Origin of the sequence: Winogradskyella sp., assembly GCF_028282165.1 — a bacterium.
In the GTDB taxonomy this organism is placed as follows: Bacteria; Bacteroidota; Bacteroidia; order Flavobacteriales; family Flavobacteriaceae; genus Winogradskyella.
Window position 1 is genome coordinate 230,686 of the sequence record NZ_JANQIM010000033.1, and the last position, 223,194, is coordinate 453,879.

Sequence of the window (223,194 nt, forward strand, 5' to 3'; positions counted from 1 at the left end):
TCGACCATCTTTTTAGGATGTTTTTCTTTATAAGCCTTAATTTGTTTCCTCATATTTTCTTTTTCTTCAACAGTTAAAGCTTTTACGGGTGCTTCGGGCTCTCTTATTTTACGAGCTTTTAATGATTTAGGTGGTGCAGGTGGCTCAACTTCATTAAGTTTTTTTACACTAAGGTTAGCTTTTTCTGGTGCAGGAGGTGGTTGAGGAGGCTCTGGAAAATCAGGAAAAGGCTCAGCACTTTTTCTTTGTTCGACGGACATTATACTATATAGGTATTTGAGTTTTTCAACATCCTTTAGTAAAATTTTGGTCTGCTTCTCTTTTAAAACCGTATTATAATATTTTGCAAGTTTATTGTATTCTGCTACTTGCTTTTTTGTAGCCTCTTTTTGCTGTTGGATTTTTACAGGTGACGATAGCTTTACAAGATATAGCCCATTTTCATCTTTTTGGGTTAACATATCTGTTCGTTTTCCTTTATTGTTTTGAGCAATAAATTTTGCTTTTTCCGAACTTATTTTTTTGCCATCTAAATAAAAGGAAGCACCTAGTTTTTCCATTTCAATGATGTACTCCAAGAACGAAGGATTGTAAGTTTTGTTTTGACTTTGTGTAAAATGCTCCGTTCTGTTCTCGGTAGTTGGTTTTTTAACCGTATTTTTTATGACCTTATTATAGTCGGCAAAACTTAAGAATAGAATTGCGATAACAGGAAGAAGTAAAGAGATACTCCACCACATTTTGGTTTTTGATGTTTGTGTTTTCATGACTGTAAATCGTTTTTTGAATGATGAATAATTAATTGCGCTTGAGAGTTGACAATTCTGATGATCTCGATAACCGTCTGGAGACGAGAATTGTAATAGTATGTTTTGATAGGTTTTTGTGTTAACACCTTCTTCTAATACAGATTCATCCGCTAAAAACTCATGATTAAGCTTAGCATGGTGTTTTAGGATGTAAATCAATGGATGAAACCAAAAAGCAATCTGTAATAATTCTAGAATAACAATATCTAAACTATGCCATTGTTTAGCATGTGTTTCTTCGTGCAATAGGACTTCTTTTGGAATTGTTCCGTTTTCGAAATTTATCTTATTTAAAAAGATATACTTGAAGAATGAATGAGGTACACGGTCCTCTTGGAGTAAAATATAGATGAATGAACGTTCGTAGATCTTTTCGTTTTTAGATATTTTTTTGTTGAGCCTTATAAGATTTATACAAAACCTTACAAAAAACAGTAATGTTCCAACGGTGTATACTAACCAAAGAACCTTCTGATATTGAAATGAAGATGTCTCTTCTATAGTATCGGATTCTATTAATACTGTATTAGCGTTAGAATAGGTGGCTATAGGTTCAACATAATAAGTGATTGTTAAAAGAGGGATCGTTAAAGCAATAGCTATGGTTCCTAAAAGATAAAATCGTTTAAATCGATGCATTATCTGCTGCTCCAGCAAAAAAATATAAATGAGCCAAAAAACAAATAAACAGGCCGAAAATTTTAATAAATACATGTCCATAGCTACTTGTTTTTAATTTCTTGATCAATGATGGATTTTAGTTCCTCTAGTTCTTCTTTGGTAAGATCGGTCTTTCTTGTAAAGAACGACGCAAACTGCGAAGCACTATCATTAAAGAAAGTTTTTATAAGACCATTAACGTGCTTAGAAAAGTAGTCCTCCTTTTTTACCAATGGGTAATACTCTCTAGATTTTCCATAAGTATTATAAGCTACAAAACCTTTGTCGATCATCCGCTTTAATAAGGTAGCAACTGTTGTGGTTGCCGGCTTTGGTTCTGGATAGGCATCTAAAAGCTCTTTCATAAAAGCCTTTTCGAGTATCCATAGATATTGCATAAGTTGTTCCTCGGTTTTTGATAATTGCATGTTCTACAGTTTTAGAATATATTCTACAAATGTAGAATAAAAAATTCAATAATCAAAATGAACAATAAAGGACGCTATGAATCCTATAGTTGTTATAGCCGAAAAAGCAATTTTAAAATGATAAATACAGGTTTACTTTATAAAAGAGTAAGCTTCACTTTTTTAGTTCAGTGAAATATTTATAAAACCAAGGAATAGTTTCTATACCTTTTAGATAATTCCAAATTCCAAAGTGTTCGTTAGGCGAATGTATAGCATCACTATCGAGCCCAAAGCCCATTAAAATAGTTTTACTTTTTAATTCTTCTTCAAAAAGCGATACAATTGGGATACTGCCCCCGCTACGCTGTGGTATAGGTGTTTTTCCAAAGGTCTGTTCATAAGCTTTAGAGGCCGCTTGATAACCAATACTGTCTATTGGAGTTACATATCCTTGTCCGCCATGATGAGGTGTTACTTTTACTTTAACTCCTTTTGGAGCGATACTTTCAAAATGAGATTTAAATAGTGCTGTAACCTCTTCCCAATCTTGATGAGGTACTAAACGCATCGAAATTTTTGCATAAGCCTTGCTGGCAATAACCGTCTTTGCTCCTTCACCAATGTAGCCGCCCCATATTCCATTCACATCTAGTGTTGGGCGAATAGAGTTACGCTCGTTAGTAGTATAGCCCTCTTCACCATAAACAGCATCGATATCTAGTGCATTTTTATAAGCTTCAAGTGAAAAAGGAGCCTTTGCCATTTCGGCACGTTCTGCATCCGAAAGATTCTCTACTCTATCGTAAAATCCTGGAATGGTTATGTGATTGTTTTCGTCATGAAGTGAAGCAATCATCTTTGTTAAGATATTAATAGGATTGGCCACAGCACCTCCGTAAAGACCGGAATGTAAATCGCGATTTGGACCTGTGACTTCCACTTCAACATAACTCAAGCCTCTTAATCCTGTAGTAATTGAGGGGACATCTTTAGAGATCATACCTGTATCTGAAATGAGGATAACATCGTTTTCGAGTTTTTCCCTATTATTAGCCACAAATATGCCTAGGTTTTCGCTTCCTACCTCTTCTTCACCCTCAATCATAAACTTTACATTACATGGTAATGCATCATGCCTTGTCATATATTCTAATGCTTTTACATGCATATACATTTGACCTTTATCATCGCAAGCACCTCTAGCAAAAATAGCTCCATCAGGATGTAATTCTGTTTTTTGGATTATTGGCTCAAAAGGTGGTGAATTCCATAGGTCTAAAGGATCTGGCGGTTGCACGTCGTAATGACCATATACAAGAACCGTTGGTAGATTTTTATCAATTATTTTTTCACCATATACAATGGGATAGCCATCTGTTTCACAAATTTCTATGTGGTCGCACCCTGCATCTTCAAGACTTATTTTAATAGCTTCTGCTGTTTTAAGCACGTCACTTTTATAAGTAGAATCTGCACTAATTGATGGGATTTTTAAAAGCTCTATGAGTTCGTCTATAAACCGTTGTTGGTGTTCGTTGATGTAGGAATTTATATTTTGCATATTTAGTATGTGATTTCTAACAAAAATAAGAAAAAGTAATCCGAATATTTCTTAATGGGTTGCTATTTGAATATTGAAACTATTATGTATATTTGCAACCCGATAAATATCGGGACTAATTGCAGGCGTGGTGGAATTGGTAGACACGCTAGACTTAGGATCTAGTGCCGCGAGGTGTGCGAGTTCGAGTCTCGCCGCCTGTACAAAGGATAAGCTTCAGTGTTAGGACTGGAGCTTTTTTTATGGAGCATTATTCTAGAATGCTATAGTAGGCGAGACGAGAAGTTTATGCTGAGCGAAGTCGAAGTAAGTCTCGCCGCCTGTACAAAGGATAAGCTTCAGTGTTAGGACTGGAGCTTTTTTTATTTAAAACTATATATAATGCTCTATCTATTCCTGAGATGATAGTTTGGATCATACTCCTAAGATGGAAAAGATAAACCACTCACCATTTAGAGTAAGTGCTGCTACGCATAAAATAAGAGCTGGTACGTATATATCAGATTTATGTATATCTTATTTTTGCATAGATTAGAATTAGCATTCTGTTCTAGAAATTAATAATGACTATAAAGAAAAGTATTTTCCAATAGTATCGATACTTCTCTTTCTATGGATAATCAATTTCAGGAATGAACATATGGCTACTGTAATAGTATTAAACATTCCGATTTAACCATGATGAAAAAACGGATTCTTTTTTTGGGACTCATCTGCTCGCTTTGTGTCTTCTCTCAGGAAGATTTGCAGTCAAAAGTAAATAAGCTAAAAGTTAAAATTTCCAATTCAGAAGGTGCAGAAAAGCTGCAATTAATGGATAGTTTATCTCAATTAGTAGGTTCCAATTTAAAACCAGAGTTTAAATATGATTCCATTGTTAAGGCAACCATCGATTTAGCCAAGAAAGAACAAAATTATAATATAGCTACAAAACGCACCGGTGAATATATTTCCTTTTTAGTAAACCAAAGAAGAAATTCTGAAGCAGGTTTAAAGTTATTTAGGGCGACTTTAGATGAGAATTGGGAGGTTACCGATTCGTTGTCGCTGGCGGTCTTTTACACTGGGGGTGCGGATAGTTTGCTGGAGTCAGGTTTCGAAGAAGAATCTATTCCCTTTTATGAAGATGCCGAACGACTTTTTCTAGGGGTGAATGATTCTATATATTATGCCACAACAAAAGGTTACAAGGCATACGCTTTATCCATTATGGGTGAGTTTGCTTCCGCCTCCCAAGAATATCAAAAAGCACTTTCTGTATTAACTAAAATGAAGGATTACTTCAATATTATTAAGTTAAGGATTGGCTTATCTATCCTCTATAGCCAAAATAGGTTTTATGATGAGGCTGAAAAGGAGTACTTAGCAATTGATTCTTTATCCCTCAAGATGCAAGATTACGGAGCCTACTTAACCAATCTAGGAAATATGGCTTATGATTATGCCGCTCAGGGCAAGTATAAAAAAAGTATAGCATACAATAAACAAAAACTGGCCGTGATTGACGAATATCCAGAATTTGATTTCTTCTCGCCTTACAGTTTTCAGGGTTTGGCGCTAGACTATATTGCGACCGATAGTCTGGATAATGCACGATTATATGTCCGTAAATTAAAAGGATTTTTAGATAGGGACCCAGAAAATTATGGTGTCAAGGATCTTTATGTTGAAGCGGAGATCGAACTTTCCCTAGCAGAAGGAAACCTACTTAAAGCTGAGGGAAATGCTAAAGATCTCCTTGAAATGCGACAAGGAACTAAAGACTATGGAGTTATCATGGAAGTACACGAATTGCTATACCGAATCTATGAAGCTAAGAAAGACAAACCACAGGCCTTAAAGCATTTAAAGATACATACCAAAATTAAGGACTCCATCGAGAGTGTACAAAAAGCAAGGGCGCTCTCTTATTATCAAACGCTATATGAAACGGAAAAACGCGATTCTAAAATTGCTGCACAAGAGTCTAAAATTAGTTTGTTGGACACCAAAAATAAGGTCAAACAGCAATGGCTTGTTTTTGGCGGCTTGGGCTTACTGGCAATGTTTTCTATAGTTTATTTAATCCGTTCACGAAAATTTGCATTGGCAAAACAGAATATGCAAGAGCAGTTCTCTCAAGATCTTATTCAGGAGCAAGAGCAAGAACGATCGCGTTTAGCCCGCGAATTACACGATAGTGTCGGTCAAAAATTGATGCTATTGAGTAAGACTACTAAAAATAGTGGTGATCACAGTGCTGAATCATTAGCGAAGGATACCTTAGATGAAGTGCGAACGATCTCAAGAGGGCTTCACCCTTCAAATCTCGAACGATTGGGATTGACTCAGGCCATCAATGCTCTGGTGTATGATATCAATGCCAATACAGACTTGTTTTTTACAGAAGATATCGAGAATATTGATAACGTATTGTCTAAGGAAGCAGAGTTGCATGTTTATAGAATTATTCAAGAGTCTTTAAGTAATATAGTAAAGCATGCCGAAGCCAAAGCTGTTAAAATGGAAGTAAGTAAAAGGAACCATAAAATCTATATATCGGTAAGTGATAATGGAAAAGGTTTTAACATAGAAACTAAAAATAAATCACTAAGTTTAGGTCTAAAGACCTTATTTGAACGGGCTAAAATTATTGGAGCACAACTGAGTCTTGATAGTGAGAAGAACAAGGGCACTGTAATGACATTAAATATCCCTATTTAAGATGAACAAAGAAGATATTACCGTTATTGTGGCTGACGACCACCCTATGTTGTTAAAAGGTTTAAACGACGAACTTTCAAATAGTGGCTATACCGTTATTGGTCAAGCTGACAACGGGATCAAGGCTTTAGAACTTATTTTGAAACTAAAACCAACCATCGCCTTTTTAGATATAGATATGCCAATTCTTAATGGATTTGAAGTCATAAAGATGGCGCGCGAAAAAAGTTCAGGAACAAAGTTTATCATTCTCTCCTTTCATAAGGAATCCTATTATCTGGTACAGGCCAAAACATTTCAGATCAATGGCTATTTATTAAAGGAAGATAGTTTTTTTGAAATAGAGCGCTGTATCGATGAGGTAGTTGCTGGAAATGTGTATTTCAGTAAGTCTATTGATGCACAACCGATCATGGAGGCTACGGAAGAATTAAAGCGTCTTAATTTATTAACACTATCTGAAACGAAAATACTTAAGCTCATAGCCCAAAAAATATCCAATCAAGAGATCGCAGAATCACTATCACTTTCTATAAGAACTATAGAAAAGCATCGCAGTAATATTATTGATAAATTAGGACTCAAAAAAGAAAATAATGTCTTAACTAATTGGGCTTTGATGAATCGAAGTACCATTTTATCCCAATAAACTAAGTAGCAATACTTAAAAAATACGTACGGCTTCGTATTTTATTAGGTATGCCTAATACTTAATTTGCTCTCCCTAACGCTAACATATTAACTTTTGAAAGTTGTCATTGCCCATAGTAGTGAAAAACAGATATATCGCTTAGCAAAATCCCTCGAAAGTATAGGCCTTAACCATGTATACATCACGGATTATGGATTTGATGCTTTAGATTATATTGTTCGCCATAATTGTAAAATTTGTCTTTTAGAGCAGCATCTCAGGGGACTCAATGCCAAGGATATCATTAATGCTATAGGCTTCAAGGGCATACATGCTAAATTCATCATTTTAGGTGTGGATGACGATTTGCCTTTGAAACTAAACAGGAATGTCTTGGCAAGTATCGATTTAAAGGATGAAGATGCCTTACTACAGATTTTGGCACTTGTAGAGCATCAGCGCAACGGAATAAGCACCAAAAACTTAAGGAGTTACCAATAAGGCCGACAGCTATTTGTTGTTTAGCCATTTAGTTATTGTATCTACGTACTACTACGTAATAAATACGGGTCGGCTCTTATTCTGTAATCAGTTTATCACATCTACCTTGCACTCAATAATCAAATTAAAAGTTATGCGAATCAAGACCCCTTTTGTTTCATTAATCTTTACAGTACTATTTATAATTAATGTGAATGCCCAATGCGATGGTAATAGCGATATTATTCAAGACGTAGGGGATAATTCCTTATCTACAAGCCAAGGTAGTAATTTTGCCGTGGGTAATACGTTCAGGGCGACCTGTGACGGTCCAATAGAAGAGATTTCCTTTTATTCCTTTAGAGTTGGAGATAGTAATATTGGAGCATTAGGCATAACCTTAGAGCTTTATCGAAACCCATTGAGTGCCTCAAACAGGACATTGCTAGGATCTGTAGGTGTAGATATTTCGCGCCATCAAGGTGGTCTTGTTGAGCAAAAAATAGAGCTTTCATCGCCAATTGATCTTGTCGAAGGAGTCACTTATGGCTGGCGGTTACTCAATACCAACAACGAAGTCATTGCATTGGCATACGGACGAAACACTGCACTTCCAGGACAAATGTTCAGAGGCAATAATTTTTCATCTTTTAATCCCATTACTGGAGGGCGTTTTAAGTTTCAAATCCATTACGAGGACAACATTCCTCCAATTGCAAATTGTAGAAATATCACCCGAGTCCTCAGTCCGGATGGTACAGTGAGTATCTTATCTTCAGAGGTCAATGATGGTTCTACAGATGCAGATTCAGGTCTAGACGGTACCACTATACAAAATCCTATCATTTTCGATTGTAATGATATAGGGAATAATCAAGTAACCTTTTTGGTTAGGGATAATGCAGGAAATACAGCAAGTTGCGAAGGAACGGTGACCATAATAGATAATTCAGCACCAGTAATTACCAATTGTCCAGGTGTTATTAATGTAAACACTGATCCTGGTACTACGGCAACAGTCACTTTCGACGATCTTATGTTTAATGATTGTGCGTTAACGATGCCAGCTCCTACCGGCTTTACATTCTTAACCGAACGTAATGATAACAAGTATTATGTGTCTAACGAGCCATTTACAGCAACTGAGGCACGGACCAATGCGGAAAGCCTTGGAGGGTTTGTGGCTACGATTTTAGATGAAACTCATAATAATGATATAAGAACATCCGCTAATGATGCGGGTTTTACTCAAAGCCTGTATATTGGTTATTCAGATGCCAATACAGAAGGGGTATTCACATGGCATGGTACAAGTTCCACTTATGAAAATTGGTTCCCTGGAGAACCAAATAACCTAGGTGGTAATGAAGATTATGCAATCTTGTTACCTTCAAGCGGATTTTTGGCACGATGGGGCGATGTAGTAGAAACCAACACGTTTCGTTATGTACTAGAATTACCCAATACAGCCGCAACAGTAACTCAAATTGATGGATTGCCTTCTGGAAGTAGTGAGTTTCCTATTGGAACTACAAATAATACCTTTGAGGTTAGCGATGCCTATGGAAATACGAGTAGTTGTTCATTTGATATTATAGTAACAGAGAATCCCTTTGAAACTGAGGTAAAACTAGAAAATGGCAAGTTGACGATTTTGGATATCGAAAACCCCTCAGATGATGACATTAAATTGTCATTAGATGGTACTTACCTCACTATAACTGACCTTAACGCACCGAGATTAAACGTGGTATCAGCTTCTGCCACTAACTCTAATCTCACCAATATTCCAGACTCTCCTAATACGAATCCAAGTTTTATAAGTATCCCTGCAACATTGAGTGGCTGGGATGTCAATTCCAGTCCCGAGGACATGTTTGTGGAAGTAGAACTAGACCATAATAGCCTTGGGCAGCTTATTATAGAGTTGGAGGCTCCAACTGGTGAGACCATTACCTTGATGGATAGACCAAGATCATTCGATGGCATTGTTCCAGGTGATAACAGTGATTTTGAACAGGGCTTCCCAATTACCTTTATAGATAATGCTAGTGTCAGTGCAGCTGATATGGGCGAAGGTATTTTCTCGGGACAAGCGGTCTGTAGGGATGATGGTATCTGTGAATATCGACCTGGAACCGGAGCTGGCAGTGAAACGCTTGCCGAGTTCAAACAGCGTATTTTAAATAATGGCAATGACCTCAATGGGGTTTGGAATCTTAGGGTAGCAGATATCTCTGCTTCGGCTGATGGCGAAGTTTTAAACTGGACTTTGGATTTCACATCAGACATTACGCTCAACGTTTCAACAGTGACGGTAGCTCTAAATGAAATAACGAATGGGATAGACTATATCGCGGGAGAAGGAGACGATAAAATCACTTTTGAAACCGACCTTACGTTGTCTGGTAGTAATAATGGGCTTTACATTAGTGGATTAGGTGCTGGCACCTCTTGGAATCAATCTAATGGTGCTTTAAATCTTGAGGGAGGATTAAATATCGAAAATTGTTCCATAGATAGTACGGTTATAAACTTATTTGAACTTGATGCTTCAAGTCTATCCATAAGGGATGTTTATGGCATATACAGCGCTCCAATACCAGAACCTATTACAATTCTAGGAGAAACCAATTTGCAAGCATCCTTTGAGATAAATCTTAACTCATCCTTATTGACATTTAATGATGTTGTGAATTTGGAAGCTGATTATATAAGGTTTGAAGCAGGGTCAGATCTCACATTAGGAACGGTTAACTTTATGGCCAATGATACAGCGTCAATTAACCGCATTAACGCTGATGGTGCCTTAGAGCTAGCAGGAAATATATCCTTAGGCAGTAATACAGAACTTCGACTGCAGACGGGACAGTCTATTACCCAAACTTCGGGAATCATAACAGCAAATCGTTTGGTTCTAGTACGAACTGGCTTCGATGAAATTACGGCGTCTCTTCTAAGTGATAACAACATTAATGCTTTGTCAACTATTCAAGAAGCTAGTAGTTGGAATACCATTAATTTAAAAAATGTAAGCGACTTGGAATTTAGGAGCATGCGTGTCGAAAACTTTAGTGTTGAGGCACCAAAATTCCTTTTATCAGAAAATACCGATATAAATGTATTGACCACAGGTGTTTTTAATGGAGAAATAGAAGTCACAGCAACTAATACTACAAGTCCTGCAATAGTAAGAAACAATAGTGGTGTGATAACATTTACAGCACCATCTCAAGGACTTTTGGATTTTTCAGGATCAGTGCAATTTGATGCTGTCGGAGCAGTCTTAACCCCAACAATAATTTTTGACGGTCCAACCATATTCAATACACCAGGTATCTCACATCTATTTGATAATCTAGAGGTCATTAACGGCACTTTCACCTTAGAAACTGATATCAACTTTGGCGGGACGGCATTGTTTAAAAACGCACAGACTACATTATTAGGTACAGGAACCATATCAGGAGGCAATGTTGTGATGGCAGATGGTGCAACTATAAACCCTGGAATCGTAGAAGATACATCGGTTGGAACGTTGAATGTGAGTGACTTAAGCTTTTCTAACGATGGTGTATTTGCACCATACATCAACACCGATACTAGTTTTGATGTGCTAAATATAATCGGTTCTGTTGACCTTACGAATGCTAATTTCGTACCTACAGGAGATTTAACGGAAGATTCTGGAGTTTCAGAGATTGTAATCATTGATAATGATGGTACGGACGATCCGGTTACGGGAAACTTTACCAATCTTGAAGAAGGAAGCTTTATAGATTTTGGAGGAACTTTCTTTGCAATCAGTTATGTTGGTGGCGATGGCAATGATGTATCCCTTATTAAGGCAGAAACCGCAATTACTCTGGCCGATGATGGACAACTAACTGTAACAGATATCAATGGTGGTCGTTCAGATGATGATATTGTGCTATCTAGTGATGGCGTCAACCTTGTAATAAGTAATTTGGTGGTGCCAGTCCTAATTAATGGCGATGACATCATACCTACAGATTTAAGCACTATAACCATTCCTTTAGTGGAGATTTCAAATGGCGTACATTTTATTTCAGAAGAAGGCGATAACAGCGTTACTATAGCTAACGATATTGCATTGTCTGGGCCTAATAATGGCCTCAAATTCGACAACCTTAATGCTTTTGATCAAATAGGGGCTATGGATATCGGTGGTCACCTTGAGATTTCAGGTGATGGTAATCTAACCTTAAACCTTAATAGTATTACAGCAGGTAGGCTTTCGGTGAACAATGTGGCTAATATATTTAACTTCGTTGATCCTTTAATTATTTCAGGAAGGACAAATCTTGTGGCTAACGACCAGATTGCCATTATCAATGGATCACCCAATAATACCTTTAACGGTCAAGTTACCATAGAAGCAGGTAATTTTAGTTTTTCTGCGTCAGGCGACACAACTTTTAGAGCCGTAAGATCTGTATCAACAGATGCTACTACAAATCTTATCAGCATTGAATCTGGCAGCCTTTTTTTAACTAGAGATGTCAACATTGCAGGAGCTGGTTCACGATTAACCTTATATAGTGATGCCAGCATAGAAATAACAGGTGATGGAAGTGGTATTACAACAGATGTTTTAATTATAGACGGCTCTAGTAATGGAAGTACCATTGCGCGATTATCCAGTCCTGATAATGATATCAACATCCTACAAACCGCCTCTGGAAAAACCTTGAATAGTCTAGAATTTCAAGATGCCGACGATATAGAGTTAGGAAGTATAGATGCAAATGGATTAAGCATTGAAGCCCAAACTATGGTTTGGTCTGATATAACTGCAATAACCACTGGAGGCGATGCCACATTTTCTGGTCTTATTGATATTACGGCGGCAGATGTTTCTAACCCAGCCACTTTGACCCATAGCTCAGGAGATTTGACGTTTCAATTACAAATAGGCCAGTCTTTTGACTTGTCTGGTGCTGTGCAGTTAACAGCTTTAGAAGGGACGACCACCGTAATAGACGCCTCAACAATAACTATTAATGTTCCTAGCATAACACAAACAATAGGGAATTTGCTAATAAACAATAGTTTTGTCAAAGTAGAATCGGACATAAACCTACTCGGACTAGCCTCATTTATCGGTGGCGCTGCGCTTACAGGAAATGGTACAATAGCTGGAGGGACCTTAGAATTTGGAAATGGGGCGCTTTCCCCTGGAGGTTTAGGTAATGACGCAGTTGGCGTATTAACAGTAGGTAATTTAACGGCACTCTCAACAACCACCTTCCGACCATATATTCAAAATAGTACGGATTATGATATCTTGAATGTCCAAGGTACTGTAGACCTCAATAATTTTGATTTATTACTTGCATTGGACGCTTTTGTATTTCCTGATGATGGAGAGGGAATTATTCTTATTGATAATGATGAAAATGACCCAGTAGTTGGTAATTTCTTAAATCTTCCAGAGGGTACAGGAATCAACCTACCAAATATTGCGGCCGTGATAACCTATCAGGGTGGTGATGGCAATGATGTAGCATTACTACGTGATAATGTAGCCCCAGAAGCCCTCTGCGCTGATGTATCCTTTGCTATCGGATTGGATGGAATTGAGATTGAGGCTTTTGAAATTGACGGCGGTTCTACCGACAATGTAGGTATTGCAAGTCTTTTAATTAATGGGGAACCATCAATCAACTTTAGTTATGACGATTTAGGTGCAAATGAGGTAACCTTAACCGTAACGGATATCAACGGAAACACTACGGATTGTTTAGCCACAATAGACCTAACATCTAACGTCACCTTCCCCATATTAATAAGCGAGTATAACCCGGACATCATCGATAATTCAAGTACTATAGATATTGAAGTCTATGGTGGTGCTAACGAAACGTTCCAAGGTGTATTTGTAATAATTGAGGGTAATTCAAACAGTAGTGAAATGGGGCTTGTAAAGCAAGTTGTTGAATTATCAGGAACTTTTGATGCCAATGGTTTATTTACGTCGTCACTTCCTTTGCTGTTGCCACCAAGCCACACCGCTATACTGGCAACATCATTTAGTGGTGAGGTTGGAGTAACAGACATTGATCCTGACAATGACGGGGTGATTGTTACAGACGACCTTTCTAGTCTTGGTACTATTTTGGATGCCATTTCCATTACTGATGAGGTCTCGGACGAACCCTTTGCTTATGCGGAAAGCATTGGTGGTACAAATTTGTCTACACTTAGCGAACGTGTAAGATCAGTATTTAGGGAAGGCAGTAATGGTGATGTGTTTGCCATAGATTTTGGGGGGATTATTTACGATAAGACAGGCATCGAATTCGAGTCGTCATTTTTTGATACTGCTCCAACTCTAGATGGTACTTTTGGGCAAATCAACCCTGTCATTTCCCTTGACGTGAATCAAGTGGCTTTTAGGACTACTTGGCAAACGGATAATCCAGGAATTAGTGAAAACAATCAAGTCACCATCTTTACCAATCCAAATGAGACCTACAATTTTATCATTGATTGGGGTGATGGTCAGTTAGAAAGCAATGTTACCGGAACTATTACCCATACCTATGACAATATTGGAACCTACCAAATTAGTATTGCAGGAACTTTTCCACAATTCGTTTCTAATGGCAGCGAATTGAATGATGTATTTGTTGGTGATGCTTTAAAACTCATAAGTATTGACCAATGGGGAGATTTGGCTTGGAATTCTTTTGAAAACGCCTTCTACGAATGCCAAAATATGGATATGTTGGCTACGGATAACCCAGATTTGTCTAGTGTCACATCTTTAGAAAACATGTTCTATGATTGTGAATCCTTACAAGGTAATTCAAACATTAACAATTGGGATGTGAGCACAATTACTACCATGGCAGGAATGTTTAGAGAGGCGCAAAGCTTTAACCAACCTTTGGGAAATTGGAATGTCAGTAATGTAAGTGATATGTCAGCTTTATTCTATAATGCTTCTGATTTTAACCAAGATTTAAATACTTGGATTGTGAGTAACGTTAGCACAATGGAGGCCATGTTTTTAGGAGCATTGGAGTTCAATGGTAATATCAGTAGTTGGAATGTAAGTAACGTGTTGAATATGGAAGACATGTTTTTGGTTGCCAGAGCATTCAACCAAGATATTTCAGCCTGGAACGTAAGCAGTGTCAATAACATGCAAGAAATGTTTAATGGCGCTGAAGATTTCAATCAACCCTTAAATAGTTGGAATGTTTCTAATGTAACCATAATGACAGGGATGTTTACAAATGCCAAAGATTTCAATCAGCCACTAGATACTTGGAACGTATCGAATGTAACAACCATGGATGGTATGTTCCTTTTCGCTGAGAGCTTTAATCAGCCCATAAACAACTGGGATGTGCGTAATGTTACAGCTATGACATCGATGTTTGAAGGTGCTCTTAATTTCAATCAAAGTCTCAGTGATTGGGATGTCTCTAGTGTTACTAGCGCCGGTCTTATGCTAGTTGGTAGCGCCTTTTCAAGAGAAAACTACGACAATTTGTTATTGGGTTGGAGCCAACTGAATTTACAGCCTAATGTACAATTTGATGTAGATGCCTCCTTTTGTCTCGGGGCATTAGCAAAACAAGAGATTATAGATAATTATGGATGGACATTTACTGATGGTGGGGAAGCCTGTTCGGAAGTATTCGTTACGGTCTGGCAAACAAATGAAACAGGCACATCGGCTAACAATCAAATCACAATCCCAACAGCAGCTTCATTAGGTACTAGTTATAATTATGTTGTGGATTGGGGCGATGGTACTACAGATTTCGGCCTTACAGGAGATATGACTCATACTTATGTTTCAGAAGGGACTTATACAGTAAGAATTTCTGGGGATTTTCCACATATCATTTTTGATGAAGGTGGCGACCGTCTAAAACTCCGCGAGATTTCACAATGGGGAAATATTAGTTGGATGTCCATGGAGAGTGCCTTTTTTGGGTGCGAAAACTTAATCATTTCGGCTACGGACTTACCTGACTTATCCAATGTAACCACTATGGAGAACATGTTGCGAGGTGCAGGTAACGCTATCGACATTAACCTTTGGGCCGATATTACCAACTGGGATGTTAGTAATGTAGAAAACATGTCACGACTCTTTAGACAATCGAATTTTAATCAAAACATTGCCTCTTGGATCGTAGACAATGTTATCGATATGAGGCGGATGTTCCAAAATAATACGCAGTTTAATCAGAACATATCTTCTTGGAATACAGGTAACGTTACTGATATGTCTCGTATGTTTAGTGGTGCTTCGAGTTTTAACCAGGATATAGGTATTTGGGATGTGAGCAAAGTACAAAGTATGCGCGAAATGTTTCTAGAAGCTACCAATTTTGATCAAAACTTGAGTGCTTGGGATATTTCAAGTATACAAAACCAGACAATGATCAACATGTTTAGGAATGCTGGAATATCTAACGAAAATTATGACAAAACGCTCATAGGTTGGGGTACCTTGGAAATTGGGGAAGCAGGCATTCCAATAGATGTAACCTTAAACGCCAACAATGCGCAATACTGCGAAAGTGAGTACAAAAGGCAAGAGCTCATAAGTAATTTTGGATGGACCATAGACGATGATGGGAAAACTGCCGATTGTAATAACTATTTCATAACGCAATGGGTAACCGATGCCGATAATCAAAGTATTACCATACCAACAAGTGGTAACGTTTATAGTTATCTAGTGGATTGGGGCGATGGAACTGTTGAGGCTGGTTTTACGGATGACGCAACACATACCTATACCACAGCAGGGACTTATGATGTGTCCATTACTGGAGAGTTCCCTCGAATTGCGTTTAACTTGAGTTCTAGTTCTAACTCATCCAAAATCACGCTCCTTTCCCAATGGGGAACTAACCAATGGAGAAGTATGGAGGCTGCCTTTGATGGCTGTGAAAATTTAGAAGTGATTGCCCCTGATGTTCCAGATTTATCCAATGTGACAGACATCAGTGAAATGTTTCGTAATTGTCAATCCTTTACAGGACAGTTAACCGATCTCAGTAGTTGGGATGTTACCAATGTAGAAGATATGACCCTTGTTTTTGCTTCAGATGGTAGTATATCAGTCTTTAATGGAAATATATCTAATTGGAATGTGGACAATGTCACAACCATGCAAGGTATGTTCTTTGGGGCCACAGTATTCAATCAACCTTTAAATAGTTGGAACGTAGCTAATGTTACAAACATGGAAGCCATGTTCCAAGGTGCTCTAGCATTCAATCGACCTCTGGACGGCTGGAATGTATCTAATGTGAGTGAAATGCGCCTTATGTTTAACTTCGCTACGGATTTTAATCAGAATTTAGGAAACTGGGACATTTCTAGTTTGACCGATGCCTTTAAAATGCTAGATGAGACTAATATGTCTACGGCAAACTATGACTCAACCCTTATAGGTTGGGCTACTTTAGATACAGCTGCTGGTGAAACAGTAATCCCAAGTGATGTCACTTTTGGTGCTGATAATATTCAGTTTTGTGCAGCTTTGGAGGCCAAAAATCTATTAGAAAGCCCTAATTCTGGTGGCTTTAATTGGACCATAACAGATGCTGGGATTACAGCAGATTGTATCATAGATACTAGCGATTACTTTATCACCTCTTGGGTTGTTAGTGACAACGAATCCATTACCATTCCAACCAATTCAGACTACGATTACAATTATATAATTGATTGGGGAGACGGTACTGTTGAAACCAGTCTTAATGGGGACGCCACGCATACCTATACCACAGCAGGGACGTATAATGTGTCCATTACAGGAGAGTTTCCAGCAATTTATTTCAATTCAAGCAATGATAATAATCGCTCTAAAATTCAACATGTCGTTCAATGGGGAAGTAACCCGTGGTTAAGTATGAATGGTGCGTTCTTAGACTGCACAAACATCGAAGTTACTGCGTCAGATGCTCCCGATTTATCAAATGTTAGTGACATGGGTGGAATGTTTCGAGGCTGTCAGTCTTTTACAGGTCAACTTACAGATCTTAGTACCTGGGATGTTTCGAGCGTAGAAGATATGTCGCGAACTTTTAACAGCTTTCCTTCGGTTTTTAATGGCAATATATCTAATTGGAATGTTAGTAATGTTACCACTATAGAAGGTCTGTTTTCTGGAGCAGCAGTATTCAATCAACCTTTAGAAAACTGGAATGTGAGTAGTGTCGTCAATATGAGGCTGGCCTTTTCTAATACTAGTGTTTTCAATCAACCACTGAACGATTGGAATGTGTCTAGTGTAACAGATATGAACGTTATGTTCTTACTGGCCTCGGCATTCGATCAACCTTTAAATGACTGGAACGTATCTAATGTGACCAACATGTCTAACATGTTTGCGCTTGCTACGGTTTTTAATCAAGATTTAGGAAGTTGGGATATTTCTAGTTTAGATAATGCATCTTCAATGTTCAGTGGCACCAATTTGTCTACCGAAAATTATGATGATACGCTTATTGGTTGGGCCGCTTTAGACACTGATGCTGGCGAAACCGAAATCCCTAGCAATATTCTTTTTGGAGCACGTGATAGCCAATACTGTCTTGGAGAAGCTGCCAGAACTATTTTAGAAAATGTATATAATTGGCAGATAACTGATGATGGTAGGGACGCCAATTGTGCAAATGATAGTAGAGCATTTATAACAGAATGGCAAGTCAACGATGGTCAATCCATTACTATACCAACCAATCCTAATTTTAGCACTTACAATTATACAGTTTTATGGGGTGACGGAAATGCCGATACTGTTGTAACTGGAGACATATCCCATACCTATGACAATGGAGGTGACTACACGGTAACTATATTTGGGGAATTCCCTGCAATTTACTTTGATGATTTTAGTGGTTCGGAGAATGGACTGAGCATTCAAAACGTTTTACAATGGGGCAGTATACAGTGGCAATCTATGGATAGAGCCTTTTTGGGCTGTCGTAACCTAGATGTAACTGCTCAAGATACACCTGACCTTTCGCAGACTACAAGCATGATTGCTGCTTTTGCGCTCTGCTCTAGTCTAATAGGTAACTCAAGTTTTGATGCTTGGGACGTATCGACAGTAGAAACTATGAATGGTACTTTTAGTGGGTGTTCTCAATTTAACCAACCTATAAATAACTGGAATGTTGGTAACGTAACTAATATGGTCGACATGTTTGGGGAAGCTGCAGCGTTTAATCAACCTTTAGATAACTGGAATGTGAGTAACGTAACAACGATGTCTGCTATGTTCCGATTGGCATCCTCATTTAACCAGCCCTTAGAAAGTTGGAATGTCAGTAACGTAAGACGCATGTCTGCTATGTTCAGCGATGCTGTGGCTTTTAATCAGCCATTGAATGGCTGGAATGTGAGCAATCTCAATGGAATAGCCAGTATATTTCGTCGTGCTACGTCCTTCAACCAACCTTTAAATAACTGGGATGTCTCCTCTGTGGTAGAGATGAATAGTGCTTTTTTAGGTTGTACGGCCTTTGACCAACCTTTAGACGATTGGAATGTTAGTAATGTTTGGATCATGACGGATATGTTTAAGGACGCTACATCCTTTAACCAACCTTTGAACAGTTGGAATGTTTCCTCTGTCCGAGAGATGAATGGTGCCTTTTCGGGTTGTACAGTCTTTAACCAATCTTTAGACAACTGGAACGTTAGTAATGTCTTTGACATGGCTAATATGTTCGATGGAGCAGTAGCATTTGACCAAGACCTAGGAAATTGGGATATCTCTAGTTTATTTCGTGCAGATAATATGTTGAATAATACAAATCTTTCGACCGAAAACTATGATAATTTACTGATCGGTTGGGCGACTTTAGATAATGGAGAAACACAAATACCTTCAGATATTACCTTAGGAGCACTTGGACTTACTTATTGCGCAGGTGAGAATGCCAGAAATACCTTGACTGATCCATCAGGATTTAATTGGACCATCACTGATGGCGGTCTAGATCCTAGCTGTCCATCTGATATATTACTCTCCCCGAAAGTCTACCTTCAGGGCGCCAGCTTAAGCCCGAATGTCGGGGAGGAGGGTCTGATGCGCGATGACCTCAGATTAAATGGCCTTATACCGCTAACATCGCCCTACAGCGATGGATTAATAGCAGATAGTTCAGTGTTCACTGTTGTGGGCACTGATGCCATCGTGGATTGGGTTTGGGTAGAGCTCAGGGATGGTAATGATAGTTCGATAGTGATTGCTAGCCAATCGGCACTCTTACAGCGCGACGGCGATATTGTAGATAGCGATGGGGTTTCCTCATTATCTTTTGCCCAGCCTGAGGGGAGTTACCATGTAGCGGTAAACCACCGTAACCATATCGGGATTATAACCAATACTGCACAGGCTTTAAGTTCGACAACAACGATTGTGGATCTATCGGCGAATCCTACGGCTGTTGAAGGCGGTACCAACTCGGTGATACTGTTGTCCAATGGCAACTATGGGATGTACACGGGCGATTTTGATGGCAATGCCCAGATCCAGAACACGGATGCCAGTGCGGTTGTCCAGTTGATCGGCGGGTCGGGCTATGATGAAGCCGATATGGACATCAACACGCAGATCCAGAATGCGGACGTCAATGCACTGATCAACCCCAACATCGGCCGGGGACAGCAGTTCAGCAGGAATATAACGGCATTATCGACCGAGATCACCTTGGCCTTTGCCAATGCCGAGATCACCAACGATGGGACGGATGATTTCTACGAAGCCGATATACTCATATCATCGACTTCAGACTTCTACGTGGGCTCGGGTCAGGTCTACTTTGACTACAGTACGGCAGCCTTTGGGGAGAACGTATCGACCAATGGCAATATAGAGTACAGCCAGCCAACGGGTTCTATATTGGGCTATGAGTTTCCGGGCGTGTCTTTTGCGACACCGGCTTACAGGGATTTCGTGCAGAACGACAATACGACCTCAAGGGTATCCCTATCGTTCCAGCAGAATGTCGGTTTAGCAGGTCTGGAGACAGTACCTGAGCTTCAGGTCACCTCCACACCAAAGGTCTTGTTCCATATCAAGATCCGATACACCGATGTTAGTGAAGATGCCGGTATCTGCTTCTTCAGCGATGGCGTGTTCCAGGACCAGTTCTTTACGGCCTGTGGCGGTACAGGTATAGCCGATTGTACGAATTCTCCAGGCACACAAATTACGGATGATATTTATGACTGTTCAGAGGCAGGCGTGGGCACTTTGGGCATCGCACAGGTTGGCGACGGGGGCATACTGCTGCACCCCAACCCGGCACGGACAAGCTTTGGGGTACAGGGCCTAAGGACATCCCATACCATAAGTGTGCATGACATCAACGGTAGGCTCATCCTACAGGAGGAAAGGGCCGACAATAGTCCTATAGATATGGGCCGCTGCGACGATGGGGTCTATCTGGTACGGATCGAGAACGGGGATAGATCGATAACCAGGCGCCTGATCAAAAAGAGCAATTAAACCTATCCTAATACTTAAATATTGAACAACAATGAAAAGCTATAAATATATTTTAGTTCTTGCAGTCCTATGGACCAACGTTATATGCGGTCAGGACATCACCTTGACCTTTGACAATGCCGAGATCACCAACGACGGTATGGACGATTTTTACGAGGCCGATATCCTTATTTCGAGCGGTACGGACTTCTATCTGGGCTCGGGCCAACTGTACATAGATTACAGTACGGCCGCCTTTGGTGAGAACATATCGACCAATGGCAATATCGAGTACGGCCGGCCCGTGGGATCGATCATAGGCTATGAGTTTCCGGGCTTTCCTTTTCCGACCCCGGCCTACAAGGACTTTGTGCAAAATGATAATACCACATCCAGAGTTTCTTTATCCTTTCAACAAAATGTGGCGCTGGCAGGATTGGAATTCGTGCCGGAGATTGAGGTCATTTCAACACCCAGGGTATTAATGCACATCAAGATACGCTATGTAGATGTCAATGCATCGCCCGATATATGTTTTTTTAGTGATGGCGTATTTCAGGACCAGTTCTTCACGGCCTGTGGCGGTACCAACATTGCGGACTGTACGAATAATCCTGGGACCCAGATCACGGATGACAGCTATGACTGTAGCGGAGCGTCATTGGGCAGTGCTTATACTTATAATAATGGTTGGTCGCCATCGGATCCGAATGGGGTATCGACATCTTCTGATGTTATAGAGGTCATCGCTGGTACGGCAACGATATCGACCAGTACGGATTGCAACAATATTACCGTTCGTGCGGGAGCAGGTATCACGGTCAATAGCGGAGTGACCCTGAGTACGGCATCAGGCATGGTACTGGAATCGACCTCGACGAGCTACTCGAGCCTTATCCTGGATGGCAACATTGCGGGAACGGTGACCTATGAACGCCACGTGAACCAAACGGCAGTATCGGGAGGCAACGACCTTATCACGCCACCGGTATCGGGGCAGAGCTTTACCGATTTTCTGGGCAACAATACGAACATCGTATCGAATACGGGGAATACGCTGTACCTTTTCGGACCTTTCGATAAGACTTCGAATACTTATGTGACCTATTCCGATACGGAATCGGCGATATTGACCTCAGGGGTTGGCTATAGGGCCGCGACAACGGACAATTCGACGCTCCGCTTTGAGGGGACCGTTAACCAGGGCACGGTAAGCCAGGGTGTGTTCAATACGGGCCCAAACTTCAGCGAGTGGAACCTGATCGGGAATCCCTATCCGTCGTACCTCAACGTTTGGGACTTTTTGAACAATGGCAACAACATGGGCGTACTGGATGTGGCCAATATCGGGATCTATGGTTATGATGGCGATGCCTCTGACGGATGGACGATCTATAACCTCAACACTACTGATGTCAATACGGTCGTCGCACCGGGACAGGGTTTCTTCGTGGCCGTAAATAGCGATGCCTCGATAGAATTTACCCCCGGTATGAGAAGGCATGGCAATAGCGATGATTTTATTGCCGGGCGTAACACGGCTACGAACCTTAACCTGAGATTGCAGTTGAGCAATACCGACGGGGATACCTCGAGCACCGATTTTTATTTCAACGACAGCTCCACCAATGGACTGGATCCGGGCTACGATGCCGCGGTCTTTGGGAATTCAGCCTTTCCCTTTGCCCTGTATTCGCGATTGTTGGAGGACAATGAAGGTATTGACTTTGCCATCCAGTCCCTACCGTTGGATATCCTATCCAATGGCGACCTGATCCCACTGGGCATCAATGCGAATCAGGGAGAGCAATTGACAATCAGTATCGGGAGTTCGAATCTTGGGTCGGACATTGCTGTTTACCTTTTGGATACCCAGGAGAACCAATCCACAGACCTGAACACGGGGGACTTTGTAATAACGCCACAAGAGGCTCTAGATGGTACGGGACGTTTCTATATTTCCCTAGTCCAAGGGACACTGGGAGCTTCGGATAACGGCTTTGATGCGCTACGGGTATATACGCTGAATACGGAAAGGAAACTGGTGATAAGCGGTACCATCGCCAGGCAAACGTCAGCTGTATTATATGATATTAACGGTAGGGCCATTTTGAGTAAGAGCCTAAGGACAACGTCGGGTTATACTGCGCTGGATACAGCAGGTTTACAATCTGGGGTATATATTCTCCGGTTATGGAACGGTACGGGCCATTATACCGAAAAGGTAATAATCGATTGATGGGCAACATGGAAGACAACCAGATCACCCGAAAGGAAGCGATACGTAAGATGGGTAAGTATGCGGCATTGACAGCGCTGGGCACGTTTACGGTCCTGGCCCCGATGCGGGCGCAATCGGCATCGCCACCGGATCCTGGGGGCAATCCGTTTGACTGAGTCTATGATTATGATGACGTATAAATGATTAAGTGAAAAAGAAATCAAAGCATAGTTCAGGAATCAGTCTAGAGGGAATGAATCACTGAATTATAACTTTCTTCATTAATTGATAGCTGAAGAAGCACAGGACTGCTGATCTTTTAAAAGGGGTAAGATTTAAAATGAGTAGTTGTGCCATGACCTCCTTATTAAGTTAAGGAGGTTTTTTGTTTAAAAACTTGAAAATACTTATAACCAAGATATAAATACCTTTACTTTTTCTATCATCAATTCATGGATTTTTGTTTGAAGATAATGAGATTTGTCATTGATTTAAGTAATTGGTTCGAAAATAGGTCAATGTAGTATACAAAGGATAAGTTCCAGTTAATACTGGAGCTTTTTTTATGGAATAGTACTCTGAAATGTCATAGTAGGTGAGACGAGAAGTTTATACCGGGCTAAATCGATGTAAATTTTGCTACCTATAAAGAAAAAACCTAAGCCATAGTTTTGGGATTTTTTCATTTCTAAGTTATTTATTAGTCTGTTTTTTGTACAGAATAACACTACAAAACTTCTCAAAGTGTTTATATTTACTTAAATTGGTAACTTAACATTGTTGTTGTGGTGTTTTTGGCGCCTAACAATAGAGATTAGTGGTTGATGGTAAGGCTCAAAAAACGCTTTCTTTTTTTTATTATTCTTTTTGGTATATCCTTGAGCGCTCAGGAGATTCCTCCTATACAGGTTTTTACGCAGCAAGATTACGAAGCTGAGGATCAGAATTGGGATATTTCACAAGACAAGGACGGTATAATTTATTTTGCAAATAATAAAGGGCTACTCCGCTACAATAGTGCAAGGTGGGAGCTTTTTCCTTCGCCAAACCAATCTATATTAAGGTCGGTCAGTGTTATTAATGATAGAATATACACAGGTTGTTATATGGACTTTGGCTATTGGGAGAAAGATAGCTTTGGGGGGTTGACCTATACGTCATTAATAGCAGGTAGGAATATAGAAATTAAGGAAGATGAAGAGTTTTGGGATATAGTTGAGATAGAAGACTATATATTATTCCAATCTTTAGACAGAATATATATCTACAATATCGAAGCAGATAATTTCAAAATCATCGATTCCAAAAGTAGAATAAGTAAGATATTTAAAGTTGGAAAAAACATTTATTTTCAAAAGGACGGCTTAGGAATATTTGAAATCACAAACGGTAAAGAGCAACTTATTATACCAGCAGAGAAATATGGGGACAATGAAATTATTAATATATATAAAGACGCTATTGCGCTGTTGTTGTTAACTAAGGAGAATGGTATTTACAAATATTCTAATGGTATTGTATCTAACGGGGATCTTAAAGTAAATAGCATCCTTAATGGATTAAGCATATACAGTAGTATTAAATTAAAGGATGGAAGCTTTCTTTTTGGTACCGTTTCTGAAGGCTTAATTCAGATGTCACCTTTTGGAGACAGAATTTTAAAAATAGATAAATCAGCAGGCTTGAGCAATAACACCGTATTGTCCTTATTTGAGGGAGAGAGGGGTAATCTATGGTTGGGTCTAGACAACGGAATTAATTGTATAAATTTAGAATCACCCTATACGGTTTACAAGGATAAGCAAGGTGTTCTGGGAACTATCTATGCTTCAATTAAAGTTAATGAATATTTATATTTAGGTAGCAACCAAGGGCTTTTTTATAAGAACATGGATGAGAATTCTGGCTTCAAGCTTATCGAAGGAACTAAGGGACAAGTCTGGCATTTAGCCTATTTAAAAGACACGTTGTTTTGTGGCCATGATAAAGGAACATTTGTTATTAATGAAGGTGAAGCTAAACTTATTGAGGGCGAAATGGGAACCTGGATAATTAAGGATGTTAATCATCACCCTAATATTTTACTTCAAGGAAACTATGAAGGCTTGAGTGTGCTAGAACTCAAAAATGGAAAATGGTCTTATAGAAATAAGATCGAAGGATTTGACATTTCTTCAAGATATTTAGATTTTATCGGTTCAAATGAAATATTGATTAGCCATGAATATAAAGGCGTTTATAAAACTACGGTTGACAGCACTTTCAGCAGAGTTTTAGAGTCGAAGAAATTAGATATTGATGAGGGACCAAAATCAAGTATTGTAAAGTATCAGAATTCAATATTGTACAGCAATAGAGATGGGGTTTTTGTTTATGATGAAAAGAGATTTAGTTTTGTAAAGGATAGTTTATTAAGTGAATTTATTAAAGGTGGTAATTATTTGTCTGGAAAGCTAATTTTTGATGAGACTAATAACCGATTATGGCTCTTTTCTAATAATGATATCATATATGTTGAACCAGGTACACTTTCTAGTAAACTTAAAATAAATAAAATATCCATACCACACGAACTTAGAAACAGTAAGGTAGGGTATGAAAATATTTTGTGCATTGATAACAATAGATACCTAATAGGTACAACAAATGGATATATTATTGTCGATATTAATAGACTTAAAGAAAATTCTAAAAGCATTAAAATCGATAATATTTCTTATAGTGCTTTACATAGTGAGTTTATTCCATTGGCATTAAATGAGACAGCAGATTTAAGTAATAAAAGTAATAGTATAGCATTTAAATATAGTATTACCGATTATAGTAATTTTTCAGCCATAAAGTATAAATACAGATTAGTAGGAATTTATGATAACTGGAGCAATTGGACACTCGATTCAGAAGTCAGTTTTGAAAATCTACCTCACGGAAATTATACATTTGAAGTAAAAGCACAATCTGGAGGGGTTGAGTCTAATAATTTGGCTTCATTTACTTTTTCAATAGAGAAACCTTGGTTTCTTAAGCCCTTGGCCATTGCGGCATATATTCTCATGGGATTGGCATTATTATTCTTAATTCAGTATTTCAATAATAGATATTACAAAAAACAAAAGCAAAAGCTCATTGAGAATAAGCAAAGAGAATTGGAACTTGAACAATTGGAAAATCAACGACAACTCATTCAATTTAAGAATCAAAACCTTCAGTTAGATATTGAGAACAAGAATAGAGAACTCGGTACGGCAACTATGAACTTGGTTAAGCGTAATGAATTGTTGAACAGTATCAAGGATGAATTGTCAAAGAGTAAATCTTTAGATGATGTGAAAGGCGTGATTAGATTGATTAATACAAGTCTAAACAATACTAGCGATTGGAAACTGTTTGAAGAGGCTTTTAATAATGTTGATAAAAACTTTATGAAAAGAATTAAAACATTACATCCGTCAATCACTCCTAATGATTTAAGGTTATGCGCTTATCTTAGATTAAATTTATCTTCAAAAGAGATTGCACCTTTATTGAATATTTCTCATAAAAGTGTTGAAGTAAAGCGATATCGATTGCGTAAAAAAATAGGATTGGACCACGAGCAAAGCCTTACAGACTATATCTTGGAGCTATAACTCCTATACAATCCCTTTTTTTGCCTATACATTTCCCATACATTTAGCGTATTTTACATTTGGGTTAGTTTTTTGTAAACATATTGTTAACCCTTTTAATCCTCAATTTAACAGGCCTTTAACACTTAATTCGCAAAAAACATAGACTTTTTTTGCGATGTATGTTTTTTGTATAGTTTATTATTGCGAATTCAATAAAATTTTGTAGTAAGTTGCTAAATCTAATGCAACTAACTATGAAAATCAATTTTTTTACACTAATGGCCATTCTTGTTTCTATAACAATGTTTGGACAGAATGTAGATGTAACAGGTACAGTTACTGAAGCTTCATCTGGTCAGCCACTTCCAGGAGTGAATGTGTTGATTAAGGATACTACTAAAGGAGCTTCAACAGATTTCGATGGAAATTTTATAATCAATGATGTGCCATTAAATTCCATTTTAGTCGTTTCTTATTTGGGTTTTGTTACTCAGGAAATCACAATCACAAGTAGTGAATCACTTAGTATTGTGCTTCAAGAAGATGCTCAGTCATTAAATGAAGTAGTGGTTGTTGGTTATGGTACGCAAAGGAAGAAAGAAACTACAGGAGCTGTAGCAGTACTCGATTCGGAAGCCATCGAAAGACTGAATCCTCAGCGTGTTGAACAAGCCTTACAGGGTCAGATTGCCGGTGTTAATGTAACCTCGGTTTCAGGTTCTCCAGGTGCAGGTTCTAATATTAGGATTAGAGGTGTAACTACCAATGGCGATAATAGACCATTAATTTTAGTAGATGGTAACGTAATAGAAGATTTATCGGTATTAAACCCAAACGACATAGAAAGCGTTAATGTACTAAAAGATGCTACAGCTGGTATATACGGTGTGAGAGGTGCAAATGGTGTTGTTTTAATTACAACCAAGACAGGACGAAAAGCATCAGAGCTAAAATTTTCAGTAGATGCTTATGCGGGCTTTCAGACCACAGCTCAAAAAATTGACGTATTAGGCCCTAGAGATTATGCTATCTATGTTAACGACGCACTTAATGAAACACAATTTTTTGAGTTTCCTCAGCAAGGTACGGATTGGCAAGATGAAGTGTTTACCACAGCTTCTATCTCGGATATAAATCTTAGTGCCAGTGGAGGTGGAGAAAAATCTGCTTACAGTTTTGGAATTTCTAATCTAGATCAAGACGGTATAGTTGGCGGTGGTAAATCTAATTTTAGACGTACCACAGCGAGACTATCGTATCAACTGGATATATTGGATAATTTAAAGCTAACCACAACAGGCCTTTACACAAACTCCAAAAAAAATAATTTACCAGAAAATGGTATTGGAACGCCATTGTACAATGCGGTTAATGTTAACCCTAATCTTTCGGTTTTTGATGAAAATGGAGGTTTTTCTATTCCTACAACGGTAGCGGCCATAGAAGTTGTAAACCCATTAGCACAAATAGAGTTTAATCATAATACTACAAGAGTAGATAGATATAGTGGAACCATTGGTTTAGATTACACATTCCTCGAAAAGTTTACCGCAAGTGCTAAGCTACAAATCAATTACTCTAATGTCTTAGACGATATCTTTAGGCCTGTAGCAGATTTAGGAGATGGCAGAACAGGTACGATACTACCTCTCAATGATGATGGAACAAGTGGAGGGAATGAAATTGTTGACAACAGTGCTATATTTACGGATTACACCTTTGATGCTTATATAACTTATGCAGACACGTTTAACGAAGACCATAACCTCACCGTTTTATTAGGTGGTTCAGCATTTAGAACAAGAGGGCATTTTTATGGACAAACAGGATTTGTTTTGGCAAATGGAAGTAATTCAGTTGATGATGCCTTTCGAGATGGTTGGGTTGGAGATAGACTGGATCCTGTTAACGGACGCTTAGTGCCGCGTTTTAGACCAGACCAAATAGAAAATGGTGAAGAACAGTTTGATTCACGACTGCAATCCTTTTTTACTAGGGTGCAATATAATTATAAAGGTAAATACCTATTCTCGGCAGTTTTAAGACGAGATGGATCTTCCAAATTTGGACCTAACAATAAATTTGGATATTTCCCTTCGGTCTCGGTTGGTTGGAATATTTCTGATGAAGATTTTATGCAAAGCACTGACTGGATTAATTCCTTAAAATTACGAGGTAGTTATGGTATTATTGGTAACGATAGAATACCAGACTTCCGGTTTATCACATTATTAAACGGCGAAGGATCTATAGCTCCTGGAAATGCTCTTAACCAGACTGATATACTTCTTGGAGTAGCTCCTGGAGTACCAGGAAATCCAAACTTAAAATGGGAAGAGCAAGAATCCTTAAATATAGGGTTTGATGCTCGGCTATTTAATTACAAGCTCACACTTACATTTGATGCTTTTAGAAAGCGAACCGAAGATTTATTATTCGATCCACAGGCTTCTGCATTAATCAATTCAAGTTTAAATCCTACTATTTTTCCAACTATTAATGCAGGTACTGTAGAAAATAGAGGATTAGAGTTTAGTATTGGCTATACTGACAAGATTTCCGAAGATTTTGAATTTAATATAAATTATAATATCACAACATTAGACAATGAGGTTGTTTCGGTAAATGGCGAAATCCCTCCTGTACTAGGTGAGTTTGGAGTAGGGATAAGCCAAATAGGAATATCTCGTATGGTGCCAGGACTTCCATTAGGACATTATTATGGGTACCAAACCGAAGGGATTTTTCAAACCCAAGCCGAAATCGATGCTTTAGATGCAGCGTCTCCTAATGGTACATATGTCTCAAGTGAAATAGGGGTGGTAGCACCAGGGGATTTAAGATTTGCTGATATCAATGGTGACGGACAAATAGATCCAGACGACCGAACGGTTATAGGTAACCCAATACCAGATGTTACAATGGGCTTAAATATTGGGTTTAGATATAAAAATATAGATTTTAGCGCCAATGCATTCGCATCAATAGGTAATGATATGGTTAGAGATTACGAGCGCAAAGTGCCAACTGCAAATATTGGGAGCTATGCAATATCCAGATGGCAAGGATCAGGAACTAGTAATTCTGTGCCTAGGTTCGATAATGGTTCAATAAATGCTAACGTTTTTTCAGACTTTTACGTAGAAGATGCGTCGTTTTTGCGCTTACAAAACGTGCAATTAGGTTTTACTTTTGGTGAGAAAATAACATCCACATTAGGAATAGACAGACTAAGAATGTATCTTTCAGGTAACAATATATTCACAATTACGGATTATTCCGGTTATGACCCTAGTGCCAATTCAGGACAACCTCTCGGTGGTACTATTGATAAGGGATTTTATCCTGTAGCAAGTACTTATTTATTAGGTTTTAACTTAAACTTTTAAAAATTATGAAAAAGATTTTAAAATTAAAATACGTTTGGGTACTATTCCTATTTGCAACATCTTCATGTGATGATTTTGTAGAGGTAGATCCCATTCCAGTAACCTCGGATGATTTCTTTAATACGCCTGAGGAATATGAAGATGCTTTAATTGGCTCTTACGATTTATTACAAGCAACATTTTGGAATGTCCTTACAAGTGTTGTTGCGTCAGATGATTTCATAGCAGGTGGTGATGCAGCATCAATAGACCAACCAACGCTTCAAAATGTTAATTTGATGAATCACACACCAGCAGACAATAATCAGTTAAGGGATATTTGGACCTTAATGTACGCAGGCTTAAACAGAACCAACTTTTTATTGCAAAATGAAAATAAACTAGACTTTGAAGGTAGAGATGAGATTATTGCTCAAGGGTATTTTTTAAGAGCGTATTATACGTTTGAATTGGCTAAGTTTTATGGCAATGTCCCTTTAAAAGTTGAAAATCGTGATGGTGTTGATAGAATTGTAAATCAACCTGTTATACCTGGCGAACAATTTACAATGGGAAGAACAGCCAGTATTGCAGCGATTTATGGACTTATAGAGGAAGATTTGAAGGAAGCCATTCCTAATTTACCCTTAACCCAGGACTTGCCTTATGAAATTACTAAAGGTGCTGCACAAGCACTATTAGGAAAAGTATATTTATACCACGGCACATTTGATCAAACGAAATTTTCCGATGCCGCGAGTGTACTGAATGAAGTTATTAACTCTGGTCAGTATAGTTTGGTAACAGGAGAAGACTACACCAATCTGTTTACAATCGATGGTGAAAATGGGCCAGAATCCGTTTTTGAAATTCAATATACCAACGTAGAAGGTGCAGGTTGGGAATGTATTACCTGTAGCGAAGGCACCTATTTTGTGCAGTTTAATGGGCCAAGATCACCTTATAATGACCCAGTTTATGCCTCCGGTTGGGGCTTTAACCTACCAACACCTCAATTTTACGAGATTTTTGATGAAGATGAGAGTATGCGACGAGATATCACCATTTTAGATTTAAGGGAGTTGGCGGCATTAGAAGATAACTCTGTTTACTCACCTGCTAATGAGGATACCGGGTTTTACAATCATAAGTATGTACCTCGCAAAGCAGATTTAGGCGAAAGCGTTGCACAATTAACACACCCTCAGAATTACAGATCCATTCGCTATGCGGACGTATTATTAATGGCCGCAGAAGCTGAAGCAGAATCAGGAGGTTCAAATGCTACTGATTATCTCAATCAGGTTAGAGCTAGAGCGTATGGCGATAATAGTCACGATTATAATGCCTCAGAAGGAAGCTTGCTAGATGCAATCTATTTAGAGCGACGTAAGGAGCTAGCAGGTGAAGGCCATCGCTTCTTTGATTTGGTCAGAAGCGGAAGAGCTCAAGATGCTTTCAATACTTATAATACGACAAAACCAGAAGGCTTTACTACTGTAAACTTTGAAACTAATAAGAACGAACTATTTCCAATCCCATTAATAGAACTAGAATTGGCACAAGCTATAGATAGATGGGGACAAAATCCAGGATATTAAAAAAAGAATTGTTGAACAAAAATTAAATTATGATGAAAATATTAAAAAAGAGCGTTTATTATGTACTCGCATTGGTAATGTTAAGTGCGGTATTTTCTTGCGAAGATGATGACACGTTGAATATTATTGCAGGATTAGATTTTAACATTGCCGAATTAAATGCAGAAGGTAATGAAATTGGTGTTATTGCAACAACGATACCGCCAGACGGAAGAATCGTGTATACGGTGAATTTTGGTGATCCAAGCGGTGATCCAACGGAGGTAATTCAAGAAACGAGTGGCCCTATGGTATCTTATGAATATCCAGAGGAGACAGCTACATATACCATTATGGTAACGGCATCTTTGCCTGGTAGAGATGACGTGTCTATAACAAAAGAGTACACAGTTATTTATGCGATAGAAGATCCGGATCCGGACCCACTGCCTCAAGAAGCTTATGCTAACGATGATTTTGAGGGTGATGACGGTATTACCTCATGGTTTGCAGATGCAATTACTATGGACACGGCCTTTGCTAACCCAGATGCTAGTGGTATCAACACTTCTGCAACAGTGCTCCAATATATCGATGACGGTTCAGGTTTATTTGCGAATATTCGTTTCGATGTAGATCCAAACTTTGATCTTGCTTCAAATTCAACATTTACGCTAAAAGTCTATGTTGAATCTTCAAGTATAACGGGTTCTCAACCCAACCAAATCGCTTTAAAACTACAAGATGGAGGATTGAGCGAGCCATGGACAACGCAGACAGAAATTATAAAACCTGTAGTTTTAGATCAATGGCAAGAGATTACTTTTGATTTTGCTAATGATCCCTTTGTCAATTTTGACCCAGGTTCGGCAGACCCAGTTGACAGAACCGACTTTAACAGAGTAGTAATTCAGTTTAATGGCGAAAATAACAACGACGCTATTACAGCATATATAGATGATCTTGTATACGATGATACAATTGCAGGACCGCCAGAGGCCTATGCCAATGACGATTTTGAAGGTGACGATGGAATTGCCTCATGGTTTGCAGATGCAGTAATTATGGACACGGCCTTTACTAACCCAGATGATAGTGGTATCAACACTTCTGCAACAGTACTACAGTACATTGACGATGGTTCAGGCGCATTTGCCAACATTCGTTTTGATGTAGATCCAAACTTTGATATTGCATCGAATCCGACATTTACACTCAAGGCATATATTGATTCCTCGAGCATATCAGGTTCTCAACCCAATCAAGTTGCCTTAAAACTTCAAAATAATGAGCTTGGTGGAGATTCATGGCAAACCCAAACAGAGATAGTACGTACGATCAATGTTTTGGATGAATGGGTAGAACTAACATTCGATTTTTCTGGCAGCGATTGGGTAAATATCAATTTCCTTGGTACTGATCCAGACCCAGTTGATAGAACCGACTTTAATAGAGTAGTAATTCAGTTTAATGGCGAAAATAACAACGACACTGTTACAGCATATATAGATGATCTTGTATATGAATAATATTGTTTATAGGTACCTAGTTATTCTAGCTAAAAGGATTAAAAGTACCTTTAAGAAATATCACAGCAATACTATGAAACTAGACATAACTAGCTGCTATTTTGAGTACTGGTTTAAAATTAACAACAAAATAATTATTTAGTCTACTAGTCTGTGCTTAAAAGGTCAATATTTACCATGTATTGACCTTTTTTAACCAAAATTTTATGCCCTAAAGAAAAACATTTGCATAGCTTATGATAAGGCTGATTACCTTAAGAAATCAACAAAAAATATAAAACTAACTATATGAAAAATAATCTAATTGTACTGTTCTTTATGCTTAGTGTGCCATTTGCACTGGCGCAATCAAATAAAGTATCAGTCGAAAAAAGCGCCGATGGTTTTAGACTTGTTGCTAATGGCCAAACCATGATGGTTAATGGAGTAAATTGGGATTATGTTCCAATAGGTAATGGTATTCTTGATAAAGGTATCTGGGCAGAATCAGACGATATTATTAGAGCTGCTTTGGATGCTGAAATGGCCCTATTTAAAAATATGGGTGTAAATGCAATACGTACCTATGGTTTAGAACCTAAGTGGATTACTTATATCTATGAAAATTATGGTATTTATACCATGTTAAATACCCAATTTGGAGCTTATGGTCTTACAATTAATGGAGCTTGGGTACCACAAACGGATTATACGGATCCCGCTACTCGCGAGGTCTTGATGAAAGAAGTTACCGATATGGCCAATAAGTACAAAGATACGCCTGGACTTTTATTGTACATGGTAGGTAATGAAAACAACTATCATCTGTCTTGGACAGGAGCAGAAACAGAAGCCATACCGATTGATGGAGTAGACCCTGGCATTCGCTTGGCAGCAGAAGGACTTTATAAAGCATTTAATGATGCAGCTCTAGCAATAAAAGGAATAGATAATTCAGTTCCTGTTGCCATATGTAATGGGGATTTACTCTACTTAGATATTGTAAAACAATACTGTAAAGATATTGACATTTATGGTACAAATATGTATAGAGGAATCTCATTTGGGGATGCTTTTCAACGTGTAAATGATGAATTGGATAAACCAATATTATTCGCCGAGTTTGGCGCTGACGCGTTTAATGCAATAGAAAATAAGGAAGATCAATATTCGCAAGCTTATTACAATGTGGGGAACTGGAAAGATATTTATCAGAATGCCGCAGGTTTGGGTAAGACTGGAAATTCAATAGGTGGTTTTACATTTCAATCTAGTGATGGATGGTGGAAGTGGAATCAAACCAAGGATTTTGATGTGCATAATACAATTGCAACATGGCCTAATGGTGGTTATTCTAGAGATTTAGCACCAGGTGGAAATAACATGAACGAAGAGTGGTTTGGTATATGCGCTAAGGGACCAACTAATGAAAGAGGTTTGTACGATCTTTATCCAAGAGCTGCTTACTATGCACTAAAAGAAGTACATCAATTGAATCCGTATGATCAAGGCATGAATATGGAATTTGTGGAAAACTACTTCAATAATATAAATCTGATGGACGCGGTACTAAAGGCCAGAGGCGATAAGGCCGCTCTTGAAGGTGGTTCTACAGGGAAGTTGGGTATAAGTAGACTTAGAGCAGAATTTACAACGTTTAATACTGGTGGTAGTCTCATTACAACACCAGAAACAGAAGATCCTAATGTGAATCAATTTCCAAATCAGCTAGGTTTCGATCATATGCAGTCCTACTTTGTCGGTATTGAAGGAAAACCATCTTCAAATATGCGTGCAAATGTTGACTTTAACATTTTAGGAAATGTCGCAGAGAACCCCATAAACGAAATTTTTTATGAGAATGCAGGTAGACCTGTAACAGTTACTGGTGTTGATGGTGGTAATAATGTAGATGTGGAAATTGCTGATTTCAACAGACTACGTGTTTATCAAGCTGAATTTGAGTGGAACGCCAAAGACTTCGATTTAAGAGGGTTTTACAGAACCGGTCATTACCACTGGGCCTATGAAGGGGATTTCTTTAACCTTTACCCAGAAGCTAACTATGGGCCAAATTTAGATATCTACAACGGTGAAATATTAGGAATAGAAGTAGACGCCAAAGGAGAATTAGACGGCCTTAAGGCTGCTTTTGGTCCGCAATTATGGTGGGGAGCAAACCCGACTATGTTGCTTAAATATTCTAGAAAAATATTAGACTGGGATGTCACGGGTATTTATCACAGAGACCTTAACACTGATCTAGAGTTTGATGAAACAGGAAGGCGTGTATTAGATGCCAACCAGGTGCGTTCTGGTATTATTCCTGCTTGGCCTCAAGAAAGAGCAACGATAGCTATTGAAAGAGATTTCGGTAGTTTTGGTGTTACTGTAGGTGGTATTTGGGGCGGTAGCCCATTAAATGGAAGCTCTTTTCAAATGTATGAAGAAGACAATGATGTCGTTGTTGTAGATAAAGTACAAGGCGAAGATAATTGGGGAGCAAAAGCTAAAGTTACTTATCAAAGTGGACCTTTTAACTGGTACGCGCAAGGATCCTATATGGGTCTTGTAGCTAACGGTGGTGTAGATCAAACAAGAACCTTTACAGGTTGGAGACTTTTGGATTCAGGTAGTGGTAATATGACGAACTTCCTATCTGGATTTACATACACATTTGGTGATCTGCAAATAGCCCCCAATTTTATGTGGCAAAAACCTTTAGTAGATCCTATGCCAAATGGAGTGCCAGGGCCGGGGAGATTAAGAAACGTTATAGATGATCCATTTGCTGTAAGAGGTGGCAATAGAGAAACAACTGCTGGAGAAATATTATTAACATTTGATCCAACTCCTGGAACATGGATGTACGAATGGAACAACGACCGAGCTGAAGATGCAAAGTTTGCTTTTAATCTAGGGTTTGTGTACAGGCATTTACCCACCACACAAGATGCACATATCGGTTTCTTGGCCGATCGTACATTTTTTGCATTTGGAGAGTCTGCTCCAGCAGAAGATTTGTGGGAAGCGCATACGCGTATAGTTTCAAAATTAAGTCCAGATTTAGGTATTATTGGTAATTTCTACTACGGAAACGGACAGGGTAACGGTGATTCTGATAGAACAATCACGCGCTTTGGTGGAGATTTAAGATTGCTCTACAAAAAGATTAAGGTCATGTCCCATATTAGAGTCAATGATTGGGGACCGTTTGATTATCATCGTGATTTCAACTTAACATTCCCGTTACAGCTAATGCTAGATGTTTCTACAACCTTGGGTAAACCAGATTGGTTTATATTACCAAGCACACAGGTTGGTATTAGAGGAATGTGGCGTTCTTTAGATGAATTTTCACCTAGGTTTTCACCTCTAGCTACAGATCCAAATGCAACAAATCCTAACACACCACCAATTCTTAGCCCTGTGGGATTCCCCAATGGGTCAGAATGGGAGATTAGAACATATATACATATTAATATTGGCAAATAAAATTCTATGATTATGAAAAAATTTAGTTTAAGATATTACGTCATCTTTCCTTTATTGGGATTACTATGTGTCGCGATGATAGGCTGCGAAAGAGGTTTCTCTGATGACGTGGATTTAGCAACTTTCCCTGTAACGCCAGATATTTTTACAGATGCACCAGTTGGACTAACAGATGAGTTTTTTGATTCTTTTGACCCAGCTGTCGGAGCCAATACTGAAGGTTTTAGCACTGATGATAGTGAGGCCTATGAGGGTACAACATCAATTAGAATTGATGTTCCTACACCAAATGATCCTAACGGGGGTTTTATAGGAGGTATTTTTAAGGACAGAGGCGACGGCAGAAATCTAACAGGCTATGATGCCCTAACCTTTTGGGTAAAAGGTTCGACTACGGCAACTGTAGGTGTCTTTGGTTTTGGTTCCGATTTTGAAGAGGATAAATACGCGGTTTCTTTAAACAATACAGAACTATCTACAGATTGGAAAAAAGTTATTATTCCAATTCCAGATCCTTCAAAGTTAGTTCAAGAAAAGGGAATGTTCTTATTTTCGGCAGGTACAGAAAGCACAAATGGTGTTGGTTATACTTTTTGGATAGACGAATTACGTTTTGAAAACTTAGGAACTTTGGGCCAACCAAGACCAAAGATATTTGGAGGGCAAGATCAAACAGGTCAGGCTAATGTCGGTACATCTGTACCAGTGATTGGGTTGACCTATACAGCGAATGGCCCCAATGGTTTAGATATAACCGTGAATGCGGCTCCCTCTTATTTTGATTTTGATAGCTCAAATCCGTTTGTAGCTTCAGTAGATGAATTTGGTTTAGTTACAGTTGATGGACCAGGGGAAGTTGACCCAGAAACGGGAGAACTTATTAATACGTCTGTAATTACAGCTGATTTAGCAGGTGTTGACGCCGACGGATCTCTAACCATAGAAGCTGTAAATATTGATGTCATTTCTATTTTTAGTGATGTATTTGCTAATGAACCTGTAGATAATTTTAATGGTTTTTACCTTGAGCAGAATACCTTAGGTGGTGACGTAGATGAAGATGGTAACAACGTTATTACTTATACTCAGCTAGACTTTGTAGCTATTGAATTTTATGGAAGAGATGGCAGCGATGTGCCACCAATTGATGCTACAGAAATGACACATTTACATATAGACGTAAGAGTAAATGAAAATGTTGATCCAGGGGACTTTGTAAGATTTGCCTTGTTTAATAATTTCACAACGCCAAGTGAGTCAGAAGGAAGCTTTACAATATTATCGAACGATTTACAAGCTAACCAGTGGGTAGAGTTCGACATTCCATTGTCAAGTTTCATTGGATTAGGCGGAAGAGAAGCTTTAGGTGCGCTATTTACAGTAACGGATAACACAATAAGTACACTTTCTTTAGATAACATATATTTCTATTCTGAAAACTAATACATAAAAACTATGAACTTTAAGAAGAAAATAAAATTAAGCGTACTGCAATGGTGCTTTGCATTTTTGGGAATTACAGCAATTAGTGCTATGATTATAAGTTGTAACCCTGATGATACTCAGGTCGTGGCAAATTTTGGTACCATAACAATGCAGGATGAGTTTAATGATCCAGGAGCGCCAGATCCTACCATTTGGAGCTATGAAATTGGTAATGGTGCAGAACAAGGTATACCAGGCTGGGGAAACAATGAATTACAGTATTATACCGATAGACCTGAGAATGTTGTAGTAGAGTATGATGATGAGGCTGAGAATGGTTATTTAAAAATAACTGCCTTAAGAGAAGATTTTGAAGGTGCTGCTTATACGTCTGGAAGGATAATTACTCAAATAGACCCAGGAACTGGTAATGGTTTTGAGCAACAATATGGGCGTTTTGAGGCTCGTATAAAATTACCTTGGGGTAAAGGGTTGTGGCCAGCATTTTGGTTATTAGGTAATGACTGTGATGAAAATCCTTGGCCTAATTGTGGTGAGATAGACATCATGGAATATCTTGGTGATGAACCAACTGTAGTTTTTGGTAGTGTCCATGGGCCTGGTTATAATGCTGGTGATTCTGTTTCTAAGGATTATGAACTCCAAAATAGTCGTTTCGATGATGAGTTCCATGTCTTTGGCGTAGAGTGGAGTCCCAACAGAATTAACTTTTATGTAGACGGCGATTTATATCAGTCTCTTACACCAGAAGTTATAGCTGAAGAAGCCGAAGAATCTATTGAGAATAGTATGCTCAGTAACGCAGGTGATTGGGTTTTTAACCGTCCATTTTACATTATTCTGAATATTGCGGTGGGAGGTAATTTACCTGGTTCACCGAATGCTGATACTGTATTCCCGCAGACCATGTATGTGGACTACGTAAGAGTATACGCAGCAGATTAAAACAAAAATTATAAGTCTAATAAAGGTCAAGAGAGGCTATTCTTGACCTTTTTGACCCTTGTCCTCAAAATTGCTAACATTGAATTAAATAAGAAATTGAAAGATACTATCCAACAAGACAAAGCTGTGAATCTAGAGCCTGTAACTATAGACGGTAAGGCTTATTTTAAGATTTCTAATAGTGATCAAATGCGTCCGTTTTTTATGAGCATTGTGAGTGATTCTAATCATTGGATGTTTATATCAAGTAATGGCGGATTAACTGCTGGACGCAAAAATTCTGAATATGCATTATTTCCTTATTATTCCGATGACAAAATCACAGAGTCATCTGAAATAACTGGGGCTAAATCCATTTTTCAAATCAACAAGAATGGCGAAAGATATATTTGGGAACCATTTTCTATCAGATTTCAGGATGATTATAACATGAGGCGCAACCTTTACAAAAGTGTCTATGGGAATGCTGTAATTTTTGAAGAAGAAAACCTGGACTTGGACCTTATCTTTAGATATGAATGGTGCTCTAGTAATAGGTTTGGTTTTGTTAAAAAATCAAGACTTGTCAATAATTCAACCTTACCTCTTACAGTAAATGTTTTAGATGGCATTCAGAACGTATTACCATATGGGGTTAGTAGTGCCTTACAAAATGCAAGCAGTAATCTAGTAGATGCCTACAAGCGTACCGAATTGGTCGAAAACACTGGAATCGGAATTTTTGCATTAAGTGCCATTATTGTTGATAAGGCCGAGCCAAGTGAAGCGCTCAAAGCAAATATAGCTTGGTCATTGGGTCTTGAGAATCCCAATTATTTACTGTCTTCACTTCAACTAGATAGCTTTAGAAACTTTGAAGATATCCATCAAGAGATTGATGTAAAAGCTGAAAAGGGGGCGTATTTTGTCAGTTCCCAAATTCAATTGGCTTCAAAGGAAATAAAGGATTGGGTCATCGTTGCCAATGTTAATCAAGATCACTCGGCAATTGTTCAGATTTCAAAACAGATAAGTGAAGACAATCAGTTATTGAGCAAACTTGAAGAGAATATCGATTTAGGCACTAAAAAGCTTATAAAATTAAATGCCTCTTCAGATGGATTACAGTTAACATCAGATAACTTTAGGGATACTAGACATTTTTCAAATACGCTGTTTAATATAATGAGAGGAGGTATTTTTGATGATGGCTACACTATTGAAAAATGGGATTTTGAAAAATATATAGCGAAGGCAAATAAGAAAGTATCTAGAAAATTAGAGGGTGTTATCAATGCGATGCCAGCTACATTTTCGGTAACCTATCTAAAAGACATTGCTTATAAGTCTGATGATAAAAATTTTAGACGTTTGTGTCTAGAATATATGCCATTAAAATTTAGTCGACGACATGGTGATCCTAGTAGACCTTGGAATAGGTTTTCTATTAATACAAGAAGTGAAATAGATGGCTCCAAGATTCTAGATTATGAAGGGAACTGGCGCGATATATTTCAGAATTGGGAGGCTCTAGCACATTCGTATCCTGAGTTTATGGAAAGTATGATTCATAAATTCTTAAACGCAACTACGTTTGATGGTTATAATCCATATAGGATTACGAAAGACGGGTTCGATTGGGAAATTATAGAACCAGACGACCCTTGGTCGTATATTGGGTATTGGGGAGATCACCAAATCATTTATTTGCTTAAGTTTTTAGAATTCATTGAAGGACATAACCCAGGGAAATTGGAAAGTTTTTTTAATAAGGATTTGTTTGTATATGCCAATGTGCCTTATAAGATAAAGCCTTACACAGACTTACTTCAGAATCCAAAAGACACGATTGAGTTTGATGAAGATTTAGATCGGAGAATTCGCCAAGATAGATTAGAATTAGGTGCAGATGGTGCTTTATTGAGGGATGAAAACCGACTTATTGTAAAAGTAAATTTTGTAGAAAAGATACTAGCCACAACTTTAGCCAAATTATCCAATTTTATACCAGAGGGAGGTATTTGGATGAATACACAACGCCCAGAATGGAATGATGCCAACAATGCTTTGGTTGGTAACGGTGTGTCTATGGTAACCTTATATTACTTGAGACGCTTTTTAAAATTCTTTGATACAGTATTTACTAATGTGAGTACTGAATCTATAGAGCTATCAAACGAATTACTCACTTTTTATAATGCCGTTTCAGAAACCTTCAAAAACCACCAGTATATATTAGCAGGTAAAATCAATGATTCTGACCGCAAGAAAGTTTTAGATCAATTGGGGGAAGCAGGAAGCCAATACAGAGAACAAATCTACAATAACGCATTCTCTGGCCGTAAGTCTAGTGTGCCCGTAAGTTCAATAAGAGGGTTCATTAAGGTTGGTCTCGAATATTTAGCGCATTCTATTAAAGCCAATAAACGTTCGGACGATTTGTATCATGCCTACAACATTATGACGGTAAGCAGTAATGATAGTATTTCTATTTCTTATTTAGATGAAATGTTAGAAGGTCAAGTAGCTGCTTTGAGTTCAGGATTCTTGTCTTCTCGCGAGAATTTAGCAGTATTAGATGGTCTTAAACACAGCTCTCTTTTCAGAGACGACCAATACAGTTACATTTTATATCCATATAAAAACTTAAAAGGGTTTATGGATAGAAATACTATTCCAGCAAGTGCTGTTGAAAGTTCAGAGCTTTTAACCACCTTAGTTGCAGATGGCAATGTACGTATCCTAGAAAAAGACATTAACGGTGAGTACCACTTTAACGGTAACTTTAAAAATGCTGATGACCTTAAAGAGGCGCTCAAAGATTTTGCAGGGACGAGTTATGAAACTCTAGCTGTAACTGATAAAGCCAAAGTGCTTCAAATTTTTGAAGATTTATTCAACCATAAAGCTTTTACAGGGCGCTCAGGAACATTCTACGGATACGAGGGATTAGGATCTATTTATTGGCATATGGTTTCAAAACTATTGCTTGCTGTGATGGAATGTTGCCAGAAAGCCATAGAAGACAATGAAAGCGATGAAGTTGTAGGTAGACTATTAGAGCACTATTATGAAATTAACGAAGGTATAGGTGTACACAAATCACCCGAACTGTATGGTGCATTTCCAACGGATCCATATTCGCACACGCCAGCTGGTAAAGGTGCCCAGCAACCTGGAATGACAGGTCAGGTTAAAGAAGATATTTTAAGCCGTTTTGGTGAGTTAGGTGTTTTCGTCAAAAATGGTCATTTGGTTTTTAATCCTTGTATGCTTCGCAAAGATGAATTTTTATCAGTAGAGCAAACCTTCAATTATGTGTCAGCAGATGGAGAAGCGTCAATACTAAATTTACGTAATGAACAATTGGTATTTACTTATTGCCAAGTACCTATAGTGTATACCATTGCCAATGAATATAAAACAGTTGTAACCTTTAATGATGGTTCTGAAGTATCATTTGATGAATTAAGTCTAGATAAAACTACTAGCGCTGAGGTCTTCAGTCGTTCTGGAAGTATTAAAGTCGTTACAGTTTATATTAAAGAAGAATACCTAAAATAAAATCAGTAATCATGAAAAAAGGAGTTGTTATAATTTTTGTTTTATCTCTAGTCTTCATGGTGTCTTGCAGTGAAAAGAAAAAAGACGAAATGTCTTCAACCCAAATTAAGAAAGAAGTGACAGCGAAAGATATATTAGGAAATCCGCAATATTTGGCCATATCCTATGGCGGTTACCGAGAACGATCAAGGGATAGTCAGCCTACTATACCAGAATTAAAGGAAGATTTAAAAATATTATCGGCAATGGGTGTTAAGTTGCTTAGAACATATAATGTTCAGCCAAAATTACCACATGCATCCAATGTTTTAAAGGCTATTAGAGAGTTAAAGGCTGAAGATGCGGATTTTGAAATGTATGTAATGTTAGGTGCATGGATTGATTGCCTAAATGCTTGGACAGATAAAGCACCCAATCACGATGTAGAAAGCCCTAATAATGAAGGTGAAATAGAAAGAGCGGCTGCATTGGCCAATGAATATCCAGACATTGTTAAAATTATTGCGGTAGGCAACGAAGCTATGGTAAAATGGGCAACATCGTATTATGTTCAACCAGAAGTGATTTTAAAATGGGTAAATCACTTACAAGACTTAAAAAAAGAAGGTAAGCTGCCTAAAGATTTATGGATCACAAGTTCTGATGATTTTTCATCTTGGGGAGGAGGTTCTGCCGAGTATCACGTGGAAGATTTAGAGAAATTGGTAGAGGCCGTAGATTTTATATCCATGCATACATATCCTTATCATAATTCGCATTATAATCCAGAATTTTGGGGAGTGCCAGAAGCCCATAAAGACATGCCTGATTCAACTAAAATAGAAATGGCGATGGAAAGGGCGCTAAAATTTGCCCAAAAGCAATATGATAGTGTTACTAACTATATGAAAAGCTTGGGTGTTAATAAGCCAATCCATATAGGTGAGACAGGTTGGGCAACGATTTCTAATGGGCATTATGGCAACAATGGTTCTCGTGCCACAGACGAATATAAACAAGGGTTGTACTACAAATCAATGAGACGTTGGACAAATATGGCCGGAATTTCTTGTTTTTATTTCGAAGCATTTAACGAGAAATGGAAAGATGCCCATAATGCTAAAGGCTCAGAAAATCATTTTGGATTATTTACCATCGAAGGTAAGGCGAAATATCCTATTTGGGATTTGGTAGACCAAGGCATTTTTGACGGATTAACAAGAGGAGGTAATACGATCACAAAAACCTATAACGGTGACAAAGCGTTACTTTTAGAAGATGTTCTCGTACCACCTTCTGAAGAAGAAATAATGGCAAGACGATAAAGGTTTAAATATATAAGATTAATTAAATAAAGACTACACAATGAGATTGAATAAATATATATGGGCAATAGCATTTATTTCAATGTTCATTTGGTCTTGTAAAGAAACCCCTAAATTGAAAGAGCAGCAGGAAGTTGAAAAACAGTTATCGGCAAAAGACATTTTAGGTCATCCAGAATATTTAGCTATGTCTTACGGTGGTTATAGAAATGTTGATCACGACATAGAACCTACTATTGAGGAACTCAAAGAGGACATCAAGCTTTTGTCTGCAATGGGTGTGGGGATCATCCGTACTTATAAAGTATACTTACCTCATGCGTCAAATGTTTTAAAAGCCATTTCAGAAATAAAAAAGGAAGATCCAAATTTTGAAATGTATGTGATGCTCGGTGCGTGGATTAACTGCAAAAATGCCTTTACGGACCAAGTCGATCATAGTCAGGAAAGTGAAGAGAATGCAGCTGAGATTAATAAAGCCGTAACACTAGCTAAGCAATATCCAGACATTGTGAAAGTGATCGCTGTAGGAAATGAAGCCATGGTAAAATGGCAAGCTTTGTATTATGTACAGCCAGATGTTATTTTAAAGTGGGTTAATCATCTTCAAAACCTTAAAACAATAGGAGAACTTCCGAAAGATTTATGGATAACCAGTTCCGATAATTTTGCATCTTGGGGTGGTGGCGGAGATGAATATCATGTTGAAGACTTAAACAGCCTTATAAAAGCAGTAGACTTCATTTCCATGCACACTTACCCAATGCACGATACACATTACAATCCCGATTTTTGGTATGTCCCAGAAGATGAAGTAGGACTATCGGATATGGAAAAGATTGAAGCAGCAATGAAGCGTTCCTTAGAGTATTCTAAAGGGCAGTATCAGAGCGTTTCTGATTATGTTAAGAGTATAGGTGAAGATAAACCAATTCATATTGGAGAAACAGGATGGGCAACTGTATCTAATAGTTTTTACGGGCCCGATGGTTCAAGAGCTACTGACGAATTTAAAGAAGCTAGATTCCATGAGTTGATAAGAGACTATACCAATAAAAATAAGATTGCTTGTTTTTACTTCGAAGGATTTGATGAACCTTGGAAGGATGCTAATAACCCGCAGGGTTCAGAAAATCATTTTGGATTGTTTACGGTCGAAGGAAAAGCCAAATACGCGCTTTGGGGTATGGTCGATAAAGGTGTTTTTACTGGATTAACTAGAAATGGAAACCCCATTAGCAAAACTTATAATGGCGATAAAGAAGCATTGATGAAGGATGTATTGGTGCCACCAACTAAAGAAGAAGTTTTAAATCATAAATCAAACTAAAAGATGTAAGCATGAGACCAATTAGCAATTTATCGATCTTTTTTTTAATTCTTATGGTTATGAGTTGTGCTGAAAAACAGGAACAGTTGAATATAGAAGTTTATGAAACCTCCGAAGGCGGAAACAAGTTGACAAAACTTACCGAATTTGCTTCAACAGAGCAAGTGTCAACAATTACATTAAATCCAGAAAAGAAGTATCAAACCATTACTGGTTTTGGCGGAGCATTTACAGAGTCTTCAGCATATCTTTTGAATAAATTAAGCAAAGAAAACAGAGCGAAAATCATTGAAGCTTATTTTGGGGAGACAGGAGCAAAATATTCTTTGACTAGAACTCATATGAATTCTTGTGATTTTTCACTCAGCAACTATTCATACACACCAGTTGAAGGTGATAAAGAATTAGAACACTTTTCAATACAAGAGGATAAAGAGGATTTAATCCCCTTTATAAAGGATGCGATGAAAGCGTCTAAAGAAGGATTTAAAATATTTGCTTCACCTTGGACAGCAGCGCCTTGGATGAAGGATAATAACAATTATGTTGGGGGCAAACTACTTCCGGAATATTACGATACATGGGCATTATTTTTTTCAAAATATGTTGATGCTTACAAAGCAGAAGGTATAAATATTTGGGGTTTTACTGTTGAAAACGAACCCTTAGGGAATGGTAACAACTGGGAGAGCATGCACTTTACACCAGATGAGATGACCAACTTTGTTCAGCATTATTTAGGCCCGAAGTTAGAAGCAGACGGTAAAGGAGATCTAAAAATATTAGGATACGACCAAAATCGTGAGCATTTAAAAGAATGGGTAGACTCTCAATATAAAAATGAGGAAACCTCAAAATACTTTGATGGTACCGCTATTCATTGGTATGCAAGTACGTTTCATTATTTTCCTGAAGAATTGCAATATGCACATAATAAGGCTCCAGATAAATACTTAATTCAATCAGAGGCCTGTGTTGATGCTGAAGTTCCAGTTTGGAAAGATGATGCTTGGTATTGGAAGAAAGAGGCTACGGATTGGGGCTGGGATTGGGCACCAGAAGAAGACAAACATCTACATCCTAAATATGCACCGGTTAATAGGTACGCAAGAGATATTATTGGCTGTTTGAATAATTGGGTCGACGGATGGGTCGATTGGAATATGGTGTTAGATACTCAAGGTGGTCCCAATTGGTTTAAGAATTGGTGTATAGCACCAGTCATAGTAGATCCCGATAAGGATGAGGTGTATTTTACCCCATTGTATTATACAATGACACATTTTAGCAAATTTATTCGCCCTGAGGCTGAGGTTATAGACGTTAAAAAAACGGATGATGATTTAATGGTTTCAGCAGCCAAAAATACAGACGGTTCAATTGCTATAGTAGTATTCAATGAAGGCAAAGAAGCCAAAAGCTTTACCTTGAGCCTTAATAATATGAGCAAACAAATTAGAATTAGCCCACAAGCTATTCAAACCATTATAATACCAACTAACTAAAAATCAATATTATGTCAAATCAGAAAACAGCCGCAAAAGATAGAGTGCCTTTAGGTCAGAAGGCTGCTTTCGGTGCAGGTCATCTAGTGTTAAACTTGTTACCTGGTGCATTGGGAGTTTTTATGTTTTTCTTATTAACGGTCTTTGGAATGGATCCTCTCCAAGCTGGAATTTTAGGAGGATTGCCGCGAATTTTTGATGCCATTACTGATCCTGTTATGGGTTTTATATCAGATAATACGAGTTCAAGATATGGGCGAAGAAGACCTTACATTTTTGTTGGAGCCATTTTAAGTGCCATATTTTTTGTTCTGCTATGGCAAATGGATGAAAATGCTTCGGCAACATTCAATTTTTGGTACTTTTTAATTATGTCCCTTGTTTTTTTAATTGGAAATACCATGTTTGCGACACCATTGGTGGGTCTTGGTTTTGAAATGACAACGGATTATAATGAAAGAACACGTTTAATGGCCTTCTCTCAAACGGTTGGTTTAGTAGCTTGGGTCATTGTACCGTGGTTTTGGCCAATGATACCAAATGAAAACCTTTTTGAAAGCCAAGCCATTGGTATTAGAACCTTAGCTTTATATGTTGGTGCAGGTTGTTTGTTTTTGGGAATTTTGCCTGCCATTTTTTGTAGAGGTATTGATGCCGGACATATGGAAGATAGAAAGAAACTCACACTTAAAACCATATTTAGTAATCTAAAAGACTTGGTGGCCAGTATTGGAGAGGCTATAAAAAACAAGCCATTTATGAAATTATGTGGTGCAACATTTTTAGTCTTTAATGGATTTCAAATCGTTGCCTCATTTAGTTTTTTCATAATAGTATTTTACTTATTTAGTGGCGATTACGGTGCAACGGGTACGTGGCCAGCATGGTTTAGTTCAGTAAGTGCTTTAGTGTCTGCAATAGTTGTTATTCCGATTGTTTCTGCTATGGCAAATAAATGGGGAAAGAAGAATGCATTTATTATATCAACAGCACTCTCCATTATTGGTTATGTGCTAAAATGGTGGACGTTTACTCCAGATAATCCATGGTTAATGTTTATTCCAATCCCATTGATATCATTTGGTTTGGGTAGTTTGTTTACGCTAATGATGAGTATGACTGCGGATGTCTGTGACTTGGATGAATTGGTAAATGGTATGCCACGTAAAGAAGGAACTTTTGGGGCCTTATATTGGTGGGTTGTGAAACTCGGACAAGGACTAGCTTTGGTGTTTGGGGGGCTGGTATTGCAACTCATCGGATTTGATGGAGGTCTGGCAACTCAATCCGAAGAAACATTAGTGAATCTTAGGATTGCAGATATTGTTTTTCCAGTAGTGACTGCAGCACTTGCTATTTGGGTTATGTGGAAATATAGTCTTTCTGAAGAAAGAGCTAAAGAGATTAAAGCTCAACTTGAAGAACGTAGAGGAGTTTTATAAAAATCGAATTTATTTTCAAACTAAATCAAGAAAAATGTCAACAAAAATAATAATCGTATTAGTAGGATTAGCACTTGCACTCATCGCGGTCGCAGGTAGCATTATTAAAGGAGGTTCAGGCAAAAGACTTCTCAATACCAAAATTGCAGTTTTTTTTGCAATCATTGGCGTCTTAATGATGATGTATGGTAGTTATTCGTCCGAATTAGTTAGTGTTAATAACCAATTAGAACAAGTCTCTATTGGGAATAAGCTAAAGATTGAAGGGCCGGTGACCGATATAAAAGTGGTATCACCTATAGACCAAGATTCTGTGGACTGTCGTATTCTAACTATGGGCGTTTATCCAGAAGGGCATGCTAAGGATATTTGGGTAATGATTAGACCAACCGATGATAGATATTATCCACAATCCGATCATACAAATACATCATACAAGAGAGATGGTGAATGGCAAGTGGTTACGCGTTTTGGCGGTGACTTAGGTGAAGCATATGATTTAATTATTTATGAAACCGATTCTACATCGTCTGCGTTTTTTAGTTCCACTATTGAAAAATGGAAAGAAGCTGATGACTATCCTGGCTTAAAACTTGAGGAAATACCATCGGGTGCTAAAGAGGTAGATCGTCTTAAGATTTACACACGAAAGAATTGTAGAGGTGTATTTTAATTCTTAGCTACAATACAAGTCGTATATGTATAAATTGAAGAAAAATAAAGTTCCATTTGGTCAAAAAGTGGCCTTTGGTGTAGGTATGCTGGCCAATCAAATGTTTCCTGCTATACTTGGAATATTTATGGTAGTCCTTGTAGAAGATTTAGAATTTACAGGGTGGTTGTACGGGCTTATATTTTTCTTTCCAAGAATATTTGATGCTATTACCGACCCCATAATGGGTTATATTTCGGATAATACTAAATCTAAATATGGACGTAGACGTCAATATGTCCTTTTAGGTGCTATTATAATGGGTGTTGCCTATATCTTTATGTGGCAACTTTATAAGGAAAATACCTTACAGCACAATTTTTGGTATTTTTTCTCATGGTCACTTTTGTTTTATTTAGGCCTTACCATTTTTAGTGTGCCTTATGTTGCCATGGGTTATGAGATGAGTGATGACTTTCACGAACGCACCCATATTATGGCTGTCGCCCAATGGATAGGTCAATGGGCTTGGGTCATTGCACCACTGTTTTGGATTATAATGTACGATCCTAATTGGTTTCCTTCAGCAGAAGTGGCTGCTAGGCAATTAGCGGTTTGGGTGGCTATTCCTTGTGCTGTTTGCGCCATGGTGCCAGCTATATTTATTAAAAGTAAATCTACATTAAATGAAGATTACGAACCTATAAGCTTTAAGAATATTGGTAGAAGCTTAAAAAAAATATTCTATAACAGCTTTATAGCAGCTTTTAAGATTAAAGAATTTAGAAAGCTTTGTGCGGCAACTTTTTTAATCTTTAATGCCTTTAACACTGTCGCTGCATTAACGTTTTTCGTTATTGTTTATAAGCTATTTAATGGCGATGCTGCTGCCAGCGGTGTTTGGGTGTCATTATTTGGCTGTTTGGGAGCTTTAGGGACCACATTCATAGTAATACCTGTTGTAACTAGGATGTCTAGGATTTACGGAAAAAAGAAAGCATTTATGTATTGCCAAGGAATATCTGTTATAGGATATGTTTTACTTTGGTTTCTTTTTATCCCTGGTAAACCATGGATGTATATCATAGCATTACCGTTCTTCTCATTCGGAATAGGAAGCCTTTTTACCATAATGATGTCTATGACTGCAGATGTGATTGATGTAGATGAATTAAACTCTGGATTAAGAAGAGAAGGTGTTTTTGGTGCCATTTATTGGTGGATGGTCAAAGTCGGATTTGCTATCGCCGGAGCATTAAGTGGCGTAATTATAAGTATTGTTGGGTTTGATGCTGATCTTGCAACAACAGAACAGCAGACTGCAGTTGACGGTCTTCATGCATTCTTCTGTTTTTTTCCAATGGCTGGTACTTTATTAGCTATGTTGATAATGAGAAACTATAGCCTTAATGAAGAACGCTCAGAAGAAATAAAAGTAAAGTTAGATAAACGCAAAGAAAGTTTAATTATAACATAAAACTAAAATCAAAAATGTCATACAGAGAAGGACACTATTTTAAGAAAAGCGAATATAGTCAAATAGCAACACAAGGTATTGACTTGTCAAAATATAGTTTAGAAGAGTTAAAGGCATTATGGCGCAAAACCCTCGAAGAGGGTATGCATGGAATTTGCTTTAGCATGTACGAAGATGGTCAAAGACCAGGCGATACAATTACAGAACAACAAGTAGACCGTAGAGTAGGGATTTTGAAACCTTATGCCAAGTGGATCCGTTCATTTTCTTGTATAGAAGGAAATGAACACGTTGCAAGGATGTCTAAGAAACATGGCCTTAAGACTTTAGTAGGTGCTTGGCTTGGCGATGATAAGAATGATAATGAGCAAGAGATTGAAGGCCTTATTCAACTCGCAAAAGAAGGTTGTGTAGATGTTGCTGCTGTTGGTAATGAAGTGTTATACCGAAATGACTTAACCTTAGAGGAGCTTGTTGGTTATATAAATCGTGTTAAGGAAGCATTGTCAGGAATGAATATTCCTGTGGGTTATGTCGATGCTTATTATGAGTTTTCACGTCATCCTATATTGGTGGAAAGTACAGATGTTGTTTTGGCTAATTTGTACCCTTATTGGGAAGGTTGCCCAATAGAGTATGCTTTGGGACATATGCAAGCCATGTATGGGCAAGTTGTTGATGCGGCTCAAGGCAAGCCGATCATTATTACGGAAACCGGATGGCCTAGCCAAGGAGGAGGCCTTAGAGGTGCTATTGCAGGCGAGGAAGCTGCTATGAAGTATTTCATCGATACTATGCGTTGGACCAAAGAAAATGAGATACCAATTTTTTATTTTTCATCATTTGATGAATCTTGGAAAGTCGGGCCCGAAGGTGAAGTAGGCGCTTATTGGGGACTTTGGGATAAACATGAGAATCTAAAGTATAGTTAAAAGTCAACTATAATAGTTATGTCTTTAAGGGAAGAAAAATTTTTTGCATTAGCATCCATAGACTATCAAGGGAAATCTACTAAGGATTTGAGGAGAATGTTCAGAAAATCCTTAAAGACAGGTGTACATGGTTTATGTGCTAGCCCTTATGAAGAAGGACAGGAACCGGGTGACCAACTGTCTGAAGAACAAATCCGTCGTCGATTAAAAAAAATGAAACCTTACATGAAATGGGTGCGTTCATTTTCTTGTACAGATGGTAATGAGCTTATACCAAAGATAGCTAGGGAAATGGGGATAAAGACGTTAGTCGGTGCTTGGTTAGGAGATAATCCCGAAATCAATGAAAATGAATTAGAAAATTTAATAAGCCTATGTCATGACGGTTTGGTAGATGTGGCAGCAGTGGGTAACGAAGTAATGTATAGAGGTGACTTAACCGAAGACGAACTTTTAGATAAAATCCATTATGTTAAGGCATCAACTAAAGGTTTAGATATACCAATTGGTTACGTAGATGCCTATTATGAATTTCAGGAACGTCCGGCAATTACCGATGCCTGCGATATTATATTAGCCAATTGTTACCCCTTTTGGGAAGGGTGTGATTTAGATTATTCTTTATTGTATATGAAGGATATGTACCATAAAGCAATGCGTGCAGGAAATGGTAAAAAGGTGATTATAACAGAAACGGGATGGCCTAGCGAAGGCACCAACTTGCAGGGTGCGTTTCCATCAGAAGCTAACGCGATAAAGTACTTCCTTAATACCCAGAAATGGGCACTAGAAGAAGATATAGATGTATTTTATTTTTCAGCTTTTGACGAATCTTGGAAAGTTGGCGGTGAAGGTGACGTTGGAGCTTTTTGGGGTATTTGGGACAAAAATGAGAAATTGAAATATTAAATAGAGTATAAGTTCTAAGTCTAAACAGTATTTACACCACAACATTACCACTACAACTCACAATAAAAAAAAATATGAATGTTGTGGAATTCAGAAATAGCAAGACTTTTGAGGCATGTTGCAAATCTTAACTAAATCGATTTCGTTGTATGTTTTTTGTTAAGGTGCATTTAAGGAATAATCATTAACTTATTAATAACTTTACGAAATAGCTAATTTTTAAATATTAAAATTGCTAATAACTAATAAATAACTAAAATAAATTATCATTATGAAAAAAATTACTTTATTGTGTTTAACACTTATTCTTACCTCTTTTGGTTTTAGCCAGTCCTTGCCTTTGGACTTTGAAGTGCCTGAGGATGATGCATTTTCTGGTTTCAATGGTACTGTTGCCAGTGTGGTAACAGACCCAACTGATGCAGGTAACCAAGTGTTGGAAATGATTGGAGCAGGTGCTGATTTTGATGGTGCATCCATCAATTTAGATACTTTCATCGATTTGTCCGATGATGGTAACAACACTATTTCGCTTGAGATTTGGGCGCCAGACGCTACAACGCGTACGCATTTGTTAAAGTTAGAAGGTGGTTCTTCTGGAGCAACAGAATTATTTTTTAATACAGATGTTTCTGGTTGGCAAACTGTGAATGTTGATTTCGGACCGGGTTTAGGCACCGAATATCCTGTTTTGGTAATCTTCACAGATTCGGGTGGCGGAAATACAGCCACAGGAACATATTATATTGATAATATAGATGGTCCTAATGGAGCAGTAGTACCTACAGATCCAGAACCAGCGACTGCTGCACCAATACCTACAGACCCAGATAATGAGGTTTACAGTATTTACAATGATACCAATGGATACACTACCAATTTCCCTGTTCAATATCCCTTTGGAACATCACAAGGTGATGTGGATTTAGATCCAACAGCAGGTGTAAATAATGCTTTGAAAATGAATTTTAGTGTAGCTGGATGGGGTCAAGGCGAAGGAGGTCCTGATGACGTTTCATCTTTTCAGGATCTTGAGTTCGATTATTGGGCTTCTTCTGGTACGCCAGGATTTAGAATTGTTTTAATTGATAATGATGGTGCAGTTCAGGAATTTAACTACGAGGTTGGTACAAATGAAGCAATAGTTACAGAAACTTGGACACATGTTACTATTCCAATGACTTATTTTACTGGTTTAGGTTTCGATTCAACGGTTTTCTTCCAATGGAAAGTAGATCCTTTTATGCAATCAGTTGCTCAAGGTGGAATTGTGTTTTTTGACAACATCATCTTTACTGGGGGCACCTTATCTAACGAAGAATTTGATGTTATTGAATTTAAAGTATTTCCTAATCCTACAAGAGGCGATTGGAATGTGTCAAGCTCAAATACAATTACCAACGTTACAGTCTACGATATTTTAGGTAAGCAAGTATTAACATTATCACCTAATTCTAATGAGGCTATTATCGATGCCTCATCTTTGAGAACAGGTGTTTACTTTGCTAAAGTACAAGGTGCTAATGGTTCTAAAACCATTAGGTTAGTAAGAGAATAAGGCTAACAACAATAAAAATTGAATAATCAAAAGCGTGTTTAAGTAAAGTAAACACGCTTTTTTTATGAAATAGCTATTCATTTATTATTAACTTTATATAAAAGGATGAAATGCTCAGAAATCTAGGCTTCTATATCATGTTAATGTTTTCGTTATTGAGTTGCATCCAAAACAATGTATCTAACACAATAAGCAATTTGGAAAAAGCCAACGATTTAATAAATGAAACCAGTCCATACCTATTGCAGCACGCTTATAATCCTGTAGATTGGAAAGCTTGGAATGATGAATCGTTGCAATTAGCCAAAGATCAGAATAAACCAATTATTATATCCGTAGGATATTCATCTTGTCACTGGTGCCATGTCATGGAAGAAGAGAGCTTTGAAAGTGATACCGTGGCTAAGCTGATGAACGATAATTTTATCAACATAAAAGTTGATCGTGAAGAACGACCAGACATCGATCAAATCTATATGAACGCCGTTCAACTTATGACAGGTAGAGGTGGATGGCCACTTAATTGTATTACGCTTCCCGATGGTCGACCTGTTTTTGGAGGTACCTATTTCACAAAATCGCAGTGGATAAAAATATTAAAAGACATATCAAAACTCTATAAAGACGATCCGGACAAGATGATTTCTTATGCGGAGAAGCTTACTGAAGGGATAAAAAATTCTGATTTAATTGTTGTAAACGAAAATCCTGTTCAGTTTGATACAAAATCATTAAACGTTACAGTAGATGAATTCAAACAGTCTTTGGATTTTATACAAGGTGGTCAAAGAGGGGAACCAAAGTTCCCAATGCCAAGTCATTTAGATTTCTTATTACGTTATAGCTTTCAGACTAATAATGAGGAACTAAAAAAGTATGTGTTAACTACTTTGACTAAAATGGCTAATGGAGGTATTTACGATCAAATAGCAGGTGGTTTTTCTAGGTATTCGGTCGATGACAGATGGCATATTCCACATTTTGAAAAAATGCTTTATGACAATGCACAATTAGTCAGTCTTTATTCAAAAGCATATCAGTTAACTAAGAAAGAAGATTACAAGAGAATTGTTGAAGAAACTTTGGATTTTATTGATACGGAATTATCCACCGAAGAAGGTGCTTTCTTTTCATCCTTAGATGCGGATAGTAAAAACTCTGAAGAAGAATTGGAAGAAGGCGCCTTTTATGTTTGGACACAACAAGAATTAAAATCCTTACTAGAGGATGACTTTGAGTTGTTTAAAGCCTATTATAATATTAATGCTGTCGGAAACTGGGAAAAAGATAATTATGTTCTTTATAAAACGCTTAGCGATGAAGAATTTATTACTGAGCATCAGCTAAGTTTTACGGTTTTAGATTCTAAACGCAATGATTGGAAAGAGCAACTTCTTGAAGCTCGAAATAAACGAAATAAGCCAAGGCTAGATGATAAAGTATTGACATCCTGGAATACCCTTATGCTAAAGGGTTATGTAGATGCCTATAAAGCTATTGGTAATGAAGACTATTTAAAAAAGGCAATTACTAATGCAAATTTTATTAAAAAAAATCAACTGAAGGGTGACGGTTTGTTATTTCATAGTTATAAAAATGGGAAAAGCACTATTAATGGTTTTTCTGAAGATTATGCACATACCATTGCTGCTTTTATAAGGTTATATCAAGTTACGTTTAATGAAGAATGGTTGAGTATAGCTAAAGGGTTGATGGATTATACCATAGAGCATTTCTTGAATGAGAAAACAGAAATGTTTTATTTTACTTCAAAAGGTTCCTCTAATTTAATTGCCAGAAAAACAGAAGTTTTTGATAATGTAATTCCTTCATCAAATTCTGTTTTGGCAGAATGTTTATTAAAGCTAGGACACTATTATAGCGATAAAGTATATTCAGAATTAGCCCATCAAATGCTTAAAAATGTCAATGATACCATGCTTAAGATTCCATCAGCATATACCAATTGGCTGTCATTGTATTTAAACTATTCTAACCCATATTATGAGGTGGTGATTTCCGGAGAGGAAGCAAAGGATATTTTAAAACAACTGAAAGTACTATATATTCCAAACGTCCTCATTTCAGGTTCAACAACCGAAAGTGATTTACCATTGTTAAAGAATAAGTTTAATAAGGACGAAACATTAATTTACGTTTGTACTAATGGTACATGTAAGCTTCCTGTAAATACAATCGATAAAGCTTTAGGACAGATTTTAAAATAAGTATTATGACAACATTAAAAGAATTAGCAAAACTCCTAAATATTTCGGTATCTACTGTATCTAAAGCTCTAAACGATAGTCACGAAATCAGTGCTAGTACAAAGAAAAGGGTAATAGAATTAGCCGAAAAATTAAATTATAAACCCAACCGTATAGCACAGCAGTTGAAAACCAATAAGACAAAAACAATAGGCGTAATTCTTCCTACCGTTAAAAACCCTTTCTTTGCTCAAGTCTTACATGGTATCGAAAAAAGTGCTACAGATAATAAATATGACATAATTGTGTGCCTTTCTGATGAATCTCTAGAGAAGGAAGAGCGTAGTTTAGAATTATTATCCAATGGTAGCGTCGATGGCTTTATAATGGCTGTTGCCAGAGAGAGTCAAGTTAAGGAACAATCGGAGCACATAACAGGTATTATCGATAGTAGAATTCCTATATTGATGTTTGATAGGGTAGTGAACGAAATTATTTGCGATAAAGTAGTAGTGGATGATTTTCAATCCGTTTATGATGCTACCGAGTATCTCATAAAAAAGGAAAATAGGAAGCATATTCTTCTGGTAAGTAATATTGAAGAATTAAGCGTAGGCAAGTTGAGGATTAAAGGTTATCAGAAAGCTGTTGAGGAGTCCGGGTTAGACTCTAATGTTCTAAAGCTTGGAAATGTCGATGATGTTGAAGCAAATATCCATAACTATTTAAAAGCGCATAAAGAAATTGATGCCATAATATCTATAGATCACATTACGGGCATTATAGCCATAAACATGGCAAAGAAAATAGGGAGAATCGTGCCAAAAGATTTGTCAGTTATTGGATTTGGGTACGAACATACACAATTGTTATCTAGCCCAAAGATTTCAATTATCCACCAAAAAGCCTTAGAGATCGGAAAAATGGCCGTAAAATTATTGATTAAGCACTTAAATACAGAAGACCACGAATTACAGACCATAGTGGTGCCAAGCGAACTTAAGCTAGCGGAATCAACTAAATAGAATTCTTCACAAAAAAAGCCTGACGCTAATCAGGCTTTTAAGTTTGTTTTATAAGAAACTTTAATTAGTTTCCTCCTTTCATTTTATCTTTGGCTTTGTCAACAGCATCCTTGCCAGCTTCTTTTGCATTGTCAACGGCTTCACCAGCGGCGTCAACCGCATTGTCAACAGCTTCGCCAGCAGCATCAACTGCATTATCAACGGCTTCGCCAGCAGCGTCTACTGCATTGTCAACGGCTTCACCAGCGGCATTAGCGGCATCATTTGCAGCATCTACAGCATTGTCTACAGCTTCACCGGCAGCCTCACCAGCTTCATTAACAGCCTCAGAAGCGTTCTCTACAGCTTCGTCAGTTTTTTCTTTAGTCTCTCTGCAAGATGTAAGAGACAATCCTAGTACAGCAATAAGTACTATACTTAATACAACTTTTTTCATTTTGATAGTTTTAGTGTTAATTGTTGTTAATGCACTAAAATAATAATTTAAGCGAAATTTTAACAAAATTTCAACATTTATTAGTGCAGTGTAGCTATATACGAATGTATTGAAGGATTTGGATGACTGCTCCTCTATTATTTTCAATATAGTTTTTATTGATTTTCCCTTTTTGAGCTCTCAATGAAGTGTCCTTAACTAAATAGTTTACTACAGACTCGAAGGCAGAGGAAGTAGAAGCAGATACAACTCCACCTAATTCGATAAGTGCTTTTGCCTCTGGGAATTTAGTATAATTCTTACCGATAATTATAGGTTTGCCAAAAACTGCTGGCTCAAGTATATTATGTAACCCAGTGTGTCCAGCAGCACCACCAATATAAACTATATCTGCGTAATTATATGCTCTGCTTAAATAACCAATGGTATCTAAAATAAACACATTATAACTAGAAAGGTCTTTGCCGTTCATTTCGGAAAAGCAGATGGTCTTTACTTTAAGTTGCGATTTTAGTGAGACCATATAGCCAGGCTTTATGTTATGTGGCGCAATAATAAATTTTATACTATCATTAGTGTTTATGTATTCCAAAAATAATTTATCGTCCTCTGGCCATGTACTACCAAAAATAATGCAATCTTTTCCATTTTTGAAATCTTCAATAAAGGATATGGTATTATTGGTCTTCAATTGGTTGGTAACACGATCAAAACGTGTATCGCCAGAAACAGTAACCTTGCTGTAGTTTATTTTTTCAAGTAAAGATTTAGAGTTATCGTCTTGTGTAAAAATGGTTTTGAAAGCAAATAACGAAGATTTCATAAATCCACCATACCACTTAAAGAAACTTTGCGATGTTCTAAAGACAGCCGATATGAGAATAGCTTTTAATTGGCGCTTTTTTATTTCTAGTAAAAAATTAGGCCATATCTCATACTTTACAAATATGATGTAATCTGGATTTACAATGTTTAAAAAACGTTTGGCATTAGCTTTAGTATCAAACGGAAGGTAAACCACAACATCTGCAATTTTAGAGTTTTTTCTAACTTCATAACCTGAAGGGGAAAAGAATGAAAGTACCACTTTATGGTCTGGGTATTTTTCTTTCAAAGCTTCAAAAACAGGTAAACCTTGTTCATACTCACCTAAGGAGGCACAATGAAACCAGAAGACTTTGTCATTTTTACTTATACAAGCCTCAAGCTTACCAAAGGTTTCTTTTCTTCCTATAACGCCTAATCTTAATTTTGAATTAAAAGGAGCTAAAAGCTTAATTGCAAAGCTGGCAATATAAATTCCTATGGAATAGAGCTGTCTCAATAATTTAGATTTGTGCTAAAATACAGTTCTTTCAATTAATTGCATTGGCTTAGCGCTTACAATTTTGTATTTTCGCTAGTGCCTAAGCTAAAGAGGCTTACATAAACTATAATCGTCGAAATGAAAAAAATTCAAATGGTTGACCTTCAAGGTCAATATGCAAAAATCAAAGAGGTTGTAGATCCATCAATCCAAGAAGTGGTCGACAGCGCAGCATTTATTAATGGTCCTAAAGTTCATCAATTTCAAAAGAATTTGGAAGATTATCTAGGTGTTAAGCACGTAATTCCTTGTGCTAATGGCACTGACGCTCTTCAAATTGCTATGATGGGATTAGGTCTTGAGCCAGGTGATGAGGTGATTACAGCAGATTTTACTTTTGCAGCAACTGTTGAGGTGATAGCATTGTTAAAATTAACGCCAGTTTTGGTCGACGTAGACCCAGTTACATTCAACATAGATATTGATGCTATAGAAAAGGCGATTACGCCAAAAACCAAAGCTATAGTTCCAGTCCATTTATTCGGGTTGGCAGCCGATATGGATGCCATAATGGGTTTAGCTAAAAAGCATAATTTGTATGTTATCGAAGATAATGCACAAGGTATAGGGGCCGATTATACGCACAAGGATGGAAGTAAAACTAAAACAGGAGCAATAGGTCATGTAGCTTCTACATCGTTTTTTCCATCAAAGAATTTAGGCTGTTATGGAGATGGTGGTGCTATTTTTACCAATGATGATGATTTGGCACATACCATTAGAGGGATTGTAAATCACGGAATGTATAAACGGTATCATCATGATGTGGTTGGTGTAAATTCGAGATTAGACTCCATTCAGGCTGCGGTTTTAGATGCTAAATTGCCGCATTTGGATGATTATAATGCCACAAGACGACATGCAGCAAAAAAGTATACTCAAATCTTTAAGGGTCATCCCAAGATTACAGTGCCAACAGGTAAATCTACTTGCGATGGTATATGTGATACATGCGATTGCCATGTTTTTCATCAGTATACATTGCAATTAGAGGGTGTAGACAGAGATGCTCTAGTAGCGCATTTGCAAGCGAATAGTATTCCATGCGGTGTTTATTACCCAATTCCGCTGCACAAACAAAAAGCATATCAAGACGAGCGCTATAACGAAGATGACTTTCAAGTAACCAATAGATTGGTTGAATCAGTAATTTCATTGCCAATGCATACAGAACTTGATGATGAGCAGATTGACTTTATTACATCAACGGTCTTAAACTTTATAAATAGCAATTCTTAAGATGAAAATTTTAGTTACTGGAGGTCTAGGTTTCATTGGGTCGCATACCGTTGTCGAATTACAAAATGAAGGCTTTGAGGTTGTAATAATTGATGATTTAAGTAATTCTTCGATTGATGTTATAGATGGTATTACAGCGATTACGGGAATAAAGCCTCATTTTGAACAACTCGATTTAAAGATAAGATCAAAAGTTGAAGACTTTTTTAAAGCACATAACGATATTGCCGGTATCATCCATTTTGCGGCGAGTAAGGCTGTTGGGGAAAGCGTACAAAAGCCATTAATGTATTATGAGAACAATATTAACACACTGGTTTATGTACTGAAGGAAATAGGGAAATTACAACACCAGAATTTTATTTTTAGTTCTTCATGTACGGTTTATGGCCAAGCAGATGAGTTGCCAATTACTGAGAATGCTCCTGTAAAACCTGCCGAGTCCCCATATGGAAACACTAAGCAAATTGGTGAAGAAATTATTAAAGATACCTGTAGGGTTAACTCGGAATTGAATAGTATAGCCCTTAGATACTTTAACCCTATTGGTGCGCATCCTTCAGCTCAAATAGGCGAGTTACCAAAAGGTGTTCCTCAGAATTTAGTACCTTTTATTACTCAAACAGCCATTGGTTTAAGAGAGCAATTATCAGTTTTTGGAGGAGATTATCCAACCCAAGACGGAACCGGTATAAGGGATTATATTCATGTTGTAGATTTGGCAAAGGCCCATGTTGTAGCATTACAACGCTTACTTCAGCGTAAAAATGAATCTAATTTTCAAGTTTTTAACTTAGGCACCGGAAAGGGAAGTTCCGTATTAGAAGCCATTCAATCCTTCGAAAAAGTATCAGGAAGAAAATTAAATTATAAGATTGTGGATAGAAGAGAAGGTGATGTTGTAGCAGCTTATGCAGATACTAACAAAGCGAATGATGTTCTGGGTTGGAGAACTGAACTGACTTTAGATGATGCCATGGCGTCAGCTTGGAAATGGGAGCAAAAAATAAGAAATGTATAAATAATGGAAGTCTGTTTTCGGAATACAGGCGCTATCACTGCAAAATATCTATTTCTATATCTACAAAAATTAACCATAATCTTCAGAAAGTAAGTTTAGACCATTTTGGAATGATATTCTAAACTACCTTTAAACAATAAAGGATGTTATTATGTTGTAAAGATTCTCCTTTGCGGAAATAAATCGTTTTGTGGCTTTAATTGTTGAAATTCTTAAAAAAAGGTAAACTTTTATCGGGTTTTACACTTTCTTATCTTTTTTAAGAAATCTTTAAGAATTTAATTCGAGTGTTGATTATAACTTGAAGATTGACAAAACTTTTTAATCAACATGGACCCCAAAAATGATTTTTCTAAGGCGTATATTGTTATTTACGACCCTACTCTTGTTTTTTTGCATGAGTAACGCAACTATTAGTGGAGAAGAAAGACCTTCTGCAACTTTTGGCTTTTTGTCGAAAAAAAGCTTAGATAGTATTCTGAAAAATCAAGAGCTAAGGGATTCTCTTAAACGGGTTGAGTTAATAAAAATCCATGAGACTCTATTGTCTAGCAAGGCCGGAGATTCTGTTTTTGTAAATAAAGCTTTAGCAATTTTATATTCTGACAATAGTAATGCAGAAAAAGCGTCAAAACATATTAAGAAATACATTCGGTACACACAAGACTTATCAATTTTAAACGACCATGTGTTTTCGGGAATAAAAGGAGAAGCACCTTATGATAATTTAATTAAAGAATACAAACCCCAAGTTAATTTTCTTGCTATAATACATGCCTTGACAGGAGTCATCGGTATTTTTATGGTAATCATACTTTTTGCCAAAAGGAATTTAGATAGAACATCCGTTTTGTTAATAGGATCATTTATTCTATTCAATTCCTTATTTATGTTACATATAAGTTTATTTGTGTCTAATTATAACTTAAAGTTTCCACATTCATTTTATATTTCAACACCCTTTTCATTTTTGTATGGACCATTGCTCTATTTTTATTTTAAAAGGGTAGTTCAGAATTACAAGTTGTCCTTGAAGGATTCGATACATTTAGTACCTACAATTCTTCTTATTATGTGGTTAATACCAAACTATAGTCTAAGCGGAACAGAAAAGTTTCAATTGTTGTTAGATAATACACAATCCGTATCAATAGGTAGAAAGGTTATAGTCGTTTTAAAGGTGCTGTCATTGAGTTTTTATGCGCTCGGAATCTATAATATCTATAAAAATAAAGAAGAAAAGAGGGGAGTGAAAAAATTAGAATTTAAGAGTAGAGTAATATGGGAAAGGAGCATAATGATTATCTTCTTTGGCTATGCGCTCGTCTATGTTCTTCATGGTACAGTAGTGGTTAGATTTATAGAATATCAACCATTCACTTACTTAAAGACAGTTTTTATGATTACCATGATTTTTTACATGGCTTTAATGTCTGGATTACGACCAGAAATCATTATGAATGCTAACAATAATTCTGAGGGTAGTGATAAATTACCCATTAAATACGAAAAGTCCAACCTTACTCAAAGTCTCTCTAATGAGCTTAAGGAAAAGCTAATAGAGTTGTTAATAAATGATAAAGTATACAAAAACAACAATATAAATCTAGAGTTGCTCTCAGAGATGTTGGGTACAACAAGACACAATACATCACAGGTCATCAATGAGCATTTCGGTATGAGTTTTTACGATTTGGTAAATCACTTCAGGATTATAGAAGCAGTAGATATTTTTGATAAGGATAAGAAACGTAACTTAAACATAATAGAAGTAGCCTATGAGGTTGGCTATAATAACAAGGTAACATTCAATAAGGCGTTTAAAAAGCATATGAATCAAACACCTTCTAGTTATATCAGGTCACTTCATTTAGCTAAGGTCTAAATAACACATCCTTTAATTGTCTTTGCACTAAAAAGTATCTTCTATAAAATTTTATTCCCATAGAATAAGTCCGCTAAGATATTAATTCTATTAATAAACCTCTTATCAACAAGTAGTAACTGTTTAAGCATCATTTAAATAAGCCTTAAGTGAAAAGGCGTTTATGACCTAAATCTATTAGAAATACTGTAATCTGTTATAGATGGGTTTCACCTTTATAGAATCCACAGAGAAGGTAAATAAACGGTAACTATTCTTCGGCATCAGTAAATCCTTATAGCCATTAACCTATATTTCAGTCCTTCTTGGCTTCTTTGTGGGAGCAATTGCAAAGGAAGGCAGTGTTGTCGTCTTACTTTAACCCATGAAATAACCATGTTAACTTTAATTTCATCAAAGTAATTATTTTAAGTTAGTCTTTAAAATATACTTCACTGCCGACCTTTCTTTTTGCAACAAACAAACTGTATAATTTAAATTAAGATTTATGAAAGTAAAAAATTATGGTTTGGTTCTGTTGTATTTATTTTTTGGCTTTCAATTGGCTTTTACCCAAGAAAAAACAATAACAGGAACCGTAACTACCCAATCAGACGGATTGCCTTTGCCAGGTGCAAACGTGATTGTAAAAAATACTTCAAGAGGTGTACAATCGGATTTTGATGGCAAATTTAGAATAGACGTAGCAGAAGGCGAAGTCTTAGTCATCTCTTATGTAGGAATGGAAACAACCGAGATAATAATAGGCACTGCTAATGTATATGATATTGCCTTAAAAGAAGGTAATGCACTTGATGAGGTGGTAGTGGTCGCTTATGGTACCCAGAAGAGAGAAGCTGTAGTAGGATCTGTTCAAGCTGTTGGTGCAGTAGAAATTGAACAACAGCAGGTAACATCGCCATTAAGGGCGCTTCAAGGTTCTGTAGCAGGGATTAATATGATTACCCAAGGAGGGCAGCCTGGTAATAATCCATCTTTTGTAGTAAGAGGATTTTCAAGTATTAATGCAAATAGTTCGCCCTTAATCATTTTAGATGGGACACCTTTTAATGGTAATCTGAATACTATAAGTCAAGATCAAATAGAGTCTTTAACAGTTTTAAAAGATGGTGCTTCAGCATCATTATACGGATCAAGAGGTGCAAATGGCGTAGTAATAATCACTACCAAAACAGGTAAAAAAAATACGTCTGCAACTGTCAGTATAAGAACTCAATATGGTATTTCTAATCCAGCAGTTGGACTACATGATACAGTTGATCCAGGAACTTATTTAGAGTTGCTTTGGTCTGCAGCGAGGAATAGAAATGTCTATGAGTTTGGTCAATCGCCAGAATTGGCAGCACAAAATGCTTCTAATGGTTTAATAGGTTTAATAGGCTATAACCCCTATGACGTTTCAAACCCTGTTGGTGTAGATGGGAATTTGGTAGATGGTGCAAATTTAAAGTTCAGTACAGATTGGGAAGATGTTTTGTTAAGAAGAAATGTACCAAGAGTTAACCATAATTTATCTGTTCAAGGTGGCGGCGAAAGGAGTTCTTACTTCTTTTCTTTAGATTACTTAAATGAAGAGGGGCAGGTGATAGAAGCAGATTTCGAAAGGATTTCTACACGATTTAATTTTGACTCGCAATTAAAAGATTGGTTAAAGATAGGTTTAAGAACCAGTTTTTCTAGATCTTCTTCAGGTAATCCTGAGGATGGAGCGGTTAGTGCAGTTTCTTGGATATATGGTGTGGGAAATGTATTCCCAATTTATGCAAGAGATGCTAATGGGGATTTAGTATTTGATGCATCAGGAAATCCATTTTTCGATCTTGGAAATGGTAATGGAGGAAGACTTGGTCAGGCTGTTAATGCCAACAGAATTCCTAGAAGTGGAGAAAATATTATGGCAATCATAAGGCTAGGAACTGAAGAGCGAATAAGAACCAATTATATCGGAAATGCTTTCGCCGAAATCAATTTTTTGGAAAACTTCACGTTTAGGACCAATTTGGCTTATGAAAACTTCTTATTTGATTCTCACAGTTTTGATGATGATCAGTTTGGTATTGCTTCTGATATTCAGGGTAGGGTTAGTAAAGTAAGAAATGTCACTACTACGCTCAATGCCATACAGAAATTAAATTATACCAATTCTTTTGGATTGCATAGTGTGTCTGTTGATGCAATAATGGAGGCCTATACAAATAGCTCTGATTCTTTCAGAGGTTCAGGCACTGGATTATTACCCGATTTAGAGGAGTTACAAACGACTAACATTCCAGAATCAATAAGTGGTTTAAGAATCAGTAGTAGGGTAAACGGTTATTTAGGAAGGCTTAGCTATAATTATGACAATAAATACTTTTTTGAAACCTCTTTTAGAAGAGACGGTGCCTCCCAATTTGGCAGAGATTTTAGATGGGGAAGTTTTTATTCAGTAGGTGGTAGTTGGATAGTAACTAAAGAAAATTTTCTTTCAGATTCTGGCTGGTTAGATAACTTAAAACTTAGAGCATCTTATGGAGAGTTGGGGAATAATGCAGGTATTGGTTTTTTTCCTTATCAATTTGTGTTTGTCGGTGCAAACCCAGGAAATATAGTTATCTCTCCGGTTGAAGGAAACCCAGTAGCTATTCCGCCAAGTTCTTTGCCAGACCCATCATTACAATGGGAAAAAACAGCAACAACTAATTTTGGTTTGGACTTTTCGATTTATAGAGGTGTATTGTCCGGAACAATAGAATATTACGAACGAGAGAGTATAGATTTATTATATTCAGTTCCCGCTGCGTATTCTACAGGTGCTACAGATATTTTCACAAACAATGGAGCCGTTAAAAACAGTGGTTTGGAGATTACGCTAAATTCACGAATAATAGATACTGAAGATGTGTCATGGAATATTGGTGGTAATGCATCATTTCAAAAAAATGAGATTACGAGTTTACCACAAGATCAGTTTATAAATGGCACTAAACTTTGGAAAGAAGGAAATTCTTTATTTGAGTTTTATCTAAGAGAATGGGCAGGTGTTAATCCTGCTACCGGTGATGCGCTGTGGTATCAGGATATTACTGACACTAATGGAAACGTTACAGGTCGAACAGTTACAAACGTATATGGCGATGCCACTAGATATGAAACAGGAAAAGAATCACTTCCAGATATACAAGGTGGTTTCTATACGAATTTCAGATTTAAGAATTTTGACGTGTCGGCAACTTTCAATTATAGTTTTGGAGCCTACCTTTTAGATACGGATTATTCTGGCTTAATCGGGAATTTTGACACAAATGGAGCACCAGCACATCCCGATAACCTTCAGGCTTGGTCACAACCTGGTGATATTACTGATTTTCCTCGTTTAACTACTGCTAATGTTGAGTTTACACAGACCTCAGATAGATGGCTGTTTAAGAATGATTATGTAAGATTAAGAGCCCTTACTATTGGATATAACTTCTCTGAGAATGCACTAAAAAGGACAGGATTAAAGAAGGCTAGAGTATATTTTCAAGGAGATAATATTCTTACTTGGCAATCTCATTTTGGAATAGATCCAGAGCAATCTTTTGGCGGGACAACTGCAAGTAGATCGCCTTTACCAAAAACGTTTACAATCGGTACTTTGCTACAATTTTAAATATAATTACTATGAAAAAAAGTTTAATATTATTCAAGAAAATAAAGAGTCTAAGACTCAGATTATTTACTATTCTCTGTCTTACAATAGTTGCTGCTTCGTGTAGTAATGACTTTTTAGAAGAACCAGAAAATAACTCAGGTATTACTGAAGATGTTGTGTTTAATTCTAGGGAGAACGTCCAATTGTTTGTTTCAGGAATTCTGTCAAACTATAAAGGGCAATATAGTGATGCAAATTCACCTGCAGCAGCAGATGCAGGAGGTTTGTATTCGCTTTACATGGCAAGAGCTGTAAAAGGCAAGGATTTAATTCAGGGAGGGTTTCCTTATAATTTTGATTATGAGCATGGAAATAGAGAACCTAATTTTAGGCGCGTTATTTTTGCTTGGGGTTTCAATTATTTAAATGTTAATTACGCTAATATTTTAATTGATGGCGTACAATCAAGCGCACTAAATGAATCAGACAAAAAGGAGTTTATTGCCATCGGAAAGTTTTTTAGGGCATATCATCATTTTCAACTGCTTCTAGATTTTTGCCCTAACTATAATAATGATAGATTACTAGCAAGGATTCCATATTATACAACTAGAGTGACTTTAGAAACTGCTAATGGTAATCCACCTTCTCCTATGAGCGAAATTTATGATTTTGTTATTCAAGATCTAGAAGAAGCTATAGTAGATTTGCCAGATACTAGATTAGGGAAAAGCTATGTGAATAAAAAAGTAGCTCAAGCAATCTTGGCTAGAGTTTTGTCTGTAACACAAGATGATTGGTCTAGACTTTCAGAATTATCAAAAACAGTTTATGATAACAATGCTAGCCAAGCTGTTCAATCTGCAAATTGGGGTAATGGATTTAATGATATGCAAGATGATGAATGGATTTGGGCAATGTTTCAAAATGGTAATGATGAAACCAACTTTTTCTGGGGACATCCAGCAGCGACTTTTGATCATACGGTATTGTCATGGCAAGTAACTTATGCAGATTCAAATTTTGCCAATTTATTTTCACCTACCGACGTAAGAAATACATTTTTTGATTTTTACGGAGCTGGTGCCTCCGAACCATGGAGAGACTTTGTCTCAAGTAAGTTTGCCTTTTCGTTCGCTTCGGATATTCCTATACTCAGAAAATCTGAGTTTGTACTGTTAGATGCTGAAGCGCAATACCATTTAGGTAATACCCAAGAGGCTCAGAGTTTACTGTTTGCTTTACAATCAGATCGAGATCCTAATGCTGTAATGAGTAATAATTCTGGTACTGCTTTACTCAATGAGATATTATTAGAAAGAAGAAAAGAGTTTTACGGCGAATTTGGTGTTGAATGGTTTGATGCCAAGAGATATAATTTAGCGATTGAAAGAGACGTAAATACGCATCGTGTTGATGTAGATGTCCCAGTAAATAGTAATTTATTTTTCTTAAAGCTTCCAGAAGTAGAATTAGATGCTAATCCTTTTTACACAGATGGTTTTATTAACGATTAATTTTGAAAGAGATGAAAAGAACTTTATATAAAATATTAGTAATGTTATGTTTAATGTTTGTTGCTTGTGAAAGTGAAACAGATGTTGTTGGTGTTTCCGATTATAATCTTATCAGTTTTCAAGACGATAATTTCAATTTTGAACTAAATCAAGATGGAGTTTCCACGAAGACAATTACGGTCTATAACTCAAGGACATCATCTTCAGATGTAACTTATAACTTAGAAGTTTTACCATTGGAGTTTAATGGTGGTTCTGGTTCTACAATAGCTTCAGATTATTATAATGTACCTAGTTCTGTCACTATACCAGCCAATGAAAGATCAGCACAATTTGATGTTACCATAATAGACAATAGTTTTGGTAGTAGCGATAGATTAGTACTGGGTTTTGCAGATGAAGATTTTGCCTTAAATCCACACCCAATAAGTATGCCTATCGTGATTGTTTGTCCAGTTAATGAGCTTGTTTTAGATATTACCTTTGATAGTTATGCAGAAGAAACGAGTTGGGAATTGTATATTGATATTAATACATCACCAACATTAATTGCCTCTGGAAGTGGTTATGATGATTTAGATAACGAATCTATAATAGAGCGTATCTGTATAGAAGATGGCGATTTTGGTTTTGTTATTTACGATGCATTTTCGGATGGAATTTGCTGCGGGTTTGGACAAGGAAGCTATTCGCTTATTCTAAACGGTGACGTTATAAAAGAAGGGGGTTCTTTTGGTGCCAGTGAGGTAACAACCTTTTCACTACCTTGAGTAAATATTTTTAGTGTCTTTGACACTAACTACTAGTCTTCAAAACAGAAAAGGTCCTTTTTTAAGGACCTTTTCTGTTTTGTAAACCGTTATGAATTTGTTTGTGAAATGACTTTCTTCTTGTTAAAAACACCACTAAAGAGCAGCATAATCATCCCAGTAGTAACAGATAGATCCGCCACATTAAATATGCCCGTTTTGAACACACCACCTAAATCGATAAAGAAAAAATCCGTGACCTCGCCAAAAACGATACGATCGAATACGTTAGCAATACCGCCTCCTATGATACAACAAAAAGCAATTAAGCTTAAACGATCCAGATCTTTATGCTTTACAATATAATAGATAACATATAGGAGTACAAGAGTTGGCAATATTAAAAGAAAGATCAAACGGAGTGTTGGGTTCATATCACTTCCCATACCAAGGAAAGCACCTTTATTTTCTACCCAGATCAATTGAAAATAGTTGCCGATTACATCAATTTCTCCATCTCTTCCTCTAGTCATTGTGTTTCTTACAACAACTTTCGAAATTTGATCAATAGCGATATTGAAGACGATTAGAAGGGCTATAAATAGATTCCTGTTCAAAACGGAAGGGGCTTTAATTAGCTTCGAATATTGCAGAGTCGGTCTCTGCTTCTCGATTTATCTTCTTAACCAAACCTTGTAATACCTTACCTGGGCCAACCTCTGTAAAATGAGTAGCACCGTCGGCAATCATTTGCTGAACGGATTGTGTCCATCTCACAGGTGCTGTTAATTGTGAGATTAAATTGGTCTTTATTTCGCTTTCATCGGTAACTGCTGAGGCTGTTACATTTTGATATATTGGGCAGTTTGGCTTACTGAATGTTGTATTTTCAATCGCGGCGGCGAGCTCTTCGCGAGCGGGCTCCATCAAGGGAGAGTGAAATGCACCACCTACAGGTAATACCAATGCACGACGTGCACCTTCTTCCTTAAGCGTTTCGCAGGCTTTATTTACTGCTTCTATTTCTCCCGAAATTACCAATTGACCTGGGCAATTATAATTTGCTGCAACAACGATGCCTTCAGTCATGGCACATACTTTTTCTACAACATCGTCATCTAAGCCTAAAACGGCTGCCATAGTACTTGGTTGCAGTTCACAGGCTTTTTGCATGGCCTGAGCACGCTGAGATACTAATTTTAATCCATCTTCAAAAGTTAAGGCACCAGCAGCGACCAATGCCGAAAATTCTCCAAGTGAATGGCCAGCAACCATGTCTGGTCTAAAGCTGTCCCCTAAGGTCTTTGCCAAGATTACCGAATGTAAAAAGATGGCAGGTTGAGTCACCTTGGTTTGTTTCAGATCTTCAGCAGAGCCTTCAAACATTACATCGGTAATATGAAAACCAAGTATATCATTGGCGCTTTCAAAAAGTTCTTGTGCTAATGGAGAACTTTCGTAAAGGTCTAGACCCATACCAGAAAACTGAGCGCCTTGACCTGGAAATATGTATGCATTCATATGGACTAAATTTTAGTGCTGCAAAAGTACATGAATTTTTTCATTTGAAAATTCTCAAACAACTAAATGTAGAAATCTATGGACTAACAAAGTGATAACTGAAGGCAAACTAAATGTTGCTCATTTTTTTAGACAAAATTTAGTTTTTACAGAAGATAAATAGGACTGTTATCTTTTTTCATAAGTTATAAAAGAAAATGCATACTTATGATTATCATCAGCATCATGAGTGGTTCTACTCACTTCTTTCCATTTTTCAGGATTTATCTCAGGGAAGAAAGTGTCTGCACCTTCAAAAGTGCTATGAACTCTTGTCATTTCTAATTTGTTGGCCAAAGCAATAGATTGTCTGTAAATTTCACCGCCACCTATAATGAAAGGCTGATCGTCTTTTCTAGCGGCATCAATAGCATCTTCAAGATTGTTAACAACAATAACACCATTTGGTACTTTGTAATCGTTTTGCCTGGTAATGACAATATGTGTTCTGTTTGGCAGAGGTTTTGGAAAACTTTCAAAGGTTTTGCGTCCCATGATAATGTGATGGCCAGATGTTAGTTCTTTAAATCGCCTTAAGTCGTTACTCAAATGCCAGATAAGGTCATTATCTTTACCAATAGCATTATCCTCTCCTGCTGCAACAATTATCGTTAATTCATTGGAGTTTTTTTTTTCTTCTGTATTATTTGCTAATTGTGATTCATTGTAAGCTTGAGATTGCGCGATCTTTTTTTCTTCTTTTAAAAAGTCTTCCTTTAGCTTATCTATACGCTGTTGCTGTTGATTTACTAATTTGTCTAGTTGTTGCTTTTCCCACTCTTTACCCATAAACTTATGAGTAATAAATACAGTTATGAAATGATAAGCAAATAAAAATAACCAAGCCAATATAGCGTAGACAAACCAATTAATGCCTGCAATAGTAAAATCCTTTCCAATACCAAGGACAGTATTGGCCAGAATTAAGAATACGGCACCAATTAAAAAAATGACAAAATGGATATATAAACGTTTTTTTTGTCTAATGCGTTTTTGTGCATTTTCTATAAGTTCTAATTGGTCTTTATCTATAGATGAAACTTGTTTTTTCTTCCCGAACATAATCCAAAATTGAGGATATAAAGATACTTCTTTTTAACTAAAACGTTATCGTTATTTTTTGTTGCAACTAATTAGGGTTTTTCGAAAACGATATCGTTGATTATCAGGCTAAAAGCTCTAATTTTTTTGTTGATGATCTTATAAATTAAGAGCTAAAAAATTGTGGAGTTTATTAAAAAGTAAAGCCTATTTTATTAAAATGATAATTCTTTCATCTAATGCAATTTAAACTTTAATTTGTGGTTTTTTCTTTTATACTTTTGACCCCAGAATTAAATTAATTATTATGGCAATTAAAAAGCAGTATTTAAAAAGTAAGCCAGTTTGTAAAGTGACATTTTCTGTTCCGGCAAAAGAGGCAAAAAATGTAGCGGTTGTTGGAAGCTTTAACGAGTGGAATACTGAAGCTACAGAATTAAAGAAATTAAAGAATGGTACCTTTAAAGGAACTGTTGATTTACCCAGCGAAAACTCATACGAATTCAGATATGTAGTTGATGGCACCTACATCAACGATGAGCAAGCAGATTCTTATGCTTGGAACGATTTTGCTGGTGCTGAGAATGGTGTTTTAAATCTATAATCACCGTTTTCTGAAAAAACTGAAGCGTCTCTCCCGATAGCCATCGGGATTGAGACGCTTTTTTAATTTGTTACTCTAAATACAATAGGTATGGCATAAGGGACAATTACTGGTTTTCCCTTTTGGTATCCTGGTTTTTTTAGTTTAGGAATCTTTTTAATGACCCTAATAGCTTCTTTTTCTAAAGTTGGGTGAGGACCACGTGCCAAAATTTCAGATACACGCCCCTTTTTATCTACTTTAAACATCACGTTAATCCTTTTAATTCCAGGAGAGAGTTTCAACTTCCTGGCAAGCTTTTGATTAAAGTTTTTTGAGATTACATCTCTTACTTTATCATTCATGCAATTTTTCAGCTCTTCATTTGTCATGTTCTCATCACAACCTCTGTAAACTGGTACTTTTTCTATAAAAGCAAAGGGAACTTCAGAGGGAGTATAACCTAGTATGGGCACAATAGAGTCATTAACTTTATCTAACAAAAAGCCAAATAAATACCTTGCATTAAATGATACACCATTATTATAAATATCTAATGCAGGTTTCACTAACGGAATACTATCTAAGATGTACTTCAGTGCTTCAGGCTTTTTACTTAAAGGACTTGAGATATTAGAGTAGTCTTCTACCACTTTGCCTCCTTCATCGTATAATATACTTGTATGTATACTTATAGTATCTTTTTTGGCCTTAAAAAATATAGTGTCTTTAAGTGTTTTATAATTTACATGCTTTGCCAAAAACTCATGAAACAAGATTTCATAACAACGCTCTTTATCTTCGGATTCTTCACATCCTTCAAAAATCACGAAAGGTCTATTGTACAATTCTGGATTTTGATTTTGACTTAATCCAAGGTTTGAGAAAATGAAAAAAACGAGACAGTATTTAAGTAACTTCATAAAATTATTTTAAACAGCAACCACGCCTTTTATATGCGGATGAGGATTATAATCGACAAGTGTAAAGTCTTCAAACTTAAAATCGAAAATATCCTTGACTTCTGGATTGAGAATCATTTTTGGCAGTGGTCTTATATCTCTAGACAGTTGTAGTTCTAATTGCTCCAAATGATTATTATAAATGTGTGCATCACCAAATGTATGGATAAATTCGCCTGGTTGGTAACCGCAAACTTGAGCGATCATCATGGTAAACAATGCATAAGATGCAATATTAAAAGGAACTCCTAAAAAGATATCTGCGCTACGCTGATATAATTGGCAAGATAATTTGCCATCAGCAACATAAAACTGAAAGAACGCGTGGCAAGGCGGTAAAGCTGCGTTACCATTAGCAACATTTTCTGAGAATGATTTTGAGGTGTCTGGCAATACAGAAGGATTCCATGCAGAAACCAGCATTCTTCTGCTGTTTGGATTACTCTTAAGTTTATCGATAACAATTTTGATTTGGTCTATTTCTTCACTTGCCCAATTGCGCCATTGATGACCATAAACAGGACCTAGATCGCCATTCTCATCGGCCCATTCGTTCCATATACGAACCCCATTTTCATTAAGATAATTGATGTTGGTATCGCCTTTAAGGAACCAAAGGAGTTCATAGATAATAGACTTAAGATGTAATTTCTTAGTGGTTACCATTGGGAAGCCTTCACTTAAATCGAATCGCATTTGGTAACCAAAAACGCTCTTAGTTCCTGTTCCTGTTCTATCTTCTTTTTCGTTACCGTTTTCTAAAACGAACTTTACTAAATCGTGGTATTGTTTCATGCGCTTTTTCTGCGAAAGCAGAAATCTCTTTAAATTAAACTTAAATTTTTGTAGAGTAAAATCCTATCCGTATAGGAGTATTTCAAAAATCGAAAATATAAAAAAGCTTCAAATCTCTCGAAAGGGAGTCTTATTATAATATCAAAAGTTATTAACTATCCTAACCGATAATCATACCAGCAATGGTAGCAGATATTAAAGACGCAATAGTACCGCCAATTAGTGCTTTCATACCGAATCTAGACAATTGTTTACGTTGTCCTGGTGCCAAGGATCCAATACCGCCAATTTGAATACCAATAGAAGCAAAATTTGCAAATCCACAAAGCATATAGGTCGCCATTATTACAGACTTTTCATAAGTAAGGTGTGTAGCATTTGAAACATTCTTTAAATCTGCCAATTGTATATAACCGACAAACTCACTTGCTGCTAATTTAATGCCAAGTAATTGCCCCATCATCATCATGTCTTCTTTGGCAACACCAATAAGCCACATTAGAGGAGCAAAAACAGTTCCTAAAATCGCTTCTAGAGAAAAGCTTTGGTATGGTGTGTTGGCCGCCATCCAACCATTAAGAGAAGTAATATCACCTACCCAACCAAGAATTCCATTAATCATGGCAATAAAAGCAACAAATACTAATAGCATAGCACCGACATTAACAGCTAACTTTAAGCCTTCAGTGGTACCGTTTGCAATGGCATCCAATAAATTGGCACCTATTTTTTCTTGAGACACCTTAACATCGGTATTGATATCTTCGGTTTGTGGAAATAAAATCTTAGAAATAACGATAGCGCCAGGAGCTGCCATTACCGAAGCAGCTAGTAAGTGTTTGGCATAAACTAAACGAAGTGCAGGATCATCACCACCTAAAAATCCAATATAAGCTGCGAGTACAGCACCTGCTACAGTAGCCATACCACCTATCATCACCAATAAGATTTCGGATTTATTCATTTTCTCGAGATAAGCCTTAATCAACAAAGGTGCTTCTGTCTGGCCCAAGAAAATATTCCCAGCAACGCTTAAGCTTTCTGCGCCAGAAATTTTCAAAAGTTTAGTAAGTAACCAGCCAAAAGCTTGAACAACTTTCTGAATAATACCTAAATAGAACAGAACCGAAGTTAATGCTGAAAAGAACAAAATAGTTGGCAGTACTTGAAAGGCAAATATAAAACCATAGGAGTTTACATCCATAACTCCGCTAAATAGAAATTCGCTTCCTGCTCTGGTAAAATCTAAAATATTTATGAATACTTGACCAACAGCCTCAAAAGCACTTTTTATAAAATCTACTTTTAGTACGCCAATAGCAATGAGTAATTGAAACGCTAATCCAATGCCAACGGTTCTCCAGTTAATCGCTTTTCGGTTGCTACTAAACAAAAAGGCAATAAATATTAGGGAAAGCATTCCAAGCGCACCTCTCCATAAGCTATTAAAACTAAATCCTTTGCTTTTAACAATAGTGTCGTTTGAAGCTTTTTTTCTGATATGGCTAGGATGTTCTTCTGAGATATATGTTAATACACTGTTACCGTTTTTTAATTGCAGTATAGTGTCTTCTTGTTTTAGTATTTCATAATAAATGTCAACAGTGGTAGGTACTTTTTGTTTAAATACCAAAAGGTTGTTATTTTGGAGCCAAATCCCCTTATTAAAAGTGTTGTTTAATATAGAAAGATACTCGCCATTTTTATTGAGGGTCAAGAATTCTTTACCTTTTATAAATTCTATCTCTCCTGAAATGCTATCTGGATAAGTCTCGTAAATGGTGTTATTGAGTAATTGCCAATTATTGATTTTTGTATCCTCAATTTCATTAATTTGTGTAAGCGTGTTTTCTGTAACGTTGGTATGTGTAGAATCAATTGTGAATTTTTCAAGCTCTTGTGCCGTTATGGTAGAAAGTCCAATAAATAACGCAATAAGGGCTTTAAAAAAATGATTCATAAAGGGAGTTGTTGATTAACGCTTTGAGATTTCGTCTCTTATCTTGGCAGCCTTTTCGTAATCTTCACTGTTTACAGCTTCTTCCAAGAGACTATGGAGTTCCTCCAAGGATTTGTCTTTATAGCTTTGTTGCTCTACAGCTGCAGCTTCGATTTCTTCGGCAATGAGATCATCTACCAAAATGCTATCTTGTTCTTCTTCCTCTTTCTTGGGATTGACTTTAAGATAGATGCCAGCTTTGTCTAAAATATTCTTGTAAGTGAATATTGGTGCTTGAAAACGTAAAGCTAGTGCAATAGCATCACTAGTTCTGGCATCAATGATTTCTTCAATCTTATCGCGTTCACAAATTAAACTCGAATAAAAAACACCGTCGACCAATTTATGAATGATCACTTGTTTCACCACAATATCAAATCGATCCGCAAAATTTTTGAATAAATCGTGAGTTAAAGGACGTGGAGGGCGGATTTCTTTCTCTAGGGCGATGGCTATAGATTGTGCTTCAAACGCTCCTATTACAATTGGTAGTTTACGGTCGCCGTCAACTTCGTTGAGAATTAAGGCATAAGCGCCATTCTGTGTCTGGCTATAAGAAATTCCTTTTATGTTTAAACGAACTAAGCTCATAAGTTATAAAACACAAAGAACTGTTTAAATTTGGACTTTACCAACTGCTAAAAGCATATTTGGATATTTTTCTTAATACTTTCGATAAAACGCCTTTATTAAGAATAATCTAAATTTAAACAGTCCTATATTATTACAAGGTAATAAAATTATGCGTTTTGAGCTTTAAAAGCTTTTAATTTTTCTATGAGTGTCGGTACAACTTCGAAGGCATCTCCAACGACTCCATAATCTGCGGCTTTAAAGAATGGAGCTTCAGGATCTGTATTTACCACAACTTTTACTTTAGACGCATTAATACCAGCTAAATGCTGTATGGCTCCAGAGATACCTATGGCAATATAAAGGTTAGACGCTACTGGCTTACCTGTTTGCCCTACGTGCTCACTATGTGGTCTCCAGCCTAAATCAGATACTGGTTTAGAGCATGCAGTTGCTGCACCTAACACATCCGCAAGTTCTTCCACCATTCCCCAATTCTCAGGGCCTTTTAATCCTCGCCCACCAGAAACCACAATTTCGGCATCGGCAATACTTACTTTGTCTGTTGCCTTATCAACAGATTCTATAGCAACTCCAGAGTTAGGCAATTCAGGTGAAAAAGCTTCGACAGTTGCGGTGCCTCCAGATTCTACTACACCAAACGAGTTGTTTGATAAACCTACGATTTTTACATCCGTATGTATTTCGGTATTGGCAAAGGCCTTGTTGGTGAATGCAGTACGCTTTACTGTAAAAGGTGAAGTGCTAGAAGGGGCTTCAACAACATTAGAAACATAACCTGCCTCTAATCCGACAGCTAATAATGGTGCTAAATATTTACTATCAGCACTAGAGCTTAATACTACGACGTTAGCACTTTCATTTTTTGCTGCGTGTTCTACTGCGGCAGCATGTTTTTTGGCGTTAAAGCTATTTAAGGTGTCATCAGTGATAGAGAGCACTTTTGATGCGCCATAGTGTCCTAAGCTTTCAGCATTATCTGCATTAATAGCAACAGCGGTTACCGAAGTTCCCATTTGGTCTGCTATTGCTTTTGCATAAGATACGACTTCGAGAGCTGCCTTTTTAAATTTTCCGTTTTCTGATTCTGTATATACTAAGACTGACATTTTTTTTATTTTTTTGTCATTCCTGCGAAGGCAGGAATCTTATGATTTTTACTTGGTTTTTTATTGAGATTCCTGCCTTCGCAGGAATGACAATTAAATTACTTTAGCTTCGTTATGAAGCAGGTTTACTAATTCATCAATATTTTGAGCATCAACTAATTTGACGGCTCCTTTAGGTGCAGGCTTTTCAAAACTTACAGCTTTGGTTTCTGAATTAGCTTCCGTAGGCTCAACAACGGTTAGAGGTTTTTTGCGAGCCATCATAATACCTCTCATATTTGGGATGCGTAGATCGCTTTCTTCCACTAATCCTTTTTGGCCTCCAATAACTAATGGTAAAGACGTATTAACAGTCTCCTTGCCTCCGTCAATTTCTCTAACGGCTTTTGCATTAGAGCCATCGATTTCAAGTCCTATGCAATTGGTTACAAAATTAGCATCTATCATTGCGGCAAGCATACCTGGCACCATACCACCATTATAGTCAATAGATTCCCTGCCAGCAATGATCAAATCAAAACCACCATCTTTAACCACATGCGACAATTGTTTCGCAACGGCGAAACCATCGGTTGCTTCAACATTTACTCTAATAGCAGCATCAGCACCAATGGCGAGTGCTTTTCTCAAAGTTGGCTCGGTTTCTGCTCCACCAACATTTACAACAGTTACACTAGCGCCTTGCTTCTCTTTAAACCACATCGCTCTGGTTAAGCCAAATTCATCATTAGGATTAATTACAAACTGCACACCATTAGTGTCAAACTTGGTGTCTCCATCCGTAAAATTAATTTTCGAAGTCGTATCAGGCACATGGCTAATACATACTAATATCTTCATAAGTTAACGTAATTTATTTTTTTGTTTCTTTTCTTTTACGATAACGTTATCGTAAAATTTTAAAATCATGCAAAAATAGCCTAAAAACTATTTATTGAATAATTCTTCGCGAAGATAATAATAATTTCTAATTTATTATGCATGCATAATAAATATTTAAGAAAATTCACTAGAATGTAAAGCAGTCAATTTAGAATGCGCTTGAAAACTTTTTGCTGGCCATAAGAAGTAGATAATTTTATAAAGTAAAGTCCTTTACTATAACCTAATAGGTTTATTGTATTACTCTCAAATCTGTTAGTGCTATATATAGATTGCCCAGAGATGTTGAATATCTCAACCGCTACCGAATCTTCATTTTCTAAATTAGAGATTTGCAAATAAGGATTACCGTTGATTCTGTAAGGTCTCATATTAGGGAAAGCATTCTCATCAATAGAGAGATTTACCTGTGACAACTCGATGATATAACTTCCAAAAAACACATGCTCCCTAGACAATTGTAGAGTCTCTGTATCAAAATCGAGAATAAAAAAAGTATTGTCATAGGCTGCATTCAAAGGACTACATGCTATATCGAAAATATTGAAAATAAGACTCTCCAGATAAAAACAAGGTTCGGTCGAATCAATTTCTGTAGTAATTGCTGGATATGACTCCCACAGTTGTAGCATGTTATCAATATCCACATATCCATTAGGATTACCGCCTTTTAATCCAATATGAAATGAATGTCCGCATGATGTTTCTTCATTACTTTCAACATACAAAACATCATTCGCTGCATCGTAATTAAAATTTACTCTGAAATTAAAATCTTCAGGGACGTTATTCAAAGGGCAACCAAAACATGGATCGGCATCTGAGGTCTCAATATATTTAGTTACATCAAATGTCTTACCATCAACTAACGAAATCAGTTCTGAGTCTATAGGCATTGTAATTGGTAAGCTAATTGTAGCAAAGTCTTCATCAAAAATGGTCATTGTGATGGATGGCACTTGAGCCATAACATCTTCAATAATGCCTTTAGAGTTGATATAAACATGATAATATTTTTGTAATTCTTCAGAACCCGTTGGGGAGGTCTGAATGAAATCGTAAATATCATAGTTTTCAAAAATATCGGTGATATACTGTTGTGAAAAATTCAAACTAATGGTTCCATTGTTATTTGCAGTCACAGTTGGTATATCTGTTATGTTTTCAATTTTTAATTCTACACGCAGGTTAGAACAATGTATGGTCATTTGCGAGAAACCGAAACGCATCGATATCAGAAGAATAAAATGCAGGATATAGATTTTCTTCATAAGACACTTATTTTACGGCTTTGTAAGTTACGATTTTTTATCGCTTTTATGTCACCAAAATAGTGGCGATTTATTGGCAATAATTATTATTTTTGCTACTCGATAAAAATTAGAGCATGAAAACGATTCAATTTAGAGAAGCTATAGCTGAAGCCATGAGTGAGGAAATGCGCAGGGATGAAAGCGTTTATCTTATGGGTGAGGAAGTTGCTGAATATAATGGTGCCTACAAGGCATCTAAAGGAATGTTAGACGAGTTTGGCCCAAAGCGCGTTATCGATACGCCAATTGCAGAGCTTGGTTTTGCAGGTATTGCCATTGGTTCTACCATGACGGGCAATCGTCCAATTGTTGAGTATATGACCTTTAACTTCTCTTTAGTTGGAATCGATCAGATTATAAATAATGCCGCCAAGATTAGGCAAATGTCTGGTGGTCAGTTTAAATGCCCAATCGTATTTAGAGGGCCAACAGCTTCGGCAGGGCAGTTGGCAGCCACACACTCTCAAGCTTTTGAAAGCTGGTTTGCCAACACACCAGGTTTAAAAGTGATAGTGCCATCTAATCCTTATGATGCAAAAGGCTTATTGAAATCAGCAATTAGAGATGACGATCCAGTGATTTTTATGGAAAGTGAGCAAATGTATGGTGATAAAGGAGATGTGCCAGAAGGTGAATATACTATTCCAATTGGCGTAGCAGATATTAAACGTGAAGGCACGGATGTAACGATCGTTTCATTCGGGAAAATTATAAAAGAAGCTTACAAAGCGGCAGACGAATTAGAAAAAGAAGGTATTTCTTGTGAGATTATCGATTTGCGTACCGTAAGACCTATGGACAGAAAAGCTGTTGTAGAATCTGTTAAAAAGACAAATCGTTTAGTTGTTCTGGAAGAAGCTTGGCCATTTGGAAATGTAGCCACCGAAATTACTTATTTGGTGCAGTCTGAAGCTTTTGACTATTTAGATGCACCAGTTGTAAAAATAAACACAGCAGATACTCCTGCACCCTATTCACCTGTGCTTTTAGAAGAGTGGTTGCCAAATAGTAACGACGTCATTAAAGCAGTAAAAAAAGTAATGTACCAATAAATTGCAGTTTTCTGCGTTTAATGAACTTCATTAGTAACCTAAATCAAAAATTTAGCACGGTTGTTGATGAAGTTCATTTTTTAAATATGAAATTAAGATTACTTACACTTTTTTTGTTTTCTTCAACTTTAGTGGCATTAGCTCAAACAAAAGTAAGCGGTTATGTTTTTGATGAAAAAGAAGAACCAGTTCCTTTTGCTAATGTTGTATTTAAAGGTTCTACCGAGGGTACTATTACTAACGAGGAGGGTAGGTTTTATTTAGAGTCTGATGAAACATGGGAAACCTTAGTCGTATCTTTTGTAGGTTTTGAAACTCTAGAAATTCCACTAGACAAACGCGTTAATTATAATTTAAGGTTTGTACTTAAAGAAGAAGCGTCTTCTTTAGATGAGGTGGTAATTACAACAGGAAAACAATCTAAAAAAGCATCGGAAAATCCTGCTATTAGAATTCTCAAAAAAATATGGGAGCGTAAACGTAAAAATGGATTAAATCAATTTAAGCAATACGAATACGATCAGTACGAAAAAGTAGAATTTGATCTTAATACTATAGATAGTGCCCTGATAAAAAGTAAACTTTTTAAGGGGATGGAATTTGTTTTCGATAAAGTCGATACCTCTTCTGTAACGGGAAAAACCTACCTTCCGATTTTCTTAAACGAATCCGTCAAAAAAGTTTATGGTGATAATGAAATTAATGAAAAGCGAGAGGATTTAATAGGTAATAAAAACTCCGGTTTTAGTAATAATCAAGTCATTATAGATTTTATTGACGATTTGTATTCCGATTATAATGTTTACGACAATTACTTAAAGTTCTTTGATAAGAGTTTTGTTAGCCCGATAGGCAGAACAGGTATACAGACCTATAATTATGTATTATCCGATAGTGCTTACATTGATAATAAATGGTGCTATAACATTATTTATTATCCTAGGAGAAAGAATGAACTAACATTTAAGGGCGATTTTTGGGTTAACGATTCTACTTATGCTATTAAGGAAATTAATCTTCAGGCGTCAAAGAGTGCGAATATAAACTGGGTAAAAGAAATCTATATAGAACAAGAGTTTGAAGTACTAAACGATTCAGTATTCCTAATTAAGCGTGATTATTTCTTGTCTGACTTTGCACTGAACAAAAAAGAAACGTCTAGAGGTGTGTATGGTAAGCGCACCACCTTATATGATAATTATAAGTTTAATGAACCTAAGGATAAGAAGTTCTATGATAAGGTGGTTTACAATTATGATGCAGATGTTTATAATAGAGAAGATGACTTTTGGGAAAACAACAGGCTCGAGGCGTTAAACAAAGACGAGAAGGGTGTTTATAAAATGCTAGACACGCTTAAAACGGTAAAAAAATTTAAAAGACTATACAATCTGGGGAGTATTTTAGCCTCGGGATATGTAGAGTTTCCAAGTATCAATTTTGATTATGGTCCCATATTCTCCACCTTTGGTTTTAATGAAGTAGAAGGGGTGCGTTTACGTACAGGTGGAAGAACGTATTTTGGTCCTAACGATTTATGGCGATTAGAAGGATTTTTGGCTTATGGTTTTGGGGATGATAAGTTTAAATATGGAATATCTGGTAAATGGTTGTTAGATAAAAAAAGTCGATTTATAATATTTGGTGGTAACAGACGCGATATAGAACAAATTGGGGCAAGCCTTACAAGCTCTACTGATGTTTTAGGGCGGAGCTTAGCTTCTAGTGCCGTATTTACAGCAGGAGCAAACGACAGGCTTACCAATATTAATTTAACCAATTTAGGGTTCTCTTTAGAGCCATTAAGGAATTTTGAGATTAGATTAGATGGGACCTTTAGACAGCTAAGATCAGCATCACCAACCTTTAGCTTGGATTATATCGATCCTGAATCACCTACAGGAATTTCTTCAGAAGTCAATCAGTTTGAGAGCAGACTATCGCTATCGTATTTCCCAAAACGACTAATGACAGGTTTTGGGGTAGAGCGAAAAAATAAAAATGATGATTTTGCCACATTATTTGCCCAAGTTACTCGAGGTGACCGAAACTGGTTTAATAGTGATTTTGACTATACCAAAGTACAGTTTTCCTATATTCAGCCATGGCAAGTAGGTGGTTTTGGTCGATTAGTCACATCTGTTGAAGCTGGTAAAACCTTTGGTGAAGTACCTTTGGCATTATTAAGTGTGGTACCTGGTAATCAAACTTTTTTCTCAATATATAATACATTCTCTCAGCTAGATTGGTATGAGTTTGTAACCGACACTTATACCTCTTTACATGTTGAACACAATTTTAATGGGCGTTTATTTTCCCGTATTCCGTTCTTAAAGAAATACAATCTTAGGGCTATTGCTAGTATTAGGGGTGTTTGGGGAGAATTGTCAGATGAAAATATTGCATTGAGTACCACAGGCAACCCAGTAGAATTTCCTTTAGTGGCCCCAGATTCAAGGGTATATTATGAATATAGTTTTGGTGTGGCTAACATCTTTAAAATCTTACGAATCGATTTTAACTTTAGAGGTAATTATCTTGATAATCCTGATGCTAGACGTTTCGGTATTACAGGAAGTTTTGGGTTTTATTTTTAAGGGATTTTTTGATTTACTACAACTAACAATATAAAAACCTTTTTCTTTTATTTTTGTAATACCTTTATTTTATCTCGTGAATAAGAATTCTCATCCAAAGAAAATGACTTTTTATAGTTTTCGACAGCCTTTTTAATATTCCCAACGTTGATATAGAAATCTCCAAGTCTATTATAGAGATATGGATTTTTAGGATAATTAGTAGTATTATATATAAAAAAACGTTCGGCTTTTTCTAATTGTTTCTTGTCCACTAATTGATGAGCTAAGTTTTCAATAAAATAATGCTCTGGTATAATTTCTCTTCCATATTCCTTCGATATTCTCTGGTAATGGTTCTTTATTTTATTTAGAATATCCTTTTCAGGATCAATTAGGTCTTGTTCGTCAATGTCTAATTGGTAGAAATTGAAAATATAGCGCAAAGCATCGTAAGTGGTAATTAATGGAACCGAGGCATGGCTTTCTTCTTCGTAGTATTTCCATTCATATGACAAGTAATTGAGGTTGTCTTTATTTTTTAGAAATGAATTTAGTTCTAGTATTGTCCTTAAATGTCTAGTTTTATATGTGGTGTCTCTTTGTACTGATAATGTATCCATACCAGCAGTATTTGCAATACCTAAAAAAAGTGTTCTACCATTGTAGCGTTTATCGAGTTTAGTATTCTTTATTTTTTTTAAGAGGTTTTTGTTATTCCACCACATTGAAGGATCGATGGCAACATATGATTTGAATAATTCAGGGTTGTTAATTAAGGTATTCATAACGGTTAACCCACCAAGCGAATGCCCAACAAACGTTCGGTATGATTCTGTCGGGTAGTTTGAATCTATATAGGGAATTAACTCATTTTCGATAAAAGACATAAATTTATCTCCACCGCCAGAATTTGTTGTTGCCGAATCACCATTATAGTGTTTTCCTTTTGTAGGTGATAAATCCCGAGTTCTATTTGTATTTGGGATTCCCACCACAATCATTTTTGGCAAAACAGTATTGCGATTTGAAGAGCTAAGTTGTCTAATCATTCCTACAACTGAATAAAAGTGGCTATTACCGTCCAAAAGATAAAGAACAGGGTACTTTTTGGTTTTTGAAAGGTCTTGGTAATTTCCATCAGGAACATGAATCCAAATCTTTCTTTTTTCATTTAATATCTTAGAATCAAAGCTATCGATTTTACCAATACTGATATCATTACCATTTTGTCCAATTAAGGAGTGAAAACAAAGACATAACACAAAGACTAAACAAATTTTCTTCATAGTTTGTATTAGGTGTAGATAAGGATTAGAGTTTCTAAAATCAACTTTTTATTCATTTAATTTTTTTTCTTATCCTTGAAAGTATCAAAATCAGATTTCTCTTCAACTTTAGGAAAGCTATTGTTTTTTATATCGGTATCGGCAAATTCAAAATTGGGATCTAAGACCACTTTCCTAACTTCTTTTTCTTTAATAAACGTTTTCGTGACTTCGTATTCATTTAATCTCCAAATCTCAGCTGGTAAGGTATCGATGTCGCCTGTGCCATCTGTATATTGCCATTCTATAGTAACTGGCATTACTAGACCTCCTATATTCTTTATAGTTACCTCATAAATGTTCTTACCGAGGAGTTGTTGTCTTAATTCAGGCTCATTGAGTCTCGATAGAAACTGACCATAGGCTTGATCTGGTGTAGACACCATCGTAATCATTTCAGGGCCACCAGCAAAATCTGTGATATTTTCGCCAGCATTTTCGGCTTTTATATTCGCTGCAGTCACTTTATTGCGGTTCTCTACATTGTCTTCATTGACGACCGTAAACCATTTGACGTTGGCAAGTTCCATATCGACATTTTCCGTTGTAAAAAACCATCCTCTGTAAAACCAATCGAGATCGACTGCAGTCGCATCTTCAAGTGTTCTGAAAAGATCGGCAGGATTTGGGTGTTTGTATTTCCAACGATTGGCATACGTTTTAAAAGCTTGGTCAAATAATTCCTTGCCAATTACAGAGTTTCTTAAAATTTGAAGCCCCACAGTTGGTTTTTGATAGTAGTTGGCGCCAAATTGATTGAATAAATCATTATCAGATGAGGTCATAATAGGGCGCATAATACTTTGGTCACCACTCATAAAAGGAACAATGCTTTTCGGGGTTGTATGCGGATAGTCGGGATAACGTTCTTCCATTGTGCGTTGATGGATAAAGGTGTTTAGGCCTTCGTCCATCCACATCCACTGGCGCTCATCAGAGCTTATAATCATGGGAAACCAGTTGTGCCCGACTTCGTGTACAATGGTGCTGATCATACCAGCTTTTGCATTTTTGCTCATCACACCATTTATTGGTCGACCACCATTAAAGCTGATCATAGGAAACTCCATCCCTATGTTAGATGTATTTACTGATATACAAACAGGGTATGGGTATTCAAAAACATCATCTGAATATACTTCTAGCGCGTTCTTTACGGCTAATGTGGAAGACTCACTCCAAACCGGTAAGCCTTCTTTAGGATAGAAAGACATGGCCATTACTGTATGCGTTTCTAATGGTACGGCTTGGGCATCCCAAATAAATTTTCGCGATGAAGCTAAGGCAAAATCCCGTACATTTTCGGCTTTAAATTTCCAGGTTTTAGTTTTAGTCGTTTTTTCCTTTTCGTTGACTTTAGCTTCTTCGGGTGTAACAATCATAATTGGCTTATCAACAGATTTTTCGGCCTTGGCTAAACGTTTGCGTTGTGTTTTGGTTAATACAGCATCTTCATTTTTTAACTCACCTGTTGCCGCTACAATATGATCTGCCGGTACGGTAATTTCAACGTCATAGTTACCAAACTCTAATGCAAACTCGCCAAGTTTTTGGAATTGTTTGTTTTGCCAACCCTCAGTGTCATTATAAACGGCCATTCTTGGGAACCAATGTGCAATCAGATATACGGTATTATCGTCTTCTGGAAAATACTCATAGCCCTCGCGAGATAACAAATACATGCTTCTGTCCGTGATATGATACGACCAGCCAACCGAAAATGTAAGAGATTCCCCAGACTTAAGAGGCTCGCTTAAGATGACTTTCATCATCGTGTTATTAACCAAAGACTTTATTGGCTTACCGTTGACATCTTTAATGTATTTTATGGTGTAACCTGCTGGGAAATCTATCGCTCTTGTCAAAAATTGCATGTGCCTTGTATTCATGGAATCTCTCACATTGCCTAAGACATAACCAAAATCCTCATTTTCCTTTTTGTTAACGTTCTGTTCTAACTGAATCCATAGATACGATAAGTCATCTGGGGAGTTGTTGTAATAGGTTATGGTTTCATCTCCACTTAGAATATTGTTCTCTTCATCTAGCTGTGCTTTAATTTTATAATCTGCGCGCTGTTGCCAATACGCTTTGCCTGGTGCGCCACTTGCCGAACGATACACATTTGGTGGTGGTATCATATTGTCAATGGGCTCAAACTTTCCTTGATAGGGTTGGTTCTGTCCGTAGGAATTAAAAAATAGTAAAAGTGAAAATAAAACGACGAATAGATTTTTCATGAATTTTTAGATTAATGAAATGATGGGGCAAGATACTAACTTTAGCTAAAAGGTAAATATTAAACAAAAACCACAAGTGTTTTAGTTGTTTAAAGCCAAAGGCTTATCTATATTTGCATCCCTAAAAAAGAAATTGATAGTTCACCCCAAACAAGAAATAAATCAAATAGAAAATGGCGGACAAGAAAAAAGTGACATTTGACGTACTTATTGAGATACCAAAGGGAAGTAGAAACAAATACGAATACGATTTTGCACTACACAAAATTAGATTTGATCGAACCCTATTTTCATCGATGATGTATCCTGGGGACTATGGTTTTGTGCCTGAGACTTTAGCATTAGATGAAGATCCATTAGATGTTTTAGTGTTATCGACAGAACCATCATATCCCATGGTTGTTATGGAAGTAAGACCTATTGGTGTTTTTCATATGACAGACGAGAAAGGGCCAGATGAAAAAATTATTTGTGTTCCAGTCTCTGATCCGGTTTGGAGCAAACGCGCAGATATTACTGATTTAAATCCGCATCGATTAAAGGAGATTGAACATTTCTTTCAAGTATATAAGGATTTAGAAGAGAAGAAAGTTGATGTTGGTGGATGGGGTAATGCAGAAGAAGCCACAAAAATCTATCACCAATGTGTGCAACGCTATGAAGACAGTGAACATAAAAAGAAAAGAACTTTTGTGATTTAAATTTAAGTGTCACAAATTCAGTATTCTTATAAGCCATCTTTAATTAAAGGTGGCTTTTTTTATCAGGTATATTTTTCTATTTTTGGCATCGTTAAAAATTAAACTAACTAACACATAATTCATATGGATATTTTAATTAAAGGATTACCAGCTTTTGGAGTTTTGGCTCTATTATTCGTGTTTATAAAAAGTGCATGGGTAAGCAAGCAAGACCAAGGAAGTGACAAAATGAAAAGAATAGCAAAGAATATTTCTGATGGTGCTATGTCTTTCTTAAAAGCTGAGTACAAAATTTTAGCAATTTTTGTAGTTGCAGTAGCCATCTTGTTATTCTTTAAGGGGAGTAATGAAGAAGGTTCAAATGGAGTTGTTGCAGTATCATTTGTTATAGGAGCGATATGTTCGGCATTAGCTGGTTTTATCGGGATGAAAGTAGCTACAAAAGCCAATGTAAGAACTACAAGTGCAGCCAGAACATCTTTAAGTAAAGCTTTAGAAGTAGCCTTTGCAGGCGGTGCAGTTATGGGGTTAGGAGTTGTTGGTCTTGGTGTTTTAGGTCTAAGTGGTCTATTCATGATATATAGTGAAATGGGTTGGGGATTAAATGAAGTATTAAATGTACTTTCAGGATTCTCTTTAGGAGCATCATCTATTGCACTTTTTGCCCGTGTAGGAGGCGGTATTTATACCAAAGCGGCAGACGTTGGAGCAGATTTAGTAGGTAAGGTCGAAGCAGGTATTCCTGAAGATCATCCATTAAATCCAGCAACTATTGCTGATAATGTTGGCGATAACGTAGGTGATGTTGCTGGTATGGGCGCTGATTTATTCGAGTCTTATGTAGGGTCAATCATCGGTACCATGGTATTAGGTGCATTTATTATAACTCCAGATTTTAATGGATTGGGAGCAGTTTATTTACCACTTGTCCTTGCAGCAGTTGGAATAGTAATGTCTATAATAGGGACATTCTTTGTAAGAGTCAAAGATGGAGGAAACCCACAAACCGCATTGAATATTGGCGAATTTGGTTCTGCTGGTTTAATGTTAGTAGCGTCTTATTTCATTATTCATGCATTAATTCCTGAAACGGTTGAAGGCTTACCAAGCGGAGCAACTGGAGTGTTTATAGCCGTTATTGCTGGTCTCATTGCAGGATTGGCGGTTGGTAAAGTCACAGAATATTATACAGGTACAGGTACAAAACCTGTAAAGTCAATTGTAAAACAATCAGAAACTGGAAGCGCAACAAACATTATCGCAGGCTTAGGTGTCGGTATGATGTCTACAATGTTCCCGATTTTATTGATTGCTGCAGCGATTTTAGTGTCTCATCATTTTGCTGGTTTATATGGAATTGCGATTGCAGCTGTAGGAATGCTAGCAAATACAGGTATTCAGTTAGCTGTTGATGCTTATGGACCAATATCAGATAATGCAGGCGGTATAGCTGAAATGGCAGAGCTTCCAGGTGAAGTACGCGAGCGAACAGATAAATTAGATGCCGTAGGAAACACTACAGCTGCAATAGGTAAAGGTTTTGCCATTGCCTCTGCTGCCTTAACAGCATTAGCGTTATTTGCAGCTTTTATGAAAACTGCTGGTGTAACAGCTATTGATGTTTCAAAACCAACAGTAATGGCTGGTCTGTTAGTTGGTGGTATGTTACCATTTGTATTCTCAGCGTTATCAATGAATGCTGTTGGTCGTGCGGCTATGGCCATGATTGAAGAAGTAAGACGTCAGTTTAGAGACATCCCTCAATTAAAAGCAGCTTTAGAAGTGATGAGAGCTGTAGACTCCGATATGTCTAAAGCTACAGAAGCACAAAGAAAAACATTTGACGAAGCTGATGGTGTTGCAGAATATGACAAATGTGTAGCTATTTCGACTACCGCTTCAATTAAGGAAATGGTATTACCGGGATTATTAGCAATTGCTGTCCCAGTTGCTGTTGGATTTTTAGGAGGCGCGGAAATGTTAGGTGGTTTGTTAGCTGGTGTTACTACTTGTGGTGTGCTAATGGCGATTTTCCAATCTAATGCAGGTGGTGCATGGGATAATGCTAAGAAGATGATTGAGGAGCAAGGACGTAAAGGTACAGATCCACATAAAGCTGCAGTTGTTGGCGATACTGTAGGTGATCCATTTAAGGATACTTCAGGACCATCATTAAACATTTTGTTAAAACTAATGTCTGTAGTAGCATTGGTTATTGCACCAAGTATAGCTTTATCTTCTGAAGGGTTGGCTGAATATACCACGCAGGATACCAATAAGGAAATTGTTATTTCAGAAGATGAAGATAATACGTCAACTGCTGTAGTTGAATATGCTGAAGTGGTTAATAATGGAGAAGAAATAATAGAAACAAAAACTTTAGTAGGTAATGAGGCTCAAGTAGAGCGACAAAGTCAAGATTTTGAAGCTAGTCTTGAGAATGAATCAGATGAAATAGAGATTAAAAAGAGCTAAATAATTTAGTATCACAATATAAAGAGCACCTTATTTTTTTAAGGTGCTTTTTTTATGCATTACAATAATTTGCAGAAGATTTAGAGTTTATTTAACAAATTAAAGCTTATGTTTTGTTTAATTTTATCGAACAAACATTAAACAAAAAAAGCATGAAAAAAAATTACAGAATTCTATTCGAACCCCCCAAAGCATTTTTTATCCTACTTTTAACCTCACTATGTCTCTCATTTAATCAAATCAATGCTCAAGTTTGCACGGCGGATGCCGGTACGATCACGGCGGATGCGAGCCCTGTGTCCCTATCGGGAGGCAGTGCTACGATCACAGCGACTCCAGACGGCAACAGCGCTGTCCCTGCGGACTACGAGGTGACCTATGTCCTGACCTCCGGGACGGGATTGGTTATAGAGGCTGCCGGGGCGGCACCTAGCTTTACGGTGAACGCGGCCGGTGACTATACGATCCATACCTTGGTGGCTGAGACCTCCGACAACACGGACCCCAACTTCCTGGACTTGGGCGTGATCGTTTTCGGAACGACGACAGGCGTTGACGTACTGAACCTAGTTGCGGCCAACAGTATATGTGCATCACTGGATGTACCGGGAGCACCGATTGTAGTAGAGGACGATCTTAGTATAGATGATAATCGATTAGCAGAATCATTCAAACTGGTTTCTAATCCAGTTCGAGATATTTTAAGATTCGAGAATAGGAATAATATATCAATTGAATCTATAGAAATATACGATCTGTCTGGAAGATTAATAAGAGATATAATTTCAAATAATATCAATACTAACATCGAAGTTGATGTGTCTGGATTTTCAGATGGATATTACATTACAAGAGTGTCTTCCGAATCTGGAAATATAACTTTAAAGTGGATTAAACACTAATGGTTAAAATTCAATAGATTTAATCAAAATTTAACCATAAATTAAAAATCAAAAAGCACCTTAACTTAAGGTGCTTTTTATTTTACTATATAATAACATAGAGCTAACAGCATGGGAACAGAAGGATGGTAATTTTATTGAAATATAATTAATCCAAAAAAAATTTCAATGAAAAACCTTTACTTTGAGAAAATCAAGGTCCTGACCATGATTTTTTTTATGCTATCTGGTGCAACTTTAGTTGCCCAGAATTTCGAATTGCAACTATTGCATTATTCCGATATTGATGGTAACGAGGAGAGTGCCCTTGATGCGGTTGACGAGTTCTCCGCATTGATGGATTTTTTCCAGAGCAATCCGACTTATATTAACAACACCCTAACGGTGACTTCTGGCGACCTTATTATCCCAGGTCCAAGGTATTTTGCTGCCGAGAACAGTGCAGTAAGAGCCTTGACGGGAAGCAATGAGCCAGGCCATTTGGATATTGCCTTTGCCAACGCCTTTGGTGTTGACGTATCGACCCTAGGGAACCACGAGTTCGACCAAGGTCCGGGAGAACTGTTCGATTCAGCTTTCTTGAGCGAATCCAGTGGTGGTGTAACTTTCCCTGGTTCGGAGTTTCCATGGCTATCGACTAATATGGACTTTTCCCAGGATGGCGACTTCTCTGGTATCATCGGAACTGACGGTAACGATATATCTACCTTGGGCAGCCAAGTAGCTAAATATGCTGTGGTTACTATTGATGGAGAAACCATAGGTATTGTCGGTGCTGCCTCACCGAGTTTCCCAACGATTACTACATTAGGTAGTGTAACTGTTTCGCCAGCACCCGATGCCACTGTAAACGCATTGGCTGCTGAAATACAGACAAGTGTCGATGCCCTTACTGGCAGCGGTGTGAACAAGATTATCCTTTTAGCGCACATGCAGTCCATTACCATAGAAAAGCAGTTGGCAACATTGTTGGACGGAGTTGATATCATCGTAGCAGGTGGTTCTAATACTAGAATGGGTGACAGCAACGATACGCTCTTCAGCAACTCATTCTTAACTGACAACGCCTTTGACGAAACCTATCCATTCCAGACCACTGATGCTGGTGGTGATCCCGTGCTTGTGGTCAACGTTGACGGAGACTACAAATATCTTGGAAGGTTGGTTGTTGAGTTCGATATGAATGGTGTACTGGACTTGAGCGCCTTGGACGATACCATAAATGGGGTCTACCCGGCCACTGAAGCCTTGGTAGCTTCGTTGAGCGCAACGCCTAACCCAACGGTTATTGCTCTTAGGGATGCCGCGCAAGGTGTTATTGATGCTCAGTTCAGTAATGTTGTAGGATTCTCCAGTGTCTACTTAGATGGAAGGAGAGCACAGGTAAGGACCCAAGAAACAAACCTAGGAAACCTTACTGCAGACGCTAATCTTTGGTATGCCAACCTGCTGAATCCGGATACCGATCCGGACGTTGATATATCCTTGAAAAACGGTGGAGGTATAAGAACTCAGATTGGTTCGGCGGTTCTTCCAGGGGGATCCAATGACCCCAACGATTTTGTGTTTTCCCCACCACCGAATAATGAAGTTTCCGAAGGTAATCTAAGGGCGACATTGCGTTTTGATAACGGATTGGTACGATTGACAATGACACCTGCGGAATTGATAACCATCGTTGAGCACGGTCTGAGTGCTGTCGCCCCAGGTGTGACCCCTGGACGTTTTCCTCAGATTGGAGGTATGAGCTTTGTGTACGATCCCAACCTCGCACCGGGGAGCAGACTTGTTGATTTAGTTGTAGATAGAGGGGATATGGATCCTTCAAACGACGTTGTGATCATACAGAACGGTGTGAACGTAGCCCCTGATGGAATTACCTTTAATCTGGTGACCTTGAATTTCTTGGCAGGCGGTGGCGATGGCTATCCGTTCGATCAGCTCTCTGCTCCAAACAGGTTGAACTACTATCTGGATACCAACGATCCCAGCCCTGTGGGAGTGTTGGCCAACGATCCTGGCAATAATACTACCTTCAGTGAAACAGGACAGGAACAGGATGCTTTAGCAGAGTTCATGTTCGCTTTCCACCCTGATAATGCTTCAGCGTTCGACGTAGCTGAAACACCGGCAGACCAAGATACTAGAATTGTAGTTGCACAGGCTAACTTACAAATTACTGAAATCTTTCCAGGGCAATCTGGAGATGATTTAACGGAAGATTGGTTTGAAATTTATAATGCAGGAGCCGCTGCGTGGGAAGCAAGCGTGCATGGCTCACTTTATTATGATGATGAATCTCAAGATACAGGTGATGCTGTGCTTATCAACGGAATATCGTTTATTGGTCCTGGTGAACGTGTGATTGTCCTCGTAACAGATAATGCTAATGGGGAAATTAATACTTTTACATCGGTATGGAGTCCTGTAGTCAACCTTACTGGTCTTGGAATTGGTTTCGCCGACGGTTCTGGTCTTGGTAGTGGAGGAGATGGCGTTACACTATGGGTAGGTGATCCTACCTTTAACCCAACACCTGTAGACTTTGAAGCTTATCCTGATACAGTATCAAATGATGGCCAATCCTACGATGTAGAATTAGCAGCTTTTAGTACAGTAGGAAATGCTAGTAATGCCGTTGCAACAATTGCATTAGGAGGTGATGCTAATAATGTGCCAAATATTGCTTCACCAGGAAACGTGCTCTCATTTTTAGATCTTGAGATTACAGAAATATTCCCTGGGCAAGATGGTACGGATCTCACAGAGGATTGGTTTGAAATCATAAACAATGGAACATTAACATGGACCTCTGCTAATGGAGATTTATATTATGATGATGAATCGGCTGATCCTTTGGATGCAATTGCTATTCAAGGAATAACTGATATTCAGCCTGGCGAACGTGTTATTGTTATTGTGGATGGTGATGCCAGTGATGCAACAACTTTTGTCAATATATGGAGCCCTGTAATCAATTTAGCAAACATTGAAGTCGGTTATGCTGATAACGCTGCGGGCTTAGGTGGTGGCGGTGATACGGTAACCTTATGGCTTGGCGATCCAAATTCTGGTGGAACCTTAGAAGATTCTGAAGCTTATCCAGATACGAGTTCTAATGATGGCCAGTCTTACGATGTAGAATTAGCTGCTTTTAGCACAGTAGGAAATGCTAGTAATGCTGTACAGACTGATGCACTTGGAGGTGATGGAGGTAATGTGCCAAATATAGGTTCTCCAGGAAATATGATTCTTACAATGCCAGAAGTTGAATTCGACGACGTTTACGATTCTGTCTCTGAAAATGACTCGAGTATTACATTGACTGCTACTATTTCTGAGGCACCAACTTCAGATGTTACTGTTGATGTTGCATTAGTTTTAGGTGGTACAGCAACAGAAGGTGTTGATTTTACATTTGCTTCAACTCAAACCCTTACATTCCCTTCAGGAAGTACGGACGATCAAACTATCAATATTCCGATACTAGACAATAGTGATGATGGTAGTGATCTGTTTTTTGTGGTGATGCTAGAAAACGCTAATGGCGTTTCTATAGGAAGTGAAGATACATTTTCAGTCTACATTTTAGATGATGATACCGTTGTTCCAGCAGAAAACACTTCTGCGTTAAATGCAAATTATTTAACCAGTTATTTGGTTGACGCCTCAGGTACAGCAGAAATTACAGCTTATGATGCTACAACCCAACGTCTTTTCGTTACCAACGATGAGACGATAGAAATATTAGATTTTTCAGACCCAAGTAATATTTCGTCCATTTCAACTCTTACTTTACCAGCTAATACCGATGGAGTACAAAGTGTTGCTGTAAGTAACGGTATTTTAGCCGCGGCGATTGCTGCGGACCCAGCAACAGACCCTGGATTGGTAATGTTTTCTGATACGGATGGTAACAATCAAGTTATGGTCACAGTTGGTGCACTACCAGATATGATCACCTTTACACCAGACGGAACTCAGCTATTGGTGGCCAACGAAGGTGAACCTAATGATTTGTATGACGTAGATCCTGAAGGGGGAGTCTCTGTTATCGATGTTACTGGTGGTTTAGCAGGTATAGACCAAAGTGATGTTACAAACTTGGGCTTTACGGCTTTTAATGGGGATTTGGCAGCGCTTTTGGCCGCTGATGTTAGGATTTTTGGTCCAGGTGCGACGGTTGCCCAAGACCTAGAACCAGAATATATAACCGTTTCTGATGATAGTCAGACGGCCTATGTTGCGCTTCAGGAGAACAATGCCTACGCGATTGTAGACTTAACAGTTCCTACAATAACTCAGGTAGTACCGTTTGGTTTAAAAGATCATAGTTTACCATCAAATTCTTTGGACACTAGTGATGAAACCGACTTTATTTTTAATGCTTCATGGCCTATTTATGGTATGTATATGCCAGATGCTATAGACTATTTTAATGTTGGAGGTACAGGTTATGTAATTACTGCTAATGAGGGAGATGCGCGCGATTATGATGGCTATGCTGAAGAACGCAAGCTAGATGATTCGGATTATGTTTTAGATCCAGCTGTTTTTGGCAATGCTGATATTCTTGCTCTAGAGACTAATTTAGGGGATATTAATATTACTATTGCTTCTGGAAATACAGATGCTGATCCTGAGTTTGAAGAAATTCATGTATATGGTGGTAGGTCATTTTCTATTTTCGAAGCCAATACGGGCAACTTAATTTACGATAGTGGTAATGATTTTGAAGTGATTACTGCTGCTGATGCTACTTATGGCGGAATTTTTAACGCCAGCAATAGCAATAACAGCTTTAAAAATAGAAGTGATAACAAAGGGCCAGAACCAGAAGGTGTTATCGTTGAAGAAATTGAAGGTTCGTATTATGCATTCATTCTTTTAGAACGTGTTGGAGGTGTTATGATTTACGATGTTACCGATCCGGCGGCTCCAGTTTTTTTACAATACTTAAACAGTCGTGGAGCTGTGCCGAGCGCAACTGCTAGTGGCGATCTAGGACCAGAAGGTATCGTCTTTGTTGATGCAGATGATAGCCCAACAGGAACAGCACTTATTGTAGTGTCTAACGAAGTTAGTGCTACTTTGAGTATTTATTCTTTAGATAATATTTTAGGTTTAGAGGAATTCAACAATCCTAGTAACGAGTTTAAAATGTTTCCAAATCCTGCATCGCAAGTGGTTAACTTTAATCGTGTAGATGATTATAGGCTCTATGATATGTCAGGCCGATTGGTTAAAACGGTTAATGAAACAAAGTCTATTAAAATAAACGACCTTGAAGCAGGTATTTATTTCGTGGCCAATTCAATTAACCAAAGCAAAAAACTGATAGTTGAATAGTAGTTTACAGATACTAATAAAACCACGCCACTGGCGTGGTTTTTTATTCAATGAAACGAAATATACTAAATAAGATAAATATGCATTTGAGAACGTCGACTATTAGAATTGTCTTCCTTTTGTACTTGTTATGGTTATCGGATGTATTAACGGCTCAAAATCAAAGCAATTCAGAAGACGATTCAAGAATTAGAACGTTTTTTAGCGTTGTTCACCCCATTGTAAGTTATTCAAAGAATGCTCCAAGTTATAATTTTGATGGTCAATATGAAATCGGTTTTCCAACGGGTGTCAATTTTATTCAGAGTGAAAAGATTGCTTTTAGTATTGAGTTGGTACCTTCCATAGAAGTGATTGACAACTTAAGTAGAATGAGTGGCTTACTCTTTCATCCAGGTATTATTTACAGGAATATTGGAGGATTTAATTTTTTGACAAGACTGGCATTTAACACTAATGGCAGATACGGTTTCACGCTTGTGGCAAATAAGCCGATTATTAAAAAAGATGGTATTACTTATTTTTTAGCCACGCCAATTCCGATTAGATTCGGTAATGACAACCCTACTTCTCTAACTATCGGATTTCAATTTGGGGTAAGTTTCTGACTTTGATTTCATTTTGATAGGTAATTGTGGATAGAAAGACGCGCTAATTCACACAAAAACATGAGTTTATTGTCTAAAATAAACCGTGAATCTCAGCATCGATTTTATTGATAATACCTCCTAAATCCTCAGGATTATCTACAAAATCTAGTTTGTCGACGTCGACGATTAGTAATTTGCCTTTATTGTATTTTGTGATCCATGCTTCGTAACGCTCATTCAAACGGCTTAAATAATCAATACTGATAGTGTTTTCATAATCGCGCCCACGTTTATGAATCTGGGCTACTAAATTTGGAATAGAACTACGAAGGTAAATAAGTAAATCTGGACCTTTTACAAAGGATTCCATTAGCTCAAAGAGGGAAGAATAATTTTCAAAATCGCGATTGGTCATTAAGCCCATGGCATGTAAGTTGGGAGCAAAGATATGAGCATCTTCGTATATGGTTCTATCTTGGATAATGTCCTTACCACTATTCTGAATTTGGTTGATTTGACGAAATCTACTATTTAAGAAATATACTTGAAGATTAAAACTCCAGCGCTCCATTTGATTGTAAAAATCATCCAAGTAGGGATTATCCACAACATCTTCTAACTGAGCTTCCCATTTGTAGTGTTTTGCCAACAATTTGGTCAAAGTTGTTTTACCTGCTCCTATATTTCCTGCAACAGCAACATGCATAGTCTATTCTAGTTTAAGTTGGTATTGACGTAGAATTTCGTCGTGGTAAATATACAAGGTTTCATTCGTTACCAAAAACTGATTTATTAACAAATTTGAATGGGAAATGGGTTTTATCTCGTCTGTGTTTTTAGAGAGAATAAAGAGCTTATCTTCCTTTTTGAGTATTAAATGTGCTTTACTAAATGCCAAGCTTTCATAACCTTTATTTAGGTGTTTGGCAATTAAACTTCCAAAGTAATTGTAAATATACAGATAGTTTTCTGTGAGCATATAGCAATTGTTGTAATCACTTTTAAGGTCTAAAATCTCTGATTGTATCGGTACGGTTTTTAGCCTTATGGTATTGCTCTTGTAGTCATAAAGTTCAAGCTGTTGTAAATCCTGATTAAAAATCCAAAGGGTATTATCAAAGCCGGTTGAAACAAAACTTACGTTCTTATAAGGTTGTGTAGTATTAAAATCTACTTTGAATACTTCGGCTAAACGGTTGTCTAAAATAATGACGGTATTAAAATCTTGATAGAAGAGATTGATTTTTAAGGGGTTGAATGCGTTTGCGGTAGTAATTTCACTTAGTTGAAAGTTGGTATAGGTAATTGTTGTGTCTTTGGTTTTTTTGTTAAAAGTATTATCGTCAGTAGTATAGTATAGTGTTCCAAAGGTATCAATACCAAAAATATCTTTTGCTTTTAAGCTGGCTGAATCTTTTAGATGCATCTGTACTCGCTCTTGCGCAAATATGGAAACACTTAAAAAAAAGAAAAATAAAACTAACTTATACATACAAGATAGAAAAATACAAAAATTGCACCATTCTATAACTCAAAAGAAATTGTATTTAGTGTGTAGAGTTTTTTAGATGGTGAACTTATACCCAAAACCACGAACGTTAATGATTTGAATACGGTCATCTTTTTTTAGTTTTTTTCTAAGCTTGGTAATAAATACGTCCATACTCCTAGCAGAGAAAAAATCATCGGTTCCCCAAAGTTTGTTCAAAATTAATGAACGATCTAATACCTCATTCTTGTTCTTTATGAGATGAAATAGTAAATGTGCTTCCCTGTGTGTGAGTTGTATACGTTCGTCTTCTTTATATTGTAACTGTTGTTTTGGAAAATCGAAGGTATAATTACCAATGTTAAGAATTTTGGAAGTTTTTTGGATCTTTGTTCTATTCAAAAGGCTATGGATTCTAACGATTAACTCTTCCATACTAAAAGGTTTCTTAAGATAATCGTTGCCACCAATGGAAAACCCTTCAACAACGTCTGCAGTTTGGGATTTAGCGGTAAGGAATATAATGGGGACGGTATCGTCAATAATCCTTATTTCCTTGGCTAAGGTAAACCCATCTTTTTTTGGCATCATTACATCCAAGACCAAAATTTCGGGGCTGTGAGATTGGTAGATATCATAGGCTTTTACACCATTGTCGCACAATAGCACTTCAAAATTCCTAGTTTCAAGACTTTCTTTTATGATCTGACCTAACGCCGCTTCATCTTCAGCTAGGAGTAATTTAATTTTATCAGCCATTTGGGAGCGTGATTTTAAAAGTGGTTAAATGCTTAGTTAAATCGAGACTTATAGATCCACCATGTTTTTCAATAATGGTTTTAGTATAATATAAGCCAATACCAAAACCTTTCACATCGTGTGTATTGCCTTTGGGGACGCGATAGAATTTTTCAAAAATCCGGTCTTTATTTGCTTTTGAAAGTGTAGTGCCACTATCTGAAATTAAGATCTCGAAACTATTTTGCTTAGGGATTAAATCTATCGAAATCATAGATCCTCCATATTTAACGGCATTGTCTAAAATATTATTTAATGCATTTTCAAAATGAAAAATATCAACTTTAGCCTCTAGGTTTTCAACCTTAAGATTAGAATTAAATTTCTTTTCCTTATAATGCATCCTGTATCTATCGATTAAATCATTAATGAGCGAGACTACATCGACTGTTTCTTTATTCAACTCTAAATTATCACTATCTAAAGTTGCTGTTTCGAGTAGCTTTTCGACCATTAGATTTAATTTGCTAAGTTGTTCAGAAGACATATTGATGTATTTTTTGGTCTTCTCTTTATCATCAATACCGTTAAAATTATTAATGCTCTCTAAAGCAACTCCAATGGTTGCGATAGGCGTTTTGAATTCGTGAGTGATATTGCTTATAAGATCATTTTTTACTTCAGCCAGTTGTTTTTGATGTCTGATGATTTTGAGTAAATAGAAGAGACAACTAATTACTGCCAATACTAAAATTGTTGAAATTAAGATACCGCTTAGACTACGTTTAAGAACTGTGCCCGTTGCATTGGCGAAATCAATTTTTAGAGTACTCCCTTTTGGTAAAAACGTAGACTTTGAAGTTGTACTTAAAGAATGCTTGATATTTGGTTCGTTAGTAAGTGAATTGGGATTTTCAGGATAACCGCCAGATTCATAAAATGTGAGTTTACTTTTTAAGTCAATGTTTTTCCTGTTAAACTCATTCTTTAACAAGCTGTCGATTGCTTTAATATTTAGTGTATCATTGCTTATGGAAACAAAAACCTTGGACGTTAACAATTTAATATTTCTTAAGTGGAAACTGTCGTTTGCTCTGAGTTGATCAACGTTAAGCTTTAAAGAACCACTAGTTACAGGACGAAGTGCTTTTTTATAATCCGTCATCATTGAGTCTGCTTTTCTGCCTTTTAGAACTTTAATGCCGTGTATGTCATCTGCTTTTATGGAATCGAGATTACCAAACTTATTGGTAGTTTCATCTATTTTTTGAAGGAATTTAGTGAGTTCGTTATCTTCACCCAAAGAATCGAGCGTATTATCGTCAACTATTGATATGCCGAGTGTTGTCCGTTCAGCTAAATTCGCATAATAATCATCTACTGCCTTGTCCAAACTTATTTGAACATCATTAATAAGTTGTTGCTTATTGACCTTATAGTTTTTATAGTTCCAAAATACCTGAATACCAATAGTTACCGCTATTACAGCAACAATTGCATATAAAATCCACTGGTATCGTCTGTTATTCATGCTTCAAAAATAAATGTTAAAATTTAGTTTGTCGAATTGGTTAACACACGTTAACACTAGTTAACTAAAAAGAAGAAATAGGGTTTTGATATTTGTGCTGTATTAATCATTAAAAGACAACAATTATGAAAAACGTAGTTGCAAGCTTGGCATTAATCATGGTTTTTACTTTCGTTAATGCACAAGACTTTCAAGGAGTGGCGACTTATAAAACGCAACGTCAGGTAGATATAAAAATGGATAGTACCCAGATGAGTTCTGAAATGCACCAAAAGATGATGGAAATGATGAAAAAACAGTTCCAAAAAACCTTTTTGTTAACCTTTAATAAAGAAGAATCTACATATAAACAAGAAGAAGAACTGGATAAGCCAAATGTTGGCGCGGGTAGTAATGTTAGACTTGTTACTATTGGTGGAGGTGGTGGTTCTGATGTGTTATATAAAAATACAAGAGAGCAACGATTTGTTGAGCAAGTGGATACCTACGGGAAAATATTTTTAGTTAAAGATGCTATTGAAAAAATAGATTGGAAATTGGGTTCTGAAACAAAGTACATCGGAGAATACCAATGCTACAAAGCTAGTTATACTAAAATGGTTCCTAAACCAAGAGAGATGTCTAGTACAGATTCTTATGAGGACTTGGATCTAGATGCAGAACAAGAAATGGAAGAACGTACGGTTACAGCATGGTATACGCCTCAAATACCTGTTAATAATGGTCCGGATGACTATCAAGGATTACCCGGTTTAATTTTAGAAGTTCACGATGGTAAGCTAACGATCGTATGTAGTAAAATCGTATTGAACCCCAAAGAAAAGGTTGCGATTAGCGAGCCTACTAAAGGTAAAGAAGTCAATCAAGAAAAATACGAAGAGATTATGGATAAAAAAGCAAAAGAGATGATGGAACGTTTTAGGCCTAGAAAAGGTAGTAGAGATGATGGTAATAGTTTTAGTATAACCATCGGGGGTTAGGATATATTGGTATTTGCTTTGTTAATTTTATGGTAAACAGGGTATAGTTTGTTTAACGTTTAAATATATTTGTTAAACAACGACCAATAAATAGTCTTTTATCATGAAATCAATTCTAATCAAATCGAGCTTTCTTTTATTTCTGGTTTTATTATCAGGTCAATTAAATGTAAACGAGAATATTAGTAAAGATGTCGAAGATTCTGATGATTTTCAAGGACAGGCATTCTATGCCTCAAAATCTAAAATGGAACTTGGAAGATGGGGAGCACGCTTAAGCGAGGCACAGAAAAAGCAGGTAGAAGCTCGCCTTAAAAACAGATTGGAGAAAGAGTATATTTTAACTTTTAATAAAGAAGAGGCCTTGTTCTATGAAGATGAAAAGCTAGATGCTATGACTGGGGCAACAGATTCTTGGGGTAAGAATTTTGCGCCTGGAAGGCAATATAAAAATGTAAAGACCAATACGCAGATTCAAAGTCAGGAGTTTTATGGTAAAAAGTTTTTGGTAAAGGATAAGCTTCAAGATATAAAGTGGGTGTTGGGAAAAGAGACAAAGCAAATTGGGAATTATACCTGCTTTAAGGCAACAGCATCAGTTCCTACTAATGATTTGGCTTGGTACGATTTCTCGTGGAGTCGATTAAGAAATACTAATAATATTGAAATGGAATCAGATTCTACAAATACAAATACAGAAGAGCCAAGTATTGCTATGACAGACGTTGAAGCTTGGTATTCACCACAAATTCCCGTTGGGCATGGGCCATTAGAATTTTGGGGACTCCCAGGTTTAATTTTAGAAGTAAGTGCCGGTAATACTACGATGCTCTGTACTAAAATAGTGATGAATCCAAAGGAAAAACTAGAAATTGAAGCGCCAGATAAAGGAAAGGAAATTACCAAAGCCAAGTACCAAGAGACTATTGTAAACAAAATGAAAGAATTTAGGAACAATAGAATGGGCAGAAGACGCGGTTAGTTTATTAACAAAGGTTTAACTTAGTTTAGATTCAACTTTTAATATCTAAATAAGTCTAAAGTTTAATAAGTGCTCTTTAAAAATTCATGTGTATTAAATAATACCTATTAACAAAACGATTAAGTTAGAAAGAACTAGTGTAGTATTTTCTTGTTTATGTAACCTTTTCGTAGACCATTTAATATGATTTGTATAATAATGTTTAATTATTCACTAATATAGTTTTTCTTACATGATATTTTTGAAGAGTACACTATAGATATTATTAAACTTTTAAGATGAAAAACCAGCTTTTAAAACTTACGCCATTATTACTATTTTGTTTCAGCACATTAATAGTTGCCCAAGAAAACTTTCAAGGAAAAGCATATTACATGTCCAAAACGACCATGGATTTGGATCAATGGGGAGGACGAGAGATGAATCCTGAACAAAGAAAGCGAATCGAAGAACGTATGAAGAGCTTTCTTGAAAAAGAATACATTCTAACATTCAATAAAGAAGAGTCGATATACAAAGAGGATGAGCGATTGGAGACTCCAGGATCTGGGCAAGGTTGGGGAGGTTTTGCGAGCAGTTTCTCTGGTGGTCCAAAATACAAAAATGTAAAGTCTAAGGAGTTGTTACAGGATCAGGAGTTCTTCGGTAAGCAGTTTTTAATCAAGGATGCGCTTAAATCCTTAGAATGGAAAATGGGAACTGAAACTAAGCAAATAGGTAATTACACTTGTTTTAAAGCTATTGCAACAAAAGAAGTTGATCAGTTTGATTGGAGAAGCATACGGAGACGAGGAAGGGGCAATACTGATGAAGATAAAAAGAAAGATGAAAGTGAAAAAAAAGAAGAAGATTCTACAGAAAAGGATAATGATGATCCAATGAGCGAAATAGAAGTTCCTAAAACCATAGAGGTTGTTGCTTGGTATACACCGCAGATCCCAATCAACCAAGGTCCAGATGATTATTGGGGTTTGCCAGGTTTAATCTTGGAAGTGAGTGCAGATAGAACAACGATCTTATGTACTAAAATTGTTTTGAATCCAGAAGAAAAAGAAGATATCGAAAAACCCGAGAAAGGTGATCAAGTGACTCAGGCTGAATACAATGACATTATAACAAAGAAAATGCAAGAAATGCGTGAGATGTACGGAGGCCGTGGTCGCGGAGGAATGGGAAGAGGAAGAAGAAACTAAAAAAACAAACACAACAAACAACTAATGAAAAAAGCTTTATTGCTGCTGCTATGTTTGGTAGTGGCCAGTAGTTCTTTTGCGCAAATTAAAATGCAAGGAATGGTAAAGGATAGTATTGGTTCGCCATTAGAGTTGGCCAATGTTATAGCCATCAATCAAGAAACGAATGCGCTAGAATCTTATGCCATTACTAATGATAAAGGTAAATATATACTCTCCTTAGGAAAAAATGGTAAGTACAAAGTTCAGATAAGTTATATAGGACTTAAAACCTTAGAGCAGATTATTACAACACAAGAAGTTAATATAACCAAAGACTTTACCCTATTGCCAGATGAATCCTTGGATGAGGTGGAGATTACTTACGAAATGCCTGTGACCGTAAAAGGAGACACGCTTATTTACAATGCAGACTCTTTTAAAAATGGCTCTGAACGAAAGTTGGAGGATGTTTTGGAAAAGTTGCCTGGTGTAGAGATCAACGAGGATGGGCAGATAGAAGTTGAGGGAAAAACGGTTTCTAAAATTATGGTTGAAGGAAAAGATTTCTTTGACGGAGACACCAAGTTAGCTACTAAAAATATACCTTCAAATGCAGTAGATAAGGTACAGGTTCTTAGAAATTATGCCGAGGTCGGGCAATTAAGTGGTGTTACCAATAACCAAGACAACGTAGCTATTAATATTAAATTGAAAGAGGGGAAGAAGAACTTTTGGTTTGGTGATGTCACGGCTGGTGCTGGTACGGCACCATCACCAAATGATGAGTTATATCTAGTGCAGCCCAAACTCTTTTATTACAGTCCTAAATACAGTATCAACTTAATAGGAGACTTAAATAATATTGGCGAAGTGGCGCTGACCAATAGAGACCTTAGAGGATTTGGAGGCGGTTTTAGATTACCTAGTAGAACAAGCGGAACTAACATTAATCTAGGTGATAATGGGCTCGGAGGATTAACTAACATCGCTAATGCTCAGGAGGTGACTACTAAACTTGGCTCTGCTAATTTTAGCTATTCGCCAAATAAGGCTTTGGATCTTAGTGGTTTTTTAATTTACAACAGTAGTCGATTAAGGACCAGGGAAGATAATTTCATTGATTACATTGAGGTAGAAAATAATCCAAATATACCACCAGATGAAAGTACAACGTCAATAGGTAGAGAAGCGTCAAATCAATTTATTTCTAAACTGAGTGCTTCTTATAAACCAAATGTAAACAATCAATTAGACTATGATGTTTTGGCGAGGGTTTCCGATGATGAAGAACGACAAAATCTTAATTCTGATGTTGTAGGACGCACCAATCAATTAGATGAAGTGAATCCATATAGCATTAATCAAAACTTAAACTATTATTACACCTTAGATGAAAACAACATCTTCGCCTTCGAGGCGCAACATTTGTTGAGAGACGAAGACCCATTTTACAATGCTTTAATAGATGATGATGAAACCAATCCCAATAATACTGACGAGTATGATAGTACAGCAGAAGAATTAGGTTTGGACCTGAACCAGTTAGTTTACAACGTCAATCAAGAAAGACGTGTTAAAACCAATCAGTTAGATGCTAAACTCGATTATTACAATATCTTAAATGCAAAAAGCAATATCAATCTGACCTTAGGAACAATTCTTAGCAATCAAAAATTCAATTCAAATCTTTTCCAGTTCTTGGATGATGGCTCACGTGTAGATCCAACGCCCACGATTACGGATTTAGAGGGAAATACCTTATCTGCAGTTAATGATGATGTAGATTACAGTTTTAGCGATGTGTACTTGGGTGTGCATTATCGATTTAAAACAGGTAGGTTTACATTCACGCCTGGTGTGTCGTTTCATGCTTACAGTAACCGAAACACTCAAGGTACAGACACCTTTGAAGACAATTTCTTCAATGTGCTACCAGATTTTGAAGCACTTATTCAATTTAAAAAGAGTGAAAGTCTAACGTTTAATTATCGTATGACCAATACTTTTACCGATGTCACTAACATAGCGCGAGAGTTGGTCTTAAATAACTTTAACGATATTCAATATGGAAACCAAGAGTTGCAAAATGCATTGTCCCATAACTTGAGTCTATTTTACCGAAGTTTTAACCTGTTTAATTATACTAATGTTTTTGCTGGAGCTAACTATAGCAGAAATATTGACCAAATACGATCATTGACCGATTTTGAAAGTGTTATTAGAACTAATACATTCTTCAACTCGCAATTCGCTGACGAAACAGCCAGTGTTTTTGGAAGGATTCAGCGTACATTTGGCAAGATAAGAGCTACGCTTAGGACTAATTTCACCTATAGTAAACTCAACCAGTTTATTCAAGGCACCCGGTCTGTTAACGAGAGTTTTTCTCAGAACTATACACCAGAAATACGCACTAATTTTAGAGAAGCGCCAAACATAAGGTTGCGTTATGGCTATACGGTTACTGATAATGACCAAGGTGCAAATTCGACCAAGTTTATAACCAGAGCACCCTCTATAGAGTTTGATGCCTATATCTGGGACTCGCTATCATTTATTACCGATTTTGCATATACCGAACAGGAAAATGATGGACAAACACAAGCATTTAGAACTTGGAATGCATCGTTGCGGTACAGAAAAGATAGGGATGCCAAATGGGAATATTCATTAAGGGCCACGAACATTTTAGACATCGATTCTAACATTAGCAACGGCGCTGGTAACATTTCGGTCTTTAGTTCTGAGACCTTTATACAACCGCGGTTTATCACCTTTAGGCTGACGTATACATTATAAGATGAAAAAGTCTTCTCCACTTCGACTTCGCTCAGTCACCGCAGAAGGCTTTTTTAGTTATCTCTAATTACATGTACAACACTAGTAATAGTATGTGGATTACCATTAGAATCTTCATACCAACCACTAAAGTTGATATCAATGTATTCTCCAACTTCACCAAATGCGGTAAAGTGGTAAATGATGTCATTCCAAATATTAACGTCCAAACACTGGGTTAAATCAAAACCAACACCAAAACTTCCATCAGCACTACAATAACCTGCCTTTTCTGCTTTTATGTAGCCAAAACATTCATTGACACTAGCATCTCTTATGATAAATATATCATTGCTATCTGTCATTACAGTCTCGCTACCAATGGTAATAATCACTCCTTCAATAGGATTATGATTTTTATCGATGACCGTTCCCAAAAAATCTCTAGAGATTTCATTACCAAAATATTCGGAAAATGCGTCTGGGATATTTTCTTGTTGTTGTCCATTGTTAGCATTGGTATCGTCTTCCTGGCAAGAATATGGTATCAAAAGTATGGCAAATAACAGTGAAGCTAATAGCCTTGATGGTTTCGTAGTGATTGATTTTAGTATTCTTTTTTAAAGGTATTAAAATCAATGAATAGTTGTGTAAGAAAAATTACAAATAAGTTTTAATGGTTTGGCTGTGGTAAATTATGGTTGTACTTACTAAAGCGAAACAGACTTAGCTCAGATTCTTTGAGAAGGATTATCTGTATTTGCATTGTGTCTTCTTTTGGGTTAAGACTATGAAATATACTCTTATAGCCCTTTTTTTGAGCTTCAATAGTTAAGAAATTATCGTGTACAGAAGCGTTTTCTATAATAAAATTACCGTTTGAATCTGTTATGCTGAACGTCTTGCCAACATTTACAATAACACTATCTAAAGGGTTTTGATTACTATCTAGGACTTTTCCTTTTACATCTAAATTTACAGGTTCTCCTAGGTATTCGGAAAAAGCCTTTACGGAATTGTGGTTGGCAGTTTGTGTACGCTTATTGCATGAAACAAAAATAAGACTACAGATGATTAAAGCCAGCCATAAAAAATGGACTGATTTCATATTTGATTGATGATGTTAGGTTAAAATTACAAAAGCCTTGAATAGCTTATGTTAAAATTCTTACAATTAACAAATGGCTAATTGTTAAAGTTCAGATTAATTAAATGATAATTATCTTTTTTAATCTAACATCAAACACAAAGAATGAAGGTGTGGGGACGAGGGTTTTGAGGTGATTTTTGTTGGTTTCATAGCGATTGATTTTAGTTTTCTATTTATTAGATGTTAAAATCAATGAATGGTTGCGTCGATTTATCATTAAATAAAGAAAGCCTTCTCCACTTCAACATAATAGCCAAGTGACCAGAGAAGGCTTTTATTTCATATTATTTATAGTTTTAGTTATCCCTTATTACATGCACAACTCCTGTAATCGTATGTGTATTACCCTGAAAATCTTCGTAGGTTCCACTAAAGTTAATGTCAATATACTCTCCCATTTCACCCAATGCATTTAAGTTATAGGTAATAGCATTGTTTTCACTTGAAATATTTAGACATTCACCAATAAAAAATCCTGTGTCATTCATTACGCTCCAATCTAGGGAGTCATAGGTCCCTAAATAGTCTGGGTCATTTAAAACAGCATATAAATAGAAGCAGTTATCCTGATTGATGTCATTTCCGAAAATATCTAGAGAAGGTGCTTCTGTTTGTCCTTGACCATCGATATAAAAGTTAGCACCGATGTTTTCAAAAATTAGTACACTTTCTTCATCATTTATCGTATATTCAATAAACTCAGTTATAGTATTACAAGCACTTATGGTCCCAATATTAGTAAGTGGTGTTGTAAAGGTGTAGCTTATACTATCTGTGGTTTGTAAGTTAACATAATCACTTCCTTTTATTGAGAATGTATTATCATCGTTACATCTTAAAAGATTGACTTCAAATGTACCATCGTTTACAGTATCAATAAACGTTTGGTTACCGTAAGTAAGTTGCACATAGCCATCAGCTACAGCATCACCATTACAAGTATTAAAAGTTCCTAAAACAGTTTCTTGCACAATATCCGGATTATCTGGTACTATAACTGTGATGCTAGAATCAGTATTAAAAGGACCAATAGTTTCAGTATGTAATGATGTTTCACCGCAGACGTCATAGCTGTAGACATTTAGCACTAAGCTCTCATCACTTGGTACATAGCCACAGACCTCACCATTTTCATTAGTATACCCATAAGTAGTTCCAAAAATTGTACTTGTAATCGATACTCGCAGATTACCTAAAGGTACATTATTAGCATTAGTAGTAGTCGCACAAAGTGTAATAGCTTCGGCGGGTATATCGCAGTTCCAAAAGGAAAAGTGGGAAACGTTACCAACATACGTGTTGCCTTGTAATGTTGCTACACCTTCTTCTTTCCAGTAGCCATTGACTTCGTCAAAATACCAAAGCGGAATCGTAGCAGGTGCAATACTTACCAAACTCGCATCTACTGGAATTCTAATTTCAGAGGTAGACCCTTGGGCTAAATTTAAATCTTCACCTGCTGCGCCTCGAAGTTCAACGGCCAGCATTCCTAGAGTTTGGAGCATACGCTCAGCACCATCATCATTTTGGGCATAAAGCATACCTGGCATTTGCATGGGCATATCTTCATCGGTAGGGTCTAGATGGTGCATAATTACATCTACCGAACCAGAATATGAAGTGCCGTCTTCTTTAATAAAGTTACCATCAAAACTGACTGAGCTACCACCGTTTCCGGTTACAGTTCCATTACTTCCGCTACTTACTGAGCCTACAACTGTAGCTTCTAGCAACATTATTGTGACTTTATTGGTACCGTTAGAAGGAACCACACTTCTTGAACCATGAATATAACCAGCTTTCTTGGCTTTAATGTATCCAAAGCGCTCATTGACTTGGGCGTTATCAATTTTGAAAACACCATTACTATCGGTAATGGCTGTCTCATTACCTATTGTGATTGTAACACCTTCGATAGGAAGTCTATTGACATCGACGACATTACCGATAAAATCTCTAGAGATTTGATTTCCAAAATACTCCGAAAATGAATCTGGAATGTTTTCCTGTTGTTGTCCTTGTTCGCCACCAGAATTGCTATCGTCTTTTTGACAAGATGTTGCAATACATAGTGACAGTAAAAGCATTAAAATAAGATTTGGGTAATTTTTAATTCTTCTCATAATATGTAGATTTAGTTTTAAGTATGCCGTTATTAGGCTTTATTTAGAATACAACATTTAAGATTTAAAAACCCCTACCTAAAGGTAATTATCCAGAAAAACAAAACCCTGATTAATCGATTAATCAGGGTTTTAAGTATTGAGGTTTGTATTCTAAATGTTAAAGGCTTTTTTAACCTTATCTACATAATCCAATTTTTCCCAAGTAAACAGTTCAACATCAATAGTTTTTGAAACACCATTAGGCTGTTCAAAAGTCTTGGAAACCACTTCGTTTTGTCGTCCCATATGGCCATAGGCTGCAGTTTCACTATACATAGGCTGACGTAGTTTTAACCGACTTTCAATTGCAGCTGGGCGCATATCAAATACTTTGGTAACTTTTTCGGCAATCTCACCGTCTGTTAGGTTGAAAGGACAAGTACCATAAGTATCAATAAAAATTCCCATAGGTTCAACGACTCCAATGGCGTAAGAAACCTGTACTAAAACTTCCTCGCATAGTCCGGCAGCCACTAGGTTTTTAGCAATATGGCGAGTAGCATAAGCCGCACTTCGATCTACTTTACTCGGGTCTTTGCCAGAAAATGCGCCACCTCCATGAGCACCCTTACCGCCATAAGTATCTACAATTATCTTTCTACCTGTTAATCCAGTATCGCCATGGGGACCACCAATAACAAATTTACCAGTAGGATTGATGTGGTACGTTATATTGTCATTGAATAAAGGTTTAATATGGTCTGGAACTTTAGCTATAACTCTGGGAATTAAGATTTCTACAATGTCCTTTCTAATTTTAGCCAACATCGCATCGTCCGAACCAAAATCATCATGTTGAGTAGATACAACAATAGCATCAATACGTTGTGGGATGTTATTGTCACTATATTCTATGGTGACTTGGCTTTTAGAATCTGGTCTTAAATAGGTAATATCCTTATTTTCGCGACGTAAGGCAGCAAGTTCTTTTAAAATGAGATGGGAGATATCTAAAGCCAATGGCATATAGTTATTAGTTTCATTAGTGGCATAGCCAAACATCATCCCTTGGTCACCCGCGCCTTGTTCTTCTTTAGAAGCTCTATCTACACCACGATTAATATCTTCAGATTGCTCGTGTATCGCAGAAAATACACCACAAGAATTGCCGTCAAACATGTATTCCCCTTTTGTGTAACCAATTTTATTAATGGTGTCTCTGGCAATTTTCTGAACATCTAAGTAGGTGTTCGATTTTACTTCACCAGCTAATACAACTTGTCCCGTAGTTACCAAGGTTTCACAAGCTACTTTAGATTCTGGATCAAAAGCTAAAAAGTTATCAATTAACGCGTCACTAATCTGATCAGCTACTTTATCTGGATGTCCTTCAGAAACACTTTCAGACGTAAATAAGTATGGCATAAATCCTATTTTTTTATTAATGTATTAAAATGTAAGATTGCTAGGTCGCTAGAGAAGTTGAGTACTTACTGCTTTAGCATTTTTTTATAAGGTTGCAATCAGACAAATTTTTCCTTTATAAATCGAAATGCAAAATTAGAAAATTTAATTGAAATGAAACTCTATTTTAGATTTTTGTGAATAAATTAGGTTTTTAAGTTTCTGTGCATCATATTTGTAACTATAAAGTTCAAATAATTTATTGAAATGTTATCAAGAAAGGTGGAGGGAATAGACCCAATGAAACCTTAGCAACCCTTAAATATAAGAAGGTGCTAAATTCTACTGTTCATACAGAATAGATAACGGAAATTAAGTCTTCACTTTCCTGATAACAATAATTATAATTAAATCAGGAATGCCTAATATCTACACAGAATTACGAAAACGAATACTAGTCCTCGATGGAGCCATGGGAACCATGCTGCAAGCCTATAATTTTACGGAAGAGGATTTTAGAGGAGAACGTTTTAAAAATTACCCAACACCCTTAAAGGGAAATAACGATTTGCTATCTATAACGCAGCCTAAGGCTATAGCAGAGGTACATGCCAAATATTTTGAGGCTGGTGCAGACATTATAGAAACCAACACATTTTCTGGTACTACAATTGCTATGGCAGATTATAATATGCAAGATTTAGTTTACGAACTCAATTTTGAATCCGCTAAGATTGCCAAAGAAGTAGCCGATAGTTTTACAAGTGCAAACCCTAGTAAACCGCGCTTTGTAGCTGGAAGTATTGGGCCTACTAATAAGACGGCGAGTTTATCTCCTGATGTTAATAGACCAGAATATAGAGCTATCACTTTTAATGAGTTGCGTGAAGCCTACAAACAACAAGTAGAAGCACTGATAGATGGAGGCGTTGATGTACTGTTGGTAGAAACTATCTTTGACACATTAAATGCAAAAGCGGCTTTGTTTGCTATAGAGGAAGTTAAGGAAGAGCGAAGAGTAGATATTCCGATTATGGTTTCGGGTACAATAACCGATGCTTCTGGAAGAACATTGTCAGGGCAGACGGTAGAAGCATTTTTAACTTCAATTTCCCATGTGCCTCTGCTGTCAGTAGGGTTTAATTGTGCTCTTGGCGCGGAGCAGTTAAAGCCATATTTGCAGCGTTTGTCTAATGAAACCGCATTTTATACCTCTGCTCATCCCAATGCAGGTTTGCCAAATGCGTTTGGTGAGTACGATCAAACTCCAGAACAGATGCAAAAATTTATAGAAGATTACCTTAAAGATGGTTTGGTAAATGTTATTGGAGGCTGTTGTGGAACTAGACCAGCTCATATAAGAGCCATAGCAGATATTGTTAAAGATTATCAACCAAGATTAGTACAAGAATTTGCCTAATGCTAGAGAGTGATTGTAAGAAATACTTAACCCTTTCTGGATTGGAGCCTTTGGTGGTAACGCCAGAAAGCAATTTTATAAATGTCGGTGAACGTACTAATGTCACCGGATCGCGTAAGTTTCTTCGTTTAATTAAAGAAGAAAAATACTATGAAGCCTTAGAAGTAGCCAGAGACCAGGTTGAAGGCGGTGCACAGATTTTAGACGTTAACATGGATGAAGGTATGCTTGATGGTGTGCAAGCCATGACAACTTTTTTGAATCTAATCGCTTCCGAACCTGATATCGCAAGAATCCCTATAATGATAGACAGCTCTAAGTGGGAGATCATTGAAGCTGGTCTACAAATTGTTCAGGGAAAAAGCATTGTAAATTCTATAAGTTTAAAAGAAGGTGAGGAAGAATTTAAACGACAAGCCAAATTAATTAGACGCTATGGAGCCGCAGTTATAGTTATGGCCTTTGATGAAAAAGGACAAGCCGATAATTACGAAAGGCGCATAGAAATTTGTAAACGCTCTTACGATATTCTAGTCAATCAAGTCAATTTCCCTCCACAAGATATTATTTTCGATCCTAATATTTTTCCTGTTGCTACAGGTATGGACGAACACCGTAGAAATGCACTCGATTTTTTTGAGGCTACGAAGTGGATCAGGGAAAATTTGCCTTGTGCTAATGTCTCTGGAGGCGTGAGTAATGTGTCTTTTTCCTTTAGAGGTAACAATGTGGTAAGAGAAGCCATGCATTCATCATTTTTATACCATGCCATAAAAAACGGGATGAATTTAGGTATTGTTAACCCAACCATGCTAGAGGTTTATGATGAAATTGATAAAGACCTTTTGGAACATGTTGAAGATGTGTTGTTTGATAGGCGAGATGATGCTACTGAACGCTTGTTGGATTTTGCAGAATCTGTAAAAGGACAGAAAAAAACTCAAGAATCTGAAACTCAAGAATGGCGAAATGATGCTTTGCAAGAAAGAATAACGCATGCGCTCGTTAAGGGAATAGATACTTATATTATTGAAGATGTTGAAGAAGCAAGATCATTATCCGAAAAGCCCATAGAAGTCATTGAAGGGCCATTAATGATCGGTATGAATGTGGTTGGCGATTTGTTTGGGAGTGGAAAAATGTTTTTGCCGCAAGTGGTAAAATCGGCCCGAGTAATGAAAAAAGCGGTAGCCTATCTGCAACCATTCATTGAAGCTGAGAAAGATGGAAAACAAGAATATGCTGGTAAGATTTTAATGGCAACAGTAAAAGGCGATGTTCACGATATAGGAAAGAATATTGTAAGTGTTGTTTTGGGTTGTAACAATTATGAAATTGTGGACTTAGGCGTTATGGTGCCTCCTGAGAAGATCATTGAAACCGCAAAAAGAGAAAATGTAGATATTATTGGGTTAAGCGGATTAATTACGCCATCATTAGACGAAATGGTCTTTGTGTCTAAAGCTATGGAAAAAGAGAAGCTCAATATTCCATTGATTATTGGAGGAGCAACAACCTCCAGAGCACATTCGGCAGTTAAGATTGCACCACATTACAGTCATACTGTAGTTCATATCAATGATGCATCAAGAGCGGTAACCGTTGTTGGTGATCTACTTCAAGAGGATAATACCATTTATAAAAATCAAATACGTGAAGAGTATGAAGCGTTTAGAGAGCAATTCTTAAAACGTGGTAAGAAAAAGGAATACCTCACCATACAAGAAGCAAGGAAAAATAAGTTTCAAATCGATTGGAAAACCTCTGAAATTATTGCACCAAAAGACTTAGGGATTCAAGTCATAGAAGATTTTGACATTACAAAACTAGAAGCCTACATTGACTGGTCACCATTTTTTAGAAGTTGGGATTTACATGGCAGATATCCAAATATCTTAAAGGATAATATTGTGGGAGAACAGGCTACAGAGCTTTTTAGTGATGCACAGGATATGCTTAAGCGAATTTTTGATGAATGCCTTTTGAAGGCTAAAGCTATTTTCGGCCTATTCCCAGCAAATACAGTTAATGACGATGATGTAGAAGTGACGATCAGTGATCGTCATGCTGTCCCGAAAGCTTTCGGGGTTGATTCAGCATCTTACAACGAGACTAAGCAAAACCAACTTGAAAAAATAAAATTCCTCACCCTACGCCAACAATCTAAAAAGGCACAAGGCAAACCTAACATTGCCTTAGCAGATTTTATTGCGCCTAAAGCATCAGGGAGGCAGGACTATATAGGCTGTTTTTGCGTTACAACAGGATTCGGGACCCAAGAAATAGCAGCAAAATACGAGGCAGATAATGATGATTACAATTCCATAATGATAAAAGCCTTAGCCGATAGATTGGCAGAGGCTTTTGCAGAATACCTGCACAAAGAAGTGAGAACCCGCTACTGGAATTATGCCAAAAATGAAAATCTTTCTAATGAAGAATTGATTAAGGAAGTTTATAAAGGTATTCGACCTGCCCCTGGCTATCCTGCTTGTCCAGACCACTTGGAAAAGAAAACCATTTGGGAGGTTCTCAAAGTAGAGGAAACCATTGGCGTAAAACTGACCGAAAGTCTGGCTATGTGGCCAGCAGCCAGTGTTAGCGGCTACTACTTTGCAAATGCCGAAGCTAGATATTTTGGTTTAGGGAAAATTACAGAAGACCAAGTTATAGATTACAGCAAACGAAGAGAAATAACCATTGAAGAAGCCGAAAAGTGGCTCAACCCAAATATCGTGAACCAAGCATGAAAGTAACTGAACACATAAAACGATCAAATGGAGAAACCCAATTTACATTTGAAATTCTTCCCCCATTAAAAGGGCAACATATTCAATCTATTTTTGATAACATAGATCCCTTAATGGAGTTTAACCCACCTTTTATTGATGTCACCTATCATAGAGAAGAGTATGTATACAAAGAAGTTGAAAATGGCTTGCTAAAAAAACAAGTGGTAAAAAAGCGACCAGGAACAGTGGGCATATGTGCAGCGATACAGAATAAATATGGGGTAGATGCAATTCCTCATATACTATGTGGCGGATTTACAAAAGAGGATACCGAGAACTTCTTGGTCGATCTGGATTTTTTGGATATAGACAATGTGATGGCCTTAAGAGGTGATGCCGTTAAAAGCGAAATCTATTTTAAGCCAGAAAAAGAAGGGCATACCTACGCGAGTGATCTAGTGGCACAAATTGAAAACCTAAATAATGGCAAATATTTAGATGACGAACTCCAGAACAGTTCTTGTACCAATTTTTGCATCGGAGTTGCTGCTTATCCCGAAAAACATATGGAAGCACCAAGTTTAGAAAGTGATATTCATTTTCTGAAAAAGAAAATTAAAAAAGGAGCGACTTATATCGTTACTCAAATGTTTTTTGACAACAAAAAATACTTCGATTTTGTAGATAAATGTAGAAAAGAAGGTATCACAGTACCTATAATCCCAGGACTGAAGCCAATCGCTACAAAAAAACAGCTCAATTTAATTCCGCATCGTTTTCATGTAGATTTGCCTGACGAACTCATTATAGAAATCGTAAATTGTAAAGATAATAAACAAGCACGGCAAGTAGGGATTGAATGGTGCATAGAACAATCAAAAGAATTACAAAAAGCTGGGATTCCGGTGTTACATTATTACTCTATGGGTAAAAGCGATAATATTAAAGCCATCGCTAAAGAGGTTTTCTAAAGCATTACATTTTTTTAAGCTTTTCATAACAATTGTACACTCGCCTAATTCTTAATTTTGCGGCGAATTTAATGCCCAAATCATGAAGTTTATAAAACAAAATAAAAACGAGTTTAAATTTGCAATCCAACTATTGGTAATTACAATTGCATCTTTATTGGTTGCCCTGTTCATAAATTAAATAATCTATTACTTTTGTCAGTAACCAATTATTTATGAAGTACTGGCTAACGACTTATTTAATTCTTTTCGGGTTATTATTATTTTCACAAGAGAAGAAAGTCACTGACTCCTATTTCGATTTAAATTATTTCTCTGGCAATATTGCACTTCATAATAATGATATTCTTCATCTTATTACAGGTCGTCCCGAAGGTATTATCCTTAGTTGGAACAAAAAAACCTTTGGACGGGAGGATTGGGAGCAACGCTATAATTATCCAGATTACGGTGCTTCGTTTATTTTTCAGAATTTAAAAAATGAGGTGCTTGGTAACAACTATGGATTATATGCACATTATAATTTTTATTTTTTCAAGAGACATTTAATGTTGAGAATCGGACAAGGGATTGCCTATAATACCAATCCTTACGATAAATTAGAGAATCATAAGAATATTGCTTTTGGCTCGCATTTATTAAGCTCAACATACGTAATGCTGAACTATAAAAAGCAGCGTCTTTTTGACCGTTTTGGGTTAGAAGCTGGCTTATCCTTAATCCACTATTCTAACGCCAATGTAAAAGCACCAAATACGAGTATTAATACAATAGCTCTCAATATAGGATTAACTTACGATCTCGATGAAGAAGATTCAGAATATATAGATGATTTAGAAGATGAAAAATTTACAGAACGGATAAAATATAATTTGGCATTTAGAAGCGGAATCAACCAAAGTGATATCATAGGCAGTGGGCAGTTTCCGTTTTATATTTTATCAGCCTATGCCGATAAGCGATTGAGCCATGTCAGTGCTATTCAGTTTGGAGTTGATGTCTTTTTTTCTAACTTTTTAAAGGAATTGATTCATTACCAATCGGTATCCTTTCCCGAATTGGATGTTAGTGGAAATGAAGACTATAAGCGTGTTGGATTATTTGTTGGGCACGAATTATTTATCAATAAAATGTCAATCGAAACACAATTGGGCTATTATGTCTACTACCCTTTTGATTTTGAGGGTAGAACGTATTTTAGAGTAGGTTTAAAACGTTATTTTGGGCAAACGTTTTTTGGTGCCATAACCTTAAAGTCCCATGGTGCTAAAGCCGAAGCCGTTGAATTTGGAATAGGCGTAAGATTGTGATTAGCCATTCCTGAGCAGTCAGGAATCTAGTTTATTTTAGAATGAGAAGATTTATTTATTTACTTTTAATTATATGCTTCGCTTGTGATAGTGAAGATGCTAATGATTGTTTTCAAACGGCAGGAAATATTATTCAAGAAGAAGTTATGGTTGCTTCTTTCGAAAGCATTTTGGTTAATAGAGATATAGAATTGATCATTGTGCAAGCTGATGACTATAAAGTGACCATTGAGACAGGCGAGAATTTATTGAGTGATGTAAAAGTTGAAGTTGTAGGTAATAGATTAGTGCTTACCGATAATAACACATGTAATTTTGTAAGGGACTTTGGCATTACAAAGATTTATGTAGAAGCCCCTGATTTAATTGAAATTCGAAATTCATCACAATATGAAGTATCTTCAGTTGGAATTTTATCTTATCCAAGCTTAAGCTTGATTTCTGAAGACTTCAATGAGAGCGTAGAATTTACAGTAGGCGACTTTAGGTTAAGTGTAAACAATCAGAGTTTAGATATAGTTTCTAATAATATAGCTTCATTTTATATTGATGGCACAACAGAAAACCTTTCTGTTCGATTTTTTTCTGGTTCGGGTCGATTTGAAGGTAGAAACTTAGTTGCTCAACACATTGGCGTAAATCATCGCGGAAGTAACGATATGATTGTTAATCCTATACAATCATTGACAGGAATACTCAGAGGAACAGGTAATGTGATCGCAGTGAATGAGCCACCTCTAGTCGATGTTGAACGCGTCTATACGGGTCAACTATTTTTTGATTGAAAATTATTCATTTTCTAAATATTCATTAAAACAACAATCACAAGGATAAAAAACAGTCCTATCCTACCACTACCATTCCAACTTTCTTTGATAATATCCTTAAAACGTTTTTTATTAAGGTAAAAACACCATTTGATAGAGGCACCTATATCTCTTAAAATATCAGGGATAGCTTCAGAGATAATTCCAGCCAAAAAATTCATAATAGCTTCACTGATGTTTAACTGGTTAGTTCTCTAAATAAACTTTCTAAACTAGCATTTTTTTGGTTGAGTTGTAGAATTTTTAACTCATTATCGTGCGCAAAGTCAAACACATGCGAACGCATATCATCTTTTGTTGAGAATGTAATTTCATAAACAAAACCATGTGTGTTTTTTACAGATGCCACTTTAGGTAATTTTAATAAAAAAGTATCTTCAACTCTGTAATCAAACTCAACAACAACGACTTGTTCTTGTCCTTCTCTCAAATCTTTTAAGTATTTATCGGCAACCACTTCGCCTTTATTGATAATAATGACACGATCGCACATGGCTTCAACTTCTTGCATAATATGTGTCGATAGAAAGACAGTTTTTTTCTTGCCAATGGTCCTAATAAGGTTTCTAATCTCTACCAATTGATTTGGATCTAAACCTGTAGTGGGCTCATCTAAGATTAATACATCGGGATTGTGCAACAGCGCATTTGCCAAGCCCACACGTTGTCGGTAACCTTTAGAAAGTTGGCCAATTTTCTTATGGGCCTCTGGTGTGAGGCCAGTTAATTCTATAACCTCATTAATTCTAGATTTTGGCGTACCATGGACATTAGCATTAAAGCTTAAATATTCCCTAACGTATAAATCCGTATAAAGTGGATTGTGCTCTGGCAAATATCCAACACTACTTTGCACACTTCTTTTGTTGGTGCTAACATCAAAACCGTTTACATTGGCCGTTCCTTCGGACGCTTCAATAAAAGTGGTTAGAATTTTCATCATTGTTGATTTTCCAGCACCATTAGGACCCAAAAAACCAACGATTTCAGCATTGTTCACTTTAAAGGAAACATCGTTCAGCGCTTTCTGATCTTTGTAAAGCTTCGTTATGTTTTTAACTTCAATAGACATTCTGTAGATTATTTAATCAAAAGTACATGAAATTTGTGCATCGTAACAAAAATTAGTTCGTTACAGAATAAAAATACGTAATCTATAATAGGGCTCAAGGTTTATTGTAATATCTGTAAAACTTAGGTCGATTGTTAAAAAAGCGGCGTCAACAATTTTGATTTGTAAAAATATTAATTACATTAGCCCCATTAATAACAAGAATGAGTATATCTAAAACATATTTTAACTGGTTTTATTTCTTTTTTAAGTAAAGGAACGAGACTGTGTATGTTTTATTTAAATATAAGTTATGGAAGTCTCGATTAAGTCGAGACTTTTTCTTTTTCAACCTTTAGCGGTTGAAAGAATCCTGAACAGGTTTTAGGAGCATGTAAAAGAACGAATTTTGACAAAACCAATAGCAATACAAGGCATCAAAGGGTCGTTTCATCACGAAGTGGCAAAACAATACTTTAACGTCAAAACAGAAGTCGTTGAGTGTATGTCTTTTGATAGTGCTGTAGATAGTCTCATTAATGGCGATACAGATAACATTGTAATGGCTCTAGAAAACTCTATTGCAGGTTCGATCATACCAAACTATGCACTAATAGACAATTATAATTTAAATATTGTAGGTGAATATTATTTGGAGATTCAGCACAATTTATTGGCATTGCAAGGCGAAACCATAGCATCGATAAAGGAAGTGCATTCGCATCCCATGGCCTTGTTACAGTGTAAAGTCTTTCTCAAGGATTATCCTCATATCAAATTGGTTGAAGCAAAAGACACTGCCGATGTGGCAAAGCAAATTTCGGAAGGCAATGTAAAAGGAATTGCTGCTATAGCCAGTAAAAATGCAGCAAGTTTATATGGACTCAATATTTTGGCCGAGAACATTCAGACCATAAAGCACAATGAAACGCGCTTTGTTATTGTTAAGCGTCAAAATCACCATCTTAAACGAAAAGGACTTAATAAGGCATCATTAAAATTTGAATTAGACCACAAACGTGGTAGCTTAGCGACCATACTCAATGTAATGAGTGATTGTAAATTGAACCTAACTAAAATTCAATCCTTGCCAAAAATCGAGACGCCTTGGAAATACGCTTTTTTCGTTGATGTTACTTTTGAGGATTACAAAGACTATGAAAAGGCCAATTCAATTATGAAACTTATGGCAGAGAATTTTAAAGTGTTAGGCGAATATAAAAATGCGAGATTATGATAGAGGTTGCCAACCGTTTAAAACATGTAGAAGAATATTACTTCTCTAAAAAACTTAGAGAAGTGGCGTTTTTAAAATCACAAGGAAAACCGATTATTAACCTAGGAGTTGGCAGTCCTGATTTAGAACCACCTTTTAAGGCTACCATGCTTCTAAAAGATAGTTTAGATGAGGAAGGCGCCAACAAATATCAGAGTTATCAGGGTCTTCCTGAACTGAGGGAAGAAATAGCTAATTTTTACAAGCAACGCTATAAAGTAAGTTTAAGTGGTCAGGCCGAAATACTACCACTGCTAGGGAGTAAAGAGGGGATTATGCATATTTCTATGGCGTTTTTAAACAAAGGCGATGAAGTGCTGGTGCCAAATCCAGGGTATCCGACCTATTCAGCAGTGACCAAGCTTTTAGAGGCCAAACCAGTTCTGTACGACTTAATGGAAGATAACCATTGGTTGCCAGACTTTATTGCTTTGGAGCGATTAGATTTAAGCAAGGTGAAAATTATGTGGATCAACTATCCACATATGCCTACAGGAGCCAATGCACCTAATAAGTTTTATGATGAGGTTATTGCTTTTGGCAAGCGTCATAACATTCTCATCGTAAACGATAACCCTTACAGTTTTGTATTGAATGAAAAGCCGATAAGCATCATGCGCTATAACTATGCAAAAGAGGTTTGCTTAGAATTAAATTCTTTTAGTAAAACCTTTAACATGGCTGGTTGGCGCGTAGGTATGGTAGTTGGTAGTTACGAACACCTTAATGCAATATTAAAAGTAAAAAGTAATATGGATTCTGGAATGTTTTACGGTATTCAAAAAGGCGCTATTGAAGCTTTAAAATGTTCGGATATGTGGTTTGTAAGTTTAAATAGTGTTTACGAACAAAGACGTGAGTTGATCTGGAAATTAGCTGAAGCGTTAAACTGTACTTACGATGAATATGCCACAGGAATGTTTGTTTGGGCAAAATTACCACCACATTTAAAATCCGAAGAGTTTTCGGATTTGGTATTAAAAGAGCATTCCATTTTTATAGCACCAGGAACAGTTTTTGGAAGCAATGGTGAAGGCTATGTGCGTTTTTCATTATGTGCGCCAGAAAAAATAATAGAAGAAGCAATAGCAAGAGTATGATGAGTAAACAGTTAACAGTAGCAGTTTTCGGTCCCGCATTGTTTCTAAGAATAATGATTCAAGAAGAAATAAATTCCCTTTCCAATTGGAAAGGTTTAGGATTATGAATAATGTTTTTGTCATTGGAGTAGGATTGATTGGAGGAAGTTTTGCGTTGGATATTAAAAAGCAAAATTCTGAATGTACCATCTTTGGAATTGATAACAATGAAAACCATTTAGATGAAGCGATCCAACTAGGTATAATAGATGAGAAGGCCAACTTAGAGAGTTTAAGTAAAGCCGATTTGGTAATTATTGCGATCCCTGTGGATGCAGCTTTAGAGGTGTTGCCAAAAGTTTTACATAAGATTTCTGATGAAGCCATTGTATTTGATGTGGGATCTACCAAAGAGGATATCTGTCTTAAGGTAAAACCGCATCCAAAACGAAGAAATTTTTTGGCGGCCCATCCTATCGCAGGTACGGAGCATTCGGGGCCGCGCGCTGCCTTACAAGGACTGTACAAGAACAAAACCAATATTATTTGTGAGGTTGAAGAGACCGCGTTTAAGCTTCAGGAGAAAGCTTTGAAGCTATTTTCGGATTTAGGGATGCGCATTCGATACATGAACCCGAAAGCTCACGATAAACATATTGCCTATGTGTCGCACTTATCTCATATCAGTTCATTCATGTTGGGAAAAACGGTCATTGAAAAGGAAAAGAACGAACGTGATATTTTTGATATGGCTGGCAGTGGTTTTGAAAGCACAGTACGTTTGGCTAAAAGTTCACCAGCTATGTGGACACCTATTTTTGAACAGAATAAAACCAACGTTATTGAAACGCTAGAAGAGTATATCAATAATTTAAAGCATTTTAAACAGCTAATGGAAGAAGGCAATTTTGAAGCGGTTTATAATGAAATGAAAACCACAAATCACATAAAGGAGATATTAAACGGAATAAATTAATAAACAATTCAATAACTAAAATAGAAATACCAAAAATTGGAATTTAGAGATTGAAATTTGGAATTTTAAAAATCTATGGAAAACAAAAAAGAGTTGAGAAATTGGCTAGATGCATTTAACTTAGAGCATCCATTGGTTATTGCTGGGCCATGCAGTGCAGAAACCGAACAACAGGTGCTTCATATTGCGCACCAACTAAAAGATAGTGATGCAACGGTATTTAGAGCAGGTATTTGGAAACCAAGAACGCGCCCTGGAAACTTTGAAGGTGTAGGAGCTCTTGGTTTAAAATGGATGCAAAAAGCTAAGGAAGAGACCGGGATGATGATTACGACCGAAGTAGCCAATCCTCACCATGTGGAATTAGCTCTAGAACATGATATTGATATTCTTTGGGTAGGAGCAAGAACGACGGTAAGCCCATTCATAGTTCAGGATATTGCAGAAGCGCTGAGAGGAACAGACAAACCGGTACTGATAAAAAATCCGGTTAATCCAGACTTATCGCTCTGGTTAGGTGCAGTTGAGCGTTTTTACACGGCTGATGTTAAGAACTTAGGTGTTGTTCATAGAGGCTTTTCGACGTATGAGAAAACGCGCTACAGAAATAATCCCGAGTGGCAATTGGCAGTAGATTTGCAGAACCGTTTTCCAGATTTACCTTTAATATTAGATCCTTCCCATATTGCAGGACGTCGCGATATTATTTTCGATTTAAGCCAAACAGCATTAGATTTAAATTACGATGGATTAATGATAGAAACACATCACGATCCTGATAATGCATGGAGCGATGCTGCACAACAGATTACACCTGATACTTTGATAAAATATACTCAGGATTTACGCATTAGAAAAGAAGTAGGTGAGGACGCTGAGTTTAAGAACAGTATAAATACCTTAAGAACCAAAATAGATGTCATAGATCACCAGCTTATTGAAATTTTAGGTAAACGTATGCAAGTTGTAAAGGGTATCGGAACCCTAAAGAAAAAGCATAATGTGGCGGTATTGCAAAATAAACGCTATAACGAAATTCTAGGTAGAATGATACTAGAAGGCGAAGAAAAGAACTTAAGCGAAGAATTTATTTTAAAGATGTTTAAAGCGATACACCAAGAATCAATTAATCATCAAGAGGAGATTATTAATCATTAAACCAAAAAAGGCTCGCATTAGCGAGCCTTCCTTTTTTAATCTTCTTCCCAATCCCAGCCATTTTTAAAGTAGACCACCTTCATAACATCGTTCCAATTTTTCTTGTGCACTTTAAATTGTTCCTCGGTTAAAATGGGTTTTATTCTCGAGTTCATTTTAGTAACTAGCTTCTCCAGTTCTTCCTTAATTTCTTCACTGGTATAATCTTTATCTTTGTCATTGAGACGTTGCATATCATAGGCATAGTGCAATAGATATCTGTAGTATTCTTCCTCTACGTCTTCAGAAAGATTCATTGCTTTTGTTTTTTCGTAGAAAAGCAATTGTAAATTTGCTCTTTCGTCTACCGAGAACATGTCGACTTTGTTCTTTTCTCTTTCGAGTTGTTTCTGTGATTGTCCAATAACGGAAGAGAACGTTAAGACAAAAATGGGAATAAAAAGTAGTTTAATAGTTTTCATGATGGTTTGTTTTTAAATCTACACCAAAAGTAATTCTAGCTGCTCTTAAATTTAAGAATTAATTGACTGAACTGTATTATTTTTTAAGTGAATTAACTTATTTTAAACCTGAATTACAATCGATTAGGAATTGATCCAATTTTTCACCTCGTTCGATTTGGCTTTACTCACAACGATGCGTTCTTTGTATGGAGGCTGCGTAATTACAATTAGCTTTCCATTAAAATAGTATTTGATTTTTATTATGGATTCCTTGTTTAAAATAAATTGTCTGTTTACGCGAAGAAATAGTTTTGGATCCAACTCATTTTCAATATCCTCTAGTTTTTTATTTATGATGTAATATTGGTTGTTGAAAGTTATCGCTTTTACGATACTAGAATCTATATAGAAATAGGCAATATCTTTTGTTTTTATGGGCAACAATTCATCTCTTTTTTGAACTAAATAGGTGGATTTATAATTTGCCGATTTGGTTTCTAACATTTGCATTAGTGCTTCAATATTATTTGAAGTAAAGCCCAAAGGTTGTTGGGTAGATACAAACTTATTTATGGCATCAGAGATATCTGCCTTATTCAGGGGTTTTAATAAATAATTGACACTATTCACCTTAAATGCTTGGATGGCATATTGGTCGTAAGCTGTCGTGAAAATGATAGGTGTACTAATGGTAACTTGCTCAAAAATTTCAAAAGAAATACCATCCGCTAAATGAATATCCATAAAAATTAGATCGGCCTCTTGTATTTCAGAAAAATAAGTAACTGAAGACCTTACGGAATCAAGTGTTTTTAATACTTCAATAGTTGGGTCAATGTCATTCAACAAATAAATCAGGTTTTCTGATGCTGCAATTTCATCTTCTACAATAACGACTTTCATAAAACTTTAAATTAGAGGTAATTTAACAATAAAAAACTCATCTTGCTTAGTAATTATAATCTCATTGCCTTTTAATAACTTATAACGCTTATTGATGTTTTCAAGACCTTGTCCGGTACTATGCACAAACGTTGATCTAGGTTTAATTTTATTTTTAACGACTATCATATGGTCTTCAATATAGATAAGCACTTTCAATGGATTCTCTTCAGAGATTTCATTGTGCTTTATGGCATTTTCTACCAAAAGTTGTAAAGCAAGTGAAGGAATACTTCTGTTTAAGGCATCTTTAGGGATGTTAATATCCATAACAAACCGGTTGCGATATCTCGTTTTTATCAAGTAGATATAGCTGTTCAAAAACTTAAGCTCTTCATTTAGGGTCACTAAATCTTGTTGCCCACTTTGTAAGATGTAACGATACATATATGAAAGCTCGTTAACAAATGTGGTAGCTTCTTCGTTACCTCTTACTAATGAGTTTAAAGAATTTAAAGCGTTAAACAGAAAATGAGGATTGATCTGGTTTTTTAGGGCTGTGAGTTCATTCTGCAAACTCTGTTGCTTTAGTAATTCCTTTTCAGCCAAATCATCGCGATGGATAACCTGAAACCGCAATATCCTTGATATAAAAATAACGATGACTAGAATTGTAAAATATACAAAGTAAGATATGCCTTTACCAGAAGGGGCTAATGTCGTTTCCGTAATCATTTGATGACTGTAGAAAAAGGTAAAGACTGTTCCGAAAAACAGTCCTATATTAGCTATTACTGTAAATATGCTATTTACGATTTTGCCATAGTTTAACCTATACTTCCAATTTGTGTTTAATTGAAGCCCAATAAGGGAATAAACAAATAGAAAGAGCAGTCTCGTCAAAACATCTTTGACAGAAACCTGATCGAAAGACTTACTAATATTACCGAATACTTCATACAACTCTAATGTTCTAGGTAGATTTATTAAAAACGAGATTAATAAAGCAATTGTGACTAGTGTTGGCGCTTTTACATATTTTACTTTCGAAGCCAAATTGTAAGATTGAATGATATAGAATGGTAAAATAGTCAAAATATATGATTTTAGCTCTTTTGATTAATTATGGAATATCTATCGTATCTTCAACTTCTATGACTTCAATATCACTTGGCTCAATGACATCGAAATCTTCTATGTTTTTAAAGATTATCTTTTCTAGTTCGTCAATTTCACAGTTGAGATCGCAATCGTCAATATAGTTTGTGTAATTGTCACAAAAAGTTATGTCTTGTGGTTTTTCTGTGTTATAGCTTTCATCATATAGATTTAGCTCTGTATTGACTCCAATGGAGGTAATTAAGCAAATAATAATTCCGCTAACGATTGTAAAAAGTTTGGTTTTCATAATTTCTGATTTTTAGTATTATTTCTTATACAAATTTACTTATCGAAATTGCTATAAATCCTTGAAAAACAGGTGAAACGACCTAAATGAGAGCTGAAATAGCTTTTAAGGAATGTGAAGTAATTTCTATTGGATTGAAGACATAAAAAAACCTCCCACTCTTAGTGAAAGGTTTTCTACGTAATTAAAATAAATGTCTATGTTCTACCAGCCTCTACGTTTCTTCTTTACATCATTTTCATTACGTTCGTTTCTATCATCTCTTCGCTCTCTTCGGTCTTCTTTACGCTCTCTGTTATCTTCGGCCAGTTCTCGTTTTGTAGCTTCTATATCTTGCTTCAATGAGTCAATAAAATTTAAAACGAGTTGCTTTTTGGCTAGGGCATCTTCATTATTATCAAATGTAAAATTATAAGACTTCAGTGTTTTCAAAATATCTGCTTGGCGTTCAGCTCTAGCAATTTGTTGTTCAAAATCCCTCACATCATCTCGTCGATCTCTTTTGTCATCTCTCTTATTTATACGATCTCTAGTCATATCTCGTCGGTCGTCGTCTCCATCGTATCGCCCTCTTTCAGAATCTTCCCTATTACGTCTTATTTCTCTTCGATCCGATCGCAATTCTGCAGAACTTTGAGCTATTTCTTTTCTTGCTTTTTTGGCTTTTTCTCCGCTTTGTTCGACTTCCCTAACCATATCGACCACTATATTGGCCGTTATTTGGTTGACTTCGTCAGTATCCCTAGTTTCAAATGCGGTGTTAAATAATTCTAGTTTAGCTTTAAAAGCTTCAAGTTCTTTAATGTCTCGCTCTAGCATCTTTTTGCCTTCTGCGATTTGCTTTGTGTTTTGTACGGCTTCTTTAGCGTTTTGGGCATTGGTAACAAGTCCGAAGCTTAATAGAACCAGTGCTAGTTTTAGTGATGTTTTCATTGTATTTACAGTTTTATTTAAAATTGATAATTAGCTTAATTATATACGACTTCGTATGTCACCTTTTCGTTGGAGTCTGTTATCTTCTTGTAAAGAATATCATTATACTCGTAATAGGTTTTTTCGTCCAGAACAACTTCTTCAGCATCTTCATGGATTTCTGAGACCACGGTTCCTACAGGTGGTTTTGCGACTTCATATTTTCCTTCATCTTCATCAGGTTCAGGAGATTCAATGTAATAGATACCAGAATGATAAAAGTAGATAGAAGAACCCATAACAATTCTAACGTGGCCAACAGGTAACACCGTAATTCTAAATCCTAGAGGTGGCATTACCACTATGTATTGGTCGCCGTAAGCTGTGTAGTAAACTCCCGAATAGTAGAAATACGGTAATCCTCTGTACACGATTCTTACATGATGTCTTGGTAATGTTCTTACAACTCGTCTATGTCTTGGGTATCTATAATTTGGGTTTCTCCTAACGTGTTGCGTTGTATATCTATCATTATGCCTGCCATGATTTGTGTTAACCTTGTCTTTTGTACTGATACGTTCAGTTTTTACGGCTTTATTTTTTGTGCCGTTTCGTTTTTGCCCATTTATTTCATTTGAGAATAAAAGCGAAATGAGAAGCAGACCTATTCCTAATGTGTGTTTTACGGTTTTCATGATTAATAGTTTTTAATGTGGTTGTACTTGTTTTAAAATTCTCATACAAAGTTATTTTGATAAATAGTTGATTAGCCTTGCTAAATAATTGAAGCGACTAAAATAGCGAGTGAAATATCTATTATGATGTTTGAAGTAATATGAGTAAATCAAAAAAGGCTCGCATTTGCGAGCCTTCTAGGTATTGTGTTTTGTTAATTTATCGATTTCTCTTAAAAATATATCTCGTAACAAATATACCTTGGCCATCACCATCACCAGCATCACTTTCCGATGAACTTGTCACAAAAGCAAGTTCCCATCCTTCTTGACTCATGGCGATGAGCTTAGAGGTAATAACAGCATCGTTTGCCACTATATTTTGAAAACGAATTCCGCCTATATTAAAAAAATTAAGGAGTTTGGTTTCTTCAAAATCCTTGACGCGGATATTTTTTCTTTTAGACTTATTCCTAGTATTATCGTCTTCGGTCTGCTCGGAAGTAAACTCAGAATAGTCTCTTTCAACATTAGAGGATATTAACCTAGAACGGCCCAAACCGCTCGGTACAATAGATTCTACACTTGTAATTACCTTGTATTCAACATTTGGTGTTTGGTTTTGATTTATAAAGGAAAATGAAACCAGCCCGACAACGATTGTTGCAATAAATAAGAGATTTTTTTTCATGATTGTTGATTTTGTTTTATATACTTAAAATAAAGACTTTTTAGTTAAAAGTTGTTACTTTGTCGTTATTAATTCGCTTAATGACAGGAACTGTTTATAAATCTACTGGAAGTTGGTATACCGTTAAAACAATGAACGGTAGGTTTTATGAATGTAGAATTAAGGGGAGGTTTAGATTACAGGGCATAAAAAGTACTAACCCTATTGCTGTCGGTGATAAAGTTCAGTTTGAGTTAGAGACCAAAAACAACAGGGAAACAGGTGTTATAAATAGGATTGAAGAACGAACCAACTATATCGTTAGGAAATCCGTAAACCTGTCTAAGCAGACCCATATTATTGCCGCAAATATCGATCAGGTATTTCTTTTGATCACTATAGATAATCCACCCACTTTTACAAGTTTTATTGATCGTTTTTTGGTTACCGCTGAAGCATATTCAGTTAAAACCATATTGCTATTCAACAAAATTGATACTTATAACGATGAGGCTTTACTCGAAGTAAAGTATTTGATAAATATCTACAGAAAGATAGGTTACGAGTGCATTGAAATTTCTGCTAAAACAGGACAAAATATTGATAAAGTAAAAGCATTAATGGAGCATAAGGTAAGTATGTTTTCTGGGCATTCTGGTGTTGGCAAGTCCACACTGGTTAATGCCATTGAGCCTTCATTAGATCTTAAGACAAAAGAGATCTCAGAGCAACATATGCAAGGACAGCATACAACGACTTTTGCAGAGATGTTCGATTTAAGTTTTGATGCCAAGATTATAGACACCCCAGGGATTAAGGGTTTTGGTGTAGTGGATATGGAGAAAGAAGAAGTCGGTGATTATTTCCCAGAATTTTTTGCACTAAAGCAAGATTGTAAATTCAATAATTGTTTGCATTTAAAGGAACCAAAATGCGCTGTAAAATTAGCGCTCGAAAATGATGAGATTTCCTATTCAAGATATCGTAGTTACCTTCAGATTTTAGAAGGTGAAGAGGAACATTACAGAACAGATAATTGGGATAACGGATGAGGGTTGTAGTGCAAAGAGTGTCCCAAGCTTCAGTGGTTATTGACAACAAAAAAGTAGCCGCAATAAAAAACGGACTGTTGGTTTTACTAGGGATTATAAATGAAGATACCCAAGAGGATATAGATTGGTTATGCAAAAAGATTATTAACCTAAGGATTTTTCCCGATGAAAATAATGTTATGAATATATCACTGCTAGATGCAGGAGGTGATGTCATTTTAGTGAGTCAGTTTACATTACATGCCAGTACAAAAAAAGGAAACAGGCCAAGTTATATAAAAGCGGCTAAACCAGATATCGCAATTCCAATATATGAAGCCTTTCTAAAAACACTACAGTTAGAATTGGGCAAGTCCATACAAACAGGGCAATTTGGTGCAGATATGAAAGTTCAATTGATCAATGATGGACCAGTTACCATAATTATCGATTCAAAAAGCAAAGCGTAGTTATTATATTGATTTTGTGCTGATAATCGAAGATTTTATTCTGATAATCGAGGATATTACATATGTAAGGCGTTTATGACAATTATCATCTAATGCATTGATCTTCCTTTTTATATTGCATAGGCAAAAATAGTTGATCAAATGTGTATACTACGAAAAAGATTTGCTCTGTCTATCCTCTTGTTTTTTTCTTCCTTTTTTGGCTTTTCACAAGATAAATCGGCGTATAACGCTTTAAGTATCCCTTTAGAATTAAAGTCCAATGCCAATGCCATTATCCGTTATGAAAACAAAGTTGTAGAGATCGTTAGTAAAGATGAGATTAAGGTTGTTTCCAAAAGAGTTACAACGGTTCTTAATAAGTATGGTAATCGTCATATAAATGCAGTTCAGTTTTACGATAAACATACTAAGATAGAGAAAATGATTGCTTATATCTATGATGAGTTTGGTAATGAAATAAAGAAAGTGAAAGAGCGTGATTTTAAGGATGTCAGTGCTGTAAGTCAAATATCCATTTACGAAGATGATCGTGTTAAGTATTTAGATTACACACCTTTAAATTATCCATATACAGTAGAGTATAATTATGAAGTCATTTATAAGAACACTGCTTTTTTCCCTAATTGGCTGCCTATCAATGATTATTATTTAAGTACACAGCATTCAGAATTTAAAATCGTAAATAATGCAAGCATTGAGTTAAAAACAAAAAAAGAAAATTTTGAGTTTTATCCAATTACCGAAGTGTCAGATAACCATTTTATAGCTAGTAATATTGAAGGCATAAAGCAAGAATCTTACACACCCGGATTGAATAGTATAGTACCGCGATTTAGGGTTGCATTAAAAGCATTTAATATGCTTGGGGTTGAAGGAATAAATAATAATTGGAGTGATTTTGGTAAATGGATGTACGATAGGTTATTAACTGGGACAGACAATATTCCGCAGACGACCATAAATGAAGTTAAACAACTAACGAGTGGTGTAGATGATAAGATTGAACGCGCAAAGCTTGTATATAAATATATGCAAGATAAAACACGCTACATCAGTATACAAGTAGGAATTGGAGGTTGGAAACCCATGATTGCAGAAGAGGTCGATGCATTAGGGTATTCAGATTGTAAAGGTCTTTCCAATTATACAAAAGCATTGTTAGAGGCTGTAAATGTACCTTCTTACTATACAGTGATATATGGTGGTCGTAGTATTAGGCATATTGATAGCGAATTTTCGGCAATTCAGGGAAACCATGTCATTTTATGTATCCCTGATGAAGAAGAAAACATTTTCCTTGAATGTACAAGCCAGACAAATCCTTTTGGGTTTATAGCAGGGTTTACAGATGATAGGACTGCATTATTAGTAAAACCAGAAGGAGGAGAGATTGTACATACTAAAATATACAGTGCAGAAGATAATTTACAAGAAACTACTGCAGATATTATACTTAATGATACGGGTGGTTTTGAAGCAGACGTTGTTGTTGAGACCACAGGTTTTCAATATCATCTTCATGAAGGACTTGAAAATGAAACACAAAGAGATCAGCAACTGCATTACAAGGAATATTGGGATAATATAAATAATCTCTCAATTGAGAAGATAGCATTAGAAAATGATAAAGAGAATATTGTTTATAGTGAAAAGGTGAAATTGTCTTCTTCGAGCTATGCTTCAAAAAGTGGCAATCGGCTTATTTTACAGCCCAATATGTTTAATAAAGTCTCAAAAATTCCGACCAGATATACCGATAGAAAGCTAGACTTTAAAATAGATCGTTCGTTCAAGGATACGGATGAGTTTATAATTCAACTGCCTCAGTCATTTCAATTAGAAGTAATGTCCGAAGGTAAATCAATAGAAAGTAAGTTTGGAAGCTATCAATTTAAGTTAGAAGCGATAGGAGAGAATCAAATAAAATATACAAGGACTTATACCTTACTAAAAGGAGCCTATGATAAGGAAGAATATAAGGCGTTTAGGGATTTTAGAAAACAAATAGTAAAGTACGATAAGACCAAAATTGTACTTGTAAAAACATAAGTATTAAACCATTAAGTTCAAACATAAGTAAAATATTCAACCGATGAAAACAAAAATATTAGTAGCTATTATAGCTTTACTGTTTACGATACAAGCTCAAAGTCAAAACTATGATTTTGGTAAAGTATCTAAAGAAGAACTTCAAGAGAAATTTCATTCAAATGATTCCTCTGCCGTAGCAGCGGTATTGTATAAAAAAGAAGAAATCAAATTCCATTTTACAAATACCGAAGGGTTCAGGCAAGAGCGCATTGTGCACGAACGTATAAAGATATACAACAAGGATGGGTTCGACTGGGCTACGCAAAAGGTTTATTTATACAAAGGAACAAGCAATAGCAATGAGAAAATTTCTAATCTAAAGGCATACACCTATAATTTGGTGGATGGTAAAATTGAGAAAGAAAAATTGAGTAAGGATGGAAAGTTTACCGAAGATAGAAGCGAACATATACGTGTAAGCTCTTTTACAATGCCTAATGTTAAGGAAGGGTGTGTTATCGAATTTAAGTATACGGTTAGCACAGCAAGAAAAAGCATTGAAGATGTTGTTCTTCAATACGATATACCGATTAATAAAGTTGATATTAAAATAGCTACACCAGAATACTACATTTACAATGCGTTGTTAAACCCAAGAGCATCATTTACACCAAAATTAGTTACAAGTCAAAAAACCACCCAAGTACCATTTGAATATATGATGAATATCATCTCAATTAATGAACATCATGTACCTGGGCTTAAAAGTGAAGCTTTTGCAGGTAATATCGATAATTATAGATGTAAGTTAAGTTTAGAGCTAACGGCTGCTTTAAATGCGCAAAAGATTTTAGATAAGACATTTACTACGACTTGGGAAAAGGTGAGTAGAACCATCTATGAAAGTCAATACTTTGGTCAACAAATCGAGAAGACTAATTTTTATAAAGATGAGTTACAGGCACAGGTTGCTAATGCAACCGACGACTTTGAAAAAGCACAAACTGTTGAGGCTTTTGTAAAATCTAAGGTTAAATGGAACGGTAATTATGGAAAATATTCTCAAAACGGTATTAGAACAGCCTATAAAGAAGGAGAAGGGAATGCTGCAGATATTAATTTATTGGTGGTTTCCATGTTACGGTCATTAGGTGTAAATGCGCATCCTGTTCTCATAAGTACTCGTAATAATGGCATTCCGTTGTTTCCAACTTTAAATGGGTTTAATTATGTAATATGTAGCGTACAAAAAGGAGAAGAGTTTTTATTGATCGACGCAACATCTCAATACAGTGCAGGTAATATACTGCCTTTTAGAGTGCTTAATTGGCAAGGAAGACTTATAGAAAATAGTAGTGTATCGCGATGGGTTAATATCATGCCCAATAAAAAATCTGTAGAGTCTACAATGCTCAATGTAAAAATAAACGACGATTTTACTGCATCTGGGAAAGTATCGAAAAACCTTACTTCCTATGTCGCATATAGTTATAGAACAAACAACTCGGATATTTCAGAGGAAGAACATTTAAAGAAATTAGAAACTGATAAGGGCGATATAGAAATTAGCAATTTGAACTTTGAGAACAGTAAGGATATCTCAAAACCTGCTAAACTAAACTATGAATATGAACTGTCAGATGCTATTGATGAAATAGGTGATAAACTGTATTTTGCGCCTATGTTATTCTTTAAAACCGATGAAAATCCATTTAAATTAGAGAAGCGAGACTATCCAATTGACTTTGTTATTCCTTATTCAGATAAGTACTATGTAAATATTATGCTGCCTAAAGGCTATAAGGTTGAGTCACTGCCAAAGAAGTCCATTTTAGAATTTAAAGATGCAGATGCCAAGTTTTCTTACATGATTAGTTCTAATGGACAATATTTACAGCTAAAGGTTCAGTTAGATATAAATAATCCTTTTATATTGCCAGTGGATTATGAAAGCTTTAAAGATTTTTACAGTAGAATAGTAGAAAAACAAAGCGAACAAATTGTCCTAGCAAAATTAGAAGGATGAACATAAAGAATGCACAACTAGAAGTTGACAATTGGATAAAAGAACATGGCGTAAGATATTTTAATGAGCTTACCAATATGGCGCAACTTACCGAAGAAGTAGGTGAGGTGGCACGTATCATTGCAAGACGTTATGGTGAGCAAAGCGAAAAGGATAGCGATAAGGACAAAGATTTGGGTGAAGAATTGGCCGATGTAGTATTTGTGGTACTGTGTTTAGCAAACCAGACTGGTATAGATTTACAAGAGGCTTTTGATAAAAAAATGAATAAAAAAGCTAAACGCGATCACGATAGACATCACAATAACGATAAATTGAAGTAGATTTGCCGTTATAAATCATTCTAGGATTTCGTGGACATTCATATTCTCAAATCAACGATTAATCGCAAATCGTCCTTAACCATTACAGGCTCTAAAAGTGAGTCTAATAGATTGCTGTTATTGCAAGCACTATATCCTAATGTAAGAATAGATAATCTATCTAATTCAGATGATTCAGTGCTTATGCAAAAGGCTTTAGCTTCTAACGAGAACCTTATTGATATTCATCATGCAGGTACAGCCATGCGCTTTTTAACGGCATATTTTTCTGTTCAAGAAGGGCGGGAAGTCGTCTTAACGGGCTCTCAAAGAATGAAAGAGCGACCAATGAAAATCCTTGTGGATGCCTTGAAAGATTTGGGTGCTGACATTCAGTATATATCGAATGAAGGGTTTCCGCCATTACGAATTAAAGGTAAAAGATTGGTTAATTCTGAAGTGACATTAAAAGCCAATGTGAGCAGTCAATACATTTCGGCGTTGTTATTAATTGCGTCAAGATTAGATAATGGGCTAGAAATTACTTTAGATGGAAAGATTACTTCAGTTCCTTACATTAAGATGACATTGCATCTTTTAGACCAATTAGGAATTGAAACCAGCTTTAAGAGTAATGTTATTTCAGTTGAACCCTTATCGCAAAGCTTCGAATCCAAAATAGTTGTCGTTGAGTCCGATTGGTCTTCAGCATCTTACTTCTACAGTTTAGCTGCTTTAAGTGAGTTAAATACAGAAATAACGTTATCTACATATAAAAAAGAATCTCTTCAGGGAGATTCAGTGTTGGCCGAGCAATATCAGTTGTTTGGTGTAGAAACAAGTTTTGAAGATAACCGTATTAAGCTAAGAAAGGCATCAATGGTAGATGATCAATCGTCAATCAATCTCGATTTGAGTGATGCTCCAGACATAGCGCAGACTATCGTTGTGACGGCTTTTGGACTTGGATTAGAATGTTACTTAACAGGTTTACATACCTTAAAAATCAAGGAGACCGATCGCTTAGTAGCCTTAAAAACAGAGCTAGAAAAACTAGGTGCAGAAGTTACCATTACCGACTCGACCTTACATCTTAAGTTTTCTAATACTATAAAAAATGATGTTTCTATAGCCACTTACAACGACCATAGAATGGCCATGGCATTTGCCCCCTTAGGACTAAAAACATCCCTAAAGATTGAAAATTCAGATGTGGTGAGTAAATCCTATCCCCAATTTTGGGAGGATTTAAGTACTTTAGGATTCCGTTTAAAATAAAGTTCTAATTACTTGACAAGGCCTATTTTGAGATTGTATATTTGCAACTTCAAAAAAATTAAACGTCGCACTATGAAATTATCGCACTTCAACTTTAACCTACCAGAAGAATTATTGGCAGAACATCCAGCAGAGCATAGAGATGAATCTCGGCTAATGGTTTTAGATAGAGCAAATCAAACTATCGAACACAGACTATTTAAGGATGTTATCGATTATTTTGACGAGGGGGATGTCATGATTTTGAACAATACCAAAGTGTTTCCTGCTAGACTTTATGGTAATAAGGAAAAAACAGGTGCACGTATTGAGGTTTTTTTACTACGCGAATTAAACCAAGATCAGCGTTTATGGGATGTTTTGGTAGATCCAGCACGTAAAATTAGAATTGGTAACAAACTTTATTTTGGTGATGATGAAACTTTAGTCGCTGAGGTTATTGATAATACGACATCTAGAGGTCGTACCCTGCGTTTTCTTTACGATGGATCTTACAATGATTTTAGAAGAAAATTAACCGAATTAGGGGAAACACCACTTCCAAAATATATAAAGCGTGCCGTAGAACCAGAAGATGAAGAACGCTATCAAACCATATTTGCTAAAAATGAAGGCGCAGTAGCAGCACCAACGGCAGGATTACATTTTTCAAAGCACTTATTAAAGCGATTAGAGATTAAAGGTGTGGATATGGCAGAAGTAACACTTCACGTAGGGTTGGGGACCTTTAATCCAGTAGAAGTAGAAGATTTGTCAAAGCACAAAATGGACAGTGAGGAAATTGTTATAACCGAGCGTGCCGCTGAAATTGTCAATAGAGGAATTGATAATAAGAAACGCGTATGTGCAGTAGGTACAACATCCATGCGTACTATAGAGAGTTCTGTGTCTTCAAATGGTCACTTAAATCCGTTTGAAGGTTGGACTAATAAATTTATTTTCCCACCTTACGATTTTAGTATAGCCAATAGTATGATAACTAATTTCCATACGCCAAAATCTACTTTATTAATGATGATATCTGCTTTTGCAGGACACGATTTTGTAAAGCACGCATATGAAGAAGCGGTAAAAGAAAAGTATAGATTTTATTCTTATGGCGATGCTATGTTGATTATCTAATTGAGATTAAAACATATGATTAAGCCTCTGAATTAATTAAATTTTGGAGGCTTTTTTTATTCAATGGAATACATTTCAATTAAGTACTTTTGCATTTAATGGAGATTAAAAAGAAGGACATACGAGCATTGACTAAAGATCAGTTGAGAGCATTCTTTGTAAAGCAAGGAGATAAGGCTTTTAGGGGAAATCAGGTCTATGAGTGGTTATGGCAAAAGTCTGTGCATAGTTTTGAAGATATGACCAACATATCTTTAAAAACAAGAAAAATGCTCAAAGATAACTTTGTGATTAATCATATAAAAGTAGATCAGATGCAGCGGAGCTCGGATGGTACTATAAAAAATGCCGTAAGATTGCACGATGATCTGGTGGTTGAGTCGGTATTAATACCAACACCTTCTCGCACTACGGCGTGTGTGTCTTCTCAGGTAGGCTGTAGTTTAGACTGTAGATTCTGTGCTACGGCTAGATTAAAGCGTATGCGTAATCTCAATCCAGATGAGATATACGATCAGGTTGTTGCAATTGATAATGAGAGCAGGTTATATTATGGAAGGCCTCTGAGTAATATTGTTTTTATGGGCATGGGAGAACCCCTTATGAATTATAATAATGTGCTTAAAGCCATAGATAAGATTACTTCACCAGAAGGCTTGGGAATGTCTCCAAAGCGTATCGTAGTCTCTACTTCTGGAGTACCAAAAATGATTAAAAAAATGGCAGATGATGACGTTAAATTTAAGCTAGCGGTATCCTTGCATTCTGCTATAGATGAGGTAAGGACGTCCATAATGCCGTTCAATGCTACGTTTCCATTAACTAAACTGCGGGAAGCTCTACAATACTGGTATGCCAAAACTAAAAATAGAATTACATATGAGTATGTCGTTTGGGACGGTATTAATGATACAAAAACGGATGTTGATGCATTAGTGGAGTTTTGCAAATTTGCACCAAGTAAAGTTAATCTTATAGAATACAATCCAATCGATGATGGTGAGTTTCAACAAGCAGGCTCAAAGGCTTTGGATATGTATGTCAATGTTCTAGAAGCCAACAATATTACGGTAACCGTTAGACGGAGTAGAGGTAAGGATATTGATGCTGCCTGTGGGCAGTTAGCCAATAAAGGACAATAAAAAAAGCGGCCATCGCCGCTTTTTTTGTTGTGTTAAAAACATTCTTAATTCTTTAAAAACTTAATGGTTTCAGAGCTGCCATTTGCAAAAACTTTTGCTAAATAAATACCGTCATTTAAAGATGATAGATTAATAGACCCTGTTGTACCAGATAAAGCTTTAGATAATACATTTTGACCTAAAATTGAATAAATTTCGACATTGGTCATTTCTAAATTAGAAGACTCTAAATTAAGTGTATTGGATACTTTATTATAAAAATGCGAAAATTCGTTAGAATTAAAATCCTCAGTACTTAACTGGCTGGTAATGCTTAGATCATCTATAAAAACTGAATTTGCTTCTGCAACTCCCATTAGTAATGCAGTTTTATCTCTTACACCAAAATAGTAGCTGCCATCTGATGGTGGTATAAATGTTGCCATTCGTTGTTCATACGTAACATTATTTAAACCATCTAAAGTAGCTAAAACGGTATTTGTTGTGCCATCATTTGTCGTTGCAACTATTATTTCAATATCCTTTGCAGGTCTCGTAGCAGAAGATAATTGAAAATTACGTTGGTTAAACATAAAAGTATATTCATTAGCCGTAGTTAGATCAAAAGGACCAATATAAAAAGTAGCATCTGCAGCAGCATCTGTGAATGTACTATTAGAAAACAGAATAGCTACACCACTGTTTGCAAAATCATTTGTTGTGTCACCATCTGTGGTGTCATCTACATTATAATTCCATGAACCTGTAGGTTCAAAGAAAGACAACCCGAAATTTAATAGCAACGCTTGGTTTGCGTCTGCTTCTAAATCTTCGGTAAATGGTAACGTACTAAAATCAGGACTTGTACCTACCACTATTTCAGCGTAATTAGAAAAATCACCAGCTCCACAATCTTGTCTAACAAAAACGCCGTAAGAAACTCCTGGTGTTAATCCAGATATCTGGTATGAGTCTCCACTTGTAATTGTCGCTGTGTTGCCTCCACCTCCTTGTGTATACGGAAAAGTACCCCATTCTACTTCAAAATTACCCACTATGTCGGTTGATATATCAACTGTTGTGGTAGTAAAATCGTCGAATGTTACAACTGGAGATAAACAGGATACAGCGGTTTCCGTTAACTCAAATTGAAATGCACCTGCACTCCATCTATCATCAAAAGCAATGTAATAGGTTGAGCCATTTGTGGCATTAAATGACGTGGCAGATCTATAATCCATACCAGCAGTGTCTATATCATCGTTACCTGCTATACAGGTTAAAGAGCCACAACTGCCAGAATAGACATGTAGTCGAGTATCAGCAAAAGCACTAGTGGTGCCAACAGCCGTTGTAATATCAACTACTGCGTCAGTGGATGCAGTATAAACGTACCACTCACCTGCCATGGCACCAGATCCATTGGCAGCACAGATAGGGTCTGGCACCTCGGTGCCATTTACTGCTATAACAGTATACAAACCAGGGCCTATTGACTGTGCGGTAGCACAAGTGTCTTGAGCATCGTTAAATTGAAAGGCTAATAGAGCCAATACTAACAAAGTAATTTTTTTCATAAAAAATATTTTAGGATTAATTGTCCTAAAATAGTAAATAATTATTTATTGTCTATGTTTAATCGTTAAGATTCAATTTGACTTGGAAAAGGAACACTATATCAGAATTATTCTACATCTATTTGATAGATGGACGGTTGATCTTTTAATTTTAGAATTGGTGAATTTAACTAGGCTGATCTCTATTTTTTAAGTGATGAAGACACAAAAAAAAGTCCCAATATTTGGGACTTTTTTTACTTTTTTTAAATAAATATTAGCTCTTAATAAATTTAACAGTTTTAGAGTTACCATTAATATAAATTTTCGCTAAATAAATGCCATCTCTTATTTCTGAAACATTAATAGATTCGTTAGAACTTGTAAGTTGTTTTGTGATTACATTTTGTCCTAAAATTGAAAATATTTCAATTCTTGTAAAGTTTTCATTAGAAGAATTAATGACTAAATCTTCTGTTATGTTGTTATAATTGTAAGAGAAAGAATTTGCAGTAAATTCATCTACGCTTAATGTAGTTGCATTTACTTCCAAATCATCAACAGATAAAAAGTCTTGATCGGTACAGTCCCAGTGTCTAAATGCAATATAGACTACAGGCTCTCCAGCAAGACTCGATATATCAAGACTTTGAGGAGTTGGGGTTCCTGTATTTCCAACATCACCTAAGGTTTGAGTCATTGAAGTAGCTGAATTAATCAATACAGCTATATCATTACTTGTTCCAACATGAACACTGTACTTTTCTTCATCCCAAGATTGGGCAGCTACTTGAGTTATCCAGTTCACAGTAATGGTGCCTCCAGCATTAGTTAAATCAATAGCCGGAGATACAGCCCAATTATCTGGGAATAGTGGTGCACCCTGCCACGATCTGGAAATAAAAGAAACTGGAGTAACGGGATTAGGTGGCGTTGCAGTATCTTGAATTTGAAATATATCCCCCCAATTATTTCCATCGCCGTCAGAGTCGGTTAAGGTCCAATCAGAAACATCTTCATCGTTGAAGTCATCTGACCAAATAATGTTTTGTGCATTGTTTAAATTAAATAATACTAATGCAAATAAAAGTAAAGTAATTTTTTTCATAAAGTTTGATTTTGATTAATAGCTTTAAAGTTACAAATAATTATCTTTTAATAATGTTAAAATTGGATTATTGAATTTTTATCGATAAAAATTGCCGTTATTCGTAATTTTGCAATGTTTTTTGCCTGTAAATGAAAATAACCGAACAAATAAAGCAGCCCATTGCCTATGAAATGGAACTTTTTGAGCAAAAGTTTCAGCTCTCTATGGCCAGTAAGGTGGCATTGTTGAATAGAATTACACATTATATTGTTAACCGAAAGGGAAAACAAATGCGCCCCATGTTCGTCTTTTTAGTGGCTAAGATGCTAAATAATGGGGAGGTCAGTGAGCGGACATATCGAGGTGCGTCCGTTATTGAACTCATTCATACGGCAACCTTAGTGCATGATGATGTAGTAGATGATAGCAATAGACGACGAGGATTCTTTTCTATAAATGCACTTTGGAAAAACAAAATCGCGGTCCTCATAGGTGACTATTTACTGTCTAAGGGTCTACTGCTTTCAATTGATAATAATGATTTCGATCTATTGAAGATCATATCAGTAGCTGTTAGGGAAATGAGTGAGGGCGAATTACTTCAAATTGAAAAAGCCAGACAGCTCGATATTACCGAAGCCATCTATTACGATATAATTCGACAGAAGACAGCCACACTTATTGCCGCATGTTGCAGTTTGGGGGCAGCATCCGTAAAACCAAATTCTACCGAAGTTGACACAATGCGTAAGTTTGGAGAACTTATAGGTATGGCATTTCAAATTAAAGACGATTTGTTTGACTATGGTGAAGAAAAAATCGGTAAGCCTACAGGTATTGACATTAAGGAACAGAAAATGACTTTACCATTAATCCATGTCTTAAACAATTGTTCGAATAAAGAGAAATCCTGGCTTATTAATTCTGTTAAAAATTATAACAAGGACAAGAAGCGCGTTAATGAAGTTATAGCATTTGTAAAGTCTAATGGAGGGCTGGAGTATGCGATTTCGAAAATGAAAGCCTTTCAAGAAGAAGCACTAAATTTATTAGATTATTATCCTGAATCACCATACAAATCTTCACTAAAGTTAATGGTTGATTATGTTATTGATAGAAAAAAATAATTTATTAGATTCTGAAAATCAGTTTTTTAAGTAAAAAACAAAATATTTTTTACTATCTAGACAACCATTTGTAAAACATTTGCGTCTTTATCAATAGAAGTGCAATCGTAACCATTAGGATGAAAGTTATACAACTTCATAATGCCGATAACTATCGGAACGAAACAAAACTTATACAAAGAGCAGCGAAAAATAATCGTGAAGCACAGCATATATTATATGAGTTACATGCGCCAAAAATGTTAAGTGTTTGCAGATATTACATTAAGGATGTTCATCAAGCAGAAGAAGTAATGCTAAATGGTTTTTTTAAAGTATTTAAACACTTAAAGACATTTAAAAACGAAGGGAGTTTTGAAGGTTGGGTACGACGAATTATGGTTAGGGAAGCGATTTCTTATTTAAGGCAAAAAAAAGCCATTGAGTTTGCCACTGAGAATGAACATTTAGAGCATGATTACGGTAATAACATCAAAACCAATATAGAAGTCGCTGAAATTCAGCAACTCATAGATAATCTACCGGAAGGTTATAGAATGGTATTCGTCATGTATGCCATAGAGGGATACAAACACAACGAAATTGCAGAATTATTAAATATTTCGGAAGGTACCTCTAAATCGCAACTGTTTAAAGCTAGACAAATGCTGCAGAAAAAAATTAAGGAATTAAATAACAGTAGTTATGGCACCAATTAAATTTGAAGAACAATTAAAGGAGAAGCTCGAAAAGCGCAATTTACAACCATCGGCAGATGGTTGGGCGAGACTTTCTGATCGTTTAGATGCCGAAGATAACAGATCTAAAAAACCATGGTTAGGTTGGTTAAGCATTGCTGCAGGTATCATCATCTTGCTCGCGATAACCGTACGAATTTTTGGAGCTAAAGACATTCAAGAGACTATACCTGAGATGGTAGAAGAAGAAGCTATAGAGAATGTTAATAAGAGTCAATTACCTATTTCCAGCGAAAATGAATCCATAGAATTAGTGGCAGAAGATGTAATTATAGATACAGAAACAGAAGATAATGATACGCAAAGGACACCTCAAATTATCAACTATAAACCAGTAAGTCAAGATAGAATTAATACACAGCTAGCAGATAATACAACTAATGATGGGTCTAAACCAGAAGAAGTTATCGAGAATACCAATAAAGTGCCAAAAGCTATAGGTGACGAAGCCATAATAAATAAAGAAGCGGTTGCAAGTATGCTTAATGAGTTAAAAGCCGAAAAGAACTCCGCTATAGACAGAGAAGTCGATTCACTTTTAAAGTTGGCTAGTAAAGAACTAGTTAGGGATAAACTATTAAAGGATACAAGTAAAGCGGTAGATGCGCAATCCTTGCTGGAAGACGTGGAAGACGAAATGGGGCAGTCCTTTAGAAGTAAAGTTTACGAAGCACTTAAGGAAGGCTATGAAACAGTAAAAACAGCTGTAGCACAGCGTAACAACTAGCATCAAAATTAGAATCAAATCAAATAAAACGAACATACATCATCAAAAAACGAACAGTTATGAATACAATTACTAGAACAGCAGTATATCTCATTATTTTATTCACGGTAGCTACTACATATGCACAAGACACAAAAATCGATAGCACAGAAAGGTCTCCTAACTATTATAAAATAGAAGCCCTAGAAGAATTAAAACTTAAGATTGAAAAAGAAGAACGAGAATTCCTAAAAGAAGAGATCGAATCCATCAATCAGCGTTTAGACAACAAACAAATTACTGCTGCTGAAGCAGAGGAGCTAAAAAAAGAAGCCGCTAAGAAGAGAGCGGCCAATATTGAAAATAGATTAGCTATTATCGATAATAAGATAGCACTTCTTGGGAGAAATGGAGCTGGTTATGAAACCGATAATGAGGTTGATGGCTATTTTTCAATAAAGTTTGGTGATGACGAGGACGAATGGACAGCTGTGAGATTTGGAAGGAAGAACAGGCCTAGAAAATACGACAGACGCACTACCTCAGACATTGTATTTGCTTTCGGGTTTAACAATGCACTTATCGATGGGCAAGATCTTGGAGACTCACCGTATAAAATTGCAGGCTCAGGTTTTATGGAGTTAGGTTATGCTTGGAAAACGAGAATTTTTGACAATACCAATTTTTGGAGAATTAAATACGGGTTCTCTTTTCAGTGGAATAAATTGGATATTAAGGACAACCAGTTTTTAGTCAATGAAAATGATCTTATTACTTTACAGGAGTTTCCTGTTGAGTTGAACAAAGCCAAGTTTAGAACGACCAATTTAGTGTTCCCTGTACACTTGGAATTTGGGCCATCTAGAAAAATTGAACGCGAAAATTACTTTAGATATTCTACACACAACCGATTAAAAGTGGGACTTGGAGGATACGCTGGGTTAAACATCGGCAGCATGCAAAAACTAAAGTATAAAGAAGACGGTAACCGTATTAAGGATAAGCAACGCGGAGGATTTGAGGTCAACGAATTTGTATATGGGCTTAGTGGCTATTTAGCGTGGGGAGATATCGCCTTATATGTAAAGTACGACCTTAATCCATTGTTTAAGAACCAACCAGTTGACCAAAACAATATTTCATTGGGTATTCGTTTCGATATGGACTAAACCAATCAATTTTTGAGTGTTAAGAGCCTTGATCTAGAAATGGATTAGGGCTTTTTGTTATCTGAGACCATATCCGAATAGTTTTCAACACATATTCCTAAAACAAATTGTTTGTCTTAAATTTACAAACTTGTCACCCTGAGCTTGTCTAAGGGCGAACAAGAATTCCTAAATGTCGAATAACATCAATAAAATAGATTCCTGCCTACGCAGGAATGACAAAAGAATTGATCTCACAAAACACCATAGCACAAGTCTTTGAAACTGCTCGCGTAGAGGAGGTAATCGGTGATTTTGTACAGCTAAAAAAAGCTGGGAGTAACTATAAAGGCTTAAGCCCTTTTAGCGAAGAACGTACGCCTAGTTTTATGGTCTCACCAGTAAAACAAATCTGGAAAGATTTCTCTAGTGGCAAAGGCGGGAATGCCGTTACCTTTTTAATGGAACACGAGCACTTTACCTATCCTGAAGCCATTCGCTATTTAGCAAAAAAGTACAATATAGAAATAGAGGAAACAGAGCGAACGGAAGAGGAAAAAGCCCAAGCCGATGCTAGGGAAAGTTTGTATTTAGTCAGTGAATATGCCAATGACTATTTTCAAAAAGTCTTACATAAAACCGATCAAGGCCAGGCCATTGGTCTCAGCTATTTTAAAGAACGTGGGTTTACGGAAGACACCATTAAGAAATTCCAATTGGGCTATGCTTTAGATGAGTGGCAAGCTTTTACGGATGAGGCCTTGGGGAAAGGCTATCAATTGGAGTTTTTGGAGCAAACAGGTCTTACCATTGTAAAGGAAGAAAGGCGCTTTGATAGATTTAAAGGCCGTGTAATGTTTCCCATTCACAGTATGAGTGGCCGTGTACTTGGTTTTGGTGGTCGTATTTTAACTAACGATAAAAAAGCAGCTAAGTACCTTAATTCGCCAGAAAGTGATATCTATCACAAGAGTAAAGTGCTTTATGGATTGTATTTTGCCAAGCAAACCATAGCCAAAGAAGATAATTGTTACTTGGTGGAAGGCTATACCGATGTGATTCAGTTTTACCAAACAGGAGTCAAAAATGTAGTGTCGTCTTCAGGTACCGCCTTAACGTCAGAACAGATAAGGCTTATCAACCGACTTACTAAAAACGTCACGGTGCTTTTTGATGGTGATGCTGCTGGAATTAGGGCTTCCATTCGTGGAATCGATCTTATACTAGAGCAAGGCATGAACGTAAAGGTCTGTACGTTCCCCGATGGTGAAGACCCAGACAGTTTTGCAAAGTCCAATACATTAGAAGAACTCACTAGTTACCTTAATGAGAATGTTAAGGATTTTATTCAATTTAAGGCCTCACTTTTAGTTAAGGAAGCCGATAACGACCCTATAAAAAAGGCAGAGACCATTAGGGAGATCGTTAATAGTATTGCTAAAATCCCTGATGCAATAAAGCGTGAAATCTACGTGCGCGAGTGTGCATCCATAATGGATATAAGTGAAAGCGTGTTGTTCAGTACCTTGGCCCAAATTAGCAAAAAGGAGTTTCAGGAAGCCAACAAAAAATACAAACAAGAGCAGAAAGCCTTTGAGGTAGTTAAGAACGAACCACAACAAAAACGAAAGGTAAATGTTCAATATGAGTTAGAACGCAAGATCATAGAAATACTGATGCTTTATGGCAACAGAACCGAACAGTTTGAAGACCTGATTTTAAAGGAAGATGAGGTTTCGGGAGAATTAATCTTGGAACCTGCTATCCATGAAGCCAGAGTATTCGAAAAGATCTATCTCGATCTTCAAGAGGATGAAATGATGTTTTCTAATGAAAAGTTTAGGGCATTATACTACTCAATCATAGATAAGCTTAACCAAAATGAAAATTTCTCCACAAAAGATTTTATAAATCAATTAGATCAAGAATCCGCCAGTGAGGTCACCAGTATTTTAATGGAGGACGAAAAATACGCGATCAATGATTGGGAGCGTAACCATATTATTCCAAAGAAAAAGACGGATACGATCTCCCAATTAGTAAGTCAAACGATTTTAAGCCTACGTTGTCACTTGATAGACCTTAAAGTAGAGGAATACAAGAACGAAACCTTAAAAGAAGGTATAGATTCTAAGGCTATCTTAGAAGACGTAAGAGATTACGGCAATCTAAAAAAGCTACTTTCACTCAAACTAGGTAAAGTTATAAGCTAAAACTGTTGTTAGGTCAAATTATGATGTTTCGCCTGATGAATTAAATCAACGATATTAGTTACGTTGAGCTTCTTAAAAAGCCTGGCTTTGTAAGTACTTACTGTTTTTTCATTGATGTCTAACTCTTCGGCTATTTCCTTGTTTTTTCTGCCAATTGAAAGTAATTTTAAGACTTCAACTTCTCTAGTAGATAATTTTTTAAACATACGGCTTCTACTCTTTCGAGTATCCTCATAGCGCAAGTGTTTATCCATTTTTTCACTAAGGGAAACTTCACCTCCATGAATTTTCCTCACAGCTGCCTCTACGGCATTGACATCAGCAGTTTTGTTTAAGTAACCAGAAGCACCAGCTTTAAGTGTGCTTATGGCATAAATTTCCTCAGGCTGATGACTAAACATCAAGACGTTAATAGATTTGTTTTCTTTTTTGATAGCTCTAAGTGCGGTAATACCGTTAAGTTCGGGTAAATCAATCTCGGAAATAATAACGTCAACTTGGTGACGTCTTACAAATTCGAAAATCTCAATACCACTATTTAACTTACCTACAACTTCAAGATCCGGTTTACTGTTTAAGAACAGTTCTAATCCTGTTCTTACAATAGGGTGGCTGTCAACAATCAGAATTCGTATCATGATAATTGATTTTGGTTTGGTTAGGGTTAATTAGTGCGATTAACAAAAAGACTAAGTCTAGGACAAAGTTGGGATTGGTTATTTCAAAAATAGTCAAAAATTAAGCATATGTAGCAATTTATTCGATAAAATGCAGGGTTTATCTTAAATCTTTGGGAATTTCACAAACTGGTATAGGGGTCATTTTATGCTGATTTTTAGTGTAATAGCTCATAAAAATCTCAAAGACTTCATGTTGTCTTCCAGTAAAATCTTTTGCAGTTTTACCTTGGTCTTTCATTTTCATGGCCCATTCAAGTTCGGGATAAGAGGCTCCAATTTGGTCCTCATCACTTCTGGCATCACCAAATAAACCATCGCTAGGGGCAGCTTTCATGATGGTTTCAGGTACTTGTAAATACGCTCCAATCGCATACACTTCAGACTTTAATAAATCGGCAATGGGACTTAAGTCCACCCCACCGTCACCATATTTTGTGAAGAATCCAACTCCAAAATCTTCGACTTTATTTCCTGTTCCCGCTACTAAACGACCTAATAATCCAGCATGGTAATATAACGTAGCCATTCGTAAGCGGGCTCTTGTATTGGCTAGGGCCATTTCTACTATGGCGTGTTCGCCTTCTAAGCTTACTTCAGTTTTAAACTCCTCAAAAACAGGTGTTAAATCCACACGTGCGTCACTGACATTTGAAAAACGATTTTTTAATTGTTCAATATGCTCTTGTGCTCTAGATACATGACTAGCTGCTTGGTGAATAGGCATTTCTAAACATAAAAGGTCCAAACCCGTTTTGGCGCAAAGTGTTGAGGTTACTGCAGAATCTATACCTCCCGATACTCCAACTACAAATCCGTTTACTCTAGCAGTTGTCGCATAGTCTTTCAGCCAATTTATAATATAATTTACAACCTTTTCTATCTGCATAATATTTACAATTTACTGCAAAGAAGTGTACCTTTGCGCAACAAAAATAAAGTAAACAAGTTAGGATTAAAAATGTTTTGCGAGATGCCGGTAAGAATTTACATATTCGTAATTTTTGGGTTGTTTTTTGTCTCTTGTGACAATGATTCTAAGCTAGAAAACGAAATTTCAAATATTGAAGTTGATTTTATGATTGAACGCTTTGATAAGGTCTACATGCAGGCAAAGCCTGAAGATTTACCAAAACTAAAACAGACTTATCCTTTTTTGTTTTCTAGACATATACCAGATTCTATTTGGGTAGAAAGAATAAATGATTCATTACAAGATCAGTTGCTTAACGAGGTACATAAAACGTTTTCGGATTTGAAAGCGGTAAAAACGGATTTGACAAGTATGTTTCAGCATCTTAAATATTATGATAAGACTTTTGAATTGCCAAGAGTGGTAACCTTAACAAATGATGTAGATTACAGAGATAAAACCATTGTAACAGATTCTTTATTGCTGATAGCTTTAGACAACTTTTTAGGTGAGCATCATGAATTTTATCAAAATATACCTCGATACTTAGCCAAAAATATGCAGGAAAGTCAAATTGTACCAGAGGTGGCAGAAGGTTATGCAAAAAAATATACTTTTCAGACTAATAGAAAGACGTTGTTAGATGAGATGGTTTACTTTGGGAAGTTGCTATATTTTAAGGATATGGTGATTCCATTTAAATCCGATGCTGAAAAAATAGGCTATACGGAGCATGAGTTAAAATGGGCTCAGGCTAATGAAAGTCCAATTTGGAGTCATTTTATTGAAAACGAAATGTTGTTCAGTACAGATCGTAAACTACCTAGTCGCTTTATTGCAGATGCACCTTTTTCGAAATTTTATTTGCAATTGGATAATGAATCTCCTGGACGATTAGGGCAATACATAGGATGGCAAATTGTAAGAGCCTATGCCGAAACTACAGAAGAAAGCGTAATGCAGATTCTGCAGAAAGAACCAGAATATATTTTTAATAAAGCAAAATTTAAACCTAGAAAATAATGGCAAAAACCATAACATCTAAAATAGAACTAAACGTTGAACTTGATGAAAATCGTGTGCCAGAACGATTAAACTGGTCTGCACAAGATGGCGGTGTTAACAATGAGGAAGCCAAAGCAATTATGCTATCGGTTTGGGACAGTAATGCCCAAGAGACCTTAAAGATAGACTTGTGGACAAAGGATATGCCGGTAGATGAAATGAAACAGTTTTTTCATCAAACTTTAGTGACGATGAGTGACACCTTTTTGCGAGCTACACAAGATGAGAAAATGACCGCAACCATGAGAGATTTTTGTGATTATTTTGCAGAGAAGCTCGAGTTAAAAAAGTAAAGGTGTTTTTAACTTCCAGATTTGTAGAATGGCACTGTATTAAAGCAATCTACATTCTCAGCGTTAGCATAATCAGGGTTTTTTCTTTTGTATCTTAAAAATTTTGAAGTGTCATAGACTTCCCATATAACTAATTCATTATGCCTGCCGGCCCTTGTTTTAAGGTCAATTTTGTTTTGTCTAATAGCCTTTTCAACGGATTGTTTGTCACCAATTTTCATGATTTTTCTTGAGCTATGGCCTTTCTGGATTTTATTGACTATCCAATAAAACCTCACACTTTTTTTAGGAGCAGAGTCTTCTGCTATATTAGAAGTGTTAGTAGTAGTTTTTCCCTTAGCTTCATTTTGGGATTGTATCGTTAGCTCCTCATCTATGTTTTCTATACTGCTAACGGTAAGGTTTTTTGAAGTATTATCAATGGGTTTGTGCCGTATAAGGGTAATAATAATAAGCTTATCGTATACTTTAACTTCGGTCACATAGCGGCCATTTGGGAAATTCGTTAACGGAATATGGGTTTTCTTATTATCTATAACAAACACTCTTTCAAAATCATTATTGAAGATAGCAACTTTGGCAATGGTGCGTTCGCCCTCAAGAATAAGCGTATCGCCAGATTTATTTAAACGGTGTTTTAATTCTTCTGCTCTGTAGTCTATATTTTGCAAAAGTGTAGCGTTTTGACTATAAACAAGTGAAGTCAAAAACAAAAAAAGTATAGCACATCCTTTTTTCATCATAAGTAGGTTTTGTTTTGGGGAAACAATAACTTCCAAAAAAATATCCAAACCTTTTAAAGGTCTAAGAGTAAAGGTAATAATTGATTTTATCTCAAGGATATGATATGGCTAAATGGTATTTTTTTGAGATAAAATGAATGGGTTTTCGTTGTAAGACTGAAAATACGGTTCAATTGATAAAAAATATATATTGCTGTAAATGAGTTGTTTAAAATTTAAATGTCGAAATTTTTAGATGATCATAGACTAGTGAAAGTCATGTTTAAAAACTAATAACAGATTAGTAATAGTTTGGTAATGTATAAATACAATTTGTAGTCTACATTTGTAATGCTATTAATCGTAATCGAAACATTAGTTGGGCCTTCACAATGAGAAGGAAACTAGTGTTTTTTTTATTTATTGGTATCATAAACTACTTCGCCGTTAAATATGGTCATTACAACTTCAGTACTCAAGATTTCATCTTCTTTCACAGTCATGATGTCCTGATTGTAAATGGTAAAATCAGCAAGCTTACCAACGGTAATAGAGCCTTTAATGTCTTCTTCAAAAGCCCCATAAGCGCCATCTAAGGTATAGGATTTTAAGGCTTGGGCTCGAGTCATTTTTTGTTTGGGTTCATAGCCGCCCTCAGGTATACCCTTTAAAGTTTTTCTACTGACACTGGAGTAAAAACTGGCTATGGGATTTATGGGCTCTACAGGAACATCTGTGCCATTAATGATAGGAACTCCACTTTGTAGTAAGGTTTGCCACATGTAAGCGCCTTCTTGAATTCTCTTTAATCCTAAACGATAAATTGCCCAAGGTCTGTCAGAAGACATATGTACGGCCTGCATAGCTGGAATAACCTGTAATTCTGCGAACCGTGGAATATCATCCGGGTGTAAATGTTGGGCATGTTCTATTCTATATCGATGATCTAATGCTGTATCTGGCAATTCTTTAAAGGCCATTTCGTAACGGTCTAAGATTTCTCTATTTGTTCTATCTCCAATAGCATGCGAGCATACCTGAAAGCCGTGTTTAAGACCGTTTAATGCAGTTTTCTTTACAAACTCCATAGGTAAGGTTTCGTGTCCAAAATGATTAGGTCTGTCTGAATAAGGTTCTAAAAGCCAGGCTCCTCGGGAGCCAAGGGCGCCATCACAATTTAATTTTATGGATCTAATGGTAAACAAATGGTCTTCATCAACCATGATGCCTTTTTTGTACCAATTATTAAGCAAATCTTCGTCCCAACCGGTAAGCATAGCATACATGCGTATTTGCATTTTGCCTTCGGATTTCATTTTCTCATAAAGTGCAATGGTTTCTTTAGGAATACCGGCATCATGGAAACTGGTAATTCCATTTTTATGGCAAGCCTCCACGGCAAGCTCAAAAGCTTTGATGTCTGTTTCAGGTGTTCTTTCTGGAATATGCTGGGTAACTAAAGTTTGCGCTTGCTCGTTAAAAACTCCAGTAGGTCGGCCTAAAGCATCCACAATTACTTCACCGCCTTCAACTTCATACTTTTTAACACCATCTAAAGCTAAATCCTGTAAACCGGCAATTTCCATAGCTTTTGCATTGGCAAAGCCAGCGTGTCCACTAGCATGTCTTAAATACACAGGGTTATCCGGTGAGACCTCACTTAGTAAATGATGGGTTTGAAACCCATGAACAGTCTCTGCTGGCATACTATCCCACTTGCTCTGATGCCAACCGCGTCCTGTTATCCATTCGCCTGGTTGGGCGGTTTTAACACGTTGTGCTACAGCATCAACAATAGCTTGATAACTGGTAGTATTAATGAGGTCTAGATTCAGTTCATTATAGCCCAAACCCATAAAGTGTCCATGTCCTTCAATAAGACCAGGCGTCATGGTCTTTCCTTTTAAATCCAAAAGTTCGGTTTGCTCATTTTTGTAGGTTTCTGCTTCTTCAAGACTTCCTGCAAATAAAATTTTATTGCCTTTTGTAGCTACAGCTTCTACGGTTACAGCGGTAGAATCAACGGTATAAATAGGGCCTCCATAAATAAGCATGGTGGCAAATTCTTTATTTGGATTAGAACATGCTAAAGAAAAAAGCAAAATACAGCATAAGCCCGATAGGGTAAAAAGTTTAGATTTCATAAAGATTGGTTTAATACCTAAAGTTACAAATTTAGTAAGACTAAGTAACTAATCTCTATTATTCTAGATGCTCTATTTTGAGGCTACCAAACTTTTTAACGAAGAATAATATGGTATAACGTTAAATAAATCTGATGAAGTTGAATTTATGTAGTCTGTGTCAGCGATCTGCGCTTCCATAAATTTGTGAGAATCATAAACTTCCCAAACAGTTAACTCGTTGGATTTCCCTTCTGCACTGTTTAGCTCTAGCTTATTTTTTTTAATCATTTTTTTAACTGTAGTTTCGTCTACTAACTTCATGGTTTTACTAGAGCTTGATTTTAGGATTACCCAAAACAGTTTCTTTTTTGTATCACTTTTTCTTTTTTTTGGTGACAGTAAACTTTCTATTCTGTCTGTAATGATAACATTTATGGGATTAAGATTTTCGTCTAGCATGGTACCCTTTTCATAAACAAACTCACTTTCATTAGAAGAGATAGACGAATTAGGATCGTTACTGTACTTTATTAATTCCATGATGATGATTTTGCCTTCTAAATGGACTTCAACATGAAATTCCCCAATAGGAATGTTGTGCAATGAAATCTTAACTTCAGAATTTTCGACCTTGACTTTTTTTTCAAAGTTTTCATTAAATAGTTCAACTTTAGAAATGATTTGGTCACTTGCCAAAACTAAACTATCTCTTGTTCTGTTTAGGTTGTGTTTCAGTTCCTTGGCCTTTGGATTAAAATTTTTGAGTAACACAATATTCTGACTATTAGAAGTAATGGCCAAAAGAAAAATAAGTAGTGTAAACAAATTTTTATACATAATATTTATTTTGAGATTTGAGGCTAAATGTTTTATGTATCTGATGGTAAAATTATGGGCAATTACTTGACCGAAAATATATTTAAGATGTTTTGCAATTTTTTTAGTTGATGTACTTTCAAATGCGATGTACAGCAAAAAAATAGGATTTAAAAAGCCTGTTTTTTAAAAGTTTAATCAGTAATTTATTTAAATTAGCTCATGCGAAAAATTCTATTCGGAGTTATAATAACACTTATTATCTTGTTTACTTTTAAGTACTGCGATGATAAAAAAGAGGACAAGATAACACTGAAAGAAAATACGGTTTTAATACAGGAGCAAATTAAAAATGTTGGTAAGTTAGTGGTAACCGAAGGGCATTTTAGCGAGGTATTTACATACAAGCATTCTAAGTCGGTGTTTGCGGATTTATTAGAAGCAGAAAAGCAAGCCATTGTTGTAGTCAATGCAGATGTAACTGTAAGTTACGACCTGAGCAAGATCGAATATAAAATAGATGAAAGCAACAAGACCCTACGGATTTTAAATATCCCAAAAGAAGAAATTACGATTAATCCAGATTTGGAGTATTACGATATACAAGCAGATTTTTTAAATCAATTTGAAGCCAAAGATTATAATGAGATCAAAGAGACCGTAAAAAAGTCGTTAATGAAAAAAGTCGAAAATTCAGAATTAAAGTCCAATGCTCAAAATAGATTGATTAGTGAATTGTCAAAATTCTTTATTCTTACAAACTCCTTGGGTTGGACACTGGAGTACAATCAAAATCCTATTACCAAACTGGAGCAATTAAAGGAGATCGAGAATCTAATAGATTAGGCCTCGTTCAATTTCCGTTTCAAACCCAAAATACCGCCACCATTAATTGCATTGATTCCAGCTAACCTCAAAATTTTAGCTGCACTACGAGATCGCATACCACTTTGGCAATATGTTATAACGGGCTTATTCAATTTTTTGATTTTATTTATATTTTCCTTAATATCTTGAAGTGGAATATGAAGTGCATTTTTAAGATGAACACTGTTGTACTCACTTTTTGTTCTTACGTCTAAAAGAATAGCTCCTTTTTTTAAATACGTGTTTATACCATCGGTTTTGTTACTTCCGAATAGTTTAGTCAAAAATCCCATACTTTTTAATTTAGACAAAAATGCATAAATCAATTGTATTAGAACGTAACTAAAGTTACAAGTGTTTAGCAGTATGTTAGGCATTAAAAGGTTATTTTATAATTTTACAGACTAATGAAAAAAGAAACGAGACAAGAAGAAATTATTAGAATAGCTGCAAGGTTATTTAAAGAAAAGGGTTATAGTGCGGTGACCATGCGAGATTTAGCTGCAGAAATGGGGATAAAGGCTGCAAGCTTATATAATCATATCAACTCTAAGCAATATATTCTTGATATGATCATCATCACTCTAGCAGAAAAGTTTACAGATGGAATGCAGCAAATTCAGTCATCGGACGATAATTGTATCGGAAAGCTAAAACAAATCATTGAGTTGCATGTAAAGCTATCTAGTCAGAATATATATGGTATGGCTTCACTCAATAACGATTGGATGCATCTTGCTGAAAAGCGGGATTACTACAAAAAATTGCGTAGTAATTATGAAGAGGATTTTAGAAGTATTCTTGAAGAGGGCATAGCTTCAGGCGAAATCGTAAATGAAAAACCCGAAGTGATGATGTTTTCAATACTAACGACACTTCGGTCCCTCTATATCTGGATTCCCAAAAAAGAAGATCTGAATCTGAGAGAATTATCCGCAACACTTAACCAGATTCTCATTAAAGGAATTAACAAATAGTCATAAAAGATGCATCAATGCGTAGTATTGGTGCAACCTATTAAACTGTCATTCCTGCAAGGGAAGGAATCTCAATTAAATTTTATAACTTTGCTGAACAAACTAACAGTTGTTAGTTTAATGTCGTTCCTTCGAAAGTAGGAATCTCATCCAAGAAAATTTAATAGTTGGTTTAAAAAATACCTGTTAACGCAGGCATAAGATGGCAGAGTTTCATAGCTTAAGAGTTAAAGATATTTATAAAGAAACGGAAGATACTTCAGTAGTAACTTTTGAAGTGCCTTCAAACTTGATAGAAACATTTAAATTTAGACAAGGGCAGCATTTAACCCTAAAAACAGATATTAATGGCGAGGATGTGCGTCGTTCTTATTCGTTATGTTCTAGCCCAAATGAGGCAAAATGGCAAGTTGCCGTAAAACAAATTCCTGGCGGTAAGTTTTCTACTTACATTAATGAAGAATTAAAATCTGGTGATTATCTCGACGTGATGCCTCCAAGCGGAACTTTCGGTGTGGATTGCCATCCTGAGCATGCTAAAAACTATTTATTTTTTGCCGCTGGAAGTGGCATTACGCCAGTAATTTCTATGATAAAAGCACACTTAAAAGCGGAGTCAAACTCAACGTGCAAATTATTTTATGTCAATAAAACGGCAAAATCCATTATCTTTAAAGAAGAACTGGAGCAGCTTAGAAACACCTATTTTGGAAGATTGGAAATCTACTATTTCCTTACCAAAGAACGAAGGGACATTGAGTTGTTTAACGGGAGGTTTAATGATGAAAAAATGGACGTTCTGACCAAAACTTTTATAGATATTCCCGATACAAGCGAAGTGTTTTTATGTGGTCCGGAACAAATGGTGAATTATGTAAGTGACTATTTGATCAATGCAGGATTGCCAAAGGACCTAGTGCATTTTGAACTGTTCGTTACGGGCTTATCTGAAGAGGATATAAAACGACAGGAGCGTTTGGCAAAGCAAAATGTTGAAGGAACCGAAGTGACTATTGTTGATGGAGGTAAAGAATTCTTATTTACCATGACCAGTGATTTTGATAATATCCTTGATGCAGCTTTAAATGCTGGTGCTGATTTGCCATTTGCTTGTAAAGGTGGTGTTTGTAGTACCTGTAAATGTCAGATAAAAGAAGGTGAAGTTGAAATGAAGATCAACTATGCGCTTGAAGACAAAGAAGTGGCGCAAAATTTTGTACTAAGCTGTCAAGCAGTTCCAACATCAGAAAAAGTTGTCGTCGATTTCGACGTTTAAGTAAAATGAGTTGTCATTCCTGGGTATTCGGGAATACATAATACGAAAAAGAAAAATTAAAGTTTTACCAGCTATTAGCTTAAAACTAGTAGCCAAAAGCTAAAAACTATGAGTGAAGAACAGATAAGAAGTCTAGAAAGACATTTTAACGAACGCATTGCGCGCGATGAAAAGATTGAGCCTAAAGATTGGATGCCAGAAAAGTATCGTCAGACACACATTAGACAAATATCCCAACATGCACATTCAGAAATTGTAGGGATGTTACCCGAAGGAAACTGGATTACGCGTGCACCATCATTAAGACGAAAAGTAGCCTTATTGGCTAAAGTTCAAGATGAAGCAGGTCACGGATTATATCTCTATAGTGCGTGTGAAACTCTAGGTATTTCAAGAGATGAATTATATGAGCAATTACATTCTGGTAAAGCCAAATACTCGAGTATATTCAATTACCCAGCCTTAACTTGGGCAGATATGGGTGCCATTGGTTGGTTGGTAGATGGTGCAGCCATTATCAATCAAGTACCACTATGTAACACGTCTTATGGGCCATATGCAAGAGCTATGATTCGTGTATGTAAAGAAGAGAGTTTCCATCAAAGACAAGGTTTTGAAATCATGCTAAAACTTTGTAATGGAACTCCAGAACAAAAAGAAATGGCTCAAGACGCCTTAAACCGTTGGTGGTGGCCAAGTTTAATGATGTTAGGGCCCACAGACGATAAGTCGGTTCATACAGAACAATCTATGAAGTGGAAACTGAAACGTAAAACGAATGACGAATTACGCCAGCAGTTTATAGATCAAACCGTTCCTCAAGCAGATGTTCTAGGTTTAATAGTGCCAGACCCAGATCTCAAATGGAATGAAGAACGTCAAAGTTATGATTTCGGAGAAATTGATTGGGATGAGTTTTGGCAAGTCGTTAGAGGTCATGGCCCAATGAATAAAGAACGCATGAAAGCACGTGTTAGTGCATGGGAGCGTGGAACATGGGTACGTGAGGCGGCAATGGCCTATGCAGAAAAGAAACAAGCAAGAAAAGAAAAACAAGCAGTCTAATTAGATGTGAGATTTAAGATTTTTCTCAATACGCAATACTCACTTCTCAATACTAGAAAATATGGCAACAAAAAATTGGCCACTTTGGGAAATCTTCGTAAGAAGTAAGAACGGATTAGAACATCGACATTTTGGGAGTTTGCATGCGGCTGATGCAGAAATGGCCCTTGAAAATGCAAGGGATGTCTACACCAGAAGAAATGAAGGCGTGAGCATTTGGGTCGTAGAGTCCAAACATATTACGGCTTCCAATCCAGAAAATAATGGTGAATTATTTGAACCAGCTCAAGATAAGGTGTATCGTCATCCCACGTTTTATGATGTACCAGATGAGGTAAAACATATGTAATAAATATTTGATTTATCAACCTGAACTGTCACACCGAGCACAGTCGAAGTGTTGTTTCAGGATCTTATCAAAAAAGTTTAAACATGAAAAACGAAAATTTGTATAACTATATCCTCGGAATAGCAGACAATAGCTTAATTCTAGGTCAACGTTTAGGAGAACTCTGTGGTCATGGACCGAATTTAGAAACCGATATTGCTTGTACTAATATTTCTTTGGATCTTTTTGGTCAGGTTCGAAGTTATTTTCAGTATGCTGGAAAAATAGCAGGCGATGGGCGATCTGAAGATGATATATCCATGCTTCGAAAGGAGCACGAATATAAAAATGTGTTATTGGTAGAACAACCAAATACTAATTTTGCATATATCATAGTCAGGCAGTTTTTGTTTGATGCGTACCACTTAGCATTTTTAAGAGAGTTACAGAAAAGTCCAGATTTAACTTTGTCTGCGATTGCGAATAAATGTGTAAAAGAGGTAAGCTATCACGAACGTTTTTCATCAGACTGGGTAAGACGTTTAGGTGATGGAACAGATGAAAGTCGTGAAAAAATGCAAGAGGCCATTAACGATTTGTGGATGTATACCGATGAGTTATTCCATCAAATGGAAGCTGATAAAGCTATGGTTGCTGAGGGCATAGGCGTAGATGTGACTACATTGAAAGAAGGTTATTATGCCTATGTCAAAGAAGTATTAGAAGAAGCGACTATAGAGGTGCCAGAATCTAAATATTTTCAAAAAGGGGGAAAGCACGGAGTGCATACAGAACATCTAGGTTATATACTTGCAGAATTGCAATATATGCAACGCACCTATCCAAATATGGAGTGGTAACAAATTCATGATTTGTTATGCTGAACCGCAATGCTGAGCGTAGTCGAAGTGTTGTTTCAGCATCTAACTATTGAAACTATGACAGCAACAGACCAACATATTGATGATGTATTGATTCCAATCCTGGAAAAAGTATCAGACCCTGAGATTCCCGTATTATCAATAATGGATATGGGAGTTGTACGTTCTGCGGTAATTGCAGATGACTTAGTTAAAGTAGAGATTACGCCAACCTACAGTGGTTGTCCGGCTATGGATGTCATTGGTGATGATATTAAAAAAGCATTAAAAGAAGCAGGTTACAAATCAGAAATAGATTTAATTTTACATCCTGCTTGGACGACAGATTGGATTACACCGCGTGGACGAAAAGCTCTTGAAGATTATGGAATTGCTGCACCATTGGAGGCGGAAGCCGATAAAGCGGTTTTGCTTGATGGTAAACGATTAGTAAAGTGTACCAATTGTGGTTCAACAAATACAAGATTAGTAAGCCAGTTTGGATCTACAGCATGCAAAGCGCAATTTCAATGCGATGATTGCCAAGAGCCTTTCGACTATTTTAAATGTCTCAAATAAATGATAAGGAATAGAAAATAGCGAATAGACCACTTCGCTTTTAAATATAATCAATGCGAAGCATTGAGATAAATGTTGAAATGCAGAATATGAAAATCAAATCGTTAAAAATTTCTGAAACCTTGGAAGAAATTTAGATTTTGTTTTTGGTTTTTAATCTGAGAATAAAGATTGAAAAATTCCTCATTTCAACTTGACTTTTTTGATTCGTTTTTGTGTCAAGACAAAAATGAATAGAAAGAAAAAACGATACATGAGCAATTCAATAGAATTAAAAATAGAAAACAAAATAGCGTATATAACGCTCAATAGACCAGAAGTATTTAATAGTTTCAATCGCAAAATGGCATTAAGCCTTCAGTCCGTTTTTGATGACTGTGAAACTAATGACGATGTTCGAGCGATCGTACTTACTGGTAACGGAAAAGCATTTTGTGCAGGTCAAGATTTAAAAGAAGTGACTACACCAGAATTAAATCCTGGTTTCAAAAAAATATTAGAAGAACACTATAACCCAATTATCAAAAGAATAAGATCAATTAAGAAACCTGTAATCGCGGCAGTCAATGGTGTTGCGGCTGGTGCTGGAGCTAACATAGCATTAGCCTGCGATATTGTAGTTGCGCACGAAAAGGTCAGTTTTATTCAGGCGTTTAGTTTAATTGGTTTAGTGCCAGATAGTGCAGGAACCTTCTTTTTGCCACGGTTAATAGGCTTTCAAAAGGCACAAGCACTAGCAATGCTAGGAGATAAAGTGTCGGCTGAAGAAGCAGAACGCATCGGAATGATTTATAAGGTAGTTCCCTTAGAAAGTTTCAATGATGAGATTGAAAGACTTGCATTGAAGCTAGCTAATATGCCAACTAAAGCTTTAGGTATGATTAAGGAACTGTTTAATAAATCCATGACAAATACTTTAGAAGAGCAATTAGATATGGAATCTAAATACCAAATAGAAGCAGCCCAAAGTGAGGATTATAAAGAGGGAGTAGCTGCATTTATAGAAAAGCGAAAGCCAATTTTCAAAGGAAAATGATTTAAGATTAGCGAATTAAGATTTATGAATTTGGAGTTTCATAAATAAGTAATTAAAAATCTGCAATTTCAAATGAACAAGCAAACCCTTATAGAAACCCATAACAGAATAAAACCATTTATTCATAAAACACCTGTATTAAGTTCTAGCTTAATCAATGAAATGTTGGGAACAGAAGTTGTTTTTAAATGTGAGAATTTTCAAAAAATGGGAGCTTTTAAAATGAGAGGTGCGTCTAATGCGATATTGTCTTTATCGGAAGAAGAGCGACAACGAGGAGTAGTAACACATTCATCTGGAAACTTTGCTCAAGCCGTATCACTTGCAGCAAAAAAATTAGGAGTAAAAGCCTATATCGTAATGCCAGAGAATGCTCCACAAGTAAAAAAGGATGCCGTTAAAACTTATGAAGGTGAAATTATTGAGTGCGAATCCACACCACAAGCTAGGGAAGCAGCAGCTAACAAAATAAAAGAAGAGAAGGGAGCTTCTTTTTTGCATCCTTCTAATCAAGATGAGGTAATTTATGGCAATGGTACAGCCGCTATTGAATTGTTAGAAGAATATCCAGAATTAGATGTAATTTTAGCACCTGTTGGAGGTGGTGGACTTATTGCAGGTACTGCTTTGGCGGCAAACTATTTTTCAACCAAATGTAAAGTCATTGGAGGAGAACCCATGGAAGTAGATGATGCATATCGCTCTCTAATTTCAGGGAAAATAGAAACCAATGATAGTTTTCATACCGTTGCTGATGGTCTCAGGACACATCTAGGCGATCGCAATTTTCCGATTATAAAAAAACATGTTGAGAAGATTATTCGTGTCGAGGAAGATGAAATTGTAGATGCTATGCAAATTATTTGGGAACGTATGAAGATTATTATAGAACCCTCATGTGCAGTGCCATTTGCCGCAGTGTTGAAAAACAAAGAAGAATTCAAAAACAAAAATGTCGGAATAATTTTATCTGGCGGAAATGTAGATGTCAAGAATTTACCATTTTGATTAGCGATTGTAGAATGTGGATTTATGAATTTTGATTTTAAAAAAAATACTACACGTGAAAGCTAATGAATTAGAAGAGAGATTGGTTCAGTTTTCAATTGATATTATTTTATTGACTAAAACAATAGATAAATCTTTTGCTTCAGAGCATTTAGCAAAGCAATTAATACGTTCCGCAATGTCTTCAGCTTTAAATTATGGTGAAGCAAGAAGTGGAGAATCCACAAGAGACTTTCTTCATAAGATGAAAATTTGTTTGAAAGAATTAAGAGAATCATATATTAATTTAAAAATTCAAAAAGGTTCGCAAACAATTTCAGATTTAAATAAATTAGAAGAATTATTGAAGGAAAACGATGAGCTAATTTCTATATTCGTTTCGAGTATAAAAACAGCATCGAATAAACTTAAATAATACTTATTTGTTGAGTATGAGCGAAAATCAACAATCAATAATCGGCAATCAGCAATCTAAAGTCCTCAATGTGGGAATTATAGGTTCAGGAACCATGGGAAGTGGCATTGCACAAGTCGCTGCTACCGCAGGTTGTAAGGTGAAATTATACGATACCAATCAAGCCGCTTTGGAAAAAGCTCAAACGGCTTTAGAAAGGATATTGAATCGTCTTATTGAAAAAGGACGAATAGACGCATCCGAAAAACAGAGAATCCAATCCAATATATCCTATGTTGATAGTTTAAAGGATTTAAGTGATTCTAATTTAACCATAGAAGCCATAGTTGAGAATCTCGATATTAAACAAAAGGTATTTGCAGAATTAGAGACTTATGTTTCAGAAGAATGTGTCATTGCTTCAAATACATCAAGTTTATCCATTGCCTCTATCGCTTCATCCTTAAAAAAACCAGAGCGCTGCATCGGGATTCATTTTTTCAATCCAGCACCTTTAATGAAATTGGTTGAGGTAATTCCAGCAATTCAAACATCAAAGGAAGTTTTGGAGACTTCAGTAAAAACCATTTCCGATTGGAAAAAAGTTGTGGCTGTGGCAAAAGATACACCAGGTTTTATTGTGAACCGAGTGGCTAGACCGTTTTATGGCGAATCACTAAGAATTTATGAAGAAGGGATAGCCGATTTTGCAACAATTGATTGGAGTTTAAAAACCTTAGGAGGGTTCAGGATGGGGCCGTTTGAGTTGATGGACTTTATAGGTAATGATGTAAACTATACGGTAACTGAAACGGTTTTTACAGCGTTTTATTTCGATCCAAGATATAAGCCAGCATTTACACAGAAACGTTTCACAGAGGCAGGTTATTTAGGACGTAAATCTGGAAGAGGGTATTACGATTATGATGAAAACGGAAGAATTGTCATTTCGAACAAAAGTGAGAAATCTCACAACGAAGAGCTAGCACAACAAATTTTTGATCGCGTGTTGGTGATGCTAATTAATGAAGCGGCCGATGCGTTGTTTTTAAATATAGCATCAGCAGAAGATATTGACAACGCCATGACCAAAGGTGTCAATTACCCAAAAGGTCTACTGGCCTGGGCAGATGAGAAAGGCATTGATTGGTGTGTTGCTAAGATGGATGAGCTTTACGATGAATATCACGAAGATAGATACCGTTGTAGTCCACTTTTAAGAAAGATGGGCAGGGAGAATAAAGTATTTTTTAGCTGATGTCATTCCGAGCGTAGCGCGGGAATCTGGAAAACAGATTGCTTCGTCTTCCGATAGCAATCGGAATTCTCGCAATGACAATGTAAAATATGAAAGGAAAACAAATTCCATACAAAATGTTAAGTCTTGACGCCTTTAGTCAATGGTTAGGTATTGAAATTTTAGAATGTGAGATTGGCCGATGTAAATTAGGGATGACCATTAGAAAAGAGATGCTTAATAGTATGAACTATGCGCATGGAGGTGTAAGTTATGCGTTAGCAGATACAGCTTTTGGTTTTGCAGCAAATACGCATGGCAAATATGCGGTTTCTATTGAAACGAGTATCAATCATATCGAAGCATTGGAAGAAGGCGACTATTTGGTTGCCGAATCAGTCATTGAAAAGGTAAATAACAAGTTAGGGTTTAATGTAGTAGAGGTAAAGCGGGGAGAAGAATTGGTCGCGCTTTTTAAAGGTGTGGTCTATAGAACACAAAAAGAATGGAAAAATGATTAACGATTAAAGATTACTGATTAGAGAATTTAGATTCAACAATCAGTTATCAACAATCAACAATCTTAAATCAATATGGAAGCATATATTATAGATGGTGTGCGTACACCAATAGGAAATTATAAAGGTATTTTATCTGCGGTTCGTACGGACGATTTGGGCGCATTGGTAATTTCAGAAGTTGTGAAACGAAATCCAAATATCCCAAAAGAAGCCTATGACGATGTCATCATGGGCTGTGCCAATCAAGCCGGAGAAGATAACCGTAATGTCGCGAGAATGGCATCACTACTAGCAGGATTACCATTTTCAGTACCTGGAGAAACAGTTAATAGATTGTGTAGTTCGGGGCTATCTGCTATTATCCATGCCAATCGTGCTATTAAAGCAGGCGATGGCGATATTTTTATTTCTGGAGGTGTAGAAAATATGACACGTGGACCTTACGTTATCGCTAAACCGTCAAGTGCCTTTGGCAATGATTCGAAGATGTATGATTCCAGTTTCGGATGGCGGTTTATCAATCCGAAAATGCAAGACATGTATGGTACCGATGGTATGGGAATGACTGCAGAAAACTTAGTGGAGAAATACAATATTTCTCGAGAAGACCAAGATAAGTTTGCGTATTGGAGCCAGATGAAAGCAGCCAGAGCTCAAGAAAATGGACGATTAGCCAAGGAGATCGTTACGGTTGAAATTCCGCAACGTAAAAAGGATCCAATTCAATTTTCAAAAGATGAATTTATAAAACCAAATACATCTCTTGAAGTATTGGGAAAATTGAGGACAGCATTTAAAAAAGAAGGTGGAAGTGTTACAGCAGGAAATGCATCAGGATTAAATGATGGTGCAGCAGCAACCATAATTGCTTCAGAGCACGCTGTAAAAAAGTTTGATCTAAAACCTATGGCTAGAATTGTAAGTTCAGCAGTGGTTGGGGTTGAGCCGCGTATTATGGGGATTGGACCAGTACAAGCATCTAATAAAGCACTTGAAAAAGCAGGTTTAACCATGGATGATATAGGCATTATTGAATTAAATGAAGCATTTGCCGCACAAGCATTAGCCTGTACAAGAGCATGGGGATTAGCAGATGATGACCCACGATTAAATCCTAACGGAGGCTCAATAGCCATTGGTCATCCATTAGGTGTTACAGGAACAAGAATAGCCTATTCTGCAGCTTTAGAGCTGCATGAACAACAAAAACGATATGCATTAATTACTATGTGCGTAGGCGTTGGGCAAGGGTATGCAGCAATTATAGAAAGAGTAGGGTGAACCAACAAATAATAGTCCGCTTCGCTTGTTATATAATCAATGCGAAGCATTGAAATAAATGTTGAAATACAGAATTAAAAAGCTCTTTATTTCAACTTGAATTTTTGGTTCGTTTTGTTTCAAGACAAAATGAACATAAAAACAAAAAAACATGAAGAAAATTGAACACTATGTTCTGGGAAACTGGACAACAGGTAAAGAAGAAGGTACGCCAATTTTAGATGCCGTTACAGGCGAAGCCTTTACAAGTGTCGCCATTGAAGGATTGGATATTCCAGAAATATTAAATTATGGCAGGACAAAAGGTGGAGAAGTACTTCGCAAAATGACCTTTCAAGAGCGTGGTAATATGCTTAAAAAATTAGCACTTTACCTTACGAAAAGAAAAGATACATTTTATGAATTAAGTTACCGAACAGGTGCCACCAAAGTTGATAGCTGGATAGATATTGAAGGAGGATTTGGAAATTTGTTTGCAAATGCTTCTTTAAGAAAATTGTTTCCCAATCAACCCTTTCATGTAGAAGGTGATCCAATAGATTTGTCAAGAGGAGGACGATTTATGGCGCATCATATTATGGTACCTAAAAAGGGAGTTGCAGTACATGTCAATGCGTTTAACTTTCCAGTTTGGGGCATGCTAGAGAAATGTGCAGTAAATTGGATGGCAGGTATGCCGGCTGTGGTCTTACCAGCACCATCGTCATCGTATTTAGCTGAAGCTGTTGCCAGAACTATTATTGATTCTGGAATTCTTCCTGAAGGTGCACTTCAAATTATAAATGGAACCATAAAGACAATTTTGGATACAGTGGAATCCCAAGATGTGGTAACCTTTACCGGATCTGCAGCGACAGGAAGATTACTAAAAGCACATCCCAGATTAATTGAAGAATCTGTGCCGTTTACTATGGAAGCTGATTCGCTAAATGCTTCAGTTTTAGGTGAAGATGCAGTGCCAGGAACACCAGAATTCGATTTGTTCATCAAAGAAGTACGAAAAGAAATGACGGTCAAGGCTGGACAAAAATGTACGGCTATACGTCGTATTATTGTGCCAGAAAATTTGGTAGAGGATGTTCAAATAGCTCTTGGCAAAGCTTTAGATAAAGTCACTATTGGCGATCCAAGACTTAAAGAAGTGCGTATGGGATCTTTAGTGAGTCATCAACAAGTACAAGCTGTAAAAGATTCGGTCAATGATTTGGCAAAAGAAGCTCAAATCGTTTATGGCAACTTAGATAAGATAGAAACTATTGGTGCTGATGCTAAAAAAGGGGCATTCATTAGTCCGATTTTATTACGTGCCGATTATCCATTTAAGAATACAATCGTTCATGAACGCGAAGCTTTTGGGCCTGTGAGTACTATCATGCCTTACAAAACGTTAGACGAGGCTGTGCAATTAGCACAGATGGGTAAAGGCTCATTGGTATCGTCTATTGCAACCTTTGATGATAACATTGCAACCGACTATGTGGTTAATGCGGCGAGTCATCATGGTCGTATTTTGGTCATCAATCGCGAAATGGCTAAAGAAAGTACCGGTCATGGGTCGCCATTACCGTATTTAGTTCATGGTGGACCAGGACGCGCAGGAGGTGGGGAAGAAATGGGTGGCTTAAGAGGTATAAAACATTACTTGCAACGTACCGCGATTCAAGGTTCGCCAACAACTATTACTGAAATTACAGGTATATATCAGCAAAAAGCCAAATACAAAGAAACAGAGCAGCATCCGTTTAAATACCATTGGGAAGACATCCAGCCAGGAATGTCCATGAAAACCCACAAACGAACCATTACAGATTCTGATATCATAAGCTTTGCTAATATCACTTGGGATCACTTCTACGCACATACAGATATTACTTCTTTGGATGGTAGTATTTTCGAGAAACGTACCGCCCATGGCTATTTCATTATCTCGGCAGCGGCAGGACTGTTTGTCTATCCAAACAAAGGACCAGTTTCTGCTAATTACGGATTAGAAGAATGTCGTTTTTTAAGACCTCTCTATCATAACGATACCATTTATGTGCGATTAACCTGTAAGCAAAAAATTGATAGAGATGTGGCATCAGCCGAACATCCTAGTGGTATTGTAAAATGGTTTGCGGAGATATTTGACGCTGAAGATGAATTGGTAGCTATAGCGACCGTTTTAACCATGGTTCAGAAAAAGCAGGAAGCCTTTGTTGAAATGACTAATGAAAAGATTGACGAATGTTTAGCAAAACTCTCCGAAAATGCGAAGCCAAAATGGGGAATCATGACGCCACAGCACATGATAGAGCATTTGGAATACACTTATAAGATTGCTGCAGGAGAGATACAGGATTTCGAAATATCTACACCAGAAAAGATTTTAGAAAAGGTTAAGAACAGTCTATGGAATTATAAAAAGTTTCCAAGAAACACTCAATTCCCCCTATTAGAAAAAGATACTTTAGATGACTTAAAATATGCCGATTTTGAAACTGCTGTTGAGAATTTTAAATCGCAGCGAGAAAAATATTTGCGGTACTTTGAAGAAAATCCTGGTGCCATATTAAAAAACATGGTGTTTGGCGAATTAAATAGATACGAATGGTATTTAATGGAACGTAAACATTTAAATCACCATTTTGAACAATTCGGATTAATCTAAGTTTTTAGTTTTAGATATCAATTACATACATTTCTGAAAATACGATGTTTATCGTATTGACTTTTGTTTTATTGCTAAGTAGTTTAGTACCAGTATATTTTTTGTCCTTCAACGGCTTAATCCTTAAATGTTTTAATAATGAAAAAAATACTGATAGTACTCCTGCTTTGTATGCCATCTATACTTTTAGCCCAAAAGACATTTTTGGATACTACAGAAGAAGCAAAACAGATATGTGATGCCGTAATGCAGAATTTTGTCATGAAGAACATAAACGTCGCTTATGACAGACTCAAGCCTATCGCAATATTAAATTCAGAAGATATAGAGAAGTTAAAGAGTCAAACCATTGAACAGGAACCCATCATTACAAAACGTTTTGGTCAGCCAATAGACTTTCTCTTTGTAAAAGCCAAAGAAATAGAAGGGGTTTTTATAAGATACATTTATGTCTTGCGCCACGAAAGGTATGCACTCCGTTTTCAATTTGATTTTTACCGTGGAAGTGATAATAAATGGGGACTATCTAACTTTATGTGGGACGACGGGTTAAGGACATTATTAGATGAGTTTTGACGCGTTGGATGTATTCGTTGGCAAAGGGCGTTAAATCTATTTTAATAAGATCTCTACTACCTTAAACAGTCTACAAAATCATTCCAATAAATACGCAATTCATCGTATGGTTACACACCTCGATCTAAGTTAAATTGGTTGTTCATTAATATAGAATTAAATGAAGCTTACGCTATGAGCAACTTCTTTTTCTATATCATAAAATACAAGACGTTATGAAACCACAAGCTTTTATTTTTTTCCTGCTTACTTGCTTCATTGGGCAATCACAAACAGCATACGAACCATTCTTCAACCTCAAGTCTGGCAATGCCAAAGAAATGAACTTAAAAGGCGATGTAACCAAAGTGTCTTGGCGCAAGTATTTCACAGATAAACTAGAAAGGTTATTACAAAATGGTGTCATAGACTACACGTTTAAGAACAATCTTTTACAATCTAAAAGGATTAGGCTCTACAATGAAACCCATTCCTACAAATATGAAAATGGGAAACGCATAGAACGCCTTATTGAAGTGGGTGGGAAATTGCATTCCAAATATTACATAAAACATATAGGCAATGAGGCACAAGAGTACAACAGTAATACCAACAAGCTAACGAAAACGTTCAGCAAAAACCAAAATGGACAAATGACACGATTGGAGGAGGACTTTACACCAAGCATTTCCACTAGAGTATTTACAGTATTTTCGGGTTTAGATCTAATAAAAGAAGAAACCTACACCACTTATAATAAAGATGGAAGTGGAAGTATTAAATATGAATCGCAGATTGTCAACACCCATAAAAAAGGGACGTGGTTAAATGAACCTATAGTAGTAGAGACCAGTGTAACAAAGCGGAACGATAAATTACTAAACGAGAATACCATAACCTATTACAATACCAAAGGCGATCAGGTTTACATTGAAACCACATATAGCTCAGGAAAAAAGTTCATTACTGAAACATTTTACAAATACGATTTGCGTGGCAACTGGGTTTCTGCCATTACCTATAATAAGGACACAGGAAATGTTAGATTATATCAAGAACGAAAAATCACATACACGGACAACTTAATATCAGGAGATGTTGATTTTATTGAAAGTTATATAAACGGCACCAAATACCCAGAATTCCCGAACCAATATGCTTATAAATATGATGCAGCCAAAAAACGCTTTTGGATAAGAGACCCGTCGGGCAATTATTTAACAAAGAACGATTGGTTATACTTCAGTAATAAAAGTACCAATCACCGCTATTATTTTGATAAAACCAATGGCGCATTGGTGGAGCTTACCAATTACAAGCTTGTAAAAGAAGGAGATTTAAAATTCTACCCAGCAAAGGTAATTTCTAAAAACTATGAAGATTTTGTCTTTGGCATAGATGATATCAAATACATCTTTACTGATGGACAGTTTCAGAATTTTAGTGAGGGACACATTGTAAAACAAAGCATTGATGAGAATAAAAATTCTTATTACAACACAAAAACAAATAAATTATACCTCTTTGCAACTGACTGTAAACAAATCACTTGCAAGCTAGAACTTATGCCTTGTTCTAAAGATAAGGCACATTACTATTTGTATAAAGACAAATTGGGCCATATTGATTGCTCTCCCATTGGCAATGGTAAATTACTTGATATCAAGAATTATATATCAATTTTTGGAGGTACGAAATCGTTTATGGAATATAACGGATTGTATTTTGAATATGATTTAACCAAAACACCAGTTAATACGTTTCACCCTGCAAAAGCAATTAGCAAAGCGGAATTTGATAAAGTGTTGGCCAATAGTAAGAAACTTCAAGGCAATATATATACGACGGCAGAAGGTTTGGCAGAACTCATTGCCCGATATCCAGAAAGTTCAACTTCAAAAACACCTGCCAAAACAAAACCATCTTCGCAGGCCGCACCAACATCGCCCAGTACCTCAATAGCGAAAAATAATGTAGATACTTACGGTTGTAATAACAATTTAAACTGCTTAAATCAACTGCTACAAGACCGGTATGCTCAGTTAAAAGCTCAGGGCAAAACAGATAAAGAAGCTGCTAAAGAACAGGCAAGAATCATCAATCAGGTATATGACTATGATAAAGAAACGGCCTACCAAATGGTTATGAATGTTAATAGCAATCAATTGGTAAACGTCTTATCTGAGCTATCACCAGAACAACGCGCTTACTTTCGTTCACAATCTATGGATACCATAAAATCTTACGAGAAAAAACACGGAGAAGTGAAAATAAAGACCGTGCCGTATAAATCTAAAAATTAGGCCAAAATGAAACGATATATACGATCACTTTTTTTGCTAATGGCACTAAGTTCAGTTGATGCGCAAACCATTACTGATGGAGTTTTAGAGTATGAACACAATGGTTGTCTTTGGCCCTTTTTCTCTAAGGATAATGGTAAAACCATTGCCACACAAGCTGAATTTGAAAACGCTGTACGACAAGATGCCAGTAGGAAGCATTGTTTAAAGAATTTGGAGCCTATTGACTTTGAAAAGTACGTTTTAGTAGGAAATATCATTAATAGTGGTTATTGCCATCGACCTCCAGCGTTAAACTATGTTACCGAATATTTTGAAGAATCCAAAACGCTCTATCTCAATATTTCGTATGCAGAAGCTTCCCGAGGTGTTACTTGCCGTGCTGCCAGCCGATACGATTTATGGCTACTTATTCCCAAACCAGACGAAACAGTTGAAGTTGTTACCCGATTAAATCCTATCGATGCAACGGACTTTCACAATGATGCTTTAGTAAAACATAAAGAAGAATTTCATCAGCAAATAAAAGCCTTTTTCAGCTTTGCCGAACAGCGCAAATGGGATAAGATTTTAGACGCTACATATCCAAAATTATTCGATTTGCAACCGCGAGACAAAATGCTTCAGGCTTTAAAGCAATCCTATGATGGCGAACATCTTAAAATGTATTTTTCTGACTTTAAGTATAACCAAGATTTACGTTTTTTTAAAGTAGATAGTTTGAATTTTGCTCTTGTTGATTATACAAGTAAGATTGAGGTAAAATTCTTTCAAAAAGATCAACAAACCAATGATGATTTTGAAGATTACCTTGATGAAAAACTAGTGCAATTTGGCAAGCAGTACCCAACTTCAAATATCAAAAAAGAGAGCAATACTTTGATTATTGAAGGGCCTAAAAAACTTCTCGGAATTTATGATCAACCACAAGCTAAATGGACATTTATAGAGATTGTAACTACTTCAAGTCAACTCATCAATATTTTATTCGATAAGGAAACCGCAGAAAGTATAATAGAAAAATTACACTAAAGAAATTCGTAGATTTGTAGTCGAAAAATTTATAGAATTTATGACTGAAGCCTACGTTAAACAGACTATAGAAAACGAAGTTGGATGGATTGAATTTTTTCATCCAGCTCATAACTCATTGCCAGGAAATATATTGGCGAAATTAGCACGGACAATTACTGAAGCAGGACAAAATGATGCTATTAAAGTGGTTGTACTCAAAAGTGGAGGAGACCGAACCTTTTGTGCAGGAGCAAGCTTCAAAGAACTCATTAATATTAACGATGAAGAGACAGGGAAAATATTCTTTTCAGGATTTGCCAATGTGATCAATGCTATGCGCAAATGCCCTAAGTTTATTATTGGTCGTGTTCAGGGTAAAACAGTTGGTGGAGGCGTTGGTTTGGCATCTGCAACGGATTACTGTATGGCGACAAAGTTTGCCGCAATAAAATTAAGCGAGTTAAATGTTGGAATTGGCCCTTTTGTGGTTGGCCCGGCAGTTGAACGGAAATTAGGATTGAGTGGGATGTCTCAAATTGCTATTGATGCCAATAGTTTTTATCCAGCGGAATGGGCAAAAGAAAAGGGCTTGTTTTCTCAGGTTTTTGAATCGACAGAAGAATTGGATGATGCCGTAAAAGCTTTTGCAGAACACCTTTGCAATTACAATACCGAAGCCATGAAAGAAATGAAACAAATGTTTTGGAGAGGCACTGAAGATTGGGACACACTCCTAGCAGAACGCGCAGCCATTAGTGGTCGATTGGTTTTAAGTGATTTTACAAAAGAAACTTTGAAGCGATTTAAATAAACGTCATTTCGAACTCTCACATTGAGCGTAGTCGAAATAAAAGTGAAGGAATCCTATGAATCAGATTGCCACTTCCTTCGTCCACGCAATGACGTAAAAATAAAATTAAGTCAACAGTTTTTTCTCTTTGGGGAAATTAAAAGGAGCTATATGATCTACAAATTTCAAGGATATATACCAGTAGTACACGAAAGTAGTTTTGTGCATCCACTAGCTGCTGTAACCGGTAATGTTATTATTGGTAAAAATTGTTACATAGGCCCAGGAGCAGCCATTCGTGGTGATTGGGGACAAATCATACTAGAAGATGGTGTTAATGTACAAGAGAATTGTACAGTCCATATGTTTCCCGGAAAATCCATTATATTAAAAGAAAGTGCTCATGTTGGCCACGGAGCAATTATTCACGGTGCCAATTTGGGCAGAAACTGTTTAATTGGTATGAATGCCGTTATTATGGATGATGCCGAAATTGGTGATGAATGTATTGTTGGGGCTATGGCATTTGTAAAAGCGGAGACTAAAATTCCAGATAGAAGTTTAGTGGTTGGTAACCCTGCAAAGATCATTAAAGAAGTTTCTGATGAGATGATTGCATGGAAAACCAAAGGCACCAAATTATATCAGCAATTACCAAAAGAGTGTCAAGAAACCTTAAGAGAAGTTGAGTCATTAAGAGAAGTTCCTTCGGACAGAAAACTGCAAAAAAATACATATAAGACCTTACGAGATACTTTTGAGAATAAGTGACTTTTAACTTTTTTCAAACAGTAGATGAATATGATTTTTCTTAACTTTGATATAAACACTGGGCTTATGAAAGTTTCTATTATATTTTTGTTTTTAGGGTATTTGCTCAGTGCACAGAATACGATTACTTTTTTTAGCGATTTTTCAACTCACGATATTAAATCTTTTGATTTGAATTTTTCGGATAAATTATCTTCAAATACTGTATATGAAAGTGATTTTTCATTCAGTTATAATTTAGATTCTTACAATATTGACGGTTTAGAATATTCAAAAGAATTTATTGAAACTGTAGATAAATTTATATTCGATACGAGTCATTTCGACACCATGTCCAATGGATTTATAGTTTTCCCTTTTAGTAAAAAAGGAAAATTGAGATTTAAGGACGATTATATTCTTCATCACGAGCGAAACATACTTAAGCGTCTCCTCCCGCCAATACCTGGTGAAAATTTTATGTTTTGTCCAGATTTTTAAAGTCTATATTACTTTTAGATTACAACACTTAAGTTCATTACTAAATTCGACTCAAATCAATCTCGTTAGTTTCTTTTCCTGTTGAAAGTGTAATTAAACTTTGTACATTTCCTAAGTATGGCAAAAGCGTTAACTTCGAAATAATAAAATGTTCGTAAGCTTCAATATCCTCAACAACAAGTTTGAGTAAATAATCAAAATTTCCACTAACACGATGACATTCCACGATTTCAGGAAAGTTGTTGATCTCAGTCACAAACTTTTCAAGATAACTCCTTGTATGACCTTGTAATGTAATACCAATAAATACGGTGAGCTTTAATCCAATTTTTTTGTTGTCCAAGATGGCAACATATTTTTTGATGTAACCTTCTCTTTCAAGTTTTTTTATACGTTCAAAAACAGGCGATGTCGTCATGCCTAATTCTTCAGCAATACGCTTTGTAGTTTGGTTGCTGTCTTTTTGAAGAATGGCTAGAATTTGTGTGTCGATCTTATCAAGAATGTGAGCCATAAGAAAATTATATTTTAAATTCCGTTTGGTGTAAATATAAAAAGAATAAAAATCTTATATAATGATAAATAGAAGAAAATATTTCTTATTTAATTGAATTTAGAAGTTATTAACATCTGAAAAATACCATATTTCCTATCTTTGTTTCTTGTAATTTTAATTAGATAGAATTGGGAAATTTCGAATTTAAAATGCCCAAGTTAGGTGAAAGTATTACCGAAGCTGCGATAATAACATGGTTTAAAAATGTCGGTGATACTATAGAAGAAGATGAGATGTTATTGGAAGTAGCTACTGATAAAGTCGATTCTGAAGTGCCTTCGAATGTCACAGGTGTCGTTGAAGAGATTTTATACCAACCTAACGATGTCATTAAAATTGGAGAAACTATTGCCATCATTAAAGCCGATGGAAAAGCAGTTTCAAAACCTAAATCTAGGGATTCTAATAAACAACCCAAAAATGTTGTAGTTGAAAAAAAGAAGGTTGCTAAAAGATCAAAACCCGCTCAGCAATCAATTGTAAATTCGGAAAGCTTTACCCTTTCAAACTCTAATACATTTTTCTCACCTTTAATCATTTCTATAGCAAAAAAACATCATATTAGCTTTGAGGAATTAGCTAGAATTCCGGCTACAGGAAAAGAAGGTCGCTTGAGAAAAAGTGATGTATTCAACTATATAGAGGAAGGAAGGCCGTACAAGTTTGCACAACCTGTTGTGCAAGATCCAACGGCATATCGTATTCCGCAATTAACCTTTGATAAAGGTAAAGGTAAAATTGTAGAGATGGACCGAATGCGTCAGATGATTGCAGACCATATGGTGTATTCTAAGCATACCTCTCCGCATGTTACAGCTTATGTTGAGGCCGATTTAACCAATATGGTACAATGGAGAAATGCCAATAAAAAGGCATTCCAGGAAAAATATGGCGAACGTTTAACCTTTACACCATTGTTTGTAGAAGCGGTAGCAAAAGCAGTAAAGGATTTTCCGAATATCAATGCTTCTGTCGATGGTAAAAATGTCATTATAAAAGAAAATATCAATATAGGTATGGCCACTGCGCTACCCAGTGGTAACTTAATTGTGCCTGTGGTTAAAAATGCAGATCAAAAGGATTTAGTAAGCTTAGCGGTAGATGTCAATGCCTTAAGCACAAAAGCACGAGAAAATAGTTTACAAGCCGATGATATTAAGGGAAGCACGTTTACCATTTCTAATGTTGGTACTTTTGGGAGTGTTATGGGCACCCCAATTATTAACCAGCCCGAAGTTGCCATTCTCGCTTTAGGAATTATTAAAAAACGACCAGAAGTGATTGAAACTGAGAATGGAGATGAAATTGCCATAAGAAGTATGATGTATTTGTCCTTATCCTTTGACCATCGTGTGGTTGATGGTTTTTTGGGAGGCAGTTTTGTGCGACGCGTTGCAGACTATTTTGAACAATTTGATACTGATAGAGACATTTAGATAAGAGATAAAAGACCGCTTCGATTTTAGATATAATCAATACGAAGTATAGAAATAAACGTTGAAATGCAGGATAGAAAAATTTAACGCTAATATCACTTCGAGTGATTTCTGTCAGATTGAGACTGTCATACTGAGCGCAGTCGAAATCAAAAGAAATCGTATCGAGAAGTCATTGTAAAAAAGGTTTTCGATACAAAATTGCAAAGGCAATTTCACTCGAACTGACGAAAAGTATAAAATTATGAGCTACACTATTCCAATTACAAAAGTCGAAACATCTAAAGTAGATACTTTAGACTTTAACAACATTCCCTTAGGAACAACATTTACAGATCACATGTTTATATGTGATTATGAAAACGGTGAATGGGTAAATCCGAGAATTGTTCCAATGGGATTAATACCAACACATCCAGCAGCAATGGCACTACATTATGGGCAAGCCATATTCGAAGGTATGAAAGCTTATAAGGATACAGACGGAGAACCTATGCTATTTAGGCCAGAACAAAATGCAAAGCGATTAAACAAAAGTGCGGATCGTATGGGCATGCCTAATTTCCCCGAAGATCTATTTGTTGAAGGCTTAAAGGAACTGGTAAGCTTAGAACATAATTGGATCCCACCAAAAGAAGGGAGCGCATTATATCTAAGACCTTTTATGTATGCCGACGAACCATTTATAGGTATGCGTGCAGCAACACATTACAAGTTTATTATTATGGCATCACCGGCAGGGCCGTTTTTTAGCAAGCGCATTAAGCTATGGGCAGAAAAGCAATTTATCAGAGCCGCTCATGGCGGTACTGGCGAGGCTAAAGCAGCAGGTAATTATGCAGCGGCTATTCGACCTACCGAATTGGCTAAAGCTAAAGGCTATGATCAAGTACTTTGGCTAGATGCCGCTGAGCATAAGTATATTCAAGAGGTAGGGACGATGAATATTTTCTTTAAGATAAATGGTGAATTTATTACACCAAAGTTAGATGGATCTGTTTTGGATGGGATTACCCGAAAGAGTGTCATAGATGTATTACGAGACAAAGGATTTAAAGTTACAGAACGCTTAATCACTTTGGAAGAGGTAAAAGAAGCTTCACACAATGGAACATTAGAAGAGGCTTTTGGGGCAGGAACCGCAGTTGGGATTGCCTATATACAAGAGATTGGTTTAGAAGGAGAAACGATTCAAGTATCTGATCAAAGTCCGATCGGGTTAGAAGTGAACGATACACTTAATGCCATTAAAACCGGACAGATTGAAGACAAATTTGGTTGGATGCTCAAAACAAGAAAGGAATTAGCATAGAGTGATTTGAGCTTGTCAGAAGAAGCTTCGGCGAAGTTGGGCGTTACCCAGACAGTAATCGTCTTGGTCGGGCTTTCGGTAGTCGCTTTCAGACGATAAACGTCCGGAGAGCTTCGACAATGCCTCAATCCCTAACGCGGAAGCCAATGTTTTGTCATTCCGTCCCGATAACTATCGGGATTGATGCGGATACACTTTGAAGAAATAAATAAAATAGATTCCTGCCTACGCAGGAATGACAACTATGAATAAAGACATACTAAAGAAAGGATTTTCGAAGCTCTGTATGGCAAAGGCCATGACAGAATTGTACGAAGACAATTTTAAACAAGTTTCAAAATATGTGCATGCGACTTCTAGAGGTCACGAAGCTATTCAGGTGGCATTAGGAATACAATTATTACCTCAAGATTATGCCTTTCCATACTACAGAGATGACGCCATGTTATTAGCATTTGGTATGGAACCTTATGATCTAATGTTGCAGCTTTTGGCAAAAAGGGACGATCCCTTCTCAGGTGGACGAACTTACTACTCACATCCAAGTTTAAAAGATGATGATAAACCTAAAATACCACATCAATCCTCGGCAACAGGGATGCAGGCGATTCCCGCTACGGGTGTGGCTATGGGAATGCAGTATCTCGAAAAACAAAACCTAGAAAACACTGTCACATCGAGCGTAGTCGAGATGTCTCAAAAACCCATAACAGTATGTTCTTTAGGAGATGCCTCTGTAACTGAAGGTGAAATAGCTGAAGCTTTTCAAATGGCAGCATTAAAGCAAATGCCGATCTTGTATTTGGTACAAGATAATGGTTGGGATATTTCTGCCAATGAAGCCGAGACACGAGCCCAAAATGCAGCAGAGTATGCAGCAGGATTTCATGGCCTAGAAGCCATTAGTATTGATGGTGCCAATTTTATGGAAAGTTATAAAGCTATAGAAAAGGTCATTGCGACCATTCGTAAGGAACGTAGGCCGTTTTTGGTACATGCTAAAGTACCGCTGTTAAATCATCATACCTCAGGTGTGCGTATGGAATGGTACCGTGATGATCTCGATGAAGCACGCTCACGTGATCCTTATCCGGTTTTGAGACAACAGTTATTAGATAATGGATTTACCGAAGATGAAGTCAATGCTATTGAAAATGAAGCAAAGCAAAAAGTAGCTTCAGATTTTGAAAGCGCATTGGAAGCAGAAGATCCAAAACCAGAGGATCTATTTACGCATGATTTTGTAACAACTCCAATAACAGAAGAAGCAGGTACTCGTGAACCAGAAGGTGCCGAAAAAGTCGTTATGGTAGACTGTGCCCTATTTGCTGTTGAAGAATTAATGCGAAAGCACAAAGCGTGTTTGTTGTACGGGCAAGATGTTGGAGGACGATTAGGCGGTGTATTTAGAGAAGCGGCGACCTTAGCACAAAAATTTGGTGATGATCGTGTATTTAACACCCCTATACAAGAGGCGTTTATCGTTGGAAGTACGGTAGGGATGAGTGCCGTTGGCTTAAAACCTATTGTTGAGGTACAGTTTGCAGATTATATATGGCCAGGGCTTAATCAATTATTCACCGAAGTGAGCCGTAGTTGCTACTTAACCAATGGCAAATGGCCAGTGAGCATGATACTTCGTGTTCCCATTGGTGCCTATGGCAGTGGCGGCCCATACCATTCATCTTCTGTAGAAAGTGTAGTGACTAATATTAGAGGTATTAAAATTGCGTATCCAAGTAATGGAGCAGATTTAAAAGGTTTAATAAAAGCAGCGTACTACGATCCAAATCCTGTAGTAATCCTAGAACATAAGGGGCTGTATTGGAGCAAAGTAAAAGGTACTGGTGGTGCAACCTCTGTAGAGCCTGCAGAAGATTATGTTTTGCCTTTAGGAAAAGCCTGGTTGTTGCAGGAAATTTGGAAACAGGATGATGTTGAAACCTGTACAATTGTCACTTATGGAATGGGAGTGCATTGGGCTTATAATGCAACGGGCGAATTGGGTATGCGCGATCAAATTGAAATTATTGATTTAAGAACGCTTTATCCTTTAGATAATGACACTGTCATGAAATCTGTAAAGAAAACAGGTAAGTGTTTGGTTGTTACGGAAGAACCTTCTAACAATAGCTTTGCAAGGGCCCTAGCAGGAAAAATACAAGAAGAATGCTTTAAATATCTCGATGCACCGGTAATGACCATTGGAAGTGAAAACATGCCAGCTATTCCACTAAATTCTACTTTAGAAGAGACCATGATTCCCTCAACCGAAAAGGTAAAAGCTAAAATTGAGGATTTGCTGAATTACTAGTCTTTTGTATCTTACAGGATATAAGATTAGTTTATGTATACAAGACGCATTTTTCCTGTAAAAGGTATCATTAAGTGGACACGAAGACACCTGTTTCTTTTTTTTATTTTGGCTACTATTCCTGTAATTTTATTTGAGATAGTTGGTTTAAAATGGTTACACGTACCATGGCTACCTTTAGGGGTTTTAGGTACAGCAGTAGCATTCTTAGTGAGTTTTAAGAATAACGCCTCCTATGACCGACTCTGGGAAGCGCGCAAAATTTGGGGTGGTGTAGTTAATACATCACGCTCTTGGACCATTCAAGTTAAAGATTATATTACCAATCAGTATGCTAAACATCCAATATCAGAGTCCGAACTTCATAAGATTCACAAAGAACTTGTTCATAGACATGTGGCGTGGCTAACGGCTTTACGTTATCAATTGAGAAAGGACAAGCCATGGGAGATGCATCTTAAGAGCACAAAGTCTAATAAGGAGTTTCGTGAGTCGCACTATTTGGTTTGTGAAGATACGATACCAATAGAAGACGTGATTAAAGATTATATTTCCGATGCCGAATACGAAGAGTTATTTGCCAAAGGCAATCAGGCGTCTCAGATTTTAGGGATTCAATCAAGGAGGTTGAAAGAGCTTAGAGCAGGCGGCTTCATTGATGATTTTAGACATATGGAAATGAAAAATATTTTGGTAGAATTTTATACACTTCAGGGGAAGAGTGAACGTATCAAGAACTTTCCATACCCAAGGCAATATGCTACAATGAATTATATCTTTGTTTGGTTATTTATATTAATGCTGCCCTATGGTATTATGGAGGAATTTGAATCCATAGGAAAGGATGTGATCAGGGATTTGGCGATGCATCAATCACGAACGAACTGGGGACATTTAATTCAAGAATTTATAGCCAAGCATTTTGTATGGTTTTCTATTCCTTTTAGTGCTTTGTTGTCGTGGGTATTTCATACCATGGAAGCCATTGGTGAGAATACAGAAAATCCTTTTGAGGGTGGGCCTAACGATGTGCCTATAACAGATTTAAGTAGAAGCATTGAAATCGATATCCGACAGCTAATAGATGATACCGATATTCCTCAACCCTATGAGTGGAAAAATGATATTGTGATGTAAAATGAAGAATGTTGAATCAAAAGATTTCTCTATTTCGCTCGAAATGATAGAAATGGTTACTTCTTAGATTGCCTCCTCATTTTAAATAGTGTATTCAGAAAGTGGTTTTGTGAACTTTTCCGGGTCAGCCGCTAAGTGATAGCGAGGATCATCAACATCATCAATAATGACTTCTTCAAACTTCGGATTGGCCTTGCGCAATAATACTTTGCAATCTTTACTCAAGTGCTTGAGTTTTATCGATTTTCCTTGAGCTTCATATTTATTGACCAGATTAAAAATAGCTTCTAAAGCAGAATGATCACTGATACGAGATTCTACAAAATCAATCTCAACATTTTCAGGATCGTTTTTTACATCAAACTTTGTGTTAAATGTTTGAATAGAGCCAAAAAACAGCGGTCCCCATATCTCGTAGGTTTTGGTACCATCTGGTTGCATTCGCTTTCGAGCTCTAATCATAGTCGCGTTTTTCCAGGCGAATACCAATGCAGAAATGATAACCCCCGCAATAACGGCTACAGCTAAGTCTTTCCAAACGGTAATAGCTGATACGGCAATTAGTACAATGGCATCAGAAATAGGAATCTTTCTAATAATTCTAAAACTAGACCATGCAAATGTACCTATGACCACCATAAACATCACACCTACCAATGCAGCAATTGGAATTTGCTCAATAAAAGGCGCACCGAATAACACAAAGCAGAGTAGGGCAATAGCAGCAACAGCACCAGATAATCGACCTCTTCCTCCGGAATCTACATTTATTATGGATTGGCCGATCATAGCACAGCCACCCATGCCACCAAATAAACCATTTAAAATATTAGCCCCACCCTGGGCGATACATTCTCTATTGCCATTACCCCTAGTGTCTGTGATTTCATCAATAAGGTTTAAGGTCATTAAGGATTCAATTAGGCCAACGGCAGCTAATACAAAAGCCGTAGAAAGTATAGTATCCCAATGGCCTTGTAAGGTACTAAACAGGCCAAAAATCTGATCTTGAAAAGTTGGTAAATTCCCTTGCAATCCTTCGCCGCCACCATCTCTAATAAATGAACCGACAGTGCTCACATCAAGCTTTCCAAATATGGTTATTGCTGCAACGATAATAATAGCTGTTAAAGCCGGAGGGATCTTTTTTGTGAGTTTTGGTAAGCCAAACATAATTCCCATAGTTATGGCTATCAATGCAAGCATAGTCCAAAGTGGAGTTCCAGACATGAATACTTTTTCGCCGTCAACAGTTTCTTTAAACAAACCTAGCTGTGATAAGAAAATGACAATAGCTAATCCATTTACAAATCCCATCATTACAGGGTGAGGAATCAATCGTACAAATTTTCCAAGTTTAAAGAGGCCAGCTAATATTTGAATACCTCCAACAAACAAAAGCGTTATAAATAACCATTGTAATCCTAGGTTTTCTATTGGTGTTTCTAGACTTAAACCTACCTCATTTCCTTTACTAATAAGGTGAACCATAACCACAGCCATAGCACCAGTAGCACCAGAAATCATTCCAGGGCGACCACCAAACAAAGCGGTTACAATACCCATCATAAAAGCACCATAAAGTCCTACTAATGGGTCAACGCCTGCAACAAAAGCAAAAGCCACTGCTTCTGGGACTAAAGCCAATGCAACGGTTAACCCCGATAGGATATCGTTCTTTGGGTTCTGGGTAAAGTTTTTTCTTGTAGTGTGACCTAGTATCATAATACGCTTACTTAAAAGTCGGCAAAGATAGCGTATTTGGAATAATAGCCTAATTAATGTTTTTGTGCATAAAAAAAGCACTAGAATAACTAGTGCTTAATTTATATATGTTGGATGAAGATCTGCTTACTCAATCTCTGGTGGGAATTGTTCCATAGTCTTAGCAACAAATTCTTTAATTCTTGCTTCTTTTCTTGCAGCATTATTGGTTACGAGATACCCCGTGCCAGAGCCTTGCCAAATCAACTCTTTTTCTTTAGCGTCAACTAGATCTATAAATAGCATGCCTTCTGTTCTGGTAGAAACTTGATTTCCACCCCAGCCAGCTCCCCAGCCCCAGCCAGGTCCCCAACCCCAACCAGGTCCCCAGCCCCAGCCGCCGAAGCCGCCCCAGCCCCAGCCGCCCCAGCCCCAAGCATTGTTATAAACATCAACACGTTGGTTAGACTTGGTGAAAATGCTCACTAGTACATCTGGATTTTCGGATTTCGTCATACCTTTGGCTAGAAGCTCTGCTTCGATTGCTCTTAGGATTCTACGTTTATCAATGTCGCTGATTTCTGCTTTGTCGATACCTGGCTTAAAAAAAGCAAAGGTCTTGTATTGGTCAAAATTTGCGTCCTTATCATAATCAGCTGCAACACGTACAGAACTACAAGAGGATAGAAGGATGGCAAATACTAAAATCGGTGTAAATTTGAGTAGTTTCTTCATATCATTTTTTTTTAATTGTCTCAAATAAATAATCGTCGACTTGATTGGGCAAAGTGACTTTTAAGTTAGGCTCAGCTTCCATAGCTCGTTTTATGGCAAAAATGGCACCTTGATTTCTAGCCCAACTTCGTCTTGAGATGCCATTGTTAACATCCCAAAACAGCATCTGTTTTAATCGTTTAGATGCTTCTTTAGTACCATCAAGAACCATGCCGAATCCTCCATTAATGACCTCGCCCCAGCCAACTCCGCCACCATTATGAATACTTACCCATGTGGCACCTCTAAAACTATCACCGATAACATTATGAATGGCCATATCTGATGTAAAACGAGAACCATCATAAATATTACTGGTTTCTCGGTAGGGAGAGTCCGTACCAGAAACGTCGTGGTGGTCTCTGCCAAGTATGACTTCACCGATGTCATCATTGGAAATTGCCTGATTGAAAGCTTCGGCAATTTTCATTCGGCCTTCGGCATCAGCATACAAGATTCTTGCTTGCGAACCGACAACTAATTGATTTTCCTGAGCACCTTTGATCCATTGAATATTGTCGGCCATTTGTTGCTGAATGTCTCGAGGTGAATTCTTCATAATATCCTCTAGCACTTTGCAGGCAATTTCATCGGTTTTAGCCAAATCCTCCGATTTCCCCGAAGCACATACCCAACGAAATGGGCCAAAGCCATAGTCGAAGCACATGGGTCCCATAATGTCTTGTACGTAACTTGGATACTTGAACTCCCTACCTAGTTCTGGTTTTTCGGACATAACATCAGCACCAGCACGTGAGGCTTCAAGTAAAAAAGCATTGCCGTAATCGAAGAAATAAGTGCCTCTCGCCGTATGTTGGTTTATAGCTTTAGCATGCCTTCTGAGACTTTCTTGGACTTTGCCTTTGAACTTTTCTGGGTCATCGGCCATCATTTTATTGGATGCTTCAAAAGATAATCCTACAGGATAATAACCGCCTGCCCAAGGGTTATGGAGTGAGGTTTGGTCACTTCCTAAATCTATATGAATATTTGCTTCATTAAACTTTTCCCATACTTCAACAATATTCCCCAAATAAGCGATGGATATGGTTTCCATATTGGTTTTTGCCTCTTTAACTCTAGTCACAAGTTGGTCTAAATCTGTGATTTTTTCATCTATCCAACCTTGATCTAAACGGACTTGAGTGATTTTTGGATTTACTTCAGCACATACCGTAATACAGCCAGCAATGTTACCCGCTTTTGGTTGGGCACCAGACATGCCACCCAAACCAGAAGTGACAAAGAGATGTCCTTTAGGTGATTTACCAATCTTTCTAAAGCCATTTAAAACCGTAATCGTAGTGCCATGAACAATACCTTGCGGGCCAATGTACATATAGCTTCCGGCTGTCATTTGACCGTATTGGGTGACACCCAATGCATTAAACTTTTCCCAGTCATCAGGTTTAGAATAGTTTGGAATCATCATGCCATTTGTAACAACAACTCTTGGTGCTTCCGTATGTGATGGGAATAAGCCCAATGGATGTCCCGAATACATAACCAGAGTCTGTTCGTCAGTCATTTCAGCTAGGTATTTCATGGTCAATCTATACTGTGCCCAATTAGAAAATACGGCGCCATTGCCACCATAAGTGATGAGCTCATGAGGATGTTGAGCCACTGCATAATCCAAATTGTTTTGAATCATCAGCATAATTGCTGCAGCTTGTCTAGATTTTGCAGGATAGGCGTCAATCGATCTGGCATACATTTTATAATCTGGCCTAAAGCGATACATGTAAATGCGGCCATAGGTATCTAGCTCACTTTTAAATTCGGAAATTAAAACCTCGTGATGTTTTTTGTCAAAATAGCGAAGGGCATTTCTAAGCGCTAGCTTCTCTTCTTCAGGAGAAAGGATTGCCTTCCGTTTAGGGGCATGATTTATGCTAGAATCGTAAGGTTTGGGTTGAGGTAACACGTTAGGAATACCTTCTAAAATCTGATCCTTAAATGATAATTCTGTAAGTTGCATTAGGTCTTTTTTAATTTATCCTTGTTAAAACCGTAAGGGCAGTGCCTACATCCACTCTCACAGCAGTAACCTCTTTTTAAAAGGTATTGTTCTGTAAAGCAGCGATAACCTTCGGGTGTTAAATAGTAGTCGCCTTCTTCTATTGGGACATATTTCTTCATGTTTTACAAAGATAGCGTAAATTAGAGAAAAGATTCCTTGCAGTAAGTCAAGGTTACCAATTAACTGTCATGAAAATGAGTATGGATTGATTTTTGAACTAGGATTTGTTGTGATATTGATTTCAAGATATTTAGTGCCAAAAGGCTATGCAGGAATGACCATTTTCCCTTTTATGTTTTTGAAGTATAAAAATTTAAAAAGAAATAAGGTTTTGGTTAATCACGAAAAGATTCATTTGAAGCAACAGATCGAATTATTGGTTTTCCCATTTTTTATGGTTTATTGCTTAGAGTTTCTTGTGCGATTGCTTCAATATAGAAATTGGAAGCAAGCTTATAGAAATATTTCTTTTGAACGTGAAGCTTATGAAAAAGAAAGAGACCTTGAATATTTGGATTCAAGGCCGTTCTGGAGTTTTATGGTATATTTTAAAAAATAATCTTTGCGATTTTTTGCTTACCGTCTGTTAACTTAATCCTTAAGAATAGAGCCGAATGTTGTGGTTTAATTGCAGTAATTAAAAATTCATTGGTGTTTACGGATATATTAGAGTAAAGGTGTCTTCCTATGACATCAAATACTTCAATAGACTGAATCATCTCATAATCTGATTTTACGACGATTTTTTCGTTTTCTTCAAATACCGTTATCCTGTTTAATGTGTTAAAATTATCAACCCCCAAGGTGTTGTTAGTGTATCTTAAAATAAATCTATCATTTATGTAGCCAAGTTCACTTGTAAAAGAATAGGGTGTGTCTTTGAGGTTGTGTGTCAATCCCATAGTCAAGTCTTCAATGTAAATATCCTGATTAGGGTCATTAAATAAGCCTTGTAATGCATTGATGCCTATTGTTTGTATACCAGATTCAGTAATATTCAGGCCAATTGGAACCTGATCGTTATTATTGAATGGTAATTGACGACCTTGAATAAGATAGGTTTTGTTATCTATGATAGAATATAAGTTTAATCCGTTACCCGTAGTTGTCGCAGCATCGAACATTCTATCTTCTTCATTTGTAGCGCCATCTACATAAGCTACTAAAGTGGTGTTGGTCTGACCTGATGGACTGATATAATCTAACCAAATTCTATTGGTCTCGTTAGGGGTTTCGTCTGAATCGGTAGCGCTTCTATAAAACTGATCGTTGCTATGAGAGCGATTTCTCATGGTGTTATCAAAAGTTACGGTTTCATTAACCGTTGCTACGTCTGTCATGAGTACAAAGAAACCTTGACCAGCACCTATGTTACCATTAAATCCGGAAGGTGATGAGGTGCCACTAGAGTTGTATGCTATATAATCTGCAACATTGTAATTGTAAAGAAAATCTTCGTAAAACGGATCTGGATTAGTAATGCCAATATCAGTGCCATGGGTCCATAAATAGACACTTCCTGAAATATTCCCATTGCTTGCATGCGTTAAGAAGCTTATGGCATTTATTGCTGATGGATATGGATTGCCTAATAAATTCCAGTTGTCATCATCATCGGTTATGGTAAGTATATCTCCACCAACAAAAGGTTGGTAGAAGTAGGTTCCTGTATTGTGTGTTCCTCTTTCAATGGGTTGTACTATAGAGCCATTATTTGGAGTACCACTAAATGTTGCCGTATAATCTGTAGGCGTTACAGGATGCCCTGCAGGACCTCTAATGATATAACCTTTGCCAATATCCATAGCTCCAGTATTAGCACTTTGCCATTCTCCGAAGACCATATTTCCTGGTGGGCCAACACCTTGAAACGTGGTGGGAATCCATTCGTATTTATAACCGTTAGGCGTTAAGGGTGAAACATTTTCTACATTGAAACTAGTACTAGGAGATGACCAATACACATAGTCGTTTTGCCTTATGTTTGATGTTCTTTGCATAGTGAATGTTCCGTTTACGGTATTAACAACATCATCAATCTGGATCAAACTTGCACTATCTAACATATTGTAAGTACCGCCAGACTCTACATTAACAGTATTTACGATGGTTAATGTTGAGTTAGATTGTTGGGTTAATGTAGCTCCATTTTCAATAGTGAGATTTAACCCATCTCCATCATCAGTTGAATAAATAACAGGATCGTTTCCAGTATTTGGAATGATTATACAATCTGAGGGTAATGGGATAGTGTCATCGGACCAGTTAAGAGGATCCATCCAATTGTCGTTGGCTTGAGATCCGTCCCATAGTTTTGGTTGTTCTACGGTGATGACAAAATCATCAGTTCTTGTAATAGATGAAGTATTACACAAATTGTAAGTAACTTCAGCCGTATAAGTAGTAGTAGAATTTGGGCTGACTGATATAGTGGCATCATCATCATAAGTAGGGTTGTGTGCTCCATTTTCTAACCATCTTAGACTAGTGATAGAAGCCCCAGATGGTGTAAATCTCCATGCCCTGTTGGTCATGGTCCAGTCACCATCAGTAATGTCCCTAACAACTTCAGCCTGTGTGCCTGTAGCATTTTGAAGCCCAATTTGAGCATTTCCAAAATTCCAAATATCACTATAACTAACATTGAATACATCCATATTTTTTTCTTCAATATATACTTCAATGACGTTGGTGTTTTCGTATAAGACTATCATTCCTGAATAAAGTATGGTTGGGTCGGCAAACATGGGTACGTCGTGCCATGCTGTAATGAGAGCCCTACAGGTGCTACCACTAGTGGTTAGGTCAACAAATTCCCAACCAATTTCGCCCCCGGCTCTTGGGTCAATATCATGATGTACTCCAAAAATAGATGGTCCGAAGAAATGATCAAGCGCAAAAAGCGTCCCAGAAATATCAATGTAGTCTCTTGAATTTGAAGTGGCATTAGGTAATGTGTTGTTTATTTCCCAGCCCGTATATAAAGTAGCCAGGCTAGTGTCAAATGAGATAACCCCATTAGAATTCATGGTGCATGAGTTATAGGGTTGTCCGTAAAAGCAAAATTCAAAACTATTTGATGAAAAATCGATTACAGGAGACCAAACATCATCATCGTTTATACTAACGGGATTTGTCAAACATCCAAATTGATAAGGTGGATTATAAGCAATTTCTTGAGACGTGTAGGAATCGGTATTTCCTAATTCTAAAAAGCTAGCTTCTAAATCTATGGTGTCACCTATATCATCACAACCAAGCGTTATGGCGTTATTAGCGTTACTGTCCATTACATCTACAGCTGCACATCCAAAATCACTTGTTCCTGTTCCTGGGCCAGAGGAACATGGTTCCGTTACACAGATATAAAAACTACCCTCATCACCGCTGCCGAAATAACTATAAACCCGGACATAATAGGTACTTCCTACAGTAAGGCCGGTCAATGTAATTTCTTCTGAATCTATAGTTGTAGTGTTGTCAACGCAGGCTATACTGGTTAAGGAACCGCAACTCCCACTAAAGACTTCAAAAACCACATCATTAAGATTTCCGGGTCTAACTTTTATGGTTTGTTCCGTGTCGGTAGCGTTGAACTCAAACCAGACATCGTCGTCAGCCGCACCTGTGCAGCCTGCTTGCGATTGACTTGCACCAATAGTGGTGCTTAATGTAGAAACACATGGAGAGCCAGGTGTAAGCACAGTTGCTCCAGAGCACTCGTCATTACTCGGTGGAAGATACCCTCGTATTAAAATATCATCTACTATAAAAGGTGGATTTGTTCCGAAGGAGCCGTCATTCTCCCATACAAAACCTAGATAAAATTGTTGACCAGCAACTACAGAAATATCTAAATTTACCGCACTTTGTGTGGTGCTTTGCGAAAGATACTCCTGTGCATATACAAACCAATTTGTACCGTCAAAGGAATAGGCTATTCTTCCATAATCGAAGGCAAAACCTAAAACATCTTCACCTTCACAAATCCAATTAAAGTCAAGGGTTACAGCAATATAACCTGTTGCATCAATTAAAGGGCTTTGAGCAATATTTGATGCGGCAGAGTTTACATTATATTCTGGTTTTATGCCAGTACCTGTGTAAGGTACATTTTGGCTTACAGCTAATGAGTGGTTTCCATTTATGGCATTTATACTGGTTCCACCAAGAACCCACCATCTATTATCGGTGCCAGAAAAGTTAATATTGGTCCAACCTGTCGTATTAGGCGAGGCTAAATCCGTTTGGTCAGGATAAGTAGCATCTTCAAAATCTTCTGCAAAAATTGTAACTTGGGCATTTACATTAATAATAACAGATGCTAATAGTAGTAATAATAATTGTGTCTTTTTTATCATAAGCAAAAAGTATATGATATAAGCTAAGTCAACTAAATTGATTCTTTGACTTTGGCATCAAAAGCTATAGGTGGCTTTAGGGCGTAAGGTAAATAATGTATGTAAGACCGATTACTTAAAATGTTTTGCAAGAAGTTTTATCGATAAAGTGCTATATTCAATGGATGAACTAATATTAAATACTGAATATGAGGTTGTAATTCGTCGCGAAGATTTAATTCATCCGTTTATCTCAGGAAATAAGTATAGGAAGCTTAAGTATAATCTTGAAGAAGCCAAGCTTCTAGGCCAAAATACGCTTTTAACTTTTGGCGGTGCCTATTCTAACCATATCGCTGCTACTGCATATGCAGGTAAGGTTTATGGTTTTAGTACTATAGGCGTAGTAAGAGGCGAAGAGTTAGAGGATAAGATAGAAGTAAATCCTACTTTAAAATTTGCTAAGTCATGCGAGATGTTTTTTAAGTTCGTTTCAAGAGAAAGGTATAGACAAAAAACAGAGCATAGGTTTTTAAGTTGGCTTAAGTCAGAGTTAGGAGATTTTTATTTAATTCCTGAGGGAGGTACAAATGCACTAGCTGTAAAGGGTTGTGAGGAAATCTTGAACAAAAACGATGATAAATTCCATTTTATTTGTTGCTGCGTAGGAACAGGTGGCACGATTTCTGGATTAATAAATGTGTCTAAAAAACATCAAAAGGTACTAGGTTTTCCTGCGCTGAAAGGTGACTTTTTAAGACAAGATATTCGTAAATTTGTAACGAAAGAAAATTGGGATTTAATTGATAACTATCATTTTGGCGGTTACGCAAAAATAAATCCAGAATTGATTGCGTTTATCAATAGATTTAAAAAAACGTTTAATGTTCCTTTAGATCCTGTTTACACAGGAAAAATGATGTATGGGATTTTTGATTTAATGGCTAAAGGCTTTTTCCCTAAAGAATCGAAGATATTGGTGATCCATACAGGTGGGTTACAAGGAATAGAAGGAATGAATTTAAAATTAAAGCAAAAAGGTTGGCCTCAAATAGAATGAATTTAAAGTATAAATACATCTGTATATTGATTTTGACGATACTCACTTTAGGCTGTGGTCCCAAAAAAGGGATTGTAACCAAGGAAAAGGATCAAAAAAATGAGACAGAAGCTACAAAGGATGTAAAAGCAGAATTTCCAGATAATAAAATTGAAGAAGAAGATGAAGCAAAACCTCCATCCTCTACTGACAACTACATACTCCTATATGCCGAAATCGCAAAGGATCAGATGCGGAAATCTAAAATACCAGCGAGTATTACTTTGGCACAAGGTATTTTAGAATCGGGTTCTGGAAGAGGGCGTTTAGCCGTTGAAGCCAATAATCATTTTGGTATTAAATGTCACGGTTGGAAAGGTGCCAAGATATACCATGATGATGATCGTTCCCAAGAATGTTTTAGAAAATATGAAAGGGCGGAATCCTCATACAAGGATCATTCAGAGTTTTTAACAGGGCGAAGGCGCTATGCGGATTTATTCAAATTAAAACCAGATGATTATAAAGGTTGGGCAAGAGGCTTAAAAAAGGCTGGTTATGCTACAGATAGAAAATATCCACAAAAATTAATTAGTCTTATTGAGCGCTATAAGCTTTATAAATATGACGAAGAAGTTCTCGGTAAGAAAAATGAACAAGTTGAGATTGTGCCAGTCAACAGTGGGGTTGTTAGGTATATTGTGGAGAAAGGAGATACGCTATACTCACTGGCAAAACGCTATAATACATCAGTTGAAGCCATTAAAGAACTAAATAACCTCAATTCTAATGACCTTGCCTTAGGTCAGGAAATAATGATTCCAAATTAATATATGTTATACCAAAGAAGTAGTGCTTTGTTTAAGGAAGCACAAGAAGTGATACCAGGCGGTGTAAATTCACCAGTAAGAGCATTTAAAGCAGTAGGGGGCGTTCCTATTTTCGCTAAATCGGCTAAAGGAGCTTATATCTATGATGAAGATGGCAATCGATTTATTGATTACATCAATTCATGGGGTCCAATGCTATTGGGACATGCATTTCCACCAGTAGTTGAAGCCGTTGTTGAAAAGACAAAAAAGGGCACTTCGTTTGGAATGCCTACGGCTTTAGAGACAGAGATTGCTAAACAGGCTGTTTCCATGGTGCCTAATATTGATAAGATTCGTTTTGTCAATTCTGGTACAGAAGCTTGCATGAGTGCAATTCGCTTGGCTAGAGGCTTTGCTAAGAAAGATAAGATCATAAAATTTGCGGGTTGTTATCATGGACACAGCGATTCATTTTTAATTGCTGCGGGAAGTGGTGCTGTAACCTTTGGAACTCCAAATAGTCCTGGTGTAACCCAAGGAACGGCAAAAGATACTTTATTGGCTAGATATAATGATATAGAAAATGTAAGGGAAATTGTAGAGGCAAACCACAATGAGATCGCAGCTATAATTGTTGAGCCAGTTGCGGGTAATATGGGCTGTATTCCGCCAGTTGAAGGTTTTTTAGAAGGACTAAGAACACTTTGCGATACAAACGATATTCTTCTCATCTTCGATGAGGTAATGACGGGCTTTAGATTAGCAAAAGGTGGAGTTCAGGAGTTAAAAGGTATTAACGCCGATATAGTGTGTTTTGGAAAGGTAGTTGGTGGAGGGTTACCGGTTGGAGCTTTTGCATCAAGGAATGAAATTATGGATCATCTAGCGCCATTAGGACCTGTTTATCAGGCAGGAACTTTAAGTGGAAATCCATTAGCTATGGCGGCTGGTTTGGCAATGTTAAATGCTATAGACAATGATAAGGGGCTAATGAGCAGATTAGAGGAGAAAACAAAATATCTTCATAATGGTATTGCCGACGCCTTAAATAAAAATAATGTGGAGCATACGATTAATAGGATCGGGTCCATGATTTCTGTGCATTTTGCTGCAGAACCAGTAGTGGATTTTGAAAGTGCAGCAAAAGGTAATAATGAGACTTTTAAGAGTTTCTTCCATGGTATGCTTAACAGAGGTATTTATATTGCACCTAGCGCTTTTGAATCGTGGTTTATTACGGATGCCCTAACGTACCAAGACCTAAATGAAACCATTGCTGCTGTAGAAGAAGTGGCGAAAGAATTATAAACTAAAAAAGCTTCATTTTATTGAAGCTTTTTTATATTTCTATTAATTAAAAAATTGTCTATAGTTCCATCTCTTGGTAGCGCGCATATTGCTCTGAAGACAAAATAGTCTGCATTTTAGTTTCTAAATTTCTTTTAACTTTTTCAATGGATTTTTCATTTTTATCGTCAGCGCTTTCTAAAATCGCCATCTTTTTGGTGTATTCCATAAAGGCTAAATAGACTTGATCACATTGTTCGTGATTTAAATTTGCAAACTTTTTGAGTGCCTCGGTTTTTTCCGATGCTTGAGCGCTAATATCTTGGTTAGATTGTGCTATAGCAGACTCTGTACTTAAGCACAAAGCAAAAACTAATAAACAGAGCGTAATTATCTTTTTCATTTGTGGATTGTTTAGTTATTTGAGCCACTAAAATAATAATTTTATTTAAAAGGAAAATCTTAAATTGTAAATCATTATGGTTTGATGAGTTTTAATGTTGTTTTATAAAGGTTCTTTCCTCTAGCTTTATTTTTTAACCAGGCATAAAAACTGATAACAAAGATGTCCTCTTTTTGTATTGAAGTCTCTTCTAGTGCTATAGCCAGTTCTTTGGTAAAATCTTTACGCTTTGTTATTCCAGAGTATTTATAATAGCGTTCGGCATAGTGTATAAATGTCAAAACTCTTGATTGATCGATCTCCTTCAGATAAGATGTGTATTTTCGTTTGAAACTCTTTAGTCTTGAGTAAAATAAATCGTCATCTTCGATTTCTGCATAGAGTAAGATTTCTGCTAGGTTTTTTTTAATCACCCATTCTATTCCTGCTTTTTCAATGTAATATTGATCTGTATGATAGAATTTTGACAGAACTGATTTGGCTTTAACAAAATCCTCTTTTTGGAAGTAAAACATTAATAACGATAGGTGAAGATCTAAAAGAGACTCGATGTCTTTGTATTTCTTTTTAATTATAGTCTCTACAAGTTCTATGGCTTTATCTTGCTTGTTTATAAAGTTGTAGTTTAAAGCTTCAACCAAGGTTTTTTTTAGAATAAAGCTTTTGTAGTAGGCATTTTTTTTAAGCCCCATCAATTCTTCCATCTCCTTTATGTATTTTAATGAGGCCTCAAACTTTTTATTTCTGAATAGTGTGTTGGCTATGATATATACAATGTGAATTTGATAAAAGAGTTGTTTATCTGTTTCTTTCTTTTCTTTTAAGATTCCATAGCTGCTCAAAACAAAGTTTTCAATTTCAAAATACCGGCTCGTAACAAATGCAGATATATCTACTATGGTCAGTATCTGATAAAGCGATTTAAAAGAAAGAGACTCTTTTAGTTCGATATTGTAGTCAATGAGGATAGATTTCAGCTTGCTTTCAAAATCAACAACTTCTCCTTTGTAGCTAATAGTGTTTAGTACCAGTTTTAACTGTGCGTAAATAATGTTTAATTGGTCTTCTAATTGATGCTGTTTATGATTATTTTTTTGTTTTATTATGAGCGTTTCCAAGTCAATTTTTGGGTAATATGATGCATATTGTATTTTGGTGTGGTAGATTTCGTTGAGAATAGGAAACAGCGAATGCTCGTCTGCAAGGCGCTCAGCTTTATCCAATATTTTATAAGCAATGTCGTAGTTTTTTTGAAGCAAGTACGTACGAGAAGCTAAGATATATTTTATAATCTGCATATCTACAGAGTTCTCATCTTCTAGATTTTTATTAGCGGTAAAGTCTATTAAAGATTGAAAAAGACGTTTTCTTAAAGCGTGATAAGCGTTGCAATTATCAGTTTTATAGAGTTGGTTGCAAATGGATTTAGAATCTAATTGGGATTTAGATATTAGTCTAAATAACTGAATGTTCTTAGTATCCTTACGTTTGTTTTTCTGTTGTAGGTATGTAACAAATTTTTGTTGATCTTCTGCGTTTAAAGCATTTATAATTGAATTTAAGTCTGTCATTTAATCGTCAGTATAATACTAATATATGGTAGTAAAAATAGGAAGCAAGTCATAAAAATAAATAAATATATCGTCAGTTGTATGCTAACTTTAATTTTTATATAAATCGATTTTCTTTCAAATTTGTGTTGTAATCATTAAAACAGAATGTTATGAATTATCAAACTACAGTATCCTTAAAGGATGAAGAAAAAGTAAAGACAAAAAAGAAAGAAGATAAGATCTACAACCAAAAGCCGACACCAGCATTCATAGGGGCTTCTTGGACAGCTTTGCTCATCGGTATGGTTTCTTATTGTATTGGACTTTGGAATGCCAACATGGAGTTGAATGAAAAAGGCTATTACTTTACTATTCTGCTCTTCGGATTGTTTTCCGTAATATCAGTTCAGAAAGCCGTAAGGGATAAACTGGAGGATATTCAAGTTACGGATATGTATTATGGCATTAGTTGGTTTGTAACAATAGCAGCCATTGTATTATTAGTTGTTGGACTTTGGAATGCAGATCTGGAATTGAGCGAGAAAGGATTTTATGGAATGTCATATACACTGAGTCTTTTTGCCGCAATAGCCGTACAGAAAAACACTCGAGACGTAGCTTATATAGATAAGGAAATTGAAGCTAAACAAGATTAAATTAGTTTTAATGATGGTTAGTTAGTAACCCAAAACCTCGCAGATTGGTTTAGAGCTGCGAGGTTTTAAATTCTATTTGTTATGAAGCACAGATTAACAAAATACCTCACCGAGTTTTCGAGTTTAAAATTAACCAGACCGATATCCGATAAAATTAGAGTTCTAGAGATTTCAGGGGTTGTTTTAACAGGAATAGGAAAGTTCGTTTTTATGGATTATCTAAATTGGAGACTACCATTTGTAGTCGTTGCAATTTTAGCTTGGACTTTTTATATCTTTTATCGTTATAAAAAAGACAAGAATGTGTTGAGTGATTGGGGTTTTAAATGGGATAATTTCAAGGTCGTAATAAGGTTAATGCTGCCCTTTGCAATAATTTCGGTTTCATTATTCTTTATAGTTGGTTTTATACAAGGAACGATTAATCTAACTTGGCATGTCATCCCTTTGCTAATTACCTATCCCATCTGGGGAAGTGTCCAACAATTTCTTACTATTGGATTATTGGCAGGAAATCTAAAGGATCTTAAAAAAGTAAAGCTTAAAAAGGGTTTTATAATTCTTGTAACAGCAATATTCTTTTCCGTTTTGCATTATCCTTCACTTTGGTTGATGCTGGGTACTTTTGTCTTGGCATTATTTTATGGTTATATTTATTTAAAAGCCAAGAATATTTATGCCCTTGGTTTACTTCATGGTTGGTTAGGTGCCTTATTCTACTATACGGTTGTTGGCCAAGACCCATTTCAAGATATATTTTTAAATCTATTTAGATAAAACATGATTTCAAAATTTCAAAAAGAACTGCAAACTCTAGTTAATGATAAGATCATTACTCAAGATATTGCTGAACACATAGATAAGTACTATGCGTCAAAGGAAGATAATAAATCAGGTCGCTTGTTCACTATTTTTGGGGTGCTTGGTTCGTTGCTTATTGGTATGGGTATCATATTGATAGTAGCTCACAATTGGGATCATTTTTCAAGATCTATAAAAACACTATTTGCTTTTTTGCCTTTGCTTATAGGGCAAAGCCTAGTAGGCTATTCTGTATTTAAAGCAAAGGGTAAGACATGGAGAGAGGCTTCAGGAACGTTTTTGTTTTTTGCTGTAGGAGCATGTATTGCACTAATAAGCCAAATCTACAATATACCAGGAGATTTAAGTAGTTATTTATTGACCTGGACTTTACTTTGCATTCCCATAATTTACCTATTACGTTCACAAGCCGTTGCGATATTATGTTTAGTTTTTGCGACATACTATGCTTGTAATTGCGGTTACGCTTTTACGACCAGAGGCCAAACACCATGGTATTATCTATTGCTTTTTGTCTTGGTTTTACCACATTATATCCAATTACTAAAAAGCAAACCTCAATCAAATATTACATCTGTGTTTAATTGGTTGTTTCCATTAAGTTTAATTATAGTTCTTGGTGCATTTACAGACCGCTATGGTGATTTGGGTTATCTAATGTATATTCTATTGTTTGGATTATTTTATAATATAGGAAAGCTTCCATTTTTTGATAGTCAGTTATTACGAAAAAATGGTTATGTTATTTTTGGTTCTTTAGGCACGGTTTTTTTGCTACTGATTACTAGTTTTAAATGGATCTGGAGAGAGCTTTTTGTGATGCAAATAGGTTTTGCTACCCAAGAAATGTATATCGCTTCAATACTTTTTTTATTGGCGTTTAGTTTGTTGTTGTATTCCTATTCAAGAAAATGGGTGCGACAGTTTAATTTGTACCGATTTGTCTTCATCATTTTTACGCTGTACTATATTATTGGTTTTAAAAATGCTACAATACCAACGGTTTTGGTAAATGTTTTAATACTCGCTTTGGGTATTATGGCTATAAAGATTGGAGCTGATAAAATGCATTTTGGTACTTTAAATTATGGCTTATTAATTGTAGCAGTACTAATAACTTGTCGTTTTTTTGATACTAATATGTCATTTGTGCTTCGTGGGTCTTTATTTGTTACCGTGGGAGCTGGTTTTTTTATAGCGAATTACTTGATGTTTCAGAAACAAAAAAAGAAAACATGAAATATTTTAAACGGTTTTTAAGATATGTGCTTTATATATTATTATTACCAATAAGCTATGCTTTTATTTCATTTTTGTTAGGTATGATTACTGTAAATAAAACGCAGCATGAAGAACTGATGGAAAATGAGATTTATCTCACAACCAATGGTGTTCATTTAGATATTGTACTACCAATAGAACAGATCAGTTCAGAATTACGGGAAGACTTAATATTTAATGCCAACACAGAATATGTAGCTTTTGGTTGGGGGGATAAAGATTTTTACTTAAATACACCAACTTGGGGCGATCTAACATTTAGTAATGCATTTAATGCAATGTTTTTAAATAGTTCAACATTAATGCATATAACACGATACGAACAAAAACGAGCCAAGTGGATAAAGGTTAGATTATCTAAAAACCAATTAAGAAAGCTTAATGAAAATATTCACAATACATTTCAGTTAGACGAAGATAATTCTAAAATAATCCTGAAGGACAAAGGTTATGGTCCAAATGATGATTTCTATAGAGCAAAAGGAAGTTATTCTATATTTAAGACATGTAATACCTGGGTAAACACTGTGTTTAAAAAAAGTACACTAAAAAGCTGTTTGTGGACTCCCTTTGATTTTGCACTTTTAAAAAAGTACCAATAAATGAAGATTCTTAAAAGATGAAAAAAAAGCATATTCTAATCATGTTTTGTGTAGTGGCATTAATTCAATTATTTGTTCCTGCACAGATGATTTACAATCAAGAAAAAGTTTTAAATGATGGCAAAGCTTATAAGTTTAAAACGCGACCTATTGACCCCAACGATCCGTTTCGTGGTAAATACATCACGCTTCGTTATGAAATAAACTCATTTAAAACTAGGGATACTACATGGCGACGAGGTGATGCTGTTTATGTTTATCTTAAGGACAGTTTAGGGTATGCACAAATAGATACAATTTCAAAATATAAGCTCAACTTAAAGACAGATTATGTGGTTGCTAAGGCTACTCATTTTCGTAGCTTTAAAAATTACAGCAATAAATCTGCAAGGATACATTTCGATTTACCATTCAATAGGTTTTACATGGAAGAATACAAAGCTAAACCGGCCGAGGACGCTATTAGGGTACGTCGAAATGATACTGATTTAAAAGATGTTTACAGTTTGGTGTATGTTAAGGATGGCGAAGCAGTCCTTGAGAATGTTTTTATTAATGATGTACCCATTATAGACTATATTAAAGAAAAGGATAATCAATAATTTGTATCTTGTGTAAATATCAATAGTCTATGCCTTACTGGGTTTCAACCGTTTTACTAGTCTTAGGAATATATATTGCTATTAGTATAGCCTTGTACTATTTGCAAGATTATATGTTGTTTAAACCCGAAAAGCTTCCGAAGGACTTTCAGTTCGATTATGAAAATCAAGTTACCAAAGAATATAACTTAGAAACTAGAGATGGTGCAGTTATTAATGGTTTGCGATTTTTTCCTAAAGGCGAAAGCAAAGGTGTGGTTCTGTATCTTAAAGGAAATTCTAAAAGCATTAAAGGCTGGGGAAAGTTTGCGGTAGACTTTACAAGACATGGCTACAATGTTTTAATGGTAGATTACAGAGGCTTTGGTAAAAGTACAGGCAAGCGTTCGCAGAAGGCTATAAAACGCGATTTGCAAAAAGTCTACGATAAACTTAAGGAAAGAACCTCCGAAGACCAAATTGTACTCTATGGTCGTTCTTTGGGTTCTGGTTTTGCGACAAAATTGGCGTCGTTGAATGATCCTAAAATGCTTATCCTAGATGCACCTTACTACAGTCTTGCTAAAGTCGCAGCACGTTACGCATCTTTTATGCCGTTATCTTTGCTGTTAAAGTACCCTTTACCGACTTATAAATGGTTAAAATATGTACAGTGCCCAATTCACATAATTCATGGTACGCACGATAAGCTAATTCTATATAAGTCTAGTGTAAAATTGGCTCAAATCAATCCAAAGTTGACCAAGTTGCATACGGTAATAGGTGGTGGACACAAAAACCTAAATAACTTTGAATCTTACCATAATATGTTAGATGATATTTTAAACACAGAGCCAAAAAACATCGATTTAGAAACTACAAGTATTAATGTCATTCACTCTTCAAAAAAAACAAGGAAAAAAGCTTAGGAGCATTGTTATTTTTCTTTTAGGCTTATATGTTATGATAGGAACAGCACTTTACTTTTTTCAGGAGAAACTAATGTTTTTGCCAACTACTTTAAAGCAAGAGCATCAGTATCAATTTAATTACCCTTTCGAAGAGTTGTTTTTTGAAACTGAGAAGGATGCCAAAATTAATGCACTTCATTTTAAAGCTGAACACTCAAAAGGCGTCATACTTTATTTTCATGGTAATGCAGGTGATTTAAGCCGTTGGGGAAAAATCACAGAGTATTTTGTAGAAAAGAACTATGATGTCTTGGTAATGGATTACAGGACTTATGGAAAAAGTATTGGAAAACTAACTGAAGCCGCATTTTACAAGGATGCGCAATACTGTTACCAATATCTTTTAAAGCAATATTCAGAGAATGAAATCACATTGTATGGGAGATCTCTGGGTACAGGACTCGCATCGTATTTAGCGTCAAAACATAACCCAAAACAACTTATTTTAGAAACGCCTTATTACAGTATTTTAGATGTGGCTAAGCATCGTTTTCCGATCTTTCCTGTAAAACCTTTGCTGAAGTATAGGTTTCCTACTTACGAGTATTTACCAAAGGTGGTATGCCCAATAACCATCATACACGGAACAGATGATAATGTTGTTCCTTACACCTCTGGTAAGAAACTCTCAGATTTAGATATTAATAATATGGATTTTGTAACAATTCAAGGTGGTAATCACAATAACCTCATTGAGTTTGAAGCATATCATAAGGTTATCGATATTAAACTTCTCTAAAGTGCTTTTTTACTCATTCAAAAGCTATCTTCACTCATTCTAAATTCTATATGCCATGTTATCCTAATACTTTTAGTTGAATCAAAAACGAAAGATTATGGAATCTAAAACAAAAGGACTAATAGGTATTATAGGAATGGTTACAATACTTATAATTATAGCGCTATCGGTTGTTAATATTGCTTCCGCAAAAAAAACAATAGCAAAGGTAGAAGTTAAGGATGAAACTGGTTGTGTGTTTATGACCACGTTTGGTGAGCAATCATCCGAAGGTTATGCTAAATTTAAACTAAGGGATAATGTTCAACCTGTTGTGAACAATGGTTTAAATTGGTTAGCCAATGCACAATTAGAGAACGGTGGTTATGGCGCAGGAAGTCATAATAATCAAAGAGAGATGAATCCACATGCAGTTAATGCGGATCCGGCAACAACAGCAATGGTAGCTATGGCTTTTTTAAGAAGTGGTAGTAATTTAAAAAGAGGAGCGTACCAAGGAGCGCTTAAGAGTGCTTTAAATTTTTTACTCGAGCAGGTGGAAAGTACATCGAAAGATGACCCCTATATAACCAAAGAAAAGGGAACCCAAATTCAGGCCAAATTAGGTCAGAATATCGATGCGGTACTAACGGCACAGTTTTTTTCGAATATGCTAAAAGAGGATTTAGATAAATCAACCAAAAAGCGTATTGAAAAATGCTTGGATATTTGTGTAGATAAAATTCAAAATGCAACGGGTAAGGATGGCAGAGTTACAGGCGCTGGTTGGGCTGGTGTATTACAATCTGGATTGGCAACAAGTGCCTTGGAATCAGCAGAATCTGTAGGTGCAACTCTTGACGAGATTGTTGTTACCAACCAAAAGGAATATTTAAAAAGTAATTACGATGAAGAATCAAAGTCGGTAAAAACAACTGATGGGGCTGGTATTATATTGTATTCTGTGAGTAATTCTGCAAGAGGTTCAGCTAAAGATGCGAGAAAAGCTAGAGAGTTGATTGATAAAGCTAAAAAAGAAGGAAAACTTGAGGAAGATGATAAAGTTTCAGTAGAAAATCTAAAGGATATTGGGATACCTGAAAGTGAAGCTATTGCCTATACATCGTCATATAACATTTACAATGCTTCCAAACAAAAGGCACAAGAAAACGACGTTATGAGTGGTTTTGGTAATAATGGAGGTGAAGAGTTTTTAAGTTTTTTGCAAACAGGAGAATCTATGGTGGTCAATGACGATAATGATTGGAAAAAATGGTACGATGATGTATCTGGGCGTTTAATGAAAATACAGAATAATGATGGTAGTTGGAATGGTCATCACTGTATTACAAGTCCTGTGTTTTGCACAGCTACAAGTTTGTTGATTTTGTCTATTGAAAATGATATCGATAATTTGAGACAAACAGGAGAAGACTAAAAACGATACTGATATGACGGTATTGAAAAAGGCTTCAAGTTAACTTGAAGCCTTTTTAGTTATGAAATATCTAGATATTTTATAAAGAATCCAGGTAATCTTGCAATAGGTCAATACCTTCAGAATGAACCAAAGTGGTACCTATAAAAGGCATGCTAAAGCCCTCATTGTAAACAGAGATTCTAGTAGAAATACTAGAGCGTCTTTCAAATATTTGAGAGTCTTCTAGTGAGGTTTCATAAGCTAAGTCTAAAGTCGACTGATCGTCACAGAAGCCACCTGGTATATGACAATGGGCACAATTAATGTCAAAGTAGGATCGTGCTCTGGATTCTAGTGATGCAGAAGTGTCTTGCCAATTAACAACACTCGAAACTTCAGAACTGCTGGATATGCCTGTTAAACTTTGGTCACTAATGAGGTTATCTAGCTGATTAGATCCGTTGATTTCAAAGTTTAGATTTCTAAGTTTGGGGCCAATGGGTGTTGAATTATTAAAAGTGCTATGACAGGTGAAACAATCAGTATTAGAAGGGATTTCATAATTTGTAGAATTAGTAACACCATCAGCATCAATCCATGTCACCGGAACTGTGCTTCCGTTTAAGTCCAAAACGGCATCAGTTTGTTCATCGTTCCATTTATAATCACCTGTTACCCAGTCGCCATTTATTTTTATAAGGATTCTGGTTTCAATAATGGTTCTACCCAATGATAAATCCCGTTCATCAGTATTGTAGTAGAAGGTTTTTGCAATAACCGTATTCTCGGGAAAGATAGGCAAACCATCGCCATTAAACTGCATAGATGTATTTTGTGGTAATGCTATTAGGCGTTGTTTGTGGGCATAATCGGTAAACAATGGCGTATTAAGTGTATATTCAAAAGCTCTAGAACTAATGTTTAAATCGCTTAAGTCTCCTGTAAATAAATTCAATTCAGAGAGATTTGTTCTAAATTCAGCAACTACTAAAGGATCTTCGGCAGGAACTGTTGAATCGTCATCATTATTACAAGAAAATAAGGTAATGATTAAGACTAAGGCGAGATACTTTTTCATTGGGATATTGATTTTCTTTAATAGCATTGTGAAAATACTAAAATTGTGTTAAATAGCAAGTTTATAGCCACTTTAATCCAATAAAAAAGGAATCATTTTAAATGATTCCTTCCCAAAATGTATTTTAATTTTCTAGACTAATTCAACAAACAGGCCTTCTTCCGTTTTTTCAACTTTTGTCAATCCGTGTTTGCCAAGGCCTTTAATACCCTTATCCCAACCTTTATTGCTTAATCCAGATTGTGATTTAAGTTCGTTTAAGGCCATACGCTTTTGTGCTTTCAAAATCTCAAAGATGGCCTTTTCATTGTCATTAAGAGCCACTTGTTTCTTCTCTGGGCGCATCTGCGGAAAGAAAAGTACCTCTTGAATACTTTGGTTGTTGGTTAAAAACATCACCAGTCGATCCATGCCAATGCCCATTCCAGACGTTGGTGGCATACCGTATTCTAAGGCTCTTAAGAAATCAAAATCTATGAACTCTGTGGCTTCATCATCACCCTTTTGCGCGAGTTTTAACTGATGCTCAAAGCGTTCGCGTTGGTCTATTGGATCATTAAGTTCAGAATAGGCATTGGCAATTTCCTTACCACAAACCATAAGCTCAAAGCGCTCTGTCAATTCTGGGTTTTCGCGATGTTCCTTACAAAGAGGACTCATCTCTTTTGGGTAGTCCGTGATGAATGTTGGCTGAACATAGTGACCCTCACATTTCTCACCAAAAATCTCATCGATAAGCTTGCCTTTACCCATGGTATCGTCAATCTCGATACCCATATCTTGAGCGGCTTTACGAATCTCATCTTCAGATTTATTGTAGATATCAAAACCAGTATGTTCTAATATTGAGTCGCGCATGGTTATACGCTTATAAGGCGCTTTAAAATCTACTTCGTATTCGCCGAAAGTTGCTTTTGTAGTTCCGTTAACCGCAATGGCACAATGTTCTAATAGCTTTTCGCAGAAGTCCATCATCCAATTATAATCCTTGTAAGCCACATAGATTTCCATGGCTGTAAACTCAGGGTTATGGGTTCTGTCCATACCTTCATTACGGAAGTTTTTAGAAAACTCATACACGCCTTCAAAACCGCCTACAATGAGTCGTTTTAGATACAATTCGTTGGCAATTCGCATGTACAACGGGATATCCAAACTATTGTGGTGGGTTATAAAAGGGCGTGCAGCCGCCCCACCAGGAATGGGTTGAAGAATGGGTGTTTCTACTTCAAAATAACCAGCATCATTAAAAAATTGACGCATGGCATTAAATAATTTGGTACGCTTCACAAAAACATCTTTCACATGAGGATTTACGGCTAGATCAGCATAGCGCTGTCTGTAACGTAATTCGGGATCATTAAATTCGTCATAGGTATTCCCTTCGGCATCTTGTTTAGGAAGTGGTAAGGGTTTTAATGCTTTGCTGAGCAGCTTAAAATTTTTGACCATAACTGTTTTTTCACCAACTTTTGTAGTGAACAATTCGCCTTCAATACCTATAAAATCACCAATATCCAATAGCTTTTTATAGACCTCATTGTACATGGTTTTGTCCTCGTCAGGACATATTTCATCTCGATTAAAATATACTTGAATACGGCCTTCACTATCCTGTAATTCTGCAAAAGACGCTTTGCCCTGTATACGTCTAGACATGAGACGACCTGCGATAATTACCTGTTTACCATCTTCAAAATCATCTTTTATCTGTTTTGAGGTGTGATTTACGGGAAATAAATCGGCTGGATAGGGATTAATCCGTAAAGCACGTAATTTTTCTAACTTTTCGCGTCGTACTAATTCTTGTTCTGAAAGCTGCATCATGTATAGGTTTACAGGTTTTACCTCATTGTTAAACAGCTGCAAAATTACATTATTTACAAAAATTAGCCCATTGCTTTTAACATAGTTTTTATGGGCTTCCCTTTTTGGTCTTTTTAGTTTCTTTTTTTACGTCATAATAATTGGGCTTGTAATTATTTGTGGTAAGAATGGCCTGCAAATCCTTTTCAAGCGTTTCGACTGGAGTTTCAATAATTCGATTAACTTCTTTTCCATCTTTATAGAGGATAAATGTTGGTACGCGCACAATGTTTAAGTTGGCTTCATCATGTTCAAGACTTTCCTTATTTCTGTCTAAAGCTATTATGGTGAGTTGTTCCACAGGATAATTGGCAGTATCAATTATTTTATAGAAATGCGACACTTCGTATTGGCTGTCTTCGCACCACGTACCCATAAACACTTTGACATCATATGTTTTTAGTTTTGTTTTAATGGTTTTTAGCGTTTCTATATCGACATTGTAGTCATTGTAGTTAGTGACAAACCATTCAGCATAGTGCTTTGTTTCAAGTCCCGACTTATCAATTTTGCCTATAAGATAGGTCTCTTGGTCTTCATTGGTGAGTTCTTTATTTAGTGTTTGGGCGTTCAATTGAACAACAAGGCAAAAAATGGTTAGGATAGCGAGCGTCAGCGTTTTCATGATGTTGAAGATTTAAATGCACAAACCCAGTGTAACGTATTACACTAGGTTTTTGCTAAATGAAATTTAAAATCCCTAGAAGGATGATTTAAGCAAAATGATGTCTTCAATATACTATTTTAGTTATTTTGAAGCAATAATATTGCCCTTAATTTTGAGTATTTTGTTACCGCCTTCTGCATTAGACATTACGGTAATGGTTTTGGTAAAAGCACCTAATCTCTTAGTGTCATACTTAATTTCTAACTCGCCTGATTCTCCAGGTAAAATAGGTGCTTTGGAGTAACTTGGTACTGTGCAGCCACAGCTTGTTTTTACTTTGGTAATAAGTAGAGGCGCATCACCAGTATTGATAAACGCAAAGATCTTAGTGCCGTCAGAATTTTGCTCAATGGTTCCGTAGTCTATGACTTCCGTTTCAAATTTTATAATCGCAATTTTAGCACCGACCGTGTCGATTTCTACGGGTGCAGAATTAAAAAAACCAAATGCTAGTGCTACTACGACTAAAATGTTTAATGTTCGTTTCATGATTTAAAAAATTTATGATTAATACTGAAGCAAACATCAAAATTATCTTCTAGAGATATTAAGATTTACGGTTGGAAATTGGTACTAGTACTCGGTTTGAATTTTTTAACTATCTGGTAAACAATGATTTTGCGTCATCTCGAGATTGCACATTCAGTTTTTTATAAATGTTGTTGGTGTGCGATTTCACGGTACTCACACTCAAAAATAAGGCTTCGGCAATGTCCTTATTGGTTTTGTCTTGCAGTAAATGTTCTAAAACTACCTGTTCTTGCTTTGATAATTTAGCCTTTAATTCTTCGGTTTTGGATTTCTTTTTTTGCCAATTGCGATACAAAAGAAAGGCATTTAACAAAAACGAAAGTGTAAGGATAATGTAGAGATAAATATGGTTGTTGGTACTTGAAGCATTACCAGCAGAAAAAGCTAGCATATAACGATCTGCGGCCAGTTCATTTTTGTATTGAATTGTGTATGCTGCATTTGGATAGTTAGTTTCAAGTCGGATTTTAAGGTTTTCGTAGTATGGATTGTTTTGTAAATCTTCGACATAATGACTGTGCAAATCACTACTTCTGTCAGATAAATACGCATAAATAGCAAGCTCCGCTACAGGTTCATCTAAAGCTTCCCCAAAATCCTGAAGAGTCTTGAACCATTTTTTGTTGTTCAATTTTCTATTAGCTTCACTACGCACTTCACCATAGGCAAATCGCATATCATTTTTTAACGAATCAATTTTTAAAAAGGCATTAGCTTTAGGATTGTTCGACTCTATTTCGCAAAATACCTGATTACCGAACGAAAAGGGAAGTTTTAGGGTGTCTGTATTTTTAGCAATGAACAATAGTTCTTCGCTATCACTGCAGTGTCCATTAAAATGATTGATATCTTGTTGGTTTTCGGAGCATTTATCGATATGAATACGGTAAATTCTATTCTCAGCATCTAAGATGTTGCCCTTAAATTCAAAAAAACCGGTTTCATCAGCCGTGGTTTTACCAATAATTTGCTCAGAGTACACACCAGACATTTTGCGGTAATCTTCAACAATGGAGAGATAGACCGTGTTTTGCCATTCCTCAGGGTTGATATAGCCCGAAAATGAATATTGTGCTTCACAATAAAGCGAAGTCAATAAAAACACGATGAAAATCCTAAGTTGCATAAAACGAATCTACATAATTTTAGAATATTATAAATTCTTAAGTCATAAAAGTGTAACAATTTTAACAAAATGACGTCCTATCGATACATCAAATCAGTTCTTCTGAACTGGTTTTAGTATCAAACAAAATTATGAGTGTCTGGCGTGTTATTTTGGCTATTATTTTTCCTCCTTTAGCTGTCTTTGATAAAGGTTGCGGATCCGTTCTGATTACCTTTATATTGTGGATTTGCGGATGGGTGCCTGGTGTTATTGCGGCACTAGTTATTCTTAATAATCCTGAACGATAAATCCGTATCTTTGTACTTTGTAAATCCATAAAGTACACATGAAAAAATTATTCGTATTATGCGCTTTGGCTTGTTTATTGGTAAGCTGTAATGTTACCGAGTCCATTGTTTTTAATGACAGTAGATCTGGTGAATATCTAATGACCTATAAAATGGGAGAGGCTATGAAAGCTTTTACAGAAAAGATGGGCGGTGGTGTTAGCAGTTCTGAAGAAAAAGAAAAAGGGGAAGTGATGGATACTACCATGGTTTTTGCGGATATCATGGAAACTTATAAGGATAGTGTTGCTGCTTTACCAGAAGACAAACGCCTTGCAATGGAGGCCGTAAGAGACATGTTTATGACTATGAAAATGGACGAGGATGAAGGTATCATGGATATTGGTATTGGTTTAAAGTTTAAATCCATTGATGATTTAAAAGATATTCAAGACAAAATCAAAAAAGTACAAAGCTTAAATGGTCAGGGAGATCAGTTGGATGCCATGAAAGATGGTTCGCCTTTGGGAAAATTTATGGGCTCCGACCAAGAAAGGGTCACTTATAATATGACATCTAATGGGTTTGAAAGAATCACAGTTTTAGAAATTACAGAACAAGAGGAACAATCCATGGCCGAACTTTTTGACGAGACAGATGAGAGTGATAAAGAGTTTATGGCATATTTTGAAGAATCGTTCTATCTAATAGAATTAACATTCCCTAAGAAGGTAAAGTCTGTATCCTTTGAGGGTGCACAAATTTCTGAGGATGGCAAAACAGTAACTTGCAAAGCAAGCTGGATTGACTATTTAAAAGATCCACTACTTATGGATGTCAAAGTTGAATTTGTGAATGAATAAAACCGTAAAATTTGAGGATTTAGGCTTAAAGGATTTTAAGGCCACCTGGGATTATCAAGAAGTCCTTTTTAAAGCCATTTTAGATACCAAGGTTAAGAATAGGAGGGAAGAGGCAGGTTTAGAGACCAATAATCATCTTCTTTTCGTAGAACATCCACATGTTTATACTTTGGGTAAAAGCGGTGATTTGTCCAATCTGTTACTTTCCGAAGAGCAATTGGCTAAAAAAGGGGCAACGTTTTACAAAATCAATAGAGGAGGTGATATTACGTATCACGGACCTGGGCAAATTGTAGGTTATCCTATTTTAGATTTAGATAATTTCTTTACAGATATCCATAAATACTTAAGATTACTAGAAGAAATCATTATTCTTACACTAGCTGAATATGGATTGAAAACTGAAAGAAGCCCTGGCGAGACAGGTGTGTGGCTAGATGTTGGGACACCATTTGCTCGTAAGATTTGTGCTATGGGAGTTCGTGCTAGCCGTTGGGTGACCATGCACGGTTTTGCATTGAACGTGAATGCGGATTTAGGTTATTTTGACAACATTATCCCCTGTGGAATTCGCGGTAAAGCGGTTACGACTTTAAACAATGAATTAGGAGTTAAAAATGTAGATGAAGCCGAAGTTAAAAGAAAGCTTTTAAAGCATTTTGAAGTTCTTTTTGAGGCGGAGTTTATTTAGTCTTTTGCGTTCTAGTTTACCCATAAAAACTAGAGAAAGCGCCAAACGAATTGGCGCTTTCAGACTTAGGGACTTTTGAGATTTGGTTGCCGTTATATTTTTATAAACTCAACACGTCTGTTTTGTGCTTTTCCATCAGCGGTATTGTTATCTCCTACAGGCTGGGACGCGCCTTTGCCATCAGTAGTTAAGCGATCTTTAGAAATTTTATATATGTTTATCAAGGCGCTTTTTACAGCCTCGGCTCTTGCTTTAGACAACTTTAAATTGGCATCATCAGAACCGTCAGAATCAGTATGGCCAATAATGTTTAGTTTTATGCTTTGATCTTGCTGTAACACTTGCGAAATTTGTCTTACGATTCCAAGTGATATTGGTTGAATATTTGCAGAACCCGAATCAAATAAAATACCGTTAGTAGAGATTCTGCCTTCTGCCATTAGTTTACGTCTAAGGTCTATCCCTCCTTTAGCAACTTTTAGGTTAGAAATAAATAAGCGATCTGTTCCGTCCCGCATACCCAAAAGATTAAACTTAATAGTGTTTAAGACCTTGTTTGGAGCAATAAATTGAGGTATATCAATGTACTTTTTTTGGTTGATCCATAACCGAAAACGCCTCTTATTTACGGCTATAGAAACATGTGGCTTGTTTAATATAGCGTCTCTTATATCTGTATTTAAAGTGGAGTTGATAAGAGTTTCGCCATTGATTCGGTTAAATACCCTGATATTAAAAGCCCCATATTGTCCCAAAGGAAGCGCAGCACTAGCTTTACTAGTTCCCTCTTTAAACTTATCATTATTATCAAGTGTAATTTCTAATCTTGCCGTTGAGGATGTTTTTTTATCTACGATGGCGAGTAGATCAAACTCTATAGTATATTCTTCAGGTAACGGCTGAGGTAACAGAGGTATAAACGTAATCCCAAAACCACCCTTAAGCTCAAACCATTTGCCTTCGACACTTCCAACAGTTACAACTTCGCCGGTGCCATTTGTATTCCATTTGCTTGGAAAATCTCCGATAAAATCCTGTGAAAAATCATCAAAATAAATGAGTTGATCTCCAGGGACAAAATCAAACTTGCTGTAAATCTCCAAATTGTCTGAAACATTTGACAGCTCTTCCTCAACTTCATTCTCTGTAGGGTCTTTGTCGTTTGTTTCGGGACTCGAAGTTTTGTTGATCTCATCAACTTTTGTATCATCATTGTTTTGCTCACTTTCTTCTGATTCTCTTTCCCTTTGTCCCAATAACAGCTCCTTTGTTGTTTTGATACTATATTGTAAGGCTTTCTTTGCTCTGTTCATTTGTAGGGTAGCCTTTCCTTGTTTTAAGACACCAACTCCATCTAAATCATCCAGGATATCAGGAGCCGTCTCGCTTAGAGAGGTCATTTCATCAAGTGCTTCCTCAAGAACATCAATATCTTCATCTTCTAGCGGTGTTCCCGCGGCAGCGTAGCCATCATATTTATAGACTTTATCATATAAATCAAAAGATTCTTGTACAAATCGATCGACACTGCCTACACCAACACGATTTTTTGGGCGCTTAATTTTTTTGGTTTGGGCATTAACGGTGGGAATTACAAAAAGAACAATGCAACAAGCAAGACATATTTTAGAAAACTTCATTTTAAGTGATTGATTAATAGCCCACTAAAAATAAGAAGAACTATTCAATCTAAAAAATGAAATGTGTAATTTGCTATAGATTTAGTGTAATTTGTAGACAATTATAGTCTTATCATCTGCTTGAGTTATGAGCTCTAGACCTCTCTCTTTATCTAACTTTTGTAACTCAGCAGCCGAAGTGCCAAAGACAGGAAAGTTGGGAATTGGTTTTGCTTGACTATCAAATAAATAGACTTTTTTAGATTGTATGTCAGTTGTGGTGACATAGATTTTATCGTTAAGGTAAAAAATTCTGGGCTCGGTGTATTCTCCATAATCCAGATCAATACTTTTAGATTTTATATTCAATCTATTTTCAGTCATTGAGACCAAAGTCTTGCTTGTTGTTACAATATGGTGTTCATCTGTAAGATCGAGGTTTTTCTTGCTTAAATTACCTTTAGTATTTACCTGTACAAGTTGTCCAAGCGTATTTGTAGAGGTGAATTTATTTTTATATAGGTATAACTCGTTTTCAGAAAAGCGAATTTTTTCCTTAACGTCAATTCTTATGCGACCTTGTCTATTAAGAATGTTTAATTTATCACCTGTGGTAAAAGCTATATAATCTTTGTTACCAATTCGAAAGTGTTTTGGTTGTGTTGAGATGTCCGAGCCATTAGTTTTGTAGTTGAATCCATTTACCGATTTGCCTCTGGCATCATACATCAATAGGTTTTTGCCTTGAGTTATCAGCAACCTGTAGTTTTTGCGCTTGTCGTAATCAAAAACAGAAAGAGGTTGTGTAATTTCATCATTAAATTTATACGGGAAAGGAGACACATCATTTCCGTTTCTGTCTAATACGTAAAGACGCTTAGGTGTTGCAAAAGCCAGTTGTAATCTCCCATTTTTGTACATGTCAATTTGTTCGATTTTTCCTAGAATTTTTCCTTGTAATTGCTTTTTCCAAAGGATATTGCCCGAACTAGAGATAAGGTAAAGCACATTATCAATATCTTGTACAACAATGTCGTTGGCTTTAGTGATATGATTTTTTACTGTTTGAGGAGAAAATAATATTGGTGCATCGATTGATGTGGTAAACGCTTCAGATACTGAATTAGAAGGAGCTCTTTTATTAAATTCTTGAATGGCACCGTTAACATGAGCATAGTTGTTTTCATATACAAACTGTACAACATTAGCGTCGTACCCCTTTGTATTTGTTCCTAGAACATTTGATAGGGCTTTGGCATTTTTAAAAATTAAGATCGATGCTTCGTCGCTTATGTTTTCAGAGATATTTTTAAAAGCATCTGTGTTGGCAATAGTATTGTTGCTAAGTATTGAGGAAAGAATCTTTTTTAATGTTTCAGTGGAGTCTGAAAATATTATGAAATCATCGTAATTTAAAAAATACTTTGCCTGTTCAAAACTTATAAAAGGGAGTAATCGAGATTTAAAAAATTCAGTAGTGCCAAATTCGTAAATATCTATATCTCTATAAGTTTCAATATATGACTTTTCTTCTATGGTTTCTAAGACTAAGTCTGGATCTAAAGAATGAAGAATTATAGCATCGTCAGTAAGTGCAATTTCATTGGTAAAATTTAAGAATGATTGTGTACTATCGATTTCTAGTTGTTTCAGTTGGCTGAGATTTTTGTTGAAAATTGAAAAATCATCGAAAGCAATACTAAGCAATGAATTTGTATTTGAAGGAGTTGCCCTTAAGGAGTTTGTTTTTTGGGGAATGGTGTTTTTAAAACAATCAACATAATGCCTTATAGAATCGCCAGAACTAATGATGCCATTATACTTAATATGCTTCTCAGAAAAATTTAAGTCCAGCACCGTGTAGTTTTTATTTATGCTGTCGTTGAGATGGGACAATAAGAGTTTCGAATAATCAGGTGAGTTCATTTTAAAAACTAAAGATGCTACAAACTCATTATCGGTAGTTTCTATTAAACCAGTAAGTTCTTGGTTTTCGTTTTTTGAATCTAAGATTTTTACGACTTCCATATTATTGGACGCCACAAAGACATTACCCAAAGTTTTATGGTAAAACACCGTAGAGTCAATTTGGGTTTTATTAATTTTTAGATTGGTTAAAGTTTCAGAAATATGATTTGGTATGGAATCAACAATAAACAATGTCGAATCGCTCTCTGTTAAGACTAAATAATCAGAACTTGATTCGTTTAAAAAAGCAACATAAACTTGTTTAGTTGTATTGAGGTTTTCTAAAAGAGTAGAAGACGTTTTTAACTCCTCATTATATATACCAGATAAAATATTATGATTTTCTATGCTTTTAGTAAAGTCATTAAGTTCGTTTATTAATAGGACTGAATTTGTTTCGGAGGGTAGGAATTGAGAAGGCGATTTTGTTTTGTCATAATCTTTTTGGCAAGACATAAGTATTGCAAATAGTAAAGCCAATAAAAAAATAAATTGCTTCATTCAGATAGATATATCTGCAAATATAAAAAGTTATAAATCCAAACGGTACTGCTCTGGTAATAATCTAAAGGATTTTCTATGGTATTTGGTTATCCCATATTTTTCAATTGCTGCTCTATGTTCTTTTGTCGGATACCCTTTGTTTTGTTTCCAATTATACATCGGATATTCTTTATGGATTTTTTCCATGTAGGCGTCTCTGTAGGTTTTGGCCAAGATCGATGCAGCGGCAATATTTAGATACTTACTATCCCCTTTAATTATGGTTCTGTGCAAGATGCCTTCGTAGGGCTTAAATTTGTTGCCGTCTACAATTATAAAATTTGGAGCAACTTTGAGTTGAGAGATAGAGACATGCATCGCTTTAATAGATGCATTCAGAATATTGATAGCGTCTATTTCATTTTCGGGAATATGGACAACAGCAAATGATATGGCGTCATCTTCTATTATTGATCTTAAAGTATTTCTTTTTTTCTCGGAAAGTTGTTTGGAATCATTTAATACGGAGTTGCAATATTCTTGTGGTAAAATAACCGCCGCGGCAGTAACCGGGCCAGCAAGACATCCCCTACCGGCCTCATCGGTGCCGCACTCTAAATTGAATGAAGAAAACTGTGTTTTTAATATCAAAAGATGGTGCTTTTTAAACAAAGTTAAAATTTTAACGCAACCCTTTTTAAGTTTTTGCATCTTAAAGTTGAGTTAGATGTTTTAAACATTGGAAAAATGATTTTGTGATTTTGTTCACAAATTAGCAAAAGCCTTAACATTTTTTTAGTAAAAACGCTTGTTTATTTAATATTAAATTAAGATGTTTGCAACTAGACTAACTCAAATAATTGTTTTATGAAATTAAAGTTAACATGGTTATTAACGCTTTTTATGGCGTTCGTGATGCAATTTTCTTTTGCACAAGAAAAGATGGTCACAGGTACAGTTACTACAGCTTCGGATGGATTACCCCTTCCTGGTGCTAGTGTAAGTGTAAAGGGTACTACAAGAGGTGCTCAAACGGATTTTGACGGTAAGTATACTGTTGGAGTTGTTATAGGAGATGTTTTAGTTGTATCCTATGTTGGTATGGATGCTGTTGAGATTACAGTAGGAGATGCCAATGTTTATGACGTTGCTTTAGAAGAGGGGAATACCCTCGACGAAGTTGTAGTCGTTGGATATAGTAAAACAACAAAAGAATCATTTACGGGTACAGCCGCAGTTGTCGATATGGAAGGTATTGAAGACAAGGTGGTATCTAACGTTACGCAGGCACTACGAGGTGAGGTGGCTGGTGTAAATGTCATCACCCGATCTGGAGCTCCTGGTGGAGTTGCAGAGGTTAGAATTAGAGGTTTTGGTTCTATAAACGGTAACTCATTACCACTTTATGTGATAGATGGGGCACCAGTTGGTACAGGAGCCACAACTGGAACTGGTTTTGAGGATGATGTGACTAGTGCTACTAACCCTGTTAACCTTTTAAGTTCTATAAATCCAGCGGATATTGAATCCATAACTGTTCTTAAAGATGCTGCTGCAACTTCTATCTATGGTTCACGTGGTGCAAATGGTGTGGTCTTGATTACCACAAAGCAGGGTAAAAAAGGAACATCTCGTATATCCGTTGATATTACGACCAGTATTTCAACACTGTTTTTACCTGAATATGATGTCATTGATTCTCCAGAAGAGTATATAGAGATTGAGTGGCAAGCATTACGAACTAATGCCATACTTAGTGGTAGAGCAAATCCGGCACAATGGGCAAGTGATAATTTATATGGTGATCCAGAGATAGATGACGCGCTTGTTGGTATAGACAATTTTTATAATATCTGGAATGTGCCTGGAAATGAATTAATAGATCCTAATACGGGTAGATTTAATCCAGGGGTTCAAAGACGCTACACTCCTAATTCTTGGAGAGATGCAGCTTTTGGAACGGGTCAACGTATGGAAGCTAATTTGCAATTTTCTGGTGGAAACGAAAAAACACAATATTCGGCATCTTTTGGTTATCTTGATGATGAAGGATATGCTTTAAATTCGCAGTTTACAAGATATACTACCAGACTTAATATACAACATAAACCATTAGAATGGTTAACTATCGGTGGTAATATTGCTTGGACTGGTGCACGTAGTCTTAATTCAGGTACTTCAGGTTCTGCAGGTAGTTCTGCTAACCCATTTGCCTTAGTCTATACAACACCAGCTATTTATGATGTATTTTTGAGAGATGAGAATGGTAATTTAGTGCCAGATCCAATATTTGGTGGTTTCCAATACGATTTTGGTGGTGATAACAATAGACGTGCTTGGAGTGGAACCAATGGTATTGGTTTAGCTACATACAATTTAGATCAATCTGATATCACTACACTCCTAGGTAATTTCAATGTTGGTATTGATATTACAGAATGGTTGAGTTTTGAGATGCGATACAGTGGTATATATAATCAAAGTATCAATACTAATAGAAATAATCAATTCTATGGTGGTGCAGCAAATGTTGGTGGATCCTTATTTAGAGATGATGATTTAAATACAAATCAGAACTTTTTACAATTATTGCGTTTCCAAAAACAATTTGGAGATCATGATGTAGAGCTATTTGTAGCGCACGAATCTACTGAGGATGTTTTTAGAACAATATCTGGTGCAGCCGAAGGTGCAATAATTAGAGGATCTGAGGATTTATTCCAATATGCTTCACCTCTAGGACGTCAGCAGTCTTACAGAAGAGGATGGACACTTGACAGTTATTTTTCTGGTTTAAATTACGATTTCCAGGATAAATACTTTTTAACGGCTTCGCTAAGACGAGATGGTTCTTCAAGATTTAGAAATAATAAGTGGGGTACTTTTGGTTCAGTTGGTCTAGGATGGATTATGACTAAAGAGAACTTTATGTCTAATGTATCTTTCCTTGATTTTCTTAAGCTAAAAGCAAGTTATGGTGTTATTGGAGATACAGGTTTAAGAAGATTTAATGGATTCCAAGTTTTTACTATAAATACTGACGGTTCAGGATCGTTTACACCTAGTGCAACACGTGTTAATCCCGATTTAACTTGGGAAACATCAAATATAGTTCAAGTTGGTTTTGAGAGTACTTGGCTAGATGGTAGATTAAGCGTTGATGTAGATTTCTATGACAAAAGAACTACAGATTTATTGTTTACTGAGGATTTACAAGTATTCCAAGGTTTCACAACAATCTTTTATAATGGTGGTGAAATGTTAAATCAAGGTGTTGAATTTAATGTTAACGCTAAGCTTATACAAAAAGATGATTTTAGATTATCTGTTAATTTAAATGGCGAAACCTTTAGAAATGAAATTACTGAAATGCCTGTGTCAGTCGTAACTGGAAATAGACCAATTTTTGATTCCGCAAATAATATTGCTGTAGGACAATCTGATTTTGATCATTATTTACCGGAGTGGGCGGGTGTTAATCCAGCAAACGGTGAGGCACTTTGGTATCGCTATTATGATGATATAAACAATAACGGTATTTTTGATGATGGCGAGCCTAGTACTTACGGTGGTGATAATGACTTCTTCTATGATCCTGATGGAGATGGAGAATCTAATAATCAATCTTCTACCTTTCACGAATATACAGTTATTAATCAGGGTGCTAATATGAGACGTACCACTACTAACGATAATACAGTTGCAACTCAAAAGTTTACGAGAAGTGCAATACCAGATTTGCGTGGTGGTTTCAGAATAAATTTAGGTATCAAGAATTTTGATATAGCGGCACAATTTAGCTATAGCATAGGTGGATATACCTTCGATAATGGTTATGATATCTTAATGCAAAATGATGTAATCGGTAGAAATAACTACCATACTGATATTAGACAAGCATGGACCACACCTGGTCAAATTACTAATGTACCTAGAACGTCTGCAAATTTTGGTCGAGATAATCAGCAAGATATTGCATCAACACGTTTCTTAATTAAATCTGATTTCTTGGCTCTTAATAACTTAAATATTAACTATAGAATGCCAGGATCGGTTACTGAAGCACTCGGTATGCAGTCTATGAGTCTATTTTTAGCAGGTGATAATCTTGCAATGTTTAGTAGACGTAAGGGATTAAACCCAAGTACAGCTATACAAGGAACTAATTCAGGTGCATTTTTACCTGTGACTGTATTTAGTTTAGGGGCAAAAGTTCAATTTTAAAAAAAAGCGATATGAAAAAAAATGTAATTTATTTATTTATGCTTGCAGCTTTGGTTTTTAGCTGTGAGGAGGATTTTTTAGATCCTGTTAGAGATTCCTCTGTATTACTGGATGCAGAAATTGCGGAGAATGTTCCGTTTAATCCAGGATTAATCGAAGCAAGTTTAGATGGTATTGGGGTCTTTATGATAGATGATCGTACTATCACTGGTACGAGACATCACGATTTTGGACAAAAAGGTATAGATATTTTTATGGATATAGTCTGTGGAGATGCTGCTTTGTCTGGTAGTGCTTTTGGTTGGTATAACGATGTAGCTAATATGATAACGACTACGGATTTTACTACTGAAGAGAATGAGTTTATTTGGAGTTATTATTATAGGGTAATTAATACGGCTAATACTGTTATTGTAACATCTGGGGGTGAAAATCCTTCAACTACGGATGAAACTACACTTAGAATAAATGCCCAGGCTAAGGCTTACAGAGCTTATTCGTATTTTTATCTCGCACAATTATTTCAACCTGCATACGATCCTAATCAAGAAATCTTACCGTTTAATACGGTAGATGAAGTTAATCCCGCAAAAATTCCTGCTTCGGTCATTTATGACCAGATTCTAAGTGATTTGAATTTTGCTTTAAATAATTTAGGTAGTTATGTAAGACCAAGTATTACTCAAATAGATCAGTCCGTGATAAATGGTTTATTAGCTTACACTCATGCAGCTATGGGTAACTGGGCAGATGCAAGAACTCATGCTGAGGCTGTTATAACATCAGGCTATCCTTTAGCTACTGCTGGTGCTCTGGCTTTCCCTGGTGCTGGTTCAGGTTTTAATGATGTAGCTGCACCTAATTGGATATGGGGATTCGATTTAACAGCAGAAATTGGTCAACAATTAATTAATTGGTGGGGACAAATGGATTTCTTCACATATAGTTATGCATGGGCAGGTGATACGAAGTCTATTGATAATCTGCTTTACAGTCAGATTCCTGCTGATGATATTAGAAGTACACAGTTTGGAACTGGTGCAGCGCAACTTCAACCTATTAATAAGTTTTTTGATCCAGGAAGAACGGCTGGAGGGCAGTTTGTGATTACAACAGACTATATTTTTATGAGAGTTGAAGAGTTCTATCTTTTAAGTGCAGAAGCATCCGCTAGATTAGGAGATGAAGCATCAGCTAAGAATAGATTAACAGATTTATTGGAAATAAGATTTTCTGGAGGAACTGCGGCAGCAACATCGTATTTAGATGATTTTACTGGACCAGGCTTAATCGATGAGATTTATTTCCAAACACGTGTTGAAATGTGGGGTGAAGGAAAGAGCTATTTTGCATTGAAACGTAATCAAGCTACGATGACTAGGGGAACTAACCATGTTTTCAGACCAAACGAATCTTTCGTACACGATTCTGATGAAATATCATTCCAAATTCCTGAGATTGAGATAATTAATAATCCTAATATTTCATCACAAAACAACTAAATTAATACTATTATGAAAAAAAAGAGATATAAATATATAAAATCAGTATTCATTTTATCTTTTATGGCCTTGTTGTTAGCAGGTTGTGAGGAAGATTTAGAAACTGACTTATCCAATTTTGTTGGTTTTGAAATAGATAGTGAACCATTTAGAAGGCTACTATTGGTAGAACCAAATGGGACAACAACATTTGAAGAAAGAGTTTATGCTTCTGAAAGATCTTCATCGGAAAGAAGATATCAAGTTACATCAAGTTTAGATATGCACAATGCTTTTATTGAAGACAATGGAGCTTTACCACGTGTTTACATATCTTCCAATTATACATTGTCTGAGGTTGTAATACCCGCTAATAGTTTAGAAGGTACCTTCACTGTTACTATTGAAGATGATGATGTAATCGGGCCTCTACGTCAACAATTGACATTAGGTTTCGTAGATGAAGCTGGAGTAGATTTCGCTGGTCCTATCTCGCTTTCAATAAATGAAGCCTGTGGTGATGGTACAACTCTCGTTAACTTTTCCTTGGGTCTCGATGATTGGCCAGATGAAACAAATTGGGAATTATATGACCTCACCTCGGGTCAAGTTTTAGTTGACTCAGACGGTCCTTTTGGTAATCCAGAATTTGACAATTTTAACTTATTTTATGATTTCTGCTTACCACCAGGAAATTATGGTATGGTAGTTTATGATTCCTTTGGTGATGGAGGAGTTACTTACAGTGTGAAACTTGGGGATCAGGATGACTTCTTAGTTGATCCAATAATTACCGATAATGCACAAAGTGTTTCTACTTTTACAATAGAATAATTGTATTTAATATAAAATACAGTTATAAAGGCTACCTAAAATACGGGTAGCCTTTTTTTTTATTTAAAAAAACTTAAAATATTATTATATTGCAAAGAAAATTTCAAAACAGATGAAAATGAAAAAACTATTACTTTCCCTATTTTTTTTGTGTGCTATCTATAATACACATTCCCAAGCTTCGAGTAATATGTCTGAAGAGAATAAAGACTTATTGAATTATTTGAATGAAAAAGAATTAAATAGAAAAAATCAAGTAAAGATTTTTTTGCAGAATAATGCTAATGTCCCCGAGTTCATTTATAAAGATGGTGAGATCCAGTCATATTTATGGAAAATCATAGATGGTAAGCCAATCTATAGATCTCAGGATAATGTTGCTGCTGCAAGAGCTACTAAAACTAATCAGTTAATGCCAGGAGGCTCATCAAACTTAAATTTAGATGGAAGCGGTATAACGGTTGGCGTATGGGAAGTTAATATACCTCAAGCTGGCCATGTGGAATTTTTAGATAATGGCGGGGCCTCTAGAGTTACAATGTTCGATTTCGTTAACCAGAATGGTACTACTAATGAAACTAATCATGCAACACATGTTATAGGAACAATTGCTGCAAGAGGAGATAACCCAAGCGCACAAGGTATGGCAATTAATTCTCTCATTAAGTCTTATAACTCTGGTAATGATGAGGCAGAAATGTTATTAGAAGCTAGTGATGCGACTTCACCGTTGCTACTTTCCAACCATAGTTATGGTCCTATTTTTGATAATCTTGTACCAGACTTTAATTGGATATTAGGCGCTTATATTACTGATACTCGTGATATAGATGAGATTGCAAGAAATAATCCATTTTATTTGTCGGTTTGGTCTGCTGGTAACGATGGTAATCGAGCAAATCCAGAACCACTATTTGACGGTTTTGATAAATTATATTTTACAACTTGTGCAAAGAATAATTTAGTCATTGCAAATGCCGATCCTTCAGCGATTGAACAGCCACTTTTTAGCGGAAATTATGAACTTATTAATTTAGAAATCAGTGACACTAGCACTGAGGGGCCTACAGATGATTTAAGAATAAAACCTGACTTGGCGGCCGACGGAACAAATCTTGAATCTTCAATTCCTGTAAATGCATATGGTATATCTAGTGGTACATCAATGTCTGCACCTAATACAACTGGGACGTTAGCATTATTGCAACAATACTATAATCAACTACATGGTAACTATATGTTAGCGGCTACATTAAAAGGGCTTGTTTGCCACACGGCAATAGATGATAACGACACTATTGGTCCCGACCCTATATTTGGATGGGGGTTTCTAAATGCAAGAGCTTCAGCTGATGCTATCACTGATGCTAATAACAGAGAGGCAGTTATAGAAGAGTTAACCCTAGATCAAGGAGTTGAATATAGTTTTACTTTTTCAGCTCAAGCAGGTGATAAGTTAAGTGCCACTATCTGTTGGACTGATATGCCGGGCACTGCTGTTACTGACGAATCAGGACTAAATGATCAAACACCAAGATTAGTTAATGATTTAGATTTAAGACTATCTAAAGATGGTACAACTTACTTCCCTTGGAGGTTGGATTATTCGATGGTATCTGGTTTTTCTAATTCAAAAGGAGATAATATTAGAGATAATGTAGAGAGAATAGATATTGAAGCTCCTACTTCTGGTATGTATACATTAACAGTCTCTAATAAAGGGATACTACAAGGAAATGGTAGTGGTGGGCCGTTTAACCAAAGTCAAGACTTCTCATTAATTATTACAGGCAACAATGTTGCACTTAGTGTTGATGATAATGATTTAGCGAGACGACTAACAATGTACCCAAACCCTTCTAAAGGTGAATTTACGATAAATTTTGAGTCTAATTTGAATAACAATAATGATATTAAGATTGATGTTTATGATATTCAAGGGCGATTGGTTTTTAATAATAGTTACAAAAATATTTCTCCAATATTTGAAGAAACCATATCACTAGATGATGCTAAGTCTGGTGTTTACATCGTTAATATTTCAGATGGTAATAATAAAACGTCTCATAAACTAGTTGTTGAATAATTATTATTCTATCATATTTTAATTTACAGGCCAACATTTAAGTGTTGGCCTTTTTTATGTTAAGTAATTTGTAATTCTTTTCGTTAAAACAATAATTTATAGCTTTCTTTGTTTTTTTGAATAGATTTAAAGAAATGCGGATTAAACTTCTATTTATTCTTATTTTATCACTCATTGTTACTGAGCTCAGTTCTCAAGTCAAGTTAAATAGTGCAAATGCTCGCAGTAGAAATAGTAATGATACATCTGACGTAAAAAGGTCAAGGGGGTTTAAAAATGTGGCAACAATAGATATGTACCTTAAGTTTGATACTGATACCGATACAACGATTGTGGATACGACAATCACCATTAAGAAAGACTATAAGTTTAACTATCTACAAAAAGATAATTTTGGTTTAATGCCATTTGCCAATATTGGTCAAACCTATAATACACTAAGCTTTAATTCCTTTAGCGAAGAAACAAATCCTCTGTTTGGTGCTAGGGCAAGACATTTTAACTACTACGAAAATGAAGATATTAAGTATTATGAAGTGCCCACACCCTGGACAAGATTAACATATAAGACAGCATTTGAACAAGGGCAAATGTTGGATGCCTTTTTTACTTTAAACTTATCGAGACAGCTTAACTTTTCTATCGCTTATAAAGGACTGAGGTCCTTAGGTAATTATCAGAACACATTAACAAGTTCAGGTAATTTTCGATTTACATCAAGTTATGCTACGAAAAATAAAAGGTATAAAGCCAAAGCGCATATCGTGATGCAAGATTTACTAAACCAAGAAAATGGAGGCATAAGGGATGAGGATATAGAGAACTTTGAATCCGGTAACGAAGATTTTATTGACCGTTCAGTCTTCGATCCGAACTTTGAAAATGCCGAAAATATTTTAGTTGGCAGGCGGTTTTTTATCAATCAATCATACGATATTATTAAACAAAAAGATTCCTTAAGCCAAAATGAATTAGCAATAATAAGTAATATATCGCTTGAAGATAAATATTATCAATTTTATCACACAACAGCACCCGCAAATGAGTTTTTTGGTGATTCTTTCACCGATGACATAAATGATAAGGTAACTTTAGAGCATTTCAGAACATCATTAGGGTTAAAATATTTAAGTAATATAATTGGCGAGTTAATGTTTGCCCTAAATTATACCGATTTCAATTATGGCTACAATAGTGTAGTTATATTTCCTGACGAGAATATACCCAACAGAATTAAATCTAGTTTTTTGGGTGTCGAAGCAGAGTATAAAAAGGCTTTTAAAGGATTTGGCATTGAAGGTAATGGTAGATTAAATCTATCTAATGAGTTTGTGGGGAGTTACCTAAGTGGTAAAATTAATTTAAAACTGTTTGACGATTTACTGTTATCAGGAGGTATTAGTATTAGCTCAAGACTTCCCAATTTTAATCACTTACTATATCAGAGCGATTACATAAATTTCAATTGGTATAATCTTGATAGCTTTAAAAATATAAATACCCAGCAATTGGTTTTTAGTTTAAAATCAGAAAAGCTGTTCAATGCAGATTTAGATATATCAAATATTGACAATTATACATACTTTAATTTAGATTCGACTTTAGATCAAGTCAAAATTATTAAGCCAAGGCAATATGATAGTTCAATACAATATTTAAGACTTAAGGTGAATAAAGAATTAAGGTTAGGAAACTTTGCATTAGACAACACCATCATGTATCAAAACGTCATTAGTGATGATGAAGTTTTAAATGTACCGACTCTAATATCAAGAAATACACTTTATTACTCTAATCAAGTGTTTAAAAAAGCAATGACACTACAAACTGGAGTTACACTTAATTATTTTACCAAATATAACATGAATGGCTATGATCCATTATTGGCTGAATTCTATACACAAAATGAAACAGAGATTGGTGGCTTTCCAAGATTAGACTTTTTTATCAATGCAAAAGTTAGGCAAACTAGAATATTTCTAAAAGCAGAGCATTTCAATTCGTCTTTCACTGGTTATAATTACTTTTCAGCACCAAATCATCCATATAGAGACTTTACAGTAAGGTTTGGTTTAGTTTGGGATTTCTTTTTATGATTTTTTAAAATTATAAATATTTGATTTTCAAAACCCTGTAATTCCCATAAACCAATGTTCAAAACAAAGTATATATTTTTCTTGCAAGAAGGGAAAAGGGTGTTATATTTGCGCCCCCTTATATGTGGGCCATTGCGGTTTTGAAGGTGTACGTTCCCGGCCATATCGGGTCAAGAAAAATTTTTTTAAAAT

168 protein-coding genes, 1 tRNA gene and 1 riboswitch (1 of these 170 only partly in view) are annotated in these 223,194 nt (G+C 36.3%); of the genes, 111 read left to right on the forward strand and 58 right to left on the reverse strand.

The genetic code is table 11. The features are described 5' to 3' along the window. From Q0972_RS13100 to Q0972_RS13110, 3 genes are all read right to left on the reverse strand, one after another. Positions 1 to 1,529, reverse strand: partial view of a M56 family metallopeptidase gene (locus Q0972_RS13100; RefSeq protein WP_299366247.1) — the 5' portion only. Its footprint begins 307 nt before the window's first position; only the first 1,529 of its 1,836 coding nucleotides appear in the window; it begins with the start codon at positions 1,527 to 1,529; its stop codon lies beyond the left edge, outside the window. 2 nt (positions 1,530 to 1,531) lie between these two features. Next, entirely contained in the window at positions 1,532 to 1,897 is a 366-nt protein-coding gene (locus Q0972_RS13105) for a BlaI/MecI/CopY family transcriptional regulator (protein ID WP_299366249.1), read from the reverse strand. A gap of 154 nt (positions 1,898 to 2,051) precedes the next feature. Continuing rightward, on the reverse strand, positions 2,052 to 3,440 hold the full coding sequence (locus Q0972_RS13110) for a dipeptidase (RefSeq protein WP_299366251.1): 1,389 nt from the start codon (positions 3,438 to 3,440) through the stop codon (positions 2,052 to 2,054). A gap of 121 nt (positions 3,441 to 3,561) precedes the next feature. Here Q0972_RS13110 and Q0972_RS13115 point away from each other — a divergent pair. The 25 genes from Q0972_RS13115 to Q0972_RS13235 all read left to right on the forward strand — a co-directional run bounded on the left by Q0972_RS13115 (position 3,562) and on the right by Q0972_RS13235 (position 56,813). Continuing rightward, a tRNA-Leu gene (locus tag Q0972_RS13115) sits at positions 3,562 to 3,643 on the forward strand. Positions 3,644 to 4,118: 475 nt separating this feature from the next. Continuing rightward, positions 4,119 to 6,143, forward strand: a complete 2,025-nt coding sequence (locus Q0972_RS13120; RefSeq protein WP_299366253.1) for a sensor histidine kinase — start codon at positions 4,119 to 4,121, stop codon at positions 6,141 to 6,143. A gap of 1 nt (position 6,144) precedes the next feature. Continuing rightward, positions 6,145 to 6,792: a response regulator transcription factor gene (locus Q0972_RS13125; RefSeq protein WP_299366255.1), complete on the forward strand. Its 648-nt coding sequence runs from the start codon at positions 6,145 to 6,147 to the stop codon at positions 6,790 to 6,792. 96 nt (positions 6,793 to 6,888) lie between these two features. Next, positions 6,889 to 7,275 carry a hypothetical protein gene (locus Q0972_RS13130; protein WP_299366257.1) on the forward strand — a complete coding sequence of 129 codons (387 nt, stop codon included), beginning with the start codon at positions 6,889 to 6,891 and terminating at the stop codon, positions 7,273 to 7,275. A 133-nt stretch (positions 7,276 to 7,408) separates the two neighbouring features. Further along, complete coding sequence (locus tag Q0972_RS13135) at positions 7,409 to 20,776, forward strand: BspA family leucine-rich repeat surface protein (RefSeq protein ID WP_299366259.1); 13,368 nt, start codon at positions 7,409 to 7,411, stop codon at positions 20,774 to 20,776. A 31-nt stretch (positions 20,777 to 20,807) separates the two neighbouring features. Then, positions 20,808 to 22,994, forward strand: coding sequence for a T9SS type A sorting domain-containing protein (locus Q0972_RS13140; RefSeq protein WP_299366261.1), 2,187 nt, complete (start codon positions 20,808 to 20,810; stop codon positions 22,992 to 22,994). Between the two features lie 806 nt (positions 22,995 to 23,800). Next, entirely contained in the window at positions 23,801 to 26,605 is a 2,805-nt protein-coding gene (locus tag Q0972_RS13145; protein WP_299366263.1) for a triple tyrosine motif-containing protein, read from the forward strand. 236 nt (positions 26,606 to 26,841) lie between these two features. Beyond that, a complete protein-coding gene (locus Q0972_RS13150; protein WP_299366265.1) occupies positions 26,842 to 29,976 on the forward strand; it encodes a TonB-dependent receptor in 3,135 nt (1,044 codons plus the stop codon). Positions 29,977 to 29,981: 5 nt separating this feature from the next. Next, the gene (locus Q0972_RS13155; RefSeq protein WP_299366267.1) at positions 29,982 to 31,556 is read left to right on the forward strand and encodes a RagB/SusD family nutrient uptake outer membrane protein; all 1,575 of its coding nucleotides are present in this window, start codon (positions 29,982 to 29,984) and stop codon (positions 31,554 to 31,556) included. 29 nt (positions 31,557 to 31,585) lie between these two features. Then, positions 31,586 to 33,064 carry a hypothetical protein gene (locus Q0972_RS13160; RefSeq protein ID WP_299366268.1) on the forward strand — a complete coding sequence of 493 codons (1,479 nt, stop codon included), beginning with the start codon at positions 31,586 to 31,588 and terminating at the stop codon, positions 33,062 to 33,064. A gap of 288 nt (positions 33,065 to 33,352) precedes the next feature. Further along, positions 33,353 to 36,538: a glycoside hydrolase family 2 TIM barrel-domain containing protein gene (locus tag Q0972_RS13165; protein ID WP_299366270.1), complete on the forward strand. Its 3,186-nt coding sequence runs from the start codon at positions 33,353 to 33,355 to the stop codon at positions 36,536 to 36,538. A 12-nt stretch (positions 36,539 to 36,550) separates the two neighbouring features. Next, positions 36,551 to 37,981 (forward strand): carbohydrate-binding protein, encoded by a 1,431-nt coding sequence (locus Q0972_RS13170; protein ID WP_299366272.1) that lies wholly within the window; start codon positions 36,551 to 36,553, stop codon positions 37,979 to 37,981. 12 nt (positions 37,982 to 37,993) lie between these two features. After that, positions 37,994 to 38,929: a glycoside hydrolase family 16 protein gene (locus tag Q0972_RS13175; protein ID WP_299366274.1), complete on the forward strand. Its 936-nt coding sequence runs from the start codon at positions 37,994 to 37,996 to the stop codon at positions 38,927 to 38,929. A 96-nt stretch (positions 38,930 to 39,025) separates the two neighbouring features. Then, entirely contained in the window at positions 39,026 to 42,472 is a 3,447-nt protein-coding gene (locus tag Q0972_RS13180) for a hypothetical protein (RefSeq protein ID WP_299366276.1), read from the forward strand. 11 nt (positions 42,473 to 42,483) lie between these two features. Continuing rightward, positions 42,484 to 43,776 carry a glycosyl hydrolase family 17 protein gene (locus Q0972_RS13185; RefSeq protein ID WP_299366278.1) on the forward strand — a complete coding sequence of 431 codons (1,293 nt, stop codon included), beginning with the start codon at positions 42,484 to 42,486 and terminating at the stop codon, positions 43,774 to 43,776. A 40-nt stretch (positions 43,777 to 43,816) separates the two neighbouring features. Then, positions 43,817 to 45,106 carry a glycosyl hydrolase family 17 gene (locus tag Q0972_RS13190; protein WP_299366279.1) on the forward strand — a complete coding sequence of 430 codons (1,290 nt, stop codon included), beginning with the start codon at positions 43,817 to 43,819 and terminating at the stop codon, positions 45,104 to 45,106. Positions 45,107 to 45,117: 11 nt separating this feature from the next. Beyond that, entirely contained in the window at positions 45,118 to 46,611 is a 1,494-nt protein-coding gene (locus Q0972_RS13195; protein ID WP_299366281.1) for a glycoside hydrolase family 30 protein, read from the forward strand. Positions 46,612 to 46,622: 11 nt separating this feature from the next. Next, entirely contained in the window at positions 46,623 to 48,053 is a 1,431-nt protein-coding gene (locus tag Q0972_RS13200) for an MFS transporter (RefSeq protein WP_299366283.1), read from the forward strand. Positions 48,054 to 48,087: 34 nt separating this feature from the next. Next, on the forward strand, positions 48,088 to 48,726 hold the full coding sequence (locus Q0972_RS13205; RefSeq protein WP_299366285.1) for a hypothetical protein: 639 nt from the start codon (positions 48,088 to 48,090) through the stop codon (positions 48,724 to 48,726). Between the two features lie 25 nt (positions 48,727 to 48,751). Beyond that, positions 48,752 to 50,182 carry an MFS transporter gene (locus tag Q0972_RS13210; protein WP_299366287.1) on the forward strand — a complete coding sequence of 477 codons (1,431 nt, stop codon included), beginning with the start codon at positions 48,752 to 48,754 and terminating at the stop codon, positions 50,180 to 50,182. Positions 50,183 to 50,196: 14 nt separating this feature from the next. Beyond that, entirely contained in the window at positions 50,197 to 51,114 is a 918-nt protein-coding gene (locus tag Q0972_RS13215; protein WP_299366289.1) for a glycosyl hydrolase family 17 protein, read from the forward strand. Positions 51,115 to 51,132: 18 nt separating this feature from the next. Then, positions 51,133 to 52,023: a glycosyl hydrolase family 17 protein gene (locus Q0972_RS13220; RefSeq protein ID WP_299366291.1), complete on the forward strand. Its 891-nt coding sequence runs from the start codon at positions 51,133 to 51,135 to the stop codon at positions 52,021 to 52,023. Positions 52,024 to 52,294: 271 nt separating this feature from the next. Then, the gene (locus Q0972_RS13225; protein WP_299366293.1) at positions 52,295 to 53,581 is read left to right on the forward strand and encodes a T9SS type A sorting domain-containing protein; all 1,287 of its coding nucleotides are present in this window, start codon (positions 52,295 to 52,297) and stop codon (positions 53,579 to 53,581) included. 110 nt (positions 53,582 to 53,691) lie between these two features. Next, positions 53,692 to 55,809, forward strand: a complete 2,118-nt coding sequence (locus tag Q0972_RS13230) for a thioredoxin domain-containing protein (RefSeq protein ID WP_299366295.1) — start codon at positions 53,692 to 53,694, stop codon at positions 55,807 to 55,809. 5 nt (positions 55,810 to 55,814) lie between these two features. Beyond that, the gene (locus Q0972_RS13235; RefSeq protein ID WP_299366297.1) at positions 55,815 to 56,813 is read left to right on the forward strand and encodes a LacI family DNA-binding transcriptional regulator; all 999 of its coding nucleotides are present in this window, start codon (positions 55,815 to 55,817) and stop codon (positions 56,811 to 56,813) included. Between the two features lie 64 nt (positions 56,814 to 56,877). Here Q0972_RS13235 and Q0972_RS13240 read toward each other — a convergent pair whose 3' ends face one another. Both Q0972_RS13240 and Q0972_RS13245 read right to left on the reverse strand, forming a co-directional pair. After that, positions 56,878 to 57,249, reverse strand: coding sequence for a hypothetical protein (locus Q0972_RS13240; protein WP_299366299.1), 372 nt, complete (start codon positions 57,247 to 57,249; stop codon positions 56,878 to 56,880). A gap of 94 nt (positions 57,250 to 57,343) precedes the next feature. Beyond that, positions 57,344 to 58,573: a glycosyltransferase N-terminal domain-containing protein gene (locus Q0972_RS13245; RefSeq protein WP_299366301.1), complete on the reverse strand. Its 1,230-nt coding sequence runs from the start codon at positions 58,571 to 58,573 to the stop codon at positions 57,344 to 57,346. A 120-nt stretch (positions 58,574 to 58,693) separates the two neighbouring features. On the opposite strand from Q0972_RS13245, the gene Q0972_RS13250 reads away from it, so the two are divergent. The 6 genes from Q0972_RS13250 to Q0972_RS13275 all read left to right on the forward strand — a co-directional run bounded on the left by Q0972_RS13250 (position 58,694) and on the right by Q0972_RS13275 (position 68,663). Then, positions 58,694 to 59,854 carry a DegT/DnrJ/EryC1/StrS aminotransferase family protein gene (locus Q0972_RS13250; RefSeq protein ID WP_299366303.1) on the forward strand — a complete coding sequence of 387 codons (1,161 nt, stop codon included), beginning with the start codon at positions 58,694 to 58,696 and terminating at the stop codon, positions 59,852 to 59,854. A 1-nt stretch (position 59,855) separates the two neighbouring features. Then, complete coding sequence (gene galE / locus Q0972_RS13255; RefSeq protein ID WP_299366305.1) at positions 59,856 to 60,875, forward strand: UDP-glucose 4-epimerase GalE; 1,020 nt, start codon at positions 59,856 to 59,858, stop codon at positions 60,873 to 60,875. Positions 60,876 to 61,272: 397 nt separating this feature from the next. Continuing rightward, positions 61,273 to 62,760, forward strand: coding sequence for an AraC family transcriptional regulator (locus tag Q0972_RS13260; protein ID WP_299366307.1), 1,488 nt, complete (start codon positions 61,273 to 61,275; stop codon positions 62,758 to 62,760). A gap of 487 nt (positions 62,761 to 63,247) precedes the next feature. Beyond that, a complete protein-coding gene (locus Q0972_RS13265; RefSeq protein WP_299366309.1) occupies positions 63,248 to 66,394 on the forward strand; it encodes a TonB-dependent receptor in 3,147 nt (1,048 codons plus the stop codon). Positions 66,395 to 66,405: 11 nt separating this feature from the next. After that, complete coding sequence (locus Q0972_RS13270; RefSeq protein WP_299366311.1) at positions 66,406 to 67,893, forward strand: RagB/SusD family nutrient uptake outer membrane protein; 1,488 nt, start codon at positions 66,406 to 66,408, stop codon at positions 67,891 to 67,893. 11 nt (positions 67,894 to 67,904) lie between these two features. Further along, positions 67,905 to 68,663 (forward strand): DUF1735 domain-containing protein, encoded by a 759-nt coding sequence (locus tag Q0972_RS13275; RefSeq protein ID WP_299366313.1) that lies wholly within the window; start codon positions 67,905 to 67,907, stop codon positions 68,661 to 68,663. 89 nt (positions 68,664 to 68,752) lie between these two features. On the opposite strand, the gene lspA is transcribed toward Q0972_RS13275, so the two are convergent. From lspA to Q0972_RS13290, 3 genes are all read right to left on the reverse strand, one after another. Continuing rightward, positions 68,753 to 69,259 (reverse strand): signal peptidase II, encoded by a 507-nt coding sequence (gene lspA, locus Q0972_RS13280; RefSeq protein WP_299366315.1) that lies wholly within the window; start codon positions 69,257 to 69,259, stop codon positions 68,753 to 68,755. Between the two features lie 13 nt (positions 69,260 to 69,272). Next, a complete protein-coding gene (gene fabD, locus Q0972_RS13285) occupies positions 69,273 to 70,163 on the reverse strand; it encodes an ACP S-malonyltransferase (RefSeq protein WP_299366317.1) in 891 nt (296 codons plus the stop codon). Between the two features lie 168 nt (positions 70,164 to 70,331). Beyond that, positions 70,332 to 71,264 (reverse strand): dihydrofolate reductase, encoded by a 933-nt coding sequence (locus tag Q0972_RS13290; RefSeq protein ID WP_299366319.1) that lies wholly within the window; start codon positions 71,262 to 71,264, stop codon positions 70,332 to 70,334. Positions 71,265 to 71,550: 286 nt separating this feature from the next. On the opposite strand from Q0972_RS13290, the gene Q0972_RS13295 reads away from it, so the two are divergent. Beyond that, a complete protein-coding gene (locus Q0972_RS13295; RefSeq protein ID WP_299366321.1) occupies positions 71,551 to 71,847 on the forward strand; it encodes an isoamylase early set domain-containing protein in 297 nt (98 codons plus the stop codon). Positions 71,848 to 71,909: 62 nt separating this feature from the next. Here Q0972_RS13295 and Q0972_RS13300 read toward each other — a convergent pair whose 3' ends face one another. The 7 genes from Q0972_RS13300 to Q0972_RS13330 form a co-directional block, all read right to left on the reverse strand. Then, positions 71,910 to 72,749 carry an energy transducer TonB gene (locus Q0972_RS13300; protein WP_299366323.1) on the reverse strand — a complete coding sequence of 280 codons (840 nt, stop codon included), beginning with the start codon at positions 72,747 to 72,749 and terminating at the stop codon, positions 71,910 to 71,912. 9 nt (positions 72,750 to 72,758) lie between these two features. Next, positions 72,759 to 73,583 carry a thymidylate synthase gene (locus Q0972_RS13305; RefSeq protein ID WP_299366325.1) on the reverse strand — a complete coding sequence of 275 codons (825 nt, stop codon included), beginning with the start codon at positions 73,581 to 73,583 and terminating at the stop codon, positions 72,759 to 72,761. Between the two features lie 160 nt (positions 73,584 to 73,743). Beyond that, positions 73,744 to 75,543 (reverse strand): NupC/NupG family nucleoside CNT transporter, encoded by a 1,800-nt coding sequence (locus Q0972_RS13310; RefSeq protein WP_367182404.1) that lies wholly within the window; start codon positions 75,541 to 75,543, stop codon positions 73,744 to 73,746. 15 nt (positions 75,544 to 75,558) lie between these two features. Beyond that, on the reverse strand, positions 75,559 to 76,173 hold the full coding sequence (locus Q0972_RS13315; protein WP_299366327.1) for a bifunctional nuclease domain-containing protein: 615 nt from the start codon (positions 76,171 to 76,173) through the stop codon (positions 75,559 to 75,561). 149 nt (positions 76,174 to 76,322) lie between these two features. Beyond that, positions 76,323 to 77,285, reverse strand: a complete 963-nt coding sequence (locus Q0972_RS13320; RefSeq protein WP_299366329.1) for an electron transfer flavoprotein subunit alpha/FixB family protein — start codon at positions 77,283 to 77,285, stop codon at positions 76,323 to 76,325. A 93-nt stretch (positions 77,286 to 77,378) separates the two neighbouring features. Beyond that, complete coding sequence (locus Q0972_RS13325) at positions 77,379 to 78,125, reverse strand: electron transfer flavoprotein subunit beta/FixA family protein (protein WP_299366332.1); 747 nt, start codon at positions 78,123 to 78,125, stop codon at positions 77,379 to 77,381. Positions 78,126 to 78,310: 185 nt separating this feature from the next. Next, a complete protein-coding gene (locus tag Q0972_RS13330; protein WP_299366333.1) occupies positions 78,311 to 79,438 on the reverse strand; it encodes a T9SS type A sorting domain-containing protein in 1,128 nt (375 codons plus the stop codon). Positions 79,439 to 79,554: 116 nt separating this feature from the next. Between Q0972_RS13330 and Q0972_RS13335 the strand changes: the two genes are divergently transcribed. Both Q0972_RS13335 and Q0972_RS13340 read left to right on the forward strand, forming a co-directional pair. Further along, positions 79,555 to 80,532 carry a pyruvate dehydrogenase complex E1 component subunit beta gene (locus Q0972_RS13335; RefSeq protein WP_299366335.1) on the forward strand — a complete coding sequence of 326 codons (978 nt, stop codon included), beginning with the start codon at positions 79,555 to 79,557 and terminating at the stop codon, positions 80,530 to 80,532. 86 nt (positions 80,533 to 80,618) lie between these two features. Next, positions 80,619 to 83,129 (forward strand): DUF5686 and carboxypeptidase-like regulatory domain-containing protein, encoded by a 2,511-nt coding sequence (locus Q0972_RS13340; RefSeq protein ID WP_299366337.1) that lies wholly within the window; start codon positions 80,619 to 80,621, stop codon positions 83,127 to 83,129. Between the two features lie 47 nt (positions 83,130 to 83,176). Here the strand turns inward: Q0972_RS13340 and Q0972_RS13345 are convergent, their stop codons facing one another. Both Q0972_RS13345 and Q0972_RS13350 read right to left on the reverse strand, forming a co-directional pair. Beyond that, a complete protein-coding gene (locus tag Q0972_RS13345) occupies positions 83,177 to 84,397 on the reverse strand; it encodes an alpha/beta hydrolase-fold protein (RefSeq protein ID WP_299366340.1) in 1,221 nt (406 codons plus the stop codon). A 56-nt stretch (positions 84,398 to 84,453) separates the two neighbouring features. Next, entirely contained in the window at positions 84,454 to 86,676 is a 2,223-nt protein-coding gene (locus tag Q0972_RS13350) for a M1 family metallopeptidase (protein ID WP_299366342.1), read from the reverse strand. Between the two features lie 173 nt (positions 86,677 to 86,849). Here Q0972_RS13350 and Q0972_RS13355 point away from each other — a divergent pair, with 173 nt between their 5' ends. The 5 genes from Q0972_RS13355 to Q0972_RS13375 all read left to right on the forward strand — a co-directional run bounded on the left by Q0972_RS13355 (position 86,850) and on the right by Q0972_RS13375 (position 96,711). After that, the gene (locus Q0972_RS13355; RefSeq protein WP_299366345.1) at positions 86,850 to 87,377 is read left to right on the forward strand and encodes an inorganic diphosphatase; all 528 of its coding nucleotides are present in this window, start codon (positions 86,850 to 86,852) and stop codon (positions 87,375 to 87,377) included. A gap of 123 nt (positions 87,378 to 87,500) precedes the next feature. After that, positions 87,501 to 89,852, forward strand: a complete 2,352-nt coding sequence (locus Q0972_RS13360; protein WP_299366347.1) for a sodium-translocating pyrophosphatase — start codon at positions 87,501 to 87,503, stop codon at positions 89,850 to 89,852. Positions 89,853 to 90,004: 152 nt separating this feature from the next. Beyond that, a complete protein-coding gene (locus Q0972_RS13365; protein WP_299366349.1) occupies positions 90,005 to 90,754 on the forward strand; it encodes a T9SS type A sorting domain-containing protein in 750 nt (249 codons plus the stop codon). A gap of 168 nt (positions 90,755 to 90,922) precedes the next feature. Beyond that, a complete protein-coding gene (locus tag Q0972_RS13370) occupies positions 90,923 to 96,103 on the forward strand; it encodes a choice-of-anchor I family protein (protein ID WP_299366351.1) in 5,181 nt (1,726 codons plus the stop codon). Positions 96,104 to 96,183: 80 nt separating this feature from the next. After that, positions 96,184 to 96,711 carry a hypothetical protein gene (locus Q0972_RS13375; protein ID WP_299366353.1) on the forward strand — a complete coding sequence of 176 codons (528 nt, stop codon included), beginning with the start codon at positions 96,184 to 96,186 and terminating at the stop codon, positions 96,709 to 96,711. A 73-nt stretch (positions 96,712 to 96,784) separates the two neighbouring features. Here the strand turns inward: Q0972_RS13375 and Q0972_RS13380 are convergent, their stop codons facing one another. From Q0972_RS13380 to Q0972_RS13395, 4 genes are all read right to left on the reverse strand, one after another. Beyond that, complete coding sequence (locus Q0972_RS13380; protein ID WP_299366355.1) at positions 96,785 to 97,399, reverse strand: deoxynucleoside kinase; 615 nt, start codon at positions 97,397 to 97,399, stop codon at positions 96,785 to 96,787. 3 nt (positions 97,400 to 97,402) lie between these two features. Continuing rightward, a complete protein-coding gene (locus Q0972_RS13385; RefSeq protein ID WP_299366357.1) occupies positions 97,403 to 98,119 on the reverse strand; it encodes a hypothetical protein in 717 nt (238 codons plus the stop codon). A 138-nt stretch (positions 98,120 to 98,257) separates the two neighbouring features. Beyond that, the gene (locus Q0972_RS13390; protein ID WP_299366359.1) at positions 98,258 to 98,941 is read right to left on the reverse strand and encodes a response regulator transcription factor; all 684 of its coding nucleotides are present in this window, start codon (positions 98,939 to 98,941) and stop codon (positions 98,258 to 98,260) included. Beyond that, positions 98,934 to 100,451 (reverse strand): HAMP domain-containing sensor histidine kinase, encoded by a 1,518-nt coding sequence (locus Q0972_RS13395; RefSeq protein ID WP_299366361.1) that lies wholly within the window; start codon positions 100,449 to 100,451, stop codon positions 98,934 to 98,936. Before Q0972_RS13395 ends, Q0972_RS13390 begins: the two co-directional genes overlap by 8 nt. Before the next feature lie 125 nt (positions 100,452 to 100,576). Here Q0972_RS13395 and Q0972_RS13400 point away from each other — a divergent pair, with 125 nt between their 5' ends. The 4 genes from Q0972_RS13400 to Q0972_RS13415 all read left to right on the forward strand — a co-directional run bounded on the left by Q0972_RS13400 (position 100,577) and on the right by Q0972_RS13415 (position 106,387). After that, positions 100,577 to 101,431, forward strand: a complete 855-nt coding sequence (locus tag Q0972_RS13400; RefSeq protein ID WP_299366363.1) for a GLPGLI family protein — start codon at positions 100,577 to 100,579, stop codon at positions 101,429 to 101,431. 103 nt (positions 101,432 to 101,534) lie between these two features. Further along, a complete protein-coding gene (locus Q0972_RS13405) occupies positions 101,535 to 102,413 on the forward strand; it encodes a GLPGLI family protein (protein ID WP_299366365.1) in 879 nt (292 codons plus the stop codon). A 278-nt stretch (positions 102,414 to 102,691) separates the two neighbouring features. Beyond that, the gene (locus tag Q0972_RS13410; RefSeq protein ID WP_299366367.1) at positions 102,692 to 103,606 is read left to right on the forward strand and encodes a GLPGLI family protein; all 915 of its coding nucleotides are present in this window, start codon (positions 102,692 to 102,694) and stop codon (positions 103,604 to 103,606) included. 24 nt (positions 103,607 to 103,630) lie between these two features. Next, on the forward strand, positions 103,631 to 106,387 hold the full coding sequence (locus Q0972_RS13415) for a carboxypeptidase regulatory-like domain-containing protein (protein WP_299366369.1): 2,757 nt from the start codon (positions 103,631 to 103,633) through the stop codon (positions 106,385 to 106,387). 53 nt (positions 106,388 to 106,440) lie between these two features. On the opposite strand, the gene Q0972_RS13420 is transcribed toward Q0972_RS13415, so the two are convergent. From Q0972_RS13420 to metK, 4 genes are all read right to left on the reverse strand, one after another. Then, positions 106,441 to 106,917: a hypothetical protein gene (locus Q0972_RS13420; RefSeq protein ID WP_299366371.1), complete on the reverse strand. Its 477-nt coding sequence runs from the start codon at positions 106,915 to 106,917 to the stop codon at positions 106,441 to 106,443. Positions 106,918 to 107,039: 122 nt separating this feature from the next. Next, on the reverse strand, positions 107,040 to 107,474 hold the full coding sequence (locus tag Q0972_RS13425; RefSeq protein WP_299366373.1) for a hypothetical protein: 435 nt from the start codon (positions 107,472 to 107,474) through the stop codon (positions 107,040 to 107,042). A 338-nt stretch (positions 107,475 to 107,812) separates the two neighbouring features. Continuing rightward, a complete protein-coding gene (locus Q0972_RS13430; RefSeq protein ID WP_299366376.1) occupies positions 107,813 to 109,639 on the reverse strand; it encodes a hypothetical protein in 1,827 nt (608 codons plus the stop codon). Positions 109,640 to 109,792: 153 nt separating this feature from the next. Then, positions 109,793 to 111,046 carry a methionine adenosyltransferase gene (gene metK, locus Q0972_RS13435; protein ID WP_299366378.1) on the reverse strand — a complete coding sequence of 418 codons (1,254 nt, stop codon included), beginning with the start codon at positions 111,044 to 111,046 and terminating at the stop codon, positions 109,793 to 109,795. A 246-nt stretch (positions 111,047 to 111,292) separates the two neighbouring features. Further along, a riboswitch (SAM riboswitch) is annotated at positions 111,293 to 111,394 on the forward strand. Between the two features lie 49 nt (positions 111,395 to 111,443). On the opposite strand from metK, the gene Q0972_RS13440 reads away from it, so the two are divergent. From Q0972_RS13440 to Q0972_RS13460, 5 genes are all read left to right on the forward strand, one after another. Next, positions 111,444 to 112,445: a homocysteine S-methyltransferase family protein gene (locus Q0972_RS13440; protein WP_299366380.1), complete on the forward strand. Its 1,002-nt coding sequence runs from the start codon at positions 111,444 to 111,446 to the stop codon at positions 112,443 to 112,445. Next, positions 112,445 to 115,195 (forward strand): methionine synthase, encoded by a 2,751-nt coding sequence (gene metH / locus Q0972_RS13445; protein ID WP_299366382.1) that lies wholly within the window; start codon positions 112,445 to 112,447, stop codon positions 115,193 to 115,195. Before Q0972_RS13440 ends, metH begins: the two co-directional genes overlap by 1 nt. After that, a complete protein-coding gene (metF, locus tag Q0972_RS13450; RefSeq protein ID WP_299366384.1) occupies positions 115,192 to 116,148 on the forward strand; it encodes a methylenetetrahydrofolate reductase [NAD(P)H] in 957 nt (318 codons plus the stop codon). Before metH ends, metF begins: the two co-directional genes overlap by 4 nt. A 215-nt stretch (positions 116,149 to 116,363) precedes the next feature. Continuing rightward, a complete protein-coding gene (locus Q0972_RS13455; protein WP_299366387.1) occupies positions 116,364 to 117,458 on the forward strand; it encodes an acyloxyacyl hydrolase in 1,095 nt (364 codons plus the stop codon). A 41-nt stretch (positions 117,459 to 117,499) separates the two neighbouring features. Beyond that, on the forward strand, positions 117,500 to 118,243 hold the full coding sequence (locus tag Q0972_RS13460; protein ID WP_299366388.1) for a head GIN domain-containing protein: 744 nt from the start codon (positions 117,500 to 117,502) through the stop codon (positions 118,241 to 118,243). Positions 118,244 to 118,257: 14 nt separating this feature from the next. On the opposite strand, the gene Q0972_RS13465 is transcribed toward Q0972_RS13460, so the two are convergent. Together Q0972_RS13465 and gldA are read right to left on the reverse strand one after the other, a co-directional pair. Next, a complete protein-coding gene (locus Q0972_RS13465) occupies positions 118,258 to 118,437 on the reverse strand; it encodes a hypothetical protein (RefSeq protein WP_299366390.1) in 180 nt (59 codons plus the stop codon). A 26-nt stretch (positions 118,438 to 118,463) separates the two neighbouring features. After that, positions 118,464 to 119,357 (reverse strand): gliding motility-associated ABC transporter ATP-binding subunit GldA, encoded by an 894-nt coding sequence (gene gldA / locus Q0972_RS13470; RefSeq protein WP_299366392.1) that lies wholly within the window; start codon positions 119,355 to 119,357, stop codon positions 118,464 to 118,466. Positions 119,358 to 119,745: 388 nt separating this feature from the next. Here gldA and Q0972_RS13475 point away from each other — a divergent pair, with 388 nt between their 5' ends. From Q0972_RS13475 to Q0972_RS13490, 4 genes are all read left to right on the forward strand, one after another. Then, positions 119,746 to 120,573: a prephenate dehydratase gene (locus tag Q0972_RS13475; protein WP_299366394.1), complete on the forward strand. Its 828-nt coding sequence runs from the start codon at positions 119,746 to 119,748 to the stop codon at positions 120,571 to 120,573. Continuing rightward, complete coding sequence (locus Q0972_RS13480) at positions 120,570 to 121,712, forward strand: aminotransferase class I/II-fold pyridoxal phosphate-dependent enzyme (protein WP_299366396.1); 1,143 nt, start codon at positions 120,570 to 120,572, stop codon at positions 121,710 to 121,712. Before Q0972_RS13475 ends, Q0972_RS13480 begins: the two co-directional genes overlap by 4 nt. A gap of 103 nt (positions 121,713 to 121,815) precedes the next feature. Further along, positions 121,816 to 122,667: a prephenate dehydrogenase gene (locus tag Q0972_RS13485; protein ID WP_299366398.1), complete on the forward strand. Its 852-nt coding sequence runs from the start codon at positions 121,816 to 121,818 to the stop codon at positions 122,665 to 122,667. Positions 122,668 to 122,742: 75 nt separating this feature from the next. Continuing rightward, positions 122,743 to 123,825 (forward strand): bifunctional 3-deoxy-7-phosphoheptulonate synthase/chorismate mutase type II, encoded by a 1,083-nt coding sequence (locus tag Q0972_RS13490; protein WP_299366400.1) that lies wholly within the window; start codon positions 122,743 to 122,745, stop codon positions 123,823 to 123,825. Between the two features lie 35 nt (positions 123,826 to 123,860). Here the strand turns inward: Q0972_RS13490 and Q0972_RS13495 are convergent, their stop codons facing one another. The 7 genes from Q0972_RS13495 to Q0972_RS13525 all read right to left on the reverse strand — a co-directional run bounded on the left by Q0972_RS13495 (position 123,861) and on the right by Q0972_RS13525 (position 128,835). Next, positions 123,861 to 124,286 carry a hypothetical protein gene (locus Q0972_RS13495; RefSeq protein ID WP_299366402.1) on the reverse strand — a complete coding sequence of 142 codons (426 nt, stop codon included), beginning with the start codon at positions 124,284 to 124,286 and terminating at the stop codon, positions 123,861 to 123,863. Positions 124,287 to 124,409: 123 nt separating this feature from the next. Further along, positions 124,410 to 125,171 carry a LytTR family DNA-binding domain-containing protein gene (locus Q0972_RS13500; RefSeq protein ID WP_299366404.1) on the reverse strand — a complete coding sequence of 254 codons (762 nt, stop codon included), beginning with the start codon at positions 125,169 to 125,171 and terminating at the stop codon, positions 124,410 to 124,412. 6 nt (positions 125,172 to 125,177) lie between these two features. Then, a complete protein-coding gene (locus tag Q0972_RS13505; RefSeq protein WP_299366406.1) occupies positions 125,178 to 126,245 on the reverse strand; it encodes a sensor histidine kinase in 1,068 nt (355 codons plus the stop codon). A gap of 28 nt (positions 126,246 to 126,273) precedes the next feature. After that, positions 126,274 to 126,558: a hypothetical protein gene (locus tag Q0972_RS13510; protein WP_299366407.1), complete on the reverse strand. Its 285-nt coding sequence runs from the start codon at positions 126,556 to 126,558 to the stop codon at positions 126,274 to 126,276. A 204-nt stretch (positions 126,559 to 126,762) separates the two neighbouring features. After that, positions 126,763 to 127,491: a hypothetical protein gene (locus Q0972_RS13515; RefSeq protein WP_299366409.1), complete on the reverse strand. Its 729-nt coding sequence runs from the start codon at positions 127,489 to 127,491 to the stop codon at positions 126,763 to 126,765. Between the two features lie 35 nt (positions 127,492 to 127,526). Beyond that, the gene (locus Q0972_RS13520; RefSeq protein WP_299366411.1) at positions 127,527 to 128,165 is read right to left on the reverse strand and encodes a DUF6515 family protein; all 639 of its coding nucleotides are present in this window, start codon (positions 128,163 to 128,165) and stop codon (positions 127,527 to 127,529) included. A gap of 199 nt (positions 128,166 to 128,364) precedes the next feature. Then, the gene (locus tag Q0972_RS13525) at positions 128,365 to 128,835 is read right to left on the reverse strand and encodes a hypothetical protein (RefSeq protein WP_299366413.1); all 471 of its coding nucleotides are present in this window, start codon (positions 128,833 to 128,835) and stop codon (positions 128,365 to 128,367) included. A gap of 80 nt (positions 128,836 to 128,915) precedes the next feature. Here Q0972_RS13525 and rsgA point away from each other — a divergent pair, with 80 nt between their 5' ends. The 8 genes from rsgA to rlmN all read left to right on the forward strand — a co-directional run bounded on the left by rsgA (position 128,916) and on the right by rlmN (position 138,219). Continuing rightward, positions 128,916 to 129,866, forward strand: a complete 951-nt coding sequence (rsgA, locus tag Q0972_RS13530; RefSeq protein ID WP_299366576.1) for a ribosome small subunit-dependent GTPase A — start codon at positions 128,916 to 128,918, stop codon at positions 129,864 to 129,866. Next, on the forward strand, positions 129,863 to 130,315 hold the full coding sequence (gene dtd, locus Q0972_RS13535) for a D-aminoacyl-tRNA deacylase (RefSeq protein ID WP_299366415.1): 453 nt from the start codon (positions 129,863 to 129,865) through the stop codon (positions 130,313 to 130,315). The genes rsgA and dtd overlap by 4 nt, the downstream gene beginning before the upstream one ends. 141 nt (positions 130,316 to 130,456) lie before the next feature. Then, positions 130,457 to 132,367, forward strand: coding sequence for a DUF3857 domain-containing transglutaminase family protein (locus tag Q0972_RS13540; RefSeq protein ID WP_299366417.1), 1,911 nt, complete (start codon positions 130,457 to 130,459; stop codon positions 132,365 to 132,367). Between the two features lie 43 nt (positions 132,368 to 132,410). Beyond that, a complete protein-coding gene (locus tag Q0972_RS13545; RefSeq protein WP_299366419.1) occupies positions 132,411 to 134,375 on the forward strand; it encodes a DUF3857 domain-containing protein in 1,965 nt (654 codons plus the stop codon). Then, the gene (locus Q0972_RS13550; RefSeq protein ID WP_299366421.1) at positions 134,372 to 134,698 is read left to right on the forward strand and encodes a nucleotide pyrophosphohydrolase; all 327 of its coding nucleotides are present in this window, start codon (positions 134,372 to 134,374) and stop codon (positions 134,696 to 134,698) included. The genes Q0972_RS13545 and Q0972_RS13550 overlap by 4 nt, the downstream gene beginning before the upstream one ends. Positions 134,699 to 134,728: 30 nt before the next feature. Next, positions 134,729 to 135,955, forward strand: a complete 1,227-nt coding sequence (locus Q0972_RS13555; RefSeq protein WP_299366423.1) for a 3-phosphoshikimate 1-carboxyvinyltransferase — start codon at positions 134,729 to 134,731, stop codon at positions 135,953 to 135,955. 72 nt (positions 135,956 to 136,027) lie between these two features. Beyond that, positions 136,028 to 137,077 carry a tRNA preQ1(34) S-adenosylmethionine ribosyltransferase-isomerase QueA gene (gene queA / locus Q0972_RS13560; protein WP_299366424.1) on the forward strand — a complete coding sequence of 350 codons (1,050 nt, stop codon included), beginning with the start codon at positions 136,028 to 136,030 and terminating at the stop codon, positions 137,075 to 137,077. A gap of 98 nt (positions 137,078 to 137,175) precedes the next feature. Beyond that, positions 137,176 to 138,219, forward strand: a complete 1,044-nt coding sequence (rlmN, locus tag Q0972_RS13565) for a 23S rRNA (adenine(2503)-C(2))-methyltransferase RlmN (protein WP_299366426.1) — start codon at positions 137,176 to 137,178, stop codon at positions 138,217 to 138,219. 44 nt (positions 138,220 to 138,263) lie between these two features. Here the strand turns inward: rlmN and Q0972_RS13570 are convergent, their stop codons facing one another. Together Q0972_RS13570 and Q0972_RS13575 are read right to left on the reverse strand one after the other, a co-directional pair. After that, a complete protein-coding gene (locus Q0972_RS13570) occupies positions 138,264 to 139,775 on the reverse strand; it encodes a T9SS type A sorting domain-containing protein (RefSeq protein WP_299366428.1) in 1,512 nt (503 codons plus the stop codon). A 256-nt stretch (positions 139,776 to 140,031) separates the two neighbouring features. Further along, the gene (locus Q0972_RS13575; RefSeq protein WP_299366430.1) at positions 140,032 to 140,862 is read right to left on the reverse strand and encodes a T9SS type A sorting domain-containing protein; all 831 of its coding nucleotides are present in this window, start codon (positions 140,860 to 140,862) and stop codon (positions 140,032 to 140,034) included. Positions 140,863 to 140,993: 131 nt separating this feature from the next. On the opposite strand from Q0972_RS13575, the gene Q0972_RS13580 reads away from it, so the two are divergent. The 5 genes from Q0972_RS13580 to dnaG all read left to right on the forward strand — a co-directional run bounded on the left by Q0972_RS13580 (position 140,994) and on the right by dnaG (position 146,775). Beyond that, complete coding sequence (locus Q0972_RS13580; RefSeq protein WP_299366432.1) at positions 140,994 to 141,971, forward strand: polyprenyl synthetase family protein; 978 nt, start codon at positions 140,994 to 140,996, stop codon at positions 141,969 to 141,971. A gap of 119 nt (positions 141,972 to 142,090) precedes the next feature. Next, a complete protein-coding gene (locus tag Q0972_RS13585) occupies positions 142,091 to 142,669 on the forward strand; it encodes an RNA polymerase sigma factor (RefSeq protein WP_299366434.1) in 579 nt (192 codons plus the stop codon). Beyond that, a complete protein-coding gene (locus tag Q0972_RS13590; protein ID WP_299366436.1) occupies positions 142,656 to 143,435 on the forward strand; it encodes a hypothetical protein in 780 nt (259 codons plus the stop codon). Before Q0972_RS13585 ends, Q0972_RS13590 begins: the two co-directional genes overlap by 14 nt. Before the next feature lie 59 nt (positions 143,436 to 143,494). Next, positions 143,495 to 144,583 carry a hypothetical protein gene (locus Q0972_RS13595; protein ID WP_299366438.1) on the forward strand — a complete coding sequence of 363 codons (1,089 nt, stop codon included), beginning with the start codon at positions 143,495 to 143,497 and terminating at the stop codon, positions 144,581 to 144,583. Between the two features lie 227 nt (positions 144,584 to 144,810). Then, complete coding sequence (dnaG, locus tag Q0972_RS13600; RefSeq protein ID WP_299366578.1) at positions 144,811 to 146,775, forward strand: DNA primase; 1,965 nt, start codon at positions 144,811 to 144,813, stop codon at positions 146,773 to 146,775. Positions 146,776 to 146,783: 8 nt separating this feature from the next. Here the strand turns inward: dnaG and Q0972_RS13605 are convergent, their stop codons facing one another. Beyond that, a complete protein-coding gene (locus Q0972_RS13605; RefSeq protein WP_299366440.1) occupies positions 146,784 to 147,413 on the reverse strand; it encodes a response regulator transcription factor in 630 nt (209 codons plus the stop codon). 139 nt (positions 147,414 to 147,552) lie between these two features. Continuing rightward, on the reverse strand, positions 147,553 to 148,341 hold the full coding sequence (nadE, locus tag Q0972_RS13610) for an NAD(+) synthase (protein ID WP_299366442.1): 789 nt from the start codon (positions 148,339 to 148,341) through the stop codon (positions 147,553 to 147,555). An 84-nt stretch (positions 148,342 to 148,425) separates the two neighbouring features. On the opposite strand from nadE, the gene gldB reads away from it, so the two are divergent. Together gldB and gldC are read left to right on the forward strand one after the other, a co-directional pair. Then, complete coding sequence (gene gldB, locus Q0972_RS13615) at positions 148,426 to 149,388, forward strand: gliding motility lipoprotein GldB (protein ID WP_299366444.1); 963 nt, start codon at positions 148,426 to 148,428, stop codon at positions 149,386 to 149,388. Continuing rightward, entirely contained in the window at positions 149,388 to 149,723 is a 336-nt protein-coding gene (gldC, locus tag Q0972_RS13620) for a gliding motility protein GldC (RefSeq protein WP_299366446.1), read from the forward strand. Before gldB ends, gldC begins: the two co-directional genes overlap by 1 nt. Positions 149,724 to 149,731: 8 nt before the next feature. Here the strand turns inward: gldC and Q0972_RS13625 are convergent, their stop codons facing one another. The 3 genes from Q0972_RS13625 to Q0972_RS13635 form a co-directional block, all read right to left on the reverse strand. Next, positions 149,732 to 150,466, reverse strand: coding sequence for a hypothetical protein (locus tag Q0972_RS13625; protein WP_299366448.1), 735 nt, complete (start codon positions 150,464 to 150,466; stop codon positions 149,732 to 149,734). A 395-nt stretch (positions 150,467 to 150,861) separates the two neighbouring features. Next, positions 150,862 to 152,589 (reverse strand): amidohydrolase, encoded by a 1,728-nt coding sequence (locus Q0972_RS13630; RefSeq protein WP_299366450.1) that lies wholly within the window; start codon positions 152,587 to 152,589, stop codon positions 150,862 to 150,864. Between the two features lie 72 nt (positions 152,590 to 152,661). After that, positions 152,662 to 153,408 carry a hypothetical protein gene (locus Q0972_RS13635; RefSeq protein ID WP_299366451.1) on the reverse strand — a complete coding sequence of 249 codons (747 nt, stop codon included), beginning with the start codon at positions 153,406 to 153,408 and terminating at the stop codon, positions 152,662 to 152,664. Positions 153,409 to 153,609: 201 nt separating this feature from the next. Between Q0972_RS13635 and Q0972_RS13640 the strand changes: the two genes are divergently transcribed. Continuing rightward, complete coding sequence (locus Q0972_RS13640) at positions 153,610 to 154,233, forward strand: DUF4230 domain-containing protein (protein WP_299366453.1); 624 nt, start codon at positions 153,610 to 153,612, stop codon at positions 154,231 to 154,233. Here Q0972_RS13640 and Q0972_RS13645 read toward each other — a convergent pair. Then, positions 154,230 to 154,547, reverse strand: coding sequence for a rhodanese-like domain-containing protein (locus Q0972_RS13645; protein ID WP_299366455.1), 318 nt, complete (start codon positions 154,545 to 154,547; stop codon positions 154,230 to 154,232). The genes Q0972_RS13640 and Q0972_RS13645 overlap by 4 nt on opposite strands. A gap of 114 nt (positions 154,548 to 154,661) precedes the next feature. Between Q0972_RS13645 and Q0972_RS13650 the strand changes: the two genes are divergently transcribed. The 19 genes from Q0972_RS13650 to Q0972_RS13740 all read left to right on the forward strand — a co-directional run bounded on the left by Q0972_RS13650 (position 154,662) and on the right by Q0972_RS13740 (position 173,379). Continuing rightward, the gene (locus tag Q0972_RS13650; RefSeq protein ID WP_299366457.1) at positions 154,662 to 155,231 is read left to right on the forward strand and encodes a TetR/AcrR family transcriptional regulator; all 570 of its coding nucleotides are present in this window, start codon (positions 154,662 to 154,664) and stop codon (positions 155,229 to 155,231) included. A 202-nt stretch (positions 155,232 to 155,433) separates the two neighbouring features. Further along, positions 155,434 to 156,507, forward strand: a complete 1,074-nt coding sequence (locus Q0972_RS13655; protein ID WP_299366459.1) for a 2Fe-2S iron-sulfur cluster-binding protein — start codon at positions 155,434 to 155,436, stop codon at positions 156,505 to 156,507. Positions 156,508 to 156,615: 108 nt separating this feature from the next. Next, the gene (gene paaA / locus Q0972_RS13660; protein WP_299366461.1) at positions 156,616 to 157,572 is read left to right on the forward strand and encodes a 1,2-phenylacetyl-CoA epoxidase subunit PaaA; all 957 of its coding nucleotides are present in this window, start codon (positions 156,616 to 156,618) and stop codon (positions 157,570 to 157,572) included. Positions 157,573 to 157,633: 61 nt separating this feature from the next. Beyond that, a complete protein-coding gene (paaB, locus tag Q0972_RS13665) occupies positions 157,634 to 157,921 on the forward strand; it encodes a 1,2-phenylacetyl-CoA epoxidase subunit PaaB (protein ID WP_299366463.1) in 288 nt (95 codons plus the stop codon). An 83-nt stretch (positions 157,922 to 158,004) separates the two neighbouring features. After that, on the forward strand, positions 158,005 to 158,760 hold the full coding sequence (gene paaC, locus Q0972_RS13670) for a 1,2-phenylacetyl-CoA epoxidase subunit PaaC (RefSeq protein ID WP_299366465.1): 756 nt from the start codon (positions 158,005 to 158,007) through the stop codon (positions 158,758 to 158,760). Between the two features lie 78 nt (positions 158,761 to 158,838). After that, positions 158,839 to 159,339: a 1,2-phenylacetyl-CoA epoxidase subunit PaaD gene (gene paaD / locus Q0972_RS13675; RefSeq protein ID WP_299366467.1), complete on the forward strand. Its 501-nt coding sequence runs from the start codon at positions 158,839 to 158,841 to the stop codon at positions 159,337 to 159,339. Between the two features lie 253 nt (positions 159,340 to 159,592). Further along, complete coding sequence (locus Q0972_RS13680; protein ID WP_299366579.1) at positions 159,593 to 160,375, forward strand: enoyl-CoA hydratase-related protein; 783 nt, start codon at positions 159,593 to 159,595, stop codon at positions 160,373 to 160,375. A gap of 72 nt (positions 160,376 to 160,447) precedes the next feature. Further along, positions 160,448 to 161,383: a pyridoxal-phosphate dependent enzyme gene (locus tag Q0972_RS13685; protein ID WP_299366469.1), complete on the forward strand. Its 936-nt coding sequence runs from the start codon at positions 160,448 to 160,450 to the stop codon at positions 161,381 to 161,383. Positions 161,384 to 161,438: 55 nt separating this feature from the next. Then, positions 161,439 to 161,798: a four helix bundle protein gene (locus Q0972_RS13690; protein WP_299366471.1), complete on the forward strand. Its 360-nt coding sequence runs from the start codon at positions 161,439 to 161,441 to the stop codon at positions 161,796 to 161,798. Between the two features lie 16 nt (positions 161,799 to 161,814). Continuing rightward, positions 161,815 to 163,035: a 3-hydroxyacyl-CoA dehydrogenase NAD-binding domain-containing protein gene (locus Q0972_RS13695; protein ID WP_299366473.1), complete on the forward strand. Its 1,221-nt coding sequence runs from the start codon at positions 161,815 to 161,817 to the stop codon at positions 163,033 to 163,035. Between the two features lie 89 nt (positions 163,036 to 163,124). After that, positions 163,125 to 163,535, forward strand: coding sequence for a PaaI family thioesterase (locus Q0972_RS13700; protein ID WP_299366476.1), 411 nt, complete (start codon positions 163,125 to 163,127; stop codon positions 163,533 to 163,535). A gap of 72 nt (positions 163,536 to 163,607) precedes the next feature. Further along, positions 163,608 to 164,816, forward strand: a complete 1,209-nt coding sequence (locus Q0972_RS13705) for an acetyl-CoA C-acyltransferase (protein WP_299366478.1) — start codon at positions 163,608 to 163,610, stop codon at positions 164,814 to 164,816. A 151-nt stretch (positions 164,817 to 164,967) separates the two neighbouring features. After that, entirely contained in the window at positions 164,968 to 167,466 is a 2,499-nt protein-coding gene (gene paaZ / locus Q0972_RS13710; protein WP_299366479.1) for a phenylacetic acid degradation bifunctional protein PaaZ, read from the forward strand. A gap of 138 nt (positions 167,467 to 167,604) precedes the next feature. Beyond that, positions 167,605 to 168,042, forward strand: coding sequence for a hypothetical protein (locus tag Q0972_RS13715; RefSeq protein ID WP_299366480.1), 438 nt, complete (start codon positions 167,605 to 167,607; stop codon positions 168,040 to 168,042). 215 nt (positions 168,043 to 168,257) lie between these two features. Continuing rightward, a complete protein-coding gene (locus tag Q0972_RS13720; RefSeq protein WP_299366481.1) occupies positions 168,258 to 170,324 on the forward strand; it encodes a hypothetical protein in 2,067 nt (688 codons plus the stop codon). A gap of 6 nt (positions 170,325 to 170,330) precedes the next feature. After that, positions 170,331 to 171,356, forward strand: a complete 1,026-nt coding sequence (locus Q0972_RS13725; RefSeq protein WP_299366483.1) for a hypothetical protein — start codon at positions 170,331 to 170,333, stop codon at positions 171,354 to 171,356. 40 nt (positions 171,357 to 171,396) lie between these two features. Next, the gene (locus tag Q0972_RS13730) at positions 171,397 to 172,149 is read left to right on the forward strand and encodes an enoyl-CoA hydratase/isomerase family protein (RefSeq protein WP_299366485.1); all 753 of its coding nucleotides are present in this window, start codon (positions 171,397 to 171,399) and stop codon (positions 172,147 to 172,149) included. Between the two features lie 150 nt (positions 172,150 to 172,299). After that, positions 172,300 to 172,899 carry a transferase hexapeptide repeat family protein gene (locus Q0972_RS13735; RefSeq protein WP_299366487.1) on the forward strand — a complete coding sequence of 200 codons (600 nt, stop codon included), beginning with the start codon at positions 172,300 to 172,302 and terminating at the stop codon, positions 172,897 to 172,899. 66 nt (positions 172,900 to 172,965) lie between these two features. After that, on the forward strand, positions 172,966 to 173,379 hold the full coding sequence (locus Q0972_RS13740) for a hypothetical protein (RefSeq protein WP_299366489.1): 414 nt from the start codon (positions 172,966 to 172,968) through the stop codon (positions 173,377 to 173,379). A 40-nt stretch (positions 173,380 to 173,419) separates the two neighbouring features. Here the strand turns inward: Q0972_RS13740 and Q0972_RS13745 are convergent, their stop codons facing one another. Then, a complete protein-coding gene (locus tag Q0972_RS13745; RefSeq protein ID WP_299366491.1) occupies positions 173,420 to 173,893 on the reverse strand; it encodes an Lrp/AsnC family transcriptional regulator in 474 nt (157 codons plus the stop codon). A gap of 191 nt (positions 173,894 to 174,084) precedes the next feature. Between Q0972_RS13745 and Q0972_RS13750 the strand changes: the two genes are divergently transcribed. The 4 genes from Q0972_RS13750 to Q0972_RS13765 all read left to right on the forward strand — a co-directional run bounded on the left by Q0972_RS13750 (position 174,085) and on the right by Q0972_RS13765 (position 180,134). After that, entirely contained in the window at positions 174,085 to 175,371 is a 1,287-nt protein-coding gene (locus Q0972_RS13750; protein WP_299366493.1) for a dihydrolipoamide acetyltransferase family protein, read from the forward strand. Positions 175,372 to 175,615: 244 nt separating this feature from the next. After that, positions 175,616 to 176,683: a branched-chain amino acid aminotransferase gene (locus Q0972_RS13755; protein WP_299366495.1), complete on the forward strand. Its 1,068-nt coding sequence runs from the start codon at positions 175,616 to 175,618 to the stop codon at positions 176,681 to 176,683. Between the two features lie 244 nt (positions 176,684 to 176,927). After that, positions 176,928 to 178,997: a thiamine pyrophosphate-dependent enzyme gene (locus tag Q0972_RS13760; RefSeq protein ID WP_299366497.1), complete on the forward strand. Its 2,070-nt coding sequence runs from the start codon at positions 176,928 to 176,930 to the stop codon at positions 178,995 to 178,997. 33 nt (positions 178,998 to 179,030) lie between these two features. Beyond that, positions 179,031 to 180,134 (forward strand): bestrophin family protein, encoded by a 1,104-nt coding sequence (locus Q0972_RS13765; protein ID WP_299366499.1) that lies wholly within the window; start codon positions 179,031 to 179,033, stop codon positions 180,132 to 180,134. Between the two features lie 81 nt (positions 180,135 to 180,215). Here the strand turns inward: Q0972_RS13765 and Q0972_RS13770 are convergent, their stop codons facing one another. The 4 genes from Q0972_RS13770 to Q0972_RS13785 form a co-directional block, all read right to left on the reverse strand. Further along, the gene (locus Q0972_RS13770) at positions 180,216 to 181,859 is read right to left on the reverse strand and encodes a SulP family inorganic anion transporter (RefSeq protein ID WP_299366501.1); all 1,644 of its coding nucleotides are present in this window, start codon (positions 181,857 to 181,859) and stop codon (positions 180,216 to 180,218) included. A gap of 126 nt (positions 181,860 to 181,985) precedes the next feature. Beyond that, positions 181,986 to 182,573 carry a DUF4136 domain-containing protein gene (locus tag Q0972_RS13775; protein WP_299366503.1) on the reverse strand — a complete coding sequence of 196 codons (588 nt, stop codon included), beginning with the start codon at positions 182,571 to 182,573 and terminating at the stop codon, positions 181,986 to 181,988. 1 nt (position 182,574) lies between these two features. After that, positions 182,575 to 184,593: a urocanate hydratase gene (locus tag Q0972_RS13780; protein WP_299366505.1), complete on the reverse strand. Its 2,019-nt coding sequence runs from the start codon at positions 184,591 to 184,593 to the stop codon at positions 182,575 to 182,577. Continuing rightward, positions 184,593 to 184,754, reverse strand: a complete 162-nt coding sequence (locus Q0972_RS13785; RefSeq protein WP_299366507.1) for a DUF5522 domain-containing protein — start codon at positions 184,752 to 184,754, stop codon at positions 184,593 to 184,595. The genes Q0972_RS13780 and Q0972_RS13785 overlap by 1 nt, the downstream gene beginning before the upstream one ends. Before the next feature lie 110 nt (positions 184,755 to 184,864). Between Q0972_RS13785 and Q0972_RS13790 the strand changes: the two genes are divergently transcribed. Beyond that, positions 184,865 to 185,194, forward strand: a complete 330-nt coding sequence (locus Q0972_RS13790; protein ID WP_299366581.1) for a hypothetical protein — start codon at positions 184,865 to 184,867, stop codon at positions 185,192 to 185,194. Here Q0972_RS13790 and Q0972_RS13795 read toward each other — a convergent pair. Continuing rightward, positions 185,184 to 188,996, reverse strand: a complete 3,813-nt coding sequence (locus Q0972_RS13795; protein ID WP_299366509.1) for a T9SS sorting signal type C domain-containing protein — start codon at positions 188,994 to 188,996, stop codon at positions 185,184 to 185,186. The two genes, Q0972_RS13790 and Q0972_RS13795, sit on opposite strands and share 11 nt — an antisense overlap. Positions 188,997 to 189,156: 160 nt before the next feature. Here Q0972_RS13795 and Q0972_RS13800 point away from each other — a divergent pair, with 160 nt between their 5' ends. Genes Q0972_RS13800 through hemL form a run of 3 tightly spaced genes read left to right on the forward strand, consistent with a single transcriptional unit; the run spans position 189,157 to position 192,134 of the window. Then, a complete protein-coding gene (locus tag Q0972_RS13800; RefSeq protein WP_299366511.1) occupies positions 189,157 to 190,035 on the forward strand; it encodes a 1-aminocyclopropane-1-carboxylate deaminase/D-cysteine desulfhydrase in 879 nt (292 codons plus the stop codon). After that, positions 190,032 to 190,844, forward strand: coding sequence for a glucosaminidase domain-containing protein (locus tag Q0972_RS13805; RefSeq protein WP_299366513.1), 813 nt, complete (start codon positions 190,032 to 190,034; stop codon positions 190,842 to 190,844). Before Q0972_RS13800 ends, Q0972_RS13805 begins: the two co-directional genes overlap by 4 nt. A gap of 3 nt (positions 190,845 to 190,847) precedes the next feature. After that, positions 190,848 to 192,134 (forward strand): glutamate-1-semialdehyde 2,1-aminomutase, encoded by a 1,287-nt coding sequence (gene hemL, locus Q0972_RS13810; protein ID WP_299366514.1) that lies wholly within the window; start codon positions 190,848 to 190,850, stop codon positions 192,132 to 192,134. A 58-nt stretch (positions 192,135 to 192,192) separates the two neighbouring features. On the opposite strand, the gene Q0972_RS13815 is transcribed toward hemL, so the two are convergent. After that, positions 192,193 to 192,516 (reverse strand): hypothetical protein, encoded by a 324-nt coding sequence (locus Q0972_RS13815; protein ID WP_299366516.1) that lies wholly within the window; start codon positions 192,514 to 192,516, stop codon positions 192,193 to 192,195. Positions 192,517 to 192,590: 74 nt separating this feature from the next. Continuing rightward, positions 192,591 to 194,087, reverse strand: coding sequence for a hypothetical protein (locus Q0972_RS13820; RefSeq protein WP_299366518.1), 1,497 nt, complete (start codon positions 194,085 to 194,087; stop codon positions 192,591 to 192,593). A gap of 152 nt (positions 194,088 to 194,239) precedes the next feature. Here Q0972_RS13820 and yiaA point away from each other — a divergent pair, with 152 nt between their 5' ends. The 8 genes from yiaA to Q0972_RS13860 all read left to right on the forward strand — a co-directional run bounded on the left by yiaA (position 194,240) and on the right by Q0972_RS13860 (position 201,138). Beyond that, positions 194,240 to 194,725, forward strand: a complete 486-nt coding sequence (yiaA, locus tag Q0972_RS13825; protein WP_299366520.1) for an inner membrane protein YiaA — start codon at positions 194,240 to 194,242, stop codon at positions 194,723 to 194,725. Between the two features lie 81 nt (positions 194,726 to 194,806). Further along, positions 194,807 to 195,502, forward strand: coding sequence for a CPBP family intramembrane glutamic endopeptidase (locus Q0972_RS13830; protein ID WP_299366522.1), 696 nt, complete (start codon positions 194,807 to 194,809; stop codon positions 195,500 to 195,502). 3 nt (positions 195,503 to 195,505) lie between these two features. Beyond that, on the forward strand, positions 195,506 to 196,786 hold the full coding sequence (locus Q0972_RS13835) for a DUF2157 domain-containing protein (RefSeq protein ID WP_299366524.1): 1,281 nt from the start codon (positions 195,506 to 195,508) through the stop codon (positions 196,784 to 196,786). Then, positions 196,783 to 197,430 (forward strand): DUF2459 domain-containing protein, encoded by a 648-nt coding sequence (locus Q0972_RS13840; RefSeq protein ID WP_299366526.1) that lies wholly within the window; start codon positions 196,783 to 196,785, stop codon positions 197,428 to 197,430. Before Q0972_RS13835 ends, Q0972_RS13840 begins: the two co-directional genes overlap by 4 nt. A gap of 17 nt (positions 197,431 to 197,447) precedes the next feature. After that, on the forward strand, positions 197,448 to 198,032 hold the full coding sequence (locus Q0972_RS13845; RefSeq protein ID WP_299366528.1) for a GDYXXLXY domain-containing protein: 585 nt from the start codon (positions 197,448 to 197,450) through the stop codon (positions 198,030 to 198,032). Between the two features lie 29 nt (positions 198,033 to 198,061). Then, a complete protein-coding gene (locus Q0972_RS13850) occupies positions 198,062 to 198,940 on the forward strand; it encodes an alpha/beta fold hydrolase (RefSeq protein WP_299366530.1) in 879 nt (292 codons plus the stop codon). 34 nt (positions 198,941 to 198,974) lie between these two features. Further along, entirely contained in the window at positions 198,975 to 199,721 is a 747-nt protein-coding gene (locus Q0972_RS13855) for an alpha/beta hydrolase (RefSeq protein ID WP_299366531.1), read from the forward strand. Positions 199,722 to 199,818: 97 nt separating this feature from the next. Further along, entirely contained in the window at positions 199,819 to 201,138 is a 1,320-nt protein-coding gene (locus Q0972_RS13860) for a hypothetical protein (RefSeq protein WP_299366533.1), read from the forward strand. Positions 201,139 to 201,217: 79 nt separating this feature from the next. On the opposite strand, the gene Q0972_RS13865 is transcribed toward Q0972_RS13860, so the two are convergent. The 5 genes from Q0972_RS13865 to Q0972_RS13885 form a co-directional block, all read right to left on the reverse strand. Beyond that, positions 201,218 to 202,198 carry a hypothetical protein gene (locus tag Q0972_RS13865; RefSeq protein ID WP_299366535.1) on the reverse strand — a complete coding sequence of 327 codons (981 nt, stop codon included), beginning with the start codon at positions 202,196 to 202,198 and terminating at the stop codon, positions 201,218 to 201,220. A 132-nt stretch (positions 202,199 to 202,330) separates the two neighbouring features. Continuing rightward, positions 202,331 to 204,022, reverse strand: coding sequence for a lysine--tRNA ligase (gene lysS / locus Q0972_RS13870; protein ID WP_299366583.1), 1,692 nt, complete (start codon positions 204,020 to 204,022; stop codon positions 202,331 to 202,333). A 91-nt stretch (positions 204,023 to 204,113) separates the two neighbouring features. Next, positions 204,114 to 204,689 (reverse strand): thioredoxin family protein, encoded by a 576-nt coding sequence (locus Q0972_RS13875; protein WP_299366537.1) that lies wholly within the window; start codon positions 204,687 to 204,689, stop codon positions 204,114 to 204,116. Positions 204,690 to 204,812: 123 nt separating this feature from the next. Next, on the reverse strand, positions 204,813 to 205,220 hold the full coding sequence (locus tag Q0972_RS13880) for a DUF1573 domain-containing protein (RefSeq protein WP_299366539.1): 408 nt from the start codon (positions 205,218 to 205,220) through the stop codon (positions 204,813 to 204,815). A 109-nt stretch (positions 205,221 to 205,329) separates the two neighbouring features. Continuing rightward, positions 205,330 to 206,388, reverse strand: coding sequence for a LuxR C-terminal-related transcriptional regulator (locus Q0972_RS13885; RefSeq protein ID WP_299366541.1), 1,059 nt, complete (start codon positions 206,386 to 206,388; stop codon positions 205,330 to 205,332). Positions 206,389 to 206,519: 131 nt separating this feature from the next. On the opposite strand from Q0972_RS13885, the gene Q0972_RS13890 reads away from it, so the two are divergent. The 3 genes from Q0972_RS13890 to lipB are packed head-to-tail and all read left to right on the forward strand — an operon-like array spanning position 206,520 to position 208,211. Then, positions 206,520 to 206,678 (forward strand): YqaE/Pmp3 family membrane protein, encoded by a 159-nt coding sequence (locus Q0972_RS13890; protein WP_299366543.1) that lies wholly within the window; start codon positions 206,520 to 206,522, stop codon positions 206,676 to 206,678. 38 nt (positions 206,679 to 206,716) lie between these two features. Beyond that, positions 206,717 to 207,520 carry a hypothetical protein gene (locus Q0972_RS13895; RefSeq protein ID WP_299366545.1) on the forward strand — a complete coding sequence of 268 codons (804 nt, stop codon included), beginning with the start codon at positions 206,717 to 206,719 and terminating at the stop codon, positions 207,518 to 207,520. Then, positions 207,513 to 208,211 (forward strand): lipoyl(octanoyl) transferase LipB, encoded by a 699-nt coding sequence (gene lipB, locus Q0972_RS13900; protein WP_299366547.1) that lies wholly within the window; start codon positions 207,513 to 207,515, stop codon positions 208,209 to 208,211. The genes Q0972_RS13895 and lipB overlap by 8 nt, the downstream gene beginning before the upstream one ends. A gap of 92 nt (positions 208,212 to 208,303) precedes the next feature. On the opposite strand, the gene Q0972_RS13905 is transcribed toward lipB, so the two are convergent. From Q0972_RS13905 to Q0972_RS13915, 3 genes are all read right to left on the reverse strand, one after another. Beyond that, on the reverse strand, positions 208,304 to 209,851 hold the full coding sequence (locus Q0972_RS13905) for an OmpA family protein (protein ID WP_299366549.1): 1,548 nt from the start codon (positions 209,849 to 209,851) through the stop codon (positions 208,304 to 208,306). 81 nt (positions 209,852 to 209,932) lie between these two features. Next, a complete protein-coding gene (locus tag Q0972_RS13910) occupies positions 209,933 to 212,299 on the reverse strand; it encodes a ribonuclease HII (protein ID WP_299366551.1) in 2,367 nt (788 codons plus the stop codon). A 30-nt stretch (positions 212,300 to 212,329) separates the two neighbouring features. After that, positions 212,330 to 212,929, reverse strand: coding sequence for a ribonuclease HII (locus Q0972_RS13915; protein WP_299366585.1), 600 nt, complete (start codon positions 212,927 to 212,929; stop codon positions 212,330 to 212,332). Positions 212,930 to 213,148: 219 nt separating this feature from the next. On the opposite strand from Q0972_RS13915, the gene Q0972_RS13920 reads away from it, so the two are divergent. The 5 genes from Q0972_RS13920 (at position 213,149) to Q0972_RS13940 (ending at position 223,002) form a co-directional block, all read left to right on the forward strand. Beyond that, positions 213,149 to 216,505 (forward strand): SusC/RagA family TonB-linked outer membrane protein, encoded by a 3,357-nt coding sequence (locus Q0972_RS13920; protein ID WP_299366553.1) that lies wholly within the window; start codon positions 213,149 to 213,151, stop codon positions 216,503 to 216,505. 11 nt (positions 216,506 to 216,516) lie between these two features. Continuing rightward, on the forward strand, positions 216,517 to 218,007 hold the full coding sequence (locus tag Q0972_RS13925; protein WP_299366555.1) for a RagB/SusD family nutrient uptake outer membrane protein: 1,491 nt from the start codon (positions 216,517 to 216,519) through the stop codon (positions 218,005 to 218,007). A gap of 12 nt (positions 218,008 to 218,019) precedes the next feature. Beyond that, on the forward strand, positions 218,020 to 218,820 hold the full coding sequence (locus Q0972_RS13930) for a hypothetical protein (RefSeq protein WP_299366557.1): 801 nt from the start codon (positions 218,020 to 218,022) through the stop codon (positions 218,818 to 218,820). A gap of 118 nt (positions 218,821 to 218,938) precedes the next feature. Further along, a complete protein-coding gene (locus tag Q0972_RS13935) occupies positions 218,939 to 220,906 on the forward strand; it encodes a S8 family serine peptidase (protein WP_299366559.1) in 1,968 nt (655 codons plus the stop codon). Positions 220,907 to 221,040: 134 nt separating this feature from the next. Next, a complete protein-coding gene (locus Q0972_RS13940; protein WP_299366561.1) occupies positions 221,041 to 223,002 on the forward strand; it encodes a putative porin in 1,962 nt (653 codons plus the stop codon). The last annotated feature ends 192 nt before the right edge of the window (positions 223,003 to 223,194 follow it).

Bases quoted from the DNA above. Each gene is read 5' to 3' on its own strand.
- Q0972_RS13105 (WP_299366249.1), bottom strand. From the start codon at position 1,897: ATGCAATTATCAAAAACCGAGGAACAACTTATGCAATATCTATGGATA.
- Q0972_RS13110 (WP_299366251.1), bottom strand. From the start codon at position 3,440: ATGCAAAATATAAATTCCTACATCAACGAACACCAACAACGGTTTATA.
- Q0972_RS13120 (WP_299366253.1), top strand. From the start codon at position 4,119: ATGATGAAAAAACGGATTCTTTTTTTGGGACTCATCTGCTCGCTTTGT.
- Q0972_RS13125 (WP_299366255.1), top strand. From the start codon at position 6,145: ATGAACAAAGAAGATATTACCGTTATTGTGGCTGACGACCACCCTATG.
- Q0972_RS13135 (WP_299366259.1), top strand. From the start codon at position 7,409: ATGCGAATCAAGACCCCTTTTGTTTCATTAATCTTTACAGTACTATTT.
- Q0972_RS13140 (WP_299366261.1), top strand. From the start codon at position 20,808: ATGAAAAGCTATAAATATATTTTAGTTCTTGCAGTCCTATGGACCAAC.
- Q0972_RS13145 (WP_299366263.1), top strand. From the start codon at position 23,801: ATGGTAAGGCTCAAAAAACGCTTTCTTTTTTTTATTATTCTTTTTGGT.
- Q0972_RS13150 (WP_299366265.1), top strand. From the start codon at position 26,842: ATGAAAATCAATTTTTTTACACTAATGGCCATTCTTGTTTCTATAACA.
- Q0972_RS13155 (WP_299366267.1), top strand. From the start codon at position 29,982: ATGAAAAAGATTTTAAAATTAAAATACGTTTGGGTACTATTCCTATTT.
- Q0972_RS13160 (WP_299366268.1), top strand. From the start codon at position 31,586: ATGATGAAAATATTAAAAAAGAGCGTTTATTATGTACTCGCATTGGTA.
- Q0972_RS13165 (WP_299366270.1), top strand. From the start codon at position 33,353: ATGAAAAATAATCTAATTGTACTGTTCTTTATGCTTAGTGTGCCATTT.
- Q0972_RS13170 (WP_299366272.1), top strand. From the start codon at position 36,551: ATGAAAAAATTTAGTTTAAGATATTACGTCATCTTTCCTTTATTGGGA.
- Q0972_RS13175 (WP_299366274.1), top strand. From the start codon at position 37,994: ATGAACTTTAAGAAGAAAATAAAATTAAGCGTACTGCAATGGTGCTTT.
- Q0972_RS13185 (WP_299366278.1), top strand. From the start codon at position 42,484: ATGAAAAAAGGAGTTGTTATAATTTTTGTTTTATCTCTAGTCTTCATG.
- Q0972_RS13190 (WP_299366279.1), top strand. From the start codon at position 43,817: ATGAGATTGAATAAATATATATGGGCAATAGCATTTATTTCAATGTTC.
- Q0972_RS13195 (WP_299366281.1), top strand. From the start codon at position 45,118: ATGAGACCAATTAGCAATTTATCGATCTTTTTTTTAATTCTTATGGTT.
- Q0972_RS13200 (WP_299366283.1), top strand. From the start codon at position 46,623: ATGTCAAATCAGAAAACAGCCGCAAAAGATAGAGTGCCTTTAGGTCAG.
- Q0972_RS13205 (WP_299366285.1), top strand. From the start codon at position 48,088: ATGTCAACAAAAATAATAATCGTATTAGTAGGATTAGCACTTGCACTC.
- Q0972_RS13210 (WP_299366287.1), top strand. From the start codon at position 48,752: ATGTATAAATTGAAGAAAAATAAAGTTCCATTTGGTCAAAAAGTGGCC.
- Q0972_RS13215 (WP_299366289.1), top strand. From the start codon at position 50,197: ATGTCATACAGAGAAGGACACTATTTTAAGAAAAGCGAATATAGTCAA.
- Q0972_RS13220 (WP_299366291.1), top strand. From the start codon at position 51,133: ATGTCTTTAAGGGAAGAAAAATTTTTTGCATTAGCATCCATAGACTAT.
- Q0972_RS13225 (WP_299366293.1), top strand. From the start codon at position 52,295: ATGAAAAAAATTACTTTATTGTGTTTAACACTTATTCTTACCTCTTTT.
- Q0972_RS13230 (WP_299366295.1), top strand. From the start codon at position 53,692: ATGCTCAGAAATCTAGGCTTCTATATCATGTTAATGTTTTCGTTATTG.
- Q0972_RS13235 (WP_299366297.1), top strand. From the start codon at position 55,815: ATGACAACATTAAAAGAATTAGCAAAACTCCTAAATATTTCGGTATCT.
- Q0972_RS13240 (WP_299366299.1), bottom strand. From the start codon at position 57,249: ATGAAAAAAGTTGTATTAAGTATAGTACTTATTGCTGTACTAGGATTG.
- Q0972_RS13250 (WP_299366303.1), top strand. From the start codon at position 58,694: ATGAAAAAAATTCAAATGGTTGACCTTCAAGGTCAATATGCAAAAATC.
- galE (WP_299366305.1), top strand. From the start codon at position 59,856: ATGAAAATTTTAGTTACTGGAGGTCTAGGTTTCATTGGGTCGCATACC.
- Q0972_RS13260 (WP_299366307.1), top strand. From the start codon at position 61,273: ATGAGTAACGCAACTATTAGTGGAGAAGAAAGACCTTCTGCAACTTTT.
- Q0972_RS13265 (WP_299366309.1), top strand. From the start codon at position 63,248: ATGAAAGTAAAAAATTATGGTTTGGTTCTGTTGTATTTATTTTTTGGC.
- Q0972_RS13270 (WP_299366311.1), top strand. From the start codon at position 66,406: ATGAAAAAAAGTTTAATATTATTCAAGAAAATAAAGAGTCTAAGACTC.
- Q0972_RS13275 (WP_299366313.1), top strand. From the start codon at position 67,905: ATGAAAAGAACTTTATATAAAATATTAGTAATGTTATGTTTAATGTTT.
- fabD (WP_299366317.1), bottom strand. From the start codon at position 70,163: ATGAATGCATACATATTTCCAGGTCAAGGCGCTCAGTTTTCTGGTATG.
- Q0972_RS13290 (WP_299366319.1), bottom strand. From the start codon at position 71,264: ATGTTCGGGAAGAAAAAACAAGTTTCATCTATAGATAAAGACCAATTA.
- Q0972_RS13295 (WP_299366321.1), top strand. From the start codon at position 71,551: ATGGCAATTAAAAAGCAGTATTTAAAAAGTAAGCCAGTTTGTAAAGTG.
- Q0972_RS13300 (WP_299366323.1), bottom strand. From the start codon at position 72,749: ATGAAGTTACTTAAATACTGTCTCGTTTTTTTCATTTTCTCAAACCTT.
- Q0972_RS13305 (WP_299366325.1), bottom strand. From the start codon at position 73,583: ATGAAACAATACCACGATTTAGTAAAGTTCGTTTTAGAAAACGGTAAC.
- Q0972_RS13310 (WP_367182404.1), bottom strand. From the start codon at position 75,543: ATGAATCATTTTTTTAAAGCCCTTATTGCGTTATTTATTGGACTTTCT.
- Q0972_RS13315 (WP_299366327.1), bottom strand. From the start codon at position 76,173: ATGAGCTTAGTTCGTTTAAACATAAAAGGAATTTCTTATAGCCAGACA.
- Q0972_RS13320 (WP_299366329.1), bottom strand. From the start codon at position 77,285: ATGTCAGTCTTAGTATATACAGAATCAGAAAACGGAAAATTTAAAAAG.
- Q0972_RS13325 (WP_299366332.1), bottom strand. From the start codon at position 78,125: ATGAAGATATTAGTATGTATTAGCCATGTGCCTGATACGACTTCGAAA.
- Q0972_RS13330 (WP_299366333.1), bottom strand. From the start codon at position 79,438: ATGAAGAAAATCTATATCCTGCATTTTATTCTTCTGATATCGATGCGT.
- Q0972_RS13335 (WP_299366335.1), top strand. From the start codon at position 79,555: ATGAAAACGATTCAATTTAGAGAAGCTATAGCTGAAGCCATGAGTGAG.
- Q0972_RS13340 (WP_299366337.1), top strand. From the start codon at position 80,619: ATGAAATTAAGATTACTTACACTTTTTTTGTTTTCTTCAACTTTAGTG.
- Q0972_RS13345 (WP_299366340.1), bottom strand. From the start codon at position 84,397: ATGAAGAAAATTTGTTTAGTCTTTGTGTTATGTCTTTGTTTTCACTCC.
- Q0972_RS13350 (WP_299366342.1), bottom strand. From the start codon at position 86,676: ATGAAAAATCTATTCGTCGTTTTATTTTCACTTTTACTATTTTTTAAT.
- Q0972_RS13355 (WP_299366345.1), top strand. From the start codon at position 86,850: ATGGCGGACAAGAAAAAAGTGACATTTGACGTACTTATTGAGATACCA.
- Q0972_RS13360 (WP_299366347.1), top strand. From the start codon at position 87,501: ATGGATATTTTAATTAAAGGATTACCAGCTTTTGGAGTTTTGGCTCTA.
- Q0972_RS13365 (WP_299366349.1), top strand. From the start codon at position 90,005: ATGAAAAAAAATTACAGAATTCTATTCGAACCCCCCAAAGCATTTTTT.
- Q0972_RS13370 (WP_299366351.1), top strand. From the start codon at position 90,923: ATGAAAAACCTTTACTTTGAGAAAATCAAGGTCCTGACCATGATTTTT.
- Q0972_RS13375 (WP_299366353.1), top strand. From the start codon at position 96,184: ATGCATTTGAGAACGTCGACTATTAGAATTGTCTTCCTTTTGTACTTG.
- Q0972_RS13380 (WP_299366355.1), bottom strand. From the start codon at position 97,399: ATGCATGTTGCTGTTGCAGGAAATATAGGAGCAGGTAAAACAACTTTG.
- Q0972_RS13385 (WP_299366357.1), bottom strand. From the start codon at position 98,119: ATGCATCTAAAAGATTCAGCCAGCTTAAAAGCAAAAGATATTTTTGGT.
- Q0972_RS13390 (WP_299366359.1), bottom strand. From the start codon at position 98,941: ATGGCTGATAAAATTAAATTACTCCTAGCTGAAGATGAAGCGGCGTTA.
- Q0972_RS13395 (WP_299366361.1), bottom strand. From the start codon at position 100,451: ATGAATAACAGACGATACCAGTGGATTTTATATGCAATTGTTGCTGTA.
- Q0972_RS13400 (WP_299366363.1), top strand. From the start codon at position 100,577: ATGAAAAACGTAGTTGCAAGCTTGGCATTAATCATGGTTTTTACTTTC.
- Q0972_RS13405 (WP_299366365.1), top strand. From the start codon at position 101,535: ATGAAATCAATTCTAATCAAATCGAGCTTTCTTTTATTTCTGGTTTTA.
- Q0972_RS13410 (WP_299366367.1), top strand. From the start codon at position 102,692: ATGAAAAACCAGCTTTTAAAACTTACGCCATTATTACTATTTTGTTTC.
- Q0972_RS13415 (WP_299366369.1), top strand. From the start codon at position 103,631: ATGAAAAAAGCTTTATTGCTGCTGCTATGTTTGGTAGTGGCCAGTAGT.
- Q0972_RS13425 (WP_299366373.1), bottom strand. From the start codon at position 107,474: ATGAAATCAGTCCATTTTTTATGGCTGGCTTTAATCATCTGTAGTCTT.
- Q0972_RS13430 (WP_299366376.1), bottom strand. From the start codon at position 109,639: ATGAGAAGAATTAAAAATTACCCAAATCTTATTTTAATGCTTTTACTG.
- metK (WP_299366378.1), bottom strand. From the start codon at position 111,046: ATGCCATACTTATTTACGTCTGAAAGTGTTTCTGAAGGACATCCAGAT.
- Q0972_RS13440 (WP_299366380.1), top strand. From the start codon at position 111,444: ATGCCTAATATCTACACAGAATTACGAAAACGAATACTAGTCCTCGAT.
- metH (WP_299366382.1), top strand. From the start codon at position 112,445: ATGCTAGAGAGTGATTGTAAGAAATACTTAACCCTTTCTGGATTGGAG.
- metF (WP_299366384.1), top strand. From the start codon at position 115,192: ATGAAAGTAACTGAACACATAAAACGATCAAATGGAGAAACCCAATTT.
- Q0972_RS13455 (WP_299366387.1), top strand. From the start codon at position 116,364: ATGAAGTACTGGCTAACGACTTATTTAATTCTTTTCGGGTTATTATTA.
- Q0972_RS13460 (WP_299366388.1), top strand. From the start codon at position 117,500: ATGAGAAGATTTATTTATTTACTTTTAATTATATGCTTCGCTTGTGAT.
- gldA (WP_299366392.1), bottom strand. From the start codon at position 119,357: ATGTCTATTGAAGTTAAAAACATAACGAAGCTTTACAAAGATCAGAAA.
- Q0972_RS13480 (WP_299366396.1), top strand. From the start codon at position 120,570: ATGATAGAGGTTGCCAACCGTTTAAAACATGTAGAAGAATATTACTTC.
- Q0972_RS13485 (WP_299366398.1), top strand. From the start codon at position 121,816: ATGAATAATGTTTTTGTCATTGGAGTAGGATTGATTGGAGGAAGTTTT.
- Q0972_RS13490 (WP_299366400.1), top strand. From the start codon at position 122,743: ATGGAAAACAAAAAAGAGTTGAGAAATTGGCTAGATGCATTTAACTTA.
- Q0972_RS13495 (WP_299366402.1), bottom strand. From the start codon at position 124,286: ATGAAAACTATTAAACTACTTTTTATTCCCATTTTTGTCTTAACGTTC.
- Q0972_RS13500 (WP_299366404.1), bottom strand. From the start codon at position 125,171: ATGAAAGTCGTTATTGTAGAAGATGAAATTGCAGCATCAGAAAACCTG.
- Q0972_RS13510 (WP_299366407.1), bottom strand. From the start codon at position 126,558: ATGAAAACCAAACTTTTTACAATCGTTAGCGGAATTATTATTTGCTTA.
- Q0972_RS13515 (WP_299366409.1), bottom strand. From the start codon at position 127,491: ATGAAAACATCACTAAAACTAGCACTGGTTCTATTAAGCTTCGGACTT.
- Q0972_RS13520 (WP_299366411.1), bottom strand. From the start codon at position 128,165: ATGAAAACCGTAAAACACACATTAGGAATAGGTCTGCTTCTCATTTCG.
- Q0972_RS13525 (WP_299366413.1), bottom strand. From the start codon at position 128,835: ATGAAAAAAAATCTCTTATTTATTGCAACAATCGTTGTCGGGCTGGTT.
- rsgA (WP_299366576.1), top strand. From the start codon at position 128,916: ATGACAGGAACTGTTTATAAATCTACTGGAAGTTGGTATACCGTTAAA.
- dtd (WP_299366415.1), top strand. From the start codon at position 129,863: ATGAGGGTTGTAGTGCAAAGAGTGTCCCAAGCTTCAGTGGTTATTGAC.
- Q0972_RS13540 (WP_299366417.1), top strand. From the start codon at position 130,457: ATGTGTATACTACGAAAAAGATTTGCTCTGTCTATCCTCTTGTTTTTT.
- Q0972_RS13545 (WP_299366419.1), top strand. From the start codon at position 132,411: ATGAAAACAAAAATATTAGTAGCTATTATAGCTTTACTGTTTACGATA.
- Q0972_RS13550 (WP_299366421.1), top strand. From the start codon at position 134,372: ATGAACATAAAGAATGCACAACTAGAAGTTGACAATTGGATAAAAGAA.
- queA (WP_299366424.1), top strand. From the start codon at position 136,028: ATGAAATTATCGCACTTCAACTTTAACCTACCAGAAGAATTATTGGCA.
- rlmN (WP_299366426.1), top strand. From the start codon at position 137,176: ATGGAGATTAAAAAGAAGGACATACGAGCATTGACTAAAGATCAGTTG.
- Q0972_RS13570 (WP_299366428.1), bottom strand. From the start codon at position 139,775: ATGAAAAAAATTACTTTGTTAGTATTGGCTCTATTAGCCTTTCAATTT.
- Q0972_RS13575 (WP_299366430.1), bottom strand. From the start codon at position 140,862: ATGAAAAAAATTACTTTACTTTTATTTGCATTAGTATTATTTAATTTA.
- Q0972_RS13580 (WP_299366432.1), top strand. From the start codon at position 140,994: ATGAAAATAACCGAACAAATAAAGCAGCCCATTGCCTATGAAATGGAA.
- Q0972_RS13585 (WP_299366434.1), top strand. From the start codon at position 142,091: ATGAAAGTTATACAACTTCATAATGCCGATAACTATCGGAACGAAACA.
- Q0972_RS13590 (WP_299366436.1), top strand. From the start codon at position 142,656: ATGGCACCAATTAAATTTGAAGAACAATTAAAGGAGAAGCTCGAAAAG.
- Q0972_RS13595 (WP_299366438.1), top strand. From the start codon at position 143,495: ATGAATACAATTACTAGAACAGCAGTATATCTCATTATTTTATTCACG.
- Q0972_RS13605 (WP_299366440.1), bottom strand. From the start codon at position 147,413: ATGATACGAATTCTGATTGTTGACAGCCACCCTATTGTAAGAACAGGA.
- nadE (WP_299366442.1), bottom strand. From the start codon at position 148,341: ATGCAGATAGAAAAGGTTGTAAATTATATTATAAATTGGCTGAAAGAC.
- gldB (WP_299366444.1), top strand. From the start codon at position 148,426: ATGCCGGTAAGAATTTACATATTCGTAATTTTTGGGTTGTTTTTTGTC.
- gldC (WP_299366446.1), top strand. From the start codon at position 149,388: ATGGCAAAAACCATAACATCTAAAATAGAACTAAACGTTGAACTTGAT.
- Q0972_RS13625 (WP_299366448.1), bottom strand. From the start codon at position 150,466: ATGATGAAAAAAGGATGTGCTATACTTTTTTTGTTTTTGACTTCACTT.
- Q0972_RS13630 (WP_299366450.1), bottom strand. From the start codon at position 152,589: ATGAAATCTAAACTTTTTACCCTATCGGGCTTATGCTGTATTTTGCTT.
- Q0972_RS13635 (WP_299366451.1), bottom strand. From the start codon at position 153,408: ATGTATAAAAATTTGTTTACACTACTTATTTTTCTTTTGGCCATTACT.
- Q0972_RS13640 (WP_299366453.1), top strand. From the start codon at position 153,610: ATGCGAAAAATTCTATTCGGAGTTATAATAACACTTATTATCTTGTTT.
- Q0972_RS13645 (WP_299366455.1), bottom strand. From the start codon at position 154,547: ATGGGATTTTTGACTAAACTATTCGGAAGTAACAAAACCGATGGTATA.
- Q0972_RS13650 (WP_299366457.1), top strand. From the start codon at position 154,662: ATGAAAAAAGAAACGAGACAAGAAGAAATTATTAGAATAGCTGCAAGG.
- Q0972_RS13655 (WP_299366459.1), top strand. From the start codon at position 155,434: ATGGCAGAGTTTCATAGCTTAAGAGTTAAAGATATTTATAAAGAAACG.
- paaA (WP_299366461.1), top strand. From the start codon at position 156,616: ATGAGTGAAGAACAGATAAGAAGTCTAGAAAGACATTTTAACGAACGC.
- paaB (WP_299366463.1), top strand. From the start codon at position 157,634: ATGGCAACAAAAAATTGGCCACTTTGGGAAATCTTCGTAAGAAGTAAG.
- paaC (WP_299366465.1), top strand. From the start codon at position 158,005: ATGAAAAACGAAAATTTGTATAACTATATCCTCGGAATAGCAGACAAT.
- paaD (WP_299366467.1), top strand. From the start codon at position 158,839: ATGACAGCAACAGACCAACATATTGATGATGTATTGATTCCAATCCTG.
- Q0972_RS13680 (WP_299366579.1), top strand. From the start codon at position 159,593: ATGAGCAATTCAATAGAATTAAAAATAGAAAACAAAATAGCGTATATA.
- Q0972_RS13685 (WP_299366469.1), top strand. From the start codon at position 160,448: ATGAACAAGCAAACCCTTATAGAAACCCATAACAGAATAAAACCATTT.
- Q0972_RS13695 (WP_299366473.1), top strand. From the start codon at position 161,815: ATGAGCGAAAATCAACAATCAATAATCGGCAATCAGCAATCTAAAGTC.
- Q0972_RS13700 (WP_299366476.1), top strand. From the start codon at position 163,125: ATGAAAGGAAAACAAATTCCATACAAAATGTTAAGTCTTGACGCCTTT.
- Q0972_RS13705 (WP_299366478.1), top strand. From the start codon at position 163,608: ATGGAAGCATATATTATAGATGGTGTGCGTACACCAATAGGAAATTAT.
- paaZ (WP_299366479.1), top strand. From the start codon at position 164,968: ATGAAGAAAATTGAACACTATGTTCTGGGAAACTGGACAACAGGTAAA.
- Q0972_RS13715 (WP_299366480.1), top strand. From the start codon at position 167,605: ATGAAAAAAATACTGATAGTACTCCTGCTTTGTATGCCATCTATACTT.
- Q0972_RS13720 (WP_299366481.1), top strand. From the start codon at position 168,258: ATGAAACCACAAGCTTTTATTTTTTTCCTGCTTACTTGCTTCATTGGG.
- Q0972_RS13725 (WP_299366483.1), top strand. From the start codon at position 170,331: ATGAAACGATATATACGATCACTTTTTTTGCTAATGGCACTAAGTTCA.
- Q0972_RS13730 (WP_299366485.1), top strand. From the start codon at position 171,397: ATGACTGAAGCCTACGTTAAACAGACTATAGAAAACGAAGTTGGATGG.
- Q0972_RS13735 (WP_299366487.1), top strand. From the start codon at position 172,300: ATGATCTACAAATTTCAAGGATATATACCAGTAGTACACGAAAGTAGT.
- Q0972_RS13740 (WP_299366489.1), top strand. From the start codon at position 172,966: ATGAAAGTTTCTATTATATTTTTGTTTTTAGGGTATTTGCTCAGTGCA.
- Q0972_RS13745 (WP_299366491.1), bottom strand. From the start codon at position 173,893: ATGGCTCACATTCTTGATAAGATCGACACACAAATTCTAGCCATTCTT.
- Q0972_RS13750 (WP_299366493.1), top strand. From the start codon at position 174,085: ATGCCCAAGTTAGGTGAAAGTATTACCGAAGCTGCGATAATAACATGG.
- Q0972_RS13755 (WP_299366495.1), top strand. From the start codon at position 175,616: ATGAGCTACACTATTCCAATTACAAAAGTCGAAACATCTAAAGTAGAT.
- Q0972_RS13760 (WP_299366497.1), top strand. From the start codon at position 176,928: ATGAATAAAGACATACTAAAGAAAGGATTTTCGAAGCTCTGTATGGCA.
- Q0972_RS13765 (WP_299366499.1), top strand. From the start codon at position 179,031: ATGTATACAAGACGCATTTTTCCTGTAAAAGGTATCATTAAGTGGACA.
- Q0972_RS13770 (WP_299366501.1), bottom strand. From the start codon at position 181,859: ATGATACTAGGTCACACTACAAGAAAAAACTTTACCCAGAACCCAAAG.
- Q0972_RS13775 (WP_299366503.1), bottom strand. From the start codon at position 182,573: ATGAAGAAACTACTCAAATTTACACCGATTTTAGTATTTGCCATCCTT.
- Q0972_RS13780 (WP_299366505.1), bottom strand. From the start codon at position 184,593: ATGCAACTTACAGAATTATCATTTAAGGATCAGATTTTAGAAGGTATT.
- Q0972_RS13785 (WP_299366507.1), bottom strand. From the start codon at position 184,754: ATGAAGAAATATGTCCCAATAGAAGAAGGCGACTACTATTTAACACCC.
- Q0972_RS13795 (WP_299366509.1), bottom strand. From the start codon at position 188,996: ATGATAAAAAAGACACAATTATTATTACTACTATTAGCATCTGTTATT.
- Q0972_RS13800 (WP_299366511.1), top strand. From the start codon at position 189,157: ATGGATGAACTAATATTAAATACTGAATATGAGGTTGTAATTCGTCGC.
- Q0972_RS13805 (WP_299366513.1), top strand. From the start codon at position 190,032: ATGAATTTAAAGTATAAATACATCTGTATATTGATTTTGACGATACTC.
- hemL (WP_299366514.1), top strand. From the start codon at position 190,848: ATGTTATACCAAAGAAGTAGTGCTTTGTTTAAGGAAGCACAAGAAGTG.
- Q0972_RS13815 (WP_299366516.1), bottom strand. From the start codon at position 192,516: ATGAAAAAGATAATTACGCTCTGTTTATTAGTTTTTGCTTTGTGCTTA.
- Q0972_RS13820 (WP_299366518.1), bottom strand. From the start codon at position 194,087: ATGACAGACTTAAATTCAATTATAAATGCTTTAAACGCAGAAGATCAA.
- yiaA (WP_299366520.1), top strand. From the start codon at position 194,240: ATGAATTATCAAACTACAGTATCCTTAAAGGATGAAGAAAAAGTAAAG.
- Q0972_RS13830 (WP_299366522.1), top strand. From the start codon at position 194,807: ATGAAGCACAGATTAACAAAATACCTCACCGAGTTTTCGAGTTTAAAA.
- Q0972_RS13835 (WP_299366524.1), top strand. From the start codon at position 195,506: ATGATTTCAAAATTTCAAAAAGAACTGCAAACTCTAGTTAATGATAAG.
- Q0972_RS13840 (WP_299366526.1), top strand. From the start codon at position 196,783: ATGAAATATTTTAAACGGTTTTTAAGATATGTGCTTTATATATTATTA.
- Q0972_RS13845 (WP_299366528.1), top strand. From the start codon at position 197,448: ATGAAAAAAAAGCATATTCTAATCATGTTTTGTGTAGTGGCATTAATT.
- Q0972_RS13850 (WP_299366530.1), top strand. From the start codon at position 198,062: ATGCCTTACTGGGTTTCAACCGTTTTACTAGTCTTAGGAATATATATT.
- Q0972_RS13855 (WP_299366531.1), top strand. From the start codon at position 198,975: ATGATAGGAACAGCACTTTACTTTTTTCAGGAGAAACTAATGTTTTTG.
- Q0972_RS13860 (WP_299366533.1), top strand. From the start codon at position 199,819: ATGGAATCTAAAACAAAAGGACTAATAGGTATTATAGGAATGGTTACA.
- Q0972_RS13865 (WP_299366535.1), bottom strand. From the start codon at position 202,198: ATGAAAAAGTATCTCGCCTTAGTCTTAATCATTACCTTATTTTCTTGT.
- lysS (WP_299366583.1), bottom strand. From the start codon at position 204,022: ATGCAGCTTTCAGAACAAGAATTAGTACGACGCGAAAAGTTAGAAAAA.
- Q0972_RS13875 (WP_299366537.1), bottom strand. From the start codon at position 204,689: ATGAAAACGCTGACGCTCGCTATCCTAACCATTTTTTGCCTTGTTGTT.
- Q0972_RS13880 (WP_299366539.1), bottom strand. From the start codon at position 205,220: ATGAAACGAACATTAAACATTTTAGTCGTAGTAGCACTAGCATTTGGT.
- Q0972_RS13885 (WP_299366541.1), bottom strand. From the start codon at position 206,388: ATGCAACTTAGGATTTTCATCGTGTTTTTATTGACTTCGCTTTATTGT.
- Q0972_RS13890 (WP_299366543.1), top strand. From the start codon at position 206,520: ATGAGTGTCTGGCGTGTTATTTTGGCTATTATTTTTCCTCCTTTAGCT.
- Q0972_RS13895 (WP_299366545.1), top strand. From the start codon at position 206,717: ATGAAAAAATTATTCGTATTATGCGCTTTGGCTTGTTTATTGGTAAGC.
- lipB (WP_299366547.1), top strand. From the start codon at position 207,513: ATGAATAAAACCGTAAAATTTGAGGATTTAGGCTTAAAGGATTTTAAG.
- Q0972_RS13905 (WP_299366549.1), bottom strand. From the start codon at position 209,851: ATGAAGTTTTCTAAAATATGTCTTGCTTGTTGCATTGTTCTTTTTGTA.
- Q0972_RS13910 (WP_299366551.1), bottom strand. From the start codon at position 212,299: ATGAAGCAATTTATTTTTTTATTGGCTTTACTATTTGCAATACTTATG.
- Q0972_RS13920 (WP_299366553.1), top strand. From the start codon at position 213,149: ATGAAATTAAAGTTAACATGGTTATTAACGCTTTTTATGGCGTTCGTG.
- Q0972_RS13925 (WP_299366555.1), top strand. From the start codon at position 216,517: ATGAAAAAAAATGTAATTTATTTATTTATGCTTGCAGCTTTGGTTTTT.
- Q0972_RS13930 (WP_299366557.1), top strand. From the start codon at position 218,020: ATGAAAAAAAAGAGATATAAATATATAAAATCAGTATTCATTTTATCT.
- Q0972_RS13935 (WP_299366559.1), top strand. From the start codon at position 218,939: ATGAAAAAACTATTACTTTCCCTATTTTTTTTGTGTGCTATCTATAAT.
- Q0972_RS13940 (WP_299366561.1), top strand. From the start codon at position 221,041: ATGCGGATTAAACTTCTATTTATTCTTATTTTATCACTCATTGTTACT.